Here is a 206,026-nt window from a genome sequence, read left to right as displayed (position 1 = left end):
TCAACCGCCTCGGCGTCACCGCCACCGCCCATGCCGTTGACGTGGCCGACGAGCCCGCCATGACCGCGCTGCTGGCCTCGGTGGACACCGAGGACCACCCGCTGCGCGGCATTGTGCACGCCGCGGCGGTCTTCGACGACCGTCCGCTGGCCGGCCTGGACGAGGCGGCACTGCGCCGCTGTCTGGACCCCAAGGCCGGGGGAGCGCTGCTGCTTGACCGGCTCACCAGGAACCGGCGGCTGGACTTCTTTGTGCTCTACTCCTCGGTCTCCGCCCTGTTCGGCAACCAGAACCAGGCCAACTACGCGGCCGCCAACCTGATGCTGGAGGCCCTGGTACGGGCCCGCCGCCGGGCGGGGCTGCCGGGCCTGGCGGTGGCCTGGGGGGCGCTGGGCGACGCCGGGCATGTGGCACGCAACCGGCTGGACGCCTTTATGACACGCATCGGGCTGGTCCCGGTTCCCGCCGCACGGGCCCTGGACGCCCTGGAGGAGCTGCTGGCCGAGGGGGCCGGCGGGGTGGCGACACTGGCCGGGATCGACTGGGCCCAGGTCCGGCACGGCAGCGGCGCGGTCGCCGCCCCCCGCTTCGCCCTGGTCCGGCCGGAGGGGGAGGAGGGGGAGGGGGCGGCCGAGCGCGAGCTGGCGCTGCTGCTGGCCCGGGCCACCCCCGAGGAGGCGCTGGCCGCGGTGACCGGCGTCCTGGTGGAGATCCTGGCCGGCATCCTGCAGACCGCCCCCGAACGCCTGGCCGCCGACCGGCCGTTGGCCCAGCTCGGCCTGGACTCCCTGATGGGCGCGGAGCTGATGACGGCGATCCACCGGCGGCTGGGCTGCAACCTGCCCGCCGTGGAGATCATCAACAGCGCCACCATCGGGGACCTGGCCCAGCGGTGTGTGCGCCGGCTGGGCCTCAAGGGGGCCGGGCGCGACCGGCCCCTGACGGCCCGTACTGACACCTGACGGCCCGTACCTGAAACCCGGCCGCCGTTGCGCGGCCGGGCTCAGGGCCTGAAAGGCGAACACCGGACGGCGCCGATCTCGGAGCCTGAAAATCCGAACCCTGGGCGCCGCCGGGCGCAGAGCCGGAAACCCGAACCCCGGGCGCCGCCGGGCTCAGAGCCAGTGACCACCCTCCGCCGGCCCGGCGGTGAGCACCACCGGCAGCCGCTCCAGCCCCCGGCTGATCAGCGTCGGCTTAAGGCGCACCGGTTCACCCGTGGCCACCGGCTCGCACCGCACCAGGGCGCCCAGCATCGCCTCCGCCTGGACCCGCACCAGCTTGGCGCCCAGGCAGAAGTGCTCGCCCCAGCCCAGCGACAGATGCTGGGGCGCCCTGGTCACATCCAGCCGGTGCGGCTCGGGGTGCAGGCGGGGGTCGCGGTTGGCGGCCCCGGGCAGCAGCCCCACCACCGTGCCCTCGGCCACCGGCAGCTCCCCGATGGCGGCGTCGCGCAGCGCCACCCGGGTGAGTAGCTGGATCGGCGGGTCATAGCGCAGCAACTCCTCCACCGCCGCCGGGATGCGCTCCGGACGCTCCCGTAGCCATCGCAACTGCTCGGGGTGATTCAGCAGCGCATACAGCCCGTTGGCGATCAGATCGACCGCCGGTTCGTACCCCGCGGCCACCAACTGCCCCACAGCAGTGATCACTTGCTCGGTGGTCAGCGCCGATCCATCGGCGCCCGGCAGCACCAGGGCGCTGACCAGGTCGCCCGCCGGTGCGGCGCGGCGCTGCTCGATCAGGCCGCGCAGATAGCGGGCGAAGTCCAGCCGGGCGCCGTGCACTTGGTCATTGACCGCGGTGGAACGCAGGGCCTCCGGGTCGAAGCCGGTGGCCATCAGGGACAGCGCCTGAAGCCACTGGCCGCGTTCGCCGACCGGGACCCCCACCAGGGCACAGATCACATCCAGGGCCAGCGGTTCGCCCAGCCCGGCGATGACATCGACCTCCCCGGAGCGGTCCACCCCGGCCAGCAGCCCGGCCACCCGGTGTCCGATGGCCGGGCGCAGCCGCTCCACCGCCCGGGCGGTGAACGGTGCGGCGATCCGGGTGCGCAGCCGCCGGTGCTCGGGCGGATCCACCATCAGAAAGGACTGGGCGCCGGTGTTCAGCCGCCCGAAGCCGAAGCGCTCATCGCCCAGCACCGCCTGGCACTCCCGGTAGCCGGTGACCACCACCACTTCCGCGGCCAGCCGCAGCACCGGCCCCCGCTCGCGCAGCCGTTCCTGGAAGCGGTAGGGGTCCGCCCGGTATTCCTCGCCGCGGACGTCAAAGGGGAGCCGGTCCCAGAACTCCCGGGCCACCTCGACCGCGGGGGCCGGTGCCGGCGTGGAACCCATGGTCATCGTCCGTACTCCCTTCCAGGAACCGTACTCAAGGGCTACCCCTGGTGATCCGCGAAGCCACCCGCCACTCGCCCGTATGACAATGGCGGCATGAGCGACACCTTCCACACACGGGTACTCGACATCACCACCGGATCCGCCGAGACGGTCCATGACCTGACCCGGCACTGCGAGGCGTTTCTGCGGGAGACGGCCGACGGCCGGGATGGGCTGCTCAATGTCTTCGTCCCGCATGCCACGGCCGGGGTCGCGGTGCTGGAGACCGGGGCCGGCAGCGACGATGACCTGCTGTCCGCGCTGCATGATCTGCTCCCCGCCGACGACCGCTGGCGTCACCGCCACGGCAGCCCCGGCCATGGCCGGGACCATGTCCTCCCGGCACTGGTGCCGCCGCATGCCACCCTGCCGGTGATCGGGGGGCGGCTGGCGCTGGGCACCTGGCAGTCGGTGTGTCTGGTGGACACCAATGTGGACAATCCCGAGCGGCAGGTTCGGCTGAGTTTCCTGGGGTGACGGGGTTGGGCGCTGGGCGCCTGGCGGGTGTGTTGAGCCCTCGCTCGACCGGGTGGGGCGGGCGGCCCGCTGATGCAAAAGGCCCTGAGCAGGGCGGTGCCTGTTCAGGGCCGAAAGGGGAGGGACCGGCTCCGCGGGGGGAGGTCAGTCCTTCTGGGCGACGGCGGGGAGCCGGCGCATTTTTACGCTGGACTTGGTGTCGAAGGCCCAGTCCAGCATCTTCACCGCGTCCGGGTAGCGCTGGACCGGGTCATTGAGGATGACGCCGATCACCGTGCGCTTGCCGCGCTGCGCGGCGAAGACCAGGCAGGGGCCGGCCGCGGTGCCGGTGCCGGTCTTGATGCCGATGGCGCCCTTGTAGGAGCCGAGCAGCTTGTTGGTGTTGTACCAGGTGTAGGTGCGGTTGCGGTTGGTGGCCTTCTGCCGGGTGCTGGTCGTCTTGACGACCGTGGTGAAGGCCGGGTTGGTCATGGCGCGCCGGGCCAGCTTGGCCAGGTCGCGCGGGGTGGTGTGGTTGTCCCCCTTGTCGGATATGCCGTCGAAGGAGTCGTAATGGGTCTTCTTCAGGCCCAGTTCGGCGGCCTTCTTGTTCATCTTGGAAACGAACGACTTGGTGCGCGCAGCCTCGGTGGAGCCGCTGCCGAAGGTGTCGGCGAGCGCATAGGCCGCGTCACAGCCGGACGGCAGCATCAGGCCGTAGAGCAGCTGGCGCACCGTCATCTTGTCGCCGGTGCGCAGATCGGCGGTGCTGGCGCCGGTGCGCTCGACATAGTCGCGGTACGACTGCTTGATGGTGACCTGGCGGTTGAGGTTGACGCCCCGGGTCTCCAGGACGGTGACCGCCGTCATGATCTTGGTGGTGCTGGCCATCTGCCGCTGGATGTCGGCCGACTTGCCCCACAGCTGCCGGTTGGCGCCGCTGTCCAGCAGGAACGCGCCCTTGGCGGCGATGCCCGACGGACCGGTGGCCGCCTCGGCCGTGGCCGCCGGTATGGCCACCGCCAGGGCGGCGGCGGACGCGGTCAGCGCCAGCCCCCACCGGCGGACCGGTCTGGCCCCATATCGCTGCATGTCACTCCTTTTCATGCTTCATGCTGGTTCCCCCGCCTGTCGGAGGAACCAGCCGATACTCCCATGGCCCCGGGTACCGGTGAGAATCCATCGCCTCAGTTCCCTTTCCGGGCGCAGGAGTAGGCGGTAGAGGGCATGAAATCCGCTTGCTTGCCAGGGATTTGACCCAGGGACGGGAACCGCCGGGGCAACGTCCGCGTCAGGAGCCGCGCTTGTCGCCGGCCCGGCCCACCGCCTCCACCAGCGGCACCATCCGGTACGGGACCCGCTCGCGCAGCACCATCTCGGTCCGGGTGCGCACCACCCCCGGCATCCGCACCAGCTGCTGGATCACATCCTCCAGATGCGCCGCGTCACGCGCCGCCACCCGGGCCATCAGGTCCCCGCCGCCGGTGATGGAGAAGGCCTCCAGGATCTCCGGCACCCCGCCGAGCGCGTCCGCCACCGGATCGAGGTGCCCCTGGGTCACCTCGATATGGACGAAGGCCAACACCGGGTGCCCCAGCGCGGCGGGCGACAGCCTGGGTCCGGTGCCGGTGATCACTCCCTCCCGCTCCAGCCGGTCCAGCCGGGCCTGGAGGGTGCCCCGGGCGATGCCCAGCAGCCGGGCGTACTCCCGCACGCTGGTGCGCGGCCGCTCCAGCAGCAGAGTGAGGATCCTGGCGTCCAGTGCGTCCACAGCCATGGGCCAACGGCTCCCTCTTGGTCCTGGAACAGGGTTGATCACTGTACCAATGGCTCAGTCTTCGCAGGAACAGTTGAGCCAGCGGTGCGGCGGATGCTTTCCTTCTCCCATCCATGGCGTTGCGATGCTGCGTCGGACGGCGAGGAAGCCGGATCCCGACCCCGCAGCGCCTTTGTCATGCCATCCATGTCACGGCATGGCGTGGCATGGCACGCAACGCCATGTCATGTCATGTCATGCCAGGTGCCTTATGTGCCGGGGAGCCATAGGCGCCAAGGAAAGGGGGAGACGGCTCTGTGAAGAGGATGTTCACGGCTCCGGACCCGGGCCGGGTGCGGCTGCGCGCCTCCGCCCGTGCCGTGCTCGGGGTGAGCCTGGCGGTGGCCGCCTGTCTGCTGGCCGGACTGCCGCTGCCCGCCGCCATCCTGGGCGGCCTGGCGGGCATGCTCGCCCTCTTCACCGTGGCCGATCCCACCGTGGCGCGGCAGGCGGTCACCACCGCGCTGCTGCCTGCCGTCGGCCTGCCCGTACTCGCCCTGGCCACCGGGCTGCACGCCCGCCCGCTGGAGCGCGACGCCGCCTTTGTGGCGGTGGTGTTCTGCGGGGTGTACGCCCGGCGCTGGGGCGCCCGGGGGCATGCGCTCGGGGTGTTCGCCTTCATGATGTTCTTCGCCACCCAGTTCCTGCGCGCCCGCCCCGGCGAGCTGGCCGAGCTCTACGCGGCCGTGGCGCTGGCCCTGGCGGTGTCCTCGCTGGTCCGCTTCGGCCTGTGGTGCATCGAGCGGCGCACCCCGCCGCCCGCCCAGCCCGCCCCGTCTCCGGCCCGTGGCCTGGCCCGGCCCACCACCCGGCAGTCCTTCCAGGCCGCCTTCGCCTGCGCCCTGGCACTGGCCGTGGGGCAGGCCGTCTCCGGCGAGCGCTGGTACTGGGCGGTGGGCGCCGCCTGGTGGATCTTCGTCAACACCGCCTCCCGCGGCGAAACCCTGGTCCGGGGCTTCCGCCGGGTGCTGGGCACGGTGCTGGGCATAGCGGCGGGACTGCTGGTGGCGGTGCCGCTGCACGGCGCCCCGGTGCCGACCGTGGTGCTGGTGGCGGCCTGCGTCTTCGGCATCTTCTACACCGCCGCGCCGTCCTACAGCTGGATGATGTTCTTCGTCACGCTGATGGCCGGACTGCTCTACGGGCTGCTGGGCGTGCTGCACCCCGGGCTGCTGGCCCTGCGCCTGGAGCAGACCCTGGTGGGCGCGGCGGCCGCCGCGCTGGCGGTGGCCGTGGTGCTGCCGGTCACCACCCATTCGGCCACCGACGACTGGGTGCGGCGTGCTCTGCTGGCCGTACGGGAGTGCACGGCGCAGTCCGCGCGCCGGCTGGCCGGGGACCACGCGGCGGACCCCGCCCCGCAGGTGGCCGAGCTGGAACTGCTGCTGGCCCGGGTACGTGTCTCGCTGGCCCCGCTGCTGCACCCGCTGAGCCCGCTGCGGGCACGCCGGGAACGGGCCCGCCAGGTACTGGCCCACCTCGACGACTGCGCCCGGCAGGCGCGCGGCCTGGCCGAGGTCGCCGCCGACCCGGAGGCCTCGCACGACACCCGGCTGATCGCCGCCTGCCGACGGGTGGAGAGCGCACTGCTGGAACTGGCGGCGCCGGGGGAGAACGGGGTCGGCCCGGCGGCGGGTGAGAGCGCCGCCGGTGCGGCGGCGGACGGGGCGATGGCCGGCCAGGCCGGCCCCGGTGCCGGGCGGGCGTTGGCCCAGCAGGCTGGTGCCGAGCGGGTCCTGGTCCACCACGTCGGCACCGAGCGGGCGCTGGCCCATCTGCACGATCTGGAGGCCGCCCTGGCCTCACTGGCGGCACCGCTGCGGGGCGGGGCGCGCGGGGGTTTGGCGGAGGGCTGAGGGGGCGGGTGTCGCGGGGCCGACCGCACGGGTGTCGCGGGGGCTGACGGGCGGGCGTCGCGGAGGCCCGGTTGCGCGGGTGCTTTGCGCAGGCCCGGTCTTGCGGGCTTTGCCCGGTTGCGCCGGCGCTTCGCGCAGGCCCGGTCGCGCGCCCGCTTCGCGCAAGGCCCGGTCACGTGGGTTCGCGGAGACGCGGTCGTGCAGGTGCTTTCCGCAGGCCCGGCCGGGGCCGGTAACCTCGCCCCAGCGACAACGGAGGGCGGCGGCTTCGATGAGCGGCAACCGGGCGTACCTCGGCTCCTTCACCGAGGCGGGCGGTCCCGGCCTGACCACGGCACGGCTGGATGCCCGTACCGGCGCGCTGACGCCCGTGCACGCCACCGATGCGGTCGCCAACCCCTCCTTCCTGACGGCCGGCCCCGGCGCCCTCTATGCGGTGAGCGAGACGGCCGACGGATCCGTGGCCGCCTTCTCCCTCGCCGACCCGCTGAGCCCCACGCCCCTCGCGGCGCCGGTGCCGGTGCGCGGTGACGCCCCCACCCATCTCGCCCTGTGCGCCGGGCACCTGTTCACCGCCAACTACGGCTCGGGCAGCGTCAGTGCTCTGCCGTTACGGGCCGACGGCACCCTGGGCGGACCCTCGGCGGTCCTCGCCCACCGGGGAAGGGGTCCGGTGAGCGGGCGGCAGGAGGGCCCGCACGCCCATGCGGTGGTGCCCGACCCCTCCGGCGGCTGGCTGCTGGCGGTGGACCTGGGTACGGACTCGGTGTCCGGCTACCCGCTCGACCCGGTCACCGGCGCGCCCGGCGCGCCGCGTGAGACGAGGCTGCGGCCGGGCATGGGGCCCCGGCAGCTGGTGTTCCACCCCGGCGGCCGGCGGGCCTATGTCCTGGGTGAGCTGGAGTCCGTGCTCACCGTCTGCCGGTGGGACGCTGGAGACGGCACGCTTCGGCCGCTGGCGGAGGTGCCGGTGGTGCCGCCGGGGTCCGGCGTGGAGAACTTCCCGTCCACGCCGGTGATCTCGGCCGACGGCCGCTTCCTGTGGGTGGCCAACCGGGGCCGGGACAGCATCGTGACGTTCGCCCTGGACCCCTCCGGTGACCGGCCGGAATTCCGCGCGGAGGTGGACTGCGGCGGGCACTGGCCGCGCCATCTGGCCGCCCACCCGGACGGGCACCTGCTGTACGCGGCGAACGAACGCTCCGGTGACATCACCCGGTTCACCGTGGACCCCGGCACAGGGGTGCCCCGACGCGCGGGCTCGCTGGCGATGCCCGCCGCGTCCTGCGTGGTCTTCGGCTGAGGCGGCCGCCCCGCAGGGGGTGTGGGGCGGCAGGACTCGCGGCTCCGCCGTGGGAGACGGTCAGCCGGATCCGGCCCGTGGGGCAAGCACGGAAACGGGCCCGGGGGCGGGCGCCCCCGGGGTCCTCACCGGGCTTCTCACCGCAGCGACGGCGCTCAGCGGCCGGCCGCTGCCTGAGCGGACGGCAGCGTGATGCCCAGCAGCGTCGCGTACTGGGCCAGCACCAGCTTGCCGATCGCGGGATACGCCCCCAGCGGCTCGGCGGCCGCGCAGCCCGCCTCCTTGGCGGCCATGGACGGCAGCGCCTCATCGGCCTCCGGGCCGATCAGGCAGGGGGCCAGGGCCAGGCTGCGGGAGCCGGACTCGCGCAGCTGCTCGGCGGCCCGGGTGATCGCGCCGTCCTCGTCCAGGGCCGCCGCCAGCACCGGCACCGCCAGACGCGCGGACAGCAGCATGCCCGTGATGCCCGCCGCCTGTACCGCCTCGGCGCCCCCCACGGTCGCCAGCACGATGCCGTCCGCGGCAGTTGCGACTGTGAACAGACGGGCCCGGTCGGCGCGGGCCAGACCGGCCTCGGAGAGGCGGACGTGCAGGGCCTCCGCCAGCAGCGGGTGCGGGCCCAGGGTGTCGGTCAGCTCGAAGGCCGAGCCGCTGCTGACCACCGACTGGCGTATCCGGCGCAATACCGCGCTGTCCGGCCCCGCCAGCAGCGGCACCACCACCGCGGCCGGTCCGTCCGCCCAGGTGGCGGCGGGGGCCTCCGGATCGGCCTCGGCCGCCGCCTGGCGGGCCCGCTCGATGCGGGCGGTGTGCTGGGCGGCCGCGTAGCCGAGCACCGCGTCCAGCGCCGGGTAGCCCTCGGCGTCCCCCTGGGCGTCCACATAGCCGATCCGCGCGTCCAGGCCGGGCAGCTCGGAGCGGGTGATGCTGAGGATCTCCTCGGAGAGACGGCGCGTGGCCGGGTCGGGCGCGCCGGGCACCGCCAGAACGAGCGGGGGCGCACCCGCCGGCGCACTCGCGGGCTCCGGCCTCCGGTGCCGCCCGGGCTGGCGGGGACGGGGCATTCGTACAGGCAGGCCGGAGGCCGGTCCAGTGGAGGAGCTCATGGCGCCGCATGTTAGTCGCTCCGAGGGCTCGGCCGTTCGGGTGGGGGTTACCGGACGGCCTCTGGCCGATTTTATTCGGAGTTTTATCCGATCGGCAGAGTGTGTGTTCAGGCGATGACGGTGAGAAGTGCCGAGTCCACGGGCAGCAGCAGACGGCCCGTCACCAGGGCCGCCGCCACCCGCAGCGCGCCGTCCAGAGGAGCCCCGGCGCTGTCCACCAGCCGCGCATAAGGCAGTTGCTTTTGCAATTCTTCCTTGAGTGGACGGTGCAGTGCCGCGCCCAGCTTGAACAGCCCCCCGGTCAGTGCCACTTGGCTTGCCTCGCCCGCCATGGGGCGGGGGCAGACGGCTGCCGCCGCCTCGGCGATCCGCCGGGCGGCCGCCCGCAGGATCTCCCGCGCCGCGGGGCATTCCACCGCGCAGCGGGCGACCTCGGGGGCGAAGGAGGCCAGAAAGGCCGGCCGGTCCGTACGCGGGTAGAGCCGGCCCGGCAGCCCGGCCGCCGGACCGAAGCGGGCCTCGGCCCGGGCCAGCAGCGCCGCCGAACCGCCGCGCCGCCCGTCATGCGCCCGCAGCGCCGCCTCCAGTCCGGCCCGGCCGATCCAGGCACCGCCGCCGCAGTCGCCGAGCAGATGCCCCCAGCCATCCGCCTTGCGCCAGCCGGATCCCGGCCGCAGATCGGTGCCCAGCGCCACCAGTCCGGTGCCCCCGGCCACCACGGCGCCGGGGCGCTGGTCCAGGGCGCCCGCATAGGCCGTCACCGCGTCGGAGGCCAGCGCCAGGCGGCGTACGCCCAGCTCGGCGCGGAGCGCCCCGGGCAGCACCGTGCGCAGGTCACCGCCCAGAGTGGCCATCCCGGCCGCCCCCACACAGGCCGCCCGGCACTCCTCGGCGCCCGCCTGCCGCAGCAGCTCACGGGCCGCGGGCAGCACCCGCGCCAGCAGGCTCCGGGCGTCCACGCCCCGCTCACCGGTACGTACCGGTGACAGTGACGACCAGGTCAGCGCGGGCGCCCCGGCGTCCACCGGCGCCAGCGCGACCCGGATCCCCGAGCCGCCGGAGTCAACTGCCAGCACCTGTCCGGTTGTTGTACCTGCCCCCATGGGGGGACTTTACCGCTGGGGGAGCCTCCGACGGGGCGCCTCCGGCGGTCAGGGCAGCCGCCAGTCCACCGGCGCCGAACCCTGACGCGTCAAAAGCTCATTGGCCCGGCTGAACGGCCGCGACCCGAAGAAGCCGCGATCGGCCGACATGGGCGAGGGATGCGCGGACTCCACACACGGCACCTGGCCCAGCAGCGGCCGCAGATTACGGGCGTCGCGCCCCCACAGGATGGCCACCAGCGGCCGCCCCCGGGCGACCAGCGCCCGGATCGCCTGCTCGGTGACCTCCTCCCAGCCCTTGCCCCGGTGGGCGGCGGGCTTGCGCGGGGCGGTGGTCAGCGCCCGGTTGAGCAGCAGCACGCCCTGCCGGGTCCAGGGGGTCAGATCACCGTTGGACGGCCTGGGCAGCCCCAGATCGCTGTGCAGCTCCCGGTATATGTTCTCCAGGCTCCCGGGCAGCGGCCGTACCTCCGGCGCCACCGAGAAGCTCAGGCCCACCGCGTGCCCGGGGGTGGGGTACGGGTCCTGACCGACGATCAGCACCCGCACCTCGTCGAAGGGCTGCTGGAAGGCGCGCAGCACATGGGCGCCCGAGGGCAGATAGGTACGGCCCGCCGCGATCTCGGCGCGCAGGAAGTCGCCCATGGCGGCGATCCGCCCGGCGACCGGCTCCAGCGCCTTGGCCCAGCCCGCTTCAACGATTTCATGCAAAGGACGTCCAGCCACGGGGCGTCACTCTAGTGGCTTTGGCCACCTCGCTACGAACCCCGGCCAGGGGCGGGACTCAGCCGGCTGCCCGGGCCGCGCTCAACAGCCCTTCCCAGTCAGGGATCTTGACCTTCTCGCGCCCCAGCCGCCGGCCCAGCGCTGCCTCCGCAGCCTGGATGCCCAGCCAGCCCGGCCACTCCACCGGGTCCAGCCCCAGCGCCCGCAGCCGGTCCCGTGGATCGTCCAACGCCCCACGGGCCAGCAGAAGTTGGGCATCGGCCAGCAGGGAGAGCACGGTCTCCTTGGCGCACGGCCGGTTGGTGCCGATCACCCCGGTGGGGCCGCGCTTGATCCAGCCCGCCACATACTCGCCGGGCGAGGGCACCCCCGCCCGCAGCACCCGGCCCGCCAGATGCGGGACCGTACCGCTGCCGGCGTCGAAGGGCAGCCCGGGCAGGGGCACCCCCCGGTAGCCCACCGAGCGCAGCACCAGCTGTGCCTCGATCTCCTCGAACCGCCCGGTGCCCCGCACCCCGCCGCGCCCGTCCGGCTCGGTCCGCTCGAAGCGCACCGCGCGCACCGCGTCCTCGCCCAGCAGTGCCACGGGCCGCAGAAAGAACCGCAGATGGATCCGGCGGCCACGGCCCAGGGGCGGCCGCTGTGCCCAGTCCCGGAGCACCTCCACATTGCGCCGGGCGGCCGCGGGCAGCGCCGAGGGGTCCCGCCAGGCGGGGTCCGGCTCCGCCTCGTGGGCCCGTACCACCGTCTCCGCCCCCGGCAGCGCACCCAGTTCACGCAGCTCCTTGGTGGTGAACCTGGCCTGGGCGGGGCCGCGCCGGCCCACCATATGAATGTCCGTCACCCGGCTCTCGGCCAGCGCCGCCAGTGCCCGGTGCGGCACATCCGTGGCGCGCAGCTCCTCCGCCCCGCGGGCCAGCACCCGGGCCACGTCCACCGCCACATTGCCCATCCCGATCACCACGGCGGAACGCGCGGGCAGTTCGAAGCCGCCGGGGGCGGCGTCCGGGTGGGCGCTGTACCAGGAAACGAAGTCGGTGGCCGAAAAGCTGCCCGGCAGATCCTCGCCGGGAATGCCCAGCCGGCGGGCGGAGGCCGCGCCCACGCAGTAGACCACCGCGTGGTACAGCTCGCGCAGCCGCCCGGGAGTCACCGCGGACGGTCCCTCGCCCACCGGGACATTGCCCAGGAAGGTGATCCGGGGATGCTCCAGGGCGGTGCGCAAGGTGTTCTGCAGCGACTTGATCTTCTCGTGGTCGGGCGCCACCCCGTACCGGACCAGCCCATAGGGGCAGGGCAGCCGGTCCAGCACATCCACCCGGACGTCCGGCAGGCTCTCCTGGCCCACCAGGGCCTGGGCGGTGAAGACGCCGCTCGGCCCCGATCCCACGACTGCGACGCGAAGCACGGAGGATCTCCTTCCGGCGGTTGCGTCCAGCATCGCACCACCGCCGTGGCGCGGCAGCCGTACGTTCGGACACCCGGCGGTCCGGAGGCGGGGGCGGCGGCCTTGGCGGCCGCGGCGTCAGACCCCGGGCGGCGCGGGCTCCGCGCCCGGCGGCATCCCCAGCGTCCACTCCAGCCCATAGCGCTGGAACAGCTCGGCCCGCAGCCGCTCCATGGGCATCGGCGCGCCCGGCACCAGCACCGCCACCACCGCGCCCATCAGCAGCGCCCGCAGCAGGCGGTAGTCGGTCTCCGGATCGGTGGACCCATAGCGGGTCACGGTGTCACGCAGCAGGGAAGCCAGCCGCTGCTGCTCGGGGCACTGGATAAAGCCTTCGGCGGTGAGGATTCCGGCCATATGGGTGCGCATCAGGCGGGGGTGGTCCCGGGCCAGGCCCAGAATCACATCGATGGCCCGCGCCAGCAGTTCCCGGCCGTTCTCGGTGGCCGGTTCCCGGTTGAGCCCGGCGGACAGTTCCCGGTGCATCAGGCGGTGCACGGCCGACTGGAGCAACTGCCGCTTGCCGGGGAAGTAGTAGGAGACCAGGCCACGGGCGGCACCCGCCCGGTCGGCGATGTCCGCCAAGGTGGTGGCCTCATAGCCGCGCTCGCCCACCAGCTCGACGGTCGCCTGCAGAAGCCGTTCGCGGGACCGGCGGCGCAACTCCTCATTGACCGACGCGCTGCGCGGGACCATGCTGTAACTCCTGCGTTGACTGGCTCCGGGCCAATATACTCAGCAGGGTGCTGGTTGTCCTGTCCGCTGTGCGGGGCGGGCTCCGGTATGTCCGCTGGTTTCGGGCGGCGCGGGGGACCGTCCGAAATCGGCGGTCTTCTGCTGTGCGGAGTATGTGCCGTTGAAGCACCCGCCCCTCAACTCACCGTAGCGCCAGGCCGTTTTCCGCCGCCGGCGGTCAATCGCCCGCCGAGCAAGGCCCGTTGGACCCTGCCCGCCGCCCACGGGGCAGGAACGTCCGTCGCCCCGGAGCCAGTGGCGCCCGCCGCCCCCGCCGACGCCAGGCCACCAGCACCGCCGCCGCTCCGGTCACTGCCAGAAAGGCCGTGGCCGCGAGGAACGCGGGCGAGGTGGGCGAGGAGGCATGGCTGCCGGCGATCACATAGGCCATGGTGTTGGGCGCGCTGCCCAGCCCCGTCGCCAGCAGGAAGGGCGACCAGCCCACCCGGGAGACGGCCGCGCAATAGCTGGTCGCCGCGAAGGGCACCCCGGGCAGGAGGCGCAGCGCCAGCATGGAGCGGAAGCCATGCCGGCTCAGCTGCCGGTCGGCCGCCGTCAGCCACCGGCCACGCAGCAACGGCCGCAGCGCCCGCTGGCCCAGCAGCCGCCCCAGGCCGAAGGAGAGCGCCGAGCCCAGCACCGTGCCCGCCACCGCCGCCGGGGTGCCGGCCACGGTGCCGAAGAGGGTGCCCGCCGCCAGGCTGATCACCGGCCGGGGGACAAAGGCCGCCGTGCACAGCCCATAGGCCAGGGTGAACACCGTCAGCGAGGTCACCCCAGGGGTCCGGGTGGACAGTCCGTCGGTCAGCAGCCGCTCGGGATGGCAGGCCAGCACCGTGGTCACCGCCGCCACCAGCAGCGCTATCAGCAGTGCCAGACGGGACCAGGGGGACAGCAGCATACGTACGCAGCGCTCTGCGGGGCCGGGGGAGGGCACTGCGGAATCGAGCACCGAAGGAGCGTAACCGACCCGGAGATGTGACGGTGTGATCTTTGGACGGGGCGAGGGGGCGCGCCGAAGCACGGCTTCCCACCTCGCTCGGCGGGAGCGCGTAAACGTTCGGCGGCGGATTTCCGTGCCGGAATCGCGCCTCCCCGGTAAGGGTTCCGTGCACTGGGCGTCCGGGAGGCGCGGGGGTGAAAACCGTTCGACGGGCGGGATGCGGTGAGCGAGCATCGCAGCCATGTGCCGGCCGTTCACCGCTGCGACGACGCCCCTGCTCATGGGCGTGCCAAGGGCTGCCGCCGGCCGGAGCGGCGGCCTGCCCGGGCAGGGGTACGCGCGGACCAAGCCCCACCTCAATATCGGCACCCTGGGCGCCCATGGCCATGGCAAGACCACGCTCACCGCCGCCATCGCCCAGGTGCTGGGGTGGCCGCCGCGGGGCAATGCCGTGGCCGGCCCGGGAGCTGCCGCGCCCGTCATGGAGTACGAGACCGGGACCCGGCACTACGCCCATACGGACCTGCCCGGACACCCCGCCCGCCTAGGCCGTCTGATCACGGCGATGGCCACGCTGGACGCGGCCATCGTGGTGGTCGCGGCCCCGGACGGAGTGCGGCCGCAGACGGCCCAACATCTGTTGCTGGCCCGCCACTTGGGCGTGGAGCACCTGGTCGTCGCCCTGACCGGGGCCGGGGACGCCGACCCGGGCCGGGCGGAGGCGGCGGTGCGGGAGCTGCTCCTCGCCCATGGCTATCCCGGCGCGCCGACTCCGGTGGTACGGGTCTGCGCCAAGGGCGCGCTGCGCGGCGAACCCCGCTGGACCGGCGCGGTGGAGGCACTGCTGGACGCGATCGACACCTGTGTGCCGGTGCCGGTGCGCTACACCGACGCGCCCTTCCGGCTTCCCGTGCAGCGGGTACTGACCGTACCCGGCCGGGGCACGGTGGCCACCGGGGTGGTGGTGCGCGGCACGGTACGGCCGGGGGAGCGGGTGTGCGCCTCGGGTACGGGCGAGGCCGTCCGGGTCGCGGGTCTGGAGACCTTCGGCAAGCCCATGGCGAGCGCCCAGGCCGGTGACCAGGTGGGACTGCTGCTGCCCGGGGCGCGGTGGATACGGCGCGGGGAGGCGCTGGCCGCGCCCGGCACGGTCCCGGTGGGCCAGCTGTTCACCGCCCGGCTGCGGCTGCCGCCGCCGTCGTGCGGGGGCCGCCGTACCCCGCTGTACAGCGGCTACCGGCCTCGGTGCCACCTGGGCACCGCGGAGGTCACCGGTGTGCTGGACCTGGGGCCCGGCGGGACGGCGCGGCCCGGCGAGGAGGTGGCGGCGACGGTCTGCCTGGACCGCCCGGTGCCCCTGGAGCCCGGCGGGCGCCTGGTTCTGCGCGAGGGCGGGCGGACGGTGGCGGTGGGCACCGTGGGCACAATGGGGGAGTGGACCAACCGATACCCGTGACCCGTGACGTCGATCAGGGCACCGCCAAGCTGATGCCCGATATCGACCGGGACCGGGCCTGGCTGCTGACCGTGGATGACGCGCCCCAGTCCTATGTGGACCTGGACGATCCCACCCAGCTGGAGTTCGAGTACGCGCGGCGGATCGGCCACATCCTGGACGCGGCCGCCGAGCCGGGGCAGCCGCTGGACGTCCTGCACCTGGGCGGTGGCGCCCTCACCCTGCCCCGCTATCTGGCCGCCACCCGCCCCGGCTCCCGCCAGCTGGTGGTGGAGGCCGACCGGGGGCTGGCGGCCCTGGTCGCCGAGCACCTCCCGCTGCCCGTGGACTGCGGGATCGAGGTACATATCGAGGACGCCCGCGCGGCCCTGGAGGCCGCTCCCGACGCCGGGGCCGATGTGATCGTGGCGGATGTCTTCGGCGGCTCCCGGGTGCCCGCCCATCTGGCCTCGCTGGAGTACGCACGGCAGGCCGCCCGGGTACTGCGGCCCGGCGGCCACTACGCGGCAAACCTCGCGGACAGCGCGCCCTTTGACTTCCTCCGCGCCCAACTGGCCAACTTCGCCGCCGAGTTCGCCCACCTCTGCCTGATCGCCGAGGCGCCGGTGCTGCGCGGCCGCCGCTTCGGCAACGCGGTGCTGCTCGCCTCGCACACCGGACTCCCGCTGGCCGAGCTGTCCCGGCGCACCGCCGGTGACGCCTTCCCCGCCCGGGTGGAACACGGCGCGGCCCTGGCCCGCTTCATCGGCGGGGCGAAGCCGGTGAGCGACGCGCGGGCCACGGGCTCACCGGAACCGCCGGGCGGGGCCTTCAGCGTGGGGTGAGGGCGGCTGCCGCGCTCACTCGGACTGCTTGAGCGGGCGCAGGGTGCTCATGATCTTCTTGATGGTGTCCTCCGGTACCTCGTCCTTGGTGCCGGTGGCGCTGTAGAGGACCCAGACGCCGTAGTCGCCGGTGACGTCCTTGTAGGAGACCGTGTACGCCTTGCCGTCGGTGTCACACTTGCCGTCCTTCTTGACGCCGGTGACGGTGGCGGACGCGGAATAACCGGTCAGACCGTGATCACTCTTGAACGGCTTGGCATCGGTCTTGCTGAACTTGCCGGTCTTGTGCTGGTCGAAAACGGCCCAGACCCAGTTGAGCGCCTCGGTCTCGGCGGCATTGCCCTCGTCCTTGGCGCCCTGGGCACCCTTGGTCCCGGTGGCGGCGGGGGTGCTGTTCTTCTGGCAGCTGCCGTCCCGGTAGGTCGCGGGCGCTCCCATCACCGCGACCGGCTTGGGGCCGAAGGAGTCCTTGTCGGGCTTGTGAAGCTGGTCCTCCTGGCCGAACTCGGTGTCCGGCGGCAGCACCTTCCAGTCCGAGGGCACATCAAAGGCGTCGTGATGGGTGGGGTTGACCACGACCTTCCAGCCGTCGATCACCGGCTTCTCCTCGCCGCCGGCGGAGCGCGGATTGTCCTCGGACTGGCTCGGGCCCGGCGTGGGACTGGCGGTGGCGGTGGCCGAGGGCTTGGGGTCGTCCTTGGCCTCGGTCTTCTTGCCGTCCCCCTTGAGCACCATCCACCCGGTGATCCCGGCCGCCACCACCACCGCCAGGGCCGCGGTAATCGCGATCACCGTGGTGCGCTTGTTGCCGCCGCCTCCGTCGCCGCCGCTCTGCGGAGGCTGGGGCGGCGGCGTCCACTGCTGGGCGTAGGGGTTCGGCTGCTGGTAGGGATTCGGCTGCTGCGGGTAACCCGGCTGCTGATACGGGTTGGGTTGCTGCGGGTTGTGCTCGCCCCCGTTGGCGGGCTGCTGTCCTGGCCACATGGCCGATAACGATAAGGGGCCTGGGGGCGGCCGCCGACCGTGCCCCTGGTACAAGGGGATGGCCAGCGACTCTACTCGTGGGTAACATCGCGGCCATGACTGTTGAGAACCCGTCGATCGGCGAGATGCTGGCTGCCACGGTGCCGATGGTGCGCACCCTGAACCTGGAGTTCCTGGAGGTCTCTCCGGAGCGTGCGGTGCTCCGGCTGCCGGACCAGCCGGACTTCCACAATCACATCGCGGGGCCGCATGCGGGCGCGATGTTCACCTTGGCCGAGTCGGCCAGCGGTGCCATTGTGCTCGCCGCGTTCGGTGACCAGCTTTCGCGGGCGGTGCCGTTGGCGGTACGGGCCGAGATCGGTTACAAGAAGGTCGCCAAGGGTGTGGTGACGGCAACGGCCACGCTGGGACGGCCGATTGCCGAGGTCATCGCGGAACTCGACGCGGGGCAGCGGCCGGAGTTTCCGGTGAGCATTGCCATTCAGCGTGAGGACGAGGCGGTCACGGGTGAGATGACCGTGGTGTGGACTCTCCGTCCCAACAGCTGAGTTATCAAAACGGGGATCACGAAGGCTGAGGCGCCCGTCGGAGATCCGTCCGGCCGGAAGCGGCTCAGGGGCGTCCGAGCGCTCGGATGCCCCTGATGCGCGTGTTGGCCGACCGCTGTTGAGCGGGCGAATTCCTATTGCCGTAGGGGCCGCGCATACCTGCTGTGGCTAATCGCGCCCGGCGCAAGGGGATCGTGCGCCGTGACGGCCACGGCCACAAGGGCAGACTCAGCGCTGGTAAGTGCCCACCAGCCTGCCGCTCGCCAGCTCTCCGCCTTTCACGGCGCGATGCACTGCATCGACCGTTGGTTTGCCGTGCAAGGGAAGCGATTCCGACACGGCCCACAGGTGGAAGAAGTAGCGGTGTGCCCCATGCCCCGGCGGAGGCATCGGACCGCCCCAGCCCAGTCGTCCGAATCCGTTGGGCCACTCCTGGCCGCCGGGAGGTGGCTTCCCCTCCGCCGCGCCAGAACTCCGCGGATCGATCCCGGTCACCAGCCAGTGCAGGAACGACCCTCCCGGGGCATCAGGGTCCTCGCAGAGCAGGACCAACTCCGATGTACTGTCCGGCACCCCCGACCAGGCCAGAGGTGGCGAGACGTCATCGCCCTCCCCGCTGTGGCGTCGAGGGATCGCCCCATGGTCGTTGAACGCCGTGCTCATGAGTTCAATTCCGGTCATGCGCGCGGCTCTACCCGCAACAGCCCGGTCGGCACCGGACCAGATGTGCACAACACCTGATTGGCCGCCTACGCCGACGGGCGCACCGGGAACCTCGTAGGACGGACCTGATACGGAGCACCAGATGCCGACGAGAATCCTGCTCGAGGGGCGGCCCGGCGTGGGCAAGACGACCGTCGTCCGCCGACTGGCCGCGCTGCTGCACACGCGCAAGGCTGTCGGCTTCACCACGGAGGAGATCCGGCAAGGCGGCACCCGGACCGGATTCGCGCTGGAACCGCTGGCGGGCGGTCTGCGAGCCGTGCTGGCCGATGTGGACTTCCCGGGCCCACCGCGGGTGGGCCGGTACGGCGTTGACCTCGGCGTCATGGAACGGCTCGCACTGCCGCCGCTCAGGTCGGCGGCGACGCAACCGGTCCCCGGGGAGCTCGTACTGATCGACGAGCTCGGTCGAATGGAGCTGGCGTGCACCGCCTTCCAGGACACCGTCCGGTGCCTGTTCACATCTGAGATCGACATCGTCGCCACGGTCCACGCGAAGAGCGACCCGTTCACCGACGCCCTCAAGCAGCGCGCCGGCATCGAACTCATCCAAGTGACCCAAGCGAACCGGGACACCCTTCCCGAGGCTCTGGCAGCCCGGCTCGAGAGTCCATGACGACCGCCATCCGGGCGCGCCCCCGCGGAGCTGCTCCGCCTGCGCGACCGCGTCCAGGCGGCCGTCCTCGCCCACCGGGTGGGACTGCTGACCGGCCGTTGAACGCCGAGGGCGCCCCGGGACTTCCCGGAGGCGCCCTCGGCGCGCTGTCAGCCGCGCTGTGCGCGGGCGGCGCGGCGGGCAAGCAGGGCTTCGCGCCGCTCGTCGAACTTGGTGGCCTCGGCGTTCAGACCGCCCATGAACAGGCCCAGTTCCTCTTGGGCGCGCAGGCCGTCCGGGCCGAGGCCGGCGATCTCCAGGACCTTGAGGTGGCGCAGCACGGGCTGGAGCACATCGTCGTGGTGGATGCGCAAGTTGTAGATCCCGCCGATGGCCATCTGCGCGGCGGCCCGCTCGAAGCCGGGGATGCCGTGGCCGGGCATCCGGAAGCCGACCACGACGTCGCGGACCGCGGTCATGGTCTGGTCGGGGGCCAGCTCGAAGGCCTTGCCCAGCAGATTGCGGTAGAAGACCATGTGCAGGTTTTCGTCCGTGGCGATGCGGGCGAGCATGCGGTCGCAGACGGGGTCGCCGGAGTGGTGGCCGGTGTTCCGGTGCGAGATGCGGGTGGCGAGCTCCTGGAAGGCCACGTACGCGACCGAGTGCAGCATGCTGTGCCGGTTGTCGGATTCGAAGCCCTCCGACATGTGCTGCATGCGGAACCGCTCCAGCGCGACCGGGTCCACGGCGCGCGAGGTGAGCAGGTAGTCCCGCATCACGATGCCGTGCCGGCCCTCCTCCGCAGTCCAGCGGTGCACCCAGGTGCCCCAGGCGCCGTCGCGACCGAAGAGCGAGGCGATCTCGTGGTGGTAGCTGGGGAGGTTGTCCTCGGTCAGCAGGTTGACGACGAGGGCGGTCCGCGCGATGTCACTGACCTTGGACTGCTCGGGCGCCCATGCCTCGCCGCCCATTACCCCGTCGAAGTTCCGCCCGTCGCTCCACGGCACGTACTCGTGCGGCATCCACTCCTTGGCCGCCTTCAGATGCCGGTTGAGCTCGGCCTCGACGACCTCTTCGAGCGCGCACAGCAGTCGGGTGTCACCCCACACAGCCCGGGCGTGATGACGGAGGGGGGTGATGGTCACGGACAGCTCCTGGCGGTGGGAATGATCTTACCTACGGATCCGTAGGTTACGGCACCGTAGGTTAAGCCCGGGGTAAACGGCAAGGCCCACCAGAATGGGATTTTCCGCCTGTCAGCGGCGCCCCGCTTCCACCCGCTGCAAGTGCCGCAGCCGGGCCTCGAAGTTCGTGTGGGCGCCCCTCACCGCTGGGTGGTCGCTCTGCGGGGGCGTCCCCGGTGGGTGCATGCCCGGGCCCGCCTGGGCCTGGTGTTCTGCGGCGAGGACCGACATGAGCTGGGTGCCGAAGCCGAGGCCCGCGGCATAGTCGTCCGCTCGGTGTTCGGCGCGGCGGTGCAGCCAGGTGATGAACAGAGGGGCCGCCATGACGGGCAGCACCAGCCACCACATCGACGCCTCGAAGGTGTACACGTACAGAAACCAGAGGATGAACAGCGACAGGCAGCCTCCGCAGGAGACACCTACTACGTTTCTCGACTTCAGGAGGCCGGTCAGGCCGGCAAAGATCCATCGCCCCACCGTCCTGGCGGGCAGCGCGTACCAGTCGGCGAGCATGGCCGCCCAGGTGTGTCCGCCTACGTGGTGGCCCAGTTCATGGGCGAGGACGGCCGCCAGTTGTGAGTTGGGCAGGCGGTCCATGGCGTGCCGGGTGACGGCGACGATGTGGCCGGCTGCCGCCGTTGCGTTCAGTTCGGCACGTTCCTGGACCCACAGCACATAGGTGCCCTGGTTTACGCCGGCGCGGCGTGTCACCTGCTCCCACACTGTCCACAGCCGTGCCGCTTCTTGAGGTGTGGGCTGCCGCATGCCCAACAGACGTTGTGCGATGGCCGCTTCCACCGAGCGATGGAAGATCAAGGGGCCTGAGAGCAGCCATGCGATAGCCATGAACAGCCCTAGGCCGGGGTTGATCAGGGAGAAGGTGAACGCGACCACGGAGAGGCTGATCAGGGCGATCGGAAGCGTCACCACCAGTTGTGAGAAAGCTGCGCCGTCCACTCCGCGCTGATGTGCCTTCAGATGCCTGCGCCCCGACTGCAGCGCCAGGTCGTCATGGTCGATCGCGCCCGCGGGTGGGGAGGGTGGGGCGGGTGGGAGGGGTGGGAGCAGTGGAGTGGGTGCTTTCGGCGCGGTGTGCCCGGCTGGTGCTGTCTGGGCTCCGGTCACGGCCTCGCTGCCCTTAGGTGCCTCAACGGGGCGGTTTCCGGGCGCCGTTGTTCCCTCCGCAGGGCAGGCCGGCGGTGCAGCCTCGCCGGGGTAGGCCGGTGGCCCGTCACCCGGGTAAGGCGGAGGCGTCACACGGTCTGGGTACGGTGGCGGAGCCATCTCACCCGGATATGCCGGAGGCGTCACCTCAACCGGGTAGGAAGGCGGCCCCTCGCCCGGGTATGGCGGAGGCACCGCCTCGTCGGGGCAGGCCGGAGGCACTTCCTCACCCGGGTACGGCGGAGGCGATCCCGCCGGCGTCGGCATCGGCGGATATGGAGGCGGCACCTTCGGCGGGAGAGGCGAAGGCCCCTGTGTCTCGGTGCGGCCCTGGTCGGACATGGCGTATGTCTCCTGATTCCGAGGTCTTGTCCAAGTGCCCGGCGTCAGCCGATGAGGAGCGCGACGGGCAGCAGCACCATCGCCGCGGTGAAACCGGCCATGCTCATGCGCAGCCACCCGTACTTGCCGGCGACGATCCGGCTGTTCTCCGCGAGCGCCGACAGGAGCGCGGGCGCGGGAGCCCGCTCCGTTTGGCGCAGCGCCTCTCGCAGCGCCGCAGGCCCGTAACTCGCCGCACTATGGATGTCCGCGAAGTGGGTGAGCGGCAGGCCGGGTTGCCAACCGTGCGACCGGTAGCGCGGAATCACCGTCATCAGCAGCGTGAGCAGCGAAGCGAAGAAGCAGGCGGTGCCGGCCCACCACATCACCTGCCCGACGGCCGAAAGCGACGCCGGACGCCAGCTCCGGGTGGTGAGCACTCCGACGAGTACGGACGTGGCCATGGCCTGTGCGGCCACCAGGACGGAGCTCTTGGTGTCCGCCCGGGCGGCCTCCTGGCGCAGCTCCGCCAGAAGGCGCTCGGCCGTTTGTGATGCGACTGCCGGTGTCCCCGCGGTGGGCTCCGGAGCGCCGGTCGTCATGGGCCCGAGGGAGTGTTCGGGGTCCGGTACCCGAAAACGGGGCCTGCGCTGGGCGGGACCGGGTTGTCCCGAGGGGCGGCCGGCAGTTCGGTCCCGTCCTGCGCCTGCTGCGCCGGTGCCTCGGGCGTGTCGTCGGAAGCCGGGGCGTCGGCCGGGGCCTCGACGGCCTCGACCGCGGACAGATGGTCGGGCAGCGAGGGAGGACGCTTGGCGCTGAGAAACTGCTTGGCCAGGTTCACCGCCATCCTGCGCGGTTCGTCCAGCTGGTGTTCCTCAAGGCCACCGGGGCCCCCGCCGAGTGCCTGCAGGACGATCTGCATCTGGCCCTGCATGATGCGCAGTTGGTCCTCACGGAGGTTTTCCATGATGAGCCGGGTGTCCTCCGGACGCTTGGCAAGCTCGAAGGCCATTGCGGTGGGCCCGCCCTGCTCCAGGTAGTACGCGTAGTACCGGATCTTCTGGGCCTCGATCTCATGCAGTTCCAGTTCCTGCCGCCCACGCAGCAGTTGCCGCTCATGAGTGAGGTTCTGGTTCTGCAACTCGATCCGGTGCTGCTGCCGGCCCTGGGCGAGTGCTCGCTCCGCGGTCAGTTCGTCCTCGCGCATCAGCAGGGCATGCTGGGGCTCAAGCTTCTTTCGCGCGAACTCCAGCTCGCGCAGCTGCCGTTCGTGTTCGAGCGTGGCCTCGTCCCGGCGGATCCGGATCCCGTACCGGACCTGCAGGCCGACCGCCGCGCCGAGTTCTCCGGCAGCGGCGAGCGCCTGCTGGGCTTCCCGCTCCGCCGCCGCGCTGTCTGCCATGGCATACCGGCTCAGCACGGGCCGTACGGCATTCTCGACAAGCCGCTGCACCATCGCGGGCACATGGCGTTCCCCGCCGGCGACGAAGAGGGCGGGATCCAGCACCTGCCAGCTGAAGTTCAGGGATACCTCGAAGAGGAAGGCGTCGTTGCTGCTGGGCAGCGCCAGCACGGCTGCCGCGTCGTGGAGCCCCATGTCCACCTCGTAGACGCTGGTCCAGCGACGAGTGGCCAGTTCGGTGCGGCTCGGGCGGCGCGGCGGCAGAAAGGTGTCGAACCCGCCCTGGGCCGTGGTGAAGACCAGGGCGTAGTCGATGCGCGTGGTGCGCAGGGGTTTGAAGCGCGACAGCTCCTGGATCATGACCACGGGGTCCACGATCTGTGAGTCGCGGTTGGCGTTCTGCTGCCACTGAGGCTGGTGGCTCATCATGGTGTTGCTACTCCTTGGAACGGAACAGAACAGAACACTCCGAGCGGCTGAATGCCTTGTTGATCAGCTGGGCCTCGGGGCCGTCGGCGTGTGTGCGGGGGACAGGACCCCGAGCAGCCGGAGGGCCACCGCAGGGGGAGCGGAAGCCGCCTCGCCCCGCAGGTTCTCCAGCAGATAGGCGAGCCGCTTTGTGTCCTCGACCGATACGGCAAGGGCCGGAAGCAACTCGGCGAGGGCGTGTTCGGCATCCGGGTCGTTCTCGGCCGCCCGGACCCAGCGGCGCATGGCCTCAAGGCCGGACACGGAGCACAGCGGGTCGTTCAGGACGCTGCGCCACATGGCGGCGAGCGACTGCCGGAGCAGTGCACCGGGAGTACCGGCCGTCGCCTCTGCTCGGCAGAACAGGTCGAGCAGCAGAGGGCGGCCCGCGTCACCGGCAGTGTCCGTCGGGCCGCAGGCGTGGACGAACGTGCGCAGCGCGAACTCCCGGGTAGGGGCGCTGCGCGTCAACGGCACGAACTGGGGCCACAGTTCGGCTGCGGCACTGCCGGCTTTCCCATGGTCGTCGTTCTGGCCGACCGCGAGCAGCAAGGTGGCCGCGGACTGGGCGAGTTCGTCGAGCTCCTCCGGCCAGGCAGGGGCCGTCCTGCCTCGCGTCTCCATGCCGTGCACCGCGTCCTTGAGCGCCTCGACGGCCTCTGCGGGGAACGCCTCTCCTACGAGTGCGTAAGTGCGGACCGCCGTCCAGCGCAGCCGGTGGTCGGCGGCGGTGCACCACTCCCGCAGGATACGCGGCACATGGGGCGCGCCCAGGCGGTGCGCCAGGGCGAGCGCGTTGGCGGCGGCCAGCCGGGCGCGGAAGTGCTGTTCCATGGCCCAGGGCCGGATGAGCAGGGCCATGGCCGACGGCAGGTCGGACCGGGTCAGCACCGCCGCCGTTGAGGCCGCCCGGGTGCGCACCACTGGACGGGGGTCCTTCGCCAGGCGGCGCAGCCAGGCCACGAGCGCCGGGCGGGCCGACGGATGGCCGGTCCAGATCTCGCGGAGGAGCGTGATGGCCGTGTAAGGATCCCGGAACTGCACCTTCGTCTGGAGCACCGGGCCCCATTCGGTCTCCTCGGCCTCCTGGTACCGCTCGGCCTGGGCGTGCTCGACGCGCTGGGCGCTCGAGGTGCCGAAGACGGGGATGCAGGCCGGCTCACCGGGATTCTCGATGCGCTGGAGCAAGCCGAAGAGAACGTCGCTCAGTTCGGCCGTGAGGGGATAGGGGCCCTCGTCGAAGGTGGCGAGCGCGATCAGGAACGCCTTGTCGTGCAGGCTCTGTTCCGTACCGTCGAACCAGGTCCGCACTTGCCGCTCCGCGGCGTAGTGGCCGAAGCCGGCGAGATCGGACAGGGACAGGGTCCCCTGGGTGTATGCGGCGATCCGGTCGGCGAAGACGGCCAGATCGGCCACCGGCCTGCGGTGTCCCAGAACCGACTGCACCTCGGGAAGCGCCAGGAGCTCATCGACGCCGCGACCGGCCAAGTCCTTGTGACGCAGATGCCCGCGCAGCAGCTCGGCGGGCTCGGGCGGCTGCCAGGCCACATGCCCGAACGCGCCGTGGACGACGGGATGCGGTCCGACCACGATGACCAAATGACTGTCCACTGCCCGCAGTTTCTCGCTCAGGGCGAGTAAGTGGTGCTCACGCAGGGGACGTTCGGCCGTGGTGGGGAAGTCGTCAACGAGATGCCCACACCTGTCACGGAGTTCGCCGGCCAGGCGGCCCGGGGAGAGCGTCGGATCCAGGGCCCGGTAGCCGGTCGAACCCACGGCGCGCAGCAGCATAAGGGCCGCGGCCTGACGTCCGGTTGTCGCAGGGCCGGAAAGGACGGCGACGCGATGCTCACGGAGACTGCTGAGCGCGAGATCGAAGGGACTGCCCGGTTCCCATTCGCCGGCCTGCGCGCCGCCACCGGAAGGCACCGGCTTGTCCGGACGGTGCGCCTCCTGACTCGGTGCGGCGCCCTCCGTACATCGCGGAAAGACGAAGTTCCGGGCCAGCGCCTCGACTTTGGCCACGCGGATCTCGCCGGACCTCTCTTCGCTGTCGCCGTCCCAGTGGTACTCGATCTTGCTGCCGCCGAGGATCACATCACCGGTCACCTGGCCGCCGCTGACCCCGTGCTGGTCACCGCCGACCAGCGAGCCGCCCAGCTGTGCGGAGCGGCCGAACATGATGCGCGGACTGTGGCGGTAGAGATCCTTGAGGGAGTCCCAGGCGTGTTCGGCCGCCTCCTCCGCATCCGCCTCGGAGCTGTTGTCGCTTCCGTCCGGGCCGGAGCCGGGGTCCGGCGTGGGGTGCATGCCGGGTGCGGGATCCGCCGGGGCAACCCCCGTATGTCCCGGCGGATCCGTGAACTGTGCGGCGTTCTGCTGCTCGTGCGGTGTGCTCATGACCGGCTCCCGTGCTCGGACTGCCCGGGCCGGGCATCGTCGGCGGGCGTGGCCGGGGCCGGTCCGGTGACGGTCCCGCCGAGGGCCACATTGCCGGTCACCTGGCCGCCGCTCACGCCGTGCTGGTCGCCACCGACCAGTGAACCGTGCACCACCGGGGCGCCGTTGAAGTGGAACACGGCACCGCCGCGCTGTTCCTGCGGTTGCGGCTGGTGCGGCCGGGGCTGGGCCGGGTTTCCCGGTACCGGCGAGTCAGCGGACGCCGGCCCGGGCCGGCCCGCCGAGGGCGGCAGTTCACCGGCCGCCGTCCCCGGCGCCGACGGTGGCCCTGCTTGATGGAGCCAGGCCGACAGCACACCATCCTTGACCTTTACGTCCGTTCGCCGGAAGAGCTCGGGCCGGACCCCGTGATGGCCATGACGGATGACCCCCTGGTAGACCGCATCGCTCACGGCCAGGACGCAGTCCGGGTCCGCTTGCTCGGCGAGGGCGGTGCGCAGGGCATCGGAGTCGAGCAGCCGGAAGGCCTGGTTGAGGTCGTGTCCGACGAGTCCTCCCGTGGTGCCCGCCTGGGGGTCGTGAGCGACCTCCCCGACGGCGAGCACCATCCGCAGTCGCATCTGTGCGCTGGCCGACGCCAAGCGGTTGTGGTCGCGGAGGAGTTCGGGCGTGACGGTGACAAGCGAGCGAAGCACCGCGGTCTTGGCCACGTCGCCACTGATCAGCACGATCAGGCCGTCACCGCGGTCCTCGCGGTACTGCTGGGTGGCCTCGACTCCCGCGGCCTCGGATAACTGGTCGGTGACCGTGTTCAGGGTGCGCCGGAGGACGGCCTGCACCACGTCGTCACGGCGGCTGAACTGCTCGATGTCGAGGAGCAGGATGGTCCGGTTCACAGGCTCGCGCATGGCCGCCTTCCACTGGAGACACAGGCCGGTGAAGGCCTTCGGGACACCGAAAAGGTGCCACCGGAATCGAGTTGGAGGCGATGGAACCTAGCACACTGCGAATGTGACCATCTGCACACAACGGCACCTGTGCGTGCCGGCCTTGGGGAACCATGACGCCGGACGCGCGCTATCGGTACTCCTGGCCGGCCATCCTCCGCAGCACCTCCGGTCGCACCACCACCAGCCCCCGCCGCCCGGTGCGCACGATGCCACGGTCCCGCAGTCCCTTCAGCAACCGGGCCACCGCTTCCCGGGAGGCGCCCACCGAGCCGGCCAGCTCGCTCTGGGTCAGTCCGGGCGTCAGCTGTACGCCGTTCTCCGTGTCCTCCCCATGACTGCCCATCAGTTCCAGTAGCAACAGGGCCAGACGCTCCTGCACGTTCAGGGCCGCGTACTGCACACGCCGACGGTCGCTGTCGCGCATCCGGTCCGCAGTGAGCGCCAGCAACTTCCGCGAGATGCCGGGGCGTTCCTCGAGGAGCCTGCTGAACCGGCCGGCGTCGATGGCCAGGGCCTCGACGCGTTTCAGCGCCGTCACGGTCGCCCCTCTGGGACGTCCGCTGAGTACGGCCCCTTCGCCGACGATGTCGCCGGGACCCCGCAGCGCCAGCAGTGCCTCATAGCCATTCGCGGCCGCCGAAGTCACCTTCGTCCAGCCGGACAGAAGGATCAGCGCGTGTGCGGAGGGCTCGTGCTCCTGCATCAGCACCTGCCGTGCCGCGAAGGTGAGGGGTGTCCCGCTCTCGAAGAGGGCCTGCCGGTCCTCGGCATCCAACCGGACCATGAAGGGAACACGGTCCTCGAACTTCATCAACTGCCTCTTCCGCCCACCGACGTGCCGACGACGGGAAGTACCCGGGAAGTCCCTCCCGCACAACGGCATCATCGGGGAAGGGCGTTCCGCGCACCAGCCCCGTGTCCGGGCCCCGATGCCCGGCCATCGAGCGGCGCAGGGACCGGCTCCTGGTGCATCGTGTGCGTCGGCCGAGCGGTAGTACGCGCGCACCCTGGACAGTCCGCCGCCGTTCGCGTTCATAGGCGGGTCCCTGTTGCCGCTTTCCGTTGGAACCGCACCGGCAGGCTGCTGTAGCCGGTGAGGAAAGCGGAGTGGATGCGGCGTGCTTCGCCGGTGACCTCCAGGTCATCGGCGAAGTCCCGCAATGCCGTGAGCAGTGCGCCGATTTCCACCCGGGCCAGGTAGGCGCCCAGGCAGAAGTGCGGTCCATGGCCGAAGGCCAGGTGCTTGTTGGGGGTGCGGTCGAGGCGGAAGGCGTGGGGGTCGGCGAATACGGTCTCGTCCCGGTTGGCGGAGCAGTGCCAGAGGGTGACGATGTCGCCCTCCGCGATGGGCGTCCCGGCGATCCGGGCCGGCCGGGTGCAGGTGCGGCCGAAGTGCAGGGTGGGGGAGGCCCAGCGCAGGACCTCCTCCACCGCGGTGGCGGGGTCCACGCGGCCGTCCCGCAGCCGCTGCCACTGCTCGCCGTGGCGGGCCAGGGCGGCGGCCGCTTCGATCATCGACAGCCGGCTGGTCTCGTCCCCGCCGATGATGAGGCTGTAGCAGTTGAGGACGATGTCGTCCTCCGGCAGCGGGCGCCCGTCGATCTCGCTGTGGGCCAGCATGCTGATGACATCCTCGCCGGGCGCGGCACGGCGTTGCTCCAGCAACTCCCCGAAGTACAGCAGGATTTCATTGCGGGCGCCCACCGCCTCCCGCTCGTCGGCGCCCTTGGTGTCGGAGCTGAGCGCATGGTGCGTCAGGTCCAGGAGGAAAGGGCGGTCCGCGGTGGGCACTCCCAGCAGGTCGCAGATCGTACCCATGGGTATGCGGTCGGCGATGTCCGTGGCGAAGTCGCAGGTGCCGAGCTCGACGGCCGCCGCGACCAGGGCGCGGGTGTTCGCCCGGACCGTCGCGGCCACCCGGTCCAGCGTTCGCGGGGCGAAGGCCCGCAGGATGATCTTCCGCAGTTCACGGTGGCGGTGCCCGTCGGTGACCGGCAGCATATGGCCCGCGGCCGAGTCGCCGCCGGAGAGCAGGGTGGTAAGGACATTGCCGCGTTCCGAGGTGAACGTCTCGTTGTCCCGGTACACGGGCAGGATGTCGGCGTGGCGGGAGACGACCCAGAAGCCGGGCCTGCCGGGCGCCGGCGGGTGCCAGTGGACGGGCTCCTCGGCCCTGAGCCGCCGCCAGTAGCCGGCGAGGTCCTGTTCGTCGAAGGTGCGGGGGTCGGTGAGGTCGGTCACCGTCTCCTCGGGCGTCACTTCCGGTCCTCCAGGGCGTCGAGCTCGGCCAGCAGTTCGTCCTCGGACATGGCCTCGACCTCCGCGGTGACGAGTTCCTCCACGGCCCGGGCGAGAGCCCCGACGGTCCGCCGCTCGAAGACCAGGCGCAGCGGCACATCGATACCGAAGAGGTCGCGCAGACGCGCGGTGATGCGGGTGGCGATCAGCGAGTGGCCGCCGCTCTCGAAGAAGTCGTCATGGACGCCGACCCGGGGCCTGCCCAGTACGTCCGACCAGACCGCCGCGACGGCCCGTTCGCAGTCGGTGGCGGGCGGGACATAGGGCGTGGCCGGTCCCTCGGGGAGGGGCAGGGCGCCGCGGTCGGTCTTCCCGGAGGCGGTGGTGGGCATCCGCTCCAGGGCGACGAACAGGTCGGGGAGCATGAACTCCGGCAGTACGGGCGCCAGCAGATCCCGTAGTTCGTCCCGGGCCGGGGCGTCGGCGCCCTCGGGAACGTACCAGGCGACCAGCCGGGTGGTGCCCGCCACCGTCGCGGGGGCCACCGCCGCGTCGCGTACCCCGGACAGGGCCCGCAGGGCGGTCTCCACCTCGGACACCTCGACCCGGTACCCCCGGATCTTCACCTGGCGGTCCGCGCGCCCGAGGAACTCCAGTTCGCCGTCGCCGGTCCATCGCCCGAGATCCCCGGTGCGGTACAGCCGCCCGCCGGGCGAGGGGGAGAGCGGGTCGGGCAGAAAGCGCTCGGCGGTCAGCGCCGGGGCACCGATATAGCCGCGGGCCAGGCCCGCCCCGGCGAGAAAGATCTCGCCGGGCACCCCGATGCCCACCGGCCGGAGCCGGTCGTCGAGCACATGGACGCGGACATTGTCGATGGGCCGGCCGATGCGCCCCCCGGCCGTCGTGGGCAGGGTGAGTTCGGTGGCGGTGGCCAGCACGGTGGCCTCGGTGGGGCCGTAGACATTGACCACCGGGACGCCGGGGGCGTCCGTGGGCCGCGGCCGGAAGAGGTCGCCGCCGGTCAGCAGGGTCCGCAGGGCGGTGTTCCGGCCGAGCGGGTGGCGTATCAGTTCCTCGGCCATGGCCGTGGTGGCGAAGGCCACCGTGGTGCCGGTCCGGGCCAGATGGCCGGCCATCTCCTCGGCCGACGGGACGGTGTCGTCCGGCGGGAAGTCCAGCCGGGCGCCGGCCAGCAGCGCCCCCCAGATCTCCCAGCCGGCCGCGTCGAAAGAGATGTTGGCGACCTGGGTGGCCACGTCCGAGGGGCCGAACGAACGCTCCCGCAGATGCCAGGAGAGCAGGTTGGCGAAGGAGCGGCGCTCGATGGCGACGCTCTTGGGCCGCCCGGTGGTGCCCGAGGTGTAGAGGACATGCATCAGGGCGGCGGGCGGCGGGCCATCTGCCGTCGCCCCGGGCAGTGGCGTCCCGTCTGCGGCCCGTTCGGCGTCGGCGCAGGTCACGGTGACGGTCCCGGCGGGCAGGGCAGTGGCCAGGCCCGGTTCGGTGATGACGAGCACGGCGCGGGCGTCGCGCAGCATGAACTCCATCCGGGCGGCCGGCAGACGGTGGTCGAGCGGCAGATAGGCGCCGCCGGCCTTGAGCACGGCCAGCCAGGCGACGACCAAGTCGGCGCCGCGCGGCAGCAGTACGCCGGCGACCGTCTCGGCCCCCACGCCGCGCCGCCGGAGAAGCGCCGCCAGGCGGTCCGACCTGGCGTCCAGCTCGCCATAGGTCAGGCGTTGCCCGCCCGCGGTGACGGCGATCGCCTGCGGGGCCCTTCGCACCACCTCGGCCAGCGCCCGCACAGGGTCGGAGCCAGGCGCGACCTCGCGCCCGGTGGCGTTCCACCCGGCCAGCAGCCGCCGTTCGTCCGCGCCGGTCAGCGGCACATCGGCCACGCGGACGGCGGGGGTTGTACACACGGCCGTGAGGAAGGTGCGGTAGTGCTCGGTGAACCTGGCCGCCGTGGTGGCGTCGAACAGGTCGGTGGCGTAGACGAGATGGCCGCGCAGCGTATCGCCGCCGCTGTCCAGCACATACAACTCCAGGTCGAAGCGCGTCGTCTGGGTCTCGTCCTCGTACCGGGTGACCTCGATACCGGGGAGCACCGGCAGCCCCTGTGCGTCGCCGGCCCCGCCGTGCAGCACCTGGAACGAGTGCTGCACCAGGGGGTTGGCGCCGAGCCGCCGGGGCAGCCGGAGCTCGTCCACGAGCTGCTCGAAGGGCAGGTCCTGACGGGCGTACGCCTCCAGGAGGCCGGTGCGCACCCGGTCGAGCAGGGTGGTGAAGGAGGGGTCGTCGGACAGATCGGCCCGCAGCGGCAGAAGGTTGACGAAGAAACCGATGAGCTCCTCGTGCTCCGGCTCGGTGCGCCCTGCCGACGGGCAGCCGGTCACCACCTGCCGGGCCCGGCCCCAGCGGGCGAGGACGGCCTGGTAGGCGGCCAGCAGCACCATGAACGGCGTCGCGCGATGCCGGCCGGCCAGCTCCCGCACGGCCGAGGTCAGCTCCGGTCCCAGCTCGAAGGTGACGCTCTCGCCCCGGTACGAGGGAACCTGTGGCCGGGGCCGGTCACCGGCCAGCTCCAGCTCCGGCGGCGCGTCCCCCAGGTGCTCGCGCCAATAGGCCACATACTCCGCCACGGCCTCGGGCGTCAGGGCGGCGAGCTGGTCGGCGGCCATCTCGTAATAGCCCGCCGGAAGCGCGGGCAGCTCGGGCTCCTCCCCGGCGCGGAAGGCGGCGTAGGCCATGGACACCTCGCGGGCCAGGATGTCCAGGGACCAGGCGTCGAAGACGCTGTGATGGACGGTCAGCACCAGCAGGTGCTCCTCCGCGGCCAGCCGCAGCAGGCCGGCCCGGAAGAGCGGATCCGCCGCCAGGCCGAAGGCCTGCCGGGCCGCTGCGGCGGCCTGCTCGCGGGCCGCCTGCTCCGGGTCGGGGTGGCCGGACAGGTCCCGTATCTCCAGCACGCTCGCCGGGGGCCCGGCCACCACCACGCGGGGCGTACCGTCACGGGCCACAAACCGGGTCCGCAGCGCCTCGTGCCGGGCCACGGCAAGCGTAATGGCCCGGTCCAGCGCATCCGGGTCCAGCGGGCCGCGCTACGCCGAGCCCTTGGGGAGCAGCCCGTCGAGGAACCACATCCGGCGCTGGGCGGAGGACAAGGCGGGACGGCCGCTGTCACGGGCCGCCGTGGAGGGGAGCGCCGCGGCCGGTGCCGGGGCGGCCGCGGCGGCCGTGGCCGCATGGCCGGCCAGCCGGCGCCGCAGGAGGTCGCGCCGGGCCGCCGCCAGGTCCGGCTTCCGGGTCTCACTCACCGCCACCCCGCACAAAGCCGTCGGCGGCCATGTCCTCGACGGTGGCCCGGACCGCCTCGACGACCAGGTCCACGTCCTGGTCGGTGTGGGCCGTGGAGAGATAGCAGTTGCGCCCCTCCCAGACGTAGACGCCCCTGTTCAGCAAGTGGTGGAAGAAGAGGTCGGGGTAGCCGAAGCCGCGCCCGAAGAAGAAGCGGAACAGCGATCCGGCGCGCTCCACCCGCAGCGGTATGCCATCGCGCTCCAGGAACTCGTTGACGCGCGTCTGCAGCCGGGCGGTCCGGGCGTCCAGGTCGTCCCAGAGCCCTGGCCCCGCCTCCTTCAGACGCAGCAGGACCGCGTGGGCCGCGGCCATGGCCAGGGGGTGCTTGGAGAAGGTCCCGGCGAACACCATGGTCTCGGCGCCGGGCCAGGAGTCGTCACCGTACTCCCAGAGGCCGCCGTCGATCGGGGCCAGGTATTCCTCGGTCCCGCTGACGGCGCCGATGGGTATGCCACCGCCGATCACCTTGCCGTAGACGGCCAGGTCCGCCCGTACTCCGCCGAGCGCCTGCATGCCGCCAGGGTGCAGGCGGAAGCCGGTGATGACCTCGTCGAAGATCAGGGCGATGTGCAGGCGGGCGGTCAGCTCCCGCAACTCCCGCAGCCAGGCCAGCGGTTGGATGTGCGGCATCCGGCTCTGCACCGGCTCGACCAGGACGGCCGCGATCTCGTCGGCGTGCGAGGCGATGAGGTCGAGGGCCGCCGGGTCGGCGAAGCCGGCGATGAGCACGTCCTGGGCCATGGACGGCGGCATGCCGCGGGTCAGCGGAACCGCGGTGCCCGGCGGGCGGGAGGGGTCGTTGCTGCCGCGGACCAGCACGCCGTCGAAGGTGCCGTGGTACGAACCGGAGAAGATGACGATCTTCGGCTTCCGGGTCACGGTGCGGGCGGCGCGCACCGCGACCATCACGGCCTCGGTGCCGGAGTTCTGGAACGCGGTACGAGGCAGTCCGGTCAGCTCGGCCATGAGCGCGGACACCGGACCGACCAGCGTGTTGTACGGCGCCAGGGGCATCCCGTCGGCCAGCCGCCCGGCAATGGCCTCCCGGATGAACGCCGGGTTGTGACCGAAGTGGTTGACGCCGAAATCCATGGAGATGTCCACATAGGAGTTGCCGTCCACATCGACGAAGCGCGAGCCCTCGGCCCGCTCCGCGACGATGGGATGGACGATCTCCTTCCACAGCGCGTGGAACCCGGCCGACATCCGGCTGTCGGCGTGGTTCCGCTGCCGGGCCACCAGGCGCTTGGACTCCGGGGTCCGCGCCTCCAGGGCTGTGACGAGGGCCTTGACGTGCTGGGCCTGCACCGCGTTCAGCGCGGGCCCGCGCCCGGCCTCGATGGGACGGTAGGGGCCGAGAGCCTGCGGCGGGGCCTGAAGGGCGGGGCCGGCGGCGTCGGCCGTGCGGGCCGGCGGCCGCGGTGCCGGGGACGGGCCGGTTCCGCCGCCGCGGGTGCGCAGCAGGTCCAGCTGTTGGCGCATCACCTCCAGCTGGAGCCCGATGACCTCGCGCTCCAGAGCCGGTCCGGCACCGTCGTCGGCGCTCCCGCCCAGGAGTGCGCCGGGTGCGTCGCGCCGGAGCGGTCCGTCCAGTGCGGGCGGTGTGGCGGGCGGCGGTTCCGGGACGGGCCCGGCGGGGGACGGCACCGGCGCCTCGGGGGAGGGGGCGGGTGCCATGGCCCGGCCTCCTCGTCCGGCCACATAACCGGCCAGGGAGGTGATGTCGGGGCAGGTCTCCAGCAGATCCCGGAAGGGGACATCCACGCCCAGCCGGTCCTCGATCACCTCGGTCGCCTCGACCAGCAGCAGGGAGTCGGCGCCGAGCTCCACGAAGGACACATCGACCGGTACCTGTTCCGCCGGGATTCCCAGCAATTCGCCGAATAATCCGCGAAGTGTCCCGATGGCATCGGAACTCATGACCGGTGATGAGTCGTCGGCGCCCTCCGGCGATATCCATGGGGTGTTCTCCGAGTTCGACAATTCGCCGAATCCTCGCTCTCAATCCAATGGTGCGATGCGGTGGGCAGGGGGGCGGTGGTGGCGCCAATGCGCCATCGCTACCCGGCAGTTGAGGACCTGTAAAGAGCTGTCAGAAACCATCTCTCCGCGAGGGGCGCGGGTCACAGCCGGGGTGTGCAACCGCGTAAAAAGTGATCTTGACGGGGCGAGTTTCGGTCCCCTATGAATTGAGGATGCCCAAAAAACGGGGACCGCTGTTAGCCCTGCTCTGTGCGGAGATAGTGTCTGTTTCCGGGTCGCTCATCACCCGGGTGGCTCTGCCATGGTTCGTCCTCGCCACCACCGGCTCCGTAGCACGCATGAGCATGGTGCTGGCCGTCCAGATGCTGTCCATGGCGGTCTGGGGCATTCCGGGCGGAGTCCTCGCGGCCCGCCTGGGCACCCGCGCCTTTATGCGGCTGGCCGACGGCGCACGGGCCCTGCTGGTCGCGCTGGTACCGCTACTGCACTGGCTGGACCGGCTCACCTTCCCCGTCCTGCTGGCGCTCGTCTTCCTCATCGGCGGTTTCTTCACGCCCTACTACGCGTCCCAGCGGGTGCTCCTGCCCGAACTGGTCGGCGATGACGAGCGGTTGCTGACCCGGGCCAACACACTGCTGATGGCCGCCAACCGGGTCACCCTCCTGATCGGCGCGCCCATCGGGGGCGTCCTGGTCGCGGCCTTCGGCGCCCAGCGCGTGCTGTGGATCGACGCGGGCAGCTTCTGGCTGTCCTTCCTGCTCATCTCCCTGTTCGTCAGGACCGGCCGGGCCGTGCCCTCGACCACCGGAGGGGAGGAATTGCTCGCGGGAATCCGGTTCCTGTGGCAGGATCGCGTGCTGCGCCTGTGGACCGTGGCCAACATCGCCTTCGAGATGGCCTGGCAATGCGTCTTCGCGGCCATCCCCATCCTGGCCTTCTCCCGCTACCACGACGACCCGCGCGTCGTGGGCGGACTGCTGGCGGTATTCGGCGTCGGCGCCGTACTGGGCAATGTCCTGGTGATTCCCCTGATGAAGGCCGTCCGGCCGATAAGGCTCATGACCCTGGGGGCCGTTGCCGAATCCCTGGTGCTCTGGACAGCGGTGATCGACGTGCACCTGGTCACCTTCGGCGTTGTCCTGTGCCTGGGCGGGGTCTTCATGGGGTTCATCGAGGGCCCCACCGCCGCACTGCAGACCCGCCGCACCCCGCCCGGGCTGCGGCCGCAGTCCATGTCCGCGTTTATGACGCTGACCCTGGTGGCCGGTGCGCTCGGTCTCACCATGACCGGACCGGCGTTCCAGGCATTCGACGCCCGGATTCCCTTCGCCGTCGTGGCGACCCTGTATTCGTCCGGCGCCGCTCTGCTGATGCTCTCGGCTGCCCGGCTCGCCGCCGAGCCCGCGGCCGATGAGCCGGCGCTCTCCGACTCAAGGACAAAGGACCCCGCGTGAGCGACAGTACCGGGGCGGGTGCGGCACCGGCCCATGGCGGCCGGCGGTCGCCGGACGCTCCTCCCCTGTGCCCCGGCGAATTCCCCGGGGACGCACACTGCCTGCCCGGCCTGATCGCCGCCCAGGCCGCGCGCACGCCCTCGGCACCCGCCGTCACCGCCGCCGGGCGGACCCTCGGCTACGCCGAACTCCACGCCGCCTCCGACCGGTTGGCGCTCGCCCTGCGGGACGCCGGAGTACGGCCGGAGGAGCCGGTTGCCGTCTGCCTGCCCCGGGGCCGGACGGACACGGTCACCGCCTTACTCGCGGTCCTCAAGGCCGGTGCCGGGCCGGCCTCCGCGCGCACGGCCAACTCCCCGCGCACGAGCATGAGGTGCTGCATATGCCCGGCACCGCGCCCGACCCGCGCTGGCTGTCCCGGCCCGAGCCGCTGACCCTGACCGCGGCGGACGGCCGGCCGGTCCGTGGCCTGTACTACCGCCCGGCGCACCCCGGGTATGTGGGCCCGCCCGGGACGTCCCCGCCGCTCATCGTGGTCTGCCACGGCGGCCCCACCGCGCAGTTTCTGGCCGAGTACCGGCCCGGCGTCCGGTACTGGACCAGCCGCGGTTTCGCCGTGCTGGAGCTCAACCAGCGCGGCAGTTCCGGGTACGGCCGTGCCTACCGCGCCGCGCTGGACGGCCGTTGGGGCCTTGCCGACGTGGCGGACTGCGTGGACGCCGCCCGGACGCTGGCCGCCTGTGGAAAGGCCGATGCCCAACGGATGGTGCTGCGCGGGGGCAGCGCGGGCGGGTTCACCGTGCTTGCCACGCTCGCCGCCTCGGACGTCTTCGCGGCGGGCATCAGCTACTTCGGCATCGGCGACCTGCGCCAACTGCGCGAGCATACGCACAAGTTCGAGCAGCATGCGCTGGACCTGCTCATCGGGCCCTGGCCGGAGGCCGAGGGCGAGTACCGGCGCCGCTCCCCGCTGGAACGCTGTGCCGCCATCACCGCCCCGGTGCTGTTCCTGCACGGGCGACGGGACGCCGTGGTGCCCGTCGAGCAGTCGTCGCTCATGGCCGAGCGGCTGACGGCCCGCGGGATCCCGTGCGACCTGGTTCTCTTCGACGAGGAAGGGCATGGATTCGGCCGCCAGGAGACGATCGTGACCGCGCTGGAGGCCGAACTGGCCTTTGTCGGAAAGGCACTTGGACTGGAGCCGCCACCATCCTGACCGGGAACCCCCGCCACCATGCCTACACCTCGATATGCGAGCCCATGATGACCGTGCGGTCACGGGGGAGGCCGAAGTACTCGGCCGCGTCGGCCGTGATGTAGGAGGTCGCGATGAACAGCCGCTTCCGCCAGAGCGCCATCGTCGGCGCCTTCCCCCGCCTGAGGTCGATCTTCGACAGAAAGTAGGACGCCTGGCCGAGCCGCAGCTGCCCCTCGGCCTGGTCCGGGGCGAGCATCGCCAGTGTGCTGGGCACATCCGGCGTCTCCATATAGCCGAACCGGGCGGTGACATGGATGATCCCGTCGTCGGCGTAGCCAAGGCCGTCCACGAGGATCCGCCGGCCGGCCGGAACGCGGGGCACGGGCTCGGTCTCAATGGAAAGGATCACGACCTGGTCGTGCCGTACATGGTTGTGCTCGACATTGGCCCGCATGGCCAGCGGCGTGGTCTCCTTGCCCCGGTTGAGGAACACCGCCGTGCCGGGGACCTGGAGCGTTGAGGTCTTCCCGCTGCGCAGATCGTCGATGAACGCGCTCAGCGAGCCCTCGTGCCGTGCCCGTTCCGCGGTGACGAGTTCCCGGCCGCGCTGCCAGGTCGTCATGACGGTGAAGGCGATAAGGCCGATCAGCAGCGGCAGCCAGGCGCCGTGCACCAGCTTGGTCAGGTTGGCCGCCACAAACAGCAGGTCCACCAGGATCAGCGGGATCGCCCCGATGGTGACCAGCCACACCGGCGCGTTCCACTTGGCATGGGCGACATAGAAGAACAGCAGGGTGGTGATGGTGATGGTGCCGGTGACCGCCATGCCGAAGGCGAAGGCCAGCGCCGTGGAGCTGCGGAAGGCGAGGACCAGCGTAAGGACCGAGACCATCAGCAGCCAGTTGATCCAGGGCACATAGATCTGGCCCATGGTGGACTCGGAGGTGTAGGCGATCCGCAGCCTCGGCAGATAGCCGAGCTGGGCGGCCTGGGAGGCGACCGAGTACGCGCCGGTGATGACCGCCTGAGAGGCGATCACCGTGGCGGCCGTGGCCAGCAGGACCATGGGCAGCCGTCCCCAGTCGGGGGTGAGGAGGAAGAAGGGGCTGCTGACATTGCCGGGACCGGCGAGGATCAGGGCGCCCTGGCCGAGGTAGCTCAGTACGCACGCGGGAAAGACGAGAAACAGCCAGGCCCGGGTGATCGACCGGCGGCCGAAGTGCCCCATGTCGGCATAGAGCGCCTCGGCACCGGTGACCGCGAGTACGACCGCGGCCAGGGCGAAGAAGGCGGTGCCGAAGTGGCCGGCCAGAAAGCCCACGGCATAGACGGGTGACAGGGCTCTGAGGATCTGTGGGTGGCCGGCGATGCCGGCGACGCCGCAGGCACCGATGGCCGTGAACCAGGCGATCATCACCGGCCCGAACACCCGGCCCACCGCCGCGGTCCCCCTGCGCTGCACCAGGAACAGCACCACGATGATCAGCACGGTGACCGGCACCACCGCACTCGCCAGCGAGGAATCGACGACCTTGAGCCCTTCGATGGCGGACAGCACCGAGATGGCCGGAGTGATCATGCTGTCCCCGAGGAACAGCGACGCGCCGAAGATGCCCAGCGCGGCCAGCGCGGCGGTGATGCGCCGGCTCCGCGGTGAACTCCCCCGTCTCAGCAGGGTGATCAGCGCCATGATGCCGCCCTCGCCCTCATTGTCGGCGTGCATCGCCAGCAGCACATAGGTGACCAGAACGATGATCACCACCGACCAGAAGACCAGCGACACCACGCCGTAGACGTTCTGCGTGGTGACCGGGACCGGGTGCGGATCGCTGGGGTTGAAGACGGTCTGGAGGGTGTAGATCGGGCTGGTTCCGATGTCGCCGAAGACCACGCCGAGAGCGCCGATCACCAGTGCGAGGCGCACCGTGTCGTGCTCAGCTGGGTGGCCGGCCTCCGGTGACCATGACGCGGAACCATCGTCCGGCGGAGACCCGTGCCGACGGTCGGCCATGTGGCCCTCCTTGGCGTCCGGTGCATTGCGGCGGACGATACCGATCACACAGCGCAAACCCCGGTAGGCGTGCCTCTCCGGATTTCGGCCGGCGCGGTCGTACGGTCGGCCGCGCGGTCACCGTGCCGGTCCCTGTGCGGGTCCCTGTGCCGGGCTTTGTGCTCCGTAACGGAGGCCGTCGAGGAGGAGGTCGAGGAGGCGGCCGGCCCGTTCGCGTTGTGCGGGGACGCTGGTGATCAGCGAGATGCCGGCGAGGCTGAAGCCCAGGTCGAGTGGGTCGATATCCGGCCGCAGCAGACCGGCGTCGGCGCCGGCGTCCAGCAGGGTGCCGATCGCGGTGCTGAGCTTGTCGATGCTCTGGGCGAAGGGATCCGCGCCGGAGGCGACCGCGGCCCGCAGGGCGTCCGCCATGCCCTGTTTGGCGGCCAGATAGTCGATGAAGTCATCCATCCACCTGCGCATCGCCCGGTCCGCCGGGAAGCGGGCCAGCAGTTTGGCCGCGCTGTCGCAGACCCGGGCCAGCTCATTGCGGTAGGCCGCCTCGATGAGCGCCTCCCGGGTGGGGAAGTGACGGTAGAGGGTGGCCGAGCCGACGCCCGCGGCCTTGGCGATGGTGTCGATCGGAACGTCCGCGCCCTTCTCGGAGAAGGCGCGCACGGCCGCTTCGAGGATGCGTTCCCGGTTGCGGCGGGCATCGGCCCGCAGCGGGCTCGGCTGGCTGGTCAAGGCTGCTCCCTTTGGTCGGAAGGCCAGTCTAACTGGACAACCGGGGAGTTCCCCGGTTAGCGTGATGAGTAAAGCGGGGAGTTCCCCGTTTACGGCTGCGTCCACTCCCTCCACCAGGCAAGGAAGATCCCTATGACCTCCCCTATGACCTCCTCGAACACGGTTCTGATCACCGGCACCTCCTCCGGTATCGGCCTGGCCGCCGCCGTCGCCGCCGCTGAGGCGGGCTGGACGGCCATTGCCACCATGCGTGACACCGGCAAGGCCGGGGCGCTGCTCCAGGCCGCCGCCGAGGCGGGTGTGGCCGACCGCGTCCAGGTCAAGCGGCTGGACGTCACCGACGCCGGCAGCATCACCGCCTGCCTGGACGAGGTGATCGCCGAGCACGGCCGCCTGGACGCGCTGGTCAACAACGCCGGCGCGGCCCAGGTCGGCACCATCGAACAGGGCAGCATCGACGACGTCCGCGCCGCCATGGAGGTCAACTTCTTCGGCGTGGTGGCCGCCACCCGCGCCGCACTGCCCCACCTGCGCGCCGCCCGGGGCCGAGTGATCACCATCACCAGCGTCGGCGGCGTGGTCGGCCAGCCCTTCAACGAGGCTTACTGCGCGGCCAAGTTCGCGGTCGAGGGCTTTATGGAGTCCCTGGCACCCGTCGCCGCGACCGTCGGCGTCGAGGTGACCGTGGTCGAACCGGGCGCGGTGGCCAGCGAGTTCGTCGCCAACCTCGGCCAGGACCTCGACGGCGTGCTCGCCACGGCCGGGCCCTACACCCCGGCCCTTCAGGCGTACCTCGCCCGCACCCGCCAGTCCTTCGCCAACGCCCAGACCCCGGCCGAGGCCGCCGCCCCGGTCATCGAGGCCCTGACCGCCGAGCACCCGGCCTTCCGGATCCAGACCTCCGCGTGGGCCCGCGACTTCGTCGGCGTCAAGCTCGCCGACCTCGACGGCTCGGCCGTCCGGAACCTGACGGGCCCCTGGGTCCGCTGAACCACCCGGAAACAGCCGTCCTCAACGCTGTTCGGCCGCCGCCACATGCTGCTTCACCGCGACGAAACTGTCCGGGGCCACCGAGATCGAATCAATTCCCGCCCCGACCAGGAACGCGGCGAAATCCGGGTCGTCGCTCGGCCGCTGGCCGCACAGCCCCACCGGACGGCCGGCATCGTGCGCGATGGTGATCAAGGTCTCGATGCTCCGGGTCACGGCAGCATCGGTCTCGTCGAAGACGGAGGCCAGCTCGGCCGAGTCCCGGTCCACGCCCAGGGTGAGCTGGGTGAGGTCATTGCTGCCGATGGAGAAGCCGTCGAAGCGCTCGGCGAACTCGCGGGCCAGCACGATGTTCGACGGGATCTCCGCCATGACGTACACCTGAAGCCCCTTGGCACCGCGCCGCAACCCTTCCCGCGCCATGACCTCCAGGACCCGGTCGGCTTCGCCCGGGGTGCGGCAGAAGGGGATCATCACCACCACATTGGTCAGGCCGGATTCCTCCCGCGCCCGCCGGATCGCCCGGCACTCCAGGGCGAAGCCGTCGCGGTAACCCTCGCTGTAGTAGCGGCTGGCACCACGCCAGCCGATCATCGGGTTGGCCTCGGCCGGCTCGAAGGGCCGGCCGCCGACCAGCTTGGCGTACTCATTGGTCTTGAAGTCGCTGGTGCGCAGGATCACCGGGGACGGCCAGCGGGAGGCGGCGATGGTGGCCACCCCGCGGGCCAGACGGTCCACAAAGTACTCGGTACGGTCGCCGTACCCCTCGGTCAGCTCGTCCACCGAGCGCCGCTCCTCGGCGGAGAGCCGGTCCGGCCGGACGAGTGCCATGGGGTGGACCTTCACCTGATGGGCCACCATGAACTCCATCCGCGCCAGCCCCACGCCGTCCGCCGGCAGCTGCCACCAGCGGAACGCCGCGGCCGGGTCGGCGAGATTGAGCATCACCCGGGTACGGGTCACCGGCAGCCCGGTGAGATCGACGTCCGACTCCTCGTAGCCCACCAGCCCGGCGTAGACGTGGCCCTCCGAGCCCTCGGCGCAGGAGACGGTGACCGGCCGGCCATCGGCCAGGACGGCGGTGGCGTCGCCGGTGCCGACCACCGCCGGGACGCCGAGCTCCCGGCTGACGATGGCGGCATGCGAGGTACGCCCGCCATGGTCGGTGATGATCGCCGCCGCACGCTTCATCAGCGGCTCCCAGTCGGGGTCGGTCACCGGCGTCACCAGCACCGAGCCGCCGGGGAAGCGTTCCAGCCCCACGGGCGACGCCAGCGCGCACACCGGTCCGGCACCCACGGCCTCGCCCACGGCCACACCGGTGGCCAGCAGCTCGCCGGTGCCGGTGAGCCGGTAGCGGCGCAGCACGGCCGGGGGGCGCCGGGACCGTACGGTCTCGGGGCGAGCCTGCACCACAAACAGCTCCCCGGTCCGGCCGTCCTTGGCCCACTCCAGGTCCATGGGCGTGCCGTAGTGCCGTTCGACCGCCACCGCCCACTCGGCCAGCCGCCGTGCCTCGGTGCCGTCGAGCACGGGCGCCGCCCGCCGGGCCGGGTCGGTGTCCACCACGCGGGTCAGGCCGCCCTCGGCGTAGACCACCTTGGCGTGCTTGCCGCCGATGACCACCCGGATCACCGGGTCCAGGTCCGGATCCGCCAGCAGGGGCTTGAACACCACATACTCGTCCGGGTCCACCCGCCCGCTCACCACACTCTCGCCCAGCCCCACGCCGCGTTGATCACCACCACTCCGGGGAACCCGGTCTCGGTGTCCAGCGTGAACATCACCCCCGCCCCGCCCAGGTCGGAGCGGACCATCAGCTGCACCCCGACCGACAGCGCCACCGAGAGCTGGTCGAAACCCATCCGTTCCCGGTAGTCGATCGCCCGGTCGGTGAAGAGCGAGGCGTAACAACGACGGCACGCCTCCAACAGCCCCGTCGCGCCCCGGACGTTGAGAAAGGTCTCCTGCTGCCCGGCGAAACTCGCCTCCGGCAGATCCTCGGCGGTGGCGCTGCTGCGCACGGCGACATCGGGATCGGTACGCCCGGCCTGCCGGGCGAGCCGGGCGTACGCCTGGGTGATCTCCTCCCGCAGCGCCGCCGGCAGGGGCGTGGCCAGGACATCGGCCCTGATGGCGGCGCCCACGTCGGACAGCGCCGCACCTGCCGCCAAGCGCGCCAGATGTGCGGCGATCCGGTCGCCCAGGGCATCGGTCAACAGGAACTCGCGGTAGGCGTCGGCGGTCGTGGCGAACCCGTCGGGCACTTGCACACCGGCGGGGGACAGGTGCCGGATGAGCTCGCCGAGCGAGGCGTTCTTGCCGCCGACCGTGGGTACGTCCGAGCGGCTCAGGCCGGAGAAGGGAATGACGCGCCCAATGACACGTCCGCCGGTGGACATCGCGCTCCTCGACAGTGCGGGACCGCCCAGCGGGGGGCGGTGACGCCGACGGGAGGGCCCCATCCGCTTCTCGTGGATCCGGATTGCGCGGTGCACGGCCGCGAGCCGCTTCCCCGCGTCCCTTGCGGGTCCTCCCGCCACTTCCATCACACCACACCGGGGGCCGCCCTGCCATGGCTCAGTGCCGGAGACGTGCCCTCACCCGTGCGGCACCACCGCCACCGGACAGCGCGCATGGTGCAGGGCCGCATGGCCGGTCCGGCCCAGATGCAGCCCGAACCCCTCCTGCCGCCGGGCGGCGCCGAGTACCAGCAGGTCGGCCTCGGCGGCCGGGCCGAGCAGCACCCGGTGCGCCGGCCCCTCCAGCGCAGTGCGGGTGACGGGGACATCCGGGTGGGCCGTCACGGCGTCCTCCAGCACCTCGTCCAGGACGGCTTTCGCCCATTCCTCGTAGGACCGGGCGGCGGAGTCCAGCACGCCCAGGGCGTCCGTGGGCTGCTGAGGGCTGCGCCAGGCCCGTACGGCCTGGAGCTCGCACCCACGGGTCCCGGCCTCGCGCAGGGCGAAGCGCACGGCGGTGGCCGCCTCGTCCGCCTCGCCCACGCCGACGACGACCCGGTGGCTCATGCCCTTGATGTTGCGCTCCTCGCCGCGCACCACGACCACCGGGCAGCGGGCCCGGCCGGCGACGGCGAGGCTCACCGAGCCCAGCAGAAACCCCTTGACGGCTCCGCGCCCGGAGCATCCGGTCACCACGAGGGAGGCGCCGTCCGACTCCTCCACCAGTGCTTCCGCGGCGTCGTCCGGAACCGTCACCGCGGTCACCCCCAGACCGGGCGAGAGCTGCCGGGCGCGCTGCTCGGACGAGGCGACGATGTGCTGGGCCGCCACTTCCTCCGCCGGCCGTTCGTCCCCGAAGGAGGGCACCGCACCTTCGTACCGCTCCCACAAGGAGGCGTAGACCACCCGCAGGGGGAGGCCGGACCTGGTTGCTTCCTCGGTGGCCCAGTCGAGGGCGGCAAGGCTGCCGTCCGATCCATCGATGCCCACCACCACGGGAGGACCCATCGTGCTCACCGCCTCACCGGTCGCCGCAACGCTTCCGCATCCACCATCCCTCGCCGCTGCCGCCGGGGCATATCGGGGGAGCATGGCGCCGGAATGCGGACGGCGGCCGGGCTGGGGAAGATGGGGCGCAGGTGCTGCTGCGACAAGGAAGCGGGACACGGCCATGGCCACGGAACCAGCGGACGAGGCCGGCTCCGGCCGGCTGCGTTCCGGCAGCGACCTCGGCCGCCGGGTGGCCCGGCGCCGGGAGGAACTGGGCCTGACCCGCGAGGAGATGGCCGCCCGGGCCAGGATGGACGCCGGCTACCTCGCGTACCTGGAGTCGCGGACCGGCAGCGTCTCGCGGGAGACGCTCACCGCCCTGGCGGGCGCGCTGGAGACCTCCGTCGCCGAGCTGCAGGGTGCGGGCCTTGAACAGCCCCCCGGCAGGTCTTCCCTCGCGGCCGCCCCGCACCTGGAGCGGCTGTCCCTTCCGGAGTGCCGGGAGAAGCTCGCTGCGGGCGGCATCGGCAGGGTGGTCTTCTCCAGGGCGGAAGGTCCTGAGGTGGCACCGGTCAACTACCGGTTCGTCGGTGACTCCATCGTCTTCCGCACGGCCGCCGGGGGCGTGCTCTCCGGTGTGGTCGGCGGCGCCGTCGCCTTCGAGATCGACAGGATCGACGAGGTGCGCAACGAGGGGTGGAGCGTTCTGGTGAGAGGAGTGGCCCAAGCCGTCACCGAACCCCAGGAACAGCGGCGTCTGGGCGCCGGCGACGGCCCCCGGTCCTGGGCGGGCGGCGAACGGGAGACCTGGGTGCGCATTCCCGTCGGCACGATCAGCGGCCGCCGCATCCGCAGCGGCCTGTAGGACGGAAGGGCCGCTCTCCGGTGCCGGCGTTCCGGGCGGAGGAGCGTCACCGGGCCGCGGCAGGGCCGTGGTGGCCGGCCGCGGGGTCTGGTCCGGCGTCGGCGGCCGACCCGGTGCGCCCTACGGCCATGGACACCTCCTCCGGGCACCCCCCGTGGGAGACGCCGCGGGCATGCTCAGTGCTGGACGGCCGTCTTGGCGGCGACGATGACCAGACCGAGCACCAGGTTCACCAGGCCGGAGAGCGCGACCAGCCGAGGAGAGGCCCCGGCCCGCGCAGCGGCCACACTCGCCCAGGCGACCTGCTCGACCAGGGCGACCCCCAGTGCGAACCATGCCGTTCCGGCAAGTCCCAGCCCCAGCAGCGGGCTGATCGCCACCGCGAGGGCCGGGGGAACGGCGGCCTGGACCACCGGCCACTCCTGGCCGGCCGTATGGCGTATCTCGCCCCGGGTCAGGAGCTGCCCGTGCGCCCGCTCCCCCGCCAGCCGGGCGTAGACATGTGCCGCCCAGAACACCAGGCCGGTGACCAGAAGGAGCAGGACCAGCCCCAGGCGGGAGAACGGACCGAACCCCGCCGTCCCGGCGATGACGGACGCGGCCAGGAGCGCACCGTAGATCGCACCCGCGTAGTCGGTACGCGGCCGGTCGGGGCGGATGGTTGGCACATCTCCAGAGCGAATGCTTGGCACATCTCCAGAATCGCCGCGACCACCGCGCGGTGCACCACGAAGGCCACCCGCCCGCAGCAGCCCGCCGGCCGTGGCCGGGCCCGGCGGGAACTCGGCCATGCCCACGGTCAGGAGGTGTCCCCGGAGGGGAAGCGGGCGTCGGCGGTACGGGTGCCGTCGGGGTGGACGGCCAGGGCCGGGTAGCCGGGGACCGGTACTGCGCGGCCGCGGGCCATATGGGCGGTGGCATGGACGTCGGCCCAGGTCAGGCTGGGGCCGACGACCGTGACGGCGAGCAGCGCGGTGGCCGGGCGGCCGGTGTGCGGGTCGGTGATATGGGCGCCGCGCTCCGCCGTTCCCGAGGTGGCCACCGCCATATCGCGGCCCTGGACGGTGCCGGTCAGCCGCCCGGGGTGCCGCGGGTCCGCCAGGCCGATCCGCCAGGGCTCACCGGGCGCCGCCTCGCCGCACAGCCGCAGGTCGCCGCCCCCGTTGACACAGAGGTTGCGCGCGCCCGCGGCGAGCAGCAGGTCCGCGGCGCGTTCCACGGCCCAGCCCTTGACCAGGCCGGAGGGGTCCAGCCGGCCGGCGGCGGTGGCGCTGAAGAAGCCCCCGGTGCGCTGCTCGGCCAGGGCGCACAGCCGCAGCACCTCGCCGACCTCGGGCGGACACCGGTCCACCGTGATCTCACCGCGGCCCAGCCGGCTGACCGCGCTGTCCGGCCGGTAGGTGGAGAAGACCGCGTCCACCTGGTGCAGCAGGCGCACCGCCGCCGCCAGCGCCCGGGTGACGGCCGGGGTGGCCGGGTCGCGGAGATCGAAGGAGAAGACGGTGCCCATCACCCGCTCCACATGGCGCGTGCCGCGCCCCCGCTCAGGCACCGGCCTGGTCCAGGGCGCTCTGCAGGGACCGGATATAGCCCTCGCTGGTGTAACTGGCACCGCTGACCGCGTCGATACGGGCGCTCTGCGCGCCCAGCGCCTCCTGGGTCAGCCGGGGCACCGCATAGTCGGCGATCTCCTGGTCACGGCCGTTGTCGGAGGGTGTCTGGAGCACCTTGACCGCGGTCAGCCGCCCTTGCCGGAGCGTGGCGGCGACCTGAACCGGGCCATAGCGGGTGTCGATGACCTGGCCGGTGAAGGTGCCGGTGCGGCTGCCGCCGCCGGAGTGGGCGGGCGGGGTCCTGCCGGGCGGCGGTACCGCGACGGGCGGGGGAGTGGCCCGGTGCGGTTTGAGGGCCAGCAGCAGTACCACGCCCGCCACGGTGGAGACGGTGGCCAGGACGGCTCGGCGCATAGGAGGCTCCCTAAATCGTCGGTCGGGCAGCGGTGTGCCGGCGGTCAGAAGGCGAAGGACTCATGGTGGATGCGGCGGCCGGGTACGCCCGCACGCCGCAGGGCCCGCAGCGCCGCCTCGGTCATGCCGGGCGGGCCGCAGAGGTAGACCTCGTGCTCGGCCAGATCGGGCACCAGCCGTTGCAGGGAGCGGGCGGTCAGCGGCACCGCCTGGCCCGCCGGGCCGTCCACCGCGTAGTGCACCCGGGCGCCACGGGCCGCGGCTATCGCCTCCAGTTCGCCGCGCAGCGCCAGGTCCTCGGCCCGCCGGGCCCGGTAGAGCAGGGTCACCTCGCCGGGCAGGGTCTCGAACAGGGCGCGCAGCGGGGTGATGCCCACGCCCCCGCCCAGCAGCAGCGTCTTGCGCTCCCCGCGGCGGGCGGCGGCGGTGAACGCCCCGTACGGGCCCTCGGCCCACACTCGGGTGCCGGGGGCCAGCCGGGCCACGGCGGCGCTGTGCGTTCCGGCCGCCTTGACGGTGATACGCAGCAGGTCCGGCCGGGCCGGGGCGGACAGCGAGTAGGGGTTGGCCGTCCACCACAGGCCGCGGGTCAGGAACCGCCAGCGGAAGAACTGCCCCGGTTCGGCGGCCAGTTGGTCCAGCCCTTCACCGGTGAGATAGACCGAGACCACCCCGGGCGCCTCCGGCCGTACCCCGGCCACCCGCAGCCGGTGCCGCAGCCCGCGGCGCACCGGGAGGATGAAGCGGTACCACAGCAGCAGGGCGGCCACTCCCAGATAGAGCGCGTACCAGGCCAGTTGGGCCTTCTGGTTGCCCACGAAGTCGGCGCCGTCGGCCAGTTGGTGGCCGAAGGCCAGGAACACCGCAAGATAGGTGGCCCAGTGCAGATAGTGCCAGGTCTCATAGCCGAGCCTGCGGCGGGCGGCGCGCGCCGAGATCACTCCGGTGGCCACCAGCAGCAGAAAGCCGATGGTGCCCTTGAGCATCTCCGGGTAGTCCAGGACCAGGGTGGTGGTCTGGTGCACCAGCCCGGAGCGGGTGGTCCGGGAGTAGCCGAGGATGATCAGCAGGGTATGGGCCAGGGCCAGGCCCACCGTGTAGCGGCCACCGGCCGCGTGCCAGCGGGCCAGCCGGTCGGTGCCCACTCCACGGTCCACCGCCGGCACCCGGGCCATCAGGGCCAGCAGCACGGCGCAGGAGTATCCGGCGAGCAGACCGGTGATCCGGCCGGCCCCGGTGAGCCAGCCCGCGGTGCCGACCACAGAGGTGGTGTCGGACCACCACAGGCCGGTGACCCCGGCCGCACCGGCCCAGATCAGCGTCTGGGCGGCGAGCGGGGTGATCCTCACTCGCTGCCGGTGGACGGTCATAAGCGCTCCCTCTTCCGCGTGGCGGAGCCTCCCCAGGGCGGGGCGGGTCGCTCGGCCGGGCGCCAGCCTGGCAGCGCTTCCTTTGAGAACCCTCTGAGCGGCCGGGCGGCGGGCGTCCTCAGAAGGAACTCATAGGGAAATCCGTGCACCGGCACCCGTCGCGGCAGGGGATCCTTGAAGGGCCATGGAGAACCACACCCGGCCCCGCGCCCTGCTCCGGCCCGACGGCACGCCCGTACGGGTCCTGGTCGTCGATGACGAGGACGATCTGACCGAGGTCCTCTCCCGGGCCCTGCGCCACGAGGGCTGGCAGGTGCGCACCGCGGCGGACGGGGCCGGGGCGCTGGCCGCCGCCCGCTCGCTGCGCCCGGACGCCGTGGTGCTGGACTGGATGCTGCCGGACATGGACGGGCTGCGGGTGCTGCGCGAGCTGCGGGCCCTACTGCCCGAGGTCTGTGTGCTCTTCCTCACCGCCCGGGACGCGGTGGAGGACCGGATCGCCGGGATCACCGCGGGCGGCGACGACTATGTCACCAAGCCCTTCAGCCTGGAGGAGGTGCTGGCCCGGCTGCGCGGACTGCTGCGCCGGGCCGGGATGACCGGCTCCCCGGGCGGCAGCCTGCTGGTGGCCGGGGACCTGGTGATGGACGAGGAGGCACGGGAGGTCACCCGGGGCGGCACGGTGGTGGAACTGTCCCGCACCGAGTTCGAGCTGCTGCGGTTTCTGATGCGCAATCCGCGCCGGGTGCTGTCCAAGGCACAGATCCTGGACCGGGTCTGGTCCTATGACTTCGGTGGCCGGGCACATGTGGTGGAGCTCTACATCAGCTATCTGCGCAAGAAGATCGACGCCGGGCGGACGCCACTGATCCACACCGTGCGCGGGGTGGGCTATGTCCTCAAGCCGGAGCAGCCGTGAGCATCCTCGGCCGGATGCCGCCGCGCACCCTGCGCGGCCGGCTGACCGCTGGGCTGGTGGCCCTGCTCGCCCTGGTCTGCCTGGCCGTGGGGGTGACCACCGCGCTGGCCCTGCGGACCTTCCTGGTCGGCCGGCTCGACCAGCAACTGGCCGCGTCCCATGGGAAGTTCGCGGCCAGCCTGGAGCATGACGAGCGCCCGGACGCCGACAACCGGCCCGACACCAGGGGGCAGGCGGACGGCACCTTCGGGGCGCGTCTGAAGCACGGCGAGACCACCCAGGCCGCGGTGGTACGGCAGCAGAGCGACGCCGCCGTGCCGCTGACCGGCCAGGACCTCGGCACGCTGGCCGCCCTCCCGGCGGACGGGCGGGGGCACAGTGTGCGGATCTCCGCACTGGGCCGCTACCGGCTGACGGCGGTCCCCGGCGACGACGGCGATGTCCTGGTGACCGGGCTGCCGCTGCACCGGGTGGAGGAGACGGTGCACCGCCTGGAACTGGTGGAGGCGGCCGTCTTCGGCACCGCACTGACGGTGACCGGACTGGCCGGGGCGGTCTGGGTGCGGCTGGCGCTGCGGCCGCTGCACCGGGTGGCGGCCACCGCCGACGAGGTCACCCGGCTGCCGCTGGCCAGCGGCGAGGTGGAGATGCCGGACCCGGTGCCGGACACCGACCCGCGGACCGAGGTGGGCCGGGTCGGCGCGGCGCTCAACCGGATGCTGGGACATGTCGGGGACGCGCTGAGCCGCCGGCAGGCCGGCGAGGAGCGGCTGCGCAGATTCGCCGCCGACGCCAGCCATGAGCTGCGTACCCCGGTGGCCACCGTACGGGCCCATGCGGAGCTGGCACTGCGCCACCCGGAGCCGGTGCCGGAGGAGGTGCGGCACGCCCTGGAGCGTATCCAGTCCGAGTCCCGGCGGATGAGCGGCCTGGTGGACGACCTGCTGCTGCTGGCCCGGCTGGACGCGGGACGGCCGCTGGCCCGCGAGCCGGTGGACCTGACCCGGCTGGCGCTGGACGCCATGGACGACGCCCGGGCGGCCGCCCCCGGTCACCGCTGGCTGCTGGACCTGCCGGAGGAACCGGTGCTGGTGCCGGGAGACGAGCACCGGCTGCACCAGGTGATCGCCAACCTGCTGGCCAACGCGAGGGTGCATACGCCTGCCGGTACCCAGGTGGAGTTGCGGCTGGCGCCCGCGCCGGACGGAGCCGTCGAGCTGACCGTGACGGATGACGGTCCGGGCATCCCGGCGGAGCTGCTGCCGGAGGTCTTCCAGCGCTTCACCCGCGCCGACCACCAGCGCTCCCGGCGCACCGGCAGCACCGGACTGGGTCTGGCCATCGTCTCGGCGGTGACCACGGCCCACGGCGGCCGGGCGACCGCCGAAAGCCGGCCGGGCCGCACGGTGTTCTCGGTGCGGCTCCACCCGGCCCGGTAGGGGCGCGGGGCCCCGCCCCACCGTGGGGCCCCGGCTGCCGGTCGCACGGTTCGCCGCTGTCAGGCGCCCGGCAGATGCACATCCAACAGGCAGATGTCATCGCGCTGTTGACCCGACAGCAACCGGTCCAGCAACGGCTGGAGCGAACCCTTGCCCGCCTCGCCCAGCTCGCGCCGGGCCGCCTCGGCGAAGCGGCCGAAGCCCTCGTCCAGGTGCTCACGGGGGCGTTCGATCAGTCCGTCCGTGTAGAGCAGCAGATGGTCGCCGGGCTCGAGCAGGCACTCGGCCTCGGCATGGTGCGGCTGTGGTGTGGCACCCAGCAGGATGCCGTCGGGCGGGGTGAGGAATTCCGCCTTGCCCTGGCGGACCAGCAGCGGTGGCGGATGGCCGGCCTGGGCCCAGGTCAGGCAGCGGCGCGTGGGGTCGTAGCGGCCGAGCACCATGGTGGCGGTGGTGTGGTGCCCGTCATGGGTGTGCAGCAGCAGGGTGTTGAGCCGCTGGAGCGCTCCGGTCAGCGAGGAGCCGGTGAAGACCATGCCCTTGGCGGTGAAGCGCAGCTGCGCCATGGTGGCCACCGCGTCGATGCCGTGCCCGGCGACGTCGCCGACCGCGAACAGCACGCTGCCATCGGGCATTTCCACCGCGCTGTACCAGTCGCCGCCCACATTGAGGTCGTCATGGGAGGGCAGATAGGCCACCTCCACCCGCAGGCCCGCCAGGTTCAGCGACTGCCCGGGCAGCGGCAGCAGCGCGTGCTGGAGGCGGGCGGCGACGGTGCGTTCGGCCTCCAGCACATTGCGCTGGGCCAGCACCGCCCGCTGGGTCTCGGTCAGGGCCAGCTCGGCACGGCGCCGGGCGGTGAGATCCTGGACGAAGGCATGCACCTCCACCGGGGCGCCATCGGCGTCCGGCACCGCCTCGGCGACCATCCGCAGATGCCGCACACCGGTGCCCGTACGGATCCGGAACTGATGGTCCAGCCCGGTGCCCCCGCCGAGAAGCTCCCGCAGCGCCCGGGTGAAGCCCGGCAGGTCCTCGGGCAGCACCCGGCCCGGCAGTTCGTCCAGTGACATCGGGCCCAGTGCCCGGTCCCGGTCGAGGATGTCGTACACCTGGGGTGACCAGGTGACGGTGTCGGCCACCAGGTTCCAGTCCGCCCAGCCGAGGTTGCCCACCCGCTGGAGCTCGGAGAGCAGTTCCCGCTGGCGGGCGGCCTCATCCTGGCAGGACCAGGTGACCACCAGCCGGTCGCCCAGCCTGGCGGCCCGCAGGGTGTAGGCGGAGTGCTGCCGGACCCCGGCCTCCACCGCCTGGTAGAGGAAGGGCCCGGTCCGGTAGACGGCGCCGGTGTCCAGGGTCTCCAGATAGCCCTGCCAGACCGGGGAACCGGCCATGGTCGGATAGGACTCCAGCAGACGCATCCCCACCAGCCGGTGGCCGCGCCGGCCGGCGACGTCCACCGAGGCGGGGGCGGCAGCGTCGATCCGGAAGTCCTCGACCTGGCCGGCCGCCGAGCGCAGCGGGGTGAGCAGGACGGCCGGCCCGGGGAGGGCGTCGAAGACGGCCTGGACCTGCTCCGCCGTGCGGTCGGCGGGCCGTCCGCCGCCGGTGCCGGTCACGCTCAGGCTGCCCGCGCACAACCTGGCCGTCCCCCGCAGCAGTTCGCGGGCGGCCGGGGCAAAGGGGGCGTCCACGGTGCGCAGTACGCCCAGGGCCGCGGTGACCTTGCCACCGGTGACCACCGGGAGCCAGGCGCGGGTGGGCCACCGGCAGACGGGCTCCCCGATCAGGTGGTAGCGGTCCGCGTCGCGTTCGGCGTCCTCCAGCCACACCGCCTCGCCGCGCCGGATCACATCCAGGGCGGCGATCCCGCTGACCGGCGGCACATGCCGCCACTGGGCCGCCACGGTGGCCCCGACGCCGGCGTGCCCGGCCAGCTCCAGGGCACCGTCACCGGTACGGGTGTAGAGCATCACGGCGTCGGCCAGCACCGGATCGGCGGCCAGCTGGTCCAGCAGCCGCCGGGCCACATCATGCGAATCGGTGACGCCGGCCAGGGCCTCGCCCAGCGCCCCCAGTGCCGTGCTCTCCGGCGGCCGCGGGGCGTCGCCGCCGGTGTGCCGGGGACGAGGACCGGGGCCGGACGCGCCGGGGGAGCGCTCGCCGCCCCGGGCGGCGGGTACGGCCGGGCGCGGCCGGATCTCACCGAGGACTATCCACGACTCCTCCGTGAGCGTGCGTCCTCCGGCCGCCGCACGCCGGGTCAGCTCCTCCTGGGCCTCCGGGGCCGAGCAGCCGGAACGGGCCATCAATACGCCCTTGGCACGTTCCAGTACGGCGGTGGTGGATGCCAACTGCTCCAGCCGCTCATTGTCGGACCGCAGCTTGGCCACTACCCGGGCCAGTGCGACCACAGCAGGCAGTGTGGCGGGGTCCTCGTCGCGCACAGACTCGCTCGTCACGCCCCTGAGCATTGCACACCCCGGGCCCCGGCGGACCGTTCACTTCTGACCGGTCCCGGCCTGCGGCAGCATGGGAGCCGGGTATGTGCTCACTTCGACGGATCTTTACCGGCCCGGCGCCCGTGACCGGGGCGTTCGGGCCGCGAACACCCGCGCTGCTGTGCGCGGGTGAGTCTTTATGTCGTTATAGGAGCCGGGCCCGCCGGGGCGGCCACCGCCCGGCTGCCGGCTGAAAAGGGCAATTCCGTACGGGTTATCACCAAATCCGGCCGTGACCCGGAGCCCGGAATCGAGCACCTCGCCCTGGACGCCACGGACAGCACCCGGCTGACCGGCTGGAACTCACGCTGAAAAAGGGTGTGTTCCATCCGGTCGAGCATGGGGTCCTGCCACGGCCGGGGGCGCATCCCTGCGCTGCCCGGCGCTGCCGATGTGCTGGGCGAGCTGCGCCGCAATGACAAAACAGAGGGTTCTGGTGGTGTTCACGGCCTGATTCCCCGCCGGTGCCGCGCACGCGGGCGGATGGTCTAGTCGGTGTGCTCGCCCAAGGGAACCGCGAGTCCGGTGCTCTCGGCCGCCACGGCGATGGCGTAGTCGAAGAACGCGGACTCGTCCCGGACGCTGTCATGGGTGCGGCTGAAGACCTGGAAGACCAGGAGCCCGATCAGATTGCTCCACAGCACGATGCCGCGCTCGACAAGGTCCGCGAACGGGGCCTCGGGCAGGCCGCCGAAGAGCTCCACCGCCTCCGGCAGCAGCAGCGGGGGGCCGGGCAACGCCCGCCGGGGCGGGGTGAGTTCACCGGCCTCCAGCGCCGAGCGGATGATCCCGGCCAGCACGGCGGGGGTGCGCGAGGCGGCCGGGACGGTGTCCTGCGGGGCGTGGTAGCCGGGGACCGGCGAGCCGTAAATCAGCGTGAACTCACCGGGGTTGGCAAAGGACCACTGCCGCAGGGCCCGGCTCACCGCGAGCAGCCGGGCACCCGCCGGGGCGCCCGCCTCCCGGGCCTCCTGGTCCGCCCGCTCCATGGCGGCACCGGAGTCGTTGTAGGCGTCGATGACCAGCGCGGTCAGCAGATCGTCCCGATGCGGGAAGACCGCCGCCACCTCGCCGGCGGCAAAGCCGCCGCCCTCGGCGACGGCATCCAGGGACAGCCTTCCGGCGCCCAGTTTCACCAGCAGTTGACGGGCGGCGGCCTTGATCGCCGCCTCCGGCCCGGTGTTTACGTCCGTAGCGCTCGTTCCGGAAAGATCCATGGCCCAAACCGTATCTGTGCGCTACCGCGACATCACAGGCCGGGTGGCCGGTAAATATCGCCGGCAGCGCGCTCAGGGCGACCGTTTGTGTGCGCTGAGTAGTGGAAAAGTGGCGAAATGCCCGCTTCCCCGGCCTCGCTCAACCAAAGGCCCGGAACCCGAGTCTCTGTACTCAAGTACGCTTCCCGGGGTGCGCCCGCATCGGCGCGCGCCGGGAAACAGGTCGTCATCCGGGGAGGAACCGGCGTTGCACATCCAGCATTGGCTCGAAACGGTGCCGGCGGTCGCCGTCTACCTGATGGTGGGCGGGGTCATCGGCCTGGAGAGCCTGGGCATCCCGCTTCCCGGTGAGATCGTCCTGGTCAGTGCCACGCTGATGGCGGCCTCCCAGGACCACATCAACCCCTATGTGCTGGGCGCCTGCGCGGTGGCCGGAGCGATCATCGGTGACTCCATCGGCTATCTGATCGGCCGCAAGGGCGGCAAGCCGCTGCTGGCCTGGCTGGGCCGTAAGTTCCCCAAGCACTTCGGGCCGCACCATGTGGCCACCGCCGAGCGGTCCTTCACCAAGTGGGGCATGTGGGCCGTCTTCGTCGGCCGCTTTATCGCCCTGCTGCGGATCTTCGCCGGGCCGCTGGCCGGTGTGCTGAAGATGCCGTACTGGAAGTTCCTGATCGCCAATGTGCTCGGCGGCATCTGCTGGGCCGGCGGAACGGTCGCGCTGGTCTACACCGTGGGCAAGGCGGCCGAGAAGTGGATGGGCCAGATCTCCTACTTCGGTCTGGCCGCCGCCGCGCTGTTCGGGGTGGGCTCCTTTGTGATGATGCGGATCAAGGCCAAAAAGGCCGCGGCCCGGAGCGGCGAGCGGCAGGAGGCGGAGTCGGCCCCCGCCACCGTGGGCGAGTAGGGCGCCAGAACGCGGATCCGGGGCCCGCCGGCACTGCCGGCGGGCCCCGCTCGCGTTCCACCGGGCGTCCACCGCTACCGCGTGGTCACCTCCTCCGCGCTGGATTCCCGGAGCACCCCGTCCATCAGCAGCCAGCGGGTGATCCCGATGGACCGCAGAAAGGGCAGGTCATGGCTGGCCACCAGCAGGGCGCCCCGGTAGGACGCCAGCGCGCTGGTCAGCCGGTGGACGCTGGCCAGGTCCAGGTTGTTGGTGGGCTCGTCCAGCATCAGCAGCTGCGGGGCGGGCTCGGCGAGCATCAGGGCGGCCAGGGTGGCCCGGAAACGCTCGCCGCCGGAGAGGGTCGCGGTGCGCTGACCGGCCCGTGCGCCCCGGAACAGGAAGCGGGCCAGCCGGGCCCGGATCTCGTTGTCGGTGCTGCCGGGCGCGAAGGCCGCCACATTCTCGGCGATGGTCAGCTCCTCGTCCAGGACGTCCAGCCGCTGGGGCAGAAACCGCAGCGGGACATGGGCGTCCACCGTCCCGGAGAGCGCGGGCAGTTCACCGGCGATGGTGCGCAGCAGCGTGGTCTTGCCCGAGCCATTGCGGCCGACCAGGGCGATCCGCTCGGGCCCGCGCAGTTCCCATTCGCCCCGCACCTCGGCCCCATAACTCAGCCGCAGCTCGCGCAGGGTGAGCACCGAGCGGCCCGGGGGCACCTCGGTGTGCGGCAGATCGACCCGGATCTTGTCGTCCTCACGGACCGCCTCCACCGCCTCGTCCAGCCGTTCCCTGGCCTCGGCCAGTTTCTCCTCGTGCATGATGCGGTGCTTGCCCGCCGAGACCTGGGCCTGCCGTTTGCGCTCACCCATGACCACCTTGGGCTCGCGTTTGCTGTCCCACATCTTCTGGCCGTACCGCTTGCGGCGGGCCAACTTGACCTGGGCCTCGGCCAGTTCGCGCTTCTGCTTGCGCAGATCGGCCTCGGCGACGCGGACCAGGCGTTCGGCCGTCTCCTGTTCGGCGGCCAGCGCCTCCCGGTAGGCGGAGAAGCCGCCGCCGTACCAGGTGACCTCGCCGGCGCGCAGATCGGCGATCTGGTCCACCCGCTCCAGGAGTTCGGGGTCATGGCTGACCACCACCATCACCCCGGACCATGCCTCGACGGCCGAGTAGAGGCGCCTACGGGCATGCAGATCCAGGTTGTTGGTGGGTTCGTCCAGCAGCAGGATGTCCGGCCGGCGCAGCAGCAGCGCGGCCAGCCGCAGCAGGACCGTCTCACCGCCGGACAGCTCGCCCGTGGTGCGGTCCAGTCCGATATGGCCCAGACCGAGCTGGTCCAGGGCGGCCAGGGCGCGTTCCTCGACATCCCAGTCCTCACCGATGGCCGTGAAGTGTTCCTCGCTCGCGTCGCCCGCCTCGATGGCGTGCAGCGCGGCGCGGGCGCCGGCGATACCCAGGGCCTGGTCCACCCGGAGGGTGGTGTCCAGGGTGGCGTTCTGCGGCAGCCAGCCGATCTCGCCGGAGACCCGGAAGTTTCCGCCGGTCGGGGTGAGCCGGCCGGTTATCAGCCGCACCAGGGTTGATTTTCCTGACCCGTTGACGCCCACCAGCCCGGACCGGCCGGGGCCGAAGGAGAGTTGGAGGCCGTCGAAGACGTTGGTGCCGTCCGGCCAGGCATAGGAAAGGGAGTTGCAGGTGATGAAGGAAGGGGAAATGGACATGCGGGCCTCATGGAGTTGCTGAGCAGGGGCTGTGGGCAACGTGGTGGGACACCGCGGGGCGACCATGGCCAAGGGGCCGGTGAGCCGGTGGGAAAGGGGCTGCGGAAACAGCAAAGCCCCGTACCGGCGGGAGGACGGCTGAAGCGTCGAGGTCGCACACAAGAACGCGGGCAGTGTCGAATACTGCACGGCGCGGTGTCTCAAGACCTCAGACGAGCAACGTCCTTCTCCGATCGACGGCAACAGGGGCGCTGTACAGCGTATGAGGGGGGTGGGGGGCTGTCAACCCGGTAATCCGGAACGGGGGTTCAGCCCAGCGCCTCGCGATGGGCCCGCGCCAGCCGGACATAGGCCGCGGCATTGGCCTTGATGTGCTCGCGCTCCTCGGTGGTCAGTTCCCGGCGGACCTTGGCCGGTACCCCCGCCACCAGTGAGCCGGGTGGCACCTGCATGCCCTGGGGGACCAGGGCCTGGGCCGCGATCAGCGAACCGGCCCCGATCCGGGCCCCGTTGAGCACCGTGGCCCCCATGCCTACCAGTACCTCGTCCTCGACCGTGCACCCGTGCAGCACCGCGTTGTGGCCCACCGTCACCCGCTCACCGACGGTCACCGGGAAGCCGGGGTCCACATGGACGGTGCAGTTGTCCTGGATATTGCTGTCCGCGCCGATGACGATCGGTCCGCCGTCGGCCCTCAGCACCGCCTGATACCAGACACTGGCCCCCGCCGCCAGGGTCACCTCGCCCAGCACCACCGAGGTCGGTGCGGTGAATGCCCCGGGGTCCAGGCGCGGTTGGCCACCGCCCACACCCGCGGTCAACGCCTTGCCGTCCACTGTGCTCTCCTCCCTCTCCCGGGCACCGTAAGGGACCGGAGGGCCGGCCCGCCGCCCCATGGGTCGAAGATCACAGGGGACCGGCCGGGACCCGCCGACGGGGGCTGAGTACGGTGAGCGCGTGCCGAAGAATCGAAACACGTTCTCGTCCCACGCCGCTTCGGCGCTGCTGGCCTGGCGCCGCCGGACCGTCTCGCGCGCCGTCCACCGGGGCTGGCGCTGGGTACGGGAGGCCGGTGCGGTGACCGCCGAGCGGCCGGGGCCGTACCGGTTCCGCCGTATCGGCGCCGGTACCCGGCTGGCCTTCCCGGTGGGCACCGTCTTCGGCGAGCCCTGGATCGAACTGGGCGAGTGCTGCATCATCGGCGAACAGGTCACCCTGACCGCGGGCCTGATGCCGGGGGCCGACCTGGGGCCGGAGACGGTGCTGCGGCTGGGCAATGGCGTGGTGCTGGGCCGGGGCAGCCATGTGATCGCCTCCCTGGAACCGGTGACCTTCGGCGACGATGTCTTCTGCGGCCCCTATGTCTATGTGACCAGCGACAACCACTCCTATGACGACCCCGGCCAGCCCATCGGCCGGCAGTGGCCGCGCAGTGCCCCGGTGACCATAGGCTCCGGCAGCTGGCTGGGCGCCGGATCGGTGATCCTTCCCGGCGCCCGGCTGGGCCGCAATGTGGTGGTCGCGGCCGGGGCGGTGGTACGCGGCGAGGTCCCCGACCACGCGGTCGTGGCCGGGGTCCCGGCCAAGGTGGTACGGCGCTGGGACGCGGCCGAGGGCTGGGTACCGCCGCTGCGCGCCCCCTCGGCCTCCGGCTGACCCCGGCCGGTCAGCCGGTGGCCAGCAGCACCGAGCCGACCAGGGCGAGCCCGGCGCCGGATGCCTGGACCAGGCGCAGCCGCTCACTGAGCAGTCCGCGTGCGGCCAGCGCCGTGACCACCGGATAGAGCGAGGCCAGCACGGCGGCGACGGTCACCGGTCCGCTGTTGGCGGCCAGGTTGTAGGTGCCATTGGCGGCCACATCCGCCAGCCCCACAAAGGCCAGCGCGGGCAGCGCGGCACGGATGTCGGACCAGCCGCCCCCGGGCAGCGCGGGGCTGCCGCGCCGGACGGAGGCGTACAGCGCGGTGCCGCCCACCAGCACATTGCACAGCCGCTGCACCAGCAGGGCCAGGAACAGCCCGGGGAGGGAGTGCGAGGCCTCCGCGATCAGGGCCATCACGGTGCCGAAGCCGAAGGCCGCGACCAGGGTGAGGGTCAGGGCTTCGCGCTGGACGGGCGCGCCGCTCATCCCCGGTCCGCTGGCCAGCACCACTCCGGCCACCGCCACCGCGATCCCGGCGACCTGGAGCAGGCCCGGCCGCTCGCCCCATGCCAGGCCCAGCCCCACCGGGACCGCCACCCCGCCCAGGGCGCCCACCGGCGCCACCACTCCCATCGGCCCCAGGGCCAGGGCCCGGTAGAAGCAGAGCATGGCGGCCGGGCCCACCACACCGGCCGCCGCGGCGAACCACAGTTGCGGCCCGGCCTCGGTCCAGGCGCCGGTGGTCACGACGATGGTGCCCAGCGCCGCCACCGCCAGCAGCTGGGAGACCAGCACCACGGTCAGGGCGGGCATGCGCCGGGTGAGCAGTCCGCCGCCGAAGTCGGCCAGCCCCCACAACAGGCTGGTGGTCAGGGCGTAGAGCGGTGTCATGCGGTGAACCTCGCAGTACAGTGTGGTGAATGCTGGAGCGCACCACACTGTAGTGCAATGAGCTCGACCACCTCATTGAATATATTGGACTTAAAGTGACCGATCTTGATCAGCTCACCCAGTCGCTTGCCCGCAATCTCAAGCATTGGCGGAGCGAGCGGCACTTCACCCTGGATGCCCTTGCGGCGCGGTCCGGGGTCAGCCGGGGCATGATCATCCAGATTGAGCAGGCCCGCACCAATCCCAGCGTGGGCACCACCGTAAAGCTCGCCGACGCCCTGGGCGTCAGCATCACCACCCTGCTGGACTATGAGCAGGGAGCCAGGGTGCGGGTGGTGCCCCAGGAGCAGGCGGTGCGCATGTGGTCCACCGAGGCGGGCAGCCATACCTCGCTGCTGGTCGGCGCCGACTCCCAGGGGCCGCTGGAGCTATGGGACTGGCGGATCGAGCCGGGGGACCAGAGCGCCTCCGACCCCCACCCCTCCGGCACCATGGAGCTGATCCGGGTCACCGAGGGCGAACTGACCCTGGTGGTGGACGGGGAGAGCCACCGGGTGCCCGCCGGCTCGGCGGCGAGCTTCGAGGCGAACGTCCCGCATGTCTACCGCAATGAGGGTGACCGGACGGTACGGATGACCATGGCGGTGTCGGTGCCCCCGGCCCGCTGAAACCCTTGACGGCGGCACCGGCGGCTCACCGGGAGACGTCCAGCGACAGCGCCAGCGAGTGCTCGGCGAACCCCAGGGCCCGGTAGAGCCCCTCCGCCTCCTCGGTCGCATGGAGATCGACCCGGGTGACGCCCTGGGCGGCGAACCACTCCAGCAGGGCCTCGGTGGTGGCACGGGCGTAGCCCCGGCCCCGATAGCGGGTGTCCGTACAGACGTTGAAGACAAAGCCGAACCGGCCGGTGGGATGGCCGGGCGCCGGGAGCCGTTGCTCCAGGCGCCCCACCGCACAGGCCGCCATCCGGCCGGGCCGGACGTGTGGTGATCATGGGCAGACGTTAACGCCCCCCGCCCGCCGGGCGCGGGGCCCCCGGGCTCAGCCGGGGTATCTCGATTGCCGGGCACCGGTCCATCACCATCAACAGCCCAGCCGCCCGCACCCGTTCATAGGCGTCCTCGTCGATTACGCCCAGCTGGAACCAGACCGCCTTGGCGCCGATGGACACCGCCTGGCCGGCGACCGCCCCCGCCAGCTCCGAGCGGACAAAGACGTCCACCACATCGACGGGGAAGGGCACCTCGGCCAGTGAGGCATAACCCCGCTCGCCATGCACCGTCTCCGCCCTGGGGTGGACCGGCACGATCCGCTTGCCGTACCGCTGGAGGGTGCGGGCGACTCCGAAGGCGGGGCGGCGCTCATTGGCCGACAGGCCCACCACCGCCCAGGTGTCCCCGGCCTCCTCGATGATCTTCCGGATGATCCCCGGTTCCGCGTACATGCCCGCTCAACGGCCGCGCCCGCCGGACCATTCCCCAGCCCGCCCCTACTCACTCAAAGGGCTGGCGCCGAGCAATTAGGCTTGCGGAATGCAGGACGAATACCGCACGGTCGCGCGCCAGGGCGTGCATGAGATCGAGATCAACAAGTCGCGCTTCATCTGCGCGCTGGCGCCCGCCGCGACCGAGGAGGAGGCCCAGTCCTTCATCGCCCGCGTCCGCAAAGAACACCCCACCGCCCGGCACCACTGCTTCGCCTATGTCCTGGGCGCCGACGGCTCCGTACAGAAGGCCAGTGACGACGGTGAGCCGGGCGGCACCGCTGGGGTGCCCATGCTGCAGATGCTGTTGCGCCGGGAGATGCGCTATGTGGTCGCCGTGGTCACCCGCTACTTCGGCGGGATCAAACTCGGCGCGGGCGGGCTGATCCGCGCCTATGGCGGGGCGGTCGGCGAGGCGCTGGACGCGCTGGGCACGGTGACCCGCCGCCGCTACCGGCTGGGCACGGTCGTCATCGACCACCAGCGGGCCGGAAAGCTGGAGAACGAACTGCGGGCGGCCGGCCGCACGGTGCGCGAGGTCACCTATGGGGACCGGGTGCGCATGGAGATCGGGCTGCCCGATGCGGAGGTTGACGCCTTCCGGGCATGGCTGGCCGATGTCACCGCCGGGACCGCGGAGTTCGAGCGGGGCGGGGAGGCATACGGGGAGGTCTAGCGCGGCGGCTCTCGCGCGTCAGGCTCCGGGCCGTCCCCGGCCGGTGCGGTGGAGCCGCATACCGACCGGACAGCCGGGACTCCCAGCAGATGTGACGCGCATCACCTCATCAGGAGCCGGTGTGACGGCCGTTGCCCGTGATGGATAGCGTGCTGTGCGCAATGGGCGTGCATATCGAGCGGCGAGAGGCGGAGAACATGCGGGACGGTGCCCTCCGGTGAGACTGCTGCACACCTCCGACTGGCATCTGGGCCGGTCCTTCCACCGGGTCAGCCTGCTTCAGGCCCAGCGCGCCTTCCTCGACCACCTGGTGCGCACCGTGCGCGAGCAGCGCGTCGATGCCGTGCTGGTCGCCGGGGACATCTACGACCGCGCCGTACCCCCGCTGTCCGCCGTGGAGCTCTTCGACCAGACCCTGCACCGGCTGGCCGGGCTCGGCGTCCCCACCGTGATGATCTCCGGCAACCATGACTCCGCCCGCCGGATGGGTGTGGGTGCGGGCCTGATCGACCGGGCCGGGATACATCTGCGCACCGACCCCGCCGGCTGCGCGGTGCCGGTGCTGCTCTCCGACGCCCATGGCGAGGTGGCCTGCTATGGCCTTCCCTACCTCGAACCCGCCCTGGTGAAGGACCAGTTGGGCGCCGAGGGCACCGGCCATGCCGCGGTGCTGGCCGCCGCCATGGACCGGGTACGGGCCGACCTGGCCCAACGGCCCCCCGGCACCCGGGCGGTGGTCCTGGCCCATGCCTTTGTCACCGGCGGCACCCCCAGCGACAGCGAACGCGACATCACGGTCGGCGGCGTGGCCTCCGTACCCCCGGAGACTTTCGAGGGCGTGCACTACACCGCGCTGGGGCATCTGCACGGCTGCCAGACGGTCAACGAGCGGGTGCGCTACTCCGGTTCGCCGCTCGCCTACTCCTTCTCCGAGGCCGGGCACCGCAAGACCATGTGGCTGGTCGATCTGGCCGCCGACGGCTCGGTCGATGCCGAACGGATCGACTGCCCGGTGCCCCGCCCGCTCGCCCGGCTGCGCGGCCGCCTGGCGGACCTGCTGGCCGACCCGGACCTCGACCGGCACACCGGCTCCTGGATCGAGGCCACCCTCACCGACCCGGTCCGCCCCCAGGAACCCATGGCCCGGCTGCTGCGCCGCTTTCCGCATGTACTGAGCCTGGTCTTCGAGCCTGAGCGGGCCCCCGAGGACCCCCGCGACTCCTACGCCGGACGGCTGCGCGGCCGTACCGACCAGCAGATCACCGAGGACTTTGTGGCCCATGTGCGCGCGGGCCGGGGCCCGGACCAGGAGGAACGGGCCGTGCTGGCCGCCGCCCTGGACCAGGTCCGGCTCGGCGAGGAGGCGGACCGGTGAGGCTGCACCGCCTGGAGATCACCGCCTTCGGCCCCTTCGGCGGCACCCAGCGCATCGACTTCGACCAGCTCTCCGCCGCCGGCCTGTTCCTGCTGCACGGGCCCACCGGCGCGGGCAAGACCTCGGTGCTGGACGCCGTCTGCTACGCCCTCTACGGCGACGTGCCCGGTGCCCGCCAGGGCAGCGGCCTGGCCCTGCGCAGCGACCACGCCGCCCCGGACACCCGCACCCGGATCGTCCTGGAACTCACCCTGGCCGGGCGGCGGTTGGAGATCACCCGGTATCCCGAGCAGCTGCGGCCCAAGCGGCGCGGCGGCGGATTCACCAGGGACCGGGCCCACAGCGAGCTGCGCGAGCGCGCCGCCGACGGCGAGTGGCGCGGACTCAGCCGCTCCCACCAGGAGATCGGCGAGGAGATCCGGCAGCTGCTGGGCATGAGCCGGGAGCAGTTCTGCCAGGTGGTGCTGCTGCCCCAGGGCGACTTCGCCCGCTTCCTCAGGGCCGCCGACACCGTGCGCGGCGAACTGCTGGGCAAGCTCTTCGGCACCGGCCGGTTCGCCGCGGTGGAGGCCCGGCTGGCCGAGCTGCGCCGCACCGGCGAGGCCCGGGTGCGCACCGGCGACGAGCGGCTGCTGGCGCTGGGCCACCGGATGCGGCAGGCCGCCGCCGACCCGGCGCTGCCCGAGACCGGGGTGCCGGACCCCGCCACCGCCGACGAGGAGCGGCAGCCACTCGCCCCCGGTGACCCCGGGCTGGCCGAGGCCGTGCTGGAGTGGGCGGCCCTGGCCCGCAGCGGCGCCCGGGAACGCCGGGACATCGCCGGCGGCGCGGTCCGGGCCGCCGAGCAACGCTGCGCGGCCGCCCGGCGGCTCGCCGAGGAGGCCGGGGAACTGGCCCGGCTGCAACACCGGCACCAGGCGGCCCGTCGCCGGGCCCAGGCGCTGCGCGAACAGCGCGGGGAACGGGAAGAAACGGCCCGGCTGCTGGAGCGGGCCCGGGCCGCCGGCTCGGTGGCCCCGGCACTGGAACTGCACCGGGAGGCCGACCGGGCACAGCGCGCGGCGGCCGAGGCGGAGCAGCGGCTGCGCGCGGCGCTGCCCGCGGAGCACCGGGAGGCCGGGGACGGCCAACTGGACTCCCTGGAACGGGCGTTGCGCGAGGAGCTGGGCTCGCTCTCGGCGGCCCGCCGGGCCGAGGAGCGGGTGCGGACGCTCACCGCCGAACTCGCCGCACTGGACCGCGAGGCGGAGGCCGACGAGGACGCCCTCACCGAGCACACCGAGTGGCTGCGCGGCTGGGAGGAGGAACGCCGCACCCTCCGGCGCCGGGTGGAGCGGGCGCAGGAGGCCGCCACGCTGGCCGAGCGGCTGGCCGCCCAGGCCGGGACGGCCGCTGCCCAGCTGTCCGCCGCCCGGCGGCGCGACACCCTCACCGCCCGCGCCGACGCGGCCGCGGCCCAGGCGCTACGGGCCCGGGAGGACGCCGCGGCCGCCCGTGAGCACTGGCTGGACCTCAAGGACCGCCGGCTGCGCGATATCGCCGCCGAACTGGCCGCCGGGCTGCGGCCGGGCGAGCCCTGCGCGGTGTGCGGCGGCACCGAACACCCCGACCCGGCCCGCCCCCACGACGGCCGGGCGGACCGGGCGGCCGAGGAAGCCGCGCTGGCCGCCTATGAACGGGCCGAGGAGCTCCGCGCGGCGGCCGAGGCACGGCTGACCCCGGTCCGTGAGGAACTGGCCGCCGCCACCGCCGGTGCGGGCACCGCCCCGGTGGCCGAACTCACCGCACTGGCGGCCGAGTTGGAGCAGTCGCTGGAAGGGGCCCGGCAGGCCGCCGCCGGACTGCACCCGGCCCGCGAGGCACTGGACGCCGCCGAGCGGGAGTACGAGCGCAGGCGCCAGGCCGAGCAGGCGGCCCGGCTGCGCATTGCCGCCCGCACCTCACGGCGGGAGAACCTGGAGGGCGAACGCTCCGCCCTGGAGTCCGAGGTGGCCCGGGCGCGCGGTGGAGCCGCCTCGGTGGCGGACCGCGCCCGGCTGCTGGAGCGGCAGGCGGAACTGCTGGGCCGGGCAGCGGAGGCGGTACGCACCGCACAGGCCGCGGCCGACCGGCTGAAGACCGCCGACGCCAGGCTCGCCGAGGCGGCCTACCGGGCCGGCTTCGACACCCCGGAGCAGGCCGCCGGGGCGCTGCTGGGCGATGAACGGCAGCGCCTGCTGCGGCAGCGGCTGGACGCGTGGAGCGGTGAAGAGGCCGCGGTCGCCGCCGAGTTGGCGGATCCCGCGGTGGCCGGGGCGGCCGAGCTCCCCGCCGCCGAGCCGGAAGCCGCCCGCCGGGCGGCGGACGCGGCGGACCGCGCCCTGCGGGCGGCCGCCGCCCGGGAGGCCGAGGCCGTCAACCGCTGCGCCGAACTGGACCGGCTCTCCGCCGAGGCCCTCGCCGACGCCCGCCGGCTGGCCCCGCTGCGCGAGGAACACCACCGGGTGGCCGCGCTGGCCGCGCTGGCCGCCGGGACCTCGGCGCAGAACGAGCGGAAGATGCGGCTGGAGTCCTATGTGCTGGCCGCCCGGCTGGAGCAGGTGGCCGCCGCGGCCGGGGCCCGGCTGCAGCGGATGTCCTCCGGCCGTTACACCCTGGTGCACTCCGACGCCCGCAGCGGCGGGCGCGGCCGTTCCGGACTGGGCCTGCATGTGATCGACGCCTGGACCGGCCGGGAGCGGGACACCGCCACCCTCTCCGGCGGCGAGACCTTCTTCGCCTCGCTCGCCCTGGCCCTGGGTCTGGCCGATGTGGTCACCGACGAGGCGGGCGGCATGCGGCTGGACACCCTCTTCATCGACGAGGGCTTCGGCAGCCTGGACGAGGAGACCCTGGACGAGGTGCTGGACGTGCTGGACTCGCTGCGGGAACGGGACCGGGCGGTGGGTATCGTCAGCCATGTGGCCGATCTGCGCCGCCGTATCCCGGCCCGGCTCCAGGTGGTCAAGGACCGCTCGGGCTCGGCCGTGCGGCAGCGGATGGCGGGCACGGACGGCTGAGCGGTCGGCGGGGCAGCGGCGAGGAGTACACCACACTGGTGGTGACCGAGCCCAGCGCCCCGAACCGGCCGGCCACCTCCTCCAGATGACGCATCGAATGGGCGGCGACCTTGATGACAAAACAGTCGTCGCCGGTCACATGGTGCGCCTCCAGCGCCTCCGGCGTCTGTGCCAGCAGGTCATGGAAGGGCTTGTAGTGGCCATGGGGGTAGCGCAGCCGGACAAAGGCCAGCACCGGCATGCCCAGCTTCTCCGGATCGACCACCGCGGAGTATCCGCTGATGACCCCTGCCTCCTCCAGCCTGCGGACCCGCTCGGTCACCGCACTCGCGGACATGTTCACCAGCCGGGCCAACTCGGCATAGCCCGCACGGCCATTGCTCTGCAGGGCATCGAGTATGCGCCAGTCGGTGGCGTCAGGGGAATGAGCGGTCATGAACGATGTCTAGCAGGGGATTCCCCGGCCCCACAAGGCATTTACCGGGGATTCCGCATTCCTCGGTGGCCGCATGGCCCATAGGTTTTCAGCCATGAACACCACCACCCGCACCGTGCCCTCCGGCGTCCTCGCCGTGGCCCCCGCCGAACCCGCCGAAGCGGCCGCCTACTTCGCCGCCCGGCTGGCCTTCCACACCGATGTCTCCGATGTGCACGCCGCGCTGGCCACCGGCCGGCCGGGCTTCACACTGCTCGACTCGCGCTCCACCCAGGGCTGGGACCAGGGCCATGTGCCGGGCGCGGTACACCTGCCCACCGCCCTGATCCCCGACCGCGCCCGGGAGTTGCTGGATCCGGCGGTGCCGGTGGTCGTCCACTGCTGGGGCCCCGGCTGCGACGGGGCGACCAGAGCGGCCCTGGCCCTGGCCCGGCTGGGCTACCGGGTCAAGGAAATGCTGGGCGGCATCGAATACTGGATCCGCGAGGGCTTCACCGTTGACACCCGGGAGGGCGAGCGCCGCCTGCCACCGGACACCCTGACGGCCCCGGCAGCCGACGCCTGCGGCTGCTGACGAGCCGGGCCGGGGCCAACTCCCCAGGTCGGCAGGCCGTTACGGGCTTCACCCGGCCCCGGCCAGCGCCCCCAGCAGCACCCCCGGGTCCGCCCCCCCGTGGCAGATCGCTGACCTGCCCGTCGCCGACCTCCACCACCCGCCAGGCGCCATCCTCCCGCAGCGCCAGATCCGTGGTCACAAAACGGCACCCCAGGGCGGCCACGGCAGTGCGCACCGCGGCCAAGGACGGCTGCGGCGGCAGCAGTCCGGGGGAATCGGGGTGTGCGGTGGTGAGGGCGGGCACACCGTCCACCCACCACACCCGGGCCTCCCCACAGGGCCGGAAGCGCTCAAAGGCGCGGAGCACCACCCCACCCGCCAGGAACTCCTCCTGCAACTCCACAAATCTGCCCACCACCGCCGACAGCCGGGCCGTATCGGACAGCGAGGGGACATAACAGGCCGTATCCCAGTCGCTTTTTCGGGACTTCACAAAGTCCTTGACGATTCCCGGCCCATCGCCCAGTGAGGCCGCCGCAGCGGCCAGCGGCCCGGCGGCCGGTGCCGCGCCCGGCTCGGCTGGCAGCCAGACGCTGCGCGGAGTGAGGGAGGCGAAGGTGCCGTACCAGCCGGGCAGTTCATGGGCCCGGCGGTATGACTCCGGTGAGGTCAGCAGGGACACTCCGCGTGCTGCCAGCGCCCCGGCCAGTTGGGCATAGCGCTCGGCCGGGATCATCCAGCCCCGGTACCACGCCGCACCCGCGTCCGGCGGCACCGCCGAGACCGCCTCTGCCGCCCGGCCGCCGAGCAGCGTGTCATGGTCCAGCAGGGCCACCCGCAGCCCCGCCGCACGCGCGGCCCGCGCCTCCTCGCCGAAGTGCCCGTCGGTACGGCGGGGGTTGAGCGGATCGCGGCAGAAGATGACCAAGGGAGTGTCCATGCGGATGACCCTATGCGGCCCAGGGGCGCGGCCGGTCGCCGTCCTGGCGGGGAGAGCCCCGGGGGCCTGCGCCCCCGGACCTGCCCGGGTCAACCGACCCCAACCCGGACACTCTCAGAGCGCCGAGAGCTCCTCCACCAGGTCGTCCAGGCCCAGCGAACCCTGGGACAGCGCAGCCATATGCCAGGCCTTGAGGTCAAAGGCGTCGCCATGGGCCTTGCGGGCTGCCTCGCGGCCGGTCAGCCAGGCGCGTTCGCCCAGCTTGTAGCCGATCGCCTGGCCGGGCATGCCCAGATAGCGGACCAGCTCGCTCTCCACGAAGTCGGGCTGACGGCTGCTGTGTTGTCCGAAGAACTCCTGGGCCAGCTCGGGGGTCCAGCGCTCGCCGGGGTGGAAGGGCGAGTCCTTGGGGATCTCCAGCTCCAGGTGCATACCGATATCGACGATCACCCGCACCGAACGCATCATCTGGGCGTCCAGATATCCCAGCCGCCGCTCCGGGTCGGAGAGGAAGCCCAGTTCGTCCATCAGCCGTTCCGCATACAGCGCCCAGCCCTCGGCGTTGGCGCTGACCATGCCCACCGTGGCCTGGTAGCGGGAGAGCCGGTCGGCGACATGGGTCCACTGGGCCAGCTGGAGATGGTGGCCGGGCACCCCCTCGTGATACCAGGTGGACACCAGGTCGTACACGGGGAAGCGGGTCTGCCCGCCCACGATGGGCAGCCAGGTGCGGCCGGGCCGGGAGAAGTCCTCGGAGGGCGCGGTGTAGTAGGGGGCGGCGGCGCTGCCGGGCGGGGCGATCCGCGACTCCACCCGCTTGAGCCGCTCGGCCAGATCGAAGTGGGTGCCGTCCAGGGCCTCGATGGCCTCGTCCATCAGCGCCTGCAGCCAGGCCCGTACCTCCTCGACGCCCTCGATATGCCGGCCATGGGCATCGAGATGGGCCAGCGCCTCCCAGGGTGTGGCGGCCCCCGGCAGGACCCGCTCCGCCTCCTTGCGCATCTCGCCCAGGATGCGGTGGAACTCCGCCCAGCCATAGGCATAGGCCTCTTCCAGATCCAGGTCGGTGCCATTCCAGTAGCGGGACCAGCGGGCGTACCGCTCCCGGCCCACGGTCTCCGGGGCGCCGGCCACCGCCGGGGCGTAGACCTCCGCCAGCCAGTCGCGCAGCTCGGCCAGCGCACCGGTGGCGGCGGCCGCGGCCTGGTCCAGCTCGGTGCGGAGCTCCTGGGGGCCCTCGGCGGTGAACTCGGCGAACCAGCCGCCATCGGTGCCGATCCACTCCGCCAACTGCTCAAGGACCGTGGCCACCTGGCGGGGCCCGCCGGGCAGGCCGCGCTCCAGGCCCAGGGCCAGCGAGGACCGCCAGCCCGCCAGGGCGGCCGGCACCGCCCGCAGCCGGGCGGCGACCGCCGACCAGTCCTCGGCGGTGGCGGTGGGGGTGATGGTGAAGACCTCACGCACCGCGTGCAGCGGCGAATGCATATTGCTGATCGCCCTCAGCGGCTCACCCGCCTCGTACACCGCCAGCTCCGCGGTCAGCCGCTCGCGCAGCAGCCGGGCGCAGCGCCGCTCGATGCCGCTGTCCGCGCCCGCTCTGCCCTCGGCTTCGGCCAGCTTCCGCAGTGTGTCGCGGGCCAGCTCGGCCAGCGCCGCCGAGCCCTCGGGGGAGAAGTCCGGCAGATGCGGCGAACTGGCCGCCACACCCAGATAGGTGCCGGTGATGGGGTCGAGTTCGATGAGCGCATCGACATAGGCGTCGGCGACCTGGCGGGGCAGTGGTGCGCTGTTGGTGTTCGGCATGCGCTCATCCTTCTATGCCGAAGGCCCTTCCGTCATCGGGGTCCGGCCCCTAGATCTCCCGGGCGTGCGCCCCCGAGGTGAGCCGGGAAGCGGTGAGCCGGGCGGTGACCACCAGGGTGCCCTCCTCCACCTGGTAGTCCAGCGGCAGCCCCAGCGCCCGCATGGCCGCCACCATGCCGGTGTTGGAGGCCTGGGTGACCGCGTAGACGCTCTCACAGCCCGCCTCCCGGGCCATGCCCACCAGCCGGGCCAGCAACTCGCCGCCCACCCCGCGCCGCTGCCAGGCGTCCTCCACCAGCAGGGCCACCTCGGTCTCCTCGCCGTCCCACAGCAGATGGCCCAGCCCCACCAGCCGCCCGGAGGCCGTATAGGCGGCCAGTGTGCGGCCGAAGCGCGGGCTGAGCAGATGCCGCAGATAGCGGTCGGCGGCCCCGGCGTCCCGGACCGGACCGTGATAGCGCAGCGCCAGGGTGGCCCGGGAGCAGCGCTGGTGCATCCGGAGCGCCGCCTCCAGATCACCGGTGTCCGCGCGCCGGACGGTGATCTCGTTGCCCTCCGGCAGAGTGAGCACATCGCTGCGCCTGGGCATCCGGGGCCCCAGCCGGGCGTCCAGCTCCACCAGCGCCCGGGCCCGGGCGAACTCGGCCGGGGTGAAGGGCAGATGGGGCCGCTCAATGGTGATGGAGCCGCCGGAGGAGTCGCGCAGCCGCAGTACGGTGTCCTCCCACAGACCCTCGGCCGGTACCTCCGGTCGCGGGCCGGGCACCGAGCGGATGGTGCAGCGGCCCAGCAACTGCCGGAGTGCCAGCGGGAGTTCGGCGGCGTCCAGGGCGGCCCGGGTGGCCAGGGACAGGGCGCGGGTGGGAGCGTCCACCAGGTCATGGGCGTCGGCCCGCTCCAGCCAGGTCTCGCTGCCGCCGCCCTCGGCGGCGGCCCGGGTCAGTTCGGCGGGGCCCAGCCCGGCCGGGGCGCGCAGCAGCAGTTCGTCCACGGTGCCCTCGGCGAGCGGATGGGTCTGCAGGGCGAGGATGTCCACATGCCGGCCGGCCAGCGCCAGGCAGAGCGCGGCCAGGCTGCCCGGTTCGTCCCGCACCGTGGTGCGCATCCGCCACAGCGCGGTGGCGGCCGGGCCGGTGTCCCCGGCGGCCGGCGGCCGGGGCGGGGCGGCGGGCCCGGGGCGGTGGCGCCGGGCCCACCAGATGTGGAAGGCGGTGGTGGCCAGCAGGGCCGCCGCCGAACCGGTCAGCAGCAGCGGGCCGTCGGGACCGTGGCCCACCGCGTTGGCCACGGAGTCGGCGGTGGCCACGGCGGTGAACAGGGCAGCCAGTTCGGTCAGGTCGCGGCGCCAGTGGTGCGGGCGCCGGGAGCTCTTCGCCGGGGTCCGGTCCGTCTCGTCGGTCATGGGTCCACCCTGACCAAGCGGTGTTGCGTGATCACGAACGTTCTGTGTCCGATGGGTAAAGGCCGCTTTTGCCCGCTTCCCATCACCGGACCGGCCCGGCTCACCCCAGGTCGCGCAGGGCGTCCTCCACGCCCCGGTGGAAGGTGGGATAGGCGAAGATCATATGGCGCAGGGTTTCCACCGGTACCTCCGCCTGGACCGCCACCGCCAGTCCGTAGAGCACCTCACCGCCCGCCGGGCCCATGGCGGTCGCCCCCAGCAGCACTCCCCGGTCCTCGTCCGCCACCAGCTTGTACAGGCCCTCGTTGCCGGTCTTGTGGATCCAGCCGCGTGCCGAGGAGGGCAGCCGGGACATGCCGGTACGTACCCGCAGACCCTTGTCCCGGGCCTGCCGTTCGGTCAGGCCCACCGCGCCCACCTCCGGGTCGGTGAAGGTCACCCGGGGCAGCGCCCGGTAGTCGGCGGGCGGGCCCGGCTCGCCCAGCACCGCCCGGCAGACGATCTCCGCCTCGTACATGGCGACATGGGTGAACGCCCCGTGCCCGGTCACATCACCCACCGCCCACAGCCCCGGGGCGGCCAGCAGATGGCCATCGGTGGACAGGGTGTGCGCGCCCGGGTCCAACCCCACCGTCTCCAGGCCGAGTTCGGCCAGGTCGGCGCGGCGTCCGGTGGCCACCAGCAGCTGCTGGGCGGTCAGCTCCTCGCCGCTCTCCAGCGCCAGGCCGAACTCCTCGCCGTCGTGCCGGGCCTGGACTGCCCTGGCGCCGGTACGCAGGGTGATTCCCTCGCCCTCCAGCACCTCGGCCAGCAGGGCGCCGGCCTCCGGCTCATCGGCCGGAAGCAGTCCGTCCATCGCCTCCACCACGGTGACCGCGGTGCCGAACCGGGCGTAGAGCTGGGCGAGTTCCAGCCCGACCGCGCCGCCGCCGAGCACCAGCAGGGAGCGCGGCGGCTCCTTGGCGGCGATGGCGTCCCGGTTGGTCCAGTAAGGGACCTCGGCCAGGCCCGGCACCGGAGGGATCTGCGGACGGCTGCCGGTGGCGATCACCACCCCGTGCCGGGCCTCGAAGCTCTGCTCGCCGACGGTCACCCGGCCCGGCCCGTCCAGCCGGCCCCGGCCGCGTACCAGCCGGCCGCCCTTGTCGGTGAACCGGTCCGCGGCGACCCGGTCGTTCCAGTCGTCGGTGGCCTCGTCCCGGATCCGGGCGGCCACCGGCGACCAGTCGGCGCGGACCTCGGCGGTGCCCGCCATGCCGGGCACCCGCCGGGCCTCGGCCAGCAGGTTCCCGGCCCGGATCATCATCTTGGTGGGCACACAGGCCCAGTACGGGCACTCGCCGCCGACCAGTTCGGCCTCCACACCGACCACATTGAGCCCGGCCTCGGCCAGCCGGCCCGCCACCTGCTCACCGCCGGGGCCCATACCGATGACGACGACATCCACCTGCTCGGTCATGACAGCGCACCTCCGACTTTCGAGGACTTCGTCTTTCGAGGACTTCGTCTGGGGAGAACCTCCTCCTTCGAGGGCCCCGTCCGTCGGGGCCGCATCTTTTGAGGACGTCCGGAAGCCACCACCCTGCCAGGACGGGCCGGGTGCCGACGGCAGGACGCGCGACCGCGGTGACGGCGTGGGGCCCGGCCGGCGGCTCCGGCGCCTCAGTGCGAGGTGCGGGGGTGGCGGCCGGTCAGCGGGAGGTATCCAGGATGACCCGGGCCACCAGCGCCGGATCGTCGTTCATCGGGACATGCCCGCAGCCGGGCAGCCGGACCAGCCGGGCGCCCGGGATCACGCGTTTGGCGCGGACTCCCTGGCGGCGCAGCAGCACCCGGTCTCTGCTGCCCCAGGCGATGGTCACCGGCACCTCGCTGACGTCATGCATAAAGAGCACCGACCGGCCGGCGCCCAGTACCGACTCGAAGCCGGTGGCCTCCCGCATCGCCCGGGTCTCGGCGATCACCGCCTCGGATGAACGGCGCCCGGGCCGGGCGTAGATGGCGCCGGAGAGCGCCGCCCGGCCCGCGGAGGAGCGGGCGATCCGGTCCACGGCCCGGGGCGGCAGGGTAAGGGCGCCCACCCGCAGGCCCCGCAGCACCGTAAAGGCATAACGGCGTTCGGCCTCGGTCCAGAACCCGGCGGGGGACAGCGCGGTGACCGACCGCACCAGCTTCTCGTGCCCCAACTGCAGGGCCAGCAGCCCGCCGAGGGAATTGCCCACCACATGCGGACGGTCCAGTCCCAGGGCATCGAACAGGGAACACAGCACCGTGGCGGTGCCCGGCAGGTCGTAGGGCGAGCCCTCGGGCAGGGCGGGGGAGCGGCCGAAACCGGGCAGATCAATGGCGATCACCTCGCGTTCGGCGGCCAGGATGTCCACCACCGGGTCCCAGGCATGGAGGTGGTGGCCTATGCCGTGCAGCAGCACCAAGGGCTCGCCGGAGCCCCGCCGCTGGCAGTACACCTCGGCGGTGCGCGGCCCGAAGCGGGTGTCGATGGGGAAGGAAACATTCTGCGCCTGGGCCATGGGAACTCCCGGTCGTCCGCGTACGGTTGGTGCGGGTTTCCAGCCAGGATGTCAGCAACGGTTACCGCTGGGTAGACCGATTTGCGGACGCTCCCCGGTCACCGGTTCACCTGGACCGGCGGCGGTTCGCCCGGACCGCCGGCCGCCCGGCGGAGCCGGCCCACCGCTCCCCGGCTCACCTGGACAAACGGTCCGCCGGTCGGCTGGGATGGACCGGTGACGAGCGGAAACGACCTTCTGGACGCCTTCGAGGAACAGCGCTCCACCCTGACCGGGGTGGCCTACCGGATGCTGGGCCGGGCCGCCGACGCGGAGGACGTGGTCCAGGAGGCGTGGCTGCGCTGGTCCGGCGCCGACCGGGCGGAGGTCCGCGACGCCCGCGGCTATCTGGTGCGTATCACCACCCGCCTGGCCATCGACCGGCTGCGCCAGTCGCAGGCGCGGCGGGAGTCCTATGTCGGGCCCTGGCTGCCGGAACCGGTGCTCACCGGCTTCGGGCCGGAGGCGCCCGACAGCGAGCAGCGGGCCGTGCTGGCCGACACGGTCTCGGTGGCGGTGCTGGTGGTCCTGGAGTCGCTCTCCCCGCTGGAGCGCGCGGTGTTTGTGCTCCGGGAGGCATTCGGCTTTCCCTACCAGGAGATCGCCGTCACCCTGGGCCGCTCGGAGGCGGCCGTACGGCAGCTCGCCGGGCGGGCCCGGCGTCATGTGGAGGAGCGCAGAAGGCGGTTCGACGTGGACCCGGCGCAACGCCGCGCCCTCACCGAGCGGTTTCTGGCCGCGGCCACCGGCGGCAGCCTGGCGGAAATGCTGGAACTGCTGGCTCCGGATGTGCGGTTGACCAGCGACGGCGGCGGCAGGATCAGGGCGGCGCTGCGGCCGGTGGAGAGCGCGGACAAGGTGGCCCGCTTTGTGCTGGGGGTCGCCGGGGGTGTGACGGGGGCCGAGGTCCGTCTGATCGAGGCCAACGCGGGGCCCGCGCTGCTGGTGCTGATGGACGGGCGGGTGGACTCGGTGGTCAGCCTGGAGATCCGCGAGGGCCGGGTGGCCGAAATCTATGTGGTGCGCAATCCGGACAAGTTGGGCAATGTGCTGCCGTAACTGGATGAAAATCTCCTGGTTTTGGGCCGGTGTGCCGGTCCCGTTCTCACAACACCACTGCTGGGTGCCCGCATTGGTCTTGACCAAGTGGGCACACCGTCCTATGGTCACAGGCATACTGCAACAACCTTTAATAAAGAAGCACGCGAAAAGCCTTTGCGGAGGGTGAGGGTGGGGACCACGCAGCTGGAAACGGCGCCGGAACCGAAGTACTGGCACCTGAAGACCGTGCTCAGTGACGCGCTCGACTCCGAGTTCGCGGTCGGTGAGATCCTGCCCAACGAGCGTGAGCTGGCGGCCCGTTTCGGCGTGGCCCGGGCCACCCTCCGTCAGGCCCTGGAGCAACTGGAGCTGGAGGGCCGCCTCCAGCGGCGGCGTGGCGTCGGCACCACCGTGGCGCCGCCCCGGATGGGGGTGGCCGTCGGCGATTCCGCGCATGGACGGCCCGGTACGGCGGCCGATGGCTGGCAGCCGGTGGATGCGGACGAGGCGGTTCCGCCGACGGCCGTGGCCCGGCTGCTGGGCACTGCCGCGGGGGAGACCGTGCAGGTGGTGCGGCGCATCCGCAAGACTCATGGGCAGCCGGTGGCCGCCGAGTTGCTCTATGTCCCGGTGGAGAGCGTGCCCGGGCTCAGCGTGCCGGAGGGGCTGCCGGGCGCGGCCCGGGCCCGGCTGGTGCTGCGGGAGCTGGAGGACCTCCGGCCGGACGGCCAGGACCAGGCGGTGGAACTGGGGTCGGCCCGGGCGGACGACGCCAAGCAGCTGGACCGGCTTCCGGGGGCGCCGGTGCTGGTGGTCACCACGCGGTACTTCGCGGGTGGGCGCACCGCCGCGGTGGCGGTGGCCACCTACCGGGCCGATACCTGCCGGCTGACCTTCGGTGACAACGGGGCGGCGGAGGCGGTGCCGGCGGTGCTGGCGGGCTGAGTCGGAGCGCCCCGTAAGGGGCGCGGGGAACTGCGCGAGCAACCACCCATGGTCCGCACGCGACTTGCGACCGGAGTGCTGGGCCGCTCGCTGCCGGGCAGCGCCTACCGGCGGGCGGTCGGGGTGCTCTCCACGGCGAACAGTTCCTCTTCCAGGTGGTCCAGGGCCAGCCGCAGAGCGCCGGTGGCCACCGCCGAGTCGCCCAGGAGCGACTGCACCACCCGCGGTGGCCGCAGGCAGTAACGGGCCAGCTCGGTGCGCAGGGGATCCAGCAGTCCCCGCAGGCCGGCCGCCCAGCCGCCGACCACCACAAGTTCCGGGTCCAGCGCCAGCACCAGGGCCGCCACATCGTGCACCAGCCGCCGCAGATAGCGCCGGACCGCGGCCTCCGCCTGCTCGTCGCCCGCTCCGGCCCGGGTGAACACCCGGGCCACCTGGGCCTCGTCCAGGGGGTGCAGCGGTTCGCCGGTGGTGGACAGCACCTCTTCCGGGGTGGCCTCCCGGCCCAGCAGATGCAGGGCGCCGATCTCGCCCGCCGCGCCCCCGAAGCCGCGGTGCAGCCGGCCGCCGATCAGGGAACCGGCCCCCGGGCTCAGTCCGGCCAGCACAAACACCACATCGTCCGAGCCGGTGGCCGCGCCCTTCCAATGCTCGGCCACCGCGGCCGCGTTGGCGTCGTTCTCCACCAGCACCGGGCAGTGGAAGGCCGAGCGCAGCCGCTCACCCAGCGGCAGTCCGGTCCAGCCCGGCAGCGCGGTGCCCAGCCGTACGGTCCCGTCCGCCTCCACGATGCCAGGGGTGGCCACGCCCACCGCGCGCAGCGAACCGCACGCCACCCCGGTCCGCTCCAGCAGGGCGGTGACGGCCCCGTCCACCCGCGCCAGCCGCTGCTCGGCGGGGGCGGACTCGGAGACCTCGGCCGACTCGGCGCCCAGAATCCGGCCGCTGAGGTCGGCCAGCAGCACCGCCACACGGTGCGGGCCGATCTCGATGCCCAGCAGATGGCCGGCCTCCACCCGGAAGCGGAACCTCCGCGCGGGGCGGCCCTGGCGCCGGGCGGCGCCCTCGTCGGCGGAGGCCTCGGTCACCAGACCGGTGGCGATCAGGCCCTCCACCACGCCCTCGACCGTGGGACGGGACAGGCCGGTCGCCTTGACCAGCTCGCTGAGCGTGGGCGATGCCGCGGCCCGCAGTGCGTGCAGCACCACGGCCGAATTTATTCGCCGCAGCAGGGACGGGTCCCCGCCGGTGAGCCGCCCCAAGATCGCCGCCTCCTCCGCTTTGCGCCTGCTTTGCCTACCGGATGGTAGTGGGTGGGGATGAAGGTGGGGAGGGGGGTACCTGCGGTTGCTCGCCTGCCGGGCGGCTGTCGGCGCCGGCTGCGGTCCGCTTCGTATGAGCCGGTGGCCCGTGCTGCGCACGTCTCGGAACTGGAAAAGCCGCTCTCCCCGCCGGGCGCGGGGTGATCCGGGTCAGCCGGTCGTGATGGCGAAGGGCCCATGGTCCGCGAAGACCAGCCTGGCGAAGTTCTCGCCGATGCGGCGGTGTCCTTCGGGGCTGGGGTGGACCGCGTCCGGCAGCGGGAACTCGTCGTGGTCGCTCTCGCCGTAGAGGTCGAGTCCGTCGAGGTAGTGGAGGTTGTGATCTTCGACGGACCGCTGCTTGACGATGTCGGCCAGGACCTCACGGACGATCGTGAGCGTCAGCCGCCCGGCGGCGGTCTCGGCCGGATCACCGGTGGCCCTGAACTTCAGGGTTCCACTGGACAGGTCCGGCATAAGAGGTCCGGGGGTGTTCTCATGGGTCGGACACAGGAGGGGGGAGATCAGGAGCAAGGGGGTTGTGGGGTGGCCCTCGCGGATGGTGTCGAGGAAGCCGTGGATGGCGGGGACGAAGGCGCGCAGGCGCATGGCGTCGCTGTTGACGACGTTGATGCCGAGCTTGAGGCTGATCAGATCCGCGGGGGTGTCGCGCATCGCGCGGGCGGTGAACGGGTCCACCAGTGCGCTGCCGCCGAATCCGAGATTGATCAGCTCCACATCGCCTGCGGAGGCGGCCAGCGCGGGCCAGATGGCGCTGGGGAAGACGGCGTTGGAGCCATGGCTGATGGAGCTGCCATGGTGCAGCCACACCCGGCGCCCTCGGTCCGGGGCGGGCTCGACGGGGGCATCGGTGCGCAGGGCGATGACCTCGGTGATCTCCGTGTGCGGGAGCCAGATCTCGATGTCCTTCTCCCCGGCGGGGAGGTCGGTGAAGTGGGCGGTGCCGGCGGGGCCCGGGGTGAATTCCGCAGTCTGGGTCCGCATATCGGTGATGGTGCGCAGATTCCCGCCGTCCACGGTGGCCTGGGCGGTGAGGCGGCCATCGACCAGGAGGTCGTAGATGCCGTCCGGCGGGGGCGGGAAGCCCCGGTAGGCGCGCTTGGTGGGCAGGGTGTCCAGGCGGATGGTGGTGGCGCTGGTACGGAAGGCCAGCCGGACCCCGGAGGGCTGGGCCTCGGCCACGGCCAGCAGGTCGTCGGGGATCTGGCGGCGCGCCCGGGCAGGCAGCCGGTGCGGCAGCAGGCCATGGGCCGTCTCTTCCACGTCGAGGTGCCCGCGCAGGAAGCCGGCGGTGAGGGGGGTGGTGATCAGGTTCTGTTCGGTGCTCATTGCCTGTGGCCTTTTGATCCTGGGGTGGGGCTGCCGGTCAGGGGCGTGGACCGGCACCGCAAGGCGGTGTCGAGGCAGTCCAGGGTCCAGGCCCAGGACTGCTGAGCGGCGACGTCCGTGTGGTCGAAAGCGCCGGCCGCCTCCAGGGCGGCATAGCCGTGGAAGACGCTGCCCAGCATGCGGACCGCGTGCGTCTGGTCCGGCTCGGCCAGGTCGTAGCCGCGCAGGATCGCCCGTGTCATCTGTGCATGCCGGACTCCGGCACTGGCCGCGGCGGTCTGCGGGTCGAGCCGGTACCGCGCTGCCTCGTACCGGCCGGGGTACGCCCGGGCGTAGTCCCGGTAGGCGTTGGCGAAGGCCGTCAGGGCGTCCTTGCCCGCGCGCCCGGCCACGGCGTCGGCGACCCGGTCGGCGAGTTCCTCCAGTGCGAACAGCGCGATCCGGGTCTTGAGCTCGTGGGAGTTCTTCACATGCGCGTACAGGCTCGCCGGCTTCACGCCGAAACGCCGGGCGAGCGCGGAGAGAGTCACCTGGTCGAAACCGGCCTCATCGGCGAGTTCCGCGCCGGCGAGCGTCAGGCGCTCAGGGCTCAGTCCTGCCCGAACCACAGCCATCACCTACCTTCAGTGTGCCTATGGTCAGTATGGGTCTGCCTACAACCTATAGGCAAACGCTGTACTCGTTAAGGTTGGGTGGCTTTGTCGAAGGGGGTGAACGAGTGCCGCCCTTGCCCAGGCAGCGTGGAGCGTGGGCCTTGAGCTGGTGGGCCGGCGTGAGCGCGAGCGCCACCGCGAGCCGGGATGTACGACCCAGCGGGCCGGGCCGTCCGCTGCTCGCGGTCTTCGCGGCCAGGGCAAGCGCAAAGGTCAGGCTCCCGCGCGGTGGAGCCGCACGGCCTACTCGCCGCTCCGGTCCGCGGCCTCGCGGAGCCGGGCGAACTCCTCCGCCATGGTCTCCAGGGTCCAATGGGCGTTCAGACCCGAGGGATTGGGGAGTACCCATATCCGGGTATCGCCGATCGTCCGCTGCTGGGGGCCGATTCTGGCCTTGCGGTCCTCGAAGGCGACCCGGTACGCGGTGATCCCCACCACCGCCAGCCAGCGCGGGCGCAGCAGCCGCACTTTCTCGGTGAGGATGCGCCCGCCCTCGCGGAACTCCACCTCGCTCAGCTCGTCGGCGCGCGCCGAGGCCCGGGCGACCACATTGGTGATGCCCAGGCCGTGGTCGAGCAACTCCCGTTCCTCGGACGGCAGTAGCCGCCGGGGAGTGAAACCGGAAGCGTGCAGTACGGGCCAGAAGCGGTTGCCCGGCCGGGCGAAGTGGTGGCCGGTGGCGGCGGACATCAGCCCCGGGTTGATGCCGCAGAAGAGCACCCGGAGGCCGTCCGCGACCACATCCGGAACCAACCGGTCGCGGGCGGCCTCGAGTTCCTCCGGGGTCAGAGGATCGCCCCCGGGGTGTAACCGGCCGCCTCCGGGTGGCGCTTGGCGATCTCCTCGATCCGGGCCACCACCGAGGCCACCTGGCCGGCGGCGGCGCCGGTGAAGGAGAGCTTGTCGGCCATCAGCGCGTCCAGCGCCGCCCGGTCCAGCGGAATACGCTCGTCCGCGGCCAGCTTCTCCAGCAACTCATTGCGCTCCGCGCCCTGTTCGCGCATGGCCAGCGCGGCGGCCACCGCGTGCTCCTTGATGACCTCGTGGGCGACCTCGCGGCCCACCCCGGCCCGTACCGCGCCCATCAGCACCTTGGTGGTGGCCAGGAAGGGCAGATAGCGGTCCAGTTCACGGGTGACCACGGCCGGGAAGGCACCGAACTCGTCGAGCACCGTCAGGAAGGTCTCCAGCAGGCCGTCCAGCGCGAAGAACGCGTCCGGCAGTGCCACCCGGCGCACCACCGAGCAGGAGACATCCCCCTCGTTCCACTGGTCACCGGCCAGCTCGCCGGTCATCGAGGCATAGCCGCGCAGGATCACCATCAGGCCGTTGACGCGCTCGCAGGAGCGGGTGTTCATCTTGTGCGGCATGGCCGAGGAGCCGACCTGGCCGGGCTTGAAGCCCTCGGTCACCAGCTCGTGCCCGGCCATCAGCCGGATGGTCTTGGCCAGCGAGGACGGCGCGGCGGCCAGCTGCACCAGTGCGGTGACCACCTCGTAGTCCAGCGAACGCGGGTAGACCTGGCCCACCGAGGTGAAGGCCCGGCCGAAGCCCAGGTGCTGGGCGATGCGCTGCTCCAGCTCCGCCAGCTTCTCCGCGTCGCCGCCCAGCAGGTCCAGCATGTCCTGGGCGGTGCCCACCGGGCCCTTGATGCCGCGCAGCGGGTATCGGGCGATCAGCTCCTCCAACCGCCCGAAGGCGACCAGGAGTTCATCGGCGGCGGTGGCAAAGCGCTTGCCCAGCGTGGTGGCCTGGGCGGCCACATTGTGCGAGCGGCCCGCCATGACCAGCTCGCCATGGTCGGCGGCCAGCCGGGCCAGCCGGGCCAGCACCGCCACCGTACGATCGCGCACCAGCTCCAGGGAGAGCCGGATCTGCAGCTGCTCCACATTCTCGGTCAGGTCCCGGGAGGTCATCCCCTTGTGCACCTGCTCATGCCCGGCAAGCGCGTTGAACTCCTCGATGCGCGCCTTCACATCGTGCCGGGTGACCTTCTCGCGCTCGGCGATGGAGGCCAGGTCCACCTGGTCCAGCACCCGCTCGTAGTCGGCGAGCGCCGCCTCGGGCACCTCGATCCCCAGATCCTTCTGGGCGCGCAGCACGGCGAGCCACAGCCGCCGCTCCAGCGTCACCTTGTACTCGGGGGACCACAGGACGGCGAGCTCGGGGGAGGCGTAGCGGCCGGCCAGGACGTTGGGGATGCGGGGCTTTGCAGTCACGTGGCGAAAGTCTACTGGCGGATTCTGCGGCCCGGCTCCCCGCCCCGGTTTGTGGGTTGCTACGAGGCGCTCCACGGAGAACGGGCCGCCGGGGAGCGGGCAGGCGCCGGACTCCGGCACCCGGCCTATGCCGCCCGCTGCCAGGTGGCGACCGGCCCGATCCCCGGGCCCGGGGCGGGGGAGACCCAGAACGCCGACCCCAGCCCGGCGTCGAAGTGCGCCCCGGAGCGTCCGTCCCCGGAGGAGCGGCCGGTCAGCCGGCGACCGATCCAGGGCACCAGATGCTCACGGGCGAACCGCAGGTCGGCGGCGCGCCGCCGGGCCCAGCCGGCCGGGACCGACGGCGGCAGCGGAACCTGCCAGTCCGACTCCGCCTGGTGCCCCAGCGCCTGCCAGACCGCCTCCGCCACCCGCCGGTGCCCCTCCGCGTTGAGGTGCAGCCGGTCCTCGGCCCACAGCCGGGGGTCGCCCAGTGCCTCGGACGCGAACAGGTCCACCACCAGCGCGTCATGGCGGTCGGCCAGCTCGTCGATAAAGCCGAACAGGTGCTCCATCCGGGGCCGGAAGCGCTCCAGCACCGGACCGCGCCGGCCCGGGCTGCGCATCAGCACCAGCCGGCGGCAGCTGGGTGCCAGCAGGGTGACGGCCTGTTCCAGCCGGGCGCACACCAGGTCCACATCGCACTTGGGCCGCAGTATGTCATTGAGCCCGCCCACCAGGGTCACCACATCGGCGCCCAGCGCGGCGGCGGCCGGGGTCTGCTCCTCGACGATCTGGCCGATCAGCTTGCCGCGCACCGCAAGATTGGCGTACCGGAAGCCGGGCTGGCGGGCCGCCAGCCGCATGGCCAGCAGATCCGCCCAGCCCCGGTAGGAGCCGTCCGGCAGCTCGTCAGACATCCCCTCGGTGAAGGAGTCCCCGACCGCGACAAAACTGGTGTACGTAGCATTGATCCCCATGACGCGGGGATCCTACGCCCGTCGGCCGCGGTCCCGCTCAGAGACCGCTCAGGGACCGCTCAGGGACTGCTCAGAGACTGCTCAGGGACTGCTCATGGGCGCCGGCGCACCAGCTCGCGCAGGACGTCCTCCAGGGTCACCAGCCCCGCCAGCCGTTCGCCGCCCGCCGTCACCGCCGCCAGATGGGCGCCGGTGCGGCTCATGGCGGTGATCACATCGTCCAGCGGGGTCTCGGCCCGCACCCGGGCGATGGGGCGCATGCTCTCCCGGGGGAAGGGCCGATCGCGCGGACTGGCGTCCAGGGCGTCCTTGACATGCAGATAGCCCAGGATGCGGTCGGCCGAGTCAACCACCGGGAAACGGGAGAAGCCGGACTCGGCGGCCAGCCGCTCCAGGTCCTCCGGGGTCACCCCCAGCCGGGCGGTGACCACCTTCTCCAGGGACATCACCACATCCGCCACCGGGCGCTTGCCCAGCTCCAGGGCGTCATGCAGCCGCTCCGAGGCGCGGGCGTCCAGCAGCCCGGCCTGGCTGGAGTCGGCGACCATCCGGGCCAGCTGGTCGTCCGAGAAGACGGCCGTCACCTCGCTCTTGGGCTCCACCCGCAACAGCTTCAGCAGGGCGTTGGCCAGCTGGTTGATGGCGAAGACCACCGGGCGCAGGGCCCGGGCCAGGGCCACCAGCGGCGGCCCCAGCAGCAGCGCGGTGCGCACCGGCTCGGCCAGTGCGATGTTCTTGGGCACCATCTCGCCGAAGAGCATGTGCAGATAGGTGGCCGCCGCCAGTGCCAGGGCGAAGGACACCACATGAACCAGCCCGGAGGGCATCCCCACCGCCTGGAACACCGGGTGCAGCAGATCGGCGATGGCCGGCTCGGCGACCACACCCAGCACCAGGGTGCACAGGGTGATGCCCAGCTGGGCCGCCGCCATCAGCGCCGAGACATGCCGCAGACCCCACAGCACACTGCGGGCCCGCCGGTCGCCCTGCTCGGCGGCCGGCTCGATCTGGCCGCGCCGCACCGACACCAGGGCGAACTCGGCGCCCACGAAGAAGGCGTTGACGACCACCGTCGCCAGCCCGATCAGCAGCTGGACCGCGGTCACCGGCCCTCCTCCCCGCTCCGGCCCCTGGGCGCCGGGCCGGTCAGCCGGACCCGGGCGGCGCGCCGCCCGGAGGCGTCGGTGACCTCCAGGTGCCAGCCCGCCACCTGGAGGGTGTCCCCGGCCGCCGGGATGCGGCCCAGCTCGGTGGCGACCAGGCCGGCCAGGGTCTCGTACGGGCCCTCGGGCACCCGCAGCCCAATGGCCTCCAGCTCGTCGTCGGTACGGGCCGCGCCGTCCGCGTCGTAGACCGGGCGGCCCTCGGCGTCCGGGCCGGCCGGGACCAGACCGGGCAGTGCCTCCGGATCGTGCTCGTCGCGGACCTCGCCGACCACTTCCTCCACGATGTCCTCGAAGGTGACCACTCCGGCGGTGCCGCCGTATTCGTCGATCACCACCGCCATGCTGCGCTTGGCGGAGAGCCGGTCCAGCAGCCGGTCCACGGTCAGCGAGGCGGGCACCAGCAGCGGCTCGCGCAGAAAACCGGTGACCGGGCGCTGGGGCCGCTGGTCGGCGGGTATCGCCAGCACGTCCTTGATATGGGCGATGCCCACCACGGTGTCCAGGCTGCCCTGGTAGACGGGGAAGCGGGACAGCCCGGTGGCGCGGGTGGCGTTGGCCACGTCCTCGGCGTTGGTCCGGGCGTCCAGGGCGGTGACCTGCACCCGGGGGGTCATCACATTCTCCGCCGTCAGATCGGCCAGGTTCAGGGTGCGGACGAACAGCTCTGCGGTGTCCTTCTCCAGCACGCCCGCCCGGGCGGAGTGGCGGGCCAGCGCCATCAGCTCATGCGGGCCGCGGGCGGTGGCCAGCTCCTCGGCGGGCTCCACCCCGATCCGGCGCAGGGTGCGGTTGGCGGTGCTGTCCAGATGCCGGATCAGCGGGCGGAAGACCGCGGTGAAGGCCCGCTGCGGGCCGGCCACGGTACGGGCCACCGCCAGCGGGCGGGAGATCGCCCAGTTCTTGGGCACCAGCTCGCCGATGACCATCAGCATCACGGTGGAGACCACCGTGGCCAGGGCCAGGGCCAGGGAGTTGGCCAGCGAGGGGGGCAGGCCCAGCGCCCTGACCGGGCCGGTGAGCAGGGCGGCAATGGAGGGCTTGGAGACCATACCGATGACCAGCCCGCTGACGGTGATGCCCAGCTGGGCGCCGGAGAGCTGGAAGGTCAGGCTCCGTACGGCCTTCAGCGCGCTGAGCGCACGCCGGTCACCGGCCTCGGCGGCCCGCTCCAGTTCACCGCGCTCGACGGTGGTGAGCGAGAACTCGGCCGCGACGAAGACGGCACAGGCGACGGTCAGCAGCAGGGCCAGTGCCATCAGGAGCACTGCGGTCATGGGTTCACCTCCGTCCCATGATCGGACAGAGGCTGTGCCGGGGGCTACCGGGGGGCTCTCCCATGACGGGCGGTTCACACACCTTCGCTGATCTTCGTGTCTTCGCGGGCCGGACTTCGCCCCCCTATGGTAAAGGATTGGCAAAGCGAGCGGTAGGGCTCAGCCTTCCCGCAGCTCCTGGAGCACGGGCGCAAAGGCGTCCGCGGAGGACTCCAGCACGGTGAAGTAGCCGAAGCCATAGCGCTCCCGGTGCGCCCGGACCTGCTCGGCCATCTCCTTGACCGAGCCGGTCAGCACGGCCGGATGCGCCAGGATGTCGTCCTCGGTCAGGCCGGGGGAGCGTCCGGCCAGTTCCCGGGCCGTGGCGCGCCGGTCGGTGGTGGGCAGGACCCCCTGTATCAGGTAGTTGAGCTCCGCCGCAGCCGGCCGCCCGGCCGCGAACTGCCGGTAACGCGCCAGGCGTTCATCGAGCGCGGAGGGGGTGATCAGGCTGAGCTTGCCCTCCGCGTCGGTGACCGCGCCGGTGAACGCGGCGATATCGGCATGGCGCGCGGCCAGCCGCAGCACCCGGTCGCCATTGCCGCCCAGCAGCAGGGGCGGGAGCTCGGGCAGCAGCCGCCGCAGCTCCAGCACGGTGTGTTCCAGATGGTCCACCCGCTCGCGGGGCGAGCCGAAGGGCAGCCCGGCGCTGTCGTGTTCCGCCTTCACATAGCCGGTGCCCAGCCCCAATTCCAGCCGGTCCCCGGTGAGTTGCCGGGTGGTGTCCACCTCGCGGGCCAGCAGAGCGGGATTCCAGAACCCGGTGTTGAGCACGAAAGTGCCCACCTTGGGCCGCTGGGTCGCCTCGGCGGCGGCCACCACGGAGGGGAACGGGGCCGGCATGCCCAGATGGTCGGCGACCAGCAGGACGTCATAGCCCTGGGCCTCGGCCCGGCGGCACTTCTGCCGCCACTCGGCGGCGGTCCCGGGGGTCATAAAGTTCACGCCGAAGCGGAACGGGGGTGTCATCGGCGGTCTCCTCGATGTGCGTTCGGGTCACCGTCCGTCCGTCTCCAACGGCCTGGTGGCGGCGCCCAGTACATGGGGTGAGGTCGGCATCGGCAGCCCGCGCTCCGGGATGCGCAGCCGGCGCCACTCGCCCAGCTCGAACCCGGCCGCGCCGATGGCCGCCACCGTGTCCCGGGCGGTGTGACAGCCGCCGAAGACCAGTGGCCATACGGAGCGGTCCAGGGCCCGCTGTACGGTCGCCGGGGTACGGCCGGAAGCCCTCACATGCTCCAGGAAACGGAGTTCGCCGCCCGGGCGCAGCACCCGGCGCAACTCCGCGAGGGCCCGCCGCTGGTCCCGTACCGAGCACAGCACCAGCGACAGCACCGCGCCGTCGAAGGCCTCGCTCTTGACCGGCAGCGCCTCCGCGACCCCGGGCACCACGTCCACGGGCACCCCCGCCCGTACCGCCGCCTCCCGGGCGAGCCGGCGCAGCCGGGGCTCCGGCTCAATGGCCACCACCTCGGAAACGGTGTCCGGGTAGTGGGCGAAGTTCAGCCCGTTCCCGGCACCGATCTCGATCACCCGCCCGGAGAGCCCGGCCACCAACTCCCGCCGGTGCGCGGCCAGTCCGGCCCGCTGGTCGAGGGCGGGGCTCACGGCGGCGTAGAACCGGGCGAAGAGGGGATGGTGGACGGCGTGGTGTGGTGCTCTGATGCTGCGCGGTGGCATGGCGCACCCCTTTCCGGGGAGAACGGCTACCGCGATTCTTCCCCGGGCGGGGCAGGGCGCACCGTGCGGGCTTGCCGGGGGCAGGGGTTGGGGTTGCCTGGCCGCGCCCGCGGGGCGCGGCCCCCGTGAGGCAGCTGCCCTCCGCCCCTTAGGGAGCGCATGACGCAGCTGCCCCCCGCCCCCTACCCGGCACTCACCCTCGCGCCGAACTCGGCCGCGTTCCATGTACCGCCCAGCTCCGGGGCCAGCCAACTCGGGGCGGTGGACCGGAAGTCGGCAGGAGGCAGGGCGGACGCGCCCTGCGGTACCGCGCCCAGCAGGGGTGCGCCGGCCATCTCCGGGAACTCGGCGACATTGCAGCGCATCGCCAGATCCGGCTCGGTGGGCCAGCTGCCGATGACCACGCCCGCACAGCGCACCCCGCGGGCGGCCAGTGCCTCGGCCGTCAGCTGGGTGACGTTGAGGGTGCCCAGTCCGGGCTGGGCCACCACCAGGACGGGGGCGTCCAGCAGGGCGGCAGCGTCGGCCAGGGTGCCGCCCTCGTCATCGAGACGGACCAGCAGCCCGCCCGCGCCCTCCACCAGCACCAAGTCGTGCTGTTGCGCCAGCTCTTCGGCGGCGGCCGCGACCTCCTTGGGCCGTACCGGCGCCATCCCGGCCCGCCGGGCCGCGGTGGCCGGGGCCAAGGGCTCGGGGAAACGGGCGAGTTCGGCGCCCGTCACCGGGCCTGCCAGCCGGGCCACCTCGGCCACATCGCCCGGCTCGCCGGGCGCCACGCCCGTCTGGGCGGGCTTGAGCACCGCCACCGAGCGTCCGGCGGCCAGCGCCACCGCGGCGACGGCGGCGGTGGTCACCGTCTTGCCGATCTCCGTATTGGTCCCGGAGATCATCAGTACCGACATCGTTCCTCCGTCAGCCGGCGGCCGCCGCGGCGCACACCGCGCCGCAGATGCGCGCCAGATCGGCGTCATTGGTCACATAGGGCGGCATGGTGTAGACGAGATCGCGGAACGGCCGCAGCCACACCCCCGCCCGCACCGCGGCCTCGCTCGCCGCCACCGTGTCCACCTCGTGGTCCAGCTGGACCACGCCGATGGCGCCCAGCGTGCGTACCTCGCGGACCCCGGGCAGCCCGGCCGCCGGGGCCAGCCCCTCCCGCAGGCCGGACTCGATCCGTTTGACCTCCGACTGCCAGTCCTGGCCCAGCAGCAGGTCCACCGAGGCACCGGCCACCGCCGCGGCCAGCGGATTGCCCATAAAGGTCGGGCCATGGGCGAGCACCGGCACCTCGCCGCGGGAGATGCCCTCCGCCACCCGGGAGGTGCACAGCGCGGCCGCCATGGTGAGATAGCCGCCGGTCAGCGCCTTGCCCACACACAGCACATCGGGCGTCACCCCGGCCTGCTCACAGGCGAACAGCGTGCCGGTGCGGCCGAATCCGGTGGCGATCTCGTCGAAGACCAGCAGCACCTGGTGTTCGTCACAGAGCCGGCGCAGGACCCGCAGATACCCGGGGGAGTGGAAGCGCATCCCGCCCGCGTTCTGCACCACCGGCTCCACGATCATCGCGGCCACCTCATGGGCATGGCGCTCGAACAGCCCGGCCAGATGCGCCTCATAGGCCGGGTCCACCCCGGCGTCGTACCCGGCCGGCGGGGCGTCCGCGAACACCTGCCGGGGCAGCGCGCCGGACCACAGCGAGTGCATCCCGCCGTCCGGGTCGCAGACCGACATCGGCTGCCAGGTGTCACCGTGGTAGCCGCCGCGCCAGGTCATCAGCCGGTGCTTGGCCGGGCGTCCGGCCGAAAGCCAGTACTGCAGGCACATCTTGACGGCCACCTCGACCGACACCGAGCCGGAGTCGGCGAGGAAGACATGTTCCAGGCCCTCGGGGGTGATCTCCACCAGCCGGGCGGCCAGCCGGACGGCGGGCTCATGGGTGAGCCCGCCGAACATCACATGGCTCATCCGCCCCAGCTGCTCGCGGGCGGCCTCATTGAGTACCGGGTGGTTGTAGCCGTGCAGGGCCGACCACCAGGACGCCATCCCGTCCACCAACTCCCGGTGGCCGTACGCCTCTTCGGCCAGCCGCAGCCGGACCCCGGAGGCGGACTCCACCAGCAGCGGCCGCTGTCTGCCGGGCATCGGACCGTAGGGGTGCCAGACATGCCGACGGTCCAGCGCCAGCAGTTCGGCGGGGGTGAGCGGTTCAGGCATTGGGCGGCAGGTCCGTCCCCGCGCCGCGCAGGCGCACCGCGACCAGATCGGTACGGGCCTCAACGGGCTTGCCCGGCACGGACATTGCCTCCTGAGGACCGGACGCCGCCTCCTGCGGGCCGTCGCAGGGCGCGCAGCCGCCACCGCCGCAGCCCGCCCGCTCCCGCCGGTGCTCCGGCAGGGTCTGGGTGTCCGCGCCCTCCACCTCGAAGCCCGCGTCGGCGATCATCTCCAGGTCCTTCCTGCCCTCCTGGCCCTCGGTGGTGAGGTAGTCGCCCAGGAAGATGGAGTTGGCCAGGTGCAGCGCCAGCGGCTGGAGGGCGCGCAGATGGATCTCCCGGCCGCCCGCCAGCCGCACCTCGGCATCCGGATGGACAAAGCGCACCATGGCCAGGATGCGCAGGGCGCGCTGCGGGGTGAGGTTCCACTCACCGGCCAGCGGGGTGCCCTCCACCGGGATGAGGAAGTTGACCGGCACCGAGTCCACATCGAGCTCGCGCAGCGCCAGGACCACATCCACCAGGTCCTCGTCGCTCTCGCCCATGCCGGCGATCAGGCCCGAGCAGGCGGACATTCCGGCGGCCTGGGTCTTGCGCACCGTGTCCACCCGGTCCGCATAGGTGTGGGTGGTGGTGATGTCGCCGTAGGTGGCCTCGGAGGTGTTGAGGTTGTTGCTGTAGGCGTAGACGCCCGCCTCGCGCAGCCGCTCCGCCTGGCCCTCGGAGAGCAGGCCGAGGCAGGCGCACACCTCGACCTCCTGGTTCTGCTCCTTGATCGCCTCAATGGTTTTCGAGACCCGGTCGATGTCCCGGTCCGTGGGGCCCCGGCCGCTGGCCACCAGGCACACCCGCTTGGCGCCGCCGGCCACTCCGGCGGCCGCCGCCCTGGAGGCGTCCTCCGGCTTCAGCCAGGTGTACTTGAGGATCCCGGTCTCCGAACCGAGCCGCTGGGAGCAGTAGGAACAGTCCTCGGGGCAGAGCCCGGACTTCAGATTGACCAGGTAGTTGAGCTTCACCCGCCGCCCGAACCACTTGCGGCGCACCTTGCCCGCCGCGGCCACCACATCGAGCAGTTCGTCGTCGGAGGTCGCCAGCACCGCGAGCGCCTCTTCACGGGTCGGCGACTCGCGCCGCAACCCCTTGTCCACGAGCGTGTTGAGCAGGTCCATGGCGGTGATCCTCGCTTACCGCACACCCCTGGGCCAAGGTAGGGATCGCACAACAGGGGGTGTTTCAGGTGTGTGGATCGCCACACCGTGACCAGCCGTGATGACGGCTAAGTTGGGAAGTCCCTTCCCCCGTCCTGGCCGGGGGATTTATATGAACCCCACAGATTCCGAGGGCGCCCCATGGCCGAGGCCGCTGTGTTCGACTGGCTGGACGAGCAGTATGAGCGCCGGCTGGCGGCCGGGCTGGTGCGCACCCTGCGGCCGCGCCGGGCCGAGGGCGCGCCGACCGATCTGGCGGGCAATGACTACCTGGGCCTGGCCCGGCATCCCGAGGTCACCGCGGCCGCCGCCGAGGCGGCCCGGCGCTGGGGCGCCGGGTCCACCGGCTCCCGGCTGGTGACCGGCAGCACCGAGCTGCACGCCCGGCTGGAGCGCGAACTCGCCGAATTCTGCGGCTTCGAGGCGGCCCTGGTCTTCTCCTCCGGCTACACCGCCAATCTGGCGGCGGTGACCGCGCTCTCGGCGGCCCCGGACGGCGAGACCCTGCTGGTCTCGGACGAGGGCAACCATGCCTCGCTGATCGACGGCTGCCGGCTGTCCCGGGCGGCCCGGGCCGTGGTGCCGCACGCCGACCCGGAGGCGGTCCGCAAGGAACTGGCCGGGCACTCCGGCCATGCCCTGGTGATCACCGACTCGGTGTTCTCGGTGGACGGTGACGCCGCCCCGCTGCCCCGGCTCGCCGAGGTCTGCCGGGCCGAGGGCGCGGCCCTGCTGGTGGACGACGCCCATGGCCTGGGCCTGCTGGGCGAGGGCGGCCGGGGCGCGCCCCACGCGGCCGGGCTGGCCGGAGCCGGGGATGTGGTGGCCACGGTCACCTTGTCCAAGTCGCTGGGCAGCCAGGGCGGTGCGGTGCTCGGCCCGGCCCGGGTGATCCGTCATCTGGTCAGCAACGCCCGGACGTTCATCTTCGACACCGGGCTGGCCCCGGCGGCGGCCGGTGCCGCGCTGGCCGCCCTGGGCCTGCTGCGCGCCCAGCCCTGGCGGGCCGAGCGGGCCCGCGAGGTGGCCAGGGAACTGCACCGGCGGCTGACCGCGGCCGGACTGACCGCCGCCCGTCCCGACGCCGCGGTGGTCTCGGTGCGGGCCCCCTCGCCCGAGGCGGCGGTGCGCTGGGCGGCGGACTGCCGGGCGGCGGGCCTGGCGGTGGGCTGCTTCCGGCCCCCCTCGGTGCCCGACGGGATCTCCCGGCTGCGGCTGACCGCCCGCGCCGATCTCACCGACGCGCAGGTGGACTCGGCCGTGGCGACCATCCTGCGCACCGCGGGAGCTTGACCATCGGCCCTTGTGCGGCTCTGCCGCGGAGCCGCGCACCAACGGCGCCTCCGCTCACCGGATCACCGAGTGCGGGCAGGGTACGGAGTCCGCAACGGCGCTACTGCGTCCACCCGGTGGCAAACCCACAAAACAGAGTCGATAGACCAGCCCGGCCGTCAAATCCGGTCGTTCCTCGCAGAGTTCACTGCATCGAGCGACAGGTATCTGCATATCTCGGTGGATCGCTCCCAACATGGTCATCAGCGATGGCACTCTGTCGCGAAGAGCCGCCCCAGGGCCGGTGGGAAAGGGACAGTGCCGTGGCAGATCATCAGGAAGCCTCCGTCACTCTGCCGAGTGCCCCCGCCTCGGTCGCCACGGCCCGGCGCTATGTCGCCAAGGTGCTGGCGGGCTGGGGCCTGCCGGACGGCACCGACACCGCCTACACGGTCGGGCTGATCGTGTCCGAACTGGCCACCAATGCCGTGCTGCACACCCGGGGACAGTCGCCCACCTTCACCGTGGACCTGCGGCTGGAACGCGAGGAACAGCTGCGCATCGGCGTCACCGACGACCATGCCCGCTATCCCCGGCGGCTGCCGGCCGCGGTCCAGCAGGACAACGGACGGGGCCTGGTCATTGTGCGCTGTCTGGCCGCCGAGCGCGGGGGCAGGTTCTTCATCACCCCGACCGCCGAGGGCGGCAAGACCGTCTGGATCTGCCTCCCCTGGAAGGTCGCCGTCCGCTGACCCGCCCCCCGCGTGACCCGTCACGCCGGCGCGGGCCGGGCGGCGGTCGGCGGCCTGGTCCCGGCCATGCCCCGCCCCCCGGCGTCAGGCGCTTGTGGCGCGCTTGCGGGCGGGCCGGTGGTGCCGGCCGGGCCCCGCGGTTACGGGAGATACGCCGGTGTCAGTCGGTGACCCGGCCGTACCAGACGCTATTGGTCCAGATCCGCTCGAAGCGCACCACCGAGCCGGTCTTGGGCGCATGCAGGATCTTGCCGTTCCCGGCGTATATCCCCACGTGGTACACCCCCCGCCCGGAATGGAAGAACACCAGGTCGCCCACCTGGCGCGCGGAGCGCGGGATATGGCGGGTGCGGTTGTACTGGGCCTGTGCGGTGCGCGGCAGTTGTTTGCCGGCCCGTTTGAAGGAGTAGAGGGTCAGCCCCGAGCAGTCGAAGCGGTAGGGACCGGTGGCTCCCCACTGATAGGGAGCGCCCATCTTGGAGGCCGCGATCTGCAGTGCCCTGGCGGGGATGGAAGAGGCTTCTGCCTTGGACGTGCCGCCCGGTGCCAGCACCGAGGCGCCGACGGCGGCGAGGGTCAGGGCCGAGGCGGCCTTGGCCTTGGACAGCCGTGCTGGACGTTTGTGCTTGCCCATGCGCAAACCCTTCGTCAGTCGCCTGTGAAGGGTGACCTGTCGGGTTCGGGCAGGCGAAGAATGCCCGGCCGCTGTCGGCGGCTTCACCCCAAGGGACGGCCGAATCGCGACCGTGGCCGTCCCGCCGTGCTCGGGTCCTCCACCCCTGCCGGTGCACTCCCTTCGACCCGTCGTCCTGGGCGGCGGCAGGGTTCGGCGTTCCGCCCGGACCGCCCCGCCGTGTGGCGGGGTCTTGTCGTCCCAAGGATCTTGACCCAGTAGCGGCGCCGATTCCGAGCGGAACCGGCGGTATGTGAGCCTCGTCACCTGTGGGCAATTCAGGTGGACGCGAGGGCATTTGGGGGTCATCGGAAGAGCGTGCTGAGCCCGCGACCTGCGGGGCGGGCGGACCGCTCAAGCGCCGAGTGCGCGTCGCGCCCAGAGTGATCACCGCGTGGCGTCTACGGCCGCCTCCGGCGTCTGGAGGAGACTTCCTGAAAAGGGTTTCGCTTCTCAACTCGCCGATGGCGGCGGCAACATCACCCGGCCCGCCCGGCGCTCACCGTCCAGGACGCGCATCGCCCGCGCCAAGGTGCCCGCGTACACCTTCCGTTCACCTCGTTCGTACATCAGCGTCAGCGCCCCGCACAGCCCTTTGGCCGCGACCACCAGCGCCTGCGCCGCTCGTAGCCCCTGGTACGTGTCCCGCCCGCGGGCCGGATTGATCCGGCCCAGCAGATCCAGTACCTCCAGATAGCGGTCCACCAGCTCCCCCTCCGCCCGCGTCAGCCCCGGCAGCGGTGGCAGCTCCGGCAGCAACCCGCTCACCTGGCACCCCACTTGCGGCTCTCCACCACCCGGTCCGCCAGCCCATAGGCCACCGCCGCGGCCGCGTCGAACACGGTGTCCCGCTCGGTGTCCGCCTCGATCCGCGCCCGGTCCTGCCCGGTGTGCCGGGCCAGCATCTCGTTCTGGCCGTCCCGGGTGCGCAGCAACTCCTCCGCGTGCAGGGCGAGATCGGACGGCTGCCCCTGCACCGGCTCGGCCAGGAATGGCTGGTGGATCAGCACCCGGGCGTGCGGCAGCACCGCCCGCTTCCCCGGCGTCCCCGCCGCCAGCAGCACCGCCGCGGCGGAGGCGGCCTGCCCCAGGCAGACCGTCTCGATCTCACAGCCGATGAAGCGCATGGTGTCGTAGACGGCGCACATGGCGGAGAAGGAGCCGCCGGGGGAGTTGATGTAGAGCGAGATGTCCCGCTCCGGCGCGGCGTGCTCCAGATGAATCAGCTGCGCCATCACATCGTTGGCCGCGATGTCGTCAATGGGCGTGCCCAGCATCACGATCCGCTCGGCGAGCAGCTTGGCGTAGGGGTCCAGGGTGCGCACTCCGGAACTGGTGCGCTCGGTGAACTCGGGGAGGACATGACGGGCGGTGAGACGGTTCATGGGCACCTCACTCGGGGCGAGTCATCTATGAAAAATGTACAGGATGTACATTCGGTGATCATGATGCATGGCCGGCCGGAAGTCAACGGGGGTGCCGGTTCCCCGGAGGGATCACGCGGTCAGTGGTGCAGGCGGGCGAACGCCCGGGAGATTTCCTCCAGTTGGGAAGCGGCCGCGGCGGTTCCCATGGTGGCCGCCAGGGCGACCCGGCCGGGCGGGGACCCGGCCGTGGCGGGCGGTGCCGACAGGGCGGCGGCGATCCGCGCGGCGGTGGCGGCCGCGGTGTCCGGGCCGGACCGGTCGCAGGCGGCCAGGCGAGGGCGGAGGAGCAGCAGGCCGTCGTGGATCTCGATCACCCGCCGGTAGAGGGCGAAGTGGACGCCGCGCGGGTGGAGTTGCGGCAGGGCGATCTGCGGGAAAGCCTGGTGCAGGGCGGACCACAGCGGGGTCAGTGCCCGGTAGGTGCGGCAGGACCAGCACCACCGGCGCAGCCGTGGCCATACCGCCGCGCTGCCGCCGGCCACGGCCAGGGCCGCGCAGAGCAGGCCCAGGGCCGTGGAGAGGGCGTCATCGCCGTCGCTCTGCCGGCCGGTGGTCAGGGCGAGGCGGACATCGTCAACGCCCCAGGCCGTCCAGACCAGTCCGGCCACCGTGGCCGCGCCCAGCAGGCGAAGGCCCAGGCGGTGGACGCCGGGCCGGGCCCGCCGGGTGCGGTCGCGGAGCGTCCGGCGCAGGGCCGTCAGCTGCCCGGCCGGATAGAGGATCAGCAGCAGGTCATAGCAGGCCAGCAGGGGACGGTGGCGGGTGTCCACCGAGAGTTCGCCGGTGGCGTGGTGCAGGGGGGTGGCCGCGAAGAGGGTGGTCAGGGCCAGCAGGGTCAGTCCGGTCGCCGGCGCCGACCGCTTCACCGAGCGGCCGGCCAGCAGGCCCAGGCAGCCGGCCGCCAGGGTGCGCAGCAGGTCACCGAGCAGCATGGGCAGGCCGGGCAGGGCCACTGTGTGCTCGATCGCCCGGGCGGTGGCCGGAGCCAGTACCAGCAGGGCGGCGCCCAGACAGAAGGCGAAGCGGTGGGCCTGGCGCAGGGCGGGCTCGGGGCGTCCGCCGCGCAGCGCGGCCCAGCGGTGGGCGCCGAGGGCCAGCAGGGCGAGCCCGCCGAGGTAGGGGAGGGTTTCAGTCATGGGCCGCCGGGCCGAGGAAGGGGTCCGCGGGCGGTACCGGCCCGGACCACACCGCGCGCTGGAGGATCAGTGAGGCGAGCAACTCGGCCTCCTGCTCCTGGGGTTCGCTGTAGACGGTCCGTCCCAGGACCCGGCCCACCAGGTCCGGCGAGAGATGGGGCAGCAGCCCGGCGGAGGGGGCGCCGTGGTGTTCGCACAGCAGATGGGCCAGTTCGTGGACCAGGATGTGCTGCCGGTGCAGCGGCGGGGTGTCGGCCGCGTAGACGATGTAGTCGGCCTGTCCGGCGCTCACCAGCAGACCGCAGGGCAGGCCGGGTTGCCAGTCGATGGGCATCAACTCCACCGGCCGGCCGCGGCGTTCGGCGACCAGAGTGGCCAGTCCGGCCGCGTCGAAGGGCACCGGAAGCTCCAGCGAGGCGGCGCGGGCCCGGCAGCGGCGCAGCAGCCGCCACCGGGCCCAGGGGCCATGGGTCATCGGCGGGTTGAGCCGCGCCGCTCGGCCTCGCGGCGGGCGATGGAGTCGATCAGGTCGCGTACCGTGCCCAGGCCGTCGGGGGAGAGGCTGACCGCGCGCAGGGCGACATCGCGTACCCCCGCATCGCGCATCGCCGAGAGCAGGGCGATCTCCTCGGCGATGCGGCCGCTCTCCGCGTCGTCGAAGAAGTAGGCCACCGGCACCTGGAAGAAGGCGGCCAGCGCTTCCAGATGGCGTTTGGTGGGGTTGTCCCGGCGGCCGGTGCGCAGCTGCCACAGGTAGGTGGCGGAGAAGGTCTCGCCGCTGGACTCGCGGCAGGCCCTGGCCACTTCCTCGTTGCTGTACGCGGAACGGTCCGGGCGGCGGACCGTCCGGAAGAGAGTCTCTATCCGCTCCGCCAGTGACTGGGTCCCGGCCTCCGACACGGCCCCACCTCCGTTCGTACCGGCATGGTATCCGACGCCCGATGATCTCAGCTGAAATGAATGAACAGGATAATTTCTTCACGGCAGTTGACAGGGGGCGGCGGGTCCAGCAGGCTGCCAGTCGGTTTGAGAGCCCGACCGTCAATCCCCGAACGGAAGGAGCACCACCGTGAGACGTACCGCCGCCGCGTTACTGACGGCACTGCTGGCGGTCCTGGGGGCGATCGCCCTGCCCGCCACCGCCCGGGCCGACGCACCCGGCAACTGCACCACCCACCATGAGGGCCCGGCCGCCTTCGCCAGTTGTACCGAGGTGCCCGAAGGCACCATGTGGCAGGCCCAGGTGGCCTGCTTCTACCTCATCGGCGACCAGCCGGTCACCTACTGGGCCACCGGCAATGTGGTCACCGGCAACGGCACTTCATCCGCCCTCTGCGGCTATCCGCACTCCTGGGCCACCAAGACCATCCGCCCGGTGGTGGTGGGGGTGGCCGGCCGGCAGGGCCGGCTGGTCGGCTATGGCGACAAGTGCGTGGATGTGCGCCATGGACGGGCCAAGCTCGCCAACGCCGTCCAGATCCACGACTGCAATGGCACCGCCGCCCAGTGGTGGACGCTGGGCGTGGACCACTCGGTGCGCGCCCTGGGCATGTGTCTCAATGTGGTCTGGGGCCGCAGTGAGAACGGCACCAAGGTGGAGATCTACGACTGCGTGGGGTCCCCGGGCGAGCAGTGGATTCCCCAGGACGACGGTTCGCTGAAGAACGTACTGACCGGCAAGTGCCTGGACGATCTCGGCTTCAGCACCGACAACGACACTCAGCTGGGCATCTGGGACTGCAATGGCCTGCCCAACCAGAAGTGGGTGCTGACTCCCTGAGGCCGCCCGGTCATCGCTCCCGGCCAGGGTGGTGCGGAGGGGGCGCCATCTAAGCTGGGAGCATGGCCTATGAGATTCCGGTGACGCAAGCCCGAGCCGAGCTGGCGGAGCTGATCAACCGCGTGGTGTACGGCGGTGAGCGGGTGGTCGTCACCCGCCATGGCAAGCCGCTGGTCGCCCTGGTGTCCGCCGCCGACCTGCAACGGCTGGAGGAGAGCCGGGAGAGCGCCGAGGAGCAGGTGATCAGTACGGTCTCCACGGTACGGTCCCTGTCCTCCGCTCCCGGTGAGCGCCGCCGGTTCGGGATCGCCGCCGAGCACCGCGACCCCGGAAACCCCGCCGGGCACTGAGCAAGACGGGCGGCCGGGCCCGGCCATGGCCCGGCAAAGCGTCAGTTAACGCGTTGGAAAAGCTTCCGCACTAACGTGCAATCACCTCTTCCCGGCGGCGGGAACCAAGGTCAACATCCTGGTGGACCCGGGTGAACCGCCGCCGTGCTCGGACGACAGGTGAGGTGGGACGCGTGCAACTGACCCCGCATGAGCAGGAACGCCTGCTTATCCATGTGGCTGCGGATGTCGCCGAGAAGCGCCGCAGCCGGGGGCTGCTGCTCAACCACCCCGAGGCGGTGGCCCTGATCACCGCGCACATCCTGGAAGGCGCCCGGGACGGCCGCAGCGTCGCCGAGTTGATGTCCTCCGGGCGCCAAGTGCTCACCCGCGACCAGGTGATGTCCGGCATTCCGGAAATGATCAGCGACGTCCAGGTGGAGGCCACCTTCCCGGACGGCACCAAGCTGGTCACCGTCCACCAGCCCATCGCCTGAGGGGGCCGCGGTGATACCCGGAGAGATCCTCTGCGCCCGGGGGCCGGTACGGCTCAACGAGGGCCTGCACCGCACCCGGCTGACCGTCCTCAACACCGCCGACCGTCCGGTACAGGTGGGCTCGCACTACCACTTCGCCGAGGCCAACCCCGGCCTGGACTTCGACCGTTCGGCCGCCCATGGCAAGCGCCTGGACATCCCGGCGGGCACCGCGGTGCGCTTCGAGCCGGGCATCCCGGCCGAAGTGGACCTGGTGCCCATCGGCGGCAAACGCATCGTGGCGGGACTGCGCGGGGAGTGCGGGGGCCCGCTCGATGTCTGAGCTGGACCGGGCCGCGTACGCCGACCTCTACGGCCCCACCGCCGGCGACCGGATCCGGCTGGCCGACACCGATCTGCTGATCGAGATCGAGGAGGACCGCTGCGGCGGCCCCGGCCACGCCGGGGACGAGGCGGTCTTCGGCGGCGGCAAGGTCATCCGCGAGTCCATGGGCCAGTCCCGGGTCACCCGCGCCGCCGGTGCGCCGGACACCGTGATCACCGGCGCGGTGGTGCTGGACCACTGGGGAATCGTCAAGGCCGACCTCGGCATCCGGGACGGCCGGATCACCGGCATCGGCAAGGCCGGCAACCCGGACACCATGGACGGGGTGCACCCCGACCTGGTGATCGGCCCGGAGACCGAGGTCATCTCCGGCAACGGCCGGATCCTCACCGCCGGGGCCATCGACGCCCATGTCCACTTCATCTGCCCCCAGGCCGCCGAGACCGCCCTCGCCTCCGGCGTCACCACCCTGGTCGGCGGCGGCACCGGGCCGGCCGAGGGCAGCAAGGCCACCACCATCACCCCCGGCTCCTGGCACCTTGCCCGGATGCTCGAGGCCCTGGAGGCATACCCGGTCAATATCGGGCTGCTGGGCAAGGGCAACACCGTCTCGCATGACGCCATGCGCGCCCAACTGCGCGGCGGCGCCGTGGGATTCAAGATCCATGAGGACTGGGGCGCCACCCCGGCCGTGATCGACGCCTGTCTGGCGGTCTGCGAGGAGAGCGGCGCCCAGCTCGCCATCCACACCGACACCCTCAACGAGGCCGGTTTCGTGGGCGACACCCTGGCCGCCATCGCCGGGCGCTCCATCCACGCGTACCACACCGAGGGCGCCGGAGGCGGCCACGCACCCGACATCATCACCGTGGTCAGCGAGCCCAATGTGCTGCCCAGCTCCACCAATCCGACCCGGCCGCACACCGTCAACACCGTCGAGGAACACCTCGACATGCTGATGGTCTGCCACCACCTCAACCCCACCGTCCCCGAGGACCTCGCCTTCGCCGAGTCCAGGATCAGGCCCGGCACCATCGCCGCCGAGGACGTCCTGCACGACCTGGGCGCCATCTCCATCATCTCCTCCGACTCCCAGGCCATGGGCCGCATCGGGGAGAGCGTGCTGCGCACCTGGCAGACCGCCCATGTGATGAAACGGCGGCGCGGGGCACTGCCGGGCGACGGGGCCGCCGACAACCTCCGGGCCCGCCGCTATATCGCCAAATACACCATCAACCCGGCGGTGGCCCAAGGGCTGGACGGAGAGATCGGCTCGGTGGCCGAGGGCAAACTGGCCGATCTGGTGCTCTGGGAACCGGCCTTCTTCGGCGTCAAACCCCTGCTGGTGATCAAGGGTGGCCAGATCGCCTATGCCCAGATGGGCGACGCCAACGCCTCCATCCCCACCCCCCAACCGGTGCTGCCCCGCCCGATGTTCGGCGCGGTGGGACGGGCCCCCGCCGCCAACTCCCTCAATTTCACCACCCAGTGGGCACTGGACGACGGACTGCCCGAACGGCTGGGCCTGGACAAGCGGTTCGTACCCATCCGCGACACCCGGGGCGTGGGCAAGGCGGATATGCGCAACAACGACGCCCGGCCCCGGGTGGAGGTCGATCCGGACACCTTCACCGTGACCATCGACGGCGACCCGGTCGAACCGGCCCCCGCCACCGAACTGCCCATGACCCAGCGCTACTTCCTCTTCTGATGGCCGGACAGCTGGCCGCCCTGCTGGTGCTGGCCGACGGACGCTTCCCGGCCGGGGGCCACGCCCACTCCGGCGGAGTGGAGGCGGCCGTCCGCGCCGGACGCGTCCAGGACGCCGCCACCCTGGGCACCTTCTGCCAGGGCCGGCTGCACACCGCCGGACTGACTGCCGCCGGGCTGGCCGCGGCCGCCGCCGACGGCCTCGACCCGCTGGAACTCGACACCGCCGCCGACGCCCGCACCCCCGCACCGGCCCTGCGCACCACCGCCCGGCGGCTGGGCCGTCAACTGCTGCGCGCCGCCCGGACCGCCTGGCCCTCGCCCGAACTGGACGCGCTCGCCACCGCCCGGCCGCGCGGCGTACACCAGCCGGTGGTCCTGGGGATGGCCGCCCGGGCCGCCGGGCTGGGGCCCGCCGAGGCGGCCTACGCGGCCGGCTACGAGGCGGTGAGCGGCCCCGCCACCGCGGCCGTACGGCTGCTCGGCCTGGACCCGCTGGCCGCCACCGCCGTACTCGCCCGGCTGGCACCGGAGTTGGACGACATCGCCGAGCACGCGGCCCGGGCCGCCCGGCGGGCCCGCACCGAAGGGACGGACGCGCTGCCCGCGGCCGCCGGACCACTGCTGGACATCACCGCGGAACAGCATGCCGCCTGGCCGGTACGGCTGTTCGCGTCCTGACCGCCGGCCATCCACCGCCCGAACACCCAGGAGGGGCCCATGCATCTGGACCACGACCACCACACCTTCCCCCAGCGGCACACCTATGGCGCGCCCGGGCGGCGCGACCGCGCCCTGCGCATCGGACTCGGCGGCCCGGTGGGCTCCGGCAAGACCGCCACCGTCGCCGCCCTGTGCCGCTCGCTGCGCGAGGAACTGTCCATCGCGGTGGTCACCAATGACATCTACACCCGCGAGGACGCCGAATTCCTGCTGCGCAACGCGGTGTTGCCCGCCGAGCGGATCACCGCCGTGGAGACCGGCGCCTGCCCGCACACCGCCATCCGCGACGACATCTCCGCCAACCTGGAAGCCGTGGAGGAGCTGGAGGAGACCGTCGGCCCGCTGGACCTGGTGCTGGTGGAGTCCGGCGGCGACAACCTCACCGCCACCTTCTCCCGGGGCCTGGTGGACGCCCAGATCTTCGTCATCGATGTGGCCGGCGGCGATGACATCCCGCGCAAGGGCGGCCCCGGCATCACCACCGCCGACCTGCTGGTGGTCAACAAGACCGATCTGGCCCCCCATGTGGGGGCGGACCTGGCCGGGATGGCCCGGGACGCCAAGGCCCAACGCGGCGAGCTGCCGGTCGCGTTCACCTCGCTGACCGCTCCCGATGGCGTCGCCCCGGTACGCGCCTGGGTCCGCGAACGGCTGGCCGGCTGGCGCGCGGCCGCGTGATGAGCGTTACGGATCCCCTGACGGCCACCGGCCGCATGACCGCCGCCGGTCCCCTGACCATCCCCGCCCCCCGTCCCATGGCCGCCACCGCCCTGCGAGCCGAGGCCCGGATCGTCGCCGAACCCGACGGCCGGGGCGGCACCGCGCTGCCCGTACTGGACAGCGCCGGCCCCTTCGCCCTGCGCCGGCTGCGCCCATACGGCCGCCAGGCGCGGGTCTGCCTGGTCGGCGCCATGACCGCGCCCCTGGGCGGCGACCTGCTGGGGCTGACCGCGGACCTGCGGGACGGCGCCGGACTGCGCCTCACCACCACGGCCGCCACCCTCGCCCTGCCCGGCCGCACCGGCGAACCCGCCGCCTATGACACCCGGATCAGGGTCGGCGAGGGTGCCGTCCTGCACTGGCTCCCGGAACCGCTGATCTCCGCCAAGGGCAGCGATCTGCGGATGACCACCCGGATCGAACTGGCCCCCACCGCCCGGCTGGTACTGCGCGAGGAACAGGTCCTGGGCCGGTCCGGCGAACCCCCGGGACGGCTCACCACCCGGCTGACCGTCCACCGCGCCGGACGGCCGCTGTACGACCAGGAACTCCGCTACGGCCCCGGCGCGCTTGGCTGGGACGGCGGCGCGGTGCTCGGCGGACACCGGGCGGTGGGGCAACTCCTCCTGGTGGACCCGGAATTCGCCGAACGCCCCCTCCCTGCCGAGGCGCCCGGCCCGACCGCCGCCGTCATCCCGCTGGCCGGTCCGGCCGGGGTGGTCAGCGCGGTGGCCGGGGACGCGCTGAGCCTGCGCGGGCTGCTGAACCCGGAACGATATGTGAGAGATGGGGCGTTAGGGGCGTAAAAGAGCACCCGAGCCGGGCATAGCCCCCTTGCCCTCTCCCAAGTGCCGCCATTCTTACGGATTGGTAAAGAAACCCCCGCACGGCCTGTCCTTTATGGCAGCCAGGACGGAAGGATCCTCCTCAGCAGCTCTGTGATCATCGCCGCCCGGGTGCGGCGTACCCAGCAGGGGGATTCCCAAGTGAGACCAAAAGCGATATTCGGCGCGGCCGGCACGGTGATGACCGGCGCACTCGTCGCCGGATTCCTGGCCGCTCCGGCGGCCTCGGCCGCCGGTGGCGTGCCGGGTGGCGCCGCCGAGGCCAAGGGTGTGGCCGTCGCCGCCGCCAAGGCGGCCAAGAAGGGCATCAAGTGGCAGGACTGCCCGGCCGCTTGGGGGCTGGAGAAGCCCATCCAGTGCGGCTATGTCACGGTTCCGCTGAACTACGCCAAGCCCAACGGCCCCTCCATCCAGATCGCCGTGGACCGGGTGCGGGCCACCGGCACCGCCCATGAGCACCAGGGCTCCCTGGTCTACAACCCCGGCGGCCCCGGCGGTTCCGGCCTGAGGTTCCCGCGCAAGGTCACGACCAAGAACCCCATCTACGCGAAGATCGCCAAGGCGTATGACTTCGTCGGGTTCGACCCGCGCGGTGTGGGCAAGTCCGCCCCGATCTCCTGCGTGGACCCCAAGGAGTTCGTCGCCACCAAGACTCTCGACCCGGTGCCCGGCAGCAACGCCGACAAGCTCGCCCAGCGCAAGCTGGCCAAGCAGTACGCGGACGGCTGCGCCCAGCGCAGCGGCAAGATGCTGCCGTACATGACCACCATGAACACCGCGCGTGACGTGGACGTGGTGCGCGCCGCCCTCGGCGAGAACAAGCTCAACTATCTGGGCGTCTCCTACGGCACCTACCTGGGCGCGGTCTACGGCACCCTCTTCCCCTCGCATGTCCGCCGCCTGATCGTGGACAGCGTGGTCAACCCGGCCCAGAGCAACATCTGGTACCAGGCCAACCTTGAGCAGGACATCGCCTTCGAGGGCCGGTTCAAGGACTGGGAGACCTGGGTCGCCCAGCACGACTCCTTCTTCCACATCGGCAACACCCAGCCCAAGGTCCACCAGGAGTGGCTGAAGCTGCGGGCCGCCGCCAAGAAGAAGCCGATCGGCGGGCTGGTCGGCCCGGCCGAGCTCATCAACTTCTTCCAGAGCGCCGCCTATTACGACTCCTCCTGGATCCCGGTCGCCACCACCTGGCAGAAGTTCCGCGCCGGTGACACCAAGGCCCTGGTGGACGCCGCCGGTCCGGACCTGGCGGGTGCCGCCACGGCGGAGAACAGCAACGCGGTCTACACCGCCGTGGAGTGCGCCGACGCCAAGTGGCCCACCAGCTGGCAGAAGTGGGACCGGGACAACACCCGGCTGAACAAGCAGTACCCGTTCATGACCTGGTCCAACGCCTGGATGAACCTGCCCTGCGCCACCTGGAAGGGCCCGCAGTACAACCCCCTTGAGGTCAAGACCTACAAGGGCCTGCCGCAGACCCTGATCATCCAGTCCACCCGTGACGCCGCCACCCCGTACGCCGGCGCCGTCGAGCTGCACAAGCGCTTCCAGGGCTCCCGCCTGATCACCGAGAAGGGCGCCGGTTCGCACGGCGTCACCGGCCTGGTCAACCCCTGCATCAACGACCGTGTGGACAGCTACCTGCTGACCGGCAAGGTCGATGCCAAGGACGTGGTGTGCAAGCCGCACGCCACGCCGGAGCCGAAGGTTGCCGGCTGACGCCTGGTCAGCCAGATCTGACGCAGGCCAGTGCCCCGGAGCAACTGCTCCGGGGCACCGGCGTGTTCACGGTCAGGCACGGGACGCGAGGTGCCGCCAGTCGTTCCATGTCTCGAGCCGCTTCCGGTAGGCCGCCTCGACAATGGGATAGGGGTAGCTGCCGAGGAAGAGCCGCAGGGGCGGTGCGTCGGTGTCCACGAGTTCGAGGACAACGGCGGCGGTGCCTCGCGCGTCCTGTGGGGTGCGGGCGGAGGCACCGGCCCGGCGTGCGGCGCGGACGGGCTCGTAGGCGGGGAGCGGCTCGGTGTGCACCGCGGAGGCCCCGGACCAGTCGGTGCCGTAGGGGCCGGGTTCGACCAGAGTCAGATGGATCCCGAAGGGGGCGATCTCCTGGGCCAGGGCCTCGCTCATCCCCTCCAGGGCCCACTTGGAGGCGTTGTACAGCCCGAGCGTGGGGAAGGCGGCAAGGCCACCGAGGCTGGAAACCTGCAGGAGGTGACCGCTGCCCTGGGCCCGCAGATACGGCAGGGCCGCCTGCGTCACCCACAAGGGGCCGAACAGGTTGGTGTCGAGCTGGGCGCGAGCCTGTTCCTCGGTGGCTTCCTCGACCATGCCGAACAGGCCGTAGCCCGCGTTGTTGACGACCACGTCCAGGCGGCCGAAGGTCTCGGCGGCCCGCCGCACAGCAGCGGTGACGGCGGTGCGGTCGGTCACGTCGAGCCTCAAGGGGAGGACATCGTCCCCATGGGCGTCCAGGAGAGGCCGCAGCGTCCTGGGGTCACGTGCGGTGGCGGCGACGCGGTCGCCGCGGCCGAGAGCGGCTTCGGCCCAGATACGGCCGAGGCCGCGGGACGCGCCGGTGATGAACCAGGTCTTCATGGCGTCGAGCCTGCGCCGTTCGCATCCCGGCAGCCAGCACCCCCGCAGGGTTACCCTCGCGGCATGGCGGCCGACAACTTTCTGGGAGACTTCCTCAAGGCCCGGCGTGGACGGGTCGCTCCGGCGGACGCGGCGGTGCCCGCCGGCGGACGTCGCCGGGTGGCGGGACTGCGCAGGGAGGAACTGGCCCGGCTCGCCGGAATCAGCGAGCCCTACCTGGTCCGGCTCGAACAGGGCATTGACCGGCATCCCTCGCCCCAGGTACTGCACTCCCTCGCGCGGGCGCTGAAGCTGGACGCCGACGCCTCCGCCCACCTGCACGCCCTCGCCGCTCCCGCCCCCGTGCCGCCGTCAGGGACCGAGGTCTCCGCGGATGTGCACCGGCTGCTCGACGCATGGACGGACCGCCCCGCGTATGTGCGCAACCGGCACTTCGATGTGCTGGCGGCGAACAAGCAGGCCCGCGCGCTCGCCCCGATGTACGAGCCCGGCAGCAACCTGGTCCGAGCGGTGTTCCTCGACCCGGCGTCCCGGCAGCTCTTCCCCGACTGGGCGGAGGTGGCAGCGCAGACCACGGCGGCCCTGCGCGCCGAAGCCGACCCACGCGACCCCAGAACCGTCCGCCTGGTCGCCGAGCTGGAGACGGACCAGGAGTTCCGTCGTCTGTGGATGCGTCATGAGACACGGCCCGCCCGGGACGAACTCAAGCGCTTTACGCACCCGGTCGTCGGCGGCCTCGCCCTGCGCAGGCAGGCGCTCACCGTCGGCGGCGCCGGGCAACAGATGATCATCGTGTATCAGGCGGCGGCCGGGAGCCCGTCCGAGACGGCCCTGGCGCGCCTTCTGTGACGCGCCGGACGTCTGCTCAGCGCATGGCTCCGGCCGCGCGTACTTCGGCGAGTGCTTGCCGTGCCAGCGGGCCGAAGCCCTCGCTGTTGCCGGTGCCGATCCACTGGTCGTAGGCGAACTCCCAGGCCAGCATGCCCAGTTGCGCGGCCACGCGCGCCGTCAGGTCCGGGACTCCGCGGCGGCCGAGGGCCTCGGTCATCGAGGCGGTGAGGCCGATCCTTTTCAGGGCTTCGCGTTCCCGCAGTTCCGTGTGGGCGTTCAGCACGGCCTGGCGCCGGCGGCTGAACTCGCGGCGGTCGGCGGTGAAGAACGTCCGGCCGAGCGCATCGAGGGCGTCCGCCACCGCGTCGAGCGGCCCGGCCGCCGGTGGTGCCGAGGCGATCCCTTCGGCGAGCAGACCGTTCATTGTGCCCCCGCCGAAGAGCACCTCGCGCTTGTCCGGGAAGTACCGGAAGAACGTGCTCTTGGTGAGCCCCGCACGCTCCGCGATCTCGATCACGGTCGTGTTTTCGTAGCCGTGCTCCTCGAAGAGGTCGAGTGCGGCGGCGGCGAGTCGTCCTGGTGCGTCGGGTTGCCAGCGAGCCATGGGGACAGACTACGGGACTTCGTCCCATCACTGGTGTACGGTCGATGAGACCAAGTCCCATCACTGTCCAGGAGAGGTCATTGATGAGTAAGGCTGTCCGTTATCAGCGGTTCGGTGGTCCCGAAGTACTCGAACTCCAGGAGATACCCGAGCCGCATGCCGCGCCGGACGAGGTTCGCGTCCGGGTCACGGCCGCCGGGCTGAATCCCATGGATTGGCAGATCACCACTCAGCCCGGCATGGCGGCGCGGTTCGGCATCACCTTGCCGGCCGGGTTCGGCAGCGACTTCGCCGGAGTGGTGGACGAGGTGGGAGCCGACGCCACGGGGTTCGCGGCCGGCGACCGGGTGTACGGGGCCGCAATTGGCCGGTCCGTCGCCGATTTTGTGCTGGTCAAGACGCCCGCGGCAACGCTCTGGCCCACCCCGGCAGGTGTCGGCGACGAAGTGGCGGCCACCCTTCCGGTGTCCGGTCTGACGGCCTCCGCCGCGCTCGATGCGATAGGGCTCCGCGCCGGGGACACCGTCCTGATCGGTGGGGCGGCGGGTGGCGTGGGCATCTTCGCCGTGCAGTTGGCGAGGCTTGCGGGTGCCCGGGTGCTGGGCACCGCCTCGGAGGGCACATTCGGGTTCCTGCGTGGGCTCGGCGCCGAACCCGTGGCCTACGGTCCTGGCCTTGCGGACCGGGTACGGGCCCTGGCGCCGGAGGGGATCACCGCCGCGACCGATCTCTTCGGAAGGGAGGCGGCCGAGACCGCGCTCAAGCTCGGCGTGGCACCCGAGCGGATCTCCGTCGTAGCCGACGGCCCCGCCCCGCCGCCCGGTGTGCGCAAGGCGGGCGCCCTTGATGCGGGGCCGGGCGCCCTGGAACGGATCGCCGGCGCGATCCATTCCGGCGAGATCACGGTGCCGATCGCGGCGACCTTCCCGGTCGAGCGGATTCGCGAAGCCGTAACGAGGCAGGCGGAGAGGCATGTTCACGGGAAAATCGTGATCGCGCTGTGAACCGGCATCGGTCACTAACCGGGGCTTCAGGGGTGAGTGCCCGTGAAACAGGGCCGTGTCCCGATCGAGTAGCGCTGCCTCGTTATCGCGCTAAGAGATCGTCTCAACTGGCCCCATCGCTGGACGAGTTGTTCGCATCCGCCGCTTATGCCCGGTCGGGCCTGCTCTTAGGGGCGGTCGGAGTTCCGTCCTCGGCGAAGGAGTCATGGAAAGTGAAGGCGTGCGGCGTGGAGCCGTGGTCGCGGAGGTGCTCCAGCCTGGAAACCCCGTCCCGCCAGGTGGGTATCACGCCATCGGAGACCCACCAGAACACGTAATTGGGGTGCCCCGTCCGCTCGAACCAGTCGTAACGCCTGTTCAGCGCCGTACGGTGCAGACCGGTGTAGACGGCGTCGAAGGCGGGGCGCAGGCCGGTCCAGAGCGAGAGGGTCGTGGCCAGGGCCGTGGTTTCCCGCGTACGGCCCTTGTCGTACCAGGCCGGTACGGCGAACTCCCCCCAAGCACCCCAGTCCGCCCCGAAGAACATGCCCCGCTCACCGTCCGCCGCTTCCGCGTGCGCAAGGAATCCGGGGTGCTGACTGAACGTCCGGTAGACAGCCTCGCCAATCTCGTAGAACTCCTCGGTGAGAGGTGCGGGATCGGCAAGAGGCGACTTCAGGACACCAAATGTGTACAGCGCAAGTTGCATACAACTCTCCCTGGTTGAGGGTGCCTGGGGTGGACGGCCGTCCCGTTGTCCCATCGCGGGTGGCTCAGTCCGAAGGAAATCCCGTGCGCCCGTGGGCGATCGCCGAAGACCAGGTGAAGGTAGCCGCTTCCGCGGGCCCTGTCGAAGTTGCGTTTTCCCCGCACAAATGGCTTCTCGCGCCGGGCCTCACGGCGGTGGCGATCAGCCGGCCGCCCCGGGGACTCATACGCCGCGAGCCCCTTGATGACGAAGGACAGGCCGGCGGCAAAGGCCTGATCGCGGTTGGCGGGCAATCGGCCCGCCACCGCAGGTGGTTGGGATACCAGCCGGGGGCGATCCAAGGGCGACACGGCTGCGGAAGTCCTTCCGGGGTTGACCGGGGCGGCATACCAGCAGGACCGGATGGGCCGGGCGGACCGAGGGAGGGTCGCCCCTGGACATTTGATCTGTGCGTAGATAATCTCTGGGCACAGTAACTGCTCAACGGGAGGTCACCCCATGTGGACGTACGAGCACAGCATCGAGACCGACGCCGCACCCGAGGCGATCTGGCGCCTGTGGGCCGACGTTGAGAACTGGGGGACTTGGAACGCCGATATTGCGAGCATCCAGATCAGCGGCCCGTTCGCGGCAGGCACTGAGATTGTGATGGCCCCGGCCGGGCAGGACCCGGTTCACCTGCTCATCGCCGAGGTCACCGTCGGCGAACTGTTTGTGGACGAGGCCCGGATCGACGGACTTGTCCTGCGTACCATCCACCGGCTCGACCAGGGCGAGCGACTCCGCACGCGGGTCACGTACCGGATGGAGATCACCGGCACCGACTCCGGCCAACTCGGCCCGCAGATCGGTCCAGCCGTCACCGCGGACTGGCCCGAGACCATGGCCGCCCTGGTCAAGCTTGCGCACGGCTGATGGCGCTCAGCCCCGGTGACAGCCCCGGATTCCTCCTCTGGCATGCCACGCTGCGCTGGCAGCGCGACATCGCCGCAGCCCTGGGGCCCCTCGACCTCACCCACGTCCAGTTCGTCCTGCTCGCCTGCACCTGGTGGCTCAATACTCACGGCCAGCAGCCCAACCAGCTGACCCTGGCCCGCCAAGCCGGCACCGACGTCAAGATGACCTCGCAGGTCCTGCGCGCCCTGGAAGCCAAGGGATTGATCACGCGTGAGGTCGATCCCGACGACACCCGCGCCAAACGACTGCGTGCCACCAAAGCCGGCGCCGAACTGGCCCCACGCGCGATCGCCGCCGTCGAGAGCGTTGACGCACACTTCTTCCAGCCGGTGGCCCGAGACGACGCGCTGTCCCTGCTGCGCCGCCTGGCCTGTCTCGAAACCTGAAAACTGTCAACGCGGTTGCCGTCGGCCCCGGAAGAAGGCCGGCCGACGGCGACCCTGAGCGGTCGGCCAAACCCCCTAGGAACAGCGACACTGCCGTGCCGGACCTGGCGAAACCGGTTCGCCGACCGGCGCTTGGCCCGCCTGGCGGACCGCAGGCTACGGGCCTTTGTAACTGCCGGTGGACGTACGGCCGTTCGCCGACGCGTACTATCGCGACGCCCGGAGCTGGGCCACGGTACGGTGGGAATGGCGGGCCGTGGAGCGGGAGTTCGGCGCCTTCGAGGGCGCGAGGGGCCAAAGCTTGCCGTTCCGGCGCTGGTGGTCACCGCGGGACGTACCGCCCGGCAGTGTCCGGTCTGTGCCGAGCTGTACCGGGAACTGGCCGCGGCGGCGCTCTTGGGCGAGCTGCGTCTGATGGAGGGAGCGGACCATCATGGAGTGCTGACCGATCGCCGCCACGCGGCTGCGCTGGCCCGGTTGATCAGGGAGTTTCTGGCGGAGGTCGCCAGCGACGCCCCGGCGTTGTGACCTTGTGGGCGGGACGGCGGGGGCAGCCGTGGTCACCGTGGCGGAGGCCTGGCCGGGCGCCACCCTGCTCAGCCAGCACCCCAACCGGCTCTTCGACCGGCTGAGAAGACTTGACCCGTTCGGCATCCTGCTACCCGACTGGCGGTTCTTCGCCCCGGAACCGGCCCGGCACGATGTGCACTTGCTGCACCGGGTGCTCACCGCGGACCGGGAGCGTTCCGCCTGGGCGGAGACCAACCGCATCCGTGAGCGTGACTGGCGTCAGGCCGTATGGTTCCCGGAACGGCGCCGCGACAAGGCGCTGTTCGACCTCGCCCATCAGCTGATCCCGCATCTGGCGACGTCGGCCGATGTGACGGAGCTGCCCGTCTACCGGGTGCTGCGGGAGTATGTGGCCGCTGTGGTGCGAGGCCACCATGCGGGCGGGCCGTGCCCACGGGGTTCCAGTTTGTTCTGGTGCGCGGTGGTGGGTACGACGAGGCGGTGGAACCGGAGTATGACCTGGTTTCGCCGTATCACTCGCTGGGAGCGTGAGGTGCCGGGCATGCGGGTGCCATCTCCGGGCCGGCCTCGCCCAGGGGCGGGGCCGCCGAGCGACCTGCGAGATCACCATCCCGCCGCTAGGCGGGCGTTGCGCTTCGGTTACGTGGGCGGCCCGCGCGACGTGAACTCCTGCGCACCCACGGGACCACCAGTTGGAGCTGACCGGTCCGTTCGTCAGATGCTCAGCCGGAGGCGGTTGAGGTCGCCGGAGTGCTCTGCCATGACGATGGTGGCCGAGTTGTCAGCGGTGCGGAGGGTGAAACAAGGATCGGTGTTGAGGAGCAGTTGTAGGTGCTCGCATTGGTCAGGGCCGATTGGTGGTGAGACAGCGGCGTCCCAGTGGCCGTCGGGTGCTGCAGCGACCTTGACCGGTATGCGCGCCAGACAAGTGGTGCTGTTGGCCCACCATTCGAGGTGGGCCTCTTCTCTGTGTTCCATGTCGCTACCTTCTCAGGGATTGCTGCGGGAATGTGTTGGTGTCCACCTTCCCGCTGATCGCGTCCGCCTGGACCCGGGCCGGCCGGCCGCAAGCCGGGACAGTTCGGCCTGGGTCGCCTGCCGGAATGGTGTCTGCCCAGGGCGCGAGGCGAGATGAGTGTTGAATGGCCATTCCCGTTATGGCCAAGCCGCGCTGAGGAGAGCCGCATGGGCGAGAACAAGGAACGCATGCTGGCCGGTGACTGGTATCTGCCGGATGATCCCGAGCTCAGGGATGACACCCAGCGGCGGATCCGGCTCTGTGACGCCTATAACGCGCCCGGCGCCGGTCAACCACGCCAGGTATTGGAGGAGTTGCTGGGGGCGGTGGGTGAAGGGGTGCGGATCCGGGCGCCGTTCTTCTGTGATTACGGGTTTGGGATCAGCATCGGCGCCGGGACCTTCGTCAACTTCGGGGGTGTCTTCCTGGATGCCGCGCCCATCACCATCGGGCGCGATGTGCAGATCGGCCCCCATGTGCAGCTGCTGACCCCCTCGCATGCCCTGGACGCCGGGCGGCGCCGGGACGGTTGGGAGCGGGCGGAGCCGGTGGTGGTCGGGGACAATGTCTGGCTCGGGGGCGGGGTGATCGTCTGCCCTGGGGTCACCATCGGGGAGAACACGGTGGTGGGGGCCGGTGCCGTGGTGACCCGGGATCTGCCGGCCGGGGTGCTGGCGGTGGGCAATCCGGCCCGGGTGGTAAGGGAGTTGCCGCAGTAGGCGCGAGGAGCCGTGTGCCCCGGGTGGGGAGAGCCCGGGAGCACACGGCCTGCGCGCAGGGACGATTCGTCACCCGCGGCGCCCTCGGCGGCTGGAACCGGGGCCGGTTACTGGTTGATCAGGGTGTTGCCGTGCGAGAGGTTGCCGATACCGACGACCGAGATCACATTGCCGCCGACATTGGGGGAGACGCGCGGCGCGACCTGGACCACATTCCCGGCCGCGACGCCCGGGGACTTCTCGGTGGTGCCATGGGCCTGGTCGGCGGTGGCGGCGGCGGCTCCGGCGCCAAGGGCGGCGGCGGCCATCACGGTCACTGCGGTGGCGTTGCGGATGCTCATTGCTCTCTCCATGGTGATTGGGGGGATTGGGGGAGCCAGGCAAAAGCTCTGGCAAGAGAGAGTCTTGCGTATGAAAAACCGTTGTTGGGATGGATGGCTGTATGTTCATCCTCTCCGGCGACGGCGTGCTGGGCGCTGACCCCTTGTGGGTATGGAGGGGGCGGCGCAACGCCGTTAATCCTCGGGGGAGTTGTCGTCAGGAGCGCGGAAGTCCCGGGCCTTGATCTTGGCCATGCGGCCGTCGGGGTGGTGGAAGACGATGCCCTCGCAGCCGTCCAGCGCATGCATCGCCCGGACGCGGTCCCTTATGGCGGCGAAGGTGCGGTCGGGCAGGGCGTACTCCTCGGCCGTCGCATGGGCGATCAGGCGGTGGCCCTCGGCCCGCTCGGGATTGCCGTTGATCTTCGGGCCCACCAGCTCATAGCTGCCGGGTGCCGGTGAACCGCCGTGCCGCGCAAGGGCTTCGGCGTGAAAGCGGGCGAAGGAGGAACGGGCGATGGGCTCCCAGCCGACCGTCTTGCCGGTGACCTCGTCCGTCTCCACCGGCCGGTAGTCCGGCGGCGGGGTCTTGCCGGGCTTCACCTCACGCCGCGCCCACCACAGCCCCGCCTCGTCCAGCAGCACGCAGGTGCCGTCGTACTTCCGGGTGGCCGTGCCCTCACCCTCAACCACCCACTCACAGCCGGGAGTCACCTCGGGCAGGACCTGGCGGCGGTCGTCGGGGTCACGGCGGAAGAGCGTGGGGATCTTACGCATCGGCGGGTGGCTCCTGGGGGCAGTGAGGATCAGCAGGACCAGTGGGCGAGGGCCGATCAGCGGCCGGGGAAAGCCGAGTTGAAGGCCGTCCGGGCGGGGGAGCCGGGGTGGCGGTCCAGGATGGCGAAGACGACCCGGGCAAAACGGTTGGTGAAGCGGCCGGAGCCGGTGAGGTGGTGGGCGAAGGCGGCCGCCACCTGGGCCGGGTCATTGCGGAAGACGCCGCAGCCCCAGGCGCCCAGCACCAGTTGGCGGTAGTCGTGCAGCGCGGCAACCTCCAGCACGCGCTCCGCCCGAGCGGTCAGTGCGGCCGGGACGCGGGCGGCCGACTCCGGCGTGCGCTGGGCGATCACGCCCGCGTTGGGGGCGGCACAGGCCAGGAAGCCCGCCGAGCAGGGGAGTTCGAGCAGGTCGCCGTGGTCGTCGCGGAAGACGGGGACCTCGGGGCAGTGGATGACGCGGTCGCTGTAGAAGGGCGAGGGGTCGGCCCGGTGGGCGGCGTAGAACTCCGGGGCCCGGCGCAGACAGGCGTACAGCGCCGAGCCCCGGCACAGCGCCTCCTCCTGGGCCTGGGCGCCATTGAGGTAGCCGCCGCCGGGGTTGCGGGCGGAGGCGAAGTCCAGCACTGCCACCGGGCCGTCGGCGGACAGCCGGCGGGCCGCCGCCAGGCTGCCCTCGCCGGTCACCTCGAAGACGGTCGCCGGGCCGGGTGCCCGGTGCGGTACGGGCACGGGAGCGGGCCCGTACAACCGCGTGCCGCGCTTGGCGCGGTCCACGGCCTCCGCGATCTCCACCCTCCGCCCGCCGGGGGCGGTGTAGTGCCCGGCCGCCACGGCCCGTTCCGTGTGCTGGGCGATCCCGCGCAGGCGCGCGCTCATCGGTCGTTCCTTGTCACGGGCACCGACCCTAGGACGGCCGGGGCCTGGGCGGCCACGGATTTTCGGGCGGTGAGCAGGGCCGTTCGAGTGGCCGCCGGGCGCCGCCCGGGCGATGGGCCGGTGCGGTGACTTGTCGTGCGGAGGGGGAGCGCGGTGCCCTGACGCGATTGAACACAGGAGGCAGAAGATGTCGGTACGTTGCACGGTGGCCGCGGCGGCGGCCGCCACCGTCCTGCTCGCCCCGGCCCCGCCCTCGGCCGCCGCCGAACAGGAGCGGGGCAGTCTCTTCCTGACCGTCTCAGGCGCCGGGAACACCTGGATCCGCGGGCTCCGGCTGGTGTGCCCCAGCCCGGGCCGCAGCCACCACCCGCATGCCGCCGAAGCCTGTGCCGGGCTGTCCGCCGCGCATGGCCGGCTGGACGCCCTGACCGGCGACCGGCAGCTGTGCACCAAGGAGTACGACCCGGTCACCGCCACCGCCGACGGCGACTGGCAGGGGATGGTGGTGCACTGGCGCAAGGACTATCCCAACGCCTGCCTGCTGGACGCGGCGACCGGGACGGTCTTCCGCTTCTAGGAGACTTCCAGGCACTTCCAGGGGTGCCCGGCGGCGGGGCCCCGTCGGGCGGTCACCCCGCGCGGAGCGGCACCTCACCCCGCGCGGAGCGCTCAGCTCACCCCGAGGGCCGCTGGGCCACCAGCGCCCCTATGGTCGTCAGCATCAGCACCACCCAGCTGAACCAGAGCCAGCCGTTGCTGCCCATCGCGACCGTATAGGCGGTCACCAGCAGCAGACCGCCGATCGTCAGCCATGCCATCGCCTTTGTCGAGCCGGGCATCGAGCACCTCCTGGGGGGAACATATGCGCGGACCGCGGCCTGGAGACATGGTCTCCCGGCCGCGGTCCGTCCCGCCATAGCGCTCAGGGGGCGAACGGCGTCACCGTCCGCGCGCCTGGAGTGAGGCCAGATAGGCGTTGTATGCCGCCAACTCCTGGTCACCGTTGCGCTCCTCGGCGCGGTCGGAGCGCTTGGCCTGGCGCTGTTCGGAGCGGTACCACTGGTAGACCAGCGCCAGCAGTACCAGCACCGAGGGGATCTCACTGAACGCCCAGGCGATGCCGCCGCCCGCCTTCTGGTCGTCCAGCGCGTCTATGCCCAGCGAGGCCATGGGGTGCCGGTAGGTGCCGATCATCGGCTCGGTGGCCATCATCAGCGCGATGCCGAAGAACGCATGGAAGGGCATCCCCGCGAACAGCTCCAGCATCCGCATCACATAGCCGGGGCGGTGCGGGCCCGGGTCCACGCCCATGATGGGCCAGAAGAAGACCAGGCCCACCGCCAGGAAGTGCACCATCATCGCGATATGCCCGGCCCGGCTCTCCATCAGGAAGTCGAAGATCGGGGTGAAGTAGAGGCCGTAGAGGCTGGCGATGAACAGCGGGATGGTGAACGCCGGATGCGTGATGATGCGCATATACCGGCTGTGCAGCAGCTTCACCAGCAGCTCACGGGGGCCGGTGCGGCCGCGGCCGGCGGCCGGCAGGGCACGCAGCGTCAGGGTCACCGGGGCGCCCAGCAGGAGCAGGATCGGCGACAGCATGCTGATCACCATGTGCTGCACCATATGGACGCTAAACATCACCATGCCGTAGTCATTGAGCTTGGTGCACATCACCAGCCAGATGGTCGCCACGCCCAGGAAGAAGGCCACCACCCGGCCGATGGGCCACTTGTCCCCGCGCCGCCACAGCCGCACCACGGCCCAGCCGTACAGGGCCAGCCCCAGCAGGCAGCCGATCATGAAGAACGGGTCGCCGCTGAATTCCAGGCCCCGTCCCAGCGTGAACGGCGGCATGTCCATCATCATGCCGTGATGCCCGCTGTGATCCATCCACTCTCTCCCAATTCGGACCAATACCGCCTGGACCAGAGTAGAGGCGCCCTTGGGCCGGGCCGCGGCCGGGGGCGTTGATCAACGAGCGGTCACAGGACGCACCCGGCCTCGTCATAGCGCTCATGCGGCACCGTCTTCAGCCGCTCCACGGCCTCGGCCAGCGGCACCAGGGTGATCCGGGTGCCGCGCAGCGCCGTCATCATCCCAAAGGCGCCCGAGTGCGCCGCCTCCACCGCGTGCCAGCCGAAGCGGGTGGCCAGCACCCTGTCGTACGCGGTGGGCGTACCGCCGCGCTGCACATGGCCCAGGATCACCGGGCGGGCCTCCTTCGCCAGCCGCCGCTCCAGCTCTACGGCCAGCTGACGGGCGATCCCGGCGAAGCGCTCATGCCCATAGACATCGGTGCCGCCGGTCTCGAAGGCCATCGAGCCCGGACGCGGCTTGGCGCCCTCGGCCGCCACCACGATGGCGAACCGCTTGCCCGCGGCGAAGCGCTTGCCCACCACGGCGGTCAACTCATCGATGCAGAAGGGGCGTTCGGGCACCACAATGGCGTGGGCGCCGGCCGCCATCCCGGAGTGCAGGGCGATCCAGCCGGTGTGCCGGCCCATCACCTCCACGATCAGCACCCGCTGATGCGACTCGGCGGTGGTCTTCAGCCGGTCCAGGGCCTCGGTGGCCACCCCCACCGCGGTGTCGAAGCCAAAGGTGACATCGGTGGACGCTATGTCGTTGTCGATGGTCTTGGGCACGCCCACGATGGGCAGACCGGCGTCCGACAGCAGCCGGGCGGCCTTGAGGGTGCCCTCGCCGCCGATCGGGATCACCGCGTCCAGGCCCAGCTTGGCGACATGGGAACGGGCCCGCTCCACGCCATCCCGCAGCTGTTCGGGCCGTACCCGGGAGGAGCCCAGGATGGTGCCACCGGTGGCCAGGATGCCGGCCACCGCCTCCAGGTCCAGCGGGCGGTGGTCGCCTTCCAGCAGACCGCGCCAGCCGTCGTGGAAGCCGATGACCTCATCGCCGTGATCGACGACCGCGCGGTGCACAACGGAACGGATGACGGCGTTGAGCCCGGGGCAGTCGCCGCCGGAGGTGAGCACACCGATGCGCATAACAGGGAAAACCTTCGCAACAGGGCCTGCTACCGGACCCCGTCGTCCGGCCGGATCCCCGCCACCCTACTAAGGGCAGGGCGGCGGGGGAGCCGGGCGTCCGTCAGGCGGACTGGGTGGCGGCGGCGATCCGCTCATTGCGCAGCGCCTCGTACCAGCGGTCGTCCACCGGCGGCAGGGCGTTGACGTCCAGCGCCAGCTTCAGCAGCAGGTCGGCGATGTGCGGGTTGCGCGCCATCACCGGGCCGTGCATATAGGTGCCGAAGACCGTGTCGTTGAACGCGCCCTCGGTGCCGTCGCCGGTGCCATTGCCCTTGCCGTAGCGGACCCGGGCGAAGGGACGGGCGGTGGGACCGAGGTGGGTGATGCCCTGGTGGTTCTCGAAGCCGGTCAGCGGGGGCAGGCCCAGCTGGGGGTCGATATCGCCCAGGACATCGCCGACGCAGCGCTCGCCCTCGCCCCGGGTGCTGATCACATCCAGCAGGCCCAGGCCCTGCTCGCGCTGGCCCAGGTCATTGATGAACTCATGGCCCAGGATCTGGTAGCCGGCGCAGACCGAGAAGACGATGGCGCCATTGGCCACCGCCCGGTTCAGCCCGCCGTCCCGGCGCAGCCGCTCGGCGGCCAGCCGCTGCGGACGGTCCTCGCCGCCGCCGATCAGATAGATGTCCCCGGAGGTGGGGATCTGCTGGTCGGAGCGGACGTCCAGGCGCTGGACGTCCAGGCGGCGCTGGCGGGCCCGCCGCTCCAGGACCAGGACATTGCCCTGGTCGCCATAGGTGCTGAGCAGGTCCGGGTAGACCCACACCACACGCAGACTGTTCTGGCTCATGCTGGTGATTCTCCTGAGCTTCAGTTGCCGACGCGGCGGCGGAGGTCCTGGAACGCGGTGTAGTTGGCGATGACCTCGATCCGCCCGGGCGGGGCGGCCTGTACGGCCTCGTCCACGGTGTCGCAGACCCGGAAGTCCAGGCCCGCCACCTCCAGGCGGACCGCCAGGTCCAGCCTGCGGTCACCGATGACGAAGATCGGGTGCCCGGCCAGCCGCGGGTAGTCCACGTCCCACAGCCAGGAGGTGTCGGTGCCGTCCGCGCCCCGGGCGTTGACCGACAGCAGCACCGGCGCGGGCGGGCCGTCGATCAGCGAGAAGGTCTCCAGCCAGCCGGCCGGGTTCTTGGCCAGCAGCAGCCGCAGCTCGCGGCCCATGAAGTTCACCACGTCATAGCGGCCGGCGACCGCCTGGACCTGGTACATCCGCTCCAGCGCCACCTGCGGCGGCACCCCGAAGGTGGCGGCCACCGCGGCCGAGGTGGTGGCGTTGGCCTTATTGGCCCGGCCCGGCAGCTGCAGATGGATCGGCCAGGCCGAGCCATGCGGGTCCAGCACATAGTCGCCGGACAGCGCCCAGCTGGGGGTGGGCCGGCGGAAACCGCACTCGCCACAGAACCAGTCGTCGCCCGGGCGCTGCATCACACCGCCACAGGCGGGGCAGGACCAGGCGTCGTCCTTCCACTCCTGGCCGGCCGCCACCCACACCACATTGGAGCAGGACGAGGCCGCCCAGACGATCAGCGGGTCGTCGGCGTTGGCGATGATCACCGCCTTGGTGCCGGTAAGCCCCTCACGCCACTTCTCGGCCAGCATCCGGGTCTCCGCGGCCCGGTCCAGCTGGTCGCGGGAGAGGTTGAGCAGCGCTATGGCCTTGGGCGATACATCGCGGGCGACCATGGCCAGGTACTTCTCGTCCACCTCGATCACGCCATAGCGCGCGTCCGAACCGCCGGCCAGGGCGGAGGTGATGCCCGCGGGCATGTTCGCGCCCAGTGCATTGGACACCACCGGGCCGCTGGCGCGCAGCGCCTCGGCGATCAGCCGGGTCGTGGTCGTCTTGCCGTTGGTGGCCGAGACCAGGACCACGTCGAGGTGGGTCGCCAGCCGGGCCAGCAGATCGGGGTCGAGCTTGAGGGCGACCTTGCCACCGATCACCGATCCGCTGCCGCGCCCCGCGGCCCGCGAGACCGCCGCGGCTGCCTTGCCGGCCGTCACGGCCAGCTTGGCGCGCGGCGACAGCGGCCCAGTGTTGCCTGCCATCGTCCTAGATCCTCCTTGCATCCGGCGCCGAGCCTGTCCTGGTCCGTACGCTGGAACGCCCCCCTCCGCGCCGAATCGCCAGCCAGGAGGCTTCGGTCGGGGCTCAGCCTATCTAGCTCCGGCCGTGGGCCCGAACCTGCCGTCGTGGGAACGTAGGGTTGCCCGTATGCGCAAACGCTCGATTCCCGGCGGATTGGGACCAGTGCGGCCGGTGCGGCTGCTCGGGGATTCCATGCTGGGCACGCCCTGTGCGGAGGTCACCGCCTTCGACGACGACCTGGCCGCACTGGTGGAGTCGATGTTCGCCAGCATGTACGCGGCCCGGGGGGTGGGCCTCGCCGCCAATCAGATCGGAGTGGGTTTGCGGGTGTTCGTCTACGACTGCCCGGACGACGAGGACCGCCGGCACCTCGGACACCTGGTCAATCCCCGCCTGGTGCACACCGGCGGGCTCCGGGTGCGCGGTCCGGAGGGCTGTCTGTCGCTGCCGGGAATCGAGGCGGGCACCGAGCGCTTCGACGAGGCCGTGGTGGAGGGTTTCACCATGGACGGCACCCCGGTGCGGGTCGAGGGCACCGGGTTTTTCGCGCGCTGCCTTCAGCATGAGTGCGACCACCTGGACGGCGGGCTCTTCACCGACCGGTTGACCGGTTTGCGGCGGCGCCGGGCGCTGCGGGCGGCGCGGCGCGCGCCATGGGCCGGAGGCGCCGTACGGTCCTGAGGTACATACGCGAGGTACGGCCCTGAAGTTCGTACGCGAGGTACGCCCCCGAAGGCGTGCCGCCGGCCGTCGGTTCTAGAACCCCGGCCCGCCCGCCAGATCGCCCGAGGCGGCCAGCCGCCCCCACAGCAGGTCGGCCAGGTGGCTGACCAACTGGCCGCGCGGGCAAGGGCGTTCACGCAGCCACCAGTCGCCCGCGGCATGCATCATGCCGACGATGCCATGGCCCCAGGCGCGGGCCAGTCCGTCGCCGTCCGGGCCCAGATCGACCCGCTCGGCTATCACCACCGCCAGCTCCTCGCCCATCCTGCGCAGCAACGGGGCGGAGTGACGGCCCACATCGAAGCCCTGCTCGGCCGGCTGGCCCTCGTCGGCGGGGTGCATCAGGAAGCGGTACACCTGGGGCCGCGCCTCGATGGCGGCCAGATAGGTGTCCAGCGTCTTCTCAACTCGCTCCCGCCGCCCGGTCGGTGCGTCCAGCGCGGCCCGCAGGCCCGACAGCAGGGCGTCGGTGTGCCGCACCGCCAGCGCCCGGTAGAGGCCGCCCTTGTCGCCGAAGTGCCGGTAGAGAATGGGCTTGGTGATGCCCGCCTCGGCGGCGATGGCGTTCATCGACGCGCCCGGCCCGTCCCGGAGCACCACCCGGTCCGCGGCCTCCAGCAGTTCCCTGCGCCGCCGTTCGGCCGCCCGCTGCTGGCCTTCCCGGTGACTGGTCTCCATCTGGTGCCTCCCCGCCCCTGTCATGCGCGCCCCATGTCATTCGCTCGACGCCAACGCAAAGTAACACCCGGCGGACGGGCAGCAGTCCACCGGGTTGGGGGAGTTGACATGCCCTACTGACGAGTAACAGACTCATGTTACCGCAAGTAAGTGGGGCCGGGAGGGGCAGATGACACCGTTCGCGCTGGATCTCAACGACGACCAGAAGGCCGTCCGGGACTGGATCCATGGCTTCGCCGCCGATGTCATGCGCCCCGCGGCCGCCGAATGGGACGAACGCGAGGAATTCCCCTGGCCGGTGGTCCAGGAGGCGGCCAAAATCGGCCTGTATTCGCTGGACTTCTACGCCCAGCAGTTCTTCGACCCCACCGGGCTGGGCATCCCGATGACCCTGGAGGAGCTGTTCTGGGGCGATGCCGGCCTGGGGCTGGCCATCGCGGGCACCGGGCTGGCCGCGGTGGGCGTCCTCACCAACGGTACGGACGAGCAGATCGGCACCTGGATCCCGCAGATGTACGGCGACGCCCGGGAGGTGAAGGTGGCCGCCTTCTGCTCCTCCGAACCCGACGCCGGATCCGATGTCTCCGCGATGCGCACCCGGGCCGTCTACGACCAGGCCAAGGACGAATGGGTGCTCAATGGCACCAAGACCTGGGCCACCAATGGCGGGATAGCCAATGTCCATGTGGTGGTGGCCGTCGTGGAACCGGGCCTGGGCGCCCGGGGCCACGCCTCCTTCATCATTCCGCCGGGCACGCCCGGGCTGTCCCAGGGCCAGAAGTTCAAGAAGCACGGGATCCGCGCCTCGCACACCGCCGAGGTGGTGCTCGAGGACGTACGGGTGCCCGGCCACTGCCTGCTGGGCGGCAAGGAGAAGCTGGACGAGCGGCTGGCCCGCGCCCGCGAGGGCACCGGCGGCCGCGGCGGCAACGCCGCCATGGCCACCTTCGAGGCCTCCCGCCCGGCGGTCGGCGCCCAGGCGGTGGGCATCGCCCGCGCCGCCTATGAGGTCGCCCTGGACTACGCCAGGACCCGCGTCCAGTTCGGCCGCCCGATCATCGACAACCAGGGCATCGCCTTCCAGCTCGCCGATATGCGCACCCGCATCGACGCCGCCCGCCTGCTGGTCTGGCGCGCCTCCTGGATGGCCACCACGGGCAAGCGGTTCACCGCCGCCGAGGGCTCGATGTCCAAGCTCTTCGCGGGCGAAACCGCCAAGTCCGTGACCGCCCAGGCGATGCAGATCCTCGGCGGCAACGGTTACACCCGCGAATATCCGGTGGAGCGGATGCACCGGGACGCGGCCATCTACACCATCTTCGAGGGCACCAGCGAGATTCAGCGGCTGGTGATCGCGCGGAGTGTGTCGGGGATGCAGATTCGTTGAGGGGTGCGCGAGGTGCGTTTCCGGCGCCCCCTTGGGCGTCATCAGGAACCTCCGGAGGAGACCTCGCCCTTACAGGGCGGGGAGGAATCGGACTCCTGCGGAGCAGGGCCGGGAGAGAGGAATCGCCTCTGGGGCGATTCGCCGTCCACCACCCGAAAATCCTCACACCCAGACAAGTCGGCTTGGTAGCATACGAGTTGTGACTATGCGTGTGAGGCGGGCGTTCAAGTACCGCTTCTATCCGACCGATGTGCAGGCAGCGGAGCTGTCGCGCACGTTCGGGTGTGTGCGCAAGGTCTACAACATGGCGCTGGCGGCCCGGAGTGAGGCGTGGGCGCAGCGCCGGGAGCGGGTGGGTTACGGTGCGACGTCGGCGATGCTGACGGCGTGGAAGAAGACCGGCGAACTGGCCTACCTCAATGAGGTGTCGTGTGTGCCGTTGCAGCAGTGTCTTCGCCATTTGCAGACGGCGTTCACCAATTTCTTCGCCAAGCGGGCCGGTTATCCGCGGTTCAAGTCGAAGAAGTCCTCGCGGAAGTCGGCCGAGTACACTAGCTCGGCGTTCAGGTTCCGCGATGGGGTGCTGACTTTGGCGAAGATGCGTGAGCCGCTGGCGGTTGTGTGGTCCCGGCCGCTGCCGCAGGGGGCGAGGCCGTCCACGGTGACCGTCAGCCAGGATGCGGCCGGGCGCTGGTTCGTCTCCCTGCTGGTCGAAGACCCCACCGTCAAACCCCTCCCTGCCAGCGGTGCGGTAGTGGGGGTGGATGCCGGGCTGGAGCATCTGCTCACGCTCTGCACCGGGGAGAAGATCGCCAATCCCCGGCACGAGCGCCGCGACCGGACCCGGCTGGCCGGGGCCCAGCGGCAACTGTCGCGCAAAGCACCGGGCGCGGGCGCCAACCGGGCCAAGGCCCGGCGGAAGGTGGCGCGCATCCACGCCCGTATCCGGGACCGGCGTCGCGACTACCTGCACAAGGTCACCACTCGGCTCGTTCGTGAGAACCAAACGATCGTGATCGAGGACCTGGCCGTAGGCAACATGCTGAAGAACGGCAAACTCGCCCGCGCCATATCCGACGCCGCCTGGGCCGAGTTCAGAAGCATGCTGGAGTACAAGGCCCGCTGGTACGGTCGCGAGTTGATCACGGTCGATCGCTGGCTGCCGTCCTCCCGGCTGTGCTCGGTGTGCGGCACCCTCGCGGAGAAGCTGCCGCTTGATGTCCGTACCTGGACCTGCGACAGCTGCGGCACGACCCACGACCGGGACGTGAACGCCGCGCGCAATCTCAAGGCCGCCGGGCTGGCGGTTACGGCCTGTGGAGCCGGTGTAAGACCCCAACGGAACACTCCGGGCGGGCATTCGGCAACGAAGCAGGAAACCCTACAGCGCGAGCCGTAGGAATCCCTCTCTTTTACGAGGGAGAGGAAGTCAATTCAAGGTCCTTCTGCTTCCATGACGGCGACCATCGTCCACCGGCTTGGAGAGGTCGGAACCCCTCATGGCACCACACCCTCTGTCCCGTCGTCGCCTGCTCGGCCGGGCCGTGCTGAGCGCGGCCGCGCTCGCCGGGGCGAGCACCCTCAGCGCGCTGCCCCAGGCGGTGGCCCAACAGCGGTCGCGCAGCGGCTCGTTCGTACCCGCCGTGGTGGTGGGCACCGGCTATGGCGCGGCGGTCAGCGCGCTGCGGCTGGCGGAGGCGGGCATACCCACCCTGATGCTGGAGATGGGGCGGTTATGGAACACCCCCGGCCCGGACGGCCGGGTCTTCTGCGGGATGCTCAACCCCGACCGCCGCTCCAGCTGGTTCCGCACCCGCACCCAGGCGCCGCTGTCCAGCTTTCTCTGGCTGGATGTGGTCAACCGGGACATTGAACGCTACCCGGGGGTGCTGGACCGGGTGGATTACGACCATATGTCGGTCTATGTCGGACGAGGCGTGGGCGGCGGCTCACTGGTCAACGGCGGTATGGCCGTGGTGCCCAGACGCGAGTACCTCCGGCAGGTGCTGCCCCGGATCGACTCGGCGCGGATGTACGGGCGTTACTTCCCGCGCGCCAATGCCATGCTCCGGGTGAACCTGATCGACAAGGGGTGGTTCGAATCCACCGACTGGTACCGCTTCGCCCGGGTCTCCCGGGAACAGGCGGGCCGGGCCGGGCTGCATACGGTGTTCATCCCCAATGTCTATGACTTCGGGTATATGCGGCGCGAGGCGGACGGACGGGTGCCCCGCTCGGCGCTGGCCGGTGAGGTGATCTATGGCAACAACCATGGCAAGGCCAGCCTGGACAAGACCTATCTGGCCGCCGCGCTGGGCACCGGCAAGGTGGTCATCGAGACCCTGCACCAGGTCAGGGCCATCCGCCAAGAGCGGGACGGCAGTTATGTGCTGACCGTGGACCAGACCGATGAGGGCGGGGCGGTGCTTCGCCGCAAGGAGATCGGCTGCCGCTATGTGTTCCTCGGCGCCGGAAGCCTGGGTTCCACGGAGTTGCTGCTGCGCGCCCGGGAGACGGGGGCGCTGCCGGATCTCGGCACGGAGATCGGGCGGGGCTGGGGCCCCAATGGCAATGTGATGACGGCCCGGGCCAGCCATCTCTGGCAGCCCACCGGGGCCCATCAGTCCTGCATTCCGGTGCTGGGCATCGACGACTGGGACAACCCGGACCATCCGGTGTTCGCCGAGATCGCCCCGCTGCCGGCCGGGCTGGAGACCTGGGCCAGTCTCTATCTGGCCATCACCAGGAACCCCGAACGCGGCACCTTTGTCTACGACAAGGCCGCCGGACGGGCCAGGCTGCGCTGGACCCGGGACCAGAGTGCGCCGGCGGTGGCCGCCGCGCGGTCGCTCTTCGACCGGATGAACCGGGCCAATCGCACCCATTACCGTCGCGACTTGTTCGGTACCCCGGCCAAGGCCTTCGCCGATGACTTCTGCTACCACCCATTGGGCGGCTGTGTGCTGGGGCGGGCCACCGATGACTATGGCCGGGTACGGGGCTATCGCCATCTCTATGTCAATGACGGTGCGCTGATTCCCGGTTCGGTGGGGGTGAACCCCTTTGTCACGATCACGGCGCTGGCGGAGCGGAATGTGGAGCGGGTGATCGCGGAGGATATCGCCCGGTGAGGCCCGGCGCACCAGGTGGCGTGGGAATTCCGGGCAGGGCGCGGCCCGTCTCGCCGTAGGCTACGAGGCGTTGACCCACCCGGAAGGAACGACAGCACATGACCGTGACCGATACCAGCAATGACAACGGACTGTGGATCCGTCGCTTCCACCCTCGTCCGGACGCCGCCGTCCGCCTGGTCTGTCTGCCGCACGCGGGCGGCTCGGCGAGCTTCTTCTTCCCGCTGTCCAAGACCTTGGCGCCGACCGCGGACGTGATATGCGTGCAGTATCCCGGGCGCCAGGACCGCCGGGAGGAGCCCCTGATCGACGACCTCCAGGAGCTGGCCGACCGGGTGTTCGGCGCGCTGCTGCCTTGGTCGGACCGGCCGTTGGCGTTCTTCGGGCACAGCATGGGGGCGGTGCTGGCGTTCGAGGTGGCCCGGCGCTTCGAGCGGGAGAAGGACATCGTGGCCGCCGCGCTCTTCGCCTCGGGGCGCCGGGCGCCTTCCCTGCGGCGGGAGGAGTCGGTGCACCGGGGGAGTGACGAGGAGCTCATCCAGGAGATGCGGGCGCTCAGTGGCACGGATGCGCAAGTCCTGGGCGATGAAGAGTTGTTGCGGATGGTGCTGCCGGCGGTCCGGGCCGATTACCGGGCGGTGGAGCGGTATGCGTACCGGGCGGGAGAGCGGCTGCGTTGTCCGGTCATCGCGATGACGGGGGATGCCGACCCCCGGGTCAGTGTGGACGAGGCCGCGGTCTGGGCCGAACACACCAGTGGGGGGTTCGAGTTGAAGGTTTACCCCGGTGGGCACTTTTTCCTGGTGCAGCAGCAGCAGGAGATTGTGCGGGAGATCACGGCGGGGCTGTCGGGGGTTTAGGGGGCGCCCCTGAGGGGGCGCCCCTTGCGGGGCGCGCCCTCAGGAGTCAGCCGGCCTGGGTTTCGCTGCGGTCCTGGCCCTCGTGGGAGATCCAGCTGGTGAAGGACGCCTTCGCCGCGGCGCGGGCGCGGGCGCTGCTGAGGCGGCCGTCCATGCCCAGGACCACCACGGTGGTACGGCCCCGCGAGTCCCGCACGATGCCGGGGGTGCCCCGGTAGGGGATGCCCTGGCGCTGCCAGGGACCCGGACGCCCGGAGCCCACCGACAGCCGGACCTGGCCCTGGTCGTCACGGCCGGCCAGGACGACCGTATTGCCCTCCTGCTCCAGCGCCACCCGCCCATAACCCCCTATGGGCGCGCACTGCGAGGTCAGCTGCCAGTGGCCCTTGTTCTCCAGCCGGTCGGCGATCAGCACCCGGGCCTGGACGGTGCCCGGCTCGCGGGCGGCCAGCCGCATTCCGCCGCCGGACAGCGGGGTCAGGCTCAGCTCACCGGCGGTGGTGGGCAGCCGGGTGGGGTCGGCCGGCTGCGGAGTGTCGCCGGGGGAGTCGGACATCCAGTGCAGAACGGTCCTGGTGTCGGCGGCCACCACATGGACACGGCCCTTGTCGTCCACCGCGGCGTCCAGCCCGTCCAGCACATGCACCGGCTCGTCCATCCCGGCCAGGTGGTCCCAGTCGGTGAAGTCCCGGCCGTGCTCGCCGGTGCGGAACATGATCCCGCCCGCCCAGTCCCGGGCGAAAAGGTGCACGGTGCCCTTGCCGTCCAGCACCGCCACCGGGTAGCCGACCTCCATGGAGCGCTCGGGGTCGGTCTCCGGTGAGCCCAGCGACTCCCAGGGGCCGAAGGCCGGCATCTGCCCGGGCGCCGTCCTGGCGTCCTGGCGGGCGGTGACTATCTCCCGCCGGTGGTCCTGGTCCCGGGTGGGCAGCACGGTGCGCACCGAGAACAGCTGAAGCGTGCCATCGGGGTGGCGTACCGCCTGGACCTGGCCCTCCAGCATGGAGCCGCCGATCCTGGCCGGCTTGGACCAGACGCCGCTGCCGGCCGTGGTCTCCGTCCAGCACTGCACCGTGCCGTCCAGCAGCGCGAAGGCGGCCAGCCGGCCGTCCGGCAGCGGCTGCACCCAGCGCTGGGTGCCCGGCGCCCGGTGGCGGCAGTTGTTGGACCAGCGCACATCCTTGGACCGGGCGCCGACCTTGCGGTCGCCGCAGCCGGAGGGGTCACCGCAGTCCTTGCCGCTGGCCCAGCCATAGGTGTCCAGGATCTTGACCTTGTGCGCGGTGGTCGCCGAGTCCAGGTTGGTGGGCAGCAGGGAGACCTCATAGCCGAGGTAGCTCTCCACCGCGGTGGGCCGGGAGTGCTTGCGGCCCCAGTACTCGCTCAGCGCCGCCTGGATGAAGAAGGCGGAGGTGGTGTGGTCCTGGTGGTCGTAGTGGGACAGCCCGCGGAGCACCGGCGGGCAGTCCGGGTAGGGCTGCTGCTGCGCCCGGTGGGTGGGGTTGGGGTCCAGGGTGCGCACCACGGTCGGCCGGTAGTGCTCCAGGATCGCCACCAGCGACTCGATCACCTGCTGGCGCTGGTAGTGGAACTGGCGGCGGACCGGGCTGCCCACCGGGATCAGGGTGGGCAGCGACTGGGTGGCGCCCAGCCACAGCCCGCGCAGGCTCTCCGCCCGCGGCGCCTTGATGAACCGCGCCTCCACCAGTTCCATAAAGATCAGCTTGACCTGAGGGGCGGCCCGCAGGGTGTGCAGCTCCACCTGGAAGCCCTTGAGGAAGCTGGTGGCCTCCACATTCCAGGGGCTGAGCCAGTCACCGGTGGCCATCTGGGCGGTGGCCTCGCGCAGGCCGTTGATTCTGGCCCGGACGAACTGCGGGCGCCGCTCCGGCATCCGCGGGTAACCGGGCGTCTGCGCCAGGGCATTGCGGCCGTCGGACTCGCCGCCGGTCAGGCAGACGGTGATGGTGGGAGCGCCGCTGCGGATGGACTGCTCCAGCTCCGGGTTCATGAAGTAGAGCGAGTCATCGGGATGCGCGATCACATGGACAAAGGACTCCGAGGTGACCGCCTTGGCCGGCTGGGCCGGGAACTCCTTGCGGTGCGGCTTGGCCGGCCCCGGAGCCAGCCACTCCCAGGCGCCCACCGCGGCGGACCCCATGACCAGGCCGCCGCCGGTGTACTGGAGCATCCGTCGCCGAGATATCCGCCCGGGCACAGGGGACCCCCCATTTCCTGCGCCGAGAGAGCGCGGTAGTGCAAACAACAGGTAAGTGGCGGGGCAAAGTTCAATGAACCGCCCCGCCGGTGAAACGGTACGATCCTACGACTCCCGATCAGCGGTTTTCCCTCTGTCGTGTAACAGCCGTACGTCGGCGAGACATAGATTGCGATGCGATTGGGCAACGCGGGCGGCCGTGCGGCCTCAGTTGCCGGTCTCCGGGGCGTGATCACCGAGGATGCGCTGGTACAGGTAGTGGTCGCGCCATTCGCCGTCGATGTGCAGATAGCGCCGGGCGGTGCCGATGAACTCGAAACCGCACTTGGCCAGCACCCGTTGGGAGGCGGCGTTGGCCAGTACGGTGCCCGCTTCCACCCGGTGCAGCCCCAGCTGTTCCCGGGCGCCTTGGCAGGCGGCCTCCACCGCTGCGGTGCCCAGGCCCTGCCCGGCACGGTCGGCGGCGACCCAGTAGCCGAGGTTGGTGCTGTGGAAGGCGCCCCGGACGATGTTGTTGAGGTTGACGGCGCCGACGATCTCCCCGTCGGTAGCCTCCAGCACCCAGGGCATCACCCGTCCCGCCCGGCGTAGTTCCAGCAGATCCGTCAGCCGGGCCGCCTGACCCTCGGTGGTGAAAAAGGAGTCCGGCCGACGGGGGTCCCAGGGGCGCAGATACTCACGATTGGCGGCGTAGGCGCGGGCCACGGCGGGGGCGTCCTCGGCGGTCACCGGACGCAGCACCACATCGGGGGTGAGTGTGAAGACGGTGGTTGACATGGGCCACACCCTAGGATGTGGCCGGGTCGCGCCCCCGCGGCCGAGGCGCGGAACGCAGCGACGCAGCCGCCCTGCGCCCCCGGCAGGGGCGCAGGGCGAGTGCGTCAGTCCAGGTCCTGGGCCGGTTTGTCGCGGCCGGGCACCTCATCGGGGGCGAGGATGCGGGAATCACCCGGATACGGCCGTCGCCAGCCCGTGGACTCGTACCAGGCGATCCGGTTCATCTGGGCCGGGTTGACCTCGTCCAGCTCCGGACCGGAACCTCCGGTGGACTGTTTGGCGCTCCACCGCTGCCACAGAAGTGCCAGCCGTTCCTTGCCGTTGGGCACTCCCGGTCCGGTCTCCGGGGCGGCCCCGGGCTTCTTCAGCCCGTAATCCAGCGGCACTTGGCTGGGCAGGGCGGTGAACGGCCGGTCGTCCGGGCTGGTGGTGAAGGCGTCGGACATCGGCTCCGCGGCCCGGTCCAGCTGGTTCATCGGCTGGATGCCCAGGATCTGTTCAATGGTGCGCACCACATTGAGCTGGGAGTAGTAGGTGCTCACCACCGCGCCCCGGCGGGCGTAGGGGGAGGCGATCCACAGTGGCGCCCGGTGCCCGTCCACATGGTCCACTCCGTCCTGGGAGTCGTCCTCCAGCACAAACACCGCCGAGGACTTCCAGAAGCGGCTGTGCGAGAGGGCGTCCACCAGCCGCCCCACCGCCAGGTCGTTGTCGGCCACCATGGCGGTCGGGTACGGGTCCTTGCCGCTGGTGCCCGCCGTGTGGTCCTGGGGCAGGGTCATCAGCGTCAGGGCGGGCAGTTTGCCGGTTTTCTCCGCCTGCCGGAAGTGCTGCAGCCAGACGTCTATGCGGTATTGGTCCGGAATGTCGGTATCAAAGGTCGGGAAGTCCGGCTTGTTGACCGCGGTCAGCGAGGGAATGTCCGAAGTGCTCGGATACTTACCGGTCGGCACCGGCAGCGGCCCGGACTCCTTCCCCTCCAGGATCCGTGCCGCCTTGTACCAGTCCGACCAGCTGGGCACATCCTTGGGCGGCAGCTGCAGATTGACGTACTCGCCATAGTTCTCCACGCTGCGCCCGGCCCGCCGGGCCGCGTCCCAGAGGAACCCGGTGCGCTGATACGCCAGCGCGTCCTCGCCCTGCGAGGGATAGCTGCGGTAGAAGGCGCCGAACTCCTTCTCTATGTAGTCGTTGGCGTCGGCCTGGGTCAGCCAGTTGTGCCCGTCCGCGGAGAGCGTGCCCTCGTCATAGAAGTTGTCGAACAGCCCGAACCGCTCGGCCAGCGCATGCTGGTTGGGGGTGATCCGGCGGCCGAACTGGGCCAGCGAGGGGTCGCTGTCCCCCTTGCCGATGTCCCCGTTCACCTGGTCATAGGTCCGGTTCTCCTTGATGACCAGGAAGACATGCTCGATGGAGGAGCGCTCGCCCAGGTGCTCCGGCACCGGCACCGGCCGGGCCAGCGGATCGGCCGGATTGCCCCGCCCCAGCAGCTTCTCCCAGTCGTTGTTGACGAACACCCGGTGGGTCAGCCGCCCCAGCTCGGTGCGGCCGGGCGGCCGGAAGGAGGTGAGGGTGCCGGTGTCGCCATAGGTGTTGTGCCCGGTGGCGGGCTTGGTGTCCGGACCGTCGTGCACGGTGGTGACCGGGCCCCGGGCGCCCACCCCGCGGGCATTGGTGACCAGCACCCGGCGCAGCGCGGTGTCGTACTGGACGGTCACCGGATACCAGTCGGTGGGTATCAGGCCCTCGTAGTGCACCGGGCTGCGCGGGCCGTCCCAGTGGTACTGGGCCAGCGCATTGTCCCGGCCGAGGGAGACCAGCAGCCGGCCGTCGCCCGCCATGGTGATGCCATTGGGGTGGCTGCCGGTCTTGGAACCGGGCAGCGGATTGACATTGAAGGTCTGGCTGACCCGCTGGGCCCTGGTGTCCACCACCGACACCGAGTCGTCGTTGCTGTTCGCCACCAGCAGCGAACTCCCCTGCAGAAACAGGGCGGTTGGCTGCAGCCCCACCTTCAGTGAGCGGGTCTGCCGGCCGGCGGCCAGGTCCACCACGGAGACGGTGCCGGTGCTGGCGGCGCCGGTGGTGCGGTCGGCGACCAGCGGGGTGCCGTCGGAGAGGTTGGTGAAGTCCTCCGCGGTGGCCGGCCGGCCCCCCTCGTTGGAGACATACGCCCGGCCGCCGGCGATGACCACCTGCCGGGGAGCGTTGCCCACCTTGATCTCCTGGACCAGTTTGTCGGTCCCGGTGTCGATCACGCCCAGGGTGTTGCTGCCATTGAGGGCCACATAGAGCCGGGAGCCGTCCGGAGAGAGCGCCATGCCGCCCGGCAGGGCGCTGCCATGCGGACCGGTGAGCTTGATCACCACCGGTTTGTCCGCCTTGCCGTCCGGGCCGATGCGCAACCGCACCACATCGGCGGCCTGCGGAAACCACAGATTCTTGCCGTCGGGGGAGTACAGCGGGGCATCGGTGCCCGCCGCCCCGTCGCCGAGCCGCTTGTCCTTGCCCTCGCCGGTGCCCAGCCGCTGGACGACCTTGCCGGTACGGGCGTCGAAGACGGTGAGGTAGCCGGTGAAGCTCTTCCAGGTCACCGCGGCCACCCGGGCCCCGTCCGGGCTGAGGGCACTGGACAGCAGCCGCCCGCCGTCGGTCCGGTAACGGGCGCCGTACGGACTGATCCGCTGGTTGGACGGGAGCAGGATGCCCTTGGCCGTCTGCGTCCCGTTGACCTTGTCCTTGCCGAAGCCGCCGTGGTGGCCCATGGACCCGGCGGCGGCCGTGGAGGTGAGCGCGGCGGCCATGGCGAGCGCCGCGACGGTGAAGCCTCTTCGTCTGCGCAGCTGTCTCATGGCGCGACGGTACGGCCGGTACGGACGGGTCGATAGGGTCCGGCGGCGACCTCACGGTGCACAACGGGCAAAGAATTTCCATGCGTTGGGGCTGAGGCCGGGGGCCGGGTGCGGGGCCGGGGTGCGGCCACCCCCTACCCCGGTATCACCCGGCGGTTGGCCCCGCGGTGTGATGCCGGGCCGCGCACCCCCTCCTTACGTTCTCCCCGCCACCGCACGGAACGAGGGAGACACATCCATGCGCCGCTTCAAGCGCACGCTGGTCGCCGCCGCGCTGACGACCACCGTCATCGCGGGTACGGCGGGCTGGGCCACCGGCAACCAGCAGCAGGCCGTCACCGGTCCGCCGCCGGGCACCGCCGCCTGGCGGGCGGACCACCTCCCGCACCGCGACCTGCCGGACCCGGCCACCGCGGCCCCCGCCGCCGTGGCCCGCTTCTTCGCCTCCCTCACCGAGGCCCAGCGCCAGGAGCTGGCCGCGCGTCACCCGCTGGTGGTCGGCAACCTGGACGGGGCGCCGCCGGCCCTGCGCTACCGGGCCAACCGATGGGCGATCGGCGCCGAGCAGGCCAGGGAACGGAGCCGGGCGGCCGATTCCTCCCTCGCCCCCTATGAGCGGCAGGCCGCGAGCGCCCTGGCCGAGCGCTACCGCGAACTGCTGGCGCCCGGACGGCAGATCCTGGCCTTCGACCCGCGCGGCCGGGGCCAGCTCGCCGAGGTCTACGGCGACCTGGCCGCGGCCCGGCGCACCGCGGTGGTGGTGCCCGGCTCGGACATCGACCTGGCCTCCTTCGACCGGCGGCACGACCCCTATGGCACCCCCGCCGGAATGGCCCGTTCACTGCGGGCCGAGATGGCCCGGCAGGCACCGCATATTCCCAACGCGGTGATCGCCTGGGCCGGTTACACCACCCCGGTGGGCCTGGGCCTGGACGCCGCCACCGGCCGGCTGGCCCGCGCGGGCGCCCCCCGCCTGGACCGCTTCCTCGCCGGACTGGCCACTACCGGCGGCCCGGCCCCGGCCGTCTTCTGCCACAGCTATGGCTCGGTGGTCTGCGGGCTGGCCGCCCACAACCTCAATGGCACCGAGGCCGGTGACCTGGTCGTCCTGGGCAGCCCCGGGGTACACGCCGACTCCGCGGCCGGCCTGCACACCGGGGCCCGGGTCTGGGCGGTGCGCCGCGACCACGGCGACTGGATCGGAGACGTCCCCCATGTCGAACTCCTCGGCCTGGGCCATGGCGCCGACCCCACCACCAAGGACTTCGGCGCCCGCCGGGTCTCCTCGGCCGGCGCCCATGGCCACACCGGTTACTTCGCCCCGGGCACCGAGTCGCTGCGCAACTTCGGGCGGATCGCGCTGGGGGAGTACGGGGCGGTGAGCACGGGCTGAGGGCCGGGGCCGGGCGTCGCTCCCGGCGCTCGACCGCCAACTTCTCTTCGCGAAAACCTCTTTGCGAAGAGAATTCGGCGGTCCAGAGTCCCCTGGCGTGACGGAAAACGACCAACCACCCCGGTCCACCGGCTCGGTTGGGGCCGGACCCGGCAGTCGATGCGATGCTGGACGCCAAGGGGCTGCGCGCCCTGGCCCACCCCCTGCGCGTCCAAAGGCCGCCCACCAGGCGACCTGGTTCAGCGACAAGGAGCTGATGGAGCAGGAGCCGGAGGCCACCGCCGCCTTCTTCGCCTCCATCGCCGGGGTGCATGCCCTGCGCATCCAGCTCGCCCTGGCCCAGCTGCCGTTGATGCCCCGCGCATGGCGTCACCGGCTGGGCCCCTGAACGACTGGCGGCTGCGCCTGACCCCGGAGGAGGCCGGGCGCCTGGCCGGGGAGCTGCGCGCCGTGCTCGCCCGCTACCGCATGGACGCCCCGGAGATCCCGGCTCCCGCCGACGCCCAACCCGTTCTGCTGGTCACCCACTTGCTGCCCGAGCCGGAGACAGCGGAGGTGCCCCAAGAGCGGGACCGGTCGTGAAACCGGCCGTCCGGCCGCGGCCGGACACCACCGGACTCCCCGGAACCCGCCGCCCGCTGGCCGGGCTGCTCGCCGCCACGGCCGTCTCGCTCACCGCCACCCGGGTGTCCGCCATCGCCCTGCCCTGGTTCGTCCTGGTCACCACCGGCATCGCCACCCGCACCGGGCTGGTCGCCCCGTGCGAACTGGCCCCCTATGTGCTGGTGAAGACGCTCTCCGGTCCGCTGCTGGACCGCACCGGCGCCCGGACGGTCTCCTGGACCATGGACGCGCTGAGCGCCGGCGCCGCCGTGCTCATCCCGCTCTCCCAGGCCCTGGGACTGCTGCGCTTCCGGTTGCTGCTGGCCCTGGTGGTACTGATCGGTGCCGCCCGTGGCCCCGGTGACCTGGCCAAGGACGCCATGGTCCCCGAGGCGGCCGGCCGCGGCCGGATACAGCTGGAGCGCGCCACCGGATTCACCGGGGTGGTCGAGCAGTCGGCCGCCACCGTCGGGCCCGCCCTGGGCGGTGCGCTGGTCGCCCTGGCCGGACCGATGACGGCGCTGTACGCCAACGCCGCCTGTTTCGCCCTGGGTTCACTGATCGTCATCTTGGCTCTCCCGCGCGGAATGGGCCGGGCCACCGCCCCGTCCCGGAATCGGACCGGCTACGCCCGGCAGTTGAGCGAAGGGCTCCGCTTCCTGCGGGGTGAACCCCTCCTGCTGACCATCGCCTGTGTGGCCGGCTTCACCAATCTGCTCAACGCGGCTTTCCAGCAGGTGCTGTTGACCGTCCGGGCCCAGCGGTCGGGCCATGGCCCGACCGTCATCGGCATCGACAACGCTGCCTTCGGCGCCGCCGCGGTGGGCGGCGGGACGGTGGCCGCCGCGCTGGCCCACCGGCTGCGGCGGCGGCCGGTCTTCTTCACCGGCTATCTGCTCAGCGGCCCGCTGATGTATCTCGGCCTCACCACCGGCGGCCCGCCCTGGCTGGTCGCCCTGTTCTTCGCGGTGGCCGGGCTGGGCGCCGGCTTCCTCAATCCCATCCTGGGCGCCATCTCCTATGAGCGGGTGCCCCGGCTGATGCTGGGCCGGGTCAGGGCTTTGAGCAGCGGCATCGCCTGGGCGGGCATCCCCTTCGGCGGCCTGCTCGCCGGCGGCACCCTCGCGGCCATCGGGCTCACCCCGGCCCTGCCGGCGGGCGGCGCGGTCTATCTGCTGGCCACCACGCCGGCCGGACTGCGGCCGGAGTGGCGGGAGATGTGAGCCCATGCCGGAATGGACGTCCGGTCCCTGGATGTTGAGGCGATCACCGGCGCCGGTCCGGTCGCTCAACGGAGGAGATCCAGCATGACCCGTCAGTTCCTTTTCCTGCTCGGCAGCGCGCGCACCGGAGGCAACACCGAGGCCCTGGCCCGACGAGCCGCCGAACACCTCCCGGCCGGGGCCGGGCAGCGGTGGCTGCGCCTGAGCGAGCTGGAGCTCCCCGACTTCGAGGACCTGCGGCACTCCGCCGGGCGTTCCTTCGCCGAACCGGTGGGCGCGGAGCGGCTGTTGCTGGACGCCACCCTGGAGGCGACCGACCTGGTGATCGTCTCGCCGCTGTACTGGTACAGCGTCTCCGCCCACACCAAGCTGTACCTGGACTACTGGGCCGGCTGGCTGCGCCGCGGCGAGCTGGACTTCCGCAAGCGGATGGGCGGCAGAACGCTGTGGGCGGTCAGTGCCCTCAGCGAGGAGGACCCCTCGGTGGCCGACCCCATGCTGGGCACGCTGCGCCTCTCCGCGCGCTATATGGGCATGAACTGGGGCGGCGGCCTGCTGGGCTATGCCAACCGGCCGGGCGACATCACCGGGAACGCACAGGCGCTGGCCGAGGCGGAGAAGTTCTTCCTGGGAACGCCGGTGCGCCAGGAACCGGCGGCCTGACGGGCGCCCCGGGCCCAACTCCCTGCCCTCGCCTGCCCGATCATGGGTGGATGAGCGCCTTCTACTACCATGTGTGCTTCGCCGTTCAGGACATCGAAGCGGCGATGGACGACTTCCAGCGCGCCGCCGGGCTGGAGTGGAGCGAGCCGGTGTCCGACCGCATCGGCGAGTGGGACTTCCGGATCGCCTTCACCACCGGCGGGCCCCCGTTCATCGAGCTCATCGAGGGCCCCGCGGGGAGCCCCTGGGACTCCTCCGCCGGGTCCCGCTTCGACCACCTCGGCTTCTGGACCAGCGACCTCGACCAAGGATCCCGGCGCCTGACCGAACAGGACCTGCCACTGGACTTCTCCGGCTGCCCCTACGGCCGTCCCTTCGCCTACCACCACCTGCCCGCCGTCGGCACCCGCATAGAACTCGTGGACCTCGCCCGCCAGCCGGCCTTCCTGGCCAACTGGCAGCCGGGCGGGGCGCCGATGCCGGCCATAGTGGAGGGGGACCGGGGACGGCGCGAAGGGGACGGGCGCCCGGGGCCGGGGTGACGCCCCCGGGCTGAAGGACGACCTCAGTAAGCGGGACTGCTCGATGGTACGGGCGCAACCACGCGGTCACCGAACGCGGTCCACGGCCGCCAGCCGCTACCGGGCTGGTCCTGTACGCGGGTCCGCAGCCGGCCCTCGGTGGTGACGGCGAAGAGGTGAATCCGTCCGGTGGCGTCGATGGCCGCCGTGGGCGTGGCGGCGAGCCGGACGCCGGGCTCGCCGAAGTCGCCATCGGGTACCCAGCTACCGCCGGGTGCGGCTTGCCGACCGTGGCTGAGCCGAGCTCCGCCGGGTGACAGGGCGAAGGCCTCAAGCCTGCCGTCGGCGCCGAGGGCGAGTGCCGGAGCCGCGTCCGTCCAGCCGAACATCGGTTGCCAGTCGTCCCAGCCACCACTCGGTACGGTCTGGCGCCGGTAGTACGTCGCCAGGCCGGACGGGGCCGTCGCGACGACAGTGAGCCTGCCGCTGCCGTCGCCTGTCACGCGCGGCGCGGCCCCGGCCGCGGTGCCGAAGCGGCTCCACTGCGCCCAACTCCCGTTGGGTGCTTCCTGCCACCGGTGGTAGATGCCGGAGCCACCGGGCGAGAGGGCGAAGACCTCCAGCCGTCCGTCGGCGTTCGCGGCGACGACGGGAGGTGCGCCCGCAGGCCCGCCGAAGCCGCCGTCCCACGCGTCCCAGGCCGGCGAGCCGTGGGAGCGCTGCCATCGCCGGGCGATGGCCGTGCCGCCCGGCCCCAGGGCGAAGACCTCCAGCCGTCCGTCGGCATTGCGGGACACGGCCGGGGCGGCGCCTGCCGCGCCACCGAACTCCTCCCAGTCCTGCCAGCCGCCGTCCGGACGCTGCACCCGGTGACGCAGACCGGCACCGTCCGGAGCAAGGGAGAACACCTCCAGTCTGCCGTCGGCGTTGCGGCCGAGTGTGGGAACCGCTCCGACCGGTTCGCCGAACGGCTCCCACCGCGACCATGTGCCGGACCGCGGGTCGAGTTGGACGCATCGCAGCAATGAACGGTCGCTCGCATCCAGCGCGAAGACGTTCAGTCGGCCCTCGACATCCAGTCCGGCGACCGGGTTGTCGGCGCTCTGCCAGGGCGGTGGTGTGTCCCGCCACTGCAAGGGGGCCAGGTACAGCCCCTGCTGAAACCAGCCCGCGGCACTGGCGTGCCACTGTTGTCCATCGGTGACCAACTCGACGGCGTGTCCGGACACATGGCCCGCCCAGCCGTCGAGGCCGAAGGAGAACGGATTTCGGGACGCGAACACATCGGTACCGTCGTAGCCGTTGCGCGGCCCGATGAACAGGTAGTACCAGCCGTCCCGCTCGACGACGAAGGGTGACTCGGTGACGGATACCGTCGCGGCGGTGGTCGCGTCGGTGAACGCGGTTCCCGGTTCACTCCAGTGCAACAGATCACCGGAGCGCCGGAAGGCCACCACATGCCGGCCGTCCTGGCCGGAGAGTTCGGTGTAGTACATCACCCACTGACCGTCGGTCCGCAGCACCATCGGGTCGCGCGCGACGCGCCCCCGGAAGAGCGGCCCGGTCGGGACTCGCGTCCAGGCGAACAGGTCGGTGGAAGTGGCCAGGTTGATCGCCGCACCGCTGCGGCCGCCGGCGGCGTAGAACATCCAGTATGTGCCGTCCGCCTCGATGACGTGCGGCGCCCACAGATGTTCCTCGCCGAAGTAGGCCGGGTCGGCTGTCAGCGCGTCGCGGTGTGTGGTCCACGGTCCGTGGAGGTCGGGCGCGGACGCATGGGCCAGGGAGATTTCCTTTGCGCTGTCGGGAGCCTGCCCGGGAGGCGCGCTGGTGCCGACGATGCTGAACAGGTGCCACCGGCCGGATGCGTTGATCAGTGTGTGATCGTTGAGATAGCGCTGACCGTCGGGGGTGGACGGATCGTAGATGTGGGCGAAGGGCCCTGCACCGATCCATTGGTGGGGCGGGGGCGATGCGGCAGTGGCGCCCGCGGTGCCGCCGGCTCCCCACAGGGCCAGTGCGCCCGCCGCGGCGGAGCCCTGGAGCAGGTGACGTCTGCTGATCGGACGCATAAGTCCTCCGGGAGGGATGCCGCGCCCGGCCAGGACTTGTCACCCTGGCCGGGCGCGGTGGCGAATCAGGTGATGGGGGGACCGGAGGTGCTGTTGACCCAGTCCCACTGGGACCAGGTGCTGAAGCCGGTCTGCCATCTGTGGTGGACCCCGGCCTGGCTCGTCCCGAAGACCTCGATGCGACCATCGGCATTGGTGCCCGCGTTGACCTCGGTGCCACCCGTGCCGAAGTTGTCCCAGTCGCTGTAAGGAGCGTTCAGGCCCTTCTGCCAGGTGTGCATGGCGACATCACCATTGACGGCAAAGACCTCCACACGCCCGTCAGGACTGCGGCTGCTGGTGAGCTGGGCATTCACGGGGCCGTGCGTGGGCTCCCAGCCCGACCAACTCGTGGGGTTGTTCTGGTACTTGTGGAACACTCCCTCGGGCCCGGAGGCGAACACCTCGAGGCGGCCATCCGCATTGTGGTTGACGGTCATGTCGTGACCGCCGCCGCCGAAGTCCTCCCACTGCGACCAACCACCATTGACGGCCGTCTGGTACTGATGCCGGAACGTGTTCCCATTGAGCGCGAATACTTCAAGACGCCCGTCAACAGACTTCTCCATCTTCAGGCGACTGCCGGCAGGACCTCCGCCGGTGGGTTCCCAGTTGGACCAGCCGCTGTTGGGGGCGTTCTGGTATTTGTGGAAGATTCCCGTTGGGCCGGAGGCGAATACCTCGATACGGCCGTCGGCGTTGACTCCGGCGGTGAGGCTGTTTCCGCCGGTGCCGAAGGGTTCCCAGTCGGACCAGGTTCCGGAGGGGGAGAGTTGGTAGCGGTGCTGGGCGGTGTCGCCGTTGATGGCGAAGGCTTCCAGGCGTCCGTCGGCATTGGGTGCGATGGCGAGTCGTGCATTGCCCGGGCCGCCCAGTCGCTCCCACTCCGACCAGTTGCCGTTCACCTGTGACTGCCAGGCGTGGTGCACGCCGTCCGCCCCGGCCGCGAACACCTCCAGCCGGCCGTCGGCCGACCGCGCCGACACCACTCGGCCCGACTCCACCGGATATACCAGCGGCGCGGGTCCAGTGCCCGGGTTCCCGAGACGGGCCACCGCGGCGCGTGCCTCATCCATATGCCGCAGATGAGCCCCTTCCTGGTAGGTGGACCAGGGCTCCCAGTTTCGCCCGCCGTTGGAGATGCGGTAGGCCGCGTTCGCATTGCATTGGGCGTTGTAGGCGCAGTCGTCGTCAACCTCCTTATGCCAGTAGTTGTTTATCTGCCACAGCCCGCGGTCGGTCGATGCCGGGCTGTTGTTGGTCGTATTGGACGCGGCGGGGTTGCAGCTGGACTCGGCCAGTGCGACGGCGACGGCGAGTTCCAGGGCCTGGCCGCGCCAGCCCGCGTTATAGCCGACCTGGGCGCACAGATCACTCGGGGCGGCCTGCGCCGGTGAGGCGCCGGTGAGCACACCCGCCGCAACAAGCAGCGCGGCCAACATCGATAATGCGATGCGGTGGTAAGCGCCTCGTGCCGGCGAAGTCGTTCTCGCTCGCCGGGAGCGCGGATATCTTCTCATCTGTTGCCTCTTGAGATGGCGAATCAGGTGATGGGGGGACCGGAGGTGCTGTTGACCCAGTCCCATGGGGACCAGGTGCTGAAGCCGGTCTGCCATCTGTGGTGGACCCCGGCCTGGCTCGTCCCGAAGACCTCGATGCGACCGTCGGCATTACTGGCGGCAGTGATCGCGGTGCCGCCGGTGCCGAAGTTGTCCCAGTCGCTGTAAGGAGCGTTCAGGCCCTTCTGCCAGGTGTGCATGGCGACATCACCATTGACGGCAAAGACCTCCACACGCCCGTCGGCGGTACGGCCGCTGGTGAGCTGAGCATTCACGGGGCCGTGCGTGGGCTCCCAGCCCGACCAACTCGTGGGGTTGTTCTGGTACTTGTGGAACACTCCCTCGGGGCCGGAGGCGAACACCTCGAGGCGGCCATCCGCATTGTGGTTGACGGTCATGTCGTGACCGCCGCCGCCGAAGTCCTCCCACTGCGACCAACCACCATTGACAGCGACCTGGTATTGGTGCTGAAAGAGCTTGTCGTTGAGCGCGAATACTTCAAGACGGCCGTCAGGAGCTTTCTCCATCTTCACCAGGCCGGCAGCAGGACCTCCGCCGGTGGGTTCCCAGTTGGACCAGCCGCTGTTGGGGGCGTTCTGGTATTTGTGGAAGATTCCCGTTGGGCCGGAGGCGAATACCTCGATACGGCCGTCGGCGTTGACTCCGGCGGTGAGGCTGTTTCCGCCGGTGCCGAAGGGTTCCCAGTCGGACCAGGTTCCGGAGGGGGAGAGTTGGTAGCGGTGCTGGGCGGTGTCGCCGTTGATGGCGAAGGCTTCCAGGCGTCCGTCGGCATTGGGTGCGATGGCGAGTCGTGCATTGCCCGGGCCGCCCAGTCGCTCCCACTCCGACCAGTTGCCGTTCACCTGTGACTGCCAGGCGTGGTGCACGCCGTCCGCCCCGGCCGCGAACACCTCCAGCCGGCCGTCGGCCGACCGCGCCGACACCACTCGGCCCGACTCCACCGGATACACCAATGGCGGCGGCCCGGGGCGCTGTCCCGGCGTGCACGGGATGACCACCCCGCGTTCTGCGAGATAGGGAATGGGGTCTATGCCATGGCTCATGCTGGTGTCGCGGCGCACCCGCAGATGGAGATGAGGGCCGGTGGCCTCGCCTTCGGCACCCATGAGCGCAATCTGCTGACCTGCCGTGACATGATCGCCCACTGCGACGTCCCGCTCATACATGTGCCCGTACTCGGTCACCGTTCCGTCGGGGTGCAGAATGCGGATCCACTGGCCATAGCCCTGGGCGGGGCCGGAGTTGATGACCTCGCCGTCGCCTACCGCATAGATCGGCGTGCCGCGGGCATTGGCGATGTCGATACCGTCGTGGTCCCGGGCTCCGCCATAGGGATCGGAGATAAAGCCGGCCGCCGGGCAGGAGGCGGCGAATCCGGCGGCTTGGACAGCGGCGGCCGGGGACGTGGTCACCAGCGACAACAGCAGGGCGACTGCTGTCGCGAAAGCGAAATGCACTGAGTATCGGGAAAGACCATGAAGCATGTGCTATTCCTCCCCGCCAGGGGGTATTCCGGGATGTGCAGATGGGCTGCGCCGGCTCGAACAGCCCGGCCCCGACAGTGGGCGTTGTGAGGGCGAAGGCCCCGAGGACGGCGCGGGAGCCAAGGTGGGTTGTCAGTTGTGGATGTGGTGGTACGGGTAGGCCAACCCGCGGGGGGCGCTGACGGTCAGGCGGGAGTGGTGGAACGAGCTCGACGAGACTGCCGAACCCTGCGCACCGGTAGCCACAGCCGATGCGTCCCACTACACGCGACTCGGGTTGTCCAGACCATCTGGAACGTTCCGGAGGGGATCCATGCCGGACGGCAACTCGCAACTGGACTTCTCGCAATTCAACACCGCTGCGGTGACCATCGCCGGTGCCGAACAGCAACTGCGCCTGAGCGAAGGCGCGTTGAAGCCATACCACGGGTGTGTACCAGGGACAGGGCGACCTGGGCCCATAGCGCTTGGGGAGCCCGGAAGCTCGGCAACCTGCCCGGAATGAGGCGCGGTTGGCAGGGCAGCCGGGGCTTGGGCGGGGCCCACTGCCGCTCCGCAGGTGCGGCTGGTGCCTTCTGCCCAGTTGATCAGGAGATGACGTTAAAAGTTCAACTCATCACGCCAATCGCCTATATATCGTCAAAGGATTGAGCATGTTCCGCCACAAGCCCGCCCGCTTGGCTTCGCTCGCCGTGCTGACGGCCGTCACCGTCAGTACCCTCCCGGCCGCTCCGGCGGTGGCCGGTGAGGAGGGGGGTGCCCCGCATCTGGATGCCGTAGAGCGCACGCTGCGGCAGGTCTCGCCCGGGCTGGAGGGGGATGTCTGGCAGCGTACCGACGGCAACCGGCTGGATGATTCGGGAGGCCGGAGCGGCGACTGGCTGTTGCAGACGCCCGGTTGCTGGGGGGACGACCGGTGCGCTGAGCGTCCGGGCAGTGAGCGGCTGCTGGAGAGGATGCGGGAGAACATCGCCGGGGCGCGGCACACCGTGGACATCTCCACGCTGGCGCCGTTCCCCAACGGGCGGTTCCAGGAGGCCGTGGTGGCCGGGCTCAAGGCGGCCACCGGGAAGGGGAACCGGCTGAAGGTGCGGGTGCTGGTGGGGGCCGCGCCGGTCTACCACCTCAATGTGCTGCCCTCCGTCTACCGGGACGAGCTGTGGCGCGAACTGGGCAAGGAGGCGGCCGGCCGGGTGGAGCTGAATGTCGCCTCGATGACCACCTCCAAGACCGCCTTCTCCTGGAACCACTCCAAACTCCTGGTGGTGGACGGCAGGTCGGCGGTCACCGGCGGCATCAACGGCTGGAAGGACGACTATCTCGACACCGCCCATCCGGTGACGGATCTGGACATGGCGCTGACCGGTCCGGCGGCGGGCACCGCCGGGCGTTATCTGGACCGGCTCTGGGGGTGGACCTGCCGCAACAAGGGCAATGTGGCCAGCGTCTGGTATGCGGCCTCCCGGGGCACCGGCTGTATGGCGAAGCTGGCGGGAGAGGCCGGTTCCGGGGCCGGTGCGCGGAGCGGTGCCATACCGGTGCTCGCGGTGGGCGGACTGGGGGTGGGGATCGAGAAGCGGGACGAGAAGTCCGTCTTCCGGCCGCGTGTTCCCGAGGCGTCCGACACCCGGTGCGGGGTGGGGCTGCACGACAACACCAATGCGGACCGCGACTATGACACCGTCAACCCCGAGGAGAGCGCACTGCGCACCCTGGTGGAGAGCGCGAAGAAGAGCGTGCTGATCTCCCAGCAGGACCTCAACGCCACCTGCCCGCCGATCGCCCGCTATGACGTCCGGCTCTATGACGCCCTGGCCGCCAGGCTGGCCGCCGGGGTCAACGTCCGCATCGTGGTCAGCGATCCCGCCAACCGGGGCGCCGTCGGCAGCGGAGGCTATTCGCAGATCCGCTCGCTGTCGGAGCTCGCCGAGGCGCTGCGGGGCCGGCTGGAGCGGATCACCGGGGACGGGGCGAGCGCCCGGCGGGCGATGAACGGGCATCTGCAACTGGCCTCGTTCCGCAGCTCCGACGCCCCCAGGTGGGCCGACGGCCACCCCTATCCGCTGCATCACAAGCTGCTGCTGGTGGACGACTCCACCTTCTACATCGGCTCCAAGAACCTCTATCCCTCCTGGCTCCAGGACTTCGGCTACCTCGTGGAGAGCCCGGCCGCCGCCGCCCGGCTGGAGAAGGACCTGCTGGAGCCGGAGTGGCGCTGGTCCCGGGCCACCGCCCTGTTCGACTACGAGCGCGGCATCGGCGTCAACTAGGCGGCCAACGGATTTCCCGTCGCGCCGGAACGGGTGCCACCATGCGGTCGCGCCTGAACACCACCCGACCGACAAGGAATCTGGAGTCTCAATGGAGCCACGTGGGGGCAGTGCGGTCCACCGCTGGACGGCGGCGCTGACCGCGTCCACGGCTGCCCTGGCCGTCGCACTTCCGGCCGCCGATGCCAGTGCCGAACCCCAGGCCGGCGGTCCCGCCGGGATCGGCGCCCAGGGCGCCTATCTGCTGGACAGCGGCACCGGCCGCCAGTTGTGGGGCAAGAATGCCGAGGTGCGGCGGGAGGTGGCCAGCACCACAAAGATCATGACGGCGGTGGTGGTGCTGGACGGCCACACCGATCTGAACAAGCAGGTGGCCATCAAGCAGTCCTACCGCGACTATGTGGTCAAACACGGTGCCAGCTCCGCCGATCTGCGCACCGGGGACAAGCTGACCGTACGGCAGCTGCTGTACGCGCTGATGCTGCCCTCCGGCTGCGACGCGGCCTATGCGCTGGCCGACTCGCTGGGCAGCGGCGGCAGCGAGGCCCAGCGCACCAAGTCGTTTATCGCCAGGATGAACAAGAAGGCCGCCGAACTGCATCTGAAGAACACCAAGTTCGACTCCTTCGACGGAATCTCCTCCGGCGGCAACCACTCCACCCCGCGTGATCTGGCGGTGCTGGCCCGGCATTCGCTGGGCAACAGCACGCTGGTCACGGTGATGAAGGCAATGAGCACCAAGCAGAAGGCGCTCAACCGCAACCGCGTCTACACCTGGTACAACACCAATAAGCTGCTGGGTTCCTACGAGGGCGTGTTCGGGGTCAAGACCGGCTCCACCCGGGCCGCCGGACCCTGCCTGGTGTTCGCCGCCAAGCGGCACGGCCGTACGGTCATCGGCGTGGTGCTCAACGACCCGGCCACCCGCTACCAGGACGCGGCCAAGATGCTGGACTACGCCTACCACACGCACACCAAGTTCGTACTGCGCCAACTGCCTCCGGCGGCCCACGAGGACTGAGACGGCCACTCCCGCCCGGCCCCGGCCACCGGGGGCCGGGCGGGAGTGGTCAGTTCTCGGCGCTGGCGCGCGGCCCCGGCAGCGGACGGCGGGCGGTCCGGCCCGGATACTCCACCGGGTGGCAGTACTCCAGGCCGGCCAGCGGTGCGCCGGAGAAGAACCGGCCGAGCAGATCCACCAGTTCGGCCGGCCGCTCCAGATGGACCAGATGGTCGGCGTCCTTGAAGGTGGTGAACCGGACATCGCTGAACCGGCAGGCGGCCTCCCGGCTGAGCGCCGGGGTGGTCAGCGGGTCGTGCTCCCCGGTCGCCACCAGCACCGGCACCCGGATCGCCGGGGTGTGCGGCAGGCCCGGCATCCGCAGCAAACGCTCGGTATTATCACGGTACTTGACGATGTCCTCCGCACTCAGCTCGTGCAGCGCCCGGGTCAGACAGCGCACGGCGGTGGGACGGCGGCACACCGTGATCTGGGGTGCGGAGCACATCATGACGTCCAGCACATTCCGGACGAACTCGCTACGGTCGTCCCCCTCGGCCAGCCGCAGCAGATGGGCGATACGGCCGCGCACATGGCCGGTCAGATGGGCCATGGTGCCCAGCAGGGCCAGCCGTTCGACCCGGTCCGGACAGTGGTGCGCCCACTGGTAGGCCACCCCGCTGCCATAAGAGGCGCCCATCACATTGACGGTGGACGGGGCCACCTTGCCCAGCAGCTGCTCCAGCGCCTCGGCCAGGAAATCGAAACCGTGCCGGGAGGGCAGCCGGTCGGCGCCGCCCCAGCCGGGCAGATCCACCGTGATCACACTGGCCTCGCGCAGCAGACCCTGCTCCAACCGGCCCCAGCCGCGCTGGTGTTGAAAGGCCCCGCCGACCAGGGCGATGGGCGCCATGGTGGCATTGGGCTGGTGGACGATGCGACCGCTGTATGCGTAACCGCCGAGGGTGAGAGGAATGTACTCTTCCAGCAGCGCGGTACGCGAAGTCACTGTTGGTCTCCTTTGTGGGGTTTCATCCTTGACAGTGAAACGACCGGCGTGCTGCGGACGTTACTGCTCAAGGCCATGGCCACGGTCAGGGCCGCAGGGCCCGGATCTCGTCCCCGATCAGCATGGGGAGCCGGGCGGCCAGGGCGCGATGGGCGTGGTCGCTCACCGCGGTGATCGTCACCGCGGTGTCATGCAGCGTCATGGTGAGCGCCAGCGGATGCCCCGGGCTCAGCGGTGACAGGCCGGAGAACCCGGTGAGTTGGGCGTCGCCCAGGGTCAGCGGCCCCAGATGGCTGGCCAGGCTGCTGCACAGCAGCGAGGAGTACAGCGGGGAGTCGGCATAGCGGCCCAGCGCCTCGCCCAGCGCGTTGGTCCGGTGCGGGCGGGAGGAGACCAGCAGCGCCTGGGCGCGGGCCCGCCGGTGCAGAGCGGCCCGCCGGGTGAACCGGTCCAGGGCGGCCAGCCGTTGCTCCGGACGGCGCCGGACGGGCAGCGGCACCCGCACCGTCGCATAGTGGTTGCCCAGCGCCACCGCCTCGCCCGGGGTACGGACATCCACCGGCACCATGGCGCACACCCCCGGCAGCAGCGGCAGCCGCCCCAGCAGTCCGGCCGAGCGCAGCGCCCCGGCGGTCGCGGCCAGGAAGACGGCATTGGCCGAGGCCCGGCCGGAGGCCAGCGAGTCGCGGGCGATGCCCAGTTCGTCCCTGGTCAGCCGGGACCAGCCGACCGCCCGGCGGGCGTCCACCGGCCCATGGAAGGGCAGCGGCCGGGCCCGGGGAAGGGCATCGGCCAGCGCGCGGGCCAGCGCCGCGCGCCGGGAGGGCCCCTGGGGCAGTGGACGGCGCAGCAGCCCCGGCCGCTCCGGACGGCCGTCGAACAGGGCGCACATCAGGCTGATCAGCGACTTGCCGTCCAGCAGGGCGTGATGGGCGCGCAGCAGCAGGGCGAAGCCGTCCGCCGCCGGCAGCAGATGCAGCTGCCAGGGCGGCCGGCCGGGGCCCAGCGGCTGGGCGAGCAGCTGGGCCACCCGTGCCTCCAGCGCGGGGCCCGTCTCCTCCGCCAGCACCTGGCCGGCCATGTCGAAGCCGGTGACCGGGGCCCAGCGGGGCCAGGAGTCCGGCGCGGTATCGCATACCGGGGTCAGGGTGAGCCGTTGATGGCGTTTCCAGCGGTCCCCGGCCAGCTCCCGCAACTCCGCGAGGGTGGGCGGGGTTCCGGTGCACCAGGCCAGCAGCCCGGCGGTCATACACATGGCGCCGCTGCTCTGGTGCCGGTACAACCAGGCGTCCAGCGGCGGCATATCGGCCGCCGCGGCCACTCCGGCAACCGGAGCGGGGTGCAACAGGGGTGTGGTGGTCATGAGTTGTCCTTGGTTCCGGTGGGAGAGAGTAGGGATGAGTTACTTCTGGGACGAACGGGCGGGGAGTTGGGCCACCGCACGGGCCACCGCCCCGGCCCCGTCCTCCCGGGACAGCCGGCCGGCCAGGTCCCGGGCCCGCCGGGCATAGCGGGGTTCGCGCAGTGCCAGGGTCAGCGTCTCGGCCAGCCGGGCCGAGGTCAGCCGGGCATGCGGCAGTACCCGGGGGCTCACCCCCAGGCGCACCAGACGCCCCGCCCACCAGGGCTGGTCGGTGAAGACGGGTACCGGGACCGCGGGCACCCCGGCGCGCAGTCCGGCCGCCGTGGTCCCGGCGCCGGCGTGGTGCACCACGGCCGAGGTACGTGGCAGCAGCCAGCCATGCGGCAGCGAACCCACGGTGATCACCTCGTCATTGACCACCGAAAGCCCCGCCCAGCCGGACTGGACGATTCCGCGCCGTCCGGCCCGGCGCAGCGCCCGGGCGGTGATATCACCGAGCCGGGCCGGGTCACCCGGCATCATGCTGCCGAAGCCGATGAACACCGGTGGCGGTCCGGCCGCCAGGAAGTCGCGGACCAGGGCGGGTGGTTGCCACTGCGGGCACTGGTGCGGCCACCAGTAGCCGGCGATATGCAGTCCGGGGCGCCAGTCGGCGGGCCGGGGAATGACCGAGGGACTGAATCCATGCCAGACCGGCCAGAGTTCGCGCTCCCGTTCGGCGCGCAGCAGCCGGGCGCCACGCGGGGTGAGGCCCAGCCGGGTGTGCAGCCGCCGGGCGGCGGCGTGGTAGAGCCGGTCCAGTACGGCGTTGGCGGCGCGGCCGCGCAGCCGGTTGCCCGGGCCCGGCGGCCGCCAGGGGAGCACACAGGGGGCGAAGGCCGAGGTGGGGACGTCGGGCTGAAGGAAGACGCCCATGCTGCGGATGCCATGGTGCCGGGCGATCACCCGCCCCAGGGGGGCAGTCAGGGTGGACAGCAGGATGAGGTCGGCGCCGGGGTCCACCGCGGCGAGCAGACCGTCCACCAGGGCGAGCGCGGCCCGTTCGGTGGCGCGCGCCAAAAGCATCAGGGCGCGCGGTGATTGTCGCGCGCCCTCAATACGGCTGTGCAGATTGATCAGTTCCTCGAAGGGATCCGGCTCCAGCGGACGGGTGGGCAGTCCGCAGCAGCCGGCCAGCGCGGCGAACTTCCCATGGGTGACCAGCTCGACCTCGTGCCCCTCGGCCGCCAGCCGGTGGGCCAGCCCGGTGTAGGGGGCCACGGAACCGGTGGTGCCCGCCGTGATGATGTCGATGCGCATGTCCGGCCTTCCCGCCCGCCGGGACCGGCCGACGTGCCACAAGTCGAGTGCCTTACGCATCAACGAGACGGCACCCGGGCCGGATACGGCACGGGTGCCGTCCTCATGGTCCGGGTCAGCCGGCGGTGGGCACCGGCAGCGGCTTGCCCTGGCAGGTGATGTCGTGGGCGGGGGCCTTGCCGTTCAGCAGGTAGTCATCGACCACGTGATCCACACAGGAGTTGCCGTTCTGGTACTGGCCGTGGTCGCCGTCACCGGTCACGGTCACCAGACGGGAGTTGTGCAGCGCCCGGTGCGCCCGCTGCGCGCCCTCGTAGTAAGTGGCCGGGTCATGCACCGAGTTGAGCATCAGGGTGGCCGGCAGCCCGTCACCGGTGACCTTCACCTTGGGGGCGGTGGGGGCCGGCCAGTCCGCGCAGACCGCGCTGAAGGCCAGCTCGCGGGCGCCGGCCAGGGGCAGCTTGGCGGTGTCCTTGGCGCTGCGCCTGACCCAGTAGCCGGTGTCGCGGTTCCAGGAGGTGTCGCTGCAGGTCACCGAGAAGTACTCGGCCAGGAAGCCGGGTGCGTAATTGGCGGACAGGGCCTCGGCGGTGCCCTTCTCCTTGGGCGTGGCGGTCTTCCAGTGGTCGAAGGCGGACAGCGAGGAGGCCAGGGCCGGGAAGTTGGCGGCCTCGTAAATGGCGTTGATGGTGGCGCTGTCGAACTGGTTGGGGCCCACGGTCACCGAGCCGTCGGTCAGCGGGTGCTCGGCCAGCGCGGCCCGCTGCCGCTCCCACTTCGCCTTGGCCGCGGCGACGGTGCGGCCATAGTGGTAGACCGAGTCGTACTTGGCCAGCCAGGGCAGGAAGTCCTGTTCGAAACGGCGCTGGAAGCTCGCCGGCTGTCCGGTCTCGAAATCCTGCCAGCTGCCGTTGAAGGCTATGTTGCTGTCCAGTACGGCCCGTTCGATGTGCTGCGGATAGAGACTGGCGTAGTAGGCGCCGATCATGGTGGCGTAGGAAGGGCCGTAGTACGAGACCTTCCGCTCGCCCAGCAGGGAGCGGAACAGATCCATGTCATGGGCGGTCTGCTCGGTGGTGAGATAGGGCAGCAGACCATCGCTGCGCTCGGCGCAATCCCGGGCCATCTTGCGCGAGTTGTCCAGTACCCGGCGGATGGCGGCGGCGGAGCGGTCGCGGTAGTCATGGGCCAGGAACTCGGTCATCTCCGGGCCGGTCTGGCAGGTCGGCTTGGAACTGCGCCCGACGCCGCGCTGGTCGAAGCTCACCACGTCATAGGCGGCGCCCACGGCGGGGTCCTGCCTGACGAAGCCGGCCGGCCGGGTGCGCCCCTGGCCGCCGGGCCCGCCGGCGGCCATCATCAGCACCCCGCGCCGCTTGGCCGGATCCGCCGCCCGGTGCCGGGAGACGGCGATGGTCAGATCGTGCCCGGCGTCCGGGTGATGCCAGTCCCGGGGCACGGTCATCGAGGCGCACTCCAGGCTCTGTGCGTCGTCGCAGGTCTGCCAGTTGAGATGCTGCTGGGTGTACCGGGCCGGGACGGTGGTCTGCTGGGCGTGTGCCGAGGCGGCGCAGAGCACCGCGGTGGCGATGGCGGCGGCGAGGACGCCGGAGACGGGCTTGAGCATCGGTTCTCCTGGACGAAGTGGCTAGGGCACCGATCCTTCCGTCCGGGGGGTGCGGGAACGATCCCGCCAGTATCCGAGTTGGGGGTGGTACCAGTACCACCCCCCGCCTGCCCTGGACGGTCCCGGTGGTCAGCCCGGCAGGCCGGCGGGCCGGCGGCCGAGCGCCCCGTCCAGCAGGCGGGAGAGGGCCCAGTCGAAGTCGGAGCGGGCCGGGCGGGCGCCCTGGAGATGGCCGAGCAGCAGGTTCCACAGCGCGCGGTGGGCGCGGACCGCCTCGTCCCGGGGCAGGCCGGCGGCGGTGAGGGCGTCCAGGGCGTCCCGGGCGAAACCGGCGGTGCCGGAGGGCGGATACGGGCTTCCGGCCAGGATGCCGGTCGCCCAGGGGTGCCGGGAGAGGTGGTCATGGGCGGCCAGCCAGTGCCGCCGGACGCGCTGCCGGGGCTCGGGATCCGGTGCGGGCGGCGGCAGTTGGGCGGCCACCTGCTCGGCCAGCAGGAGCAGCAGCTGGCCGCGGTCCGCGATATGGCGGTACAGGGAAGCTTGTCCGGTGCCCAGCCGCCGGGCCACCCGGCGCACCGTCAGGGCCGTCAGTCCCTCCTCGTCGGCGATCCGGCGGGCCGCGGTGACGATCAGTGAACGGGAGAGGGCACGCGGACGGCCTGGTCCTGGTGGGTTCACGGCGGTCACCTTACACAGGGCCACCGGCGTTGAGGTGCCTGCGGAAGTACCCGTTCGAGGGGCGCGTGCCATAGTGCTTCGCGCCCCTTTCAGGGCGCCGCTAAGGGGCGCAAAGCCCGTAGACCCGGCGGGCATTGGCGGAGGCGATCAGCGGCGCGACCCGTTCCGCGTCGGCGCGGGACCAGGCTCCCTCGCTCACCCAGCCGTCCAGCAGGCGCCGCAGTCCCCGGCGGAACACCTCCGCGCCCACCACAAACAGTTCCGGCAGCCCATGGGCGTCGGTGGAGAACAGCAGTTTGCCGAAGGGGACCAGCTCCAGGGCCTCGGCCAGCACCGCCTCCGCCCGGGCGCCGGTGTAGGACAGGGCCAGCCCCACATCCGCGTAGACGTGCGGGAAGGCGTGTGCCAGATAGGCGGCGGAGCGGTGGTAGGGGTAGCAGTGCAGCAGGATCAGGGTGCAGCCGGTGGGCCGCACCGCCCGGGCGAAGTCGGTGAGCAGGGCCGGATCGCAGCGTTGCAGCCGCAGATCGGGATCGCCGAACCCGGTGTGCAGCTGGATGGGCCGCGCGGTCTCGGCGGCCGTCCACAGCAGATGACGCAGCAGCACCGGGTCGCTGACCCGGCCGCCCCGGGCGCGTTCGGCCAGCCAGTGGCCGGCGGCGGTGCGTACCTCGGCCGGGCCGGGCGGATTGGGGGCGAAGTCCAGGCCATAGCGGTAGGCGGCGATGGACTTGAAGCCCGCCGCCGTGCGCGCCGCCTCCCTTACGGCCCGGGCCAGACCGTCCAGGAAGTCCGAGGCGCTGCCGGCGGTGTCGGCCACCTCCTCGGCCAGCCGCTCCAGCCGGACGATCCGGTGCGCGGTGCCGTCGCCCAGCCCGGCCAGCTCCTGGCCGGTGGTCATATGAGGGGTGCGCAGGCCGTCGTCCACCAGATAGTCGGTGATGCCGGTGGCGCCCAGCAGCAGTCGGGTCGCCTCTTGCGCGCCCAGTTCCCGGCGGCGCGCCAGGTACTCCTCGGGCGGGCAGTGCGGGTCCAGGCCCAGCAGCGGGGGACACCAGCGCCGTACCGCGAAGCCCAGCTGGCTGTCCAGGAAGGAGGTGCCCGGCGCCGCGGGGGAGTCCGACTCGCTGAGGTAGGCGGCAAACGTGTGCGGACCGAGGTCCTCCCGCAGCACCCCGTGGCAGTGCTGGTCGATCAGCGGCAGCGGGGCCGTCATCAGTACCGCCGACGGGTCGCGTCGGCGATGTCCTGGGGCGCGGCCCCCTCGAAGCGGGCCGCCTCCGCCCGGCGCACCGCGATGATCGCCTCGAAGAGCGGGTCGCCCAGCGCCTCGCGCAGCAGCTCCGAGCGCTCGAAGGCGTCCACCGCCGCGTCCAGCGACTCGGGCAGCCGGCGCTGTCCGCCGGTCCGGGCCGGATCCCCGGAGACCGGCTCGGGCAGGGTCAGCCCCGCCTCCATCCCGGCCAGCCCGGCGGCCAGCACCCCACCGGTGACCAGATAGGGATTGGCCGCCGGATCAAGGCACTTGACCTCCGCGTTGGCCGCCTCCGGGGCGTCCGGCGCACCGGGTACGAAGCGCAGGGCCGCCTCCCGGTTCTCCGGGCCCCAGCAGGCGAAGGCCCCGGCCCAGCGTGAGGGCCGCAGCCGCAGATAGCTCGCCGGGGAGGGCGCGCCCAGGGCGAGCAGCGCGGGCAGTTCCCGCAGCACCCCGGCCAGGAACGCCTCGCCCTCGGCCGTCATCCCGCAGGGCCCCTCGCCGCCCCGGAGCAGATTGCGCTCCTCCCGCCAGGGGCTGAGGTGCAGATGCGCCCCGTTGCCCACCGCGCCCGCCTCGACCACCGGGCCGAACAGGGCGTCCAGGCCGTGCCGCAGGGAGACCGCGCGGATGGTCTCCCGTACCAGCACCGCCAGGTCGGCCGCGCCCACCGGGTCGGAGGGGGCGATGGACACCTCCAACTGGCCGGGGGAGTACTCGGGATGGATCTGCAGTACATCGATCTGCTGGGCGGCCAGCGCGTCCAGCAGATCCCGCAGATAGGCGGAGAGTTCCACCACCCGGGTCATGCCATAGGCCGGGCCGCCACAGGCGTAGTCCGGCTCCCGTTCGGGTCTCCCGCCCCGGACGACCACCCATTCGGTCTCGAACCCCATCCGCAGCCGCAGCCCGTGCCCGGCTGCCCGCTCGGCCATCCGCCCGGCGAACTGCCGCTGGCAGGCGGGGTAGGGCGGGCCCTCCTGCAGATAGCGGTCCACCGGGGCCCAGGCCCAGCCCGGCTGGGCGGCCAGCACGGTCAGCCGGCCCAGATCCGGGAAGAGCCGCAGATCGCCGTCCGGGCCGCCGATATGGCGGCTGGTCACGGCGGAGTCATCGGAGAGATAGACATCGAAGACGGGTGACATGCCCACCCCCCACCGCGCGGTGTGCGCCAGCCGGGCGGTGGGCACCGCCTTGACCCGGGTGATGCCCGCGTTGTCCACCCAGGTCAGGGCGACCGCGTGCACCCCCCGGGCGGTGAGCTGCGCGGCTTCCTGCCGGGCGGCCGACTCGGCGCGTTCCCGTCGCGGGGTCTGCATGGCTGGCGTCCTCCATCGCGTCCTGGGCAACCGGGTCGTTCAGAGAGTCTGGGCCGGATCCCGGCGCCTTACACCTCACATCCGGCGGCGGGGCGTTTCCCGCCGTCCCATCCGGCCGGCGCTGCGCCGCCGCCAGGGCCGGCACCGCGGTGCTACGGCCCGCCATTGCGCAACCCGGCGCCCGGCATGGGCCGAAGCCACCGAGCGGGCCTCGGGCCCGCGCTGTTCCGGCTTGCCGTACGCCCGGCCCGGAACGGCGGCCGCCGCCGTGGCACCGGCTACAGGGTGCTGTCAACCACGCAGCGAAGGAGGGGAGTTGGCGGCCCGGACGCGAACCGGCCGCCCGCCATGCCCGGCACCCGCACCGAGCCACTGCTCCATCCGGTACCGCCTGCCGTTCGGCGGAGCCTTCGGTTGCGGGAGTGCGTGGGTGCGCCGAGGCTGGAGCCAAGATCACCGAACCGGCCAAGGGCACCTGGCATGGCCGACGGCCGGTCATCGTGAGGAGAGGGCATGTCGGGTTTCCGTGGAGTCGTCCGGCCCGGCCAGGGCCGCCACCGCAGACGCCGGCGGACCCCGCTCAAGGCCGCGGCGGCCGTCACCGCGCTGGCGGCCTGCTCGGCCTTTGTGGCGATCGCGGTGGGGGATGACCACCAGGACTGCCACCCCCCGGCCGGGGCCGACGGCCGGGCGCACGGCGATGGCCTGTGCGGGGCCCGGGCCCAGCTGGCCAACGGGGCTCCGCGCCCCGGCCCGGCAATCCATGACGTGCCCGGCGCCCCCCATCCGGGCGCCAGTGTGAGCAACATGGCCCCGGCCCCCGCCCCGGCCGCCGAGGCCGAGGGCGGCTGGGACCGCGAACGCTGCGGCAACACCTCCGGCCGGGTGCTGCTCTCCTTCGACGACTGGCCCTACGGCGATCCGGAACGCGCTGTACGCATCGGCGCCCAGCTGCAGTCCCAGGGCATCCGGGCGGCGTTCTTCCTGATCAACCAGTACGCCAGCGAGTATCCGCAGATCGTCACCACCCTGCGCCGACAGGGGCACTGGGTGGGCAACCACACCTGGTCACACCGGCAGTTGACCAAACTCACCGACCAGGAGGTACAGGACGAGATCCGCAATGGAGTGGCCGGCAATCTGCTCCGCCCGCCCTATGGCGACGCCGGGCCCAGGGAGACCGAGATCGCCGCCAACCTGGGCTTCAAGGTGTGCAATTGGACCATCGACACCCTGGACTGGCAGACGGTACAGGGCAGTTTGCGCAGCCCGGAGGCCATCCGCACCACGGTGCGGGAGGCCCCGGCCGAGGAGAAGCACAACGGGGTGGTCCTCGGGCATCTGTTCAGCCACTTCGCGGAAGCCCTGCCCGGAATCATCAGTGATCTCCATGAGCAGGGCTACCAGTTGTGCCGGGACACCGGAGCGGTCGGCGACCAGGTGCCCTATCCGCTCCCGTGCTGAGCCGGGCCGCGCGTGGTGGCGGCGCTCAGACCGCCAGGAAGGTACGCAGCCGGCCGGCCCGCGCCCGTTCCACCCACGGTGCCGCCCGCCCGGCCAGCAGGGTCAGCGGAATCGCCAGCACAATGCCGGTCACGGCACCGGCGAGCACATCGTGCGGATAGTGCACCCCCACCCACACCCGGGAGGCGGCCATCAGCACCGCCGCCGGCAGGGCCAGCGCCCCGATCCGCCGGTCCACCAGCCACAGGGCGGTGGCCGCGGAGAAGGCGATCACCGCATGGTTGCTCGGGAAGGACCAGTCCCCATGGGCCGGGCACGCCTCCAGGGTGAAGCTGTTGGCCAGCGTCTGGCAGGGCCGGTCCTCGCGCACCAGCGACTTGAGCACCGAGTCCACCGCGAACACCACGCCCACCACCACCGGCACCGCCAGCGCCCGGGCCATCACCGGCGCCCCGGTGCGCCGGGCCCGCCACCAGGCGGCCAGCATCAGCAGGGCGAAGACCCCCAGACCGTAGGTGGTCCAGGCGGTGACGGCGTCATTGAACAGGTGCGGCGCATGCCGCGCCTCGTCGGTGATGCTCCGGTAGAGGTCACCGTCGATGTGCGAGCCGTCGAAGGCCAGGGCTATGCCCGTCATATCGGTAGTCGTTCCTGTCGTCGGTACGGTCATCAGCGGCCCTCGCCCGCCCGCCGCCGCCCGCGCAGCAGCTCCAGCGCCACCGGCAGCACCGACACCAGCACCACCAGGGCGACGATGGGCAGCAGGTACTTGTCCACATTGGGCACCGCGGAGCCCAGCGCGTAACCGCCGAGCACCAGGCCGACCGTCCACACCAGACCGCCCGCCGCCTGCCACAGCGCGAAGGTGCGCGGCGCCACATCCAGCGCGCCCGCCAGCGGATTGAGCACGGTACGCACCACCGGGACGAACCGCGCCAGCACGATCGCCCGGGCGTGGCCATAGCGGCCCAGCAGCTCCTCGGCCCGCTCGGCCCCCTCCAGCAGACGCTTGTTGCGGGAACGGGCCAGCAGCGTCCGCCCGCCGCGCCGCCCCAGCACATAGCCGGTCTGGGCGCCCAGCAGCGCCCCCGCCACGGCGGCGGCCAGCACCTGGACCAGATCCAGGTGCGGACCGGAGTGCGCCCCGGTCCGGCACAGCAGCCCGGCGGTGAACAGCAGCGAGTCACCTGGCAGGAAGAAGCCGACCAGCAGACCGGTCTCGGCGAACAGCACCACGGCGATGCCGAGCGCGCCGAAGGCCGAAAGGAGCGAGGAGGCGTCCAGGACATTGACGGCCAGGGGGCCGGCCAGGACGGCGGGCGGTGCGGGCACGGGCGCGGAGCCTCCCATAATCGAGGGCAGGGCCTCCGCGGAACAGCGGACGGCCCTACCGTCTACAGATCGGTAGACGGTCTACGAGACTGTAGACGATTCCTGGGAGGGAGCGGTTCCCGTGACCGAGTCCATACGCCGCCCTGCGGGCGAGCTGGAGGCAGCCGTGCTCTCCGCGCTCTGGGCGGCCGAGCGCCCGCTGACCCCGGCCGAGGTCCAGCAGGTGCTGCCGGGCGTACTGGCCCGTACCACCGTCGCCACCATCCTGGCCCGGCTGCATGACAAGGGAACCGTGAGCCGCACCCGGGCCGGCCGCGCCTACGCCTACAGCCCGGTGGTCGAGGACCACGCCGCGCTGGCCGCCCACCGGATGCACACCGAACTCGACAAGGAACGGGACCGGCCCGGCGTGCTGGCCCGCTTTGTCTCCCGGCTGACCTCCGACGACGAGGAACTGCTGCGCGACCTGCTGGCGCAGCCCGTCGTCCCCGAGGAGCCCCGGTGATCTGGGCCGTCTGGGCCCCGCTGCTGGCGCCGCTGGCCGCCGTGCCGGTCGCCCGCCGGCTGGCCGGGCTGCTGCCGCCCAGGGCCGCCGCCCTGCTGCTGGCCGGCTGTGCCGCCGCGCTGGCGGCGTTCAGCGGGGTCTCCCTGGTGCTGCTGACCGTGGCCGGGCTGCTGAAGCTGCCCTTCGTCGCCGAGCTGGGCCATGTGCGCACCGCGCTGCTGCCGCACGACCCGGCCTTCGGGATGCCGCTCGGCGCGGCCGCCGCCGCGCTGGCCCTGGCCGGAACGGCCGCGGCACTGCGCACCCTGCTGGGCCACGGCCGGCAGGTGCTGCGCGCCCGGGCCGAGGTGGCCCGGGTGGCCGGCGCCGGGGACCTCACCGTGCTGCCCGACCCCGGTGCGGACGCCTACGCCCTGCCCGGACGGCCGGGACGGGTGGTGGTCACCGCCGGGATGCTGCGCAGCCTGGACGCCGAGGAGCGGGCCGCGCTGCTCGCCCATGAACGCGCCCACCTCGCCGGGCGCCACCATCTGCTGCTGCTCGCGGCCGATCTGGCGGGCTGTGTGCACCCGGTACTGCGTGCGCTGCGCGAGCCGCTGGCCTACCAGCTGGAGCGGTGGGCGGACGAGGCGGCGGTGAGCGCGGTGGGGGACCGGCAGGTGGTGGCCCGCGCGGTGGGGCGCGCCGCGCTGGCCGCTTCCGCCGCACCGGCGGGGCGGCGCCCCGCTCCGGCGCTGTCCGCCGTCGCGGGCCCCGTGCCGCGCCGGGTCTCGGCCCTGCTGGGCGCCTCCGGCGGCCCGCAGGGCGGGGTATGGGCGCGCCATGCGGTGGCGCTGTCGCTGGGGGTATGTGTGCTGCTGTCCGGGGCGGCGGTGGTCGATGCGACCGGCGATCTGCACGCGAGCGTGGAAACGGCGCAGGGCGCCCCATAGGGGCGCGGGGAACTGCGCGACCAGCCACGTACGGCCCGCACCCGACGACCAGCCCCCGCCAGGGGTTTCACTGTCGGGCGCGGGCCGCCAACGGTTGCTCGCACAGTTCCCCGCGCCCCTGACGGGGGCGCCCTTACGGGGCGCCGCGGCGGTAGCGGTCGCCGATCACGCCCTGATCGGTCTCCCACCAGGGCCGGGTCAGCTCCGGCTCCGCAACCGGCGCGACCGGCGCATCCGGCGCGGAAGCCACAGGCGCCGAGGCCGCAGACGGAGCCGGCACCCGCTCCAGCTCCGCGTCCAGACGCCGATCCAGCTCCGCCGTACGGCTCCGCTCCGCCCGCAGCCACTCGATGAACACCGCGATCAGAAACGGCAGTCCGATCAGCTCGGCGATGGACAGCATCAGCCCGCCGCCGAGCTGCTGGTCCTGGTGGGGCGAGGGCCCCCACTCATGGGACCGGCCCCGGTACCAGTCACCCGCGATCAGCGTCCCGCTGGTCATCACCACGATGCCGGGCACCGCGTCCACCAGCCCGTCCACAAACACCAGCAGTGCCCGCACCGGGTGGCTGCACCAGGCGGGCAGCAGTTCCTCGCCGGTGAGCATCGGCAGCACAAACAGCGAGCCGGCGCCCAGCAGTTGGAGGTACATCAGCCGGTGCACATTCTCATCGCGCAGCGCCGCCTCGAAGTACGGGGTGAAGTAGATCACCAGCTCCGAGCCGAGCACCAGGAAGGTGGAGACCAGCGGGTAGGTCAGCGCCCGCACCACCGGCCCGCGCATCGCCCGCCCCAGCCGCTCCGCGCCGTGCTCCGGCAGCGCCCGGCGGGCCAGGCCCAGCGGGTCGCCGAGCGCCAGGCCCAGCGGAGCCACCAGGTCGAGCAGAATGTTCTGCACCGCCGCGGGCCAGAACAGCTCCCGGTCGTAGACCGCCAGCGAGGACATGGTGGCCACCGCGATGGTGCCCAGACCGAGCAGCGTGAAGAGGGCCGTACGCACCGGTGACCACAGCTCACCGCGTCTGGCCAGCCGTATCACGCCCCAGGCGTAGAGCCCGCCCAGCACCGCGATCAGCACCAGCCCGAACGGATCCGCCTGCCAGGTGCCGAACAGCCGGGCGGACGTCGGCGCGGGGAGCGCGGACGCGATAACACCGTTTGCCATTGCCACGGACGACCAGCCTAGTGACGGTCGAAAACGGTCATCCCGGCGGGTTCCGTCTCTTTGCCAACCCAAAAGAAATACGGGGATCCGGCAAGTCCGGTCCATGACAGAACCATGGGTACACCCGGATTGGGTACATGTCCCGTCAATTTCTCGGTATGGGAAGCACTGGCTGGTCATACTCCTTAGCCGGTACGCAACGAACAAGGGGGACGTCGGGTGGCCGACGACAAGGGCCTGGTGCCCGCCGTGGGTACGCGCCCGCGCAAGCGGCGGCTCAGCTATGAACTGATCGAGTGCGCCGTGCACGGCCACCGCCTGATCGGTGCCGATGCCGCCCGGGTGCGTCCGGAGGACGCGCTGCTGGTCCGCGAGACGGCGGACGGCATGCGCTGGCACCGCTGTCTGCGCTGTGACGCCTGGCTGCCGCTGCCGGCCCCCGAGCGTCCCGAGCGCGAGGTCCCGCCGAGCCGCGAGGAGATCGAGCTCCCGCTGCGCGGCAGGCCGTTGCGCGACCGCTATGTACTGCGGCTGATCGCCATCGACCGGCTGCTGCACTTCCTGGTGCTCGGGGTGCTGGCGGTCGCGGTGTTCGTCTTCGCCCATGAACGCCGTCGGCTCAAGGGCCCCTTCTACCGGATCGTGGACGACCTGCAGAACGGCGTCGGCGGCCCCAGCGGGGTGCGCGGCCACGGTCTGCTCGGCGACCTGGACCGGGCCTTCGCGGCGCACACCAAGACGCTCTGGCTGATCGGCCTGGTCATCGCCGCCTATGCGGTGCTCGAAGGGGTGGAGGCCATTGGGCTCTGGCGCGCCGCGCGCTGGGCGGAGTACCTCACCTTTGTCGCCACGGCGGTGCTGCTGGTGCCCGAGGTCTGGGAACTCACCCACCGCGTCAGCGCGTTGAAGATCTGCACCCTGGTGATCAACCTGGCGGTGGTGATCTATCTGCTGTTCGCCAAGCGGCTGTTCGGGCTGCGCGGGGGCGGCCGGGCCGAGGAGGCCCAGCGCGCTCACGACAACGGCTGGCAGGCCCTGGAAAGGGTGCTCCCCGGCCCGCACTGATCTCGTCCCTACCTTCCGCCGGGTTAAGGTGAGTTGACACTTAGGGCTGGGTAGTCCAGGGCACACGGACGGGACGGTATGGCGGGCAGACGGTGGGACTTCCGGCGGATCGCGGAACTGCGGCGGATGCCGGCCACCACCGGGTATGTGGGCCTGCTGCTGGCCACGGCCGGCTGGCTGGCCGGCTGCTCCGCCTCCCAACAGGCCCGTTTTATGCGGCATATCAGCAGCAATGTGCACCACCTTGAGGTGGGCAAATGGTGGACTCTGTTCACCAGCGGGCTGGTGGTGGACGGCGTCCCGGCCCTGCTGGGCATCTCCGCCGTGGCCGTGGTGCTGGGCATGGCGGAGTGGCGGTGGGGAACCGCCCGCGCCATTGGGGTGTTCCTGGCCGGCCACCTGCTGGCCACTCTGATCACCGAGGGCTCCATGTGGCTGATGCGGCTGGCCCATCTGCTGCCCGGCATCCTGACCCGGGCCCGGGACGTGGGCATCAGCTACGGCCTGGTGGCCACCCTGGGCTGTCTGCTGGCCCTGGGTGGTGAGCGCGCCCGGCGCTATGGGGTACCGGCGCTCGCCGCGCTGCTGCTGGGCGCATGGGCGGTGGACCAGGAGCTGGCCGATGCGGGCCATGTGGTGGCCCTGTTCCTGGGCGTCGCCGGGTCGGGCACCCGCTGGCTCCGCCACCCGCGCCCGCTCGCGGCGACGCCTGCGGTGCTCTGAGCTCCGGGTGCGACCAGCCTTGGGCGGTCCGTAGCCCGGAACGCACCCAGCGCCCCCGGCGGCGGCAACCCCAACCTCACCGCACCCGTACCGTCACCACCGGTGAGGCCCGCAGCGGCTCCGGGCGGGCCGCGCCCGGCCGGTTCAGCCCGTACAGCACGCCCCGTACCTGGAACACCCCCCGCCGCCGCGGCCACACCCGCGTCTCCACCCGGGCGCCCGCCCCGGCGCCGACCGTCGCCCCGCAGGCCAGGGTGCGCCAGCCGGGCCGGCCGGTCTCCCGCTCCTGGAGACAGGCGCGCAGATAGCGCGCCGCCTCCTCGTCACCGCTGCCGCTGATCCGCACCGGCTCGCCGACCCGGGCGGCGTGCGAGGGGGCCGCGCTGATCTCCATGCCCCCCTTGGCCGCAGCAGCAGCCGTACCCGGCACCAGCGTCAGCACCAGCCCCAGCGACGCCATCGCGAGCCGCGCAACGATATGACCCGGCATCCGCTCTTCCTTCCGCTCCGTCTGCCCAAGGACGGCCGTCAGCCGCTGCGCGGCCGCCTGGAGTCCACCCGTACCGCCTGCAGCACGCCCATCGCGCCGCAGACGGCGAACATCGAGGACCCGCCATAGGAGACAAACGGCAGCGGGATCCCGGCCACCGGCATGATGCCCAGCGTCATCCCGATGTTCTCGAAGGACTGGAACGCCAGCCAGCACACCACCCCGATGGCCAGCAGCATGCCGAAGGTGTCACTGGCCCTGCGGGCGATGGACAGCCCCCGCCAGAGCACCACCCCGACCAGCGCGATCACCAACCCCGCGCCCAGAAAGCCCAGTTCCTCCCCGGCGACGGTGAAGACGAAGTCGGTCTGCTGCTCGGGGACGAAGCCGCCGTTGGTCTGGTAGCCGTGGAACAGCCCCTGCCCCAGCAGCCCGCCGGAGCCGATGGCGATCCGGGCCTGGTGGGTGTTGTAGCCGACGCCCGCCGGGTCCAGCTGGGGATCGGCGAAGGCCGCGAACCGGTTGAGCTGGTACGGGCTGAGCAGATGCAGGGTGAAGACGGCGGTGACCAACACGGTGGCCACGGTGGCCAGCAGGGCCAGCTGGCGCCCGGGAATTCCGGCGGTGAACAGCAGCCCGACGGTGATGGCGGCCAGCACCAGGCTGGTGCCCAGCTCATGACTGGCCATGATCACCACGGCCGGCACCCCGAACAGGCCCAGGGCGATGAGTATTTGACGCGTGCTGGGCGCGGTGGAGTCCCGGGCGTCCCGGGCCTCGGCCAGCAGCGCCGAGACCATCACCACCAGCGCCAGCTTGACGAACTCCGAGGGCTGGAGGGAGAAACCGCCGCCCAGCACGATCCAGGAGTGCGCTCCGTTGATGGTGCTGGCCAGCGGGGTGAGCACGGTGGCCAGGAACAGTATCGAAGCCCCGTAGAAGAAGGGGGCGTAGCCGCGCAGCCTGCGGTAGTCCACGATGCTGAGGGAGCCGCAGATGGCCAGCCCGATCAGCAGGTTGAGCATATGGCGCTTGAGGTAGCTGTTGGGGTCGCCGCCGGTGATGTCCTGCCGGTGCATGGTGGCCGACCAGGTCAGCAGCCCCCCGATGCAGCCCAGCGCCAGTACCGCGCCCAGCAGCACCCAGTCCAGCCGCCACAGCGGCGAGGAGCGGCCCAGCGCCCGCAGTGCGGGGCGGCCGATCGGTGATCGCACAAGCGAGGTTCCCAAGGTCGGACCCTTCCGCGGTGAATGTGCACGTGCTGAACTCCTTGAACAGGGATGCAGCGTACAGTTCATCGCTTGCGCAATACCTAAAACGCTTATCGTGCGGCGTGGTTCGGGGCCTCTGCGCCCTGTCCTCATACGGTCACCACCGGTGACCGCCCAGGGGGTACCGGTCCACCGGCGGTTACGATGTCTTGCATGGGATCAGCAGCCGACGCATGGGATTCAGCAGGTGCCGAACGAGCGGTGGCGATCCTGAAGGCGGTGGCCGACCCGACCCGTTACCGGCTGCTGTGGGCGCTGAGCGGGCGGGAGCTGCCGGTGGGCAGCCTGGCGGAGATGATGGGCGCCCATGTCGCCGCGGTCTCCCAGCATCTGGCCAAGCTCCGCACGGCCGGGCTGGTCGCCTCCCGCCGGGAGGGCACCCGGATCTACTACCGGGTGACCGGCCCGCATGTACGCAGCCTGCTGGCGGAGGCGGCGCTGGTGGCCGCCGCATCGGCCGCGCCGGAGGAGGCCGCCGAGGAGCGTCCCGGGCAGCGGCCCGCCGCCCTCGCCCAGGAGCGGGCGGTGCCCGCCCGCACGGTGAGGGCCGGGCTGCGGCGGCCGGTCACGGATCACTGAACCCGGGTTCCGGTCATGGATCGCTGAACCCGCGTTCCTGTCACGGATCACCGGGCCCGCGTTCCTCCAGCCGGTAGACGCGCCGGTCCGCGTCATAGGCGAACAGCTCCGCATAGCGGCCCCAGTCGGTGGCCGTCTCCAGCTGCCGTGCCGCCTGCTCGCCGGTGCACTGGCGGGCCAGCTGGCCGGCGAGATGGCCGGCGCGCACCGTGCCGCCGGGGTGCTGCCGCAGGCTGTCCAGGATCAGCCGCATCTGCGGCACTTCCCGTACCGCCTCGGCGAAGATCCGCTTGGAGCCCTGGACATCGGCCCCGGCGAAGGCGGTGCCCAGCTCGGTGAGCACCAGCTCCGTCTCCACCGTCTCGGCCAGGCCCAGCAGCTCCAGGCCGTCCACCAGCGGCAGCAGACCGTCCAGGTCCAGACCCAGCTCCTCGGCGAGGACGGCCGGCTCGCACCCGCCGCCCCGCCGGGCCAGCAGCTCGGCCAGCCCCGCCAGCGCGTCCACCCCGGCCTCCGGCAGCGGCGCCTCCGCCGGGCCCGTGCGGCCGGTCCCGGTGGCGCCGGTACGGCCGGTCATGGTGCGGTAGACCCGGTCGATGAGCTCGGCGTAGCCGGGCGACTGCCGGTCGCGGGGCCGCTCCAGGGGGACCTCGAAGGTGGTGTGGATGGCGCCCGGGCGGGGGCCGAGGACCACGATGCGGTCGGCCATCAGCACCGCCTCCTCGATGTTGTGGGTCACCAGCACCACGGCCCGGGTGGGGAACAGCCCGGACTCCCACAGCTCCAGCAGCTCACCGCGCAGATTCTCGGCGGTGAGCACATCCAGCGCGGAGAAGGGCTCGTCCATCAGCAGCACATCGGGCTCCACCACCAACGCCCGGGCGAAACCGACGCGTTGCCGCATTCCGCCGGAAAGCTCCTTGGGATAGGCGGACTCGAAGCCGTCCAGACCGATCAGTTCAATGGCCTGCCGGGCGGCCTCGGTGCGCCGTCGGGCGGATATCCCCTGGGCCTCCAGGCCGAGTTCGACATTCTGCCGGACGGTCAGCCAGGGCAGCAGGGCGAAGGTCTGGAAGACCATGGCCGTACCCGGGTTGGCGCCGGTCAGCGGCCGGCCCCGGTAGCTGACCGTGCCCGAGCTGGGCGGTATCAGCCCGGCCAGACAGCGCAGCAGGGTGGACTTTCCGGAGCCGGAACGGCCCAGTACGGCCACGATCTCCCCGGCCCGTACCCGCAGTTCGACCCCGGCGAGCACCGGCAGCTCGCCCTCGGACCCCGCATAGGACTTGGTCAGCCCATGCGCGGCCAGCAGCACCTCCCCGTCCCCGGACGGCGGTTCCGGCGGCGGGGGCGGGGTGCCGCGCCCGCGCAGCAGGCCCAGCAGGCGGCGGGCGGCGTTCACAGCGCGTACCGCCGTTCGGCCAGCCGGTAAAGCCTGCGCCACAGCAGGCGGTTGAGGGCCACCACATACAGGCTCATCACGGCCACCCCGGCGATCAGCCGGGCCAGGTCGCCCCGTTCGGTGGCCTCGGCGATATAGGCGCCCAGACCGCCGGCGGTCAGGGTGGTGCCGCCGAAGGAGACCACCTCGGCGACGATGGAGGCATTCCAGGCCCCGCCGGAGGCGGTGATCCCGCCGGTCACATAGGCGGGGAGGATGCCGGGGACGATCAGCCGCCGCCAGCGCAGCAGCCCGCGCACCCCCAGGTCGTCCATGGCCTGGCGCAGATCGGTGGGAATGGCCATGGCTCCGGCGATGGTGTTGAACAGGATGTACCACTGGGCGCCCAGCGCCATCAGCAGAATGCCGCCGACGCCCAGCGGCAGACCGGTGCGCAGAAACAGCCAGACGGCCAGCGGGAAGAGGAAGTTGGCCGGAAAGCTCGCCGCCAGCTGGACCAGCGGCTGGGCGATGCGGGTCAGCCGGGGCGAGAAGCCGATCCGTACCCCCACCGGCACCCAGACCACCGTGGAGACGGCCACCACCAGCAGCACCCGCCCCAGGGTCACCAGCCCCAGCAGCAGCGGTTCGGTGAAGACCCCCGGGCCGCCCTGCCGGCCGGCGAAACGCCCCAGCCCGGTCAGTGCCCACAGCAGCAGCCCGCCGGTGACCAGGGTGAACAGCAGATCGCCGGCCCGGCGGCGGCCGTGGTCCACCGCCAGCGGCCGGTCGTCCCGGCCGAAGACCCGCCCGGCCCGGGACAGTGCCCGGCCCAGCGGGCCCAGCGCCCGGCCGGGCAGCCGGGACAGGCCGGTACGGCGCAGCAGTTCCAGCACCCAGCTGCGGTGCACCTGGCTGGCCTCGGCCTGCTCGTACTTGAACTTCTCCGCCCAGGCGGTCAGCGGCCGCCAGAACAGGAAGTTCACCCCGGTCACCAGGACCGCCATGGTGAGGATCGCCCAGCCGATCCGGCCCAGATCGCCATGGGCGACCGCCGCCCCCGCATAGGAGCCGACCCCGGGCAGCGCGCGCTCGGTGCCGCCGACGCTGATGGCCTCCGAGGCGACCAGGAAGAACCAGCCGCCGCCGAAGCTCATCATCCCGTTCCACACCAGGCCGATGGCGCCATGCGGCAGCTCCACCCGCCAGAAGCGCATCCAGCGGGAGAAGCCGAACGACCGGGACAGCTCGTCCAGTTCGGGCGGCAGCGCCAGCAGCGACTGGTAGAAGCCAAAGGTCATGTTCCAGGCCTGCGAGGTGAAGATGGCGAAGACCGAGGCGCACTCCAGGCCCAGCGCCGAGCCGGGGAACAGCGCGGTGCAGCAGGTCACCGCGACGGTCAGAAAGCCCAGCACCGGCACCGACTGCAGAATGTCCAGCGCCGGGATAAGAATCCGCTCCAGCCGGCGGCTGCGGGCGGCGGCCCGCGCGTAGCAGAGGCTGAAGACGGTGGACGCGGCCAGCGCGGCGAACATCCGCAGGGTGCTGCGCAGCGCGTCATAGGGCAGCTGCCAGGGGCTGGTGTCGGTGTGCACCGAGGGGCCGGCGGTGAACCGGACGGTGGTTCCCTGGCCCAGATGGAGCGCCGGCTGAAGCAGCACCAGCAGCGCGGCGGCGGCCGCCACTTCGGCCCACAGCCGGGCACCGTGGGCCACCGGTTGGGGGCGTGCCGGGGAGAACGACATCACAGGACGGCTCCGCCTCCGCTCCGTGATGCGGTTCACTCATCGGTATTCGGCCGGGCAGCGCCCTGGGCGGCGTGCCGCCGAGCAGTCTGCCTGCCGGTGGCACTTATCCGCAAATAACCGTCCGGGGCGGCCGCCGCCGCCCCGGAGCGGGGCCGGGTCAGCCGATGGCCAGGTCGTCGGCGAAGACATCCCCCTGGCCGTACCAGCCATGGACGGAGACGGTCACCTTGCCGGTGGCGTCGGCGGTGAAGGGCACCGAGAGCCGGCTCCAGCCGTCGGACGTGGTCCATCCGCTGGCCTGCGCACCGCCGCCGACCGCCAGGAAGGCGTAGTTGCCGCGCACCCAGCCGGTGAGGGTATGGCTGCCGGGGGAGACGGTCAGGGTCTGCCGGCACTCACCGGTGGACTGCCCGGCGGGGGAGACCCGCAGCGCGTAATTCCCGGAGTGCGCCGGGGACTTGACCACCGCGCTGTTCCCGTCGCAGGTCCAGGGGCTGAGCGTGCCGCTCTCGAAGCCGCCGTTGGCCAGGCCGCCGCCGGGTGTGGAACCGCCCACGGTCAGGGTGTAGACGGCGCTGTGGCCGCCCGAGGCGGCGGTGCCCCTGATGGTGATCGGGTAGCTGCCGGGCGGGGTGTCGGAGGCGGTGCCGATGGTCAGTCCGGCCTGTTCACCGGCGGTCACCGAGGCCGGGTCCAGGGTGGCCGTAACGCCCTTGGGCGCCCCCTCGGCGGACAGCCGGACGGTCTGTGCCGTGCCGCCGAGCGCGGTGGTGCGCACGGTGGCGCTCACCGAGCCGCCCGGGGCGGTGGCGGCGCCGGCCGGGGAGAGGTCCAGGGTGAAGTCGGGCTTCGCCGGGCCGCCGCCGCTGGTGAAGGGCGCGAAGGCATGGCTGAAGTACCAGGTGTCCTGGGCGATTCCGGAGCAGCTGTCGGAGCCCTTGGTGCCCGGACAGCCGCCGTTGTCCCGTTGCAGGGCCCAGAAGGAGAGGGTGTTGATGCCCTTGGCCACTGCCCAGTCGTAGACCTTGGCCGCGTCCTGGGTGGTGAAGGTCTCGGCCGGACCGTAGTCGTCGATGCCCGGCATCTCGGTGACCCCGGTCATCGCCCACAGTTCGTCCGGGCTCTTGTCCGGGTAGAGCTGGGCCAGTTGGCCGTGCAGTCCCTCGGCGGCGCTCATGGTGTCGGCGGCCATGTCGTGCTGGGCGCCGTCGTAGTAGTCGAAGGCCATGATGTTGACCACGTCGATCCGGGCGCCATTGGCCACCGCGCTGCGCAGCACGGCCAGTCCGCTGTCGGCCAGGCCATGGGTGGTGGAGGGCAGGGTGTAGGAGAACTGCACGGTACGGCCATTGCTCGCCGCCCAGTCCTGCACCTTTTTGATCGCCTGGTTTCGGCGGTCGATGCCGGCGGTGTTGGTCAGCGAGTTGTCCTCGGTGTCCAGATCGAGGCGGGTGACGTCATAGGTGGTGATGACGTTCTCATAGGCCGCGGCGATCTTGTCAACATCGGTGCAGCTGTCGGCCAGTTCGGTGCCGCCGTTGTCGGCCGCGTAACCCCCGAAGGAGGGGATCACATCGCCGCCGTTGGAGCGGATGGCGGCGATATCGGAGCCGAAGACCGACTGGGCCACCGGCTTGCCGGTGTCACCGTTCCAGTACGGGGTGCAGGAGCCGCGGGCCTCGGTCTGCAGAAAGGCCATGGTCAGGTTTTTCGCCCCGGACTGCGCGGCCAGATCGGCCGGGCTGCCGGAGCCATAGGTCTCGAAGTAGGGCGCGAAGAGGTGCGGGGGCAGCGGGGTGGCGGCGGTCGCGGTGCTGCCGCCGCCGAGGGCGAGCCCCGCGCCCGCGGCCAGGGTGGCCAGCGCGGTCACTGCAGTACGGACGGATATGCGGCGTTTTGAGCGACGTCTCACAAGTGCTCCCAGTGGCTTGAGGGGAGTGCGCGGTCAACATGGTTGGACTGGACCAATTGCGCGTCAAGAGGCCGGACATGACGATCGGACGCGCCAACCCCAGCGCCCGGCCGGGGAATTGCCCTCCGGAAATGCCCGACCGGGCAATCGACAAGGAAATCAGCCGACTTGGCGCGGGCATATAAAAGTCCCCTGCCGCGCACTGGAGGTGCGCGGCAGGGGACTTCCGGCGGTGCGGTGGCCTAGCCGAAGAGCGGGCCCTCGTTGCCCGAGCCGTTCCCGGAGACGATCGGAATGTCGTCGATGAGGTGGGACAGCGGGTTGTCGCCGTTGTCGATGGTCGAGTTGTCCGTGCACTGCTGCTGCTGCTCGGAGCTGAGGATCGGAATGTCCTGCAGGCCGATGTTGACCAGACCGACGACCGACTGGACACCGACCTTGCCGATGCCGAGGCACAGCTTGTTGAGCGTGCCCTGGATCAGGCTCATCTGCGGGCTCTCAACGCCGTCGGTACGGGTGTTGCCGTAGCCGGTGCTGGCGCCGTTGGCGTTGACCACATCCTCGTCGTGGTCGTACGCCATCGCCGGAGTGGCGAGGGCGCCGACCACGGAAGCCGCCATCACCGATGTGGCGAGTACCTTCTTGCGCACTTCTATGCCTTTCGATCGAAGAGGTTTCCCGTCGGGAAGCGAACTGAGTAACTCCGGCTTATTCAGTTGGTTCCGACATTTCACTCATTCGAGCCATTAGGCGGAATGCAGCGGCCAACCACCGCTTTGGCAGAGCCAATCGGAAGGCATGACCGCATGTGAGTGAAGACGCGGGAGGAGTGCCGGTCCTGCTGATAGCGTGCGCAATTACGGCGGGTTTCTCAGCCGTCGGCCCGCTCGGACGGCGCCCCCACATGACGCGTCCGGGCGGGCGTTGTCTTGCCTGAGGAGTCTCAATGACGGAGACCGCATGACCGTGGAGTACATCCGCTACCGCATCGCCGACCCCGACCGGCGCCGCGCCTTCGAGAAGGCCTATGCCGCCGCCGTCGGACACCTCTACGCGGCACCGCAGTGCCTGGGCTATGAGCTGGCCCATGGCGTGGAGGAACCCGAGCGCTATGTCCTGCGCATCGAGTGGACCTCGGTGGAGGACCATGAGCAGGGCTTCCGCCGGGGTCCGCACTTCCCGCCGTTCCTGGCCGGGATCGAGCCCTACCTCCCCGACATCGAGGAGATAAGGCACTACGAGCGCACGCTCGTGGTGGACAAGAGCCGCTCCTGAAGGACCGAGGGGTGGTCCCCGGCGCCGGGTCGTATACCCTCGGGGGTGTGAATCTGCTGGTAAAGCGACGCCATGTGGACTACCTGCGCGTCACGAGCATGTCCTGTCGCCGTTACGGCTGACCTCCGTTCCGTCCGCCCGTCGAGTTCTCCGGGCCGGAGCGGTCTTCCTCGCGCTCTTCCTCAGCACCCCTGATCACCTGTTTCCCGGCCCCGCCGCGCCCGCGTACCCGCGGTGCGCCGCGGGCCGTCCGGCTACCGCCGGGCTGGGCCGGGTCCCTCACGCCATGGACATCTCATGAGCAACAAGCTTCCTGTCATCGACCTCTCGGCCGCCTCCGGCGGCCCCGACGATCGCGCCCGCTTCCACCAGGCGCTGCACAGCGCCGCCCGCGATGTGGGCTTCTTCCACCTCACCGGCCACGGCGTGGGCGAGGAGGAGACCGCCGCCCTGATGCGGGCCATGCGGGCCTTCTTCGCCCTGCCGGAGGCCGACCGGCTCGCCATCGCCAACATCAACTCGCCGCATTTCCGCGGTTATACGCGTATCGGCGACGAGCGCACCGGCGGCAGCCGGGACTGGCGTGACCAGCTGGACATAGGCGCCGAGCGCGCACCGCACGTCCCCGGCCCGGGCGAGCCCGGCTACTGGTGGCTGGAGGGCCCCAACCAGTGGCCCGCCGCCCTGCCCGAGCTGCGTACCGCCGCCCTGCACTGGATCGAGCGGCTCAGCACGGTGGCCCGGCGGCTGCTGCATGAACTGCTCACCGCCATCGGCGCCCCGGCCGGCTTCTACGACGACGCCTTCGCCGACCGTCCCCATCTGCATCTGAAGCTGGTCCGCTACCCCGGCAGCGCACCGGACGGGGCGGGCCAGGGCGTGGGCGCCCACAAGGACTACGGCTTTCTGACCCTGCTGCTGCAGGACCAGGTGGGCGGCCTCCAGGTGGAGGGCCCGGACGGCTCCTTCCTGGACGTACCGCCGCTGCCCGGCGCCTTTGTGGTCAATCTGGGGGAGCTGCTGGAGGTGGCGACCAATGGCTACCTCAAGGCCACCAATCACCGGGTGGTCAGCCCGCCCGGCAACCGGGAGCGGTTCTCCGTGCCGTTCTTCTACAACCCGCGGCTGGACGCCCGGATCGAGCCGGTGCCCTTCCCGCACGCCCACCTCGCCCCGGGCGTCACCCAGGACCGCAGCAACCCGCTGTTCGCCGAGTACGGCCGCAATGAGATCAAGGGCTGGCTGCGCGCCCACCCCGAGGTCGCCCGGCGGTACCACGCGGACCTGCTGGCCGAAGGTGTGTCCCAGGCTCCCCGGCCCTCCTAACGGGGCCCGGCGGTACGGAGGTTGAGCGCTGCGAAGAGGGCGGCGCTCAGCACCGCCAGGACCGCGCCCGCCGCCAGCAGGGCGGGCGTGGCGAAGGTGCCGGAGAGCAGGGTGATGGCATAGGGCGCGAACATGCCGAGATAGGCGGTGGTCCAGAACAGCGAGGTGAGCCGGGCCAGCCGGGCGGGCGGGGCCAGGGCGGTGACCTCGGTCAGGCCAAAGGCCAGCACCAGGCCGTAGCCGAGGCCCAGCAGGGCGGCGGCGGTCAGGATCAGCACCGGCCGGCCCAGGGACGCCGCCGGGACGGCCACCGCCAGGCCCAGGGCACAGACGGCCAGTCCGGACAGCGCGGTGGCCGGGCGGTGCCGGATGACCAGGCGGCGGGCCAGTGGCTGGACGAGCAGCCCGGCGCCCGGAACCACCGCGGTGGCCAGGCCCGCGAAGACGGTACGCCAGCCGTTCAGGCCGTGCGCCAGGCCGGGCAGCGTGGCAAAGCCGATGGTGGGCGCGGCGAACACCCAGGGTGCCACCGGCAGCAGCGCGCGCCGGAAACGGCGCCGGTCCACCGGGCCGGAGGGGCCCGTGGCCGGCCGGCCCGGACGGCGGGTCTCCGGGGCGCCGAAGGCGGCCAGCCAGGCCGCGGCCGCCAGCACCAGGTGCGGTAGATAGGCGGTGACCATGGGATACGGGGCCCACTGGGCGATCAGCGCGGAGGCCAGGCCGCCGGAGGCGAAGCCCGCGGAGACAAAGAGCCCCGCCCGGCGGGCCGACGCTCCGGGAGCCGCCTCGGCGGCATAGGGCGGGGCGGACAGCTCCTTGACCCAGGCGCTGCCCGCGGCCAGCAGGGCCCCCGCCCCCACCCCGGTCAGAAACCGGCCCGGCAGCAGACACCAGGTGGCGGCCGGACCGGCCATCAGCACCCCGGTGGACAGCAGGTTGACGGCCAGCGCGGCCAGCGCCACCGGGCGGCGGCCGCGCCGGTCGGCGAGCGGCCCGCCCAGCAGCAGCCCGGGTATCAGCCCGACCACATAGACGGCGAACAGGCCGGTGACCGCCGCCTCGGTCAGCCCCAGCCGGCTCCGGTAGGCGCCCAGCAGGGAGGAGAACTGGTTGGCGCTCCAGCCGGAGGCCGTCATCATCCAGGCCGCGCGCAGCCCGTCGCGTCGTCGGGAAGGAGCGGCAACGGTGGCGTGGTGTCGCAGGAGCGTGCTCATGGCGGCAGTTGTAGGGCCGGCTGCCGGGGCCGCGCCGCCCGCGTTCACAAGTTGTGAACGCCCCTGGGAGGCGGCCCGCCCGCGCGCCTAGGCTGCGGGCATGGATCTGCGCCTGCTGTCGTCCTTCCTGGCGGTGGTCGAGGAGGGCCACTTCGGCCGGGCCGCCGCACGGCTGTTCCTGTCCCCGCCCGCCGTCACCCAGCACATCCGCCGCCTGGAGAGCGAACTGGGCACCCGGCTGCTGTACCGGAGCCCGGTCTCCCCGACGCCGGCCGGGGAACGGCTGGCGGGTCATGCCCGTACCCTGCTGGCCGCGGCCAACGCGGCGCTGGACGATCTGGCCGGGGTGGCGGAGGCCGGGCCCGCCCCGGTGCGGCCGCTGCGGGTGGGCATCATGGGCCATGGCTCGGCGGAGCTGACCCCGGCCGCCATCAACGCCTACCGCCGGGCCCGCCCCGAAGTCCCGGTGCAAATACGGCAATTGGACTACACCGAGCATGTCAGCGCGCTGACCGGGGACCGGGTGGACGTCGCCTTTGTCCGGCCCGCCCCGGAGGACGAGCGCATCACCGCCGATGTGCTGACCACCGAGCAGCGCATTGTGGTGGTGCCGCAGAGCTCCCCGCTCGCCGACGCCCGGGAGGAGGGTGCCCGGCTGGCCGATGTCGCCGCACTGCCCTTTTTCCGGGTGCCGCCGCACACCCCGCGGGTCTTCACTGATTACCTCTACTTCGGCCTGGACTCCGGCCGCCGCGGGCCCTGCGCGCTGACCCCGCAGGATGTGCTCACCGGGGTGGTGACCGGACGGGCGGCGGGTTCCGGGCTGAAGTCCTTCGCCCGCTACTACGCCTGGCCCGGCGCGCTGTTCGTACCGGTGCTGGACGCCCCCTGGGAGAGCAGCTATCTAGCGGTGCGCACGGCCGACCGCGACCCCGAGGTGAGGATCTTCCGGGCCCTGGCCCTGGCGCTGGCCAGGGAGCTGGGACCGCGGATCGCCGAGGGCCCGCTGGATCATGCGATCCGGTAGTCCGCGTCCCGGGCGTCGGTGATCAGCATATGGCCCGGGGCATGGGTGATGGCGAAGGGCGGGGCGGAGGCCATCAGGGCGGCCTGCGGGGTGACGCCACAGGCCCAGAAGACCGGTACATCGCCGGGCAGCATACGCACCGGATCGCCGAAGTCCGGTGTGTCCAGGTCCTCGATGCCCAGCTCGCCGGGGTCCCCGGTGTGCACCGGAGCGCCGTGCACCCCGGGCATCAGCGCGGTCAACCGATGGGCGGTATCGACCAGTTGAGACGGTATCGGACGCATGGAGACCACCAGCGGGCCATGCAGCCGCCCGGCGGGACGGCAGGGCCGGCTGGTGCGGAACATCGGGACATTGCAGGCCTGTTCGAGATGGCGCAGCGGGACTCCGGCCGCGCCCAGGGCGGCCTCGAAGGTGAAGCTGCACCCGATGAGAAAGGCCACCAGATCATCCCGCCACAGGCCGGTGACCTCGGTGGGCTCCTCGGTCAGCCGCCCGTCCCGGTAGACGCGGTAGCGGGGCAGGTCGGTGCGCAGATCGGCGCCGGGCGCCAGCACGGTGGACGTTCCGCCGGGCTCGGTGACGTCCAGTACCGGGCAGGGCTTGGGGTTGCGCTGGGCGAACAGCAGGACGTCATAGGCCCAGTCGGCCGGCACGGCGACCAGATTGGCCTGGGTGTGGCCGTCGGCCCAGCCGGCGGTGGGTACGGCCCGGCCGGCCCGGAAGACGGAGCGGGCCTCGGCCGGGGTCAGGGAAGCGGGCGGGGCGGTGGTTCCCATGGGCACCTCACCAGGGCGGGAAGCCGGGCGGTACCGGCCTCAACTGCCCAGAGATTAGGGATCGTTGAACAATCCGGCAAGGGGGCGAACACGACGGCGGCCGGACCCCGGGTGGGGTCCGGCCGCCGTCCCTTGACGCGCCCGCCTCAGCTGCGGATCAGCTGGGTCGCCTGGTCGTCGATGCCCACGCTCGGCGCCGGGTCCGGCCTGCGGGCGAAGTCGCTGATCTTCAGCAGCAGTCCGATCAGGATCCAGTTTCCGACCTGCGAGGAACCGCCCTTGGAGAGGAAGGGCAGCGCCTTGCCGGTGAGCGGGATCAGCCCGGTCACGCCGCCGGCCACCACAAACACCTGGAGCGCCAGGGCGCCCGCCAGACCGGTGGCCAGCAGCTTGCCGAAGGCGTCCCGGGCGTCCAGGGCGCTGCGCAGGCCCCGCTCGACCAGCAGGGCGTACATCAGCAGGACGGCCATCATCCCGGCCAGGCCCAGTTCCTCGCCCACGCTGGTGAGGATGAAGTCACTGTTGGCGGCGAAGCCGATCAGGTCCGGACGGCCGTTGCCCAGGCCGGTGCCCAGCACCCCGCCGCTGCCGAAGCCGAACAGGGCCTTGGCCAGCTGGTCGGAGCCCGCCTGGCCGCTGGGGTGGTCGAAGACCGCGAAGGGGTGCATCCAGGCCGCCACCCGGCCGTGCACATGGGGCTCGAAGGAGGCCACCACCACGGCGCCGATGGCGAACATCAGCAGACCGGAGATCACCCAGCTGCCGCGCTCGGTGGCCACATAGAGGACGATCACAAACAGGCCGAAGAAGATCAGCGCGGTGCCCAGGTCCCGTTCGAAGATCAGGACAAAGAGGCTGATCACCCAGACCACGGCGATCGGGCCGAACTGCCGGCCCCGGGGGAGGTAGAAGCCCAGCACCCGCCGGCTGGCCAGCGCCAGGGCGTCCTTGTGCACGGTGAGATATCCGGCGAAGAACACCGCCATGGCGATACGGACGAACTCGCCGGGCTGGAAGGAGGCGAAGCCCAGCTGGATCCACCGCTTGGCGCCCAGGGTGTCCGCGCCGGAGAAGGCCGGGGCCACCAGCAGCGCCAGCGCTCCGGCCACCGTGACATAGGTGTAACGCTGGAGGTGCCGGTAGTCCTTGAGGAAGATCACGATCGCCAGGCAGACCACCACGCCGACGCCGTCCCACAGCAGCTGGGTGGACGCCTCCATGACCGGATGCTTGGTGTGCTTGGCCAGGTCCAGGCGATGGATCAGGATCAGACCCAGCCCGCTCAGCCCGATGGCCAGCGGCAGGATCAGTGGATCGGCGTGCGGGGCGAATCTCCGCGTTACCACGCTGGAGATCGCGGCCATCGCCACCAGGCCGATCGCATACTCGATCAGGTCACCCGGCAGCTCGCCCTTGGCGGCCAGATCCACGGAGGCATAGCCGAACAGCGTGAGCAGCACCGAGAAGCCCAGCATCAGCAGCTCGGCACTGCGTCCCCTCCCCACGTCCGTCCGTGCCATCCGGGCCGCAGCCCTTCCTCCCACGCCCATGTGTCCCTCGGTTTTCGTATGAGCCGTCTTCCGGCGAACCTTGCGCTCATGTGCCGCCGCGTACGGCCGGCACACAACTGAAGGAGGCCGGGACCCCGCGAAAGGTTGCACGCCCGCGCAACTGTAGAGGCAGCGGAGCCGGGCGCTGTCCCCGGGTGGGTCCGGGCGCCCGCGTTCGGTGCTGATGACGGTAACCTTTCGCGGTCGGGCACCGGGCACCGAGGGGCCTGTCCCGGCCATTTATGACGGAACGTCCTGTGTGACGGAGCGTGCCGGAGGCTTGTGCCACCGGTGATTGCCTGCCGGCCGCGGGCGTTGGACCTCCAGGAAGAGCCGGTGTCCCATGCCGGTGGCCGAAGTCCCTTGAGCCGCCGGGCGGTTGACGGGGCGGGCTGCTGGGGCGCGGGGGTGTCGATTTCCCGGTGGTCGTTCAGAGCCGTTCGGGTGCGCTTCTTGTGTAGTGCGGTGTCAGATGGGGATACTCATCCGCGATTTGGCATGGACGCGACGTGCGCTTGGGGTCGTGGCCGTCCAAGTCGTCCTCCGGGCCCATCGCCCTCTTCGGCGGCGGTGGGCACACCCCCCTCACAGGAGGCCCTGAGTGAAGGCAGCACGGACATCCAGACGGCGCTCGGCCATCGCCGGCGTCGGTGCCGTGGTTCTCGCGGCGACCACTCTCGGCGTACAGAGCGCAGGCGCCCACCCCGAGCCCTCCCCGGCCGCCCTGACATCGGCTCAGGCGGGGCAGCTGGCCCAGAAGCTCCAGCACCGGCTGGGCGCGGGCACCGCGGGCTCGTACTACGACGCCAAGACCAAAAAGCTCGTCGTCAATGTCCTCGACCCGGCCAGCGCCGCCAAGGCACGGGCCGCCGGGGCCGAACCCAGGACCGTCCGCCACTCGACGGCCCAACTCACCTCGGCCAGGCGGACCCTGGCCGCCAAGGCCACCATCCCCGGCACCGCCTGGTCCGTCGATCCGCGCAGCAACAAGGTGGTGGTCACCGCCGACCGCACGGTCAAGGGCGCCAAGCTGACCCGGCTGAACAAGGTCCTCGCCTCGCTCGGCGACCAGGTCACCCTCAAGCGGACCTCGGGTGAGCTGCGCCCCTATATCGCTGGCGGGGACGCCATCTGGGCACCCAGCGCGCGCTGTTCACTGGGTTTCAATGTGACCACCAACGACGGACAGGCCGCCTTCCTGACCGCCGGTCACTGCGGCAATATCTCCGACACCTGGTCCGACAGCCAGGGCGGCGGGGAGATCGGTCACACCACGACCTCCACCTTCCCCGGCCATGACTACGCACTGGTCACCTACACCTCGGGCATCGACCACCCCAGCGCGGTGGACCTCTATGACGGCACCCAGCAGAACATCAGCCGGGCCGCCGACGCCACCGTGGGCGAGCAGGTGCAGCGCAGCGGCAGCACCACTCAGGTCCAGAGCGGACAGGTCACCGGCCTGAACGCCACCGTCAACTACCAAGAGGGAACGGTCAATGGCCTGATCGACACCTCCGTCTGCGCCGAGCCCGGTGACAGCGGCGGTGCCCTCTTCGACAACGACGCGGCCCTGGGGCTGACTTCGGGCGGCAGCGGCGACTGCAGCTCGGGCGGCGAAACCTTCTTCCAGCCCGTACCCGACGCGCTGTCGGCCGTGGGAGCCCATCTCCCCTGACCGGCACCTTGAGCGCGGCCCCCGGACGTAACCCTTCCGATGTCCGGGGGCCGCACTCTCGGCGGTGTCGGACCGCCGTGTCGGGCCGTCGCCTCGGATCGTGGCGTCAGATTGTGGCGTCAGATCGTGGCGTCAGATGGTGGCGGCGTCGATGACAAAGCGGTAGCGCACGTCGCTGGCCAGCACGCGCTCATAGGCCTCATTGACATAATCCGCCGGTATCAGCTCGATCTCGGCGGTGATGCCATGCCGGGCGCAGAAGTCCAGCATCTCCTGGGTCTCCGGAATGCCGCCCATCGCCGATCCGGCCAGCGACCGGCGCCCGCGCAGCAGGGCGAAGGCGGACAGCGCGTAGGGCGTCTCCGGCAGGCCCAGCTGGACCAGGGTGCCATCCGTCCTCAGCAGGCCCAGATAGGCGTCCAGATCCAGGTCGGCGGAGACGGTGTTGAGAATCAGATCGAAGCGGCCGGCCAGCTCCCGGAAGGTCGCCGGGTCGGCGGTGGCGTGGTAGTGGTCGGCGCCCAGCCGCAGGCCGTCCGCCCGCTTGCGCAGCGACTGGCTGAGCACGGTGACCTCGGCACCCATGGCATGGGCGATCTTCACTCCGAGGTGGCCCAGCCCGCCCAGGCCCACCACGGCCACCTTCTGGCCGGGACCGGCCTTCCAGTGCGCCAGCGGGGAGTAGAGCGTGATGCCGGCGCACAGCAGCGGGGCGGCGGCGTCCAGCGGGAGGGCGTCGGGGATGCTCAGCACATAGTTCTCATCGACCACGATGCGCCGGGAGTAGCCGCCCTGGGTGGGCTGCCCGTCCCGGCCGGTCGCGGCGTAGGTGCCGACCATGCCCAGCTCGCCGGTGCAGTACTGCTCCAGGCCCGCCCGGCAGTTCTCGCACTCCCGGCAGGAGTCCACCAGGCACCCCACGCCGACCCGGTCGCCCACCGCATGGCGGGTGACCCCAGGGCCCACCTCGGCCACCACGCCCGCTATCTCATGGCCCGGGACGATGGGGTACCGCTTCTCGCCCCAGTGGCCGCGCACCATATGGATGTCCGAGTGGCAGATGCCGGCGTAGTGGATGTCGATCACGACGTCATGGGCGCCCGGTGCACGGCGGGCAATGGTGGTCTTCTCCAGGGGAGCCCCCGGCGCGGGGGCCGCGTAGGCGGCGACAGTGGTGTGCTTCATGACACCGATCTTCCGGCGGTTCGCCGGGCACAGCCATCACCCTGTTCAGCCTAGGTCCGCGGTGCCTGGGTCCGCGGTGCCTACTACCAGCAGTACCACCTTGCCGCGCAGGTCAGCCCGCATACTGAAGGGCATGGACCAGCGCACCGAACTGAGCGAGTTCCTCCGCTCCCGTCGCTCCCGTCTGCGGCCGGAGGATGTGGAAGTCACGCCCTATGGCGGCCGGCGCCGGGTGCCCGGGCTGCGGCGCGAGGAGCTGGCGCAGCTGGCCGGCGTCAGCGTGGCCTACTACACCCGTCTCGAACAGGGCCGCGGCCGCAATGTCTCGGCCGGTGTGCTGGACGCGATAGCCGATGCGCTGCGGCTGTCCCCGGCCGAGCGCGGCCATCTGCACCGGCTGGCCCGGCCCGCCGCCCGCCCCGAGCCCGGCGCCCCCGCCCAGCGGCTGCGCCCCGCGGTGCGCGATCTCATCGACACCATGGAGAATGTCCCGGCCTATGTGATGGGCCGGCGGCTGGAGATCCTGGGCTGGAACCGGATGGCCGCCGCGCTGCTGGGCGACTTCGGGGCGCTGCCGCCGGAGCACCGCAATATGGCCCGGCAGGTCTTCCTGGACCCCGCCATGCGGGAGCTGTTCCTGGACTGGGAGCGCAAGGCGGCGGATGTGGTGGCGCTGCTGCGGCGCCAGGCGGGCTGTTACCCCGACGATCCGGCGCTGGCCTCGCTGGTGGGCGAACTGTCCATGAAGAGCGACGAGTTCGGCACCCTATGGGCCACCCATGATGTCAGGGACAAGTGCTTCGGGGTCAAGCGGCTGCGGCATCCGGTGGTGGGCTCGCTCACCCTGGCCTGCGAGACCCTGGTGCTGCCCGCCGACCAGGACCAGCATCTGGTCACCTATCACGCCGAGCCCGGCTCCGCCTCCGCCGAATCGCTGCGGCTGCTGGCCAGTTGGAGCCTGGAGTCGGCGGACGGCGACCGGGGCGGGGCGCGGATCGGCGAGCGCTGAGCCGCCGGGGTCAGCGGCCGGGCAGCTCGGCGGCCAGCCCCGACAGCAGCCCGCGGAGGCCGAGTTCAAAGCGGTCGTCCAGGCCGCGCTCGGTGAGGGCGGTGCTCAGGGCGGTGAGATGGGGATAGGCGCCGGCCGGCAGTTCGGCGAGCGCCTGGTGCAGGGAGCGCAGCCGGGCCTCGCCGGTCTCGCCGGGGCCGAAGGCGGTCTCCTGGCCGGCAAAGCCGATCACGTAGTAGAGCAGCAGCAGATAGCCATAGCCGGCCGTCCGGTCGTCGAAGCCCGCACCGCGCAGCAGGCCGACCACCCGGTCGGCCAGCCGCAGACCGTTGGGCCCGAGGAAGGGCCGGCCGGAGAGCAGCGGTACGGCGGCGGCGTGATCCAGGATGGCGCGGCGCAGCCCTCGGGCGATCTCGGCGAACTTCCCCGCCCAGTCCTCGGCTTGACCGGCCTCGGCCGGTTCGGGCAGCGGGCACTCGCCCAGCACCGCGTCCGCGATCAGGTCGAAGAGCTCTTCCTTGTGCTGGACGTGCCAGTACAGCGAGGGGTTCTTCACCTCCAGCACGGTGGCCAGCCGGCGCATGCTGAACGTCTCGTACCCCTGCTCGGCCAGCAGCCGCAGTGCGGCGCGTACGATCTCGGCCCGGGTCAGCCGGGGTTCGGCCCGTCCCGGGTCGGCCGGGGTGCGGCGGCGGGGGCGGGGCGGCAGCGGGCCCTGTGCGGATCGGTCGGTCATGCTCCCTCAGCCCGTCCCGGTCGTGGTGTGCGGACAACCTAGCACCGCATGGGAGGGCCGGTTCAGCCCGCCCAGCGGCCGGAGGTGAAGACCAGGGTGAGCACGGTCATCAGGGGTGCGGCCAGGCAGAGATAGCCGGTCTTCAGCCAGGGGCGGCGCAGGCTCCAGACGGCCAGGGTGATCCACAGCGGCCACCACAGCAGGGTGGAGCGGGGCACCGACATATACCAGTAGGAGGTGCCCAGCGCCCAAAGGCTGAGCCCCATATAGACCGCCTCCGGCCACTGGCGGCGTGTGACCAGCAGGGCCAGCAGCAGCACCCCGATCACCATGGCCAGCAGCTCGGCCTGGAACATCACGGCGTAGCCGGTGGTCTGGCCGTGCGAGAAGGCGCCCTGCCAGGTGTTGTGCCAGGCCTCCCAGGGCGAGTGGAACTGCCGGTACCAGCCGCGCTCCTGGGCGTGCTTCCAGGCCATCCAGTCCCCGGTGCCCGACCGGAGGTACCAGCTGTAGGCGAGGGCGGGCAGGGCGGGCAGCACCAGCCAGGGCGCCGACCGCCACGCGCGCCGTTCCCGGCCCGCCACCAGGAACTGCACCGCCAGGGCCGCGGCCAGGAACAGGCCGCTGATGCGGACGCCGGTGGCCAGCGCGGCCAGGGAGCCGGCCAGGGCCCAGTTGCCCTTTTTGGCGGCCAGCCAGGAGGGCAGCGCAAAGGCCAGGAAGAGCGCCTCGGTGTATCCGGCGGCCAGGAACACCGCGCAGGGGGAGACCAGCAGGAAGAGCACCGTGCGCGGCCCGGCCGCCTGCTCCGGGCTGTGCAGCCGGGCGATCCTGGCCAGCGCCAGCACCGCCACCGCCCCGGCGAAGAAGGAGATCAGCAGGCCGGACAGGGTCCAGCTGGGCACCACCGTGTGCACGGCGCGCAGCGCCATGGGATAGCCCGGGAAGAACGCCTCGCGGTTGTCCGGCCGGGCCGAACCGGCGGCGCCGGTGCCGGAGAAGTAGCCGTACTCGGCTATCCGCCGGAAGAAGCCCACGTCCCAGCGGTCCCACAGGGAGAGGAAGGAAGGGGCCCGCTTGGCGCCGGGGTCGGCGGGGAACAGCCAGGCGGCGCAGTAGGCGGTCAGCCAGACGCCCGCCCTGGTCAGCAGGTACAGGCCGAGCACCGCCCGGTCCTCCGGTCCCGGCAGAAGCCGGCCGAGGACGGCGGGGCGGGGAGGACGGGCCGGCCCGCTCCGGTCCGATGCCGCTGCGGCCTGGGGGGCGCGGCGCGCCCGCGCCGGGGCGTGCGGTATCGGTATGCGGGCCATGCTCGGGCGCCCCCTAGGCAGGCGGATCGACGGCCTTCCGGCGATCTCGCGGCGAACTCGGACGCCACAGCACATCACAGACCCCAATCGGAACCCAACCCGCGGTAAAGAAACCCGGCCGCAACCCACTGTTCACCGCTTGCCCCTCCCGGGTTGACGCGCATAGATGGTGTCATGCTCACGACGCCCGGAATCGGCTCCGGGCCCCGAGACCTGGGAGACCTCCCTTGATCCCGACTTCCCCCCGCCCCCTGCGGCGCCGCCTGACCGCCTCGGCGGCGTCCCTGGTACTCGCCACGGCCGGCCTGGTGGCCGCCACCGGCGCCACGGCGCATGCCGCCACCCCTCTGACGGCCCTGACGGCCAAGTGCAGCCAGTCGTATCTGCCGCTGCCGGACCCTCAATGCCAGCCGGGCGCCTTCAACCCCGATGTCACCCAGGACACCATCGACGACACCATCTGTGTGCCGGGCTGGACCAAGACCGTCCGTCCGCCCGCCTCCTACACCAGCCGGCTGAAGAAGCAGCAGATCCAGGAGTACGGCTACAGCGACACCAACATGGCGGACTACGAGGAGGACCACTTCGTCCCCCTGGAACTGGGCGGTGCGCCCCGGGATCCCAAGAACCTCTGGCCGGAGCCGCACTATGGCGACCAGACGGCGGATGACAAGGACAAGGTGGAGAACAAGCTGAAGGTCGCGGTCTGTGATGGCCGGGTGACCCTGGACGCGGCCCGGCAGGCGATAGTCACCGACTGGACCAGCGCGCTGGACCGGCTCGGTCTCTGACGCTCCGGTTCTCCTGGGTGCGCTCCCGGCGGGCGCACCCGGCGGCCGGCCGGGAGCCGCCACCGAGGCCCTGGCTAGTCCCCGCCCGTGCCCCGGAGCCGCTCCAGGCCGTCCAGCAGGCGGGCCAGGCCGAACTCGAAGCGGGTGTCCATGCCCGGCCCGCTGATCTCTCCGGCCAGTTCCACCAGGTGCGGATAGCGGTCGGCGGGCAGGGCGGCCAGCCGCTGCCGTGCCTCCTCGGACGCCTGCTCCGGGGTGGCGCCGCGCTCCTCGGCGGCCGACATGGGCACCGCCTCGTGAATCACAAAGCCCTGCACCCAAGTGCTCAGCGTATAGGCCGCGTTGGCCGCGTCCGGTCCGCTGAACCCGGCGCCGCGCAGGGTGGCCAGCAGCCGCTCCATCGGCGCCAGGGCGCGCGGGCCGGGAGCGAAGCGCCCCGCGAGCACCCGTACCGCGCTGTGGTGCGCCAGTAGATGCGCCCTCAGTCGCCGGCTCGCCTCGGCGACCGTCGCCCGCCAGTCGTCCCCGGCCGCGACCGCGCCCGGCGGCTCCGGCTCCAGGCCCTCCCAGAGGGCGTCACTGGCCAGGTCGAGCAGTTCCTCCTTGTTCTGGACGTGCCAGTAGAGCGAGGCGGCCTGGACGCCGACCTCGGCGGCCACCTTGCGCATGGACAGCCCGCCGGGGCCCTCCCGCTCCAGCAGCCGCAGCGTTGCGTCGGCCAGATCCTCCCTGGTCAGGGTGGGACGTCCGGTCTTCTGCCGAGTCGCCATGGAGGTTCCTTCCGCTTGCCCGCCTGCCCTCGCTTGCGAATCTAACACCGTTAGGCGCAAACTAACGACGTTAGGGACTGCCTAACGTCGTTAGGGGAGTGGATATGGGCATGGACACCGTCACCGTCACCGCGCCGGGCCGCCATCGATGGCTGGTGCTGGCGACCCTGTGCAGCGGGCTCTTTATGGCCATGCTCGACAACCTGGTGGTCGGCACCGCGCTGCCGAGCATCGCCGCGCGGCTGCACACCGGAACTTCCGGTCTGCAGTGGGTCGTTGAGGCCTACAGCCTGGTGTATGCGGCGCTGCTGCTCACCGGTGGCGCGCTGGGCGACCGCTGGGGGCGCCGGCCGGCCTACCTCGCCGGGCTCGGCCTGTTCACCGCCGGTTCGACGGTGTGCGCATGCGCCGACGGCCTGCAAGTCCTGGTCGGCGGACGGGCGTTGCAGGGCCTGGGAGCGGCCCTGCTCACCCCCGGTTCGCTGGCCGTCCTCCGGCAGGTCTTCCCCGATGAGCGCGAGCGCGCCCGGGCGATCGGCATCTGGAGCGGCGTCTCCGGCTCCGGTCTGGCCCTCGGCCCGGCCCTGGGCGGACCCCTGGTGGACCGCTTCGGCTGGTCCAGCGTCTTCTGGATCAACGTCCCGGTGGGGATGGCCGGGCTGGCGCTGGCAGCCTGGGTGCTGCCCCGTCTGCCCAGGGCGGCCGGTGCCCGCTTCGACCTCCCCGGCCAGGTGACCGGGGCGGCGGGCCTGGGTGCGCTGGTGTACGCGCTGGTGGAGGGGCCGGTACGGGGCTGGTCGGCGCCCTGGGTGCTGGGTGCGGCGGCGGCCGCCGTGGTGGCGCTGGCCGCTTTCCTGGCCGTCGAACTGCGGGCCCCGGCCCCCATGCTGGACGTCCGGGTGCTGACCCACCGGGTCACCGGAACCGCGGCCTGGGCGGGCTTCACCGCCGGTTTCGGCTTCTTCGGGCTGGGGGTGTTCCTCGCCCTCTACCTCCAGAGCGTTCTGGGGCTCTCGCCCGCGCGGGCGGGCTGGGCCATGCTGCCCGCGACGATGGCCACGGGCGCCACGGCGGTGGTCGCGGGCGGGCTGTGCGCCCGTTACGGCCCTCGGCTGCCGCTGGCGGCGGGACTGGGGCTGATCGCCACCGCTCTGGCGCTGCTCACCCGGTATGGAGCCGACGCGCACTATGCGCAGTTCGCTTGGCTGATGCCGGTCATGGGGGCCGGGCTGGGGCTGACCTTCACCCCGATCTCGGTCGCCGTCCTGGAGGCGGTACCGGCCGCCCGGGCGGGGACGGCTTCCGCCGTGGTCAATATGTTCCGGGAAGTCGGCGGGGTGGCCGGGGTGGCGGTGATGGGCGCGGTCCTCGCCGCCCGCTCCTCCGGGACGAGTGTCAGCCGCTCCCCGGGCAGCGGCACCATACGGCCGGAGGCCGCGCACGCCTATGTCGCCGGGCTGCACGCCGCGGTGCTGGTGGGGGCCGGGTGCGTGGGGCTGATGGCAGGGGCGGTGCTGGTGCTGATGCGGGGTTCCCGTGGGGACTGAGGGTTTGGGTGCGTTCGGTGGCGTTTCGGGTGCGGGTGGTCTGTGGCTGGTCGCGCCCACGCGGCGGAGCCGCATAGGGAAGAGCCGCCCCGCGCCCCTGATGGGGCACCTGATATGCGGTCAGGTGGCGCCTCGTAAGGGGCGCGGGGAACTGCGCGACCAGCCCAAGACGGCCCGCGCATGAGAATGCCGCCGCACCCCAACGGCCCTCACTGCATTGGCGGAACGCCCCCGCAGCCAGTCGAATCGACCGGCCATGGCGGAACCCCGCCGGAGCCGGCCGCAGCCGCCCGTCGTACCCTGCACCCCAGGGGGATCCCGCTTCCCGGATCCTGCCGAAGAGCACGTGGATTTCCGGACGCAGCGGGAACCATCAGCTGAGGAAGTCCCTCTGAGAAACCACAACCTACCGAATGCGAACACGACCCGAATGCGGGGGCAGTTGATGACAGCAAGAGTCGTACGGCAGCGGACGTCGCGGGTGCGGACGACCGCCGCCAGAACCGCGGTGGCGCTCACTGCCGGACTGCTGCTCGCGGGCACGGCGGGGCCGGCGCAGGCGGCCCCGGCCGCCGGCACCGCACTGCCCAGGACCAACTGCGGCGCGCCGGCCGCCGGGGCGCGTACCGACGCCGCGCAGGCGCCGTCCACCGCACCGGTGGGCAAGGCCGCCCAGAAGCTCTCCTTCAAGGTCGCCTCGCAGCTGCCGATCGGGCTGTGGTCACCGGCCACCCTCACCCTGCGCACGCCTCTGGACAAGGGCACCGTGCGCCTGGACGTCAGCAGCCGCGGCTTCAGTACCGACTCGGTGACCGTACAGCGCTATGAGCCCGGCAGCCACCGCTGGGTGGATCTCAACACCAAGCCCGGCGGCGGCAGTTGGCCCACCCACGGGGTGTTCAGCTTCCCGCTGACGGCCAGGGCGAGCGCCGCCCGGCCGTACACCGTGGCGCTGCGCCTGCAGGATCTGGACCGGCCCGGCACCCTCACCGTGGCGCCCTCGGTCAAGGACGGGCACGGGCACACCTACCGCGCCCCCGCCCGTACCGCCACCGCCACCCGGCCCCAGGTCACGGTGGCCGGCTGGCAGAAGGGCACCGTGCTGACCCGCGGTGGCGCGGCACACCCCTTCAGCGTCACGGTGAAGAACACCACCAACCGCGCCTACCCGGCCCTGACCGCCGGCTGGTACGCCTTCGGCGAGGCCAAGGGCAAGGCCCTGACCACCAAGGACCTGGTGCTCCAGCAGTACCGGGCGGGCCAGGGCTGGCGCACCGTGCCGCTGCAGGCCAATGGCTGCGACCCGGGCCTGGGCGCCGTGCTGAAGGCCGGTGACCGGCCGCTCGCCCCGGGCAGGTCCGCCGTGCTGCGGCTGCGGCTGTCGGTCGCGGCCACCGCTCCGCGCGAGGTGACCAACGCGGACAGCGGAATCGCGGTGAGCACCGGCGACCAGTCGTTCTACTCGCGGCAGTTGCCCTTCGCCATCCGCGCCCGCGGATAGTCCCGGCCTCCTTCAGGCCCGCGGAGCCGCCCGGATATTCCGGGCGGCTCCGCTGTTTTCCGGGGCCGGAAAGGTAGCGTGCTGCGCGACCCGTCCGGTTGGCCCGATCCGAGGAACAGCGATGCTCAAGGGATTCAAGAACTTCCTTATGCGCGGCGATCTCGTCACCATCGCCGTCGGCCTCATCATCGCGCTGGCATTCAGCACGCTCATCAAGTCGTTCACGGATAACGTGATCAATCCCATCATCGCCCGTGCGCAGGGCGGGCATTCACTGGGCCTCGGCTGGCAACTGGGCCGGGCCGGGAACCGGGCGACCTATCTCGACCTCGGCTCCTTTATTTCGGCGGTCGTGTACTTCGTGCTTTTCATGGCCGTCGTCTACTTCCTCATCGTCGTGCCCTACAAGCACTTCCAGGCCCGCCGTGGCCTGGTCGCCTTCGCCGAACCCACCCCGGTCAAGGTGTGCCCGGCCTGTCTGTCGGAGGACCTGCCGGCGGCCGCGTCCAAGTGCCGGCACTGCGGCACCGAGCAGCCGCCCGCCGGGCCGCGGCCCTGACCTCGGACGCCACTTCCGGGAGTACGCCCGGCTTAAGCGGGAAAGGCGCCGGGAAGGGATCACAGAAGTCTGCCGCACCGGAACGGATGAGCTCATGGAACCGAATGCCGACCCGGGCGCACGGGCACCGCGGCCCGATGAGGCGGCCGCACTCAGGGAATGGGCGTTCTCCCAGTTCCCCATCGGAATCTCGGTGTACGACGAGGACGGCCGGCTGGTGAAGGCCAACGATGAAATGCTCCGGCTCACCGACCGCACCGCCGAGGAAATGGTGGGGCGGCGGCTGAACGAGTTCCTGCCCGTGCCGCCCTTCGATGACTTCACCCGCACCATGGAACGGGTGCTGGGCACCGGGGAACCTGTCCGTACCGACACCTACTTCCGGCCGCCCGGTGAGGCCAGGGAACGGGCCTGGGCCACGTTCTTCACCCCGCTCACCGATGAGGACGGCCGCACCCGGGGCGTTTCGCTGGCCGCCCTGGATGTGACCGACCAGTACCGGGCGCAGCAGCGGCTGGCCCTGGTCAATGACGCCGGAGTCCGGATCGGCACCACCCTGGACGCGGTGCGCACCAGCCAGGAGCTGGCGGAGTGGACCGCGGCCCGGTTCGCCCACTTTGTCGCCGTGGATCTGCTGGACACCGTGATCCAGGGCGAGGTCCCGGCCTCCGGCGCGCTCCCCACCGACGTCACCCTGTGCCGTACCGCGCAGCGGTCCGCGGACGGGGAGTGCCGCGACCCCGAGGTGGGGCCCGGAACCTCCTTCACCTATCCCGCCCACTCCCCGCTCGCCCTGGCCCTGGCCTCCGGCCGGCCCTCGCTGCACCGTATCGACGACCCGGGGCTGCACTCCTGGCTGTCGGGCAGCCGGGCGCTGCCGGTGGGGGTACGGGAGCGGGGGGTGCACTCGGTGCTGATCGTGCCGCTGCGGGACCGGGACACCCCGGTCGGGCTGGCGCTGTTCGTCCGCCACCCCAATGTGGAGCCCTTCGACGAGGACGATCTGCTGCTGGCCGAGGAGATCGCCTCCCGGACGGCGGTGTGCATCGCCAATGCCCGCCGGTACGCCGGGGAGCGCACGGTGGCGGTCACCCTCCAGCGCAGTCTGCTGCCCGGACGGCTGCCCAGCCAGGGTGCGGTGGAGGTGACCTCCCGTTATCTGCCCGCCGGTGCGCAGGCCGGGGTGGGCGGTGACTGGTTCGATGTCATCCCGCTGTCGGGGGCGCGGGTGGCCCTGGTGGTGGGCGATGTGGTGGGCCATGGCCTGCAGGCCTCGGCCACCATGGGGCGGCTGCGGGCGGCCGTACGGACCCTGGCCGATATCGACCTGCCGCCGGACGAACTGCTCACCCACCTCGACGATCTGGTGCTCCAGCTGGCCCAGGAGCAGGTGGCCGAGGCCTCGGACGATCCGGTGCGGGCGCTCACCCGGGACATGGCGGCGTCCTGTCTCTACGCGGTCTACGACCCGGTGACCCGCCGCTGTGTGCTGGCCCGGGCCGGGCACCCGGCGCCGGTGGTGGTGGACCCGGACGGTTCGGCCCGGGTGCTGGATGTGCCCGGCGGGCCGACGCTGGGCCTGGGCGGGCTGCCGTTCGAGTCCCTGGAGGTGGAACTGGCCGAGGGCAGTCTGCTGGCGCTCTACACCGACGGGCTGCTGGAGGAGAAGCACCGTGACGTCGGTGAGGGCCTGCGGTCGCTGTGCCGGGTGCTCAGCCGGCCGGCCGAGTCGCTGGATCAGGTCTGTGACGAGGTGCTGGCGGAGCTGCTGCCCGGGCAGCCCGCCGATGACATCGCGCTGCTGCTGGCCCGTACCCGCGCCCTGGACCGGAGCCGGGTGCGCACCTGGGAGCTGACCCCCGACCCGGCCACCGTGGCCGAGGCCCGGAAGAATGTGGCGGCGCTGCTGGAGGAGTGGGGGCTGGGCGAACTGGCCTTCACCACCGAGCTGGTGGTCAGCGAGCTGGTCACCAATGCCATCCGGCACGCGGTGCCGCCGCTGCGGCTGCGGCTGATCCGGGACCACGCGCTGATCTGCGAGGTGTCGGACGGCAGCAGCACCTCGCCCCGGATGCGCCGGGCCCGCAGTTATGACGAAGGCGGCCGGGGGCTGCTGCTGGTGGCCCAGCTCAGCCGCCGGTGGGGGACCAGGTTCACCACCGGCGGCAAGACCATCTGGTCCGAGCAGCCCTTCACTCCGCCGGTGTGAGGGGGCGCCCACCGGAGGCGCCCCCGTGGCGGGTCAGCGCTGGGCCGAGGGGGCGTTGTCGGGGGTCACATTGACCGCCGCCCAGGCCTGGTTGACCGTCTGGTACTCGGTGCTGTTCTGGCCGTAGATGTCCGCGGCGGCCTGCAGGGTGGCCGTACGGGCGTCATGGAAGTCGGAGGACGAGACCAGGTAGTTGGTCAGCGCCCGGTACCAGATCTGGATGGCCTTGTCGCGGCCGATGCCGGTCACCGTGGAGCCGTCATAGGTGGGCGAGTTGTAGTCCACACCGTTGATGGTCTTGGCCCCGCTGCCCTCGGCCACCAGATAGAAGGCGTGCGAGGAGACGCCGGAGCCGGCGTGCACCTCACGGTCGTAGGAACCGGAGTCCCAGTAATCGACGGTGCCCTCCAGCTGGTCCTGGGAGGGCTGGTCCAGGCGGCGCAGGAAGCCCTGGTCCAGACCCAGCTTCTCGCCGATCAGGTAGTTCGGCGGGTTGTTGGGGTTGTTGGTGGCGAACTCCACGGCGCTGCCGAAGACATCGGCGTAGGACTCGTTGAGCGAGCCCGCCTCACCGAACTGGTTGCCATTGGAATCGACGCGGGTGGGCTGGAAGTTGGCGGTCTGCTCCACCACGCCGTGGGTCAGCTCATGGCCGGTGACATCCAGGGCCACCAGGGGCTGCTTGAAGGTCTGGCCGTCACCGTCGCCGTAGAGCATGCAGTGGCAGTTCGGGGACCAGAAGGCGTTGGCCACGCCGCTGCCGAAGTGCACCATCGCGTGCGGGCCGACACCGTCGTTGTTGATGCCGTTGCGGCCGAAGGTCTTCTTGTAGAAGTCATAGGTGCTGGTGATGCCGAACTCGGCGTCCACCGCGGCGCTGCTGGGGTCGGAGTTGGTGCCGTTGCCCCAGCTGTTGGTGCTGTTGGTGAAGGCCTTGCCGCTGGAGAAGCTGCTGAGCTCCTGGGAACCGGCGTTGCGGGTCTCGGAGTTGCCGCGGCTGGGGTCCTTGAGGGTGAAGGACCTCGAGGAGGTCTGGGTGGTGGTGAGGGAGACCTTGCCGTCGAATATCGCCGAACCGCTGCCGCTGGCCTGGGCCGGGAACGAGCCGGAGGCCGAAGTGCCCGCCTTGGCGGGGGACTTGGCGCCGCCGATGCCGGGGGTGGCGGTACGGCCCTGGGCGCGCAGCTTGTCCTTGAGGGCGGGGGAGATAAAGGCGTCGTTGTCCGGGGTGCTGGAGAGGACCTTGCCGGTGGTGGCGTCCACCATGACGGTGCGGGTGGTGCCCTTCTCCGCGGCGCGGGTGCCGGTGACGGTCACCTGGTAGGCGAGGACCGCCTTGCCGGAGGTGGCATCCACCACCAGCTGGGCCTTGCCGGCCTTGCCCTTGGTGGCCTTGGCGGCATTGGCCGCGGCCTGGTCGTGCGTCAGCTTGGGGGCCACGGACGGCACGGCGAGCTGGTGGTGGATGGCGCGGGTGACGCCCAGGTACTTCTGCTTGGCGTCCAGGTGGATGACGAGGTCGCCGCCGATGACCGGAACACCCTTGTAGGACCGCTCGAAACGGACATGCCGCTTGCCCTCGGGGTCGGCCAGCGCCGCCTTGACGACCAGGGTGTCCTGCTTGCTCACACCGGTTTCCCGGGCGTGGGCGAAGGCGGCGGTGCGGGCGGCCTTCACCACGTCCGAGCCGGCCGTGACGGCGAAGCGGGCCACGGCGGCGGTGGGGGCGTGGTGGCGGGCGGGGGCCGCCGGGGCCGCCAGGGCCACCTGTGCGGTGGTGGCGGCGGCCGCCGCCACGGCGACGGCGACGGTCAGTATTCGGCCGCGGGATCTGTGCGAGGCGGCAGAGTTGGAGTTCGTGGGGGATGTACGCACGGTTCAGCGCCCTTTGTCATAAGGGCGGTCCGGGGCTGCGTGAGCGCCTGTGGGCGCGGGCATGCCGGGCCGCCCGGATGCGGGCGGTGCTGTCACTTGTGCACCGCGGGACCCTCTGGTCCCGGGCAGACTGTGCATGCATTGGCATGCTCATGAAAAGAGGTGTAACACCGTGTTAACCGCAGTTGGACATCTCTTGACCGTTGCGTCTACGGAGGGTGAACGAGGTGCGACAGGTGGTCCACTTGAGAAGGGTGAGGGGGTAAAGGGCGCACGGGTTCCGTGAGTTGAGGAGTGATCAGCATGTGAGACGGCGCGTTACTGGGTGTTGAGGTGCGGTGTCAGTGATGTGGCCATCGGCCGTGGGGAATTGGGGTGCCGGTGGTGCGGAGGGTGTGGGCGAGGGTGGGGGTGGCCAGATAGACCCAGGCCGGGGGCCGTTCGCCGGTGGGGAGTTCGACGGGGAGTGCCACTCGCTCATAGAGGTTGTCCGGCGCGCCCGGAGCGTAGCCCTCCAGGGCGTCCAGGGTGGTGAGGACGGCGGCGTACCCGGCCGGGGCCAAGGTGATCAGGTCGCCATGGACTTGGGAGTGGGGGGCGGGAACGGCAAAGGGGTAGCCGGGGCCCTCGTAGAGGGCGGCACCGCGGAGGCGGGCGGGCTTTTCGGCGGTGGTGTGGCCCTGGAGGTAGCGGGCGTAGTTGTGCCGGCCGGGGCGCAGGGTGCCATAGACGAAGAGGGGGAGCTGGGGCACGGCGGCTCCTTGGATCGGCCTGTTGCGGCGTAGGGTGGCACGCCCCTGCGGGGAGTTGGGAGCCCCTGGCCGTTGCCGGCCGGTCAGGTTTCCGGTGGGTGCCGGGTGTGGGCGGCCGGGGGGACGCGGTGCGGGAGGAGGGCGCAGAGCAGGCCGGACAGCAGGCCCCATAGGGCGCCCAGGCCCAGCAGGCGCAACAGGCGGGCGTGCAGGGTGACTTCGCTGCCGAAGGCGTCGATGTCGCCGAGGCCGATCAGTGACAGGCCGTACCGGGCCGAGATCCCGGTGAGCGCCCCGACCGCGAGCAGGGCCAGGGCCAGGCTCACCGCCAGCCAGACCGCCTGCCGCCAGGGGCGGGGCCCGGTGGTCGCGGCATAGCCGGTGAGCAGCAGGGTCAGCGCGGCGGCCAGGGCCAGCACCCAGGCGCGGCCGTCCTGTTCCGACAAGGAGGACAGATCCACCGTCGCGGTCCGGCCGTCGTGGGCGCGCAGCACCGCCGCCAGGGCCTGGGGCATCGGCAGCCCGATGGTGTGCGGCACCTGGCCGTCCCAGGCGCCGCCCAGCCCGATGCCCAGGGCGAGCCAGGCCAGATTGGGCAGGCCCAGCAGCAGTACGGCCATGGTCTCGGCCGGATGGCCATGGGTGATCAGGGTGACCACTCCGACCAGCAGGCCCAGTGCCATATAGCCGAGCAGCAGGCCGAGGACCGCCCGGACCGCCGGGCGCGCCGGGCGGAGGAACCGCGGCAGTGCCACCCGGCGGGAGGCGAGTGCCACCACCCCCAGCAGAATCAGCAGCCACAGCAGGCCGAACCCCAGGGTGGGCGTCACCGCCGCCCGGAACCCCACCGTGGGGGTGACCCCCAGCGCCTCGCCGATGTCATTGAGCACCTGGCCGCCCAGGCTCAGCCGGAAGGTGTGCCGGGCCGCCGCCGTGATCAGGCCCAGGGCCGCCAGCCAGGGCACCGCCGTGCGTACCGCCAGGCCCGTCGGCCGCAAGCCGGCGTCCAGCCCCCGGCGGAAGCAGGCGGCGGCCGCCAGGGCACCGGCCAGGGTCACAGAGAGCGGCACCACGGACACCGTGGCGCCGGTACGGCCCAGAAAGCCCGCGCCGCCGGTGAGTTGGAGAGTGCCGCCGACGGCCGAGACCAGGGTGGCCGCCAGCACCCCCGGAAACGCCCCGGAGGGCAGATGGCCGGCGCCCGCCGCCCACAGCCCCAGCGCACCGGTCACCACCATGGCGGCCAGCGCGGCGACCACGGTGACCAGGGCGTACCCCCAGGCACGTACTTCCGGCGGCGGCTGACTCACACCGTCCAAGCTAAGCCCGGGCGGCAGCGGTCACCCCTTCGGGCAGGCGCCCGGGGGACGGACGTCCGCTTGCGGGGCACACCGGGTTACGACACACAATGAGCGCAAGGGTGGTGAAAGCGGGGCGAACCCGTCAAAGGGCGGGAAGCGCCCCGAGCCGAGAAGGAGGGCAGTGTCGCCCGAACCGACGTCCTCCGTCTACCGGCAGGCCGCCGTCGCCTCTGACGGGCCGCGCGGCGCGCCGCCGCCCGCCGGCGCCCGTGACCGCCGGCGGGCGGCGCGTTTCCGGCCCGGCCGCCGCTCCGCCGGACTGCTGCTCGCCACCGCCGCGGTGGTCTACAACGACTGGCTGCTGGAGTTCTGGCTGCCCACCGGCCTGGACCCCCGGCACTCCTATGTCAGCGAACTCTTCGCCGCCGACCAGCCCTTCCGGGTCACCTTCGCCATCGTCGAACTGCTGGCCGCGGTGCTGGTGGCGGGCGGGGCGCTGCTGGCCCGGAGCGCCGCCGACGACCCCTGGTCCCGGGCCGGATGCCGGTGCCTGGCCGCCTTCGGCGCCGCCTCGGTGGCCGATGTGGTGGTGCCCATGCGATGTGCGCCCTCGGTGGAGGCCGGCTGCGAGGCGGTCAATCCCTGGCACACCACCACCAGCGCCCTGGTGCACGCCGCCCTGTTCATCTCCATGGCGCTGTTCGCGGTGGCCGCCCGGGACGGCCGGTCCCGCTGGTCGGCGCTGCGCCGCTGGATCCCCTGGGTACCGGCCGGGGCGCTGGTGGCGGCGGTGTCCACGGTGGGACCGCTGTTCGGCCACCCCGGCTGGCACGGGGTTCCCCAGCGGGCACATCTGGTGCTGGCCGGAATGTGGTTCGCGCTGCTGGCGACGGCACTGCTGCGGGCGGCGCCGGGCGGGCGCGGGGAAGCTCAGACGTCTTCCAGCGGCACCGCCGCCGGCACCTCCCACTCCTGAGGCGCCCGCCAGTCACGCCAGGCCTCCCACCAGCACTCGCCCCGCTCCAGCAGTCCGGCCACCTCGGCCGCGGCGGCCCGTACCGCCTTCTCCTCCGCCGCGGTGAAGCCGCCGGAGCGCACCCGCTCCTCGAACTCCGCGACGTCCTTCCAGCGGTGCGGCGAGCCATCGCCGGGTATCCACAGGTCCAGTTCCTGATCCAGGGTGTCGAAGCCGCGCTCCGTACGCCGCAGCGGCAGCTGGAAGTTGACGTACCAGCCCTGGAAGACGGCGCCCGACCAGCGCCCCCACACCGCGTAGTTCTCGCCGGGCCGCTGGAGCTGCAGAACGCCCTCGGACTGCCAGCGCGGCTCCAGCGCGCTCCAGGGATGCGGGCCCCACCGGAAGGGGCCGGTACCAAAGGTCAGCGGGGTGCCCTGGGCCAGGTGGACGGCCAGGGTGTGCCCATCGTCCGCCACTACCCGTACCGGATGGACCAGCCATTCCCGGTCGTCCAGGATCTCCCGACGGACGATCACTTCTCCGTTCTCAAAGCGCTTTGACATGCGAGGACCCTAACCGCGCCGGGCCGCCGGTCACCCGGGCGGCCCGTACCACCGCGCCCCGGCCGTACCGGCGGTGCTCTGATGAACGCATGTGGCTGCGCTGTCTGACCGCCGGGCTGGCGCTGTGGGTCTCGGCCGTCCTGGTCACCGCCGCCACCCACAACTCCCGCCTGCTGCCCACGGTGATCCTGCTGGGCAGCTTTCTGGCGCCCGGGTGCTTTGTGCTGTGGGCGCAGGAGCGCTACGGGCGGCGCCGCGCCATCGGACTGCTGCCGGGCTGTTTCCTGGTGGGCGGGGTGCTGGGGGTGCTGGGGGCGTCCGTACTGGAGCACTGTCTGCTGCACCCCTCGATGACCCTGTTCGCCGGGGTGGGGCTTATCGAGGAGGGGGTCAAGGCGCTGGCGCTGGTGTGGCTGCTGCGCGGACACCCGCGCACCCGCGGCCCACGCACCGGGCTCGTCCTGGGCGCGGCGGTCGGCTTCGGCTTCGCCGCCTTCGAGAGTGCCGGCTATGCCTTCAACGCGCTGATCGCCGACCGGGACCTCTCGCTGCGCGCGCTGATCGAGACCGAGGTGCTGCGCGGACTGCTGGCCCCCTTCGGCCACGGTCTGTGGACCGCCATCCTGGGCGGGGCGCTGCTGGCCGCCCGGCACCATGGCCGCTTCCGGCTCACCGAGCGGGTGATCGCCTGCTATGCCGGGGTGTCGCTGCTGCACGCCCTGTGGGACGCCATGAACGACATCGCCGGACGGCTGGTCCGGCTGCTGGCCGCCGATCCGATGCCCGGCGGCCAGGAGCAGGAACGGCTGCGGCTGGTGCTGTCCAACGCCGGGCTGCTGGCCGTCGCCCTGACCGGGGTGGCCTGGCTGGCGTCCCTCGTCCGGAGCACCGGCGGCGCCTCCGTTCCGCGCTCCTGAAAAGCTCCGGAGAGCCTCACAGAGCTCCAGGGGGCCGGGCGCCGGGGCGGCGGACGGCCGCCGAGCGGTGGCGGCCGGCCGGCCGCCGGGGGAGGGTGACAGCGGGATCAACCGGCAGCGGGACAAACCGGCGGCGGGGGTCGCACCGGGCAGCGGGATCCCACCGGCCGAGGCTTAAGGATGTGGCGCATGTCGGACGCGACGACCCAGGTGCTCACCGGACTCGACGAGGCCCGCCGCAGGGAGCTGGCAGAGCTCTACCGGGACCTGCACGCCCACCCGGAGCTGTCCTTCGCCGAGCACCGCACGGCGGCCGAGGTGGCCCGCCGGGTCCGCTCCTACGGCTATGAGGTGACCGAGAGCGTGGGCCGCACCGGTGTGGTGGCCGTCCTCAAACGCGGCCCCGGCCCGGTGGTACTGCTGCGCGCCGACCTGGACGCGCTGCCGCTGCAGGAACGTACCGGACTGCCGTATGCCTCCGGCGCGGACGGGGTGATGCACGCCTGCGGGCACGATATGCACACCGCCTGTCTGCTGGGGGCGCTGCGGCTGCTGGCCGAGGGGCGCGGGCAGTGGTCCGGCACCGTGCTGGCCGTCTTCCAGCCCGCCGAGGAACTGGGCTGCGGGGCCCGGGCGATGGTGGAGGACCGGCTGTTCAAACGGTTCGGCAAGCCCTCGGTGGTGCTGGGGCAGCATGTGGTGCCGCTGCCCGCCGGGACGGTCGGCTGCCATCCGGGGCCGGCCTTCGCGGCGGCGGACACCCTGCGCGTCCGGCTGTTCGGTGAGGGCGGCCACGGCTGGTCTCCGGAGGCGGTGATCGACCCGGTGGTGCTGGCCGCCGCCACCGTGCTGCGGCTGCAGACCGTGGTCTCCCGGGAGGTGGCGGCCGTGGACAGCGCGGTGCTCACCGTCGGTGCCCTGCGGGCCGGTGGCGACCAGGCGGAGCTGGAGGTGGACGTCCGCAGCCATGACGCCCGGGTGCGGGAGCGGATGCTGGCCGCGGTGGAACGGATCGTACGGGCCGAGGCCGCCGCCTCCGGAGCGCTCAGACAGCCGGAGATCGAGACCACCGGCTCCTTCCCGGTGCTGGTCAACGACCCGGAGGCGACCGAGCGCACCATGACCGCGATCGGCACCGTGCTGGGCACCGAGCGCCTGGTGGACCCGGGGCCGCTGACCGCCGCCGAGGATGTGGGCGTCTTCGGCAGCGCCGCCGGGGCGCCGGTGTGCTACTGGGTGTTCGGCGGCGCCGATCCGGAGGAGTACGCGCGGGCGGAGCACACCGGGACCGCGGCCCGCGCCATTCCCGCCAACCACTCGCCGCACTTCTCCCCGGCCGTGGAACCCACCCTCACCACCGGGGTGACCGCGTTGGTGGCAGGTGCCCTGGCCTGGCTGGGACCGGCCGACGGCTGACCGGCGGCCGGCCGGCCGCCGGGCGGCGACTTTGGTGGACGGTCGGCACGACTTTCGGCGAACGCCCATACGGATAAATCTGTCTAGGGTTTCCGGCATGGTGTGGAAGTCCCGGGTCCGCCGGCTATGGCTGCGGCTGACCGCTCCGGAGCAGTGGTCCCGGCGGCGGACAGCGGCGGAGAGCACACTGGCCACGGTGCTCGCCCTGCTGGGCGCGGTGGAGCAGTACGCCCGCGGCCTGGGCTGGGTCCGGGTGGTGCTGGTGGCACTGCTGGTCGCCGCGGTCTGCCTGGTACGCCGGGTGCTGCCGGCCACCGCGCTGATCGCCGCGGCGGCGGCGACCGAACTGGCCCCGGTCACCGGCTGTCTGCTGCTGATCGTGGCAGGCGGCTCGGCCGGGCGCCGGATCGACGGGGCGCTCAGGGCACTGGCCGCCTTTGGCGCCGCCTTCCTGGTGTTCGAGGGGCTGCCCCTGCTGAAAGACCCGACCGCGGTGTGGCTGCTGGTCTTCAATGTGCTGCTCTTCCTGGTGATCACGGTGGTCCCCGGCCTGGCCCACCGCTACTGGAGCCAGCGGCGCACCCTGCTGCACACCCTGCGCGAGCGCAACCTCCAACTGCTGCGCGAACGCGAGATGGTGGCCGGCCAGGCCCGGATGCGCGAACGTCAGCGCATCGCCCAGGACATGCACGACAGCCTGGGCCACCAGCTGGCCCTGATCGCCGTGCAGACCGGCGCGCTGGAGGTCTCCCGCGAGCTGACCGACCAGCAGCGGGAGGCGGTCGGGGTGCTCCGCCAGGCGTCGGTGGCCGCCATGCATGAACTGCGCGCGGTGGTCGGGGTGCTCAAGGACGGCACCGTGGAGGACGGCCCGGTGGCGGACGAACGTCCGGCCGCGCGGGTGGTGGCCGCCGTGGACGGCCTGGTGGAGTCGGCGACCGCCGCGGGCCTGAAGGTACGCACGGTCCGCTCCGGCGAGCCCCGCCCACTGGGCCCGGCCGCCGACCACGCCGGATACCGGGTGGTACAGGAGGGGCTGACCAACGCCTCCAAACACGCGCCGGGCGCGCCCATCACCGTTGGCCTGCACTATGAGCCGGACTCCCTGGTGGTGGAGGTGGCCAACGGCCCGGCACCGGCGGCCGGCGGGGCGCCCGGGGCGGCGGTCAGCGGCGGACAGGGGCTCACCGGGCTGCGCGAGCGGGTGCGGCTGGCGGGCGGCATGGTGCACGCCGGGCCCACCGGGGACGGTGGCTTCCGGCTGGCCGCGGTGCTGCCCTACCCGGAGGCGGACGGCACCGACCCGGCCTTCGCCGAGGCCGGTGACGAACTCGGCGGGCCCGGGCGGACGGCCGCGGACGACGGTGTGCCGGTCACCGGCCGGTCGGCGCCGTCCGAGGAGTTCAAGGACGTCCTGGGCCCGCACAGAAGCAAGGGCTGTCTGATCGGCATCGCAACGGCCCTGTTTCTGCTGGTGGGGCTGGTGCTGCTGATCGTGGCGGGCGTCGGCAAGGTGATGGACGAGGCCGGCCGGGCGATGCTCGACCCCGGCACCTATGCCGCCATCAGGGTCGGCTCCACCGAGGACGAGGTCCGCCACCGGCTGCCCTCCGGAAAGTCCCTGCTCACCTCCGGCCTCAAGGGCAAGGGCCCGGCGGTGCCGGCCGGGGCCAGCTGCCTGAGCCTGCTCTCCACGGACAGCGCGGGACCGGCCGGCACCGACACCGTGTACCGCTTCTGTTTCCGGGACGGGAAACTGATCGAAAAGCGCGAGTTCCGCGTCAAGAACGACTAACGCTCAGCGAGCAGGAGAAACCGAGTGATCCGCGTCCTCATCGCCGATGACGAGCCCCTGATCCGGGCGGGCATCAGGATGATCCTGACCTCGGCGGACGACATCGAGGTGGTGGCCGAGGCCGCGGACGGACGCCAGGCGGTGGAACTGGCCCGGAGGCACCGGGTGGACGTCGCCCTGCTGGACATCCAGATGCCCGCCCTGGACGGCCTGGCGGCCCTGGCCGAACTGGGCCGGACCGCCCCCGGGGTGCGGGTGCTGATCCTGACCACCTTCGGCGAGCGGGAGAACGTACTGCGGGCCCTGCGCCAGGGCGGGGCCGGATTCCTGCTCAAGGACTCCGCGCCCGGAGAACTGATAGGGGCGGTACGGGCGGCCGCCGCCGGGAACGCCTACCTCTCGCCCGCCGCCACCCGGCATGTCGCCGACAGCCTGGCCGCCGGCCCGGCCACCGGCCGCGCCGAGGAGGCCCGGCAACGGGTGGCCGCGCTCAGCGAACGCGAACGCCAGGTGCTCGCCCTGCTCGGCGAGGGGCTGTCCAATGCCGACGCCGGGCGGCGGATCCATATGAGCGAGGCCACCGTGAAGACCTATGTCAGCCGGATCCTGGCCAAGCTGGAGTGCGGCAACCGGGTCCAGGCCGCGCTGCTGGCGCGGGACGCAGGACTGGGAGGCTGAGCCGGTGACGGTGCTGCTGACCGTGCTCTTCGCGCTGCTGACGGCGGTCAGCAACGCCCTGGCCACGGTGCTGCAGCGCAAGGCCGCCCGCGAGGTGCCGCCCACCCCGGGCCTGAGGCTGGGGCTGATGCTCGACCTGGTGCGGCAGCCGGTCTGGCTGGCCGGGATCGGCGCGGTACTGGCCGCCGCCGTCTGTCAGGCCCTGGCCCTGACCTGGGGCTCCCTGGCCCTGGTCCAGCCGATCTTTGTCACCGAGCTGCCCTTCGCCCTGCTGATCGGCACGGTGGTGCTGCGCCGCCGGCTGCCACCGCGCGGCTGGGCCGCGGTGCTCTCGGTCGCCGGCGGGGTGGCGCTGGCCCTGGCCTGCGCGGCTCCCGGCGGCGGCCGTCCGCCCCACTCCCCGGCCCTATGGGCCCTGGTGCTGATCTGCACCGGAGGTGCCATGGCGGGGTGTGTCACCGCCGCCCTGGGGCGCCCCCGGGGCCGCGCCCGGGCCGCGCTCTTCGCCATCGCCGCCGCCATCGGCTACGCGCTCACCGCCGCCCTGATGAAGGCCGCGGCCACGGCCTTCGCCGAGGACGGCGCGCGGGCCTTCTTCACGACCTGGCAGACCTATGGCTTCTTCATCGCCGGGGCCGCCGCGCTGTTCCTGCTCTCCAACGCCATGGCCGCCGGGCCCCTGGTGGCCTCCCAGCCGGCCCTCACCCTGGGCGATGCCCTGGTCAGCCTGTCGCTGGGCCTGGTGCTCTACGGGGAGCAGGTACGGGCCGGCTGGTGGCTGCTGCCGGAGGCGGCGGGGGTGGGGTTCGTTCTCGCCGGGACCCTGGTGCTCTCCCGGGTCCAGAGCGCGGCGACCTAGGGTGCGCCCGTCAGGGCGCCCCGCTGTTCACGGCGCAGAGCGATGCACATGGGCGGGTGCGTTCGCGGGTGCGGGCTGTTCTGGGTTGCTCGCGCAGTTCCCCGCGCCCCTGACGGGCGCACCCCCGCGCCCCTGACGGGGCGCACCGCCTCAAGGGGCGCCGCCCATCATGCGGAGCATGGCCGCACCCCCCGTACGCAGAAAACGCACCACCAGCAGCGCCGCCAGCAGCAGAAAGGCGATGTTGAGGAACGTGGTGTGGTCCCAGGCCACCCCGCCGGACGGCACCCGGGCGGTCATACGGTCCGGCACCAGCCCCAGCGCCCCGAAGGCGAACTCCACCACCGCACCGGCGGCCACCATCGCCACGTAGAAGGTGCCCAGCAGGAACCCGGCCATCCGCAGCCCGTAGTACCGCCGGTAGATATTGAGGATGGGCAGGATCAGCAGGTCCGCGAAGATGAAGGACACCACCCCGCCGAAACTGATGCCGCCCTTCCACAGCACCACCGCCAGCGGCACATTGCCCACCGAGCAGACGAAGGAGGCCATCGCCACCAGCGGCCCCACCAGCGGCCCCCACAACCGGGCCGCCAGCGGATGGCCCGTCACAAAGAACGCCTGCCAGAAGGAGTCCGGCACCCAGGCCGCGATGGCCCCGGCGATCAGCAGCCCCAGCACCAGATCGCGCAGGATCGCCGCCCACTCCATGACAAAGACATGAGCGGTGGCGGTGAAGCCCTCCGGCGAGCACAGCCGGGCCGCGAAGGAGCCCTCCCGCCGCACCGACATATCCATCGCGGCATGCCCCTCCATCGCCCCGGCCAGCCCGCGCTCCGCCTGCCGCCGTGCCGCGCCCAGCAGTTGAGCGCTCAGCAGCCGCCGGAACAGCAGTGCCAGCACCACGATCATCAGCAGCCCGCCGGTGAACTCGGCCAGCGTGAACTGCCAGCCCATCAACAGGGCCAGGAGCACGCCCAGTTCGACCACCAGATTGGTGGAGGCGATCTCAAAGGCCATCGAGGCGGTGAAATCGGCCCCCTTGCGGAACAGCGAACGCGCCAGCGCCACCGCCGCGTACGAACAGGACGAGGAGGCCATCCCCAGCCCGGCGGCCAGCGCCAGGGTGCGGGGACGGCCGTCACCCAGCGCACCCACCACGGTGGACCGGCGGACCACCGCCTGGACCACGGCGGACAGGGCGAAACCCAGCACCAGCGCCCAGGCGATCTCCCACGCCATGGACCCGGCCATGGCCAGTGCGTGCGCTACCGCGTGCATGGAGGTCCCCTCGCTCGGCGGGCAGCAGGGGCACGGACGTTACCCGATTGGCATCGCTCGTACCCGATTAGCATCGCCCCTCATGGAACTGCGCCAACTCGAGTATTTCGTGGCCGTCGTGGAGGAGGCGAGCTTCACCAGGGCCGCCGAGCGGTTGCATATCGCCCAGCCCGGGGTCAGCGCCCAGGTGCGCAAACTCGAACGGGAGCTGGGCCAGGAGCTGTTGGACCGTACCGGCCGCACCATATGCCCCACCGAGGCCGGCCTGGCCGTACTGCCCTACGCCCGGGCCGCGCTGGCCGCCGTGGACGCGGCCCGCCATGCCGTGGAGGAACTCACCGGGCTGGTACGCGGCCAGGTCACCCTGGGCACCGTCACCTCGCTGGGTCCCGCCATCCGGCTGCCGGAACTGCTGGACACCTTCCACCGGGCCCATCCCGCCGTGGAGATCGGGCTGCAGGAGGACACCTCCGAGCGGCTGTTGCAGTCCCTGCGCAACGGCGGTGTGGACCTCGCCGTGGTGAGCCTGGCCGGCGACCCGCCGGAGGGCATCGGCTGCCGGGTGGTGGCCAGGGAGACGCTGGTACTGGCCGTCGCCCATGACGACCCGCTGGCCGGGCGCACCGAGACCGGCCTGGAGGTGCTGGCGCAACGGCCGTTGATGTGCCTGCCGCGCGGCACGGGGCTGCGCACCATCGTGGACCGGGCCTGTGCGGTGGCCGGCGTCCGGCCCAAGGTCGCCTTCGAGGCCGGAGACCCCAACACCCTGGCCCAGCTGACCGGGCGGGGCCTGGGCATCGCCGTACTGCCGGAGTCCCTGGTCCGCTACTACGCCGCCGAGCTGACGGCGGTCAACACCCGCCCGGTGCTGCGGGGTTCACTGGCACTGGCCTGGCGCACGGCGGGCCCGGTCAGCCCGGGCGCCCGCGCGTTCCTCCGCCACGCCCAGGCGCTGCTGCCCCCGGCCGATCAGGGGCGCCCCGGCGTCAGGGGCGCACCCCTCAAGGCGCCCGGTCTCCCGCCAGCAGAAGCTGCGGCACCTGTGCGAAGCGCCACCCCGACCCCTCCCGGGTGAACACCCACACCAGGTCGAAGCGGTCATCCGGCCACTTCGCCGGCGGAGCCGGCCGCACCTGGCCCAGGCCATGGACAATGTCCGAGATCCGGTGGTGCTCCCAGGACACCAGGGTCGCCCCTTTCCGGGCGGCCAGTTCCCTGGCCAACTTGGCCTCGTCATCGGTGCGATAGGACAGATTCAGCCGGACGCCCAGCTTCGCCGCCAGCGGAGTCACCGTCTCACTGGGCCGCAGCCCCTTCTCGCCGGGGTGCGGAGCGGCCGCGTAGACGGCCGTCGGACGGCGCAGCCCGGCGCGCGGCTCCGTGCCGCCGTCCGGGGCGAACAGCCCCACCAGCGCTCCGGCCCGCTGCCAGCCGCGCACCAGCAGGGCATGGCTGTTGTGCTTGCCGTCCTCGGTGACGCCATAGGGGGCGTGATCGCCGTCCTCGTCGGGCTTCTCCCCATGGCGGATGATCATGATGGTGTCGGCCGCCGACCGGGAGGCCGCCCGTGGACTCGCCGCCGACGTCGGACTCGCCGCCGCACCCGCACAGGCACTGGACGTGGCCACCACCCCCATAGCCGTCATCATCCGCAACACGGCGCGTCTTGGCGCGAGTTCACGATACCGGGTCATCCGCTCCTTATAACCGACCCGGTCGGGCCCTGGCCAGACCCGATCACCGGCGAGTGGCCACCATCACGCGCGGGGCCGCCGCCCCAGCCGGGCCAGCAGGTCCTCCCAGGCATCGGCGTCCGGCGGCGCGGGCACCGGTTCGCCGAACACCCCGGATTCCGACAAGTCCCCGGCGTACGGCCCGAATTCGCGCACCGCGAACTCGGTCAGCGCCTTGGACGGGCGTTCCTCGGCGCCGATCGCCCGGGACAGGTCCCAGGAGTGCACGATGGCATCGGCCGTCATCTGCGAGCAGTAGGCCTCCGCGCCGGTCGGCCCGTACGACAGCTCAACGGTCCGGCCCAGCGCCCCGCGGGCGGCGAACGCGGCATGCGCCGCCTCGGCCGCCTCCGCCCAGGCGGCGGCCGGGCGTTTGCCCAGCCGGTCGCCGCTCAGCGAGTCACCGATCTCCTCGATGGAGGCGCCGTCCAGCAGCGGTGGCACCCACAGCTGTTCCACCGTCAGATGGTTGACCAGGTCGCGTACCGTCCACTCGGAACAGGGCGTGCCCCGCCGCCACTGGTCCGGCCGGATGGCGCGCACCCGCTCGGTGAACAGATCGAGCGCCTCCCGGTGCCGGGCGAGCAGGGTCCGTCGGCTGTCGGTCATACGGTCCATGCTCCTCGCCCCGCCCGGGGACGGCGACCCGAACGGCCCTCTGGGCGTGATGCGCGGGACCAGCGGTGCGAGGGTGCCAGAGGAGGTGGCAACCGTGGCAACCAAGGAAACGGCGGCAGCCAAGGATCTTCCCGCAAAGGATCTTCCCCTGGTGGCGGGCATCGACGGATCCGACGCCAGCCTGTGCGCCCTGGACTGGGCCGTGGACGAGGCCCGCCGACACGGTGCCCGGCTGCGGGTGGTCTATGCCTCGCTCTGGGAGCGCTACGAGGGCCGGATCGCGGACCAGGACAGCGCCCTGACCGCCGAGGCGCTGGCCGAGGAACGCGTGGTGGCCCTGGCCCAGCGGCGCGCCCTGGAGCGGGCCCCCGGACTGGAGGTCGCCGCCGAGGTGGTGCCCGATGAGGCCGTCAACGCCCTGCTGGCCGAGGCATATGACGCCGCCGCCCTGGTCATCGGGCCCTCCGGCCACACCACCCTGGCCGGGCTGCTGCTGGGTTCGGTGAGCCTGACGGTGGCGGGCCGGGCGCACTGCCCGGTGATCGTGGTACGCGGCGAGCAGCCCGCCGTCCAGGGCGAGCACCGGCGGATCGTGGTGGGCGTCGGCGACCCGGCGGAAGCCCCGGCCGCCCTGCGGTTCGCGCTGCGCGAGGGCGCGGCTCGCGGCTGCGAGGTGGCGGCGGTACGGGCCTGGCGGCACCCGGCACGGCAGTCGGTCGAGCACTATCCGCTGCCCTCCGACGCCACCGTCAGCCGGGAGGAGGCGGCCGCCCGGGAACTGTCCGATCTGCTGCGCGAGCCCCATGAGGAGTTCCCGGAGGTGGTGGTGCGCCCCACCACCCTGGAGGGCCCGGCGCACCGGCTGCTGGTGGAGCACTCCCGCACGGCCGATCTGCTGGTGGTGGGCGCCACCCGCCGTCACCGCGCCCTGGGCTTCCAGCTGGGCCGGGTCAGCCATACCGCCCTGCACCGGGCGGCCTGCCCGGTGGCGGTGGTCCCGCACCACTGAACCGGGCGGCCCGTCAGTCACCCGGGCCCGGCGGAGGGGCCGCCGCCCCGAACGGAGCAACCGCCGCCCCGGGCGCGGTTGCCGGGCCCGGCCGGGACGACGGTAATGAGATGACCATGACCCCCCACCCATGGAATCGCCGGCAGTTCCTCGGCGCCGCCGCCGGGGCGGGGGCGGGTGCCCTCGCCGCGGGCTGCCAGGCGGGCGGCGGTACGGGCGTCAGGGTGCCGGCGACCGGGGTGCCCACGGTGGCGGCGGAGAACGAGCGGCCCGGCGACCGGGACTGGGGCCTGCGCCACCGGGGCGCCGACCGGGCGGTGGAGGGCTATGCGGACCGGGTGAGCGCCCTGCCCGGCGAAAGCTTCCGGCTGCATGTCTCCACCACCGCCAGGGGCTTCCGGACCGAGGCCTTCCGGATGGGCTGGTACGGCGGCGCCCAGGCCCGCCTGGTCTGGGCCTCCGAGCGCACGCCCGGCGCCCCGCGCCCCATCGCCCCGCCCCTGGGCGCCACCCGCACCGTCAGCGCCAACTGGCCGCCGTCGCTGGAGGTCGGCACCCATGGCTGGCCGGAGGGCGCCTATCTGATACGCCTCACGGCCGACTCCGGAGAGCAGCGCTATATACCCCTGACCCTGCGCTCCCGCACCACCGCCGGGCGTCTGGTGCTGGTCAACGCGGTGGGCACCTGGCAGGCGTACAACACCTGGGGCGGCCACAGCCTCTACCACGGGCCCGGCGGCAAGGACGACTACGCCGCCCGCTCGCTGGTGGTCAGCTGCGACCGGCCCTTCGACGACGACGGGGCACCGCTGTTCACCACCTATGAGCAGCCCGCGATAGCCCTGGCCGAGCGGCTCGGCCTGCCGCTGGCCTACCTCACCACCATGGATCTGGACGCCGACCCGGGCCTGCTGCGCGGCGCCCATGGGGTGGTCTCGCTGGGCCATGACGAGTACTGGACGCCCGCCATGCGGCGGGCGGTGACCGCCGCCCGGGACGCCGGTACCAATGTGGCCTTCCTGGGGGCCAATGCCTGTTTCCGCCGGATCCGGCTGGAGGGCGGCCGCCGGCTGGTGGTCTGTTACAAGACGGACGCCGCCCAGGACCCGCTGTACGGCAGGGACGACGCGGCGGTCACCACCGACTGGCGGGAACCCCCGCACGCCGACCCGGAGAACTCGCTCACCGGCACCCTCTATGAGTCCAACCCCACCACTGCCGACTATGTGGTGGACCAGCCGGACCACTGGCTGTTCGAGGGCACCGAGGTCCGGCGCGGCACCGCCTTCCGCAACCTGGTGGGCACCGAGTACGACCGGGTCAACGGCGGCCGGGCCACGCCCCGTCCGTTGGAGATCGTCGCGCATTCCCGGCTGGTGTGCCGGGGCGTACGCAGCTTCGCCGACTCCGCGTACTACACGGTGGCGAGCGGGGCGGGGGTGTTCAACACCGGCACCATGCGCTGGGTGGAGTCGCTCACCGGGGACGGAAGCCATGGCATCCCCCCGGACACCGCCCGCTTTACCGGGCGGGTGACCGCCAACCTCTTCCGCGCCTTTGCCGCCGGACCGGCCGGGCGGAGTCATCCGGCTCAGGACAACCTGGATGCCTATCAGGCATACGAAGGCGACCCCATCTGGGCGCAGCGGAATCTTTGGTGAACGGCCAAGCAGGCTAGGCGAATGCGGTACGGCGCCCCGGAAGGCGCTGTACCGCTTTTAGCCGGACAAATATCGTCATCTCCCGGAACCCTGGGCGCATCCAGCACGTCTGTATGGATCGGTGGGGGTTCAAGAACGGTTCCTCCGCCGTTCAAGGTTCATCCATTTTTCGGTTTTCCGTGGAGGTCGCGCACGTGCACGCCCGGCTGGGCCGCCGCCCTGTCCTGCTGATATCCGCTCTTGTCGGGTCCGTCGCCCTGACCGCGTGCTCCTCCGGGGGCTCCGGTGGTGCCGACGCCGGGCCGGAGGCCAAAGTCACCGTGAATCCCGCCGCCGGGGGCAAGGAGGCCAAGCTCGGCAACCCGATCTCGGTAAAGGCGGACGGCGGCCGGCTGACCTCGGTGGAGGTCAAGGACGACCAGGGCCGGCCGGTGGCCGGGCAGCTCTCCGGCGACGGCACCTCCTGGGTCTCCGAGGGCAAGGTCAGGCCCCGGACCACCTACACCGTGAAGACCGCCGCCCAGTCCGACAAGGGCCGCAAGTCCTCCTCCAGCACCACCTTCAGCACCCAGCAGGCGCCGAGCGTCAACAAGCTGACCAACACCCCGCAGAACGGCCAGACCGTCGGCACCGGCATGCCGATCTCGATCCTCTTCGACCACAAGATCGACAAGAGCAAGCGGCCCGAGATCGAGAAGGCCCTGAAGGTCACCACCTCCACCAAGGTCGAGGGCGCCTGGGGCTGGGTCACCGACTACTCGGGCGCGGACCGCATCGACTGGCGCCCCAAGACCTACTGGCCCAGCGGCACCAAGGTCTCGGTCAAGGGCTCGCTGGCCGGCCTGGACTCG

General features: G+C 71.9%; 191 protein-coding genes, 3 pseudogenes and 1 riboswitch (1 of these 195 running past the window's edge). Of the genes and pseudogenes, 83 read left to right on the top strand and 111 right to left on the bottom strand.

Annotation, left to right across the window (positions count from 1 at the left end; all coding sequences use genetic code 11):
* The coding region (locus CV755_RS03900) for a beta-ketoacyl reductase (protein ID WP_153068570.1) at positions 1–962 on the top strand (962 nt) is incomplete at its 5' end.
* A gap of 153 nt (positions 963–1,115) precedes the next feature.
* Here the strand turns inward: CV755_RS03900 and CV755_RS03895 are convergent.
* Positions 1,116–2,348: a cytochrome P450 gene (locus CV755_RS03895; RefSeq protein WP_109278683.1), complete on the bottom strand. Its 1,233-nt coding sequence runs from the start codon at positions 2,346–2,348 to the stop codon at positions 1,116–1,118.
* A 90-nt stretch (positions 2,349–2,438) separates the two neighbouring features.
* Between CV755_RS03895 and CV755_RS03890 the strand changes: the two genes are divergently transcribed.
* The gene (locus tag CV755_RS03890; protein ID WP_109278682.1) at positions 2,439–2,861 is read left to right on the top strand and encodes a secondary thiamine-phosphate synthase enzyme YjbQ; all 423 of its coding nucleotides are present in this window, start codon (positions 2,439–2,441) and stop codon (positions 2,859–2,861) included.
* A 144-nt stretch (positions 2,862–3,005) separates the two neighbouring features.
* Here the strand turns inward: CV755_RS03890 and CV755_RS03885 are convergent, their stop codons facing one another.
* Complete coding sequence (locus CV755_RS03885) at positions 3,006–3,932, bottom strand: D-alanyl-D-alanine carboxypeptidase family protein (RefSeq protein WP_109278681.1); 927 nt, start codon at positions 3,930–3,932, stop codon at positions 3,006–3,008.
* Positions 3,933–4,131: 199 nt separating this feature from the next.
* Positions 4,132–4,617: an Lrp/AsnC family transcriptional regulator gene (locus tag CV755_RS03880; RefSeq protein WP_109278680.1), complete on the bottom strand. Its 486-nt coding sequence runs from the start codon at positions 4,615–4,617 to the stop codon at positions 4,132–4,134.
* A gap of 305 nt (positions 4,618–4,922) precedes the next feature.
* Here CV755_RS03880 and CV755_RS03875 point away from each other — a divergent pair, with 305 nt between their 5' ends.
* Complete coding sequence (locus CV755_RS03875) at positions 4,923–6,512, top strand: FUSC family protein (protein ID WP_109278679.1); 1,590 nt, start codon at positions 4,923–4,925, stop codon at positions 6,510–6,512.
* A 271-nt stretch (positions 6,513–6,783) separates the two neighbouring features.
* Positions 6,784–7,815 (top strand): lactonase family protein, encoded by a 1,032-nt coding sequence (locus tag CV755_RS03870; RefSeq protein WP_109278678.1) that lies wholly within the window; start codon positions 6,784–6,786, stop codon positions 7,813–7,815.
* Positions 7,816–7,970: 155 nt separating this feature from the next.
* Here CV755_RS03870 and CV755_RS03865 read toward each other — a convergent pair whose 3' ends face one another.
* The 6 genes from CV755_RS03865 to CV755_RS03840 form a co-directional block, all read right to left on the bottom strand.
* The gene (locus CV755_RS03865; RefSeq protein WP_109278677.1) at positions 7,971–8,921 is read right to left on the bottom strand and encodes a sirohydrochlorin chelatase; all 951 of its coding nucleotides are present in this window, start codon (positions 8,919–8,921) and stop codon (positions 7,971–7,973) included.
* A gap of 107 nt (positions 8,922–9,028) precedes the next feature.
* Positions 9,029–10,024, bottom strand: a complete 996-nt coding sequence (locus CV755_RS03860; protein ID WP_109278676.1) for an N-acetylglucosamine kinase — start codon at positions 10,022–10,024, stop codon at positions 9,029–9,031.
* A gap of 48 nt (positions 10,025–10,072) precedes the next feature.
* Positions 10,073–10,750 (bottom strand): uracil-DNA glycosylase, encoded by a 678-nt coding sequence (locus tag CV755_RS03855; RefSeq protein WP_109278675.1) that lies wholly within the window; start codon positions 10,748–10,750, stop codon positions 10,073–10,075.
* A 58-nt stretch (positions 10,751–10,808) separates the two neighbouring features.
* A complete protein-coding gene (locus tag CV755_RS03850; protein WP_109278674.1) occupies positions 10,809–12,158 on the bottom strand; it encodes an FAD-dependent oxidoreductase in 1,350 nt (449 codons plus the stop codon).
* Positions 12,159–12,275: 117 nt separating this feature from the next.
* Positions 12,276–12,893 (bottom strand): TetR/AcrR family transcriptional regulator, encoded by a 618-nt coding sequence (locus CV755_RS03845; protein ID WP_109278673.1) that lies wholly within the window; start codon positions 12,891–12,893, stop codon positions 12,276–12,278.
* Between the two features lie 217 nt (positions 12,894–13,110).
* Complete coding sequence (locus CV755_RS03840) at positions 13,111–13,884, bottom strand: TVP38/TMEM64 family protein (RefSeq protein ID WP_422070500.1); 774 nt, start codon at positions 13,882–13,884, stop codon at positions 13,111–13,113.
* 310 nt (positions 13,885–14,194) lie between these two features.
* On the opposite strand from CV755_RS03840, the gene CV755_RS03835 reads away from it, so the two are divergent.
* Both CV755_RS03835 and CV755_RS03830 read left to right on the top strand, forming a co-directional pair.
* Positions 14,195–15,331 carry a GTP-binding protein gene (locus tag CV755_RS03835; protein WP_109278725.1) on the top strand — a complete coding sequence of 379 codons (1,137 nt, stop codon included), beginning with the start codon at positions 14,195–14,197 and terminating at the stop codon, positions 15,329–15,331.
* On the top strand, positions 15,310–16,155 hold the full coding sequence (locus tag CV755_RS03830; RefSeq protein WP_109278671.1) for a spermidine synthase: 846 nt from the start codon (positions 15,310–15,312) through the stop codon (positions 16,153–16,155). The genes CV755_RS03835 and CV755_RS03830 overlap by 22 nt, the downstream gene beginning before the upstream one ends.
* 15 nt (positions 16,156–16,170) lie before the next feature.
* Here CV755_RS03830 and CV755_RS03825 read toward each other — a convergent pair whose 3' ends face one another.
* Complete coding sequence (locus CV755_RS03825) at positions 16,171–17,139, bottom strand: DUF8017 domain-containing protein (RefSeq protein ID WP_109278670.1); 969 nt, start codon at positions 17,137–17,139, stop codon at positions 16,171–16,173.
* 95 nt (positions 17,140–17,234) lie between these two features.
* Here CV755_RS03825 and CV755_RS03820 point away from each other — a divergent pair, with 95 nt between their 5' ends.
* Entirely contained in the window at positions 17,235–17,687 is a 453-nt protein-coding gene (locus tag CV755_RS03820; protein ID WP_109278724.1) for a DUF4442 domain-containing protein, read from the top strand.
* Positions 17,688–17,915: 228 nt separating this feature from the next.
* Here CV755_RS03820 and CV755_RS03815 read toward each other — a convergent pair whose 3' ends face one another.
* Complete coding sequence (locus CV755_RS03815; RefSeq protein ID WP_109278669.1) at positions 17,916–18,368, bottom strand: YbhB/YbcL family Raf kinase inhibitor-like protein; 453 nt, start codon at positions 18,366–18,368, stop codon at positions 17,916–17,918.
* Positions 18,369–18,492: 124 nt separating this feature from the next.
* On the opposite strand from CV755_RS03815, the gene CV755_RS03810 reads away from it, so the two are divergent.
* Positions 18,493–19,026: a nucleoside-triphosphatase gene (locus tag CV755_RS03810; RefSeq protein ID WP_109278668.1), complete on the top strand. Its 534-nt coding sequence runs from the start codon at positions 18,493–18,495 to the stop codon at positions 19,024–19,026.
* A 149-nt stretch (positions 19,027–19,175) separates the two neighbouring features.
* Here CV755_RS03810 and CV755_RS03805 read toward each other — a convergent pair whose 3' ends face one another.
* The 11 genes from CV755_RS03805 to CV755_RS03755 form a co-directional block, all read right to left on the bottom strand.
* Complete coding sequence (locus CV755_RS03805) at positions 19,176–20,150, bottom strand: acyl-ACP desaturase (RefSeq protein ID WP_109278667.1); 975 nt, start codon at positions 20,148–20,150, stop codon at positions 19,176–19,178.
* Between the two features lie 111 nt (positions 20,151–20,261).
* The gene (locus CV755_RS03800; RefSeq protein WP_161968583.1) at positions 20,262–21,146 is read right to left on the bottom strand and encodes a M48 family metalloprotease; all 885 of its coding nucleotides are present in this window, start codon (positions 21,144–21,146) and stop codon (positions 20,262–20,264) included.
* 593 nt (positions 21,147–21,739) lie between these two features.
* Complete coding sequence (locus CV755_RS03795; RefSeq protein WP_109278665.1) at positions 21,740–22,276, bottom strand: Pycsar system effector family protein; 537 nt, start codon at positions 22,274–22,276, stop codon at positions 21,740–21,742.
* Positions 22,273–23,502, bottom strand: coding sequence for a PE-PGRS family protein (locus tag CV755_RS03790; protein ID WP_161968582.1), 1,230 nt, complete (start codon positions 23,500–23,502; stop codon positions 22,273–22,275). Before CV755_RS03790 ends, CV755_RS03795 begins: the two co-directional genes overlap by 4 nt.
* 66 nt (positions 23,503–23,568) lie before the next feature.
* Positions 23,569–25,944: a hypothetical protein gene (locus CV755_RS03785; protein ID WP_109278663.1), complete on the bottom strand. Its 2,376-nt coding sequence runs from the start codon at positions 25,942–25,944 to the stop codon at positions 23,569–23,571.
* Positions 25,941–26,852: a hypothetical protein gene (locus CV755_RS03780; RefSeq protein WP_241560956.1), complete on the bottom strand. Its 912-nt coding sequence runs from the start codon at positions 26,850–26,852 to the stop codon at positions 25,941–25,943. The genes CV755_RS03785 and CV755_RS03780 overlap by 4 nt, the downstream gene beginning before the upstream one ends.
* A 169-nt stretch (positions 26,853–27,021) precedes the next feature.
* Positions 27,022–27,705, bottom strand: coding sequence for a Crp/Fnr family transcriptional regulator (locus CV755_RS03775; RefSeq protein ID WP_109278662.1), 684 nt, complete (start codon positions 27,703–27,705; stop codon positions 27,022–27,024).
* Between the two features lie 221 nt (positions 27,706–27,926).
* Positions 27,927–29,153, bottom strand: a complete 1,227-nt coding sequence (locus tag CV755_RS03770) for a cytochrome P450 (protein WP_109278661.1) — start codon at positions 29,151–29,153, stop codon at positions 27,927–27,929.
* Positions 29,150–32,224, bottom strand: coding sequence for a non-ribosomal peptide synthetase (locus CV755_RS03765; protein WP_277751777.1), 3,075 nt, complete (start codon positions 32,222–32,224; stop codon positions 29,150–29,152). Before CV755_RS03765 ends, CV755_RS03770 begins: the two co-directional genes overlap by 4 nt.
* 9 nt (positions 32,225–32,233) lie before the next feature.
* Positions 32,234–32,449: a hypothetical protein gene (locus tag CV755_RS03760; RefSeq protein ID WP_153068569.1), complete on the bottom strand. Its 216-nt coding sequence runs from the start codon at positions 32,447–32,449 to the stop codon at positions 32,234–32,236.
* Complete coding sequence (locus CV755_RS03755; RefSeq protein WP_109278658.1) at positions 32,442–34,412, bottom strand: aminotransferase class III-fold pyridoxal phosphate-dependent enzyme; 1,971 nt, start codon at positions 34,410–34,412, stop codon at positions 32,442–32,444. The genes CV755_RS03760 and CV755_RS03755 overlap by 8 nt, the downstream gene beginning before the upstream one ends.
* A gap of 275 nt (positions 34,413–34,687) precedes the next feature.
* Between CV755_RS03755 and CV755_RS03750 the strand changes: the two genes are divergently transcribed.
* From CV755_RS03750 to CV755_RS03740, 3 genes are read left to right on the top strand one after another with little or no spacing between them, the layout of a single operon-like run.
* The gene (locus tag CV755_RS03750) at positions 34,688–35,929 is read left to right on the top strand and encodes an MFS transporter (RefSeq protein WP_109278657.1); all 1,242 of its coding nucleotides are present in this window, start codon (positions 34,688–34,690) and stop codon (positions 35,927–35,929) included.
* Entirely contained in the window at positions 35,926–36,363 is a 438-nt protein-coding gene (locus CV755_RS03745; protein ID WP_109278656.1) for an AMP-binding protein, read from the top strand. Before CV755_RS03750 ends, CV755_RS03745 begins: the two co-directional genes overlap by 4 nt.
* Entirely contained in the window at positions 36,312–37,145 is an 834-nt protein-coding gene (locus CV755_RS03740; protein WP_109278655.1) for an alpha/beta hydrolase family protein, read from the top strand. Before CV755_RS03745 ends, CV755_RS03740 begins: the two co-directional genes overlap by 52 nt.
* Positions 37,146–37,167: 22 nt before the next feature.
* Here CV755_RS03740 and CV755_RS03735 read toward each other — a convergent pair whose 3' ends face one another.
* Both CV755_RS03735 and CV755_RS03730 read right to left on the bottom strand, forming a co-directional pair.
* Entirely contained in the window at positions 37,168–39,138 is a 1,971-nt protein-coding gene (locus CV755_RS03735; RefSeq protein ID WP_109278723.1) for a potassium transporter Kup, read from the bottom strand.
* A gap of 117 nt (positions 39,139–39,255) precedes the next feature.
* A complete protein-coding gene (locus CV755_RS03730) occupies positions 39,256–39,864 on the bottom strand; it encodes a TetR/AcrR family transcriptional regulator (protein ID WP_109278654.1) in 609 nt (202 codons plus the stop codon).
* Positions 39,865–40,008: 144 nt separating this feature from the next.
* Here CV755_RS03730 and CV755_RS03725 point away from each other — a divergent pair, with 144 nt between their 5' ends.
* Entirely contained in the window at positions 40,009–40,854 is an 846-nt protein-coding gene (locus tag CV755_RS03725; protein ID WP_109278653.1) for an SDR family NAD(P)-dependent oxidoreductase, read from the top strand.
* A 21-nt stretch (positions 40,855–40,875) separates the two neighbouring features.
* Here CV755_RS03725 and ppsA read toward each other — a convergent pair.
* Together ppsA and CV755_RS03715 are read right to left on the bottom strand one after the other, a co-directional pair.
* Positions 40,876–43,256, bottom strand: a pseudogene (ppsA, locus tag CV755_RS03720) (phosphoenolpyruvate synthase).
* Between the two features lie 198 nt (positions 43,257–43,454).
* Positions 43,455–44,324 (bottom strand): universal stress protein, encoded by an 870-nt coding sequence (locus CV755_RS03715; RefSeq protein ID WP_109278652.1) that lies wholly within the window; start codon positions 44,322–44,324, stop codon positions 43,455–43,457.
* Between the two features lie 163 nt (positions 44,325–44,487).
* On the opposite strand from CV755_RS03715, the gene CV755_RS03710 reads away from it, so the two are divergent.
* A complete protein-coding gene (locus tag CV755_RS03710) occupies positions 44,488–45,171 on the top strand; it encodes a helix-turn-helix domain-containing protein (RefSeq protein ID WP_241560954.1) in 684 nt (227 codons plus the stop codon).
* A 176-nt stretch (positions 45,172–45,347) separates the two neighbouring features.
* Here the strand turns inward: CV755_RS03710 and CV755_RS03705 are convergent, their stop codons facing one another.
* The 4 genes from CV755_RS03705 to CV755_RS03690 all read right to left on the bottom strand — a co-directional run bounded on the left by CV755_RS03705 (position 45,348) and on the right by CV755_RS03690 (position 48,508).
* Positions 45,348–45,839 (bottom strand): hypothetical protein, encoded by a 492-nt coding sequence (locus tag CV755_RS03705; protein WP_193553337.1) that lies wholly within the window; start codon positions 45,837–45,839, stop codon positions 45,348–45,350.
* A gap of 131 nt (positions 45,840–45,970) precedes the next feature.
* Entirely contained in the window at positions 45,971–46,723 is a 753-nt protein-coding gene (locus tag CV755_RS03700; protein WP_422070499.1) for an FAD:protein FMN transferase, read from the bottom strand.
* A complete protein-coding gene (locus CV755_RS03695) occupies positions 46,716–47,138 on the bottom strand; it encodes an FMN-binding protein (RefSeq protein ID WP_109278648.1) in 423 nt (140 codons plus the stop codon). The genes CV755_RS03700 and CV755_RS03695 overlap by 8 nt, the downstream gene beginning before the upstream one ends.
* A gap of 44 nt (positions 47,139–47,182) precedes the next feature.
* Entirely contained in the window at positions 47,183–48,508 is a 1,326-nt protein-coding gene (locus tag CV755_RS03690; protein WP_109278647.1) for a ferredoxin reductase family protein, read from the bottom strand.
* A 184-nt stretch (positions 48,509–48,692) separates the two neighbouring features.
* On the opposite strand from CV755_RS03690, the gene CV755_RS03685 reads away from it, so the two are divergent.
* Positions 48,693–49,427: a response regulator transcription factor gene (locus CV755_RS03685; protein WP_109278646.1), complete on the top strand. Its 735-nt coding sequence runs from the start codon at positions 48,693–48,695 to the stop codon at positions 49,425–49,427.
* Between the two features lie 14 nt (positions 49,428–49,441).
* Positions 49,442–50,866, top strand: a complete 1,425-nt coding sequence (locus tag CV755_RS03680) for a sensor histidine kinase (RefSeq protein WP_109278722.1) — start codon at positions 49,442–49,444, stop codon at positions 50,864–50,866.
* A gap of 59 nt (positions 50,867–50,925) precedes the next feature.
* Here CV755_RS03680 and CV755_RS03675 read toward each other — a convergent pair whose 3' ends face one another.
* Positions 50,926–53,328, bottom strand: coding sequence for a SpoIIE family protein phosphatase (locus tag CV755_RS03675; RefSeq protein ID WP_241560953.1), 2,403 nt, complete (start codon positions 53,326–53,328; stop codon positions 50,926–50,928).
* A 168-nt stretch (positions 53,329–53,496) separates the two neighbouring features.
* Here CV755_RS03675 and CV755_RS35775 point away from each other — a divergent pair.
* Positions 53,497–53,661, top strand: a pseudogene (locus tag CV755_RS35775) (NAD-dependent epimerase/dehydratase family protein); the annotation flags it as partial.
* 194 nt (positions 53,662–53,855) lie between these two features.
* Here CV755_RS35775 and CV755_RS03665 read toward each other — a convergent pair.
* Entirely contained in the window at positions 53,856–54,584 is a 729-nt protein-coding gene (locus tag CV755_RS03665) for a TetR/AcrR family transcriptional regulator (protein WP_109278644.1), read from the bottom strand.
* A 247-nt stretch (positions 54,585–54,831) separates the two neighbouring features.
* Between CV755_RS03665 and CV755_RS03660 the strand changes: the two genes are divergently transcribed.
* Positions 54,832–55,491: a DedA family protein gene (locus tag CV755_RS03660; RefSeq protein ID WP_109278643.1), complete on the top strand. Its 660-nt coding sequence runs from the start codon at positions 54,832–54,834 to the stop codon at positions 55,489–55,491.
* A gap of 74 nt (positions 55,492–55,565) precedes the next feature.
* On the opposite strand, the gene CV755_RS03655 is transcribed toward CV755_RS03660, so the two are convergent.
* Positions 55,566–57,194 carry an ABC-F family ATP-binding cassette domain-containing protein gene (locus CV755_RS03655; RefSeq protein ID WP_109278642.1) on the bottom strand — a complete coding sequence of 543 codons (1,629 nt, stop codon included), beginning with the start codon at positions 57,192–57,194 and terminating at the stop codon, positions 55,566–55,568.
* A 308-nt stretch (positions 57,195–57,502) separates the two neighbouring features.
* Positions 57,503–58,030: a gamma carbonic anhydrase family protein gene (locus CV755_RS03650; protein WP_241560952.1), complete on the bottom strand. Its 528-nt coding sequence runs from the start codon at positions 58,028–58,030 to the stop codon at positions 57,503–57,505.
* 121 nt (positions 58,031–58,151) lie between these two features.
* Between CV755_RS03650 and CV755_RS03645 the strand changes: the two genes are divergently transcribed.
* On the top strand, positions 58,152–58,850 hold the full coding sequence (locus CV755_RS03645; RefSeq protein ID WP_241560951.1) for an acyltransferase: 699 nt from the start codon (positions 58,152–58,154) through the stop codon (positions 58,848–58,850).
* 10 nt (positions 58,851–58,860) lie between these two features.
* Here the strand turns inward: CV755_RS03645 and CV755_RS03640 are convergent, their stop codons facing one another.
* A complete protein-coding gene (locus tag CV755_RS03640) occupies positions 58,861–59,727 on the bottom strand; it encodes a DMT family transporter (protein WP_109278639.1) in 867 nt (288 codons plus the stop codon).
* 95 nt (positions 59,728–59,822) lie between these two features.
* Between CV755_RS03640 and CV755_RS03635 the strand changes: the two genes are divergently transcribed.
* A complete protein-coding gene (locus tag CV755_RS03635; RefSeq protein WP_109278638.1) occupies positions 59,823–60,395 on the top strand; it encodes a helix-turn-helix domain-containing protein in 573 nt (190 codons plus the stop codon).
* A 25-nt stretch (positions 60,396–60,420) separates the two neighbouring features.
* Here CV755_RS03635 and CV755_RS03630 read toward each other — a convergent pair.
* Together CV755_RS03630 and CV755_RS03625 are read right to left on the bottom strand one after the other, a co-directional pair.
* Positions 60,421–60,693, bottom strand: a pseudogene (locus tag CV755_RS03630) (GNAT family N-acetyltransferase); the annotation flags it as partial.
* A gap of 37 nt (positions 60,694–60,730) precedes the next feature.
* The gene (locus tag CV755_RS03625) at positions 60,731–61,171 is read right to left on the bottom strand and encodes a CoA-binding protein (RefSeq protein WP_109278636.1); all 441 of its coding nucleotides are present in this window, start codon (positions 61,169–61,171) and stop codon (positions 60,731–60,733) included.
* Between the two features lie 88 nt (positions 61,172–61,259).
* Here CV755_RS03625 and CV755_RS03620 point away from each other — a divergent pair, with 88 nt between their 5' ends.
* From CV755_RS03620 to CV755_RS03610, 3 genes are all read left to right on the top strand, one after another.
* Positions 61,260–61,886 carry a YigZ family protein gene (locus CV755_RS03620; RefSeq protein ID WP_109278635.1) on the top strand — a complete coding sequence of 209 codons (627 nt, stop codon included), beginning with the start codon at positions 61,260–61,262 and terminating at the stop codon, positions 61,884–61,886.
* 217 nt (positions 61,887–62,103) lie between these two features.
* On the top strand, positions 62,104–63,261 hold the full coding sequence (locus tag CV755_RS03615; protein WP_109278634.1) for an exonuclease SbcCD subunit D: 1,158 nt from the start codon (positions 62,104–62,106) through the stop codon (positions 63,259–63,261).
* Positions 63,258–66,299: an AAA family ATPase gene (locus CV755_RS03610; RefSeq protein WP_109278633.1), complete on the top strand. Its 3,042-nt coding sequence runs from the start codon at positions 63,258–63,260 to the stop codon at positions 66,297–66,299. The genes CV755_RS03615 and CV755_RS03610 overlap by 4 nt, the downstream gene beginning before the upstream one ends.
* On the opposite strand, the gene CV755_RS03605 is transcribed toward CV755_RS03610, so the two are convergent.
* Positions 66,244–66,735 (bottom strand): Lrp/AsnC family transcriptional regulator, encoded by a 492-nt coding sequence (locus CV755_RS03605; protein WP_109278632.1) that lies wholly within the window; start codon positions 66,733–66,735, stop codon positions 66,244–66,246. The genes CV755_RS03610 and CV755_RS03605 overlap by 56 nt on opposite strands.
* A gap of 94 nt (positions 66,736–66,829) precedes the next feature.
* On the opposite strand from CV755_RS03605, the gene CV755_RS03600 reads away from it, so the two are divergent.
* Positions 66,830–67,309, top strand: coding sequence for a rhodanese-like domain-containing protein (locus CV755_RS03600; protein WP_109278631.1), 480 nt, complete (start codon positions 66,830–66,832; stop codon positions 67,307–67,309).
* Here CV755_RS03600 and CV755_RS03595 read toward each other — a convergent pair.
* The 5 genes from CV755_RS03595 to CV755_RS03575 all read right to left on the bottom strand — a co-directional run bounded on the left by CV755_RS03595 (position 67,227) and on the right by CV755_RS03575 (position 73,964).
* On the bottom strand, positions 67,227–68,231 hold the full coding sequence (locus tag CV755_RS03595; RefSeq protein ID WP_161968580.1) for an ATP-grasp domain-containing protein: 1,005 nt from the start codon (positions 68,229–68,231) through the stop codon (positions 67,227–67,229). The genes CV755_RS03600 and CV755_RS03595 overlap by 83 nt on opposite strands.
* Positions 68,232–68,345: 114 nt before the next feature.
* Positions 68,346–70,034 carry a DUF885 domain-containing protein gene (locus CV755_RS03590; protein ID WP_109278630.1) on the bottom strand — a complete coding sequence of 563 codons (1,689 nt, stop codon included), beginning with the start codon at positions 70,032–70,034 and terminating at the stop codon, positions 68,346–68,348.
* Positions 70,035–70,083: 49 nt separating this feature from the next.
* A complete protein-coding gene (locus CV755_RS03585) occupies positions 70,084–71,436 on the bottom strand; it encodes a GNAT family N-acetyltransferase (protein ID WP_109278629.1) in 1,353 nt (450 codons plus the stop codon).
* Positions 71,437–71,536: 100 nt separating this feature from the next.
* Positions 71,537–72,895: a dihydrolipoyl dehydrogenase family protein gene (locus CV755_RS03580; RefSeq protein ID WP_109278628.1), complete on the bottom strand. Its 1,359-nt coding sequence runs from the start codon at positions 72,893–72,895 to the stop codon at positions 71,537–71,539.
* A gap of 232 nt (positions 72,896–73,127) precedes the next feature.
* Positions 73,128–73,964: an alpha/beta fold hydrolase gene (locus CV755_RS03575; RefSeq protein WP_109278627.1), complete on the bottom strand. Its 837-nt coding sequence runs from the start codon at positions 73,962–73,964 to the stop codon at positions 73,128–73,130.
* A gap of 216 nt (positions 73,965–74,180) precedes the next feature.
* Between CV755_RS03575 and CV755_RS03570 the strand changes: the two genes are divergently transcribed.
* Positions 74,181–75,062, top strand: coding sequence for an RNA polymerase sigma-70 factor (locus CV755_RS03570; RefSeq protein ID WP_109278721.1), 882 nt, complete (start codon positions 74,181–74,183; stop codon positions 75,060–75,062).
* Between the two features lie 171 nt (positions 75,063–75,233).
* On the top strand, positions 75,234–75,989 hold the full coding sequence (locus CV755_RS03565; RefSeq protein WP_109278626.1) for a GntR family transcriptional regulator: 756 nt from the start codon (positions 75,234–75,236) through the stop codon (positions 75,987–75,989).
* 104 nt (positions 75,990–76,093) lie between these two features.
* Here CV755_RS03565 and CV755_RS03560 read toward each other — a convergent pair whose 3' ends face one another.
* From CV755_RS03560 to bioB, 13 genes are all read right to left on the bottom strand, one after another.
* On the bottom strand, positions 76,094–77,251 hold the full coding sequence (locus CV755_RS03560; protein WP_109278625.1) for an ROK family transcriptional regulator: 1,158 nt from the start codon (positions 77,249–77,251) through the stop codon (positions 76,094–76,096).
* A gap of 210 nt (positions 77,252–77,461) precedes the next feature.
* On the bottom strand, positions 77,462–78,640 hold the full coding sequence (locus CV755_RS03555) for a GDSL-type esterase/lipase family protein (RefSeq protein ID WP_109278624.1): 1,179 nt from the start codon (positions 78,638–78,640) through the stop codon (positions 77,462–77,464).
* Positions 78,637–79,248, bottom strand: a complete 612-nt coding sequence (locus CV755_RS03550; protein WP_109278720.1) for a TetR/AcrR family transcriptional regulator — start codon at positions 79,246–79,248, stop codon at positions 78,637–78,639. The genes CV755_RS03555 and CV755_RS03550 overlap by 4 nt, the downstream gene beginning before the upstream one ends.
* 288 nt (positions 79,249–79,536) lie before the next feature.
* Complete coding sequence (gene mug / locus CV755_RS03545) at positions 79,537–80,082, bottom strand: G/U mismatch-specific DNA glycosylase (protein WP_109278623.1); 546 nt, start codon at positions 80,080–80,082, stop codon at positions 79,537–79,539.
* The gene (gene purB / locus CV755_RS03540) at positions 80,079–81,512 is read right to left on the bottom strand and encodes an adenylosuccinate lyase (RefSeq protein ID WP_109278622.1); all 1,434 of its coding nucleotides are present in this window, start codon (positions 81,510–81,512) and stop codon (positions 80,079–80,081) included. The genes mug and purB overlap by 4 nt, the downstream gene beginning before the upstream one ends.
* 125 nt (positions 81,513–81,637) lie before the next feature.
* Positions 81,638–82,471, bottom strand: a complete 834-nt coding sequence (locus CV755_RS03535) for an SGNH/GDSL hydrolase family protein (RefSeq protein ID WP_109278621.1) — start codon at positions 82,469–82,471, stop codon at positions 81,638–81,640.
* A 92-nt stretch (positions 82,472–82,563) separates the two neighbouring features.
* Positions 82,564–83,577: a hemolysin family protein gene (locus CV755_RS03530; protein WP_109278620.1), complete on the bottom strand. Its 1,014-nt coding sequence runs from the start codon at positions 83,575–83,577 to the stop codon at positions 82,564–82,566.
* Positions 83,574–84,911 carry a hemolysin family protein gene (locus tag CV755_RS03525; RefSeq protein ID WP_109278619.1) on the bottom strand — a complete coding sequence of 446 codons (1,338 nt, stop codon included), beginning with the start codon at positions 84,909–84,911 and terminating at the stop codon, positions 83,574–83,576. Before CV755_RS03525 ends, CV755_RS03530 begins: the two co-directional genes overlap by 4 nt.
* Before the next feature lie 159 nt (positions 84,912–85,070).
* The gene (locus CV755_RS03520) at positions 85,071–85,919 is read right to left on the bottom strand and encodes a TIGR03621 family F420-dependent LLM class oxidoreductase (RefSeq protein ID WP_109278618.1); all 849 of its coding nucleotides are present in this window, start codon (positions 85,917–85,919) and stop codon (positions 85,071–85,073) included.
* 27 nt (positions 85,920–85,946) lie between these two features.
* A complete protein-coding gene (locus CV755_RS03515; protein WP_109278617.1) occupies positions 85,947–86,630 on the bottom strand; it encodes a class I SAM-dependent methyltransferase in 684 nt (227 codons plus the stop codon).
* 182 nt (positions 86,631–86,812) lie between these two features.
* Entirely contained in the window at positions 86,813–87,532 is a 720-nt protein-coding gene (bioD, locus tag CV755_RS03510; protein WP_109278616.1) for a dethiobiotin synthase, read from the bottom strand.
* A 10-nt stretch (positions 87,533–87,542) separates the two neighbouring features.
* A complete protein-coding gene (locus CV755_RS03505; RefSeq protein WP_109278615.1) occupies positions 87,543–88,847 on the bottom strand; it encodes an adenosylmethionine--8-amino-7-oxononanoate transaminase in 1,305 nt (434 codons plus the stop codon).
* On the bottom strand, positions 88,840–90,015 hold the full coding sequence (gene bioB, locus CV755_RS03500; protein WP_109278614.1) for a biotin synthase BioB: 1,176 nt from the start codon (positions 90,013–90,015) through the stop codon (positions 88,840–88,842). The genes CV755_RS03505 and bioB overlap by 8 nt, the downstream gene beginning before the upstream one ends.
* 180 nt (positions 90,016–90,195) lie before the next feature.
* Here bioB and CV755_RS03495 point away from each other — a divergent pair, with 180 nt between their 5' ends.
* Together CV755_RS03495 and CV755_RS03490 are read left to right on the top strand one after the other, a co-directional pair.
* Entirely contained in the window at positions 90,196–91,347 is a 1,152-nt protein-coding gene (locus CV755_RS03495; RefSeq protein ID WP_109278613.1) for an 8-amino-7-oxononanoate synthase, read from the top strand.
* A 302-nt stretch (positions 91,348–91,649) separates the two neighbouring features.
* Complete coding sequence (locus CV755_RS03490) at positions 91,650–92,078, top strand: ATP-binding protein (protein ID WP_109278612.1); 429 nt, start codon at positions 91,650–91,652, stop codon at positions 92,076–92,078.
* Between the two features lie 160 nt (positions 92,079–92,238).
* Here the strand turns inward: CV755_RS03490 and CV755_RS03485 are convergent, their stop codons facing one another.
* The 6 genes from CV755_RS03485 to CV755_RS03460 all read right to left on the bottom strand — a co-directional run bounded on the left by CV755_RS03485 (position 92,239) and on the right by CV755_RS03460 (position 96,214).
* On the bottom strand, positions 92,239–92,712 hold the full coding sequence (locus CV755_RS03485; RefSeq protein WP_109278611.1) for a C40 family peptidase: 474 nt from the start codon (positions 92,710–92,712) through the stop codon (positions 92,239–92,241).
* Between the two features lie 4 nt (positions 92,713–92,716).
* Positions 92,717–92,876: riboswitch (cyclic di-AMP (ydaO/yuaA leader) on the bottom strand.
* Between the two features lie 328 nt (positions 92,877–93,204).
* A complete protein-coding gene (locus CV755_RS03480) occupies positions 93,205–93,510 on the bottom strand; it encodes a hypothetical protein (RefSeq protein ID WP_109278610.1) in 306 nt (101 codons plus the stop codon).
* Positions 93,511–93,515: 5 nt separating this feature from the next.
* The gene (locus tag CV755_RS03475; protein ID WP_109278609.1) at positions 93,516–94,136 is read right to left on the bottom strand and encodes an ATP-dependent Clp protease proteolytic subunit; all 621 of its coding nucleotides are present in this window, start codon (positions 94,134–94,136) and stop codon (positions 93,516–93,518) included.
* 119 nt (positions 94,137–94,255) lie between these two features.
* Positions 94,256–95,314: an MAB_1171c family putative transporter gene (locus tag CV755_RS36615; protein ID WP_109278608.1), complete on the bottom strand. Its 1,059-nt coding sequence runs from the start codon at positions 95,312–95,314 to the stop codon at positions 94,256–94,258.
* Entirely contained in the window at positions 95,307–95,789 is a 483-nt protein-coding gene (locus tag CV755_RS03465) for a ParH-like protein (RefSeq protein WP_109278607.1), read from the bottom strand. Before CV755_RS03465 ends, CV755_RS36615 begins: the two co-directional genes overlap by 8 nt.
* Positions 95,786–96,214, bottom strand: coding sequence for a helix-turn-helix domain-containing protein (locus CV755_RS03460; RefSeq protein WP_109278606.1), 429 nt, complete (start codon positions 96,212–96,214; stop codon positions 95,786–95,788). The genes CV755_RS03465 and CV755_RS03460 overlap by 4 nt, the downstream gene beginning before the upstream one ends.
* Positions 96,215–96,383: 169 nt before the next feature.
* On the opposite strand from CV755_RS03460, the gene CV755_RS03455 reads away from it, so the two are divergent.
* From CV755_RS03455 to CV755_RS03415, 9 genes are all read left to right on the top strand, one after another.
* Positions 96,384–97,094 carry an RICIN domain-containing protein gene (locus tag CV755_RS03455; protein ID WP_109278605.1) on the top strand — a complete coding sequence of 237 codons (711 nt, stop codon included), beginning with the start codon at positions 96,384–96,386 and terminating at the stop codon, positions 97,092–97,094.
* Positions 97,095–97,156: 62 nt separating this feature from the next.
* Positions 97,157–97,444, top strand: a complete 288-nt coding sequence (locus CV755_RS03450; RefSeq protein ID WP_109278604.1) for a type II toxin-antitoxin system Phd/YefM family antitoxin — start codon at positions 97,157–97,159, stop codon at positions 97,442–97,444.
* A 173-nt stretch (positions 97,445–97,617) separates the two neighbouring features.
* A complete protein-coding gene (locus tag CV755_RS03445) occupies positions 97,618–97,920 on the top strand; it encodes an urease subunit gamma (RefSeq protein ID WP_109278603.1) in 303 nt (100 codons plus the stop codon).
* A gap of 10 nt (positions 97,921–97,930) precedes the next feature.
* A complete protein-coding gene (locus CV755_RS03440; protein WP_109278602.1) occupies positions 97,931–98,242 on the top strand; it encodes an urease subunit beta in 312 nt (103 codons plus the stop codon).
* Positions 98,235–99,956, top strand: a complete 1,722-nt coding sequence (locus CV755_RS03435; RefSeq protein ID WP_109278601.1) for an urease subunit alpha — start codon at positions 98,235–98,237, stop codon at positions 99,954–99,956. The genes CV755_RS03440 and CV755_RS03435 overlap by 8 nt, the downstream gene beginning before the upstream one ends.
* The gene (locus CV755_RS03430; RefSeq protein ID WP_109278600.1) at positions 99,956–100,636 is read left to right on the top strand and encodes an urease accessory protein UreF; all 681 of its coding nucleotides are present in this window, start codon (positions 99,956–99,958) and stop codon (positions 100,634–100,636) included. Before CV755_RS03435 ends, CV755_RS03430 begins: the two co-directional genes overlap by 1 nt.
* Before the next feature lie 39 nt (positions 100,637–100,675).
* Positions 100,676–101,356, top strand: coding sequence for an urease accessory protein UreG (ureG, locus tag CV755_RS03425; RefSeq protein ID WP_109278599.1), 681 nt, complete (start codon positions 100,676–100,678; stop codon positions 101,354–101,356).
* Positions 101,357–101,391: 35 nt separating this feature from the next.
* The gene (locus CV755_RS03420) at positions 101,392–102,204 is read left to right on the top strand and encodes an urease accessory protein UreD (protein ID WP_109278598.1); all 813 of its coding nucleotides are present in this window, start codon (positions 101,392–101,394) and stop codon (positions 102,202–102,204) included.
* 219 nt (positions 102,205–102,423) lie between these two features.
* The gene (locus tag CV755_RS03415; protein ID WP_109278597.1) at positions 102,424–103,968 is read left to right on the top strand and encodes an alpha/beta hydrolase; all 1,545 of its coding nucleotides are present in this window, start codon (positions 102,424–102,426) and stop codon (positions 103,966–103,968) included.
* A 72-nt stretch (positions 103,969–104,040) separates the two neighbouring features.
* Here CV755_RS03415 and CV755_RS03410 read toward each other — a convergent pair whose 3' ends face one another.
* Positions 104,041–104,847 (bottom strand): SDR family NAD(P)-dependent oxidoreductase, encoded by an 807-nt coding sequence (locus tag CV755_RS03410; protein WP_109278596.1) that lies wholly within the window; start codon positions 104,845–104,847, stop codon positions 104,041–104,043.
* A 63-nt stretch (positions 104,848–104,910) separates the two neighbouring features.
* On the opposite strand from CV755_RS03410, the gene CV755_RS03405 reads away from it, so the two are divergent.
* On the top strand, positions 104,911–105,696 hold the full coding sequence (locus CV755_RS03405) for a helix-turn-helix domain-containing protein (protein WP_109278595.1): 786 nt from the start codon (positions 104,911–104,913) through the stop codon (positions 105,694–105,696).
* 16 nt (positions 105,697–105,712) lie between these two features.
* On the opposite strand, the gene CV755_RS03400 is transcribed toward CV755_RS03405, so the two are convergent.
* Positions 105,713–106,282, bottom strand: coding sequence for a TetR family transcriptional regulator (locus tag CV755_RS03400; RefSeq protein ID WP_109278594.1), 570 nt, complete (start codon positions 106,280–106,282; stop codon positions 105,713–105,715).
* An 83-nt stretch (positions 106,283–106,365) separates the two neighbouring features.
* Here CV755_RS03400 and CV755_RS03395 point away from each other — a divergent pair, with 83 nt between their 5' ends.
* Positions 106,366–107,286: an NADP-dependent oxidoreductase gene (locus tag CV755_RS03395; RefSeq protein WP_109278593.1), complete on the top strand. Its 921-nt coding sequence runs from the start codon at positions 106,366–106,368 to the stop codon at positions 107,284–107,286.
* A gap of 145 nt (positions 107,287–107,431) precedes the next feature.
* Here the strand turns inward: CV755_RS03395 and CV755_RS03390 are convergent, their stop codons facing one another.
* Positions 107,432–107,974 carry a DUF3291 domain-containing protein gene (locus tag CV755_RS03390; RefSeq protein ID WP_109278592.1) on the bottom strand — a complete coding sequence of 181 codons (543 nt, stop codon included), beginning with the start codon at positions 107,972–107,974 and terminating at the stop codon, positions 107,432–107,434.
* A gap of 498 nt (positions 107,975–108,472) precedes the next feature.
* Here CV755_RS03390 and CV755_RS03385 point away from each other — a divergent pair, with 498 nt between their 5' ends.
* The 3 genes from CV755_RS03385 to CV755_RS03375 all read left to right on the top strand — a co-directional run bounded on the left by CV755_RS03385 (position 108,473) and on the right by CV755_RS03375 (position 109,845).
* Positions 108,473–108,889, top strand: a complete 417-nt coding sequence (locus CV755_RS03385; RefSeq protein WP_109278591.1) for an SRPBCC family protein — start codon at positions 108,473–108,475, stop codon at positions 108,887–108,889.
* The gene (locus CV755_RS03380; RefSeq protein ID WP_109278590.1) at positions 108,889–109,317 is read left to right on the top strand and encodes a MarR family winged helix-turn-helix transcriptional regulator; all 429 of its coding nucleotides are present in this window, start codon (positions 108,889–108,891) and stop codon (positions 109,315–109,317) included. Before CV755_RS03385 ends, CV755_RS03380 begins: the two co-directional genes overlap by 1 nt.
* A 318-nt stretch (positions 109,318–109,635) precedes the next feature.
* Positions 109,636–109,845, top strand: coding sequence for a hypothetical protein (locus CV755_RS03375; RefSeq protein WP_109278589.1), 210 nt, complete (start codon positions 109,636–109,638; stop codon positions 109,843–109,845).
* A 717-nt stretch (positions 109,846–110,562) separates the two neighbouring features.
* Here the strand turns inward: CV755_RS03375 and CV755_RS34055 are convergent.
* A complete protein-coding gene (locus CV755_RS34055; protein WP_153068568.1) occupies positions 110,563–110,826 on the bottom strand; it encodes a hypothetical protein in 264 nt (87 codons plus the stop codon).
* A gap of 207 nt (positions 110,827–111,033) precedes the next feature.
* Between CV755_RS34055 and CV755_RS03365 the strand changes: the two genes are divergently transcribed.
* On the top strand, positions 111,034–111,585 hold the full coding sequence (locus CV755_RS03365; RefSeq protein WP_109278587.1) for a sugar O-acetyltransferase: 552 nt from the start codon (positions 111,034–111,036) through the stop codon (positions 111,583–111,585).
* A 107-nt stretch (positions 111,586–111,692) separates the two neighbouring features.
* On the opposite strand, the gene CV755_RS03360 is transcribed toward CV755_RS03365, so the two are convergent.
* The 3 genes from CV755_RS03360 to CV755_RS03350 form a co-directional block, all read right to left on the bottom strand.
* Positions 111,693–111,926, bottom strand: a complete 234-nt coding sequence (locus tag CV755_RS03360) for a chaplin (protein ID WP_109278586.1) — start codon at positions 111,924–111,926, stop codon at positions 111,693–111,695.
* A gap of 174 nt (positions 111,927–112,100) precedes the next feature.
* Positions 112,101–112,682: a hypothetical protein gene (locus tag CV755_RS03355; protein WP_109278585.1), complete on the bottom strand. Its 582-nt coding sequence runs from the start codon at positions 112,680–112,682 to the stop codon at positions 112,101–112,103.
* A gap of 56 nt (positions 112,683–112,738) precedes the next feature.
* Positions 112,739–113,560: a TIGR02452 family protein gene (locus CV755_RS03350; RefSeq protein WP_109278584.1), complete on the bottom strand. Its 822-nt coding sequence runs from the start codon at positions 113,558–113,560 to the stop codon at positions 112,739–112,741.
* Positions 113,561–113,747: 187 nt separating this feature from the next.
* Between CV755_RS03350 and CV755_RS03345 the strand changes: the two genes are divergently transcribed.
* Entirely contained in the window at positions 113,748–114,137 is a 390-nt protein-coding gene (locus CV755_RS03345; protein WP_109278583.1) for an SSI family serine proteinase inhibitor, read from the top strand.
* A 97-nt stretch (positions 114,138–114,234) separates the two neighbouring features.
* Here the strand turns inward: CV755_RS03345 and CV755_RS35050 are convergent, their stop codons facing one another.
* From CV755_RS35050 to CV755_RS03325, 5 genes are all read right to left on the bottom strand, one after another.
* Positions 114,235–114,399 carry a hypothetical protein gene (locus CV755_RS35050; RefSeq protein WP_164503266.1) on the bottom strand — a complete coding sequence of 55 codons (165 nt, stop codon included), beginning with the start codon at positions 114,397–114,399 and terminating at the stop codon, positions 114,235–114,237.
* 100 nt (positions 114,400–114,499) lie between these two features.
* Complete coding sequence (locus CV755_RS03340; RefSeq protein ID WP_109278582.1) at positions 114,500–115,453, bottom strand: cytochrome c oxidase assembly protein; 954 nt, start codon at positions 115,451–115,453, stop codon at positions 114,500–114,502.
* Positions 115,454–115,545: 92 nt separating this feature from the next.
* The gene (locus CV755_RS03335) at positions 115,546–116,571 is read right to left on the bottom strand and encodes a 6-phosphofructokinase (protein WP_109278581.1); all 1,026 of its coding nucleotides are present in this window, start codon (positions 116,569–116,571) and stop codon (positions 115,546–115,548) included.
* A 103-nt stretch (positions 116,572–116,674) separates the two neighbouring features.
* Positions 116,675–117,403: a type 1 glutamine amidotransferase gene (locus CV755_RS03330; RefSeq protein WP_109278580.1), complete on the bottom strand. Its 729-nt coding sequence runs from the start codon at positions 117,401–117,403 to the stop codon at positions 116,675–116,677.
* Positions 117,404–117,423: 20 nt separating this feature from the next.
* Positions 117,424–118,662, bottom strand: coding sequence for a MurT ligase domain-containing protein (locus CV755_RS03325; RefSeq protein WP_109278579.1), 1,239 nt, complete (start codon positions 118,660–118,662; stop codon positions 117,424–117,426).
* Positions 118,663–118,828: 166 nt separating this feature from the next.
* Here CV755_RS03325 and def point away from each other — a divergent pair, with 166 nt between their 5' ends.
* Entirely contained in the window at positions 118,829–119,383 is a 555-nt protein-coding gene (def, locus tag CV755_RS03320; RefSeq protein ID WP_109278578.1) for a peptide deformylase, read from the top strand.
* 75 nt (positions 119,384–119,458) lie between these two features.
* Here the strand turns inward: def and CV755_RS03315 are convergent, their stop codons facing one another.
* Positions 119,459–120,103, bottom strand: a complete 645-nt coding sequence (locus tag CV755_RS03315; RefSeq protein ID WP_109278577.1) for a TetR/AcrR family transcriptional regulator — start codon at positions 120,101–120,103, stop codon at positions 119,459–119,461.
* 169 nt (positions 120,104–120,272) lie between these two features.
* On the opposite strand from CV755_RS03315, the gene CV755_RS03310 reads away from it, so the two are divergent.
* From CV755_RS03310 to CV755_RS03295, 4 genes are all read left to right on the top strand, one after another.
* Positions 120,273–121,490, top strand: coding sequence for an acyl-CoA dehydrogenase family protein (locus CV755_RS03310; RefSeq protein ID WP_109278576.1), 1,218 nt, complete (start codon positions 120,273–120,275; stop codon positions 121,488–121,490).
* A gap of 205 nt (positions 121,491–121,695) precedes the next feature.
* Positions 121,696–122,889 carry an RNA-guided endonuclease InsQ/TnpB family protein gene (locus tag CV755_RS03305; RefSeq protein WP_109278575.1) on the top strand — a complete coding sequence of 398 codons (1,194 nt, stop codon included), beginning with the start codon at positions 121,696–121,698 and terminating at the stop codon, positions 122,887–122,889.
* A gap of 100 nt (positions 122,890–122,989) precedes the next feature.
* Positions 122,990–124,621, top strand: a complete 1,632-nt coding sequence (locus tag CV755_RS03300; protein WP_109278574.1) for a GMC oxidoreductase — start codon at positions 122,990–122,992, stop codon at positions 124,619–124,621.
* Between the two features lie 98 nt (positions 124,622–124,719).
* Positions 124,720–125,481 carry a thioesterase II family protein gene (locus tag CV755_RS03295; protein WP_109278573.1) on the top strand — a complete coding sequence of 254 codons (762 nt, stop codon included), beginning with the start codon at positions 124,720–124,722 and terminating at the stop codon, positions 125,479–125,481.
* Positions 125,482–125,527: 46 nt separating this feature from the next.
* Here CV755_RS03295 and CV755_RS03290 read toward each other — a convergent pair whose 3' ends face one another.
* The 3 genes from CV755_RS03290 to CV755_RS03280 all read right to left on the bottom strand — a co-directional run bounded on the left by CV755_RS03290 (position 125,528) and on the right by CV755_RS03280 (position 131,328).
* Entirely contained in the window at positions 125,528–127,672 is a 2,145-nt protein-coding gene (locus CV755_RS03290) for a PIG-L family deacetylase (RefSeq protein WP_241560950.1), read from the bottom strand.
* 234 nt (positions 127,673–127,906) lie between these two features.
* Positions 127,907–128,476, bottom strand: a complete 570-nt coding sequence (locus CV755_RS03285) for a GNAT family N-acetyltransferase (RefSeq protein ID WP_109278571.1) — start codon at positions 128,474–128,476, stop codon at positions 127,907–127,909.
* A gap of 104 nt (positions 128,477–128,580) precedes the next feature.
* On the bottom strand, positions 128,581–131,328 hold the full coding sequence (locus tag CV755_RS03280; RefSeq protein WP_109278570.1) for a bifunctional YncE family protein/alkaline phosphatase family protein: 2,748 nt from the start codon (positions 131,326–131,328) through the stop codon (positions 128,581–128,583).
* Between the two features lie 238 nt (positions 131,329–131,566).
* On the opposite strand from CV755_RS03280, the gene CV755_RS03275 reads away from it, so the two are divergent.
* The 6 genes from CV755_RS03275 to CV755_RS03255 all read left to right on the top strand — a co-directional run bounded on the left by CV755_RS03275 (position 131,567) and on the right by CV755_RS03255 (position 135,752).
* Positions 131,567–132,721 carry an alpha/beta hydrolase gene (locus CV755_RS03275; protein WP_109278569.1) on the top strand — a complete coding sequence of 385 codons (1,155 nt, stop codon included), beginning with the start codon at positions 131,567–131,569 and terminating at the stop codon, positions 132,719–132,721.
* A 256-nt stretch (positions 132,722–132,977) separates the two neighbouring features.
* Complete coding sequence (locus CV755_RS36610; RefSeq protein WP_277751774.1) at positions 132,978–133,109, top strand: hypothetical protein; 132 nt, start codon at positions 132,978–132,980, stop codon at positions 133,107–133,109.
* Positions 133,085–133,303 carry a hypothetical protein gene (locus CV755_RS35765; RefSeq protein ID WP_241560949.1) on the top strand — a complete coding sequence of 73 codons (219 nt, stop codon included), beginning with the start codon at positions 133,085–133,087 and terminating at the stop codon, positions 133,301–133,303. Before CV755_RS36610 ends, CV755_RS35765 begins: the two co-directional genes overlap by 25 nt.
* Positions 133,300–134,547, top strand: a complete 1,248-nt coding sequence (locus CV755_RS03265; RefSeq protein ID WP_193553336.1) for an MFS transporter — start codon at positions 133,300–133,302, stop codon at positions 134,545–134,547. The genes CV755_RS35765 and CV755_RS03265 overlap by 4 nt, the downstream gene beginning before the upstream one ends.
* 84 nt (positions 134,548–134,631) lie before the next feature.
* Positions 134,632–135,210, top strand: a complete 579-nt coding sequence (locus tag CV755_RS03260) for a flavodoxin family protein (RefSeq protein WP_109278568.1) — start codon at positions 134,632–134,634, stop codon at positions 135,208–135,210.
* 50 nt (positions 135,211–135,260) lie between these two features.
* Positions 135,261–135,752, top strand: coding sequence for a VOC family protein (locus CV755_RS03255; RefSeq protein ID WP_109278567.1), 492 nt, complete (start codon positions 135,261–135,263; stop codon positions 135,750–135,752).
* Positions 135,753–135,775: 23 nt separating this feature from the next.
* Here CV755_RS03255 and CV755_RS03250 read toward each other — a convergent pair whose 3' ends face one another.
* The 3 genes from CV755_RS03250 to CV755_RS03240 form a co-directional block, all read right to left on the bottom strand.
* Complete coding sequence (locus CV755_RS03250; RefSeq protein ID WP_109278566.1) at positions 135,776–137,803, bottom strand: DUF8189 domain-containing protein; 2,028 nt, start codon at positions 137,801–137,803, stop codon at positions 135,776–135,778.
* 65 nt (positions 137,804–137,868) lie between these two features.
* Positions 137,869–139,284 carry a DUF8189 domain-containing protein gene (locus tag CV755_RS03245; RefSeq protein WP_241560948.1) on the bottom strand — a complete coding sequence of 472 codons (1,416 nt, stop codon included), beginning with the start codon at positions 139,282–139,284 and terminating at the stop codon, positions 137,869–137,871.
* A gap of 101 nt (positions 139,285–139,385) precedes the next feature.
* Positions 139,386–140,906, bottom strand: coding sequence for a DUF8189 domain-containing protein (locus tag CV755_RS03240; protein WP_109278564.1), 1,521 nt, complete (start codon positions 140,904–140,906; stop codon positions 139,386–139,388).
* A gap of 653 nt (positions 140,907–141,559) precedes the next feature.
* On the opposite strand from CV755_RS03240, the gene CV755_RS03235 reads away from it, so the two are divergent.
* Positions 141,560–143,176, top strand: coding sequence for a phospholipase D-like domain-containing protein (locus CV755_RS03235; RefSeq protein ID WP_109278563.1), 1,617 nt, complete (start codon positions 141,560–141,562; stop codon positions 143,174–143,176).
* A gap of 91 nt (positions 143,177–143,267) precedes the next feature.
* Positions 143,268–144,197 (top strand): D-alanyl-D-alanine carboxypeptidase family protein, encoded by a 930-nt coding sequence (locus tag CV755_RS03230; RefSeq protein ID WP_109278562.1) that lies wholly within the window; start codon positions 143,268–143,270, stop codon positions 144,195–144,197.
* Between the two features lie 49 nt (positions 144,198–144,246).
* Here CV755_RS03230 and CV755_RS03225 read toward each other — a convergent pair whose 3' ends face one another.
* The 7 genes from CV755_RS03225 to CV755_RS03195 all read right to left on the bottom strand — a co-directional run bounded on the left by CV755_RS03225 (position 144,247) and on the right by CV755_RS03195 (position 152,726).
* Positions 144,247–145,185: an alpha/beta fold hydrolase gene (locus tag CV755_RS03225; RefSeq protein ID WP_241560947.1), complete on the bottom strand. Its 939-nt coding sequence runs from the start codon at positions 145,183–145,185 to the stop codon at positions 144,247–144,249.
* Between the two features lie 85 nt (positions 145,186–145,270).
* Positions 145,271–146,548, bottom strand: coding sequence for a wax ester/triacylglycerol synthase domain-containing protein (locus CV755_RS03220; protein WP_109278561.1), 1,278 nt, complete (start codon positions 146,546–146,548; stop codon positions 145,271–145,273).
* 39 nt (positions 146,549–146,587) lie between these two features.
* Entirely contained in the window at positions 146,588–147,847 is a 1,260-nt protein-coding gene (locus CV755_RS03215) for a glycosyltransferase (RefSeq protein WP_109278560.1), read from the bottom strand.
* 115 nt (positions 147,848–147,962) lie between these two features.
* Positions 147,963–149,474, bottom strand: coding sequence for an alpha/beta hydrolase (locus CV755_RS03210; protein ID WP_109278559.1), 1,512 nt, complete (start codon positions 149,472–149,474; stop codon positions 147,963–147,965).
* A 129-nt stretch (positions 149,475–149,603) separates the two neighbouring features.
* On the bottom strand, positions 149,604–150,152 hold the full coding sequence (locus CV755_RS03205; RefSeq protein ID WP_109278717.1) for a TetR/AcrR family transcriptional regulator: 549 nt from the start codon (positions 150,150–150,152) through the stop codon (positions 149,604–149,606).
* A gap of 100 nt (positions 150,153–150,252) precedes the next feature.
* Complete coding sequence (locus CV755_RS03200; protein WP_109278558.1) at positions 150,253–151,368, bottom strand: amidohydrolase family protein; 1,116 nt, start codon at positions 151,366–151,368, stop codon at positions 150,253–150,255.
* Positions 151,368–152,726 carry a type I glutamate--ammonia ligase gene (locus CV755_RS03195; protein WP_109278557.1) on the bottom strand — a complete coding sequence of 453 codons (1,359 nt, stop codon included), beginning with the start codon at positions 152,724–152,726 and terminating at the stop codon, positions 151,368–151,370. The genes CV755_RS03200 and CV755_RS03195 overlap by 1 nt, the downstream gene beginning before the upstream one ends.
* Before the next feature lie 513 nt (positions 152,727–153,239).
* On the opposite strand from CV755_RS03195, the gene CV755_RS03190 reads away from it, so the two are divergent.
* Positions 153,240–154,190, top strand: coding sequence for a polysaccharide deacetylase family protein (locus tag CV755_RS03190; RefSeq protein WP_109278556.1), 951 nt, complete (start codon positions 153,240–153,242; stop codon positions 154,188–154,190).
* A gap of 25 nt (positions 154,191–154,215) precedes the next feature.
* On the opposite strand, the gene CV755_RS03185 is transcribed toward CV755_RS03190, so the two are convergent.
* Together CV755_RS03185 and CV755_RS03180 are read right to left on the bottom strand one after the other, a co-directional pair.
* Entirely contained in the window at positions 154,216–154,860 is a 645-nt protein-coding gene (locus tag CV755_RS03185; RefSeq protein WP_241560946.1) for a phosphatase PAP2 family protein, read from the bottom strand.
* Complete coding sequence (locus tag CV755_RS03180; protein ID WP_241560945.1) at positions 154,860–155,522, bottom strand: DedA family protein; 663 nt, start codon at positions 155,520–155,522, stop codon at positions 154,860–154,862. Before CV755_RS03180 ends, CV755_RS03185 begins: the two co-directional genes overlap by 1 nt.
* A gap of 121 nt (positions 155,523–155,643) precedes the next feature.
* Here CV755_RS03180 and CV755_RS03175 point away from each other — a divergent pair, with 121 nt between their 5' ends.
* Positions 155,644–156,027: a BlaI/MecI/CopY family transcriptional regulator gene (locus CV755_RS03175; RefSeq protein WP_109278553.1), complete on the top strand. Its 384-nt coding sequence runs from the start codon at positions 155,644–155,646 to the stop codon at positions 156,025–156,027.
* Complete coding sequence (locus CV755_RS03170; protein WP_109278552.1) at positions 156,024–156,959, top strand: M56 family metallopeptidase; 936 nt, start codon at positions 156,024–156,026, stop codon at positions 156,957–156,959. Before CV755_RS03175 ends, CV755_RS03170 begins: the two co-directional genes overlap by 4 nt.
* A 133-nt stretch (positions 156,960–157,092) precedes the next feature.
* Here CV755_RS03170 and CV755_RS03165 read toward each other — a convergent pair whose 3' ends face one another.
* Positions 157,093–158,124 (bottom strand): cytochrome c oxidase assembly protein, encoded by a 1,032-nt coding sequence (locus CV755_RS03165; RefSeq protein WP_109278551.1) that lies wholly within the window; start codon positions 158,122–158,124, stop codon positions 157,093–157,095.
* 219 nt (positions 158,125–158,343) lie between these two features.
* Between CV755_RS03165 and CV755_RS03160 the strand changes: the two genes are divergently transcribed.
* Together CV755_RS03160 and CV755_RS03155 are read left to right on the top strand one after the other, a co-directional pair.
* Positions 158,344–159,189, top strand: coding sequence for a DUF2127 domain-containing protein (locus CV755_RS03160; protein ID WP_109278550.1), 846 nt, complete (start codon positions 158,344–158,346; stop codon positions 159,187–159,189).
* Between the two features lie 78 nt (positions 159,190–159,267).
* Entirely contained in the window at positions 159,268–159,912 is a 645-nt protein-coding gene (locus CV755_RS03155) for a rhomboid-like protein (protein WP_241560944.1), read from the top strand.
* A gap of 76 nt (positions 159,913–159,988) precedes the next feature.
* Here CV755_RS03155 and CV755_RS03150 read toward each other — a convergent pair whose 3' ends face one another.
* Both CV755_RS03150 and rodA read right to left on the bottom strand, forming a co-directional pair.
* Complete coding sequence (locus CV755_RS03150; protein WP_109278549.1) at positions 159,989–160,402, bottom strand: hypothetical protein; 414 nt, start codon at positions 160,400–160,402, stop codon at positions 159,989–159,991.
* A gap of 38 nt (positions 160,403–160,440) precedes the next feature.
* Positions 160,441–161,616, bottom strand: coding sequence for a rod shape-determining protein RodA (gene rodA, locus CV755_RS03145; RefSeq protein WP_241560943.1), 1,176 nt, complete (start codon positions 161,614–161,616; stop codon positions 160,441–160,443).
* A gap of 210 nt (positions 161,617–161,826) precedes the next feature.
* Here rodA and CV755_RS03140 point away from each other — a divergent pair, with 210 nt between their 5' ends.
* Positions 161,827–162,252: an ArsR/SmtB family transcription factor gene (locus CV755_RS03140; RefSeq protein WP_109278547.1), complete on the top strand. Its 426-nt coding sequence runs from the start codon at positions 161,827–161,829 to the stop codon at positions 162,250–162,252.
* Positions 162,253–162,292: 40 nt separating this feature from the next.
* On the opposite strand, the gene CV755_RS03135 is transcribed toward CV755_RS03140, so the two are convergent.
* The 4 genes from CV755_RS03135 to CV755_RS03120 all read right to left on the bottom strand — a co-directional run bounded on the left by CV755_RS03135 (position 162,293) and on the right by CV755_RS03120 (position 167,943).
* Entirely contained in the window at positions 162,293–163,654 is a 1,362-nt protein-coding gene (locus CV755_RS03135) for an ATP-binding cassette domain-containing protein (protein WP_109278546.1), read from the bottom strand.
* Positions 163,651–165,378 (bottom strand): ABC transporter permease, encoded by a 1,728-nt coding sequence (locus CV755_RS03130; protein ID WP_109278545.1) that lies wholly within the window; start codon positions 165,376–165,378, stop codon positions 163,651–163,653. The genes CV755_RS03135 and CV755_RS03130 overlap by 4 nt, the downstream gene beginning before the upstream one ends.
* Before the next feature lie 160 nt (positions 165,379–165,538).
* Positions 165,539–167,293: a carbohydrate binding domain-containing protein gene (locus CV755_RS03125; RefSeq protein WP_422070498.1), complete on the bottom strand. Its 1,755-nt coding sequence runs from the start codon at positions 167,291–167,293 to the stop codon at positions 165,539–165,541.
* A 242-nt stretch (positions 167,294–167,535) separates the two neighbouring features.
* Positions 167,536–167,943, bottom strand: coding sequence for a rodlin (locus CV755_RS03120; protein WP_109278544.1), 408 nt, complete (start codon positions 167,941–167,943; stop codon positions 167,536–167,538).
* A gap of 310 nt (positions 167,944–168,253) precedes the next feature.
* Here CV755_RS03120 and CV755_RS03115 point away from each other — a divergent pair, with 310 nt between their 5' ends.
* Positions 168,254–168,568 carry a putative quinol monooxygenase gene (locus CV755_RS03115; RefSeq protein WP_109278543.1) on the top strand — a complete coding sequence of 105 codons (315 nt, stop codon included), beginning with the start codon at positions 168,254–168,256 and terminating at the stop codon, positions 168,566–168,568.
* A gap of 297 nt (positions 168,569–168,865) precedes the next feature.
* Positions 168,866–169,894, top strand: coding sequence for an isopenicillin N synthase family dioxygenase (locus CV755_RS03110; protein ID WP_109278542.1), 1,029 nt, complete (start codon positions 168,866–168,868; stop codon positions 169,892–169,894).
* On the opposite strand, the gene CV755_RS03105 is transcribed toward CV755_RS03110, so the two are convergent.
* The gene (locus CV755_RS03105) at positions 169,891–171,108 is read right to left on the bottom strand and encodes an MFS transporter (RefSeq protein ID WP_241560942.1); all 1,218 of its coding nucleotides are present in this window, start codon (positions 171,106–171,108) and stop codon (positions 169,891–169,893) included. The two genes, CV755_RS03110 and CV755_RS03105, sit on opposite strands and share 4 nt — an antisense overlap.
* A gap of 100 nt (positions 171,109–171,208) precedes the next feature.
* On the opposite strand from CV755_RS03105, the gene CV755_RS03100 reads away from it, so the two are divergent.
* Positions 171,209–172,135, top strand: coding sequence for a LysR family transcriptional regulator (locus CV755_RS03100; RefSeq protein ID WP_109278540.1), 927 nt, complete (start codon positions 171,209–171,211; stop codon positions 172,133–172,135).
* On the opposite strand, the gene CV755_RS03095 is transcribed toward CV755_RS03100, so the two are convergent.
* Together CV755_RS03095 and CV755_RS03090 are read right to left on the bottom strand one after the other, a co-directional pair.
* Positions 172,120–172,914, bottom strand: coding sequence for a putative hydro-lyase (locus CV755_RS03095; protein WP_109278539.1), 795 nt, complete (start codon positions 172,912–172,914; stop codon positions 172,120–172,122). The two genes, CV755_RS03100 and CV755_RS03095, sit on opposite strands and share 16 nt — an antisense overlap.
* 146 nt (positions 172,915–173,060) lie before the next feature.
* Positions 173,061–174,434 carry an FtsW/RodA/SpoVE family cell cycle protein gene (locus tag CV755_RS03090; protein WP_241560941.1) on the bottom strand — a complete coding sequence of 458 codons (1,374 nt, stop codon included), beginning with the start codon at positions 174,432–174,434 and terminating at the stop codon, positions 173,061–173,063.
* 631 nt (positions 174,435–175,065) lie between these two features.
* Between CV755_RS03090 and CV755_RS03085 the strand changes: the two genes are divergently transcribed.
* Positions 175,066–176,142, top strand: coding sequence for a S1 family peptidase (locus tag CV755_RS03085; RefSeq protein WP_109278538.1), 1,077 nt, complete (start codon positions 175,066–175,068; stop codon positions 176,140–176,142).
* Between the two features lie 132 nt (positions 176,143–176,274).
* On the opposite strand, the gene CV755_RS03080 is transcribed toward CV755_RS03085, so the two are convergent.
* Positions 176,275–177,327, bottom strand: coding sequence for an NAD(P)-dependent alcohol dehydrogenase (locus CV755_RS03080; protein WP_109278537.1), 1,053 nt, complete (start codon positions 177,325–177,327; stop codon positions 176,275–176,277).
* Between the two features lie 133 nt (positions 177,328–177,460).
* On the opposite strand from CV755_RS03080, the gene CV755_RS03075 reads away from it, so the two are divergent.
* Positions 177,461–178,336 (top strand): helix-turn-helix domain-containing protein, encoded by an 876-nt coding sequence (locus CV755_RS03075; RefSeq protein WP_109278536.1) that lies wholly within the window; start codon positions 177,461–177,463, stop codon positions 178,334–178,336.
* 10 nt (positions 178,337–178,346) lie between these two features.
* On the opposite strand, the gene CV755_RS03070 is transcribed toward CV755_RS03075, so the two are convergent.
* Both CV755_RS03070 and CV755_RS03065 read right to left on the bottom strand, forming a co-directional pair.
* Positions 178,347–179,072, bottom strand: coding sequence for a TetR/AcrR family transcriptional regulator C-terminal domain-containing protein (locus CV755_RS03070; RefSeq protein ID WP_109278535.1), 726 nt, complete (start codon positions 179,070–179,072; stop codon positions 178,347–178,349).
* Between the two features lie 62 nt (positions 179,073–179,134).
* Positions 179,135–180,382, bottom strand: coding sequence for a mannosyltransferase family protein (locus tag CV755_RS03065; RefSeq protein ID WP_109278534.1), 1,248 nt, complete (start codon positions 180,380–180,382; stop codon positions 179,135–179,137).
* Positions 180,383–180,609: 227 nt separating this feature from the next.
* Between CV755_RS03065 and CV755_RS03060 the strand changes: the two genes are divergently transcribed.
* Positions 180,610–181,173 carry a hypothetical protein gene (locus CV755_RS03060; RefSeq protein ID WP_241560940.1) on the top strand — a complete coding sequence of 188 codons (564 nt, stop codon included), beginning with the start codon at positions 180,610–180,612 and terminating at the stop codon, positions 181,171–181,173.
* 74 nt (positions 181,174–181,247) lie between these two features.
* On the opposite strand, the gene CV755_RS03055 is transcribed toward CV755_RS03060, so the two are convergent.
* Positions 181,248–181,943, bottom strand: a complete 696-nt coding sequence (locus CV755_RS03055) for a TetR/AcrR family transcriptional regulator (RefSeq protein WP_109278533.1) — start codon at positions 181,941–181,943, stop codon at positions 181,248–181,250.
* A gap of 104 nt (positions 181,944–182,047) precedes the next feature.
* On the opposite strand from CV755_RS03055, the gene CV755_RS03050 reads away from it, so the two are divergent.
* From CV755_RS03050 to CV755_RS03035, 4 genes are all read left to right on the top strand, one after another.
* A complete protein-coding gene (locus CV755_RS03050) occupies positions 182,048–183,490 on the top strand; it encodes an MFS transporter (protein WP_241560939.1) in 1,443 nt (480 codons plus the stop codon).
* 445 nt (positions 183,491–183,935) lie between these two features.
* Entirely contained in the window at positions 183,936–184,991 is a 1,056-nt protein-coding gene (locus CV755_RS03045; protein ID WP_164503265.1) for a hypothetical protein, read from the top strand.
* A gap of 121 nt (positions 184,992–185,112) precedes the next feature.
* Complete coding sequence (locus tag CV755_RS03040; protein WP_109278531.1) at positions 185,113–185,550, top strand: MscL family protein; 438 nt, start codon at positions 185,113–185,115, stop codon at positions 185,548–185,550.
* Between the two features lie 94 nt (positions 185,551–185,644).
* Complete coding sequence (locus CV755_RS03035; protein ID WP_109278530.1) at positions 185,645–187,759, top strand: SpoIIE family protein phosphatase; 2,115 nt, start codon at positions 185,645–185,647, stop codon at positions 187,757–187,759.
* Between the two features lie 33 nt (positions 187,760–187,792).
* Here the strand turns inward: CV755_RS03035 and CV755_RS03030 are convergent, their stop codons facing one another.
* The 3 genes from CV755_RS03030 to CV755_RS03020 form a co-directional block, all read right to left on the bottom strand.
* On the bottom strand, positions 187,793–189,634 hold the full coding sequence (locus CV755_RS03030; protein WP_241560938.1) for a M4 family metallopeptidase: 1,842 nt from the start codon (positions 189,632–189,634) through the stop codon (positions 187,793–187,795).
* 341 nt (positions 189,635–189,975) lie between these two features.
* Positions 189,976–190,386 (bottom strand): gamma-glutamylcyclotransferase family protein, encoded by a 411-nt coding sequence (locus CV755_RS03025; protein WP_241560937.1) that lies wholly within the window; start codon positions 190,384–190,386, stop codon positions 189,976–189,978.
* 83 nt (positions 190,387–190,469) lie between these two features.
* Complete coding sequence (locus tag CV755_RS03020; RefSeq protein WP_241560936.1) at positions 190,470–191,696, bottom strand: streptophobe family protein; 1,227 nt, start codon at positions 191,694–191,696, stop codon at positions 190,470–190,472.
* A gap of 172 nt (positions 191,697–191,868) precedes the next feature.
* On the opposite strand from CV755_RS03020, the gene CV755_RS03015 reads away from it, so the two are divergent.
* Complete coding sequence (locus tag CV755_RS03015) at positions 191,869–192,663, top strand: DUF998 domain-containing protein (protein WP_241560935.1); 795 nt, start codon at positions 191,869–191,871, stop codon at positions 192,661–192,663.
* On the opposite strand, the gene CV755_RS03010 is transcribed toward CV755_RS03015, so the two are convergent.
* Positions 192,618–193,208 carry a ribonuclease FAU-1 family protein gene (locus CV755_RS03010; protein ID WP_109278527.1) on the bottom strand — a complete coding sequence of 197 codons (591 nt, stop codon included), beginning with the start codon at positions 193,206–193,208 and terminating at the stop codon, positions 192,618–192,620. The two genes, CV755_RS03015 and CV755_RS03010, sit on opposite strands and share 46 nt — an antisense overlap.
* Before the next feature lie 89 nt (positions 193,209–193,297).
* Here CV755_RS03010 and CV755_RS03005 point away from each other — a divergent pair, with 89 nt between their 5' ends.
* The 5 genes from CV755_RS03005 to CV755_RS02985 all read left to right on the top strand — a co-directional run bounded on the left by CV755_RS03005 (position 193,298) and on the right by CV755_RS02985 (position 198,873).
* A complete protein-coding gene (locus tag CV755_RS03005; RefSeq protein WP_109278526.1) occupies positions 193,298–194,125 on the top strand; it encodes a PrsW family intramembrane metalloprotease in 828 nt (275 codons plus the stop codon).
* Positions 194,126–194,314: 189 nt separating this feature from the next.
* Positions 194,315–195,541 carry an amidohydrolase gene (locus CV755_RS03000; RefSeq protein ID WP_109278525.1) on the top strand — a complete coding sequence of 409 codons (1,227 nt, stop codon included), beginning with the start codon at positions 194,315–194,317 and terminating at the stop codon, positions 195,539–195,541.
* A 97-nt stretch (positions 195,542–195,638) separates the two neighbouring features.
* On the top strand, positions 195,639–197,336 hold the full coding sequence (locus tag CV755_RS02995) for a sensor histidine kinase (RefSeq protein WP_109278524.1): 1,698 nt from the start codon (positions 195,639–195,641) through the stop codon (positions 197,334–197,336).
* Between the two features lie 24 nt (positions 197,337–197,360).
* Positions 197,361–198,014, top strand: coding sequence for a response regulator transcription factor (locus CV755_RS02990; protein WP_109278523.1), 654 nt, complete (start codon positions 197,361–197,363; stop codon positions 198,012–198,014).
* A 4-nt stretch (positions 198,015–198,018) separates the two neighbouring features.
* Positions 198,019–198,873, top strand: a complete 855-nt coding sequence (locus CV755_RS02985; protein WP_109278522.1) for a DMT family transporter — start codon at positions 198,019–198,021, stop codon at positions 198,871–198,873.
* A gap of 150 nt (positions 198,874–199,023) precedes the next feature.
* On the opposite strand, the gene CV755_RS02980 is transcribed toward CV755_RS02985, so the two are convergent.
* Complete coding sequence (locus CV755_RS02980) at positions 199,024–200,154, bottom strand: permease (protein ID WP_109278521.1); 1,131 nt, start codon at positions 200,152–200,154, stop codon at positions 199,024–199,026.
* An 82-nt stretch (positions 200,155–200,236) separates the two neighbouring features.
* Here CV755_RS02980 and CV755_RS02975 point away from each other — a divergent pair, with 82 nt between their 5' ends.
* On the top strand, positions 200,237–201,229 hold the full coding sequence (locus CV755_RS02975) for a LysR family transcriptional regulator (protein ID WP_109278520.1): 993 nt from the start codon (positions 200,237–200,239) through the stop codon (positions 201,227–201,229).
* Here CV755_RS02975 and CV755_RS02970 read toward each other — a convergent pair.
* Positions 201,156–201,689, bottom strand: coding sequence for a hypothetical protein (locus CV755_RS02970; protein WP_109278519.1), 534 nt, complete (start codon positions 201,687–201,689; stop codon positions 201,156–201,158). The genes CV755_RS02975 and CV755_RS02970 overlap by 74 nt on opposite strands.
* Here CV755_RS02970 and CV755_RS34050 point away from each other — a divergent pair.
* Complete coding sequence (locus CV755_RS34050; RefSeq protein WP_153068567.1) at positions 201,682–201,861, top strand: hypothetical protein; 180 nt, start codon at positions 201,682–201,684, stop codon at positions 201,859–201,861. The two genes, CV755_RS02970 and CV755_RS34050, sit on opposite strands and share 8 nt — an antisense overlap.
* A gap of 50 nt (positions 201,862–201,911) precedes the next feature.
* On the opposite strand, the gene CV755_RS02965 is transcribed toward CV755_RS34050, so the two are convergent.
* Complete coding sequence (locus CV755_RS02965; protein ID WP_109278518.1) at positions 201,912–202,496, bottom strand: TIGR03086 family metal-binding protein; 585 nt, start codon at positions 202,494–202,496, stop codon at positions 201,912–201,914.
* 103 nt (positions 202,497–202,599) lie between these two features.
* Here CV755_RS02965 and CV755_RS02960 point away from each other — a divergent pair, with 103 nt between their 5' ends.
* The 3 genes from CV755_RS02960 to CV755_RS02950 all read left to right on the top strand — a co-directional run.
* Positions 202,600–203,514 (top strand): universal stress protein, encoded by a 915-nt coding sequence (locus CV755_RS02960; RefSeq protein WP_241560934.1) that lies wholly within the window; start codon positions 202,600–202,602, stop codon positions 203,512–203,514.
* A 110-nt stretch (positions 203,515–203,624) separates the two neighbouring features.
* Positions 203,625–205,175 (top strand): N,N-dimethylformamidase beta subunit family domain-containing protein, encoded by a 1,551-nt coding sequence (locus CV755_RS02955; protein ID WP_241560933.1) that lies wholly within the window; start codon positions 203,625–203,627, stop codon positions 205,173–205,175.
* A gap of 179 nt (positions 205,176–205,354) precedes the next feature.
* Positions 205,355–206,026: the 5' portion of a L,D-transpeptidase gene (locus CV755_RS02950; RefSeq protein ID WP_241560932.1), read on the top strand. 516 nt of this gene lie beyond the right edge of the window; only the first 672 of its 1,188 coding nucleotides appear in the window; its start codon is at positions 205,355–205,357; its stop codon lies beyond the right edge, outside the window.

It is taken from the genome of Streptomyces orinoci, assembly GCF_003121295.1.
In the GTDB taxonomy this organism is placed as follows: domain Bacteria; phylum Actinomycetota; class Actinomycetes; order Streptomycetales; family Streptomycetaceae; genus Streptomyces; species Streptomyces orinoci.
Note: the sequence above shows the minus strand (reverse complement) of the source record. Positions and strands in the feature narration are given on the sequence as shown.

Coding starts and splice junctions, on each gene's coding strand:
- CV755_RS03285 (WP_109278571.1), bottom strand. CDS start 128,476: ATGTCAACCACCGTCTTCACACTCACCCCCGATGTGGTGCTGCGTCCG.
- CV755_RS03400 (WP_109278594.1), bottom strand. CDS start 106,282: ATGGCTCGCTGGCAACCCGACGCACCAGGACGACTCGCCGCCGCCGCA.
- CV755_RS03875 (WP_109278679.1), top strand. CDS start 4,923: ATGTTCACGGCTCCGGACCCGGGCCGGGTGCGGCTGCGCGCCTCCGCC.
- CV755_RS03380 (WP_109278590.1), top strand. CDS start 108,889: ATGGCGCTCAGCCCCGGTGACAGCCCCGGATTCCTCCTCTGGCATGCC.
- CV755_RS03655 (WP_109278642.1), bottom strand. CDS start 57,194: ATGTCCATTTCCCCTTCCTTCATCACCTGCAACTCCCTTTCCTATGCC.
- CV755_RS03450 (WP_109278604.1), top strand. CDS start 97,157: ATGGCCTATGAGATTCCGGTGACGCAAGCCCGAGCCGAGCTGGCGGAG.
- CV755_RS03740 (WP_109278655.1), top strand. CDS start 36,312: ATGCCCGGCACCGCGCCCGACCCGCGCTGGCTGTCCCGGCCCGAGCCG.
- CV755_RS03880 (WP_109278680.1), bottom strand. CDS start 4,617: ATGGCTGTGGACGCACTGGACGCCAGGATCCTCACTCTGCTGCTGGAG.
- CV755_RS03110 (WP_109278542.1), top strand. CDS start 168,866: ATGAGCAACAAGCTTCCTGTCATCGACCTCTCGGCCGCCTCCGGCGGC.
- CV755_RS03350 (WP_109278584.1), bottom strand. CDS start 113,560: ATGAGCGCGCGCCTGCGCGGGATCGCCCAGCACACGGAACGGGCCGTG.
- CV755_RS03515 (WP_109278617.1), bottom strand. CDS start 86,630: ATGCCACCGCGCAGCATCAGAGCACCACACCACGCCGTCCACCATCCC.
- CV755_RS03275 (WP_109278569.1), top strand. CDS start 131,567: ATGCGCCGCTTCAAGCGCACGCTGGTCGCCGCCGCGCTGACGACCACC.
- CV755_RS03360 (WP_109278586.1), bottom strand. CDS start 111,926: ATGAGCATCCGCAACGCCACCGCAGTGACCGTGATGGCCGCCGCCGCC.
- CV755_RS03585 (WP_109278629.1), bottom strand. CDS start 71,436: ATGACCGACGAGACGGACCGGACCCCGGCGAAGAGCTCCCGGCGCCCG.
- CV755_RS03775 (WP_109278662.1), bottom strand. CDS start 27,705: ATGAAGTTCGAGGACCGTGTTCCCTTCATGGTCCGGTTGGATGCCGAG.
- CV755_RS03230 (WP_109278562.1), top strand. CDS start 143,268: ATGGAGCCACGTGGGGGCAGTGCGGTCCACCGCTGGACGGCGGCGCTG.
- CV755_RS03685 (WP_109278646.1), top strand. CDS start 48,693: ATGGAGAACCACACCCGGCCCCGCGCCCTGCTCCGGCCCGACGGCACG.
- CV755_RS03825 (WP_109278670.1), bottom strand. CDS start 17,139: ATGTGGCCAGGACAGCAGCCCGCCAACGGGGGCGAGCACAACCCGCAG.
- CV755_RS03345 (WP_109278583.1), top strand. CDS start 113,748: ATGTCGGTACGTTGCACGGTGGCCGCGGCGGCGGCCGCCACCGTCCTG.
- CV755_RS03890 (WP_109278682.1), top strand. CDS start 2,439: ATGAGCGACACCTTCCACACACGGGTACTCGACATCACCACCGGATCC.
- CV755_RS03200 (WP_109278558.1), bottom strand. CDS start 151,368: ATGACGGCCCCGCTGCCGCTGATCGACCAGCACTGCCACGGGGTGCTG.
- CV755_RS36615 (WP_109278608.1), bottom strand. CDS start 95,314: ATGACTGAAACCCTCCCCTACCTCGGCGGGCTCGCCCTGCTGGCCCTC.
- CV755_RS03410 (WP_109278596.1), bottom strand. CDS start 104,847: ATGAAGACCTGGTTCATCACCGGCGCGTCCCGCGGCCTCGGCCGTATC.
- CV755_RS03420 (WP_109278598.1), top strand. CDS start 101,392: ATGACCGCCGCCGGTCCCCTGACCATCCCCGCCCCCCGTCCCATGGCC.
- CV755_RS03525 (WP_109278619.1), bottom strand. CDS start 84,911: ATGACCGCAGTGCTCCTGATGGCACTGGCCCTGCTGCTGACCGTCGCC.
- CV755_RS03485 (WP_109278611.1), bottom strand. CDS start 92,712: ATGGGCAAGCACAAACGTCCAGCACGGCTGTCCAAGGCCAAGGCCGCC.
- CV755_RS02995 (WP_109278524.1), top strand. CDS start 195,639: ATGGTGTGGAAGTCCCGGGTCCGCCGGCTATGGCTGCGGCTGACCGCT.
- CV755_RS03620 (WP_109278635.1), top strand. CDS start 61,260: ATGCAGGACGAATACCGCACGGTCGCGCGCCAGGGCGTGCATGAGATC.
- CV755_RS03595 (WP_161968580.1), bottom strand. CDS start 68,231: ATGGACACTCCCTTGGTCATCTTCTGCCGCGATCCGCTCAACCCCCGC.
- CV755_RS03255 (WP_109278567.1), top strand. CDS start 135,261: ATGAGCGCCTTCTACTACCATGTGTGCTTCGCCGTTCAGGACATCGAA.
- CV755_RS03780 (WP_241560956.1), bottom strand. CDS start 26,852: ATGCGCGAGCCTGTGAACCGGACCATCCTGCTCCTCGACATCGAGCAG.
- CV755_RS03625 (WP_109278636.1), bottom strand. CDS start 61,171: ATGTACGCGGAACCGGGGATCATCCGGAAGATCATCGAGGAGGCCGGG.
- CV755_RS03505 (WP_109278615.1), bottom strand. CDS start 88,847: ATGCCTGAACCGCTCACCCCCGCCGAACTGCTGGCGCTGGACCGTCGG.
- CV755_RS03715 (WP_109278652.1), bottom strand. CDS start 44,324: ATGGGTCCTCCCGTGGTGGTGGGCATCGATGGATCGGACGGCAGCCTT.
- CV755_RS03045 (WP_164503265.1), top strand. CDS start 183,936: ATGACAGCAAGAGTCGTACGGCAGCGGACGTCGCGGGTGCGGACGACC.
- CV755_RS03305 (WP_109278575.1), top strand. CDS start 121,696: ATGCGTGTGAGGCGGGCGTTCAAGTACCGCTTCTATCCGACCGATGTG.
- CV755_RS03735 (WP_109278723.1), bottom strand. CDS start 39,138: ATGGCCGACCGTCGGCACGGGTCTCCGCCGGACGATGGTTCCGCGTCA.
- CV755_RS03695 (WP_109278648.1), bottom strand. CDS start 47,138: ATGCGCCGAGCCGTCCTGGCCACCGTCTCCACCGTGGCGGGCGTGGTA.
- CV755_RS03430 (WP_109278600.1), top strand. CDS start 99,956: ATGGCCGGACAGCTGGCCGCCCTGCTGGTGCTGGCCGACGGACGCTTC.
- CV755_RS03690 (WP_109278647.1), bottom strand. CDS start 48,508: ATGACCGTCCACCGGCAGCGAGTGAGGATCACCCCGCTCGCCGCCCAG.
- CV755_RS03250 (WP_109278566.1), bottom strand. CDS start 137,803: ATGCGTCCGATCAGCAGACGTCACCTGCTCCAGGGCTCCGCCGCGGCG.
- CV755_RS03295 (WP_109278573.1), top strand. CDS start 124,720: ATGACCGTGACCGATACCAGCAATGACAACGGACTGTGGATCCGTCGC.
- bioD (WP_109278616.1), bottom strand. CDS start 87,532: ATGTCGGTACTGATGATCTCCGGGACCAATACGGAGATCGGCAAGACG.
- CV755_RS03365 (WP_109278587.1), top strand. CDS start 111,034: ATGGGCGAGAACAAGGAACGCATGCTGGCCGGTGACTGGTATCTGCCG.
- CV755_RS03310 (WP_109278576.1), top strand. CDS start 120,273: ATGACACCGTTCGCGCTGGATCTCAACGACGACCAGAAGGCCGTCCGG.
- CV755_RS03665 (WP_109278644.1), bottom strand. CDS start 54,584: ATGGATCTTTCCGGAACGAGCGCTACGGACGTAAACACCGGGCCGGAG.
- CV755_RS03210 (WP_109278559.1), bottom strand. CDS start 149,474: ATGCTCAAGCCCGTCTCCGGCGTCCTCGCCGCCGCCATCGCCACCGCG.
- CV755_RS03810 (WP_109278668.1), top strand. CDS start 18,493: ATGCCGACGAGAATCCTGCTCGAGGGGCGGCCCGGCGTGGGCAAGACG.
- CV755_RS03820 (WP_109278724.1), top strand. CDS start 17,235: ATGACTGTTGAGAACCCGTCGATCGGCGAGATGCTGGCTGCCACGGTG.
- CV755_RS03290 (WP_241560950.1), bottom strand. CDS start 127,672: ATGCTCCAGTACACCGGCGGCGGCCTGGTCATGGGGTCCGCCGCGGTG.
- CV755_RS03065 (WP_109278534.1), bottom strand. CDS start 180,382: ATGGCCCGCATACCGATACCGCACGCCCCGGCGCGGGCGCGCCGCGCC.
- CV755_RS03520 (WP_109278618.1), bottom strand. CDS start 85,919: ATGACACCCCCGTTCCGCTTCGGCGTGAACTTTATGACCCCCGGGACC.
- CV755_RS03600 (WP_109278631.1), top strand. CDS start 66,830: ATGAACACCACCACCCGCACCGTGCCCTCCGGCGTCCTCGCCGTGGCC.
- CV755_RS03725 (WP_109278653.1), top strand. CDS start 40,009: ATGACCTCCTCGAACACGGTTCTGATCACCGGCACCTCCTCCGGTATC.
- CV755_RS03050 (WP_241560939.1), top strand. CDS start 182,048: ATGGGCATGGACACCGTCACCGTCACCGCGCCGGGCCGCCATCGATGG.
- CV755_RS03495 (WP_109278613.1), top strand. CDS start 90,196: ATGGCCGAGGCCGCTGTGTTCGACTGGCTGGACGAGCAGTATGAGCGC.
- CV755_RS03795 (WP_109278665.1), bottom strand. CDS start 22,276: ATGACGACCGGCGCTCCGGAGCCCACCGCGGGGACACCGGCAGTCGCA.
- CV755_RS03710 (WP_241560954.1), top strand. CDS start 44,488: ATGGCCACGGAACCAGCGGACGAGGCCGGCTCCGGCCGGCTGCGTTCC.
- CV755_RS03140 (WP_109278547.1), top strand. CDS start 161,827: ATGGGATCAGCAGCCGACGCATGGGATTCAGCAGGTGCCGAACGAGCG.
- CV755_RS36610 (WP_277751774.1), top strand. CDS start 132,978: ATGGAGCAGGAGCCGGAGGCCACCGCCGCCTTCTTCGCCTCCATCGCC.
- CV755_RS03385 (WP_109278591.1), top strand. CDS start 108,473: ATGTGGACGTACGAGCACAGCATCGAGACCGACGCCGCACCCGAGGCG.
- CV755_RS03215 (WP_109278560.1), bottom strand. CDS start 147,847: ATGCGCATCGACATCATCACGGCGGGCACCACCGGTTCCGTGGCCCCC.
- CV755_RS03315 (WP_109278577.1), bottom strand. CDS start 120,103: ATGGAGACCAGTCACCGGGAAGGCCAGCAGCGGGCGGCCGAACGGCGG.
- CV755_RS03100 (WP_109278540.1), top strand. CDS start 171,209: ATGGATCTGCGCCTGCTGTCGTCCTTCCTGGCGGTGGTCGAGGAGGGC.
- CV755_RS03340 (WP_109278582.1), bottom strand. CDS start 115,453: ATGGATCACAGCGGGCATCACGGCATGATGATGGACATGCCGCCGTTC.
- CV755_RS03035 (WP_109278530.1), top strand. CDS start 185,645: ATGGAACCGAATGCCGACCCGGGCGCACGGGCACCGCGGCCCGATGAG.
- CV755_RS03195 (WP_109278557.1), bottom strand. CDS start 152,726: ATGCAGACCCCGCGACGGGAACGCGCCGAGTCGGCCGCCCGGCAGGAA.
- CV755_RS35050 (WP_164503266.1), bottom strand. CDS start 114,399: ATGCCCGGCTCGACAAAGGCGATGGCATGGCTGACGATCGGCGGTCTG.
- CV755_RS03280 (WP_109278570.1), bottom strand. CDS start 131,328: ATGAGACAGCTGCGCAGACGAAGAGGCTTCACCGTCGCGGCGCTCGCC.
- CV755_RS03395 (WP_109278593.1), top strand. CDS start 106,366: ATGAGTAAGGCTGTCCGTTATCAGCGGTTCGGTGGTCCCGAAGTACTC.
- CV755_RS03605 (WP_109278632.1), bottom strand. CDS start 66,735: ATGACCGCTCATTCCCCTGACGCCACCGACTGGCGCATACTCGATGCC.
- CV755_RS03080 (WP_109278537.1), bottom strand. CDS start 177,327: ATGAAGCACACCACTGTCGCCGCCTACGCGGCCCCCGCGCCGGGGGCT.
- CV755_RS03095 (WP_109278539.1), bottom strand. CDS start 172,914: ATGGGAACCACCGCCCCGCCCGCTTCCCTGACCCCGGCCGAGGCCCGC.
- CV755_RS03885 (WP_109278681.1), bottom strand. CDS start 3,932: ATGCAGCGATATGGGGCCAGACCGGTCCGCCGGTGGGGGCTGGCGCTG.
- CV755_RS03005 (WP_109278526.1), top strand. CDS start 193,298: ATGTGGCTGCGCTGTCTGACCGCCGGGCTGGCGCTGTGGGTCTCGGCC.
- CV755_RS03860 (WP_109278676.1), bottom strand. CDS start 10,024: ATGGGGGCAGGTACAACAACCGGACAGGTGCTGGCAGTTGACTCCGGC.
- CV755_RS03220 (WP_109278561.1), bottom strand. CDS start 146,548: ATGACCACCACACCCCTGTTGCACCCCGCTCCGGTTGCCGGAGTGGCC.
- CV755_RS03865 (WP_109278677.1), bottom strand. CDS start 8,921: ATGAGCTCCTCCACTGGACCGGCCTCCGGCCTGCCTGTACGAATGCCC.
- CV755_RS03055 (WP_109278533.1), bottom strand. CDS start 181,943: ATGGCGACTCGGCAGAAGACCGGACGTCCCACCCTGACCAGGGAGGAT.
- CV755_RS03755 (WP_109278658.1), bottom strand. CDS start 34,412: ATGAGTTCCGATGCCATCGGGACACTTCGCGGATTATTCGGCGAATTG.
- CV755_RS03105 (WP_241560942.1), bottom strand. CDS start 171,108: ATGAGCACGCTCCTGCGACACCACGCCACCGTTGCCGCTCCTTCCCGA.
- CV755_RS02975 (WP_109278520.1), top strand. CDS start 200,237: ATGGAACTGCGCCAACTCGAGTATTTCGTGGCCGTCGTGGAGGAGGCG.
- CV755_RS03355 (WP_109278585.1), bottom strand. CDS start 112,682: ATGCGTAAGATCCCCACGCTCTTCCGCCGTGACCCCGACGACCGCCGC.
- CV755_RS03845 (WP_109278673.1), bottom strand. CDS start 12,893: ATGGTCCCGCGCAGCGCGTCGGTCAATGAGGAGTTGCGCCGCCGGTCC.
- CV755_RS03070 (WP_109278535.1), bottom strand. CDS start 179,072: ATGACCGACCGATCCGCACAGGGCCCGCTGCCGCCCCGCCCCCGCCGC.
- CV755_RS03335 (WP_109278581.1), bottom strand. CDS start 116,571: ATGCGCATCGGTGTGCTCACCTCCGGCGGCGACTGCCCCGGGCTCAAC.
- CV755_RS03235 (WP_109278563.1), top strand. CDS start 141,560: ATGTTCCGCCACAAGCCCGCCCGCTTGGCTTCGCTCGCCGTGCTGACG.
- CV755_RS03785 (WP_109278663.1), bottom strand. CDS start 25,944: ATGAGCACACCGCACGAGCAGCAGAACGCCGCACAGTTCACGGATCCG.
- CV755_RS03680 (WP_109278722.1), top strand. CDS start 49,442: ATGCCGCCGCGCACCCTGCGCGGCCGGCTGACCGCTGGGCTGGTGGCC.
- CV755_RS02980 (WP_109278521.1), bottom strand. CDS start 200,154: ATGCACGCGGTAGCGCACGCACTGGCCATGGCCGGGTCCATGGCGTGG.
- CV755_RS03010 (WP_109278527.1), bottom strand. CDS start 193,208: ATGTCAAAGCGCTTTGAGAACGGAGAAGTGATCGTCCGTCGGGAGATC.
- CV755_RS03325 (WP_109278579.1), bottom strand. CDS start 118,662: ATGGCAGGCAACACTGGGCCGCTGTCGCCGCGCGCCAAGCTGGCCGTG.
- def (WP_109278578.1), top strand. CDS start 118,829: ATGCGCAAACGCTCGATTCCCGGCGGATTGGGACCAGTGCGGCCGGTG.
- CV755_RS03185 (WP_241560946.1), bottom strand. CDS start 154,860: ATGACCGTACCGACGACAGGAACGACTACCGATATGACGGGCATAGCC.
- CV755_RS03390 (WP_109278592.1), bottom strand. CDS start 107,974: ATGCAACTTGCGCTGTACACATTTGGTGTCCTGAAGTCGCCTCTTGCC.
- CV755_RS03330 (WP_109278580.1), bottom strand. CDS start 117,403: ATGAGCCAGAACAGTCTGCGTGTGGTGTGGGTCTACCCGGACCTGCTC.
- bioB (WP_109278614.1), bottom strand. CDS start 90,015: ATGGACCTGCTCAACACGCTCGTGGACAAGGGGTTGCGGCGCGAGTCG.
- CV755_RS03165 (WP_109278551.1), bottom strand. CDS start 158,124: ATGGCAAACGGTGTTATCGCGTCCGCGCTCCCCGCGCCGACGTCCGCC.
- CV755_RS03435 (WP_109278601.1), top strand. CDS start 98,235: ATGTCTGAGCTGGACCGGGCCGCGTACGCCGACCTCTACGGCCCCACC.
- CV755_RS03040 (WP_109278531.1), top strand. CDS start 185,113: ATGCTCAAGGGATTCAAGAACTTCCTTATGCGCGGCGATCTCGTCACC.
- CV755_RS03245 (WP_241560948.1), bottom strand. CDS start 139,284: ATGTTGGCCGCGCTGCTTGTTGCGGCGGGTGTGCTCACCGGCGCCTCA.
- CV755_RS03115 (WP_109278543.1), top strand. CDS start 168,254: ATGACCGTGGAGTACATCCGCTACCGCATCGCCGACCCCGACCGGCGC.
- CV755_RS03155 (WP_241560944.1), top strand. CDS start 159,268: ATGGCGGGCAGACGGTGGGACTTCCGGCGGATCGCGGAACTGCGGCGG.
- CV755_RS02970 (WP_109278519.1), bottom strand. CDS start 201,689: ATGATCATCCGCCATGGGGAGAAGCCCGACGAGGACGGCGATCACGCC.
- CV755_RS03240 (WP_109278564.1), bottom strand. CDS start 140,906: ATGCTTCATGGTCTTTCCCGATACTCAGTGCATTTCGCTTTCGCGACA.
- CV755_RS03555 (WP_109278624.1), bottom strand. CDS start 78,640: ATGAGCACCGAACAGAACCTGATCACCACCCCCCTCACCGCCGGCTTC.
- CV755_RS03130 (WP_109278545.1), bottom strand. CDS start 165,378: ATGTCGTTCTCCCCGGCACGCCCCCAACCGGTGGCCCACGGTGCCCGG.
- CV755_RS03260 (WP_109278568.1), top strand. CDS start 134,632: ATGACCCGTCAGTTCCTTTTCCTGCTCGGCAGCGCGCGCACCGGAGGC.
- CV755_RS03640 (WP_109278639.1), bottom strand. CDS start 59,727: ATGACACCGCTCTACGCCCTGACCACCAGCCTGTTGTGGGGGCTGGCC.
- CV755_RS34055 (WP_153068568.1), bottom strand. CDS start 110,826: ATGGAACACAGAGAAGAGGCCCACCTCGAATGGTGGGCCAACAGCACC.
- CV755_RS03870 (WP_109278678.1), top strand. CDS start 6,784: ATGAGCGGCAACCGGGCGTACCTCGGCTCCTTCACCGAGGCGGGCGGT.
- CV755_RS03535 (WP_109278621.1), bottom strand. CDS start 82,471: ATGGGGATCAATGCTACGTACACCAGTTTTGTCGCGGTCGGGGACTCC.
- CV755_RS03405 (WP_109278595.1), top strand. CDS start 104,911: ATGGCGGCCGACAACTTTCTGGGAGACTTCCTCAAGGCCCGGCGTGGA.
- CV755_RS03300 (WP_109278574.1), top strand. CDS start 122,990: ATGGCACCACACCCTCTGTCCCGTCGTCGCCTGCTCGGCCGGGCCGTG.
- CV755_RS03075 (WP_109278536.1), top strand. CDS start 177,461: ATGGACCAGCGCACCGAACTGAGCGAGTTCCTCCGCTCCCGTCGCTCC.
- CV755_RS03150 (WP_109278549.1), bottom strand. CDS start 160,402: ATGCCGGGTCATATCGTTGCGCGGCTCGCGATGGCGTCGCTGGGGCTG.
- CV755_RS03790 (WP_161968582.1), bottom strand. CDS start 23,502: ATGAGCCACCAGCCTCAGTGGCAGCAGAACGCCAACCGCGACTCACAG.
- CV755_RS03895 (WP_109278683.1), bottom strand. CDS start 2,348: ATGACCATGGGTTCCACGCCGGCACCGGCCCCCGCGGTCGAGGTGGCC.
- CV755_RS03580 (WP_109278628.1), bottom strand. CDS start 72,895: ATGACCGAGCAGGTGGATGTCGTCGTCATCGGTATGGGCCCCGGCGGT.
- CV755_RS03750 (WP_109278657.1), top strand. CDS start 34,688: ATGCCCAAAAAACGGGGACCGCTGTTAGCCCTGCTCTGTGCGGAGATA.
- CV755_RS02965 (WP_109278518.1), bottom strand. CDS start 202,496: ATGACCGACAGCCGACGGACCCTGCTCGCCCGGCACCGGGAGGCGCTC.
- CV755_RS03575 (WP_109278627.1), bottom strand. CDS start 73,964: ATGGCCCAGGCGCAGAATGTTTCCTTCCCCATCGACACCCGCTTCGGG.
- CV755_RS03590 (WP_109278630.1), bottom strand. CDS start 70,034: ATGCCGAACACCAACAGCGCACCACTGCCCCGCCAGGTCGCCGACGCC.
- CV755_RS03000 (WP_109278525.1), top strand. CDS start 194,315: ATGTCGGACGCGACGACCCAGGTGCTCACCGGACTCGACGAGGCCCGC.
- CV755_RS03465 (WP_109278607.1), bottom strand. CDS start 95,789: ATGACCCATGGCCCCTGGGCCCGGTGGCGGCTGCTGCGCCGCTGCCGG.
- CV755_RS03190 (WP_109278556.1), top strand. CDS start 153,240: ATGTCGGGTTTCCGTGGAGTCGTCCGGCCCGGCCAGGGCCGCCACCGC.
- ureG (WP_109278599.1), top strand. CDS start 100,676: ATGCATCTGGACCACGACCACCACACCTTCCCCCAGCGGCACACCTAT.
- CV755_RS02955 (WP_241560933.1), top strand. CDS start 203,625: ATGACCATGACCCCCCACCCATGGAATCGCCGGCAGTTCCTCGGCGCC.
- CV755_RS03090 (WP_241560941.1), bottom strand. CDS start 174,434: ATGGCACGGACGGACGTGGGGAGGGGACGCAGTGCCGAGCTGCTGATG.
- CV755_RS03415 (WP_109278597.1), top strand. CDS start 102,424: ATGACCGGCGCACTCGTCGCCGGATTCCTGGCCGCTCCGGCGGCCTCG.
- CV755_RS34050 (WP_153068567.1), top strand. CDS start 201,682: ATGATCATGATGGTGTCGGCCGCCGACCGGGAGGCCGCCCGTGGACTC.
- CV755_RS35765 (WP_241560949.1), top strand. CDS start 133,085: ATGGCGTCACCGGCTGGGCCCCTGAACGACTGGCGGCTGCGCCTGACC.
- CV755_RS03815 (WP_109278669.1), bottom strand. CDS start 18,368: ATGACCGGAATTGAACTCATGAGCACGGCGTTCAACGACCATGGGGCG.
- CV755_RS03475 (WP_109278609.1), bottom strand. CDS start 94,136: ATGAACCGTCTCACCGCCCGTCATGTCCTCCCCGAGTTCACCGAGCGC.